Source organism: Paraliomyxa miuraensis (assembly GCF_026337845.1).
Classification (GTDB): Bacteria; Myxococcota_A; Polyangia; order Nannocystales; family Nannocystaceae; genus Paraliomyxa; species Paraliomyxa miuraensis.
On sequence record NZ_JAOVZF010000164.1, the window covers coordinates 173,015 to 403,700 of the forward strand.

Below are 230,686 nucleotides of genomic sequence, written 5' to 3' on the forward strand. Positions count from 1 at the left end.
GCCAGTCCAGCAGTCGTCCCTCGTGCTCTTGCGGGAAGTCGATCCCCGGTGCCGAGACGTCGGGCGTCATCTCGCCGTGGAAGTCCGAGCCTCCCGTGACCACGAGCCCGAGATCGCGGGCCAGGCCCAGCCACGCCCGTGACTCGGCCACGGCATAGCGACCGTAGAGCGCCTCGATTCCCTCGAGGCCGCGGCCCGCGAACCGTCGGTACAGATCCTTGACCAGCGCATACCCACCCATCGTGTGCGGGTGCGCCAGCGACACCCGTGCCCCGGCGTCGCGGGCGAGCACCAGCGCCTCGGCCACGGGCAGGCGCTCGATCGGCGCATCGGCAGGCCCGCCGTCCTTGAGGAAGCGATCGAACGCCTCCCGCGGGCTGGTGCAGATCTTGGCCGCCACCAGCGCCCGTGCCACGTCGGGGCGCCCGGGCGTACGCCCCTCGGCCCCCGCGAGGATCGCCTCGGGGTCCAGCACGAACCCGAGCTTGGCCAGGCGTCCACAGATCCGGTGGATCCGGTCCCGCCGATCCTCGCCGATCCGATCCAGCCGCCGCTGCAACGCCTGCAACCCCGCGCCCGGCCGCAGCCCGTAGAGCAGCAGGTGCACCGTGCGCTCGTACTCGCGGCACGACAGCTCCATCCCCAGGAGCACCGTGCAGTCATCCCCGAACGCCGAGAGTGTGTCCGGGTGCCCCGCCAAGGTGTCGTGGTCGGTGAGGCAGAACAGCTGCACCCCACGGCCAGCGGCCAGCGCGGCCACTTGCTGCGGCGGCAGGCTCCCGTCGGAGCAGGTGGAGTGGCAGTGGAGCTCGAGCCGCAAGACGAGCGGGACTATAGTGGCGACCGCCTCACTCGGCCAGCTTGCTCCTTCCTGCCTACACCAGCGCGTAGCGCAGCCCACGATCGCGGACCACCAGAGTCTGCGCCCCGCAGTGACGCAGCGCCTCCACCAGGATCGTCACCCCCGCCACGATCACGTCCGCGCGCCCGGGCGGCAGCGCGGGAAAGCGGCAGCGCTCCGCCTGCGTCATCGAGGCCAGGCGATCGCGCAGTCCTTCCACCTGCCACACCGCAAAGCGCGAGCCATCGACCTTGTGGCGATCGTACTCGTCGAGCAGCAGCAACAACGCGGCCATCGTGGTCACCGTGCCCGCGAGCCCGTGCAGCTCGGGCAACGGAGCGACCACCTGAGTGGCCAGGTTCCTGCGTGCGGCCGCAGCCATCGCCTCGACCTCGGCCTTGGTGGGCGGATCCGACCGCACGTACTGCTCGGTCAGCCGCACCGAGCCCATCGGATGCGAGCGTCGATCGAGCACCTGCGGCCCGCACCCCACCACCAGCTCGGTCGAGCCCCCGCCGATGTCGAGCACGTGCAGCGGCGCGTCGCCGGGCAGCTCCTGCGCCACGCTGCGATAGGACAGCTCGGCTTCCTCGTCGCCGCTGATGAGCCGCACCGGCTGGCCCAGCACCCGTGCCGCGGGACCCAGGAATGCGTCGGCGTCCTCGGCCATGCGCAGGCCCTCGGTGGCCACGGCCTCGAGCTGGGCCTGGTGCTGATCGGCGAGCGCCCGATACTCGCGCAGCACGGCCAGCGTGCGCTCGATCGCCTCGGGGTGGAGCCGCCGCGATTGCGCCGCTCCCTGCCCCAATCGAGTCACGCGCGCGACGTCGTCCGTGACGAGCACCCGGCCCTCGGAATCGCGCGAAGCGAGCAGCAAGAGCACCGAATTCGTGCCGATGTCGATGATCGCCCGCATTCGCACCAAGCGTACCAACGACACCAGCCTCATGGGTGCCCAACCTGCGACGCCGAAGGTACGCTACGCGCGGACCATTCACCATCATGCGCCGTCTCGCCTTGGCCTTGCCCCTGATCGCGTTCGCGCCCGCCGCCCACGCCGAGCGCCTCACCACGGCTCCGCTTCCGCCCCAGCCGATCGTCGGCGGGGCTCCCGTGGAGGCCTGCGGCTGGCCCACCACCGTGCACCTCGACGGCTGTACGGGCACCCTGGTGCACCCCGAGCTGGTCGTGTTCGCGGCGCACTGCATGTTCTTCGCCGGTGGCCAGGGTCCAGCCACCGCCGACTTCGGCGAGACGGTCGACACCCTGGCCCGGCAGGTCCCCACCGCCGGCTGCACGATGTTCCCCGGCTGGGTGCCCGACGAGACCCAGTTCGGCAACGACGTGGCCTTTTGCACCCTCGCCGAGGCGGTCACCGACGTGCCCATCGTCCCCGTCCTCATGGGCTGCGAGACCGACGTGCTGATGCCCGATCAGGAGATCACCCTGGTGGGCTTCGGCCTCGACGACACCTTCTCGTTCGGCACCAAGAACGAGGTGGTGACCACGATCAACGGCTTCGAGGGTCCCGAGATCAACGTGGGGGGCAACGGCACCAGCAGCTGCAATGGCGACTCGGGCGGCCCCGCGTACGTGCAGCTCCCCGACGGCAGCTGGCGGGTGTTCGGGATCACCTCGCGGGGGACCTCGGCCAGCTGCGACGACCCGTCGATCTACGGGCTCATCCACAGCCACGTGGAGTGGATCGAGACCGAGTCCGGCCTCGACATCACCCCGTGCCATGACAGCGCAGACGGCACGTGGAACCCCGGCGAGGACTGCGGTGGCTTCCCGCTCACCCCGGGCATCGGGGAGACGAGCTGGGACCAGGGTTGTGGTGCGCTGCGTCTGTCCGGGCCGTCGGCGACCTGTGGCGACCCCTTCATGGAGGACACCGGCAGCACGGGCCAGGCCGACACCGGGCTCGACGAATCGGGCGGCAGCAGCAGCGACGGCGGCTCGACCGACACCGGCCTTCCCGGCGGCACCGCCAGCGGATCCACCGGCCCCCTCGAGGGCACCACCGGCGACGCCACCACCGGCAACACCGCTCCCGAGGACGACCCCGATACCGTGATCACCTGCAGCTGCTCGACCGACGCGCCCGTGCCCCGACCGCTGGCACTACTACTGCTGCTGTTCCTCCCCGCCATCCGCCGCCGCTAGTCGACGGCCCCCCTTGGGGGGGGTCACACAGCTAGCACATAACTATTTGAAACTATTGGACATTAAGAGGGCCCGAATCGTCGTCTTCATCATTTCTCCAAATCGGGCGCCGGTTGAGCAGACGGATGGAGGATCCGCGGGCCCCCCATACGGTGCTGCTCGAGGGCTCGCTTGAGATCGTCCGACAGAGGGACCGTCCGGTTGCGGTAGCCCTTGGTCGACGTCACGTGGCCCCGGAACTCCGAGCGAGCGACGGTCAGCCGCCCCTGCGTGAGATCGATGTCCGACCACTCCAGGGCCATGATCTCGCCTCGCCGCAGCCCGGCATCGCGCGGATGCCCTGCACCATGCTCATGGCGTCGCGATAGGGCTTGGGGAACCAGTGCATGAAGTCTTCGGCGGTGAGCGGCTCGACCCGCTCAACGTCACCGCGGTCCCGTCGGGCTGCTCGTCGCCGTCGGTGACCACACTGCCAAGCCCACGGCCGCTCGAGCTACGCTCGAGTCATCATGACTGGCGAGCACGACGGCTTCGACGACACGGACGGCGCCAGCGACGAGCTGCTACGAGCGCTCCTGCACACGGGTGATCCCCAGCAGAGGGTCTGGGCGGCCTGGCGACTGGCACTTCGCCAGAATCAGCGAGCCCGTACCCAGATCCGCACCGAGCTCGAGCGCACACGAGACGTCGGTGTTCGCAGGAACATGCTCATCGTGCTCGCGGGGCTCGGCGAGCGCGAGGTGCTTCGCGTGCTGGCCGAGGACGAGCCGGAGCCCCTGCTTCGTGGCGAGGCCTCCGTCTTGGTGTGGCGCACCGCAGTGGATCGCGCGGAGGTGGTGGACTTCGTGCGCAGGCGGCTGGACGCGGAGACCGATTCCGACGTGCTGCTTCGGCTCCTCACGCTCAGCCCCCCGCTCGAGACGGCCGAGATCGTCTCGAGCCTGGCAGGGGTCGCCACACGCGCCCGCGGGGTCGAGACCCGTCGCACGGCATGGGAGCTGCTCCTCGCCGAGCGCGGCTCGAGCCCGACGATCGAATGGCATCGGATCCTCGACGAGCCCGACGACGCGCTCCGCCAGTGGGTGCTCGCGCGATGGGCAGCATCGGACCGGCATGGCGAGCTCCTGGCCGCAGCCAGGCGGTCGCCCTCCACTCGTGTCGACCTGCTCGTCACCCTGCGGGACTGCGGGCGGAGGTACCACTGGGACGACCTCGAGACGCTCCGAGACGTCGACGCTCTCTGGTACGAGGTCGTCGAGCTCCTCGTCGGCCCGTACCCCGAGGATGCAAGGCGGTGGTTGTACGACTCGACGAGGCTGAGCAGTGCTCCACCGCATGAGTGGGGCTACGATCCCACGGCGTGGGAGCACATGCGGCTGGCGTACGCGGAGATCGTTCCGCATGGGCTCACCGAGCTCGACCTGGAAGTGGCGGATCGCATCGAACGAGCCGTGCGGCAATTCGATGCCGACAACCCAAACTACGACGATGACGATGACGAGATGTGGTGCGAGCGCCTCGTCCTGATCGCTCTCAGGCGCGACCCGGGACGCTGGCGATCGTGATGAGTCACGGCAGGTGCTTGCCTCACGGCCCGCGTCGCGTGCGCGTGACCGCGATCTTCTTGGCGCGGTCGATGGCCTCGCGGTCGAGGCCGTGCCGCCCTTCGAGGCGCTCGTCGGTGGATCGCTGGAGTTCCGGGGTCGCCTCCAGCCACCGCACGAGCGCGGCCGCTCGCTGCTCGGGCTCGGCCGCGAGATAGCCCACCGCGGCGTCATGGGCGACCCGACGCCGATCGCGGGCCTCGGGCACCTCGGCCCGCAGCTTCCGCCCGGCCGCGCGCAGGTCCTCGATCACCCCGGGCTCGCGCTCCTCGTGGCGGATCCATAGCTGAACGAACGGGGCCACGGCGCGGGCATGGCCGTCGGAGGTCGCGCCGCGCACGTAGCGTGACAGCCGCGTGCGCGCCTCGTCGCGCGCACGTGCGGGCGAGAGCCGATCCATGGACTCCACCACGTCGCTCACGAGCCCCGGGTCGGGGTGATCGAGCCAGCGCACCAGCTCCTGCGCGTCATCGGAGTCTCCGAACCGCGACAAGAGCTCCATCACCGCGACCACCTGCGCTCGCTCGCCGCTGGCATCGACGGGCGCCTCGCGCAGCATCTGGGCGGCGAGCTCGCTCACCAAGCGGCGCCGAGGGCCCCTGGGCTCGACGCTGTCGCTGACCGCCCGTAGCGCCAGCTCCCGATCGACCGTGATCGAGCGACTGCGACCATCGCCCAGCGCGAGGCTGTGCAGCAACGCGAGGGCCGCCTCGTCGTGCCGGATCCTCCACAGCGTCGCGGCGGCGTGCAGCCGCCGCCGAGGCTCCGTGCCCGGTGCGAGCAGGCGTCGGACCGGCTGCAGGCTCGGGAGCTCCGCGGTCGGACCGGTGCCGAGATCGTCGAGGATCTGGATGACGGCGAACATGGGCAGCGGGCACTCGACCGCCGCCACGATCACGTCCTGCATGTGCTCGTGGTGCTCGTGAGCCACCGAGAGCGCCGGCCTCCACAGCGCGGGATCCTCGCTGCACAGCAACCCCGGCAGCGCGAGCCGGAGGTCCGGCTCCGACAGCGTCTGGAGCGACAGCAGATAGGCCTGGCGATCGAGCCCCTTGCGCAGCAGCAACGGCTCCGCACGAGCGACCCGTGCTGCCAGCAGTAGGTTGCCGAGCAGCCGTGCCCTCACCGAGTCCTCGTCGGGCTGGTCGTACGGCTGCGACACAACGGGTATGGGTGGGAGCGACCGCAGTCGCTGCTCGATCTCCGCCACCATGGTCTCATCGAGGGGTACGCGGTGTGCGTGCGTCACGTGGAGGTCCATCAACTCGTAGATCTCGCCGACGATCGCGGTGAGCACGAACCAGTCGAGCTCCTCGGAATCGACCTCCCTCATGATCGGCTGCATGAATGCGGTGGTGATCGACAGGCCCTCGCCCTGGATGCGGATCTGGTGCCACGCCGCGTGGGTCGCCGTGCCGACCGGCCCCAGACTACCCAGGTTCCAACGAGCCTCGGCCCGCGCGGCCGTGAGGTAGTAGGCCAGCCGCACGAAGGCATCCACCTCGTCCGGCGGCAGCGGAGCCCGGTCGATGCCGTCGGGGCCCAGCTGCTCCACCCGTGCCCCGTCGGCGTCGCGGGTAACCTCGATGATGCCGCTTGCCCGAACCGACGAGTGGTAGTTGGCGAGAACGACGATGGAGTACCGCCGAGGCAGCGGAACGGGGACGTCGGGCACGATCAAGCGATGGAGGCGGCGATGCTGGGGCGTACGCGCCTTCTGGAGCATCGTCTGGGCCATGGCCCGTGCCTTGCGATCATCGGACGGAATCGCGGCGGCCGAGCGGGCCCACGGCAGCGTGAACATCACGAGCCCCACGAGCGCCGCCAGGATCCGCACCCGAGCCATGCGGATCCTACGATGCCCGAAGGCCGCCGAAGTTCCCACCACGGTACGACGGCGTACTCTCACTGCGGTGAGGTCCCCAAAGACGTGGGGGGAGTGGAGGTCCCGAGCGCAGGTATGGGACGACGTGATGGCGAAACGAAGGGCGGCCGTGGAGCCCGGGTAGATGACGATGACGCCTGGCAGCGCAAGCAGGCGCGCAGGCGCGGCCTTCGATGATCGTGTTCATCGACATCACCGCCCACACCACCGCGCCTCCCCGCGCGAAGTCGAAGCCTTCTTTCCCATCGTAAAGCTCCACTCGCCTCGTCTTGTCCGGGTGTAGCTCGAGACCCAGGCGCTGCAGGATCACTCGGATCCGCGCCTCGGCCTGCTCGCACTGCGACCTCGTCTTGCTCGCACTGCGACCTCGTCTTGCTCATCACCACGAAGTCGTCCGCGTAGCGCACCAGCACCCCCAAGGGAGCGCTGTGGCGCATCCACAGCGTGTCGAGCACGTGCAGGTAGATGTTGGACAGCAGCGGGGAGATCACCCCGCCCTGTGGCGTTCCCGCCACGATCGTCGAGACGACGCCATCCTCCATCACACCTGCCGTGAGCCACTGCCGCAGCAGCTTGAGGACCCTACGGTCCGAGACTCGACGCGCGACCAGCTTCATCAGCTTGTCGTGGTCGATGCCCCCCTTGGGGGGGCAAGCTGGCTGCCCGCTTTGCCTACCAACGGCTGCGGGGGGATATGACTAGTACGCGCGCGGGCCCCAGTCGGGGGTGCTGCCGGCCTTGATGACGGTGATCTGGTTGTTCCCGTCCTCGTTGGCCACCACGATGCCGCCCTGCGACGACGACCAGGCGACCAGGCGTCCGTCGGGCGCGTAGGAAGGATCGGTGTTGCGACCGCCGCCCTGGCTCAGGCGCTTGACCGCGCCACTCTTGACGTTGACGGCGAAGATGTCGAACGCGCTTCCGGCCCGACCCGCGTAGGTGATCCAGTTGGCCAGCTCGCCCTCACCGGGGCTCCAGTCGGGCGTCTGGTTGTAGTCGCCCTTCTTGGTCACGCGGTTGGCCCCGCCGCCGCCCGCCGACATGCGGTAGACCTGCGGACCACCGGCCCGGTTGGACACGAACGCGATCTGGTTGCCGGCCCCGCTCCACGTGGCCGAGCCATCGATGGCCGCGTCGTTGGTGAGCCGCGCCTTGATGTTGCCCGCGGTGTCGATGGTGTAGAGCTCGCTGTTGCCGTCCTTGGACAGCGTGAGCGCAATGACGCCGCCCGCCGGCGACATCACGCCGCCGAGGTTGAGGCCCGGGTACTTGCTCACGCGCACCGGAGCCCCGCCCGCGCTCATCCACAGATCGGGGTTGCGCTTGGCGTAGCTGGTGAACACCACCTGCCCGCCGGGGCCGAGCGAGGGCAGGATGTTGAGCGAGCGGTTGGCGGTCACGCCCGCCACGTTCCCGCCGTCCATCTCCATCGTGAACACGTTCTTGGTGACCAGCGGGTTGCGCTGCGTCCGAACGAAGGCGATCCGCGACCCGAACACCCCCGGGATGCCCGTGTAGTACTTGATCACCTCGTTCATGAACATGTGGGCCGCCTTGCGGGTGTCGCCCGCGGGGAAGCCCTTGGAGAGCACCGGCTTGCTGCCCTTGGCCAGATCGTAGAGCTGGAACTTGATCTGATTGCCGACCTGGGCGTTCTTGATCACGGCCTGCGCCCCGAGCTTGTTCCACTGCTCGCGATCGAAGCCGCTCTCCTTGATGAGCGCAGCGGGGATCGAGCGGCGGTCGATCACATCGAAGCCCGCGGAGATCTCGGCATCGCGGCGCACCACGTTGCCCACCTCGTCACCGGCCGGCACTGCGAGCCGCAGCAGCGTCACGTTGGTCTTGACGTCGACGTCCTCGACGGCCGTGGCCGCGTCGGCCACCGCCACGTCCTGCCCCGCCCAGTACGCCCCGGAGGCGAGGGTGGACGTGAGCACCATGGTTCCCAGCAGCGTTCGGTTCATCCGTGGACCCTTTTTCTGTTGCGCGAAAGGATAGCGGTGGCGGGAGACGAGGAAAAGCCCTCGGGCGGGCTTTGCTCTCGGCGCGCCATCGAACCCGCGGAGACGGAGACATCGAGCCCGCGGAGACATCGAGCCCGCGGAGGCGGGCGATGGCACCTCGCCAGGCCACGACCTGGAGCCGGTCGGGCTGCGGCCCGGGGGCCTACTTCACGCTGCCGGCGCTCCAGTTGAACGTGTACTTGATCTTGGCGCAGCTGCTGGTCATCTTCTTCGCCACCTCGGCGGGCGGCTTGGGGATGTCGAGCTGCTCGAGGGCCAGGCGCACCGCGTTCTGCCCGTCGGCGTCGAGCGTGCCCCCCTTCTTGTCCACCTTCTTGACCGTGCCGTCCTTGCAGATGGTGAGCTGGAACTTGAAGTTGCCGGCACCCGCCTTGGCCGCGTAGGCGCCCACCTTCATGTTGTTCAGCGCCTTCATCACGGCGGTGGCCCAGGGATCGCCGTCCTTCTTGAGATCGCTCCAGCCCCCTGGGTCGCCGAACGGGTCGCCCTTTTGCTGCTGCACCGTGGGCAGGTCGTTCTTGTAGGGCGTGTTGGCGGTGGTGGGGAGCTTGGAGACCGGGAGCTTCTTGTCCTTCTTCTCGATGGGCGGCGGCTTGTCGGTCTTCTTGGGCTTCTCCTCGGGCTCGGGCGGCGGCGTCTCGACCGGCTTGGCCTGCTCGTCCTCGGTCACCGTCTCGTTGACCGTCTCCTCCTCCTGACGGGTCTCCTGCACGATGATCTTCTCGGGGATGTCGGGCTCCTCCATCTCCACGCCCAGCTTGACCAGCGCGCCGGGCTCGAAATCGATCAGGAACTCGTCCTCGTCGTCGGCGTCGAGGCTCGCCTTGGCCATGACCCCGAAGCCGAAGTAGAGCAGCAGCGAGGTCAGCGCCATGCCGCCCAGCCCGCCCAGGAACGCCAGCGGGTTGCGGAACAGATCGGCGATGTCGCGGCCGAACGACGAGAAGATCGCCGAGATGGGGTTGCCGGTGCTCACGCGCACCGGCCGAGGAGGAGCGTTCATTGGGCACCAGCCTTCATCGCGTTGATGCGCTTCTTGTTGGGATCGGTCACGAAGCCCACCTCCGAGACCTCGGCGTCCTTGAGGGCCACCAGGATGTCAACGATCCGACCGTGGTCGACGTTCTGATCCCCCTGGATGAAGACCCGCCCGTCTTCCTTGATCTTGGCGTTGTTGGCGATCTCTTCCTTCATCTTCTTGGGATCCTCCGACAGCGGCAGGGTCCCCAGGAACGCGTGCCCGGTCTTGTCGACCGAGATCACCGAGTAGAGGAACTCCTCCTCGGTGATCTCCTCGCCTCGGGCCGCGGGGATCTCGACCTCGTTGCCCTCGGGCGACATCAGCGGCGTGGACACCATGAACATGATGAGCAGACAGAACATCACGTCGACCAGCGACGTGACGTTGATCGCCGTCATCGGCTCATCGCCGGTCAGATCCTCGTTGATGATGCTGCTGGCCATGACCGCACGTGCACGAAGAGGAAGGAAGAACCCTGAGAAGACGAGGGAAGAAGACGAACCCCGAAGGGAGATCCACCGCACCGCCGAGCCCCAATCATGCCCCCCTCTGGGGGGCAAGCTGGGTGATGGCCAGCCCGAGCCGGATGCGGGGGGCTTAGAAGAAGTGCCTCTTGACGATGTTCATGAAATCGCTGGAGAAGTTCGTCATCTCGGCGTTCAGGACCTTGAGCCGGCGCTGGAAGTAGTTGTAGGCCACGACCGCGGGAACCGCGCTGGCAAGGGCGAGGGCGGTGGTGACCAGGGCCTCGGCGATGGGCTGCGAGACCGAGGCGAGGTCGGCGTTGCCCTGCGCGGCGATGTTGAGGAACGCCTCCATGATGCCCCACACCGTGCCGAACAGACCGATGAACGGAGCGGCGGAGCCGGTGGTGGCCAGGAACGGCAGGAGGTTCTCGAGCTTGGTGTTCTCGCTCAGGCGCGCGCGGGCGAGCGCACGCTCGACGTTGTCCGCGTCGCCGGCGCGGTCGTGCATGGAGACGGCGGCGTCCATGCCATAGCTCTGCTGCTGGGAGTCGCGGCTGCGCTTGACCTTGGACAGCTCGACGTAGCCCGCCCGGAACATCGCTGCGATCGGGCTGCGCTTGAGCTTCTCGGCCACGCCGTAGATCTCGTCGAGGCGCTTGCTCTCCCAGAAGCGATCGAGGAACGTGATCGACTGCGCCTGCGCCTGGCTGATGTGCACGATCTTGTAGAAGACGACGAACACGCACAGCGCCACCAGCAGCAGCAGGATGATGACGACGAACAGGACGATGCCCTTGGACGCCATCAACAGCGGCACGAGATCGACGTCGGCGAGCAGAGGACCCGGCGCGGCTAGAAGGGCTGGAAATTGCGGCGCAATCACGGCCTTCGGAGGCTACGCCAGCCCGTCGGGCGCGTCAATCGCGGCAAGGCGAGCCACGACCGGCGCGCCCGAGCCAACTTCTCCAGTGGTTGCGGTACCCTGAAGGCGCGGACCAAGACGGGGGGACACGATGACACGACGGTGGAATGGATGGGTGCTGGGTGCGCTGGCCGTGATGGGGTTTGGATTCGGCGCGTGCGGGGACGAGCCCACGGGCATGACCAGCACCACGCTTCCGCCGACCACCGGGTTTCCGCCCCCCGGCTCGAGCTCGCTCGACGGGGACACCACCGCCTCGGTGCTCGACGTGGGGGCCGGCGAGTCCGGCATGGCCGAGGACGACGGAGGCGGCTGCACTCCGCAGCCCACCAACGCCGTCCTGCACGGCACCGTCTACGCACCCAACCTGCAGATCCCCATCAGCGGCGCGGTGGTCTATGTCACGTCGGGCGATCCCGACCCCGTGCCCGACGGGGTCTACTGCGCCGAGTGCGTGCAGATCACCTGCAACGAGCACTTCGTGCTGACCAACGCCGACGGCACCTTCGACCTGCCCGCGATCGCGGGCACGGGCCGCAAGCTCGTGGTGCAGAAGGGGCAGTTCCTGCACATCACCGACATCGACGTGGCCGAGGGCGACAACACGATCGCGCCCAACCAGAGCAACCTGCCCGGCGCATGGAACCCCGGCGCGGGCGAGTACGTCCCGCGCATCGCGGTGGTTCGTTCGGAGGTCTACGACAGCATCTACAACCTGCTGGGCAAGATCGGCATGGGGCAGGTCGACGGCAGCGGTGCGCTGGTCGAGGGCACCGAGAACTTCGACCTGCTCGAGCAGCCCGAGGGCGGTGCGCTGCTCGACGACCTCGACGCGATGCGCCAGTACCACATCATCTTCGTGCCCTGCATGTCGCAGGTGAGCATGGGCGGCCTGAACCAGCAGCGCATCGACAACATCCGCCAGTGGGTGTCCGAGGGCGGCAAGTGGTATGTGACCGACTGGGCCAACGAATATCTCTATCAGGTGTTCCCGACCTATCAGACCCTGCACGGCCAGGCCATCAACCCCGACCTCGGCTACTACGACACCACGGGGCTGGTGCAGGACTCCGAGATGCTCGCGTGGCTGCAGGCGCTGCCCGCCCCGCTCAAGGACGTGGGCGGCGGCTACCCCAACCTCTTGTCGCTGCCCACGGTGGAGCTCATCGACAACTGGTCCGGCGTCGATGCGATCCCGCCGATCATCGTGCAGGACGAGGACGGCATGGACGTCGACGTGGGGCACCACACCTGGGTGGAAGGGGCCTGCCCGGTGTGCAGCCCGAGCAACCAGCTGCGCCCGATGACGATCAGCGCGCAGTACGGCTGCGGGCGGCTGATGTTCAGCACGTATCACACCGCCGAGGGCGCGCACCCGGGGTTGATCCCGCAGGAGCTGATCCTTCTCTACATCATCCTCGAGATCGGCGTGTGCCACGACGAGACGCCGCCGCCTCCACCCCCAGTGGGGTGACGCGGCGGGCGGCGGGGGCGACCTCGCCGGCTGCCCGCAGCTCGCTGGCTGCGGGGCGAGCAGAGTAGAGCGCCACGAAACGCCGACCCAACGCCCCCCTCCGGGGGCGACCTCGCTGGCTGCCCGCAGCTCGCTGGCTGCGGGGCGAGCAGAGTAGAGCGCCACGAAACGCCGACCCAACGCCCCCCTCCGGGGGGCGACCTCGCTGCCTGCCCGCAGCTCGCTGGCTGCGGGGGGCAAAATCAGAACGGGATGTAGAGCAGCTGCGTGCCGTTGATGAGATCCGGCGTGTTGCAGCTGTACTGGAACCCGTTCACCGAGTTCTGCTGGATGCCCGAGGTGGCCTGAGCCCCGTTGTTGCGCGCGCTGCCGGCGTTGATCGTGTCGACGTAGCACACGGTGATCTGACCCGAGAGCTCGTCCAGCATCGCCTGCACGCGGATGAGGTCGTTGGCGTCGCCCCCGAAGTAGGCGGTCTCCCACTGCGCCACGAAGCGCCGGTTCCCCACCGGCCCCAGCGTCTGGTAGTACACCTCGCTCGGCCCCGCCAAGCCAGGGTTGAGGTCGTCCCAGATCACGTAGAGGTTGTTGGCCTGCGGGTTGGTGGCCGTGGGCACGCACGTGTTGCCCAGCGTCATGTACGTGTTGGTGTCGAAGTGCAGCGCGCCGTTGGACTGGATGGTGACGTTGGTGAAGTTCGCACCGTACATCGGGAACGTGAACCCGATCGGCACCACGATCTGGCTGTCGTCGGACAACAGGGTGGGCGTGCCGGTCGCCACGATGTCGTCGCACGGCAGCGGTGCGCCCTGGATCACGTAGCCCGTGTAGCCGGTGTCGCTGCCGAACGGCACCCCCGGGATGTCGCAGCCCGAGAAGTCGTACTGGCAGCTGGCGCTGCAGGTCAGGTTGCCGCCGATGAGACCCAGCGAGGCGCAGGTCTGACCGCCCAGGTTCATCCCGTCGCAGCCCTCGCCCGCGTCGATGATGTCGTTGCCGCACGCGTTGCAGCCCGAGATGTCGAACGCACCACACTCGTCCTCGCAGGCCAGCACCCCGCCCACGAAGCCCTGGGTCTGGCAGGTCTCGCCGCCCAGATCGACCCCGTCGCAGGGCTCGACGCCGTCGATGATGTCGTTGCCGCACTGGATGCAGTTGGCGTAGTCGTACGTGAGGCAATCGGGCGAGCACCCGAGCTGGCCGCTCGAGTAGCCCTGGCTCACGCAGGTCTGACCAAAGAGCACGATGTCGTCGCAGACCTCGTCGCCATCGACGATCACGTTGCCGCAGGTGCCACAGTCGCTGGTGTCGATCGCGCCGCAGCCGAGCTGGCACGAGACCGTGCCGCTGTCGAAGCCCTCGGTCTGGCAGGTGGCACCGCCGAGATCCACGCCGTCGCAGGCCTCGGTGCCCTCGATCACCCCGTTGCCGCAGTTGTAGTTCACACAGCCGCGCGTGTCGTAGCCGCTGCAATCGGCCGCGCACGCCAGGTCGCCGTCGTCGAAGCCCTGGGTGGCGCAGTCCTCCGCCCCGAGATCGGTGCCGTCGCAGACCTCTTCGTCCTCGATGACATCGTTGCCGCACGCAGTGACGGGACCGGTGCTCGACTCGACCATCGCGGTGTCCGAGCCGGGCTCCGCGGTGGTTCCATCGGAGGAATCCGGCGAGCTGGTCGCGCTCGGATCGCCCCCCGTGGTCGGATCCACCACCGTCGTCGTCGTCCCCATCGGCGTGCCGGTGCTCGAGTCGTCGTCGATCGGCACCGTCGAGTCATCACTACAACCAAGCGCCAGCAGGCCAGCGCCGCAAAACCAAACGAGTCCCCTTCGCATGCCCCCGAATGTACCGGGACCTCGGGATCTCGACCATGGCTTCTCGTATCGGGCTCTGGCCGACAGTCGCCCGTCGTGACTCACACCACGGGACGACTCGCTCCCCTCTCTCAGCCCTGGTACGCTGCGATCCGATGAGCCCCCGCCCGATCGCCATCATCGCGTTCACCGCCCTCGTGGCGGCATGCGGGGCGGACACCGGGGCGGTCGAGCTGGCGTGGACGTTCGTGGACCGCGACGGCGATCCCATCTATCCCGGCGGGGTGTTCACCATCGACGCCGAGCGTGACTCGTGCGAATTGCCCGGCCGATTCACGGAATCGGAGGTTCCGTTCAGCCTCCACGTCGAGCTCGAGATCTGCGACCCCGGCTGCGAGGCGGGCTGCGACGACGAGAGCTGCCTGGTCGTCCCCCGCCAGAAGTTCCCCTGCACCACCGCCCGAGGCAACGAACCCGAGGTCCCCAGCACCGACACCCCCTATCGCTTCACCGTGCGCGCCATCCTCAGCGCTCCGGCCCTCGACCTCGAGTGCCGCGATCCGGCGCCCGATTGCCTCGCCATCCCTGCCTCCCGCGAGCGCCTGGTACGGGCGGGGCTGGTCACCGACCTCCAGGTGCAACAAATCGTGGTCGACCTCGATCGAGAGGGCAGCGGCGACGAAGCCAGGCTCGACCTGGGGGAGCTGTGCGGCTGTGCCTGAGCCCATCGCGTCCGTCCCCTGCGTCGGCCGTTGCCTCGGCCGCCTCTGCGCACACCACGCTCGGCCCGGCCGCCGATCTCTGGCGCTGGCGCTGACCCTCGCCGCCGGCTGCGTCTACCCGGCGAGCGAGCCCACCGGGGTCGAGCTGTCGTGGCGCTTCGTCGAGCAGGGGGCGCCCGATGGCTCGGACGACGGCGAGCCACGGCTTCGAACCTGCGCCGGGGCGGTCACCGAGCAGCTCGCGTTCGAGATCACCGACACCGCCGATCCCCGCCGCCACGGGATCTTCCGCTTCGACTGCGAGCTCGGGTACCAGACCGACGTGGAGCTCCAGACCTCCGCATCCGATGCCTTCGTCGAGCTCGCCGCGGGCACCTACCAGATCGCCGCGCAGGCGGTCGACGACGCCACCAACGCCGTGGCCTTCGAGGTCGTGTCCGAGCGCGAGGTCGAGGTCTCCGAGCGCGGCGTGACCGTCGAGATCTGGGCACTGCGGCGTGCGCCGGTCCCGTGGTCGCTGGAGCTACGCGGGGCAGGAAGCTGCGACTCGCTGACCCTGGCGCTGAACCATGTCGCACCGGAGATCGACCTCGTCGACGAGGTCCCGATCGACGACGCCCCGCTGCTCTACCGCGAGACCCTGCACAGCGATCGCGGCCTGTCCCTGGGAGGCCACGCCACCGCCTGTGGCACCGCGCTCGAGGGCCTGCACCGCTTCGAGGGCATCGATCGCGGCGAGTACCTGCTGCAGATCGACGTCGACGGCACCACCTGCCCCCTGCGGATCGACCTGCGCGCACCCGACGGCGGAAGCGGCGTCATCGACCTTGCCAGCCTGCCATGCCAAGGCTAGAACGGCCTCTCGGTGCCACTGCCCCGCCACAGCCCCCGTGCGCTTCGATCCATGGCGATCCTCGCCGCGCTGGGGGCCACGCTGGGAGCCACCGCCTGCCAGGAGGCCCCCAGCTACCGGCTGAGCTGGGAGCTCGAGGGCTACCGCGAGGTCTCGGCCGCCACGTGCGCCGAGTCGGGAGTCCTGAGCGTGCGCGTCCGGGCCTATGCCCTGCCCACGCTCGACGCGCCCAACCTCGAGGAGCTCATCCGCGACGAGCTGCTCCTGCCCTGCCAGCGAGCGACGCTCGACGACGAGGGCAACGTGGTCGGGGCCACGCTGCCTCCGGGTGACTACGCCATCCAGGTCCGGGGAGTGGACCGCACCTCGACCCCGTGGATCGAGGGCTCGGCCGATCGCATCACCATCGACGCACGCGGCGAAGACAACGGCTGCGGCGGGTCGGGCACGCAGGAGTGCGGGCCCGGGGCGCCGTTTTGCGTGGTCGCGTCCGGCCTGCGGTGCCACGACGGCAGCCTGGGCGACCCCTGCGACGATGACACGCAGTGCCAGGCGCCCTACGCCTGCAACGGCGACAACGCCTGCGAGTACCTCACGGGCTGCGACCCCGAGACCGACTACGGCAGCTGCATGGGCGATCAGCTCGTGTGCGCGTGTCAGCGGCTGACCATCACGGCCAAGGACCAGCCCGGCCCCGGCTCGGGCGGCGACGCGGTGGCGGTCGAAGAGGGATCCACCGCCGAGCTGCCCCCCTTTGGCCTCGTGCCCCCGCCCGAGTGCAACGACGGCATCGACAACGACCACGACGGGCTCGTCGACGGCCTCGACCCCGCGTGCGCCGTGTCGTTCGGCGATGGTACCGAGGGCCTCCCGGTGGGCATCACCGAGCTCCGGCTCGACGTCACCCTCTTCGGCGGGACGGCCCCTTGCAGCGCCGTCCCGCTCACGCGCATTCGCCTCGACTGGCATGGGGAGGGGGATGGAGAGGGAGAGACCAGCGAGGAGACGATCCTCGAGGACTCCTGCCAGCTCGAGCGTCCCTACACCGTCTCGCTGCGACTACCGGCAGGGCCCGCGACGTTCTCGGTGGTGGGACTCGATCGCGACGGGCTCGTGGTCACCACCACCAAGAGCTTCGGCAACGAGATCTCACCCACGGGCGGCACCGTGAACGCCGCCATCGACTTCGGTGCCAACGACTTCCTCGAGCCGATCGTCAGCGAGATCCGGGCCCGGCCGGTCTACGTCAGCCAGCTCGGCCTGGAGGCCCTCGATCGCAGCTCGTGCGATCCTCCCCAGAAGAACGGCGCCCCCTACGGAGGCCTGCTACAGCTCGAGCAGCTCCGGCTCGAGCTGCTCAACGGCCACGGAGGCCCGCTCGGCGCTCCGATCTCCCTCGAGGGTGGAGAGGTGATCGACGGCCCCACCGCCCTCGACTGCCGTACCGAGCTGGTCACCGAGGATCTCGTCTGGGGCAGCTACCTCATGGTGATCGAGGCGCTCTCGGCCGAGGGCGAGGTGTGCTTCTCCAACGCCCAGGATCCCTTCTTCGCCGCCCCCGGCAACGTCCAGCCCATCCTGTCTCGGGTCCACCTCGACGACGGCACCGTGCCCGACTCGTGCCACGACTGCGAGACCGATGCCGACTGCGGCGACGAGGAGCGCCTGCGCTGCGTGGCCAACGTGTGCCAGAGCACCTGCGAGACCGACGACGACTGCACGAGCGACCTGCTCGGCGAGCTCGGCTTCGCCTGTGTCGAGGGGTTCTGCGCCTGGGCCAGCGACGGCTGACTCAGACCACCTCGACCACCAGGGTGCGCGCCTGCGACCCGCGGCGGTAGTGCACCTCGAAGCGCTTGGCCGAGCGCACGCTCAAGTAGAGCGACATGGCGTCTTGCGGGGACTCGAGCGCCACGCCGTTGACCTGGGTGACCACGTCGCCCACGGCAAAGCCCACGCGCTCGGCAATGGAGCCCGCCTCGATCGAGTCGATGCGGATCCCCCGAACGTCCCCGGTGGCCGCGCTCACCCCCACCTGGCGGACGATCGCCGCGCCGTGTCGACGCGCTCGCTCCACCAGCTCGGCCGTGATCGTGCAGTGCTCGCGCGCCTCGTCGCACTGGAGCGCGGTCTCGATCCCCGCCAGCGGCTCGGCGTCGGACGTGCCCGGCGAGCGCGGATCGTCGGACTCGAGAGCCTCCACCGCGGCCTCCCACGCCCGCTCCAGCTTCTCGAGATCGACCCGCTCGAGCTGCTCCTTGGTCTTCTCCGCGGCTCGATCCGCCGCCTTCGCCACCTCGTCGGCTGCCTTGGCCGCCTCGTCCACCCCGCGCTCGACCGTCCGCTGGGTGACGCGCGCCACCTCCTGGGCCTCGTCGGACTCGAGGGCGTTGCAGCCCGTGAGCAGGAGCAACGCGGCGACGATCACCCGGACCATGGTCTCGTTATACTACGTGGCGACATGCCGAACGTGGCTCGTACGTGGGGACCGCCATGCCTGTTGGGCGCACTGCTCCTGGCCGCCTGTGCCGATGACGACCCCGAAGCCTGGCAAGGCCCCGGGTCGGGGTCGAGCGACGGCGGCACCAACGCCTCGGACGGCAGCGCCACTGGACCCACCGACGGCCCCGAGCCCGACGGCAGCAGCGGCGAGTCCAGCGAGTCCGGAGGATTGCCGCCACAGCCGCTGGTCGACGTCGCGCACGACCGCGAGTTCCGCGGCGTGTGGGTGGCCACCGTCAGCAACATCAACTTTCCCAGCGGCCAGGGCCTCGCGGCCGACACCCAGCGCCAGGAGCTCGTCGACCTGCTCGACGTGATGGTGGCCCACAACCTCAACGCCATCGTGTTCCAGGTGCGGCCCGAGGGCGACGCCTTCTACGACTCGCCCATCGAGCCCTGGAGCCGCTTCCTCATGGGCACGCAGGGCACCGACCCCGGCTTCGATCCCCTCGCCTGGCTCATCGAGCAGGCGCATCCTCGCGGCATCGAGGTGCATGCGTGGTTCAACCCCTACCGCGCCAAGGTGAGCCTGGCCTCGAGCCTCGCCCCCGGCCACATCGCGCTCGATCAGCCCGCCTACGCCTACGAGTACGGCAACTTCCTGTGGATGGACCCCGGCGCCGAGCTGGTGCAGGAGCGGGTCATCGACGTGATCCTCGACGTGGTCGATCGCTACGACGTCGATGGCATCCACTTCGACGACTACTTCTATCCCTATCCCAACGGCGATCCCTTCCCCGACGGCAGCACCTACGCCGACTACATGGGAGGCGGAGGCGCGCTCGCGCTCGACGACTGGCGCCGCGACAACGTCAACCAGCTCGTCGAGGTGCTCTACGAGTCGATCGTCGGGACTCGCGATCACGTGCGCTTCGGGATCTCGCCGTTCGGCATCTACCGCCCCGGCATGCCCCCCGGGATCACCGGACTCGACCAATACGCGGAGATCTTCGCCGATCCCCTGCTGTGGATGGACGAGGGCTGGGTCGACTACCTGGCCCCGCAGCTCTACTGGCCCACCACCCAGACCGCGCAGGCCTACGAGCCCTTGCTCGAGTGGTGGTCGAGCATGACCTCCGAGGGGCGCTACATCTTCACCGGCAACTTCCTGTCGCAGATCGGCTCGAGCGGGGCGTGGACGGTGGACGAGCTGGTCACCCAGGTCGAGCTCTCGCGCATCTACCGAGATCTGGGCTCGATGGGCAACATCTTCTTCCACATCGAGCCGTTCGTGAGCGACTCGCTGGGCGTGGGCACCGCGCTCCATGAAACCTTCTATATTGCCCCCGCGCTCACCCCTCCCATGGCCGCCAAGATCGGCACCGACGTCGCCCCGCCCTGGGTCGAGCTCGACGGCAGCACGGTCACTCTCAGCCCCCAGGACGACACCCCGCTGCGTGCGTGGGTGGTCTACGAGGACGCGGGGGCCGGGTTCGAGCTGATCGACATCGTGCCCGTGGCCACCGCCACCTTCGAGCTGCCCTACCCCGGAACCTGGGCCATCAGCGCCGCCGCGCGCAGCGGGGTGGAGAGCCGCGGAGTCCTGGTCGAGGTTCAGTGAGCGTCACGGTGGACTGAACGGATCAGCGCGTACTCGCGCCTCCTCCCGCGACTGCCGTCGCTCGCCCTCGAGGAATTTCGTTTCGGCGACGCGAGCTGCGTGCCATCATCGTCGAGGGGATCGGGGCGTGAGGAGCTGCGGATCGTTCGACGCGGGCGCGAAGGTCGGTGGGTTGCTGGTCTTGCTGCCCGCGCTCGCATGCGCCTCCCCGAACCCGGCCTATGGCCTCGACGACGACGGCGCTGCGACCGAGGACACCAGCGGCTCGGGCTCCGCCTCCGCCACCACCGCTCAGGACCCCACCAGCTCGGCCGATGGCTCCGTGCCCACCTCCGGAGCCGACGGCACGACCACGGGTGCCCCGCCCACCGACTCGAGCCCCACGGGCGACGAGCCCGACTCCACCTCGGGCGAGACCACCGCGGCGGGGCCCGTCGCGCACGTGTTCCATGCCTACCTCGGTGATTGCGTGCACCCGCCCATGCCCAATCCCGATGCATGCACGGCGATCACCGACCCTGGGTACATCCAGGTCGATGGTGAAGAGCCCGATCTCGGCGGCGAGGTTGCCGGCTTCATTGCGTTCGAGATCAGCGGGGAACTGGCGGGCGCCGAGGTGCTCTCGGTGCTGCTGCGCTTGACCGCGCACCCCTTCGATCCCGGGTCGCCCACCGGGGTCGTCTGGCAGGTCGAGCCGTTCACCCACGACAGCCTGTTCGAGGAAGCCCCCGAGCCGCTCGGAGGCGGGCCCGTGGGTCCTGCGCCCAGCACCGTGCCCGAGTCGCTGCTGGTCGAGGTCGAGCTCGATCCCGCGGTGATCGTGCCCGGGCAGCCGCTGTTCCTCGGCATCTTCACCGCGTCGGGAGACGGGGTCGACTACCTCGACGAGGAGTCGGCGTCGCCCCCCACGCTGGTCGTGACGGTCCAGTGAGCCGACGGTGAGGTCTAGGCAGCCCGTCGCCAGCGATTCGCGCGCGCGATCACCCCCAGATCGTTGCGTCGCACGCCCTGCCGCAGCATCTCGGCGTGCGCGGCCCTGGCGACCATCTGGCGCAGATAGAACGGCTGCTGCACCACGAAGTGATGCACGATGTGCGTGCTGCCGAAGTTGAAGCAGTAGAGCTGCAGCGGCCACGAGAGCCAGTGGTCGAGGATCTGGTTCTGGTAGAACACGTCGTTCTCGGGGATGTCGCCGTAGTAGTGACAGTACGACGACACCAGCGCCAGGCAGGTCTGACGCAGCACGTTGGGCCCGACCCACAGCACCATCATCACGTCGAAGGTGCGCAGCAGCCCGGTCGGAGCCACCCCGGGCGCGAGCGCGTCGAGCAGATGCAGCAGCGGCTGCAGCAGCAGCACCAGCCCGAACAGGCTGAAGGTCGGCGACGACTGGCGGATGCCCCACATCACGTGCCACTTGGGGTCGGCGCGCTTGATCCCGGGAACCATCGGCCACGAGAAGATCGGATGTACCGCGATCAGCACGCGATACCACCCCGCACGCACTCCCAGACCGATCAAGCGCTCTTCCGCATCGTCGGGCTGGCCGCTGCGCCGGTGGTGGCGCAGGTGCGCCTCCCGCCGGTACCACGGGCTCACGTTGAGCTTGGTCCACCAGATCACGAAGAACATGAAGTTCTGAAGCCCGGTGCGCCCCTTGAAGTACTGGTTGTGGATGAGGTCGTGCTCGAGCTCGTGGAGGATCGAGACCGGCAACCCCATCAGCAGAATCGGCACCCACCACGGCACATAGCCCGCCAGGTACGCCCAGCCCAGCGCCGCCACCACGAGCAGGCTGCCCACGAAGCATGCCATGCCGATCGCGTCCTGATGTGCGAGCCAGCCGTGCTTGGCTCGCAAGCGCTTCTCCTCGGCCACGATGGCGCGGTTGATCGCCTTGATGCGATCGCGCGTGCTCTGGGGCATGTCGGCAGCGGAGTCGTCCACGACCGCATCATCGCCTAGCCACCGCGCGTGCGAAAGCGCTGCTTGGCCGCACGCCCCTTGCGCTCCATCACCGGCAAGAGTGCTCGCCGCAGCGCCGGGAACAAGTAGCCGAGCGTGGCCAGACGCGCGCCGAATTCCGGCCGCACGCGTTCGGGCCGACCGTCCACCGCGCACTCGATCACCAGCTCGGCGATCTGCTCGGCCGTGCTCATCGGCTGCGAGAACACCAGGTCGGGCACGTGATCGAGGTCCTCCATGATGAACCCCGTGTCGACCGGTCCCGGCGAGACCACCGAGGCACGTACCCCCGCCTCGCGCAGCTCCTCCGCCAGCGCGAACGTGAACGCACGCAGGCCGAACTTGGTGGCCGAGTAGGTCGCTTCGTGCACCACCGGGATCCTCCCCGCGAGCGATGCCACGTTGACGATGGCCCCTTGGTGCTCGCGTAGGTACGGCAAGGCCAGGCGCGACAGCACGATCGGCGCGGTGAGGTTGACCTGCACGAGCTGGGCGAGCTGCTCGGGGGTCTGCCGCTCGAGCTCCCCACGGTGGTTGACCCCCGCGTTGTTCACGAGCACGTCGAGGCGACCGCCCCACTCCACCGTGCGCTCCACCAACGCGCGCATCGCGTCCATGTCGGCCACATCGGTGGGCACGACCTCGGCCCGGTGCCCGCCCGCCCGCAGCTCGTCGGCAAGGGCCTCGAGCGCCTCCCGGCCGCGGGCCGCGAGCACGATCGCCGCCCCTTCGGCCGCAAACATGCGAGCGGCCGCGGCCCCGATGCCGGTGGAGGCACCGGTCACGAGCACCACTTGGTCCGAGAAACGTCGTCTGCCCGAGTTCGTCACGGACGGCTGGATAACAAGACCACCGATCTTCGTCGAGCGCGCCGGGAGCTCGCGAGCAGACGCCCGCGAGTCCCCAGCGCTTCGTGACGCTACTGCGCGAGACGCCCGCTCTGGTAGTCGCGGAACGCCTGCTCGAGCTCCGCACGGGTGTTCATCACGAACGGCCCGTGACGCGCGACCGGCTCGCCGATCGGCTTGCCTGCCACCAGCAGCACCCGTGTGCCCTCGTCGCCGGCCGCGGCGATCCGCAGGCCATCGCCCTCCCGATCGAGCACGGCCAGGTGACCGCGCTCGATCGGCGCCTCGTGGTCACCGAGCCGCGCTCGCCCCTCGAACACGTACGCGAACCCGTTGTGACCGGCCGCAATGGCCACGTCGAGCGTTCCTCCGGCCCGCAACCCCACGTCGAGCATCAGGGGCTCGGTGGCCACGCCACCCACGGGGCCGACGAGGTCACCGTAGCGCCCTGCAATCACCCGAACCGTGCCCCCACCCTCGAGAGCGCGCTCGGGGATCTCGCCGGGATCGATGTCCTGATAGCGCGGATCGGAGAGCTTGTCCTTGGCCGGAAGGTTCACCCACAGCTGGAAGCCCCACATCAGACCATCGACCTGCTTGGGCATCTCCGAGTGGATGATCCCGCGCGCCGCCGTCATCCACTGCACGCTACCCGCGCGCAGGCGACCGGTGTTGCCCACGCTGTCCTTGTGCTCCATCGAGCCCGCCAGCATGTACGTGACCGTCTCGAATCCCCGATGCGGATGCGGCGGGAACCCGGCGATGTAGTCGTTGGGATCGTCCGAGCGAAACTCGTCGAGCATGAGGAACGGGTCCACCAGCGGCACCTGCGGAGTTCCCAGGCTCCGCAACAGGCGCACTCCCGCGCCGTCGGAGGTGCGGATGCCCTTGGCGACCGTGGCGATGGATCGGGTCTGGAAGTTCGTGGTCATTCGGCTGCTCCTTCGTGTGTTTGCTGGCCCACTCTAAGCGACCGCGAGGTTCCGCCAAGTCCTGGCCTGCGCAACGGTCCGGGACCGCTCGGGGAACGATGACCGGCAAGGTGCTGGCTCGCCCTGGAATCCGACACCGAGCACCCGAGTTGGCCCACGCATCCCGGTCGCAAAGTAGGCGCCCGGGTCGGAAAGGTCGATTCAGTCATGTCCATGGCCGGTGCAGGGATGGTTCAAGATGCCATCGCGAGGATGCGGCAGGCCAACCGCTCGATGTCCCGCTCTCGTGTGTCTCGTCGAGACATCCGCCTCAATCTTCCCCGTCAGGAGCGCTTCTCCGACGTCTTCCCCTACCCCTGTTACTTCCTGTGTGATGCATGCGGATGGCTCGAGGAGGGTCGAGCCCGCGACCCGATGCGGCGCGCCGCGGATGACGGCCACCACCCGGGGCCCTGCCCCTCGTGCCACGCCACCGCCTGGGTCGACCTCCGTCAGCAGACCATCGCGCTCACGTACCGCGAGGCCGAGGCCTTCGACCGCACGCAGGTCGCGACCCGGGCCCGCCGCTACTTCCTCATCGGCGGCGGCCTGGCGAGCACCCTCGCCGTCGTGGGCCTGATCGCCAGCATCCCCGTGCTCACGGACCTGCCCTGGATGGTCATGGGAATCTGGTTGGTCGCCTGGCTCGGGTTGGGTCGTTGCATGGAGGCGGTCGCCCGCCGCGCACAGCCGGGCCGTGCCCGACCGCGTCGCTGGCGGCGTCCGCTCTCCCCTCCTGCCGTGGCCGAGACGGTTCGGGACGACCTCCAGGGCGTGGTCGAAGGCGAGACCGAGCTCGAGACCCCGCTCGGTCGCGACCGCTGCGTGGCCTGGTCGGTACAGGTCTGGAGCGAGGACGGCTTGATGCTCGACGAGCAGCACCACGCGGCCCTCTCGGTGGATGGCGTGCGACTGCCGGCCGACTCGGTCGCGCTCGACCTCGTGCCGCGTCGACGGCTCCACCCGGCCGCCAACGACGAGGGCTTCGTGCGGTTCATGGCGCGCCGCGGCCTGTCGCCCCATGACGCATCGCTGCAGATCTACGAGTCGCACTTGGTGGCTGGCGTGCCAGTCACCCTCCATCGCCACGGCGACTCGGACCATCCCGCGGTCGTCCTGAGCCAGGCCCCGCGCGCGCTCGCCTCCTGAGCAGCACCGACCTCGGCCGGAGCGCTCCTCTCGCGAGCGACTCCGGCCACGCGGCGTGGGCCCTTCGATGCGCGGCCCGAGCGTCTCGTTCCTGCGCCTCGCTCGAAGCGGGTAGACTCGTGCTCGTGTCGGCGATCCGCTCCCCTTCGCATCGTCATCGCTCCTCGATCGCCGCGCTGGGCGTGGCCGCGGCGATCACCATCGTGCCAGTGTCCGCGCTCGCGAGCATGGGTGTCGAGCCCGTCGAGGACTCGGCCGCCGCGACCGAGCCCGCAGCCGCCGTCGCCTCCGAGCCCGCAGCCGCGGCCGCGCTCGAGCCGATCCCGGTCACCCCCGCGACGATGCCCGAGCACGAGGTGATGATCGCCGACGGCACCCAGCTGCTCGCCGATGGCAAGCCCATCGAGAGCGCCGAGAAGCTCTCCACCGCCTATGTGATCATGCCCTTGCCACAACGCGTGGGATCCAGGGGGCGCTACGTGGTCTCGCTGGCCTGCAACGCCTACGAGGCCGCGTGGCAATCCACCCGGGATGGCGCGCACCTCGAGGCCAACCAGGTGCTGCTGTCGGCGTACTTCGCCGATCTCGAGTCCGCCCGCGCGGCCGGCACGGCCACGGTGCCCGCCGATGCCCAGGAGCAGGCGCTGCGAGAGCGACGGGCTGGCATCGACGAGGTGCTCGCCGAGCTCGCAGGCTCGTCGACCAAGGACACCGCAACAACCACCACCACCGATGATCCCGGGGAGATCGAGTCGCGGGTGGAGGTGACGTTCCCCCCGCCCGATCCACGACTTCGCCGCAACGCCCTCATCCTCGTGGGCGCGGGCGCGGCCGGGGTGGTGGCGGGCGGCATCATGGTGATCGCAGGAGCGAGGGCGGCCGCCCAGGCCGAGGAAGCACGCCGCACCATGGCGGTCTCCGAAGCCGGCGAAGCTCGCAGCACCAAGGTGGCGGGCACCATCGTCGCCACCACGGGCGCCCTGCTGGCCAGCGGCGCGGTCATGGTCCTGGGGATGGGCTCGAACCGACTCCGTCGCCAGCGCGAGAACATCGCGGTGAGGGTGCAACCCACGATCGGCGGGCTCGCCCTGCACGGGCGCTTTTGATGCGGCCGGGAGCGACCGGAGGCACGCGGTCGCCGCCCTCGACGTGAGCACACACACCCGACTTCGCGCTGCGGTCGTGCTCCAATCTTCGCCTGCGCTCGATCGTTTGGCGCTCGACGGGCACCGACGGAAGGAAGAGACCACCTTCATGACTTGCTTGCGTCCTCTTGCCCTCACCGCGCTCATCGCCTTGGCGGTCGCTGCGCCCTCGATTGCCGCCGCCTGCAGCTCCTTCGGGCTCGAGCCGGTCGAGCCCGACACCACCCTCGCCGACGACACGCCGCCGGGCGTGATCGGAGACGTGGACGTGTCCATCGGCCGCGGCAATGCGCCCAAGTGCGTGCTGGGCTCGTGCGAGAGCAGCAGCTGCGACGACATCGGCTTCATCACGCTCGACTTCGCCGCCCCCACCGACGATCAGACCACGGCCGACCGCATGGCCTACGTGATCGAGGTGGTCGACGGCGAGCCCATGGCCGGGCTCCTGCCGGACGGGCCGTTTCGCCCGGGAACGGTCAATCGCATCCCGCTACAGTGGCTCGACGGTGCCACCGATGATCAAGAGGCGTTCGAGTTCACGATCGTGATCCGGGCCGTCGACGAGGCCGGCAACATCGGCGACGCCAGCGAGCCGATCGAGATCGCAGATCCAGGCAGCGCCTCGGGCTGCAGCATCGGCGGCCCCGGTCGCGCGTGGCCGCTGCTGGCCTTGCTGCCGCTGGGCATCTGGGTGCGCCGACGGACGCGGGCTTGCTGACTCCCGCCCGCTACCCCCGGATGATCCGCCCCATGCACTCGGCCAGGGACTCGGGCGTGCACACCAGCACGTCCATTCCCACCTTGCGCAGCTTGCTCGCGGTGTTCTTGTTGTAGGCCGGCCGCGCGTCGTAGCCGAGGGCTCCGAGGCCGATCATCCGCACGCCCGCCTGCGCCATGTCGCGGGTGACCTTCACCAGGTCCTGCTCGGGCCCGCCCTCGTAGAAGTCGGTGATCAGCACCACGATGGTGCGTGCGGGCTCGCGCAGCTGCTGCTGGGCGTAGCGCAGCGCCTTGGCGATGTGCGTACCGCCGCCCAGCTGTACCTGAAGCAGCACGTCGACCGGCTGCCCGACCTGATCGCTCAGATCCACGATCTCGGTGTCGAACAGGTAGAGCGACGTCTTGACCGCCGGGAGCTCGTGGAAGATCGACGCCATGATGGCCGAGAAGATCGCCGAGTCGAGCATGGAGCCCGACTGGTCGACCACTACCATGATGTGCCACGGCCGCTTGTTGCGCTCGGCCGCGTAGAAGAACATGCGGTCCACGACCAGCTGCTGCCGGTCGTGATCGTAGTTGTGGAGGTTGCGGCGAATCGTGGTGCGAAGGTCCAGGTTGCGGAACACCGGCCGCGGCGAGTGACGGTCGCGGCGAATGGCTCCCACGATCGCGGGCTCGACCTGCACCTTGATCTGGTTCTTGAGCTCGGAGACGACCTTGTCGATCACCTTGCGCGCGAGGATCCGGGTCTTGGGATTGAGCAGATCCTTGTGGGTGAGGATGGTCTTGACCAGCTCGACGTTGGGCTCGACCTTCTCGAGCAGGCGCGGCTGCTCGAGCAGCTGGTCGATGCCGCGTCGCTGGATCAGCTCGCGCTCGAGCACCTCGCGGGCCGCGCGGGGAAACAGATCGTGCACGGCGTCGATCCAGGTGGGCACGGTCAGCGGGTGGCCACCACCCAGCCCACCCTGGCGACCACCGCCACGCCGTCCTCCGCCACCCCCGGTGCCCTTGCCCTCGCCCTCACCCTCGGCAGCGAACAGGAACTCGCACACCTCGTCGACCTGCTCGTGCCCCATGCCGCCTTGCAGGCCCACGCCGTGCTCCTCGGCCGTCTTGCCCAGCACCAGGCGCCAGCGCGACAGGGTTCCCACGTCGTTGGCGTCGCTCCCCATCACCGACCCTCCGAAAACCCCTGCATGAACCCTTCCATGATCTGGGCAACGCGCTGATCGACCTCCGCCATCAGCGCGGCCGCGCCCACGGTGAGCGAGAGATCGAGCTCTTCGACCTCGCGCAGGCCGTAGCGCACCGCCACGCGGTCGCACATCACCCCGAGGTCGGCCCCGCGCAGCTTCTCGAACGCCGCGCGGAGGCTCGGCAGCATGACCAGGAAGATCTCCCAGCTCGACGCACGCAGCAGCTCGTCGATGGCCTCCACGATGGCATCGGCGCCGAGCATCAGCGACGCGCGCGAGACCTCGAGGATTCCTCGCACGAGGTCACCCGCCGCCACCATGGCCGTCTCGGCGCCGCGGGCGAGGCCGGAGATCTCGGCGGCCAGCACCGCCCCGTCGATCACCCGCAGCTCGGCCAGGAGCCCCAGCAGCACCCCCCGCATGAACATCGAGCTGGTCTGCGCGGCGGCGCTGCTCACGTAGGCCGCGAACAGATCGCGGTCGAGCGCCACCTCGTGCTCGCCGAGCACCGCCTCGGCCACCGCCTGCAGGCCATCGACGGCCTCGCGCTCCTCTTCGGGGGGCACCGAGGCGATGTCGGGGATCGCGAAGCTGGCGCGGCCGTAGCAGCGCACGACGAGGTCGGCCACGACGTCGCGCCGCAGCCCGCGGAAGGCAGCGTGGCGGTCGATCACCAGCAGCGAGGTGAGGCCGTGAGCCAGCGACACGAAGCGCGGATCGGCATCGATGGCGGGGCCGCACACGTCGTGAAGGCGCGTCGCGAAGTCGGGGAGCTCCATGCGCAGCGCATCGAGCACCCGCGCCGTGGTGGCACCGGCGCTGAGCTGCGCGTGGGCGAGGTCCTCCTCGAGCTTGGCGGCCGCGGCGGACTCGATGGTGTCGCCGAGGGCGCTGCGCTCGACCACCGCGGGATCGATCGAGGGACTCCAGCGCAGGGTCCACGTCTCGCGGTGGATGGTGCCCCGCACGGCCTCGGGGTCGAGCGAGCCCAGGGGCACGCCGAGGTAGCAGAGCCGGTGCAAGAACGCCGAGCGCCTCGCATCCAGCGGCTGCTTGCGATCGAGGCTCAGCACGAAGTTGCGGTCGCGCTGCAGCGCCTCGCCGAGCTCGAGGTCGGAGATCTGGGCCTGGAAGTCGGCCACGATGGGCAGCATGCCGACCGCACGGGTCACCTTGCCCACGCGCGAGCCCACCGCGGCTTCCCGCATCGCGGCCTGTAGATCCTGGCCCACCTCGGCGGGGTCGCCCTTGCAGCAGCAGGTGATGAGCGCGTCCTCGATGTCGTCGAGCACGGGCTCGCTGCGCCCGCGCAGGCGGCCGAGCATCGAGGCATGCTGGGTCACCGCGATCGCATCGGCCGACGACAGCGCACTGCCCTTCTTGCGACCCTGCCGCATCACGCGGGTGACGTGCTCGATGACCAGGTCCTGGTGATCGCCGCCGCGCTGCCGCGTGTCCCACTGCAGCTGGTAGAAGGCCGGGGCGCGGTTGCCCGCCGCGTAGCCCGAGCGCTCGGCCACGCGGTAGTAGGAGTAGGGCACGATCGTGGTGTTGAGCGTGCCGGGGGGCGGCTCGGGGGGCAGCTCGGGATCGTCGCGATCGAGCAGCATGTGGAAGCCGCCGGTGACCACGACCGCCTGCTCGGGCGCGAGCTCGCGCTCGCTCAGGTGGCGGCGAATCTCGCGGAGCATGAAGCGCTCGCGCGGCAGCGTGTCGTCGCTGGCGATGCGTGCGGGATCGGTGGTGGCACGGGCGGCCGCACAGAAGCACGCCATGTCGCGCCGGAAGTCCTCGGTGTCGCGCGCCTGTCCGCCCACCTCGAACAGGCCGTCCCAGGCCTCGTCGAACGTGCGAAAGCCCGCCGCCGCGGCCAGTCGCTGATAGAACTCGCTGCGCTCGATGTGCCCCTCGCTGCCGCGCTCGTGGGTGGCTTCGCCCGCGCTCTCCGAAGGGGCGACGGCCTCGACCCGTGGCTCGGGCTCGTCGTTCTCGGGGGGCCGGTGCGGCTTCATCAGCGCGTGGTGGGGAAGGTCGATGAACGCGAGCTCGGCCCCCACCTCCTGGGCGGCCAGCATCGCCTCCAGCTCGGGCGAGTAGGGCAGCAGCGGATACCACACGGACGAGCGCACGGGCACGTCGGGCGATGGCGTGGCGACTCCGGCCAGGCCCAGGACGTTCGCGTCGTCGCGGTAGCTCGAGTAGATCGCCACCGGGGGCCGGGTCTTGCGATCGAGCAGGTGCGCAATGAGATGGCTGGCCTCGGATGGCCCCTCGATGAGCACGAGCCGGGGCCGCCGCGCCCGGATGGCCGCCCCGACGTGCAGGGCCACCGTGGGCGAGTGGTGGCGCACGGGAAACCAATACGGGCCAGCATCGAGCACTTGCTGCACTCGGGCCTGGAGCGCGGACCAGTCGAGCGGAAGCCCCGGCACCCGCGAGAGCTCGACGCGATCGCTCATTGCCGCAGCGCCACCTCCAAGGCGTCGCACAGCTCCTTCCACACGGGGTCCTTGGCCCCGCGCTTCTTGCCGACCAGCGTGGCGTACTCGCGCAGCGACGCCAGATCGCCGAGGTCCTCCTTGACGACCGAGCCGGTCAGATTGCGAGCGATGTCGGCGGGTCGCACGGTGCCGTCGCCGAAGTAGCGGGCGTGCAGGGCGGCATCGAGGGCGCAGCCGATCGCCTCGGCGGTGCTCATGGTGGTGCCGGGCTGCTTGAGGCCGATGCCCTCCTTGCTCTTGCCCTGCCGCAGCTCGCGGAACACGGTGGTCAAGAGGTCGAGCACGGGCGGGGCGACCTTGGCCTGCAGGCCGTAGCGCTGCATCAGCTCGCTCGTGCGCTGGCGGACCACGCTCTGCTCGGTGCGCTGGTCGCCGATGATGGGGATGTGCACGTAGTTGAAGCGCCGCTTGAGCGCGGCCGACAGCTCGTTGACCCCCTGGTCGCGAGAGTTGGCGGTGGCGATCACGTTGAAGCCGGGCTTGGCCCAGATCAGGGGCGACGAGGGCAGCTCGGGGACCGCGATCGCCTTGTCGGAGAGCACGGAGACCAGTGCGTCCTGCACGTCGGGCACGCAGCGGGTGATCTCCTCGAAGCGCAGCAGCGCCCCCGAGCGCATGGCGTTCATGGTGGGCGAGGGCACCAGGTTGGCCAGCGTGTAGCCCTCGGCGATCACCCGCGCCACGTTCCACGAGTACTTGATGTGCTCCTCGGTGGTGCCCGCGGTGCCCTGGATGGTGAGGCACGAGTTGCCGCAGATGGCGGCCGCGAGGTGCTCGGAGAGCCAGCTCTTGCCGGTGCCCGGCTCGCCCACGAGCAGCAGCGCCCGCTCGGAGGCCAGGGTGACGATGGCCCGCTCCACCACGGTGTCGTCGCCGAAGAACTTGCGGGTGATCTCGACCTCGGTCTGCTTGCCGCGGATGGTGGCGGTGAGCGTCTTGCCGCCCACGATGTAGGTGAGCACCGAGCGCGGCGACAGCCACCACGACGCAGGCGCGGTGTCGGACTCGTTTTGCCGCAGCGCCTCGAGCTGATCGGCGTGAGCGACCTCGGCGGGCTGGCGCAGCACCTCGCCATCGGAGCTCGCCCCCTCGGAAGCGGGCTCCGACGCGCCCGCGCCCGCCTCCTGCTCGGTGCCGACCTCTGCGTCCGGCGACGCCTTGGTCCCCGACTTCTTGGTGCTCTTGCTGGTCTTCTTGGTGGCCACGATGGTCTTCCCTCGGTGAACGGATGGTGGTGGCTCAGCGCCGCACGAGGTTGCGGAGCAGCGCCTTGTGATCGATGCCCTCGGCCGACGTCATGAGGTGGATCGGCCCCGACGGTCCGAGCAGCGCGAGCGGCTGCAGCACGAAGCGACAGGTCTCGTAGTGGAGCAGGCCGAACAGGCGCTTGGCCCCGACCTTGGCCTTGATGCTGGCCATGCCCGGGCCCAGGCCGACCGGGCCCTGGCCCTTGCGCAGGCGCTCGAGGTTCTCGCGCAGGGCCTTGCCCTCCACCCCGTCGGCGACCACCCCGTCGAGCGCGAGCCCCCACGACCGCACGGGGTAGACGTGGCGCTGCTCGTCCTTGGTCGCCGGGCCGAGCTCCCACTGGTCGAGCACGACTTCCTCCTGGAGCTCGTTGGGCAGCTCGAGCGGATCGGCCTGGTGGGCCCGCACGCGAGCCAGCGCGTCGGCGGGCGTCCACCCGGGCACGGAGCCCCAGTCGGTGAAGGGCGCGGCCGCCTCGACCCGACTGTCCTTGCCCAGCGCCAGTCGCTGGCCGGAATCCGAGTGATGCACCATCACGTTGCGAAAGGTGATCACGCCGCCGTCGAGCAAGATCCGGGGCTTGTAGCGCTGCGGACGATCGATGACGAGGTAGGCCTCGGCCGGAATGTCCTGCCCCGACCCCTTTGGCGGCCCTCCGTGCCGGTCGCCTGCGGCGCCCGAGGCCTTCATGGGAAACATCTCGGTGAACGCCAGCGAATCTCCGAGCTTGTCTCCATCGAGCCGCCGCATGCGAAAGTCGAACCCACAGAAGGCACCGGGCACGACCTTCTTGTGGACTCCGAGCGTCACCGCCCGCAGCTCGCTCACCGGCTCGCTGCGGCGATCGATGGCGAGGCGCTCGAACGTGGTCGCGTCACCGTCGCGCAGGGCCCGTGCCATGCCGCGGGCCAGCAACCACGTGCGCCCGATGAACAGCGACAGGCGCCGCGCCGAGAACTGTGCGTCCTGGGCCACGTAGCGGCCGATCTCCCGGCTCACGTTGGACAGCGACGCGGCCAGGCGCAGCAGGCCCTGCCGCGAGACCTCGCGAAAGGTGACGTCGAGCTTGTCGCGGGTGGCCTTGCTTGCGGTGGTCATGCCGCCGCGCAAGAGGCCCTCGATCACGTCGCCGAGCTCGTCGAGCAGCCCTCGCAGGCGCTCGGCATCGGGGCCCCCGGGCATCGTCATGCCTCGACCTCCTGCCCCGCCACGGCCAGCCCGGCCTCCACCACCCGCAGGGTGAGCACGCGATCGAACAGCTGCAGGCTGGTCTGCGCGCGCAGCAGGCCCGCGGGCGCTTCGGGATCATCGTTGCGCACCGCCTCGGCCAGGGCCCCCAGCTGCTCCGCCAGGTGACGCGCCCCCACCCGCGACAGCTCGTCGCGCAGGGCCTCGAGGCGACCGTACTCGTTGGGCCCGGCCGCCCGCACGCCTCGCACCACGAGCTCGTCGATCAGGGTGCGACCGTGCAGGAGGGCCGAGAGGACCTCCTGGAGCTCGTCGTGGTCGATCGCGGTCATGACGGCCGGGCTCGGATCGACGCGCTAGAACGCGTAGAAGTCCTCGGGCACCGTCTCGGTGGGCCGCCAGTCGATCTCGCCCGCCTCGGCGCCCTTGTAGCGCAGGAACACCTCGGCCGCGACGTCCTTGTCGAGGCGGGGGCCGGACTTCTTGGACGCCTGCACCCACGCGTCGACCTTCTCGGCATCGACCTCGCCGGCCTGGGCCAGGCCCAGGATCATCACCATCATGTGCTTGCAGGGCCCGAAGGAGAGCCCGCCGCAGCGGTTCAGGTTGTGGGTGCAGCAGCTATAGCCCTTGTCGCCCAGGATGCAGGCGTAGAGCAGCGAGGCATCGGTCTCGCTCTTGACGATCGCGATCATGCGCTCGTCCTCGACCTGGTGGAACAGCTTGAAGCGCGAGCGCTTGAGCAGCTTCTTGCCCTTCTCGTACGACGACGTGCCCACCGTGACCTTGAGCCGGGCGAGGAAGTCGGCGAGATCGAAGCCGGCATCGGCGGCCAGCTTGGGCATGCCCTTGGCGTCGCGCGGGCCCTTCAGCCCCTCCGGCGGCTTGTAGTTGGGCGGAAAGCGGGTGTAGCCGTCGAAGGTGCCGGTGTGCTTGCCGCCGTAGAAGCGGCAGCCGGCCAGATCGGTGCCGCTCAGATCCACGTCTTGCATGCACGCGACGTCCATCGCATCGCTGACGATCTTGGTGCCGGGGAGCTTGGTTCCCACGAGGCGGGTCTGGGAGAGCTTGCTGTCGCCGCTGAGATCACACTCGCGCAGCGTGGCCTGGTCGAGCTTGGCCTTGCGCAGATCGGCTCCGATCATCGAGGTCTTGCCGAGGGTGGCGCCGGTGAGGTCGGCCTCGACCAGGCTGGCCTGGTCGAGCTTGCCGTCGGTGATCTCGGCGTTGCGCAGCGAGGCTCCGTTGAAGGTGGACAGCGAGAAGTCCAGCCCGTGCATCTTCATGCCGTCGAGCTTGGCCCCGGTGAGCTCGCTGCGCGCGAAGCTGGCCCCCTTGCCCAGCTTGGCCCAGGCCTCGTGGCTGCGGTCGTTCCAGCGCTGTACGCCCTCGGGGCCGCTGCGGAGCTCGTCGAGCAGCGCGTCGACCAACGCGCGCTCGCGCTGGGCCTTGGTCGGCTTGCCGCCGGCCTTGGGCGCAGGGGCGGCCGGCGGCTCGATCCCGCACACCTCGCACCAGGCCGCGGTGACCAGGTGGCGCAGCTCCTTGCCGCCCACCGGGCTCTTGCTGCTCTTGACGGTGAGCGCGTCGAGCTTGGGCGTGCCCTTGCCCCACTTGTTGGCGGTGTCCTGCAGGGCCTTGGCCAGCGACTCGGCCGAGTCGCCGCGATGGTAGTTGCCATGCCGGGTCCGCACGTACACGCGCGACCAGTTGCCGGTCTTGGCGTCGATGTCGACGCTCACCGACGAGCCATCGGGCATGTCGAACGCGATGGCGGTCTGGATGCGCTCGGCGGCCTTGGCAATGGTCTCGAGCTCGCGCAGGCGTGGGCCGATCTCGCCGCCCTGGTCGGCAAGCGCCTCGGCCAGGCCCTTGACCTGGACGTTGCCCTCGAGCTTGGGCACGGTCGCTCCGGCGAGGTTGGCCTCGGTGAAGTCGGCCCCCGCCAGCGTCGCCCCGGTCAAGTCGGCCCCGCCGAGGTTGGCCTTGGTGAGGTTGGCCCGCTCGAGCTTGGCCTCGACTAGCTTGGCCTTGGTGAGCATGGCGCTGGTGAGATCGGCCCCCGTGAGGTTGGCTCCGCTCAGATCGGCGTCGGCGAGCTGGGCTCCGGCCAGCTTGGCGCCCTCGAGGTTGGACCGTTGCAGCTTGATCTGGGTCAGCTCGGCGTTCGTGAGATCGACGCCCGCGAGGTTGCATCCCGACAGCTCGCGGTACGAGAGGCTCACGCCCTCGAGCGAGGCCTGCCGCAGATCGCTGTCGCGGATGGCCGAGGGGTAGGCGCTGTCGAGGCTGGCCCCCTGAAGCTGGCAGCGCTCGATGCGGTCGAACGAGGCGCGGTCGAGCTTGGCTCCCCGTAGATCACAGCCCACCAGGCCCTCGAGCGAGCAGCCACATAGATCGGCGTCGCGCAGGTCGGCATCTTGCAGGGTCAGGCGATGGAGCCGGACGTCGCGCAGCGACAGCTTGCGCAGATCGGCCTTGCCCAGCGAGGGCAGCGGAAAGCCGGCCACGTTCCACGGGTGCTCGAGCATGGTCTGGAGCTTGGTCGTGCCCGCCTTGTCGCCCCGAAGCAAGCCGAGCACCTCGTCGGCCGTGAGCGCGTGGCGCTCGACGAAGGTGGCCACGGGCAGCACCTCGATCGTCGCTCCCTTGGCGACCAGCTTCTCCGCCTGGGTCACTTCGCTGGTGCGCTTGGTGTCGTCGGTCAGCAGCAGGGTGGTGCTCTGGTCGAGGGTCGCGTCGACCATGCCGCCGAGCGCCTCGATCCGGGCCGTGAGGTGACGGGGACCCTTGGCAGACAAGCGCTTGTCGAACACCACGCGAGCGCCCGCGAGCGGCTGGTCGGCGGTGGGCTTCTTCTTCGCGAGCTTGCGCTTGCCGGTGGTCGGAGCCGATGCGGCCGCCGGAGCCGCCGCCGGTGGTGCCGATGAGGCCGACTTCTTCTTTGCCACCTTCTTCGCCACCTTCTTGCTCACGATCGATCCCCTCCGCGTTCGGGTCCGCGCCGAATGGCCTGCATCGTAATACGCCCGGCGGGTGCCGGAGCACCGATCACCCGTACAGGGGTCCGCGGCGGAACGGGTCTCCGTGGGGCCCGGCCAGGCTCGAAATCGGACCACCCGAGCCCTGGTGGCCACCGATTCGGGCCACGGGCAACAACACTCGCCACCCCAAGAGCCCTCGATCACGCCCTCACGGGACCAAGTCGTGGAAAGTATGTCGGGGGATTTCTGGCACGGGGGTTGCTCATGGGTCGGGCGTGGACGAAATCCGCCGAAATCGAAGGCGGCGTCCACTTGGAAACGGACTCGCTTCCATCCCCGACGGTGAGGTCGTGGGCTGGACGCGAGGACGAACGAACAAGGAACGAGCAATCCCAATGACCCCCAAGTCGATCACCAACCGCACCCTCGCTGCCACCCTCATCGCCATGCCGCTGCTCGCCTGCGACGTGGAGTCGCCGGACGCCCTCGACGTGGCGGCCCTCGAGCACGATCAGCCCGCCATCGACGAGCTCGTCGACGACGCCCAGTACATGCGAGAGATCTTCGTGGAGGGCGAGGGCCGCAAGGCCATGCCCCTCGACCTCGCCGACGAGCGCCAGTACCGATTCATCGTCAACCGCCTGCGCGCGGCCGGGCTGAGCCCGGCGACCGCTCCCGAGGCGTTCGACCGCCTGGAGAAGGCCCGCTTCCGCGCCATGAACGACCTGGTGCCCCGCTCCGGCAACGACCGCTGCGACATGTTCGTGACCGACGAGGATGCCCCCGAGGGCACGCTGAGCACCATCGGCCGCTCGAGCTGCGTGGACGGCTCGGACTACTCCTTCGTGCAGGTCTGCCACTACGACGACTTCGGCAACCTGCTCGACTGCACCTTCGAGGAGGAGTTCGGCGGCGGCATCGAGGCCGACGTGTTCACCGAGACCTTCACCCCGATGGGCTTCGCGGACGGATTCTCCTATCAGCTCACCTCGGGCGGCGAGGAGTTCTACTACTACGTCAAGCCGCTCACCGTCACCGGCCAGGTCACGCTGTTCATGGAGCACCCCACCGACGTCAACAGCAGCGGCGGCACCGAGCTGTGCCTCGAGCGCAGCACGTGGAGCCCGGATTGCGACTACAAGCACGCGTACTCGGGCACCTGCAGCGGCAACGCGGTGTGCAACAACCTGGAGCAGCCCATCTTCCCCGTCTACAACGCCGACGGCTCGGGTACGTACAACGACAGCCGGCTCTACATGCCGCTCAAGTCCAACCTCAACGCCGCCCAGCCGCTGCCCGGCCAGTCCCAGATCAACTCGGCGAAGGCCTGGCTCACGCTCAAGTCCTCGGGTGACACGACCCCCGCGGGCGGCCTGTGCTCGGCCGACTTCACCGGCTCCCCCTACGTCAAGCTCGTGCCGTTCGGCAACTTCAAGAAGCTCGCGATCGACCCGTTCGCGCTCGACATGGGCAATGCGCTGTGGCCCGATCACTGCATCGACAACCGCGTGGCCGTGGATCTCCACGTGGAGATCAACGTGCAGACCGGCTCCAGCGCCCGCAACTACGTGTTCAGCTCGTCCCGCAACACCCAGCAGATCTCGATCGCGTGGGGCTGCCTGCCCCCCGGGACGCCGATCACCCTGGCCGACGGCACCGAGCTGCCGATCGAGCGCATCGTGCCCGGCGACCAGGTCACGACCGACGAAGAGGGCCACGTGCTGACGGTCGTGGACGTGACCGAGGGCAGCGAGAAGGAGCCGCTGATGGTGATCGAGGACAGCCTGGGCCACGTGGTGCGGCTGACCGCGACGCACCCGGTGCCCACGCTGGGTCGCGGGATGCTCGAGGCGCGCGAGTTGTCGGTGGGCGACGAGATCGAGACCGACGAGGGCATCACCTACGTGGTGAGCGTGGACCGCGAGGCCTACGAGGGCGAGGTCTTCAACCTGGTGCTGGGCACCCCCGAGGAGCTCGAGAAGCTCGGCGACCAGACCACGATGATCGCCAACCACGTGGTGGTGGGTGACGCTCGCATGCAGGGTGCGCTCAAGGTCGAGCGCAGCGCCGCGGCACAGGCCGCCCGCGAGGCCGCCCCGATCCCGTCGGAGCTGTACGTCGACTACGTGGGCGCCCAGATCCGCAGCTTCGTGCGCAGCCTCGAGGGCTAGGCCGCTTCGAGGCGGTAGTGGAGTGACCATGACGGCGGCGCAGCTCGGACTCCGGGCTGCGCCGCCTTGCTCGTGCGAGTGCCAATGGTGCGGGTCCGAGCATTGGGCGCTATCGAGGCCTACGACCCCTCCAGCATCCGCTCGTACTCCTCGTCGCTCACCTCGACCCCCGCGGTCCTCAGCCCCTCGACATCGGCCCCCAGGTGCACCCGTCCGTCACCGCCCACGAACACGGGCCACTCTGCGTACCGGTGGTGTGCCATCCACCAAGTTCCCTCGATCACGAGCCTCCCGCACACCAGCGAGTCCGGCAACTGCGTCGCCGGCCACCACAGCATGCTCCGTTCGACCAGGAGGCTCAGCGTATGGCGACAGGCCCTGACGGACAGCGCCCCGTCGTCGAGCGGGATCGTCACCAACGAGAGCTCCCGACCAGGTCCTTCAGCAACGGCCATTGCGAAGTCGCTCGCAGGGCAGTCGGACGCCAGGTAGACCCGCGGCCAGTCCTCGGGGAGGTGGCGATGCACGGACGCATACCACACCAAGCCGAGCACGAAGATCACTCCTCCCACGGCAGCTCCGATGAGTCGTACGAACACGTTCTTCATGTCCCGCACGCTCCTTCCCGATCCTCGAGCACTTGGAGCATGCACTCGAATTCGTCCAAGTGATGCCTCGCGAACAGCATGTTCCACCCGAGCGACGAGGGTGTGACCGATGTCGGCCCTTGGGCGGCCGCCTCGAGTCCTTCGAGGGAGCGCCGTTCCTCCACGACCAAGCGGCGATAGTGTGACTCGATCTCCACGCGCTTGCTCGGATCCCACGACGAACCGCGCCCGGTCTGCGAAAACGACAGCTCCGAACCGAGGCTCGGCGGCATGGGGACCTCCTCGCGGCCAGCCCATGCCTCCGTTGCGCACGAGGCCAAGGCCCGGCAGGCGGGCTGGTCGGCGCCACGGGTCAGGTCCGCCCTGGCGTAGGCGATCTCCCCCGTATCCTCACCGCTACGGCGGAGGACGGCCACGATCTCCCATCCGCACTTGTGGTCGAGCTCGGGCTCGAACCGGGCCGCACACCGTGCCACCTCGAGCTCGGCCCGACCGCCGAGCCCGACCGACAAGGCCCACTCGAGGAGCCCCATGAATTCCTCGAGCGACTCCTCGTCGTCGGTGAGCAAGTACAAGGGTGATGCATCTCGCGGAGGCTCGAGCGAGATCCCATCCCGAACCCACTCCAGCGGCGGGCTGGCGGGATCAATCGACCGCGGCCGGATCCCTCCTGGCATGGTGACGGTCGGTGGCCCCGGCTCGTCGGCCTCGTGACGCTCGGCGCCGGCCTCCGTCCACACCCGCCGGTCGCTTGCCACGCGACACCAGGCGAGGACGCACAGGCTTCCGAGCACGATGACACCCGGCAACCACCGGGCCCAGGATCGTCGTACGGACATGGCACGGGGATCCTAGAGGGTGGTCGTGGAGATCGAATATTCGCCGTCGCCGTCGCCAAAACCGCCGGAAGAAATAGCAGTGGTGCTTCCGACGCACTCGATCTTGAGATCCATGCAATGGGCGGCTGAGACCTTGTGGCACTTGCTATCGTCTTTGTTGGTCGGCCCGCAGGTCCAGTGAGTGACCGAGTGCGTACACGCCGAGCAACCCCCACCCGCGCGAGCGGTGTGTGGGAGCACGGTGGTGACACCGACCCCGACCATCACGACCCCGACGAAGGTCGCGACCGGTAGCAGTATGCCGGCCAGACGGCGAAGGACACGATGAATGAACGCATTCGTTGGCACCGTTCCTTCCTTCGATCCAATCCACTCCCCGCAAGGCAAAGAGCCTCGCCAAATCACCCGTACAGCAGCCAGCTGATCCCCAGGTTCAGCAGGATGCACATCACGGCCCCGTGGACGATCGCCCGATTCGTCGCGATGCCCACCCCCTCGGCGCCCTCCTTCTTGGCCGCCCGGTAGCCGTGGAACGTGGCGATGAGGGCCACCAGCCAGCCGAAGACGAGGCCCTTGAACATCCCCACGGCCAGATCGGAGAGGCCCACCACCTCGGCGAGCTGGCTGCGAAAGGTGCCTCCGTCCAGGCCCAGCTGCCACACCGCGCCCGCGTAGCTGGCCCCGATGCCGATCACGTTGGCGTAGCCGCACAGCACGGGCAGGGCCAGGGTCACGGCCCACAGGCGAGGGGCCACCAGGTGGCGCATGGGATCGACCGACATCACCTCGAGCGCCTCGACCTGCTCGCTGATCTTCATGTTGGCCAGCGCGGCGGCCAGGTTGGCGCCGATGCGGGCCCCGCAGACCACGGCCGCCATCACCGGGTAGAGCTCGCGCACGCCCCCGATGCCCGCGAACATGCCCAGGAAGTCCTGGCCGCCGAAGCGCTCGAAGGTCGCGTAGGACTGCACCGAGAGGTTCAGGCCCGCGAACACGGTGAGGATGGTCAGGAGCCCCACGCTGCCCACGCCCGCCTGGTAGAAGTGCCGGGCGAACTCCGGTAGCGGGGGGATCTGGGTGAATTGGGCCGCGAGCGCCCGGCGAGCGAACAGCAGGAAATCGCTCAGGGTGCGGAGCAGCTCGCTCATATCCCGGCCCCCAGGAGCGCCATGCTCACCACGTAGTCGACCAGGAGGATGAGCACGATGGTGTAGACCACCGTGTCGTTGGCGGCCTTGCCCACCGCCTCGGCGCCGCCCTTGGTGCCCATGCCGAGGTAGCCGGCGATGAGCCCCACCGCGGTGCCGAACAGCGCGCACTTGCCAAGGCCCACCCAGAGGTCGGCGGGGGTGATCTGGGCGGTGAGGTGCTCGATGAAGGCGCCGTGGTTGACGCCGCCCAGCGGCACCGCGAACACCCACCCCGAGAGCACGCCGAGCACGTTGGTCAGCACGTTGAGCAAGGGCGTGACCAGCATGCAGGCCACCACGCCGGGGACGACCACGTAGCGCATGGGGTCCACGCTCATCACGGCGAGGGCGTCGATCTGGCCGCGGACCTTCATGGTGCCGATGCGCGCGGCGATCGAAGAGCCCGCCTGGGCGGCCACCATCACCGACGCGAGCGCCGGGCTGTACTCGCGGAAGATCGCGGTGCCGAGCAGCGAGCTGAGCATGCGATCGAGGCCGAACATGCGGAAGATCTCGAGCCCCTGCAGCGAGATCACGGCCCCCACCGGGGCCACCGCCAAGCCGACCGGGATGATGCAGCGCTTGACCAGGGTGGCCATGATCCGCAGCATCTCGCTGATGTGGCGCGGCGAGGTGACCGCGGTGTGCAGCACGTCGAGGAAGAACGAGAAGCCGGCGCCGATCGTCGCGAGCAGCTGGAGCATGGGCCGCATGGGCTGGGTGCGAAATCTACCACCATCTCCCCGCCGAAGGCCCTGCGACATACGATGCCCATCGTCATGTCACGCTCGAAGCAGGTCGTCGTCGTGTCCTCGTGGCTGATGCTGGCGGTGGGCGCGGCGTGCAGGGTGGGAGCACCCGAGTCCACGCCCAACGACCCGCCCGCGGTCGGCGACGACCCCGGGCCCGGGAACTCCGACGCCGATACCGATCTCATGGCCGGCGGACGCATCGAGATCACGCTCTACTTCACCCACGTCGAGGGCGTGATCGATGGCGACTGTGAGGCGGTTCGCAGCGTGACCCGCACCGTCGCCGCCGAGCCCGACGTGCCCACGCTCGCGATCCGCCTGCTGCTCGAGGGCCCCACCGAGCACGAGCGATCTCGCAGCGGAGTGAGCAGCCCGTTCGAGCGCGACGGCTCGATGCCCGGGCAGCAAGACCTGCGACGCTACTTCACCCGCGTGGTGATCGAGGGTGACGCGGCCGTCGTGGAGTTCGACGACCCCATGGCCTGGGACTACTTCGCGCGCGAAGCCTGCCGTCAGGGAGCGATGGACGCGGCATTCGAACACACGCTCCGCGGGCTGCCCGGCATCGCACGCGTGCGCCATCGAGTCGCGGGCCGCGAGGTCGGCGACGAGCGCGGAGCCTGAGCTCCTCGTTCGAGGGTCCGACCGACGATCCGACCGACGATCCGACCGACGCTCCGACCGTCGAGGTGGAGGGCGGCGCGCCGGGGGCCGACTGGGCCGCGTCGTTCCGTTGCGTGCGATCGGACCTCGTGCCATCGTGCACCCATGGCGGGGCAGGTCCGGCTACAGCTCGGCATCTCGGAATTCCGTCGCCTCCGCGAGGACGAGCTGGTCTACGTCGACAAGTCGCTGCTCGTCCGCGACGTGATTGCGGATGCAGCGACGGTGCTGCTGCTGCCACGCCCGCGGCGCTTCGGCAAGACCACGAACCTCTCGATGCTGCGGACGTTCTTCGCGCGGTCGACCGAGCCGCTGTGGTCGCTGTTCGAGGGGCTGGCGATCGCCAACGCGGGCGAGGGCGTGCGGCAGCACTTCCAGCGTTACCCGACCATCGCGCTGACGTTCAAGGACGTCACGGCACGGACCTGGACGGACTGCCGCGCCGCGCTGGCGCTCGTGATCTCCAGGGCCTACGAGGAGCATGCCGAGCTGCTGACGGCCGGGACGCTCTCGGAATCGGAGGCCGAGACCTTCCGTGCGATCCAGCATGGACGCGCCTCCAATGCTCAGATGTGGGCCTCCCTCGGCGAGCTCTCGAAGTACCTGCAGCGCCGCCACGGCGAGCGCGTCGTGATCCTGATCGACGAGTACGACACGCCGCTCCACGCGAGCTTCGTGCACCGCTACTACGACGACGCGGTGGAGTTCTTTCGCAATTTCCTGTCGGGCGGGCTCAAGGACAATCCGAGCCTGTGGAAGGGCGTGCTGACGGGCGTGCTGCGAATGGCGCGTGACAGCGTGTTCACGGGGCTCAACAACCTCCGGGTCCACTCGCTGCTGCGCCCCGAGTACAGCCAGTACTTCGGCTTCACCGAGGACGAGGTCGCAGCGCTGCTCGCGTCGGTGGGCGCGTCCGATCGCATGGACGACGTGCGCGGCTGGTACAACGGCTACGTCTTCGGCGGCCGGATCATGTACAACCCCTGGTCGGTGCTCGCGTACCTCGAGAGCCAGGATCGCGAGCTGCGGCCATATTGGGCCGATACCAGCTCCAACGACCTCGTGCGCGAGCTCTTGGTCGGTCAGGGGCTCGGACTGCGCAGCGAGATGGAGCGGCTGATGCGGGGCGAGGAGATCGAGCGCACCGTGGCCGAGCACGTTGCGATGCGCGACCTGCAGGTCAAGGGCGAGCTGCTGTGGAGCCTGCTGCTCTACACGGGCTACCTCAAGGCGGTGGAGCAGCGACGCGAGAGTCGGCAGCTGTGGTGTCGTCTCGCGATCCCCAACCAGGAAGTGCTCTCGATCTACGAGTCGGTGTTCCTCGCCTGGGCCGACGAGGGGCTCGGCGGCGACCAGAAGCGGCACGAGCTCATCCGCGCGCTGCTGGGGGGTGATGCGGAGACCTGCGAACGGCTGCTCGAGCACTGGCTGCTCGCGAGCGCATCGCTATTCGACACCGCCCGATACCATCCCCCCGAGAGGTTCTACCACGGCTTCGTATTGGGGGTACTGGTGAGTCTGGGCGATCGCTACGAGGTGGTGTCCAACCAGGAGTCGGGCTACGGCCGCTGCGACGTGATGATCACGCCGCGAGCGGCCGGCCAGCCCGGGGTCGTGCTGGAGCTGAAGGTTCGCGACGAGCGTCGCGGCGAGACGGTGGAGCAGGCGCTCGAGCGCGCGCTCGAGCAGCTCGCGGCACGCGACTACGCGGCCAGGCTACGCACCCGGGGCGCGACGCCCGTGCACGAGCTGGCCGTGGTCTTCGACGGCAAGCGCGTGATTGCGAAGGAGCGCGAGCGGACCGCGTAGGCGTGTGAACCCATGGGGCCCCGACCACGCGAGGCTGCTACTTGGTCGCCCCCACCGTCCGCACCCGCGCCACGGCCTCGTCGTAGAGCGCCTTGCGCTCCTTGCTGCGCGCGTCGATGAACCTCACCAGTGCCGCCTCGAGCTTCTGCATCGCCTTGCGGCAGCCCTTGTGGATCTTCACGGCCTGCGCGGGGTGGTTCACGTCGCGCTTGATGCGGGTGGGCTTCCAGGCCTTGGCCACGCAGGCGTTCCACTCGGCGTCGATGGCCTCGAGCTCGTCGACGGTCGACTGCGGGTGCGCGCCGGCCTTGACCAGCGAGCTGATGACGGTGATGTCGGCGTAGGTGTCTTGCAGCGGGGCCGGCCAGCTCGCCTCGGGCCCGGTGCCGGGGACGACGAGCTTGGCGGGCTGGTTGACGTCGAGCCGGTAGCGACCGCCGTCGAGCGTGACGAACACCACCGTCGAGCCGTCCACCTCCCAGACCAGGCCCGGCGTTCCGTCGGCGAGCTCGTCACGATCGTCGCTGCGGCGCACGAGGATGTGGTTGCCGAGGTCGCGCTCGGGCGACGACACGCCGATGATCCGGGCGCCGTGCTTGACGAGCGCCTTGTAGCGCTTGGCCTCGTCGTCGTCGGTCGCGAAGTCGCCACCGCCATAGGCCATGCCCGAGAACGAGGACGGCACGGTCTCCGCCCGGGCGACCCAGCCGTCCTCGCCGGGCTCGACGTAGTGCACGAACATCGAGGCCTCGGCCTTGGCGATCGCTGCCCTCACCTTGGCGAGGTCGGCCGAGTCCTTGGCCTCGAACTCGGGAAAGCGCCCGCGCACGCTGATTCCCTCGAGCCGTGCGGCAACCTCGGCCCAGGCGGGCAGAGGCTCGGGCGGCGCGACGGGTGGTCCGGCGACGGTGGGCGGACCCAGCGGGGCAACGGCGGTGTCGTCGGCCGTGGCCGGCAGCTCGTCCTTGCCGCGCAGGTAGGTGATGCCACCGTGCTTGCCGATCGACACCCGCGGCGTGGCGGTGGGATCGAGCAGCACGTAGTCGAGCAGCTCGCCACGATCGTTGCGGCGCTCCTGCTGCGTCAGCTCGAACACGTCCTGCTCACCGTCGACCTGGAGCTTGATCGGCGTACCGGAGCGATCGAGCGTGAAGCCGATCATTCCGTCGGCGGTGCGAAAGTGGGCGAGTGGGCGCTGCGCCGGAGTGGAGGTCTGACCTCCGGCCTGCGCGGTGCCCTGGTCGGGCGTGGTGGTCTGCACGGGCTCCTTGCCGCAGCTCGCGAGCAAGAGACCGAGACCGAGGACCGAGGGGTACGAGAACGTTCGAAGCGTGCGCATGGGGGTTCCTCGCGAGGATCGGGGTGCAGCATACCCCCCTGACCCCACGAAGGGCACGACGCTCCACGACCCGCGCGATTACGGCCGCCTTTTCCTCCCGAGTCGTCCTACCATCGTCCTGGTCATGGGTCGCCTCGACGAGATGCGCCGCCGGTTGCCGGTGGTCGACAGCCTGCCCGCCGCCGGATCTCGACGCTATCGAGCGTCGCCGCTGGATGACCCCGACACGATCGAGCGCGAGGTCCCCCGCCCCACCCTGGCGGTGTGGGAGCTGACGCTGGCCTGCGATCACCGCTGTCTGCACTGCGGCCCCCGAGCGGCCAAGGCCCGGCCCGACGAGCTGACCACCGACGAGTGCCTCGCGCTGGTCGACGAGATGGCCGAGCTCGGAGTGCGCGAGGTGGTGCTGATCGGCGGCGAGGCCTACCTGCGCGACGATTTCCTGCTGGTGATCCGGCAGTGCCGCCTGCGCGGCATGGCGGTGACCATCACCACGGGCGGCCACGGCCTCACCCCCGAGCGGTGCGAGGCCGCAAAGGAGGCGGGGCTGCGCGGGGTCTCGGTGTCGATCGACGGGCTCGAGCACAACCACGATCACGTACGCAACCGCCCCGGGAGCTGGAAGCGCGCGTTCGAGGCCCTGCGCAACGCCAGGGCGGCCGGGCTGCCGATCGCCTGCAACACCCAGATCAACCAGCGCACCTGGTCCGAGCTCGTGCAGCTGCTCGAGCTGATCGCGGCCGAGGGGATCTATGCGTGGCAGATCCAGTTCACCATGGCCCATGGCGGCGCGGCCGATCACCCCGAGCTGCTGATGCAGCCGTACATGCTGCTGCCGGTCTACGAGGAGATCGACCGGGTGATCACGCGCTGTCGCGAGCTGAACATCAAGCTCTGGCCCGCCAACAACGTCGGCTACTTCGGGCCCATGGAGCAGCGGCTGCGATTCCACCAGACCGGCGGTCGCTACTTCTCGGGCTGCAAGGCGGGGATCAAGACCCTCGGAATCGAGAGCAACGGCCAGATCAAGAGCTGCCCCAGCCTCGGCGGGCCGCCCAACCTCGGCGGCTCGTGGCGCGAGCACGGGCTGCGGGCGCTGTGGGAGCGCTCGCCGCAGATCGCCTATGCGCGGCGGCGCACGCTCGAGGATCTCTGGGGCTACTGCCGGCAGTGCTACTACGCGCAGACCTGCATGGCCGGGTGCACCGCGACCTCCGAGCCCCTGCTCGGACGGCCGGGAAACAACCCTTACTGCCTGCATCGCGCGCAAGAGATCGATCGCATGGGCATGCGCGAGCGCCTCGAGCCCGTACGACCGGCAGCCGGGGTGGGGTTCGACAACGGACTGTTTCGGTTGATCCGCGAGCCCAAGGATCCCGCACGGCGCAACGAACCAGGGGCAACGGTGATCGAGGAGCCACGGGTGGACCGCTGCGAGGAGCCACTGGGGCCGGGGCGGCCGATCGAGTAGCATCGCCACATGATCGAAGCCCGCCGATGGCTCGTGTGGATCGCAATGCTCGCGATGGGATGCGGTGGCGGCTCGCCCCGAGGCACCGCGCCTTCCGAAGGCAAGGGCACGCCCGAGGCCAAGGACGCTCCCGAGGGCAAGGGCCCGATCGACACCAAGGCGTCGCCCGAGCCCACGCCCATCACCGAGGCACGACCCGAGCGCTTGCAGGTGCCCGACCCCTACGTGCCCACGCGAGCCCTGCCCGAGATCATCGTGAACGATCCAGGGTCGACCTGCCCCGAGCTGCCCGCGCTCGCAGCCGATGCGTCCGAGGCCCGCAAGGCGCTGCATCCCCATGCGGTGGCGGTGCGGCGGCTGGCCTGCGAGCCCATGCTCTACGGCAAGACCACCGAGGAGCTGCGCACCGAGCTGGGCCTTGCGCCCGAGGCCAAGGTCGAGATCTCGGGCATCGGCAGCGCCCGGCTCGAGCTCCCGGTCGAGCTGACCGTGGGTGACGTCGCGGCGGTCTTCGGAATCGCCACGCCTTCGGTCCACCTGACCTGGCAGGCCTATCACGCCCGCACGAGCCTGGGCACCAATGCCACCACGGGAGCCTTCGATCTGTGGGGCCCGGGCCGGGTGTGGCTGAGCGTCCGGTACGAGGTCGACCGCTACGGCGACGACTCGGGCAAGGAGAAGGTGCTACCCGCCGCGCCCGAGCTATCCGTGGCGAGCTCGATCTCGATCGGCATGCCGAGCGCCGTGGTGTCGATCGCACCCGACCCCGATGCGATTCCGCTGATCGTCACCGCGCTCGACACGTTGGCGGCCAAGCCCGAGCTGCTCGAGGGGAAGCCGGAGGAGGTGGCTGGCCAGATCGGCCTCGCGGGCGAGCGCTTCCGCATGGCCGAGACCTCCACGCACTCGGGCGACACGGTGACCCGTGGCCTCAGCATCGATCCCCGACGCACCACCGTCCCCGCCGCCGCGCTCGCGGCTGCGCTCGGCCTACCCGATCCCAGGGCCGTCAACGTCAACCGCGAGCACGACGTGTGGCAGATCGAAGCGGGCGGCACCACCGAGATCCCGTGGAAGACGCTGGAGCTCGAGTTCGACCTCTCGACCCCCGAGGACAGCGCGGGGACCCAGCCCCTCGGCACCCTCGAGGTCGGCTTCCTCGCGGTGATGCCCCGGGGCTCGTGAGGCGCCTCGAGCCCGCTGCCCGGCGAGCTCGGGCCGAGTGGATCACACGGAGGATCTAACCACCCGAGCCGGAGCTGCCCGTGCCCGTACCGGTCCCCGTGCCCGTACCGGTTCCCGTGTCCGTACCCGTGTCGCTTCCGCTTTCAGTGGGCTCGGCGGTCGTCTCCGTTCCCGAGCTCGACGACGTGGCGCTGGTGTCCAGCGGCCCATCGAACGACGTGTCGGGACCCCCGTAGGCGGTTCCCACGGCCTCGTAGGTGTCCATGGTGGTCGAGTCGCTGGTCGAGGAGACCGTGGAGCTCGCGGAACTCGAGGAGCTCTCGGAGGCGCCCACGGTCTCGCCCTCATCCTTGGCTCCGCACGCGGTCACGCCGAGCCCGAGCAACGCGCCCATCACCGCCGTGCCGAGGCTCGAGCGCTCGCGGATGACGGTGTCGCAGAACGGACAATGACGGGCATCGGTACGAACGAAGCGCTCGCAGGCAGGGCAAGGGATCATGGAGACGATCGTATCATCGGGCTACGTCCACCGGGCAACGAAGTCGACCAGGGCCCGGCGCAGCTCGTTCAACGGCTGCCTCGCCGTGCGGCGGGCTCGTCCGCTCGAGCGTCCGCGCCGGGGTGACCTCGTGCCTCGTTGCCGTCTCCGTGACCGGCTGGCGGGACGAGGACGTCGCATCCACCAATCTACCGACAGGGCAGGTGCACGTCGATCACGGCGCCCGTGTGCACGCGTCCGTTCGTGTCGACGTAGGTGAACGCCGCCCGCTCGACTCCGCAGTTGCCGCGGGCGTCGCAGGTGGGCTCGTCGCGCCATGACAGCTCGAGCGCCACGATCCCCCGCGTCGTCAGCGACTCGTGCTCGGGATGCGTCGAGCGCTTGTCGCGATCGTGATCCGACCACAGCACCAGCTCCTCGAAACGCTCGTCGGCCGCCGTGATCCATCCGTCGCGGTTGGAGTCGAGCTCGCGCAGCGCCAGGAACCCGTGCCGAGCCCGCCGCCCGTCGGCGAGCACCGTGCCCGAGCCGAACAGCTCGTGCCCGCCGTCGATCGAGCCGCTGCGATCGCGATCCAGCGCCAGCCATGGCGTCTCCGCTCCCGGCCAGTCGGTCTGCATGCAGACCCCGCCCGTGCCCACGTCGAACGCCGCCGTCGAGGCGTCGCTCATCACCGGCTCGACCCCATCGAACGAGAGCACCAGCGGCGTCCCATCCACGCACTCCCACCGTGGAATCCCACCGGAGACCTCACAGGTCGCGGTGCCGCCGACGTCTCCACAGCTCTCGGTGTCTCCTGGCATGCACTCGAGGTCGTGGCATCGGCCCCACTCGAGGCGGTTGAGGAACCGGTAGCACACGTTGAACTCGCCCTCCTCGCCACACGCATGGACCGAGCCCTCCTCGTCGCACTTCTGGCCGAAGAGATCGATCGGTGCCGCATCGGAGGCTGGGGCATCACCGTCGGTCTCGGTCTCGCCGTCGGTCTCATCCTCGCCGTCGGTCTCATCCTCGCCGTCGGTGTTGCCTTCGGTCTCGGTCTCGCCCTCGCTCTCGGCCACGACGGGGTCGCCGGAGTCGTCGCTCGGCTCGCCGCAGCCGAGCGGGAGCATCACGAGCCCCGCGAGGGTGATCCACGTGCCGTTCATGCGCATCGTTGCCGTCCAATCCAAGGAATCGGTCGCCGCGGCTGCGGCCGCCGACCTGTTCCCATCAAGTGCCCACCGACGGACGATCGATCGGTTGCGGTGATGAATCTCCGCAGGAACATCGTTCTCGAGCCTCAGCCCGAGCGCGCGGGTGCTTTCCAGGTCCCGTCCCACCCCGGCATCAGGGGCGAGCCGCATCGAGTCGCGCCCGATCGATCATCGCTCAGCCCCCGCTCGTGCCCGTCGTGCCCGTACCGGACCCGGACTCCGTGCCCGTCCCGCTCCCCGTCTCCCCGGTCGCAGTGTCAGCATCCGCCGTGTCCTCGTCCGGCGGCAGCGTGTCCACATCGGGCCCACCGTAGGCCGCCACGCTGGCCTCGGCGTCGGGCGGCCCGGTGGTGGTGCTGGCCATGCTCGTGGTGCTGACCATGCTCGTGTTGGTCATGCCGGGATCCTCGGTCGCCATGGTGGTTGAACCCGCCACGGTCTCGGCCCCCTCGTCGCCAGTGGAGTCACCACCGCATGCCGACAGCGTCAGCCCGAGGATCACGCCGGCAATCGACGAGCCGAGCGGCGGCGGAGCGCTGCGCAGGCCGGTGTCGCAGAACGGGCAGCGGCGGGCATCGGGAAGCACGAAGCGGTCGCAAGCAGGACAGGGGATCACGCCCGGATCCTACCACGTCCCGCCCCCCGACCACGCGACGAGCTCACCCGAGCTCGTGCCCGAGCGACAACCCGAGCTGATCCGCCCCCACCTCGTTCTTGGCCGGATTGCGCGGCCCAGGCCGCGGCGACCACTGCGGTACCACCCCGCGACGCTCGAGCTCGAGCAGCCAGCGCTTGGCCTCGATCCCCCCGCCGAACCCGGTGAGCTTGCCCGTCGACCCCACCACGCGGTGACACGGCACCACCACCGAGATCGGGTTCTGCCCGTTGGCGTGCCCGACCGCCCGCGCGGCCCCGGGCTGGCCGAGGCTCGCGGCCTGCTGCCCGTAGCTGCGGATCTGCCCGTACGGGATCTCGCACAGCGCCGCCCAGGCACGCCGCTGGAACTCGGTGCCGAGCGGACGCAGCGGCAGCTCGAACGCCCGCCGCTGCGCCTGCAGATACTCCGCGAGCTGCCGCGTCGCCTCGCTCTGCGGCCGCGGGTCGTCCTCGAGCGCCGCCCCCTGCCGCGCTGCGTGGGCGCGCAGGTCATCGAAGCGCGCCCGCGTCTCCAGCGAGAAGCCGACGTACACCAGCGCGTCGTCGGCATCGGTCACGACCACCAGCGGCAGTCGTTCGTCCCGCACCCAGGCAATGCGCCAGCGCTCCATGACCACGAGCATAGACCACCCCTCGCCCGACGACGCCGATGCCGCGCAGGCCGGCCCTGCGTCCGCAGACCCGCCTCCAGGGGCCCCATGGAGGGGAATTTGACTCCCCGGGCCCGCGCTCGCAGCATCCAAGGGTGACCTCCTCGGCTCCGCCGCCTGCGCGCTCCCTGGCTGGCCTGCTGCGGTCGTCCCTCCGGTCGTCCATGCGGTCGTCGTGGACGCGCCCCGCCACCGTGCTGATCCTGGGGGCGCTGGGCCTGGGCTACTGGAGCTGCGCGACCACGCAGGAGCCCGATCCGGCCGAGGCCAGCCAGATCCCCTCCACGGATTCGCCGGGCCCGACCGACCCCGCGCAGACCGTGGCGATCGCCGACGAGTCCGACCAGCCGATCCTGCTGCCCGTGCTCAACGAGGAAGCGCTGACCGCCCGCGTGGCCGCGCAGCGCCGACTGCTCGGCGGCAACCTGTTCGAGGACGTGCGAGGCCGTCCCGTACCGTGGATCACCCCCCAAGGCGAGCTGCCCGAGCCCGATGACGACGTGGTGACGGCCGCCGACTCGGAGGGCTCGATCGACGATGCGCTGCTCGACAGCCTGCCCGGCTCGTCGGGGCTGGGGGCCGGCGCCGGCGATCCCACTGCGGTCGCCACCGGCCTGCCCGTCAACGGCAACGCGCTCGGCCTGTTCGTCCCGCTCGAGACCGAGCCCGCCGCGCTCGCCAAGTTCTACGGCGCGCTCGAGGATCTGCGGCAGGGTCGAGACACCGACGGCAAGGTCCGCGTGCTGATCTACGGCGGCTCGCACACCGACGCCGACATCTACCCGCAGTACATCCGAAGCTACCTGCAGGAGCGCTTCGGCGACGGCGGCCATGGCTTCGTGCACGTGGCCCGGCCGTGGCGGTGGTACCGGCACGTCGACTACCGGGTCGAGGGCGCCAAGTACTGGATCACCGAGCACGCCCAGCGCCGCAAGGGCCGCGACGATGGCTTCTATGGCCTGATGGGGTGCAGCCTCGCGGCCAAGAGCAAGCGTGCGTTCGGCAAGGTGATCCCGCGCGGCGACGCGGTGGGAGCGACGTACGAGATCTTCTTCCTGCGCCAGCCCAAGGGCGGCGGCTTCGAAGTGCTGGCCGACGGCAAGAAGCTCGCCACCGTCAAGACCCGCGCCGACGAGGTCGGGGCCGGCTACCACCGCTTCACGCTGCCCGAGGGGCAGCACGAGATCGAGGTCAAGCTCGACGGCAAGGGCGAGGTCCGGCTGTTCGGCATGACCATCGAGCGCGAGCAGCCCGGCGTGGTGGTCGACACCCTGGGCATCGGGGGCACGCGCGCCGCCAACATGCTGCGCTGGGATCAGGCCACCTGGACCGACAACGTCGCGCACCGCGACCCCGATCTCGTGATGATGTTCTACGGGACCAACGAGGCCACCGACGAGGATCAGCCGATCTCGGCCTACGAGAGCGACCTGCGGTCCGTGCTCGAGCGCATCCAGGTCGCGTCTCCGCACGCTAGCTGCCTGATCATGGGCCCCGGCGACTTCCCGCGCCGCAGCGAGGACGGCACGTGGCACAACCGCCCGCGCATCGACGACATCATCACCGTGCAGCGCCGCGTGGCGAGCGAGATGGGCTGCGCGTTCTGGGACACCAAGGCGTTCATGGGCGGCGAGCTGTCGATGCCGCTGTGGGCCGCCGCCCAGCCGCCCATGGCCAAGCAGGACCACATCCACTTCACCAAGCGCGGATACGTACGGATCGGGATGGGCGTGGTCGATGCGCTGATGATGGGCTTCGACGGCGACGACGCGGACCTCGGCGGCTGAGGCCGCGGTCTCCGTTCGAATTCGAGTGCCAATCGGCGTCGCGGGAGCCATGCTGGGGCGCCCGCCGAGGAGCCAGCATGGATTCACTCGCATCGCTGCAGCCGGAGTACGAGGTCGTCATCGTGGGTGGTCGCCCGGCCGGGGCCAGTCTCGCGGCGCGGCTGGGCGCCCAGGGCGTGTCCACGCTGGTGATCGACAAGGCCACGTTCCCCTCGCTGCCCAGCGTGCCCTCGTGTGGCGTCCTCTATCCTCAGACGACCGCATTGCTCGACGAGCTCGAGATCGACGAGCAGGACTACTGCGGCGACGACCTGAGGATCCGCCGCTTCGTGATGCAGATCTCGGGCGCGTTCCACTCGGTCTTCCCCATGGTGCAGGCCCACGGGCGCGACTACTTGTGTGGGATCGATCGGGCACGCTTCGACGCGGCGGTCCGGGGCACGCTCGACCGCCAGCCCACGGTCGCGGTGAGCGACGGCGTGAGCTTCACCGACCTGGTGCGCGACGACGATGGCCAGGTGACGGGCGTGCGGATCCTCGATGCGGAGGGTGAGCCCCGCACGATCCGTGCGCGCGCGGTGATCGGAGCCGACGGCCGCTTCAGCACCGTGGCCCGCAAGGCCGGGGCCCGCGTGCTCGAGGACTACGCAGACCGCACGAGCACCGCCCACTTCGCCTCCTGGGAGGACGTCGCGCCGTTCGACGACGACCCCCAGCCCTCCCTCTGCGTCTACACGACGATGCGTGGCATCGACGTGCTGTTCTTTCCCACGGGCGGTGGCCGGGTGTTCGTGTGCACGCATCAGCGATCGGACCGCGTGCGGCAAGTGGACGACCCCCTGGAATTCTACCTGCGCACGATCGAGCGGGTCCCCGAGGCGTGGCGGCGACTGCAGGGGGCCAAGCGGAACGACGACCTGGTGGGGCTGCGCAGGGTGGGCAACCGCTTGCTCGAGCCCGGCGGCCCGGGCTGGGCGCTGGTGGGTGACGCCATCCACCACAAGGATCCCGTCGACGGGCAAGGCATCTACGACGCACTGCTCGGCTCGAAGATCCTGGCCGAAGAGCTGCAGCCGTGGCGCAAGGGCAAGCGAGGCTGGGACGAGATGGTGGCTCGCTACGATCGCCGCTTCCGCGATGGCACCCACGGCATGTTCATGGCCACGATGGGGCGGCTGCGCCGCGAGCTGTACGACGAGCCCCCCACGCTGGTGATCCACACGCTGCTGCGATGGATGCTCACCGACGACGAGTACAGGCAGCAGTTCCTGGGGTTCCTGTGCCGCACGGTGCCCCCCGATCGCTGGCTCACCCCGGGTCTGATGGGCCGCACGGCGCTGCGCGGGATGCTGCGCGACATGAGGCGGGTGTTTCGGCGCTCCGGGGCCGCCTGAGAGCGACTCGGCTCTCGGAGCGCCGGGCCATGCATCCCTGCTGACGACGTCCTGTCAGCAGTCATGGCCAGGCGCTTGCCGCCGATGCCGGGTCGCCGCAAGCTCGTGCCGCCGTGGACGCGTTCTCCCCCGCCACTCGCGCCTGGTTCGAGCAGAGCTTCGAGGGCCCCACCGCCGTGCAGGTGCAGGGCTGGCCGCGGATCGCCGCGGGTGAGCACAGCCTGCTGCTGGCCCCCACCGGCAGCGGCAAGACGCTGGCCGCGTTCCTGTGGTGCATCGATCGCCTGATCCGCGTGCCCGAGCGCGGCGCGGGCGTGAAGGTGCTCTACATCTCGCCGCTCAAGGCGCTGGTCTACGACGTCGAGCGCAACCTCCGGGCCCCGCTGCGAGGCATCGCTCGCACGGCCGAGCTGCAGGGGCGGCCGGTGCTCCCACCGCGGGTCGACGTGCGCACGGGCGACACGGCCGCGCGAGATCGGCGACAGCAGGCCAAGGATCCCGGCGACATCCTGGTCACCACGCCCGAGTCGCTCTATCTGCTGCTGGGGTCGCAGGCGCGAGAGACCCTGCGAACGGTCGACACCGTGATCGTGGACGAGGTGCATGCGCTCGCGCCCACCAAGCGCGGCGCTCACCTGTCGCTGTCGCTCGAGCGGCTCACCGCCCTGTGTGCGGCCCAGGGTGGTCACGATCCCCAGCGCGTGGGGCTGTCGGCCACCGCCCGCCCGCTCGAGGAGGTCGCACGCTTCCTGGGTGGCGATCGTGCGGTGAGCATCATCGACACCAGCGAGCCGCCCAAGATCGATCTTCGAATCATCGTGCCGGTCCCGGACATGACCAGGCCCGCGGAGGGTCTGCAGCGGATGCTCGACGAGTATGCGCGGGAGCAAGAGCACCCGGACTCGGCGCTCGACGCCCCGGCCCCCCCACCCGACGAAGCGCTGCCCTTCGATCTCGCAGCCGCCGGTCTCGATCCCGAGGATCTCGCGCCCTCGCCCAGCCGCCTGCTCGCGCAGCAGCAGCGCTCGGTCGTGGCCGCTCGCTGGGCCCGTCGCCGCAGTGCCGACGAGCCATCGAGCGCGCCTCCGATCCACGGTCCGCGCGCAGGCTCGGTGGTCGTGCCCGCCCCCGCCCCCACCGGCGAGTCACCCGAGCACAGCATCTGGCCGGCCGTGTATCCGCGCCTGCTCGACCTCATCGCGGAGCACCGCACGACCATCGTGTTCGTCAACTCGCGCGGCCTGTGCGAGCGCCTGGCCCAGCGGCTCAACGAGCTGTGCGGCGAGGATCTGGTGCGTGCGCACCACGGCAGCGTCTCGCATCGCCAGCGCGCACAAATCGAAGAGATGCTCAAGGCCGGCCAGATCCGCGCGATCGTGGCCACCAGCTCGCTGGAGCTGGGCATCGACATGGGCACGGTCGACCTGGTGGTGCTGGTCGAGTCGCCCGGAGCGGTGTCGCGAGGCCTGCAGCGAGTCGGGCGAGCCGGCCACGGCGTGGGTCAGGTGAGCGTGGGCCGGCTGTTCCCCAAGCATCGCGGCGATCTGCTCGAGAGTGCGGTGGTGGCCCGGCGCATGGCCGAGGGCGCCATCGAACCGCTACGGGTCCCGCACAGCCCCCTCGACGTGCTCGCGCAGCAGATCGTGGCGATGGTGGGCGTGGAGCCGTGGGCGCTGCGCGAGCTCGAGCGCACGGTTCGGCGCAGCGCCTGCTTCGCCCACACGCCCCGCGACGCGTTCGTGGGCGTGCTCGACATGCTCTCGGGTCGCTATCCCTCGGGGGCCTTCGCCGACCTGCGCCCGCGCATCGTGTGGAACCGCGACACCGACGAGCTGAGCGGGCGACGCGGCGCCAACATGCTCGCGCTGGTGAGCGGCGGGACGATCCCCAATCGCGGCACCTACGGCATGTTCATGGGCGAGGGCGGCCCCCGCGTCGGCGAGCTCGACGAGGAGATGGTCCACGAGACCCTGCCCGGTCAGAACATCATGCTGGGCTCGAGCACCTGGCGGGTCGAGCACATCACCCGCGATCGGGTGATCGTCTCTCCCGCCCCCGGTGAGCCGGGACGCCTGCCGTTCTGGCGCGGCGACGGGCCCGGGCGGCCGATCGAGCTGGGCCGTGCGCTGGGGGCCTTCACGCGAGAGCTGACGTCGCGCGATCGCGGCGAGGCCGAGCCATGGTTGCAGCAGGAGTACGGCCTGGACGAGCTGGCCGCCAAGAACCTGCTCGACTACGTCCACGAGCAGCGAGCGGCCACGGGCGTGCTGCCCACCGATCGCGCGATCACCATCGAGCGCTTCCGCGACGAGCTGGGCGACTGGCGCGTGTGCATCTTGAGCCCCCTGGGCGCCCGCGTGCACGCCCCCTGGGCGCTCTGCTTGCAGACCCGGCTCGAGGCGCGCTTTGGCTTCGAGGTGCAGGCGCTGTGGAGCGACGATGGAATCGTGATCCGCCTGGTCGAGGTGGACGAGGTGCCCGAACTCGAGGTGCTGCTGCCCGCCCCCGAGGAAGTCGAGGAACAGGTGGTGCAGCAGCTGGCCCACTCGGCGCTGTTCGCCGGGCAGTTCCGCGAGAACGCGGCGCGGGCCCTGCTCTTGCCGCGCAAGCGCCCCAACGAGCGTCAGCCCCTGTGGGCCCAGCGACTCAAGGCACAGCAGCTGCTCGCGGTGGCGCGCGAGTACCCGGCATTCCCCATCATCATGGAGACCTACCGGGCGTGCCTGCAGGACGTGTTCGACCTGCCCTCGCTGGTGGAGCTGATGCAGGGGGTGCAGCGGCGGCAGATCCGGGTCGACGTGGTGGAGACGCCCTCGCCGTCTCCGTTTGCCCGCTCCTTGGTGTTCGCCTACGTGGCCAATTTCCTCTACGAGGGCGACGCACCGCTGGCCGAGCGCAAGGCCCAGGCGCTCGCGCTCGACCGCCAGCTGCTGCGCGAGCTGCTGGGACGAGAGGAGCTGCGCGAGCTGCTCGATGCGGCGGTGATCGACGACGTGCAGGCCGAGCAGCAGGGCCTGGCCGAAGCTCGCCGAGCGCACCACGCCGATGGGCTGCACGATCTGCTGCGACGCGTGGGCGACCTCGGCGACGACGAGCTGCGAGCGCGGTGCACCGAGGATCCGCAGCCGTGGCTGAAGGCGCTCGAGCACTCGCGGCGAGCGGTGAGCCTGCGCCTTTGCGGGCAGCCCCGGTGGATCGCGATCGAGGACGCCGGCCTCTATCGCGACGCGCTGGGGGCCCTGCCGCCGCCGGGCGTGCCGGCGCCGTTCCTCGAGGACGTGCCCGACGCGCTCGATCAGCTCGTGGCCCGCTACGCGCGGACGCACGGGCCGTTCGTGAGCTCGGCGATGGCCAGCCGCTACGCGCTGCCGCCCGGTCAGGTCGCCGATGCCCTGCGACGGCTCGAGACCAAGGGCGTGGTGCTCAGCGGCGAATTCCGACCCGGAGGGCACGGGCGCGAGTGGTGTGACGCGGAGATCCTGCGGCAGATCAAGCGACGAACCCTGGCCAAGCTGCGCGGGGAGATCGCCCCGGTGGAAGCGGCCGCGCTCGGCCGCTTCCTTCCCGAGTGGCACGGGATCGGCGAGGGCCGGCGCGGCATCGCGAGGCTCGAGGAGGTGCTGATGCAGCTCGAGGGCCTGCCGCTCTCGTACGCCGAGCTCGAGCAGGTGATCCTGCCCGCCCGCGTGCCCGACTTCGCCCCGCGCATGCTCGACGAGCTCGGGGCGATGGGCTGGCTGGTGTGGGTGGGCCGTGGCGCGCTGGGCAAGACCGACGGGCGTGTGGCGCTCCATCGGCGCGAGCGCGTGAGCCAGTCGTTGACGCCGCCGCAGCCTCCCGACGACGTGGTGCTCGACGAGCTGCACCAGGCGATCCTGCGCAAGCTCGAGCAGCGCGGCGCGTGCTTCATGGTCGAGCTGCACGAGCTCACCAGTGACCGCGATGCGCTGCAGGAAGCCCTGTGGGACCTGGTGTGGTGGGGCCTGGTGACCAACGATACGTTCGCTGCGCTGCGGGCCCACGCGCGTCCACCCGCGCGCAGAGTGGGCAAGCGCGGTCATGCCAACGCAGGCGGCGGCGGGCGCTGGTCGCTGGTCGCGAGCCTGCTGCACGGAGAGGTCGGCGAGACCACGCGAGCGCATGCGCGGGCGGTGACCCTGCTCGAGCGCTACGGCGTGGTCACCCGCGAGACCGCGGCCTACGAGGAGCTGCCCGGGGGGTTCTCGGCGATCTACGGCGTGCTCAAGGCCATGGAGGAGGCCGGCAAGGTGCGACGCGGATACTTCGTGGCGGGGCTCGGCGGAGCGCAGTTCGCCTCGCCGGGCGCGGTCGATCGCCTGCGCGCGGTTCGAGACCCCGACGAGGACCAGGCGGTGGTCGTGCTGTCGGCGCTCGATCCCGCCAATCCCTACGGGTGGCTGCTGCCGTGGCCGGTACGGGGTGACGATCGCTCGGGCGGTGGACCGCGACGGGTGGCGGGCGCGAGCGTGGTGCTCGTGGGCGGAGAAGCGGTGCTCTACCTCGACAAGGGAGGCAAGCGGCTGGTCACCTTCCCCGCGGCCGATGAGCCCGAGAAGATGGAGGTGGCCGCCCGCGCGCTGGTCGGGGTGGCGGCGCGGCACCGCGGACGCATGCTGCGGGTGGAGACGATCGACGGCGAGGCCGCGAGGGTCTCGCGGTTCGCCGATGCACTGCGCGGAGCCGACTTCCGCAGCGACGTGCGAGGGCTGACGCTCGAGGCCGCACGGTAGGGCTCGAGCTCGATGAGAGCTGATATCCTCGGCTCCCCGTGACCGCCCCGGACCGCGATGCCCCTTCCGGCAATCACTCCGTACGCACGATACGCAGCCGCGACACGAGCTCTCCCGCTCGACCTTCGCTCGCGACCAAGCTGGTCCGGATCATCGATCGCTGGGCCCGCGTCTCCACGATCGAGCGCGACGACGACGAGCTACGACGGATCCGCCTGTGCACCGGTACCCTGATGCTGCTGCTGGCGATGTGCGCAGCCCTTGCGGTCTCGTACGGGCTCCTGGGCCGGCTCGAGTCCGTCCTCTACGCCAGCCTTGCCGGGCTCGGCTACGTCGTGCTGCTGCTGCTCATCCGCGCGGGCATCGGCTCGTCCGTGGTGGTCCACGTGCTCGGTCTGGTGTTCGCAGGCGTCGTCACCGGGGCCGGACTCGGCTCCGAGGTCCATGTCGAGCGGGTTCCGTACACGCTCATCGTCATCCCGGTGCTGATCACCCTCTCGCTCGGGGGCCTCGCGGGGTGGCTGTGGTGCGCCTTGATCGTCGCGTGCACCCTGCTGCTCGCCTCCCAGAGCACCGAAGATCCCGTCCAGGTTCGCGCCAACGTCCTCCACGTCGTCGTCATCGTCGTGATCCTCACCGGCGCCGTCCATGCCTTCGACGTGCTGCGCACCCGGGCCCTCGCCCGCGCCGAGGAAGCCCGCCGCCAGGCCGAAGAAGCCGCCGCCGCCAAGGCTCGCTTCCTCGCCAACATGAGCCACGAGATCCGCACCCCCATGAACGGCGTGCTCGGCATGCTCGGCCTGCTGCTCGACACCCGCCTCGACACCCGCCAGCGCGACTATGCCGAGGTCGCCCATGCCTCCGGCGTCACCCTCCTCGACCTCCTCAACGACATCCTCGACTTCTCCAAGATCGAGGCCGGCCACATGCGCCTCGAGGCCGTCCCCTTCGACCTCCGCGCCCTCGTCGAGGACGTCCTCGACCAGCTCGCCGTCCCCGCCGACGCCAAGGACGTCGCCCTCGTCTCTCGCTGCCCCGCCGACGTTCCCGTCGACGTCGTCGGTGATCAGGGCCGCATCCGCCAGGTCCTCCTCAACCTCGGCAGCAACGCCGTCAAGTTCACCACCGAGGGCCACGTGATGGTCTCCGTCACCCACACCCCGCGCGACGACGCCTCCGCCCTGTTCCGCATCGAGGTCCAGGACACCGGCCCGGGCATCCCCCACGACCGCCAGCAGGCCATCTTCGAGCACTTCCAGCAGGTCGACACCTCCACCACCCGTACCCACGGCGGCACCGGCCTCGGGCTCGCCATCGTCAAGGAGCTCGTCGCGCTCATGGACGGCCACGTCGGCGTCCACAGCGAGGAGCAGCGCGGCTCGACGTTCTGGTTCACCGTGCCCTTGCAGCTCGTGCCCGACGCTCCGGCTCGTACCGTGGCCCCGCCCGACCTCGCCGGACTGCGGGTCCTGGTCGTCGACGATCACCTCGTCAACCGACGGATCCTCACCGAGCAGCTCTCGGGCTGGGGCATGTCCGCCGAGCCGTGTGCCTCGGGTGAGCGGGCGCTCGAGCTGCTGCGCGAGGCCTGCGAACGAGAGCAGCCGTTCCAGCTCGCCATCCTCGACTTCCACATGCCGAAGATGGACGGCGTGCAGCTCGCTCGGGCCATCAAGTCCGATGCCGCGCTGCGCAGCACGGTACTGCTGATGCTCAGCTCCGTCACCCATCGGACCGGCTCCGACGAGCTCGACGACGCTGGCTTTGCCGCCTATCTGGTCAAGCCCGTGCACCAGAACGACCTCATCGATGCGATCACCACCGCATGGGGCGAGCGAGATGCTGCGAGCGACCGCTCGCCCGTCGTCCGCATCAGCCACTACGGCCGCCACCACACCCAGACCGGGCCCAAGGCTGCGTTTCGCCTGCGCGTGCTGCTGGTCGAGGACAACTCCGTCAACCAAAAGGTCGCCCAGCGCATGCTCGAGCGTCTCGGATGCCGGGTCGACGTGGCCGGCGACGGCAAGGCTGCGCTCGCCATGCTCGACACGTTTCCCTACGACCTGGTGCTGATGGACGTGCAGATGCCGGTGATGGACGGCCTCGAGGCCACCCTCGAGCTCCGCCGTCGCGAACGCGGCACCGACCGGCACCTGCAGGTCGTGGCCATGACCGCCCATGCCCAGCCGAGCGACCGCGAGCGCTGCCTCGCGTCCGGCATGGACGACTACCTCAGCAAGCCGATCCGCCGCCAGGACCTGCTGCGCGTGCTTCGTGCCCTCGCGCCCGCGGGCGCAGAGGGGGATGGCTGACGCTCGGGACGGCACAGGTGGGGTGGGTGTTGGTGGGCCGGCCGCGTGCTCCGTACGCGGTCGATCACCACGACGACCCCGGCTCCGCTATCCTCGCGCCACCCATGGACTCCGCCGAGATGATCGAAGCCTGTCTGGCCCACACCATGTACACGTGGGCTGCCACGAGCAAGGTCTCCCCCCTGCCCGTGCAGCGCGCCGAGGGCGTGTATCTGTACGGCCCCGAGGGTCAGCGCTGGCTGGACTTCAACAGTCAGCTGATGAGCGTCAACATCGGGCACAGCCACCCCAAGGTCGTCGCGGCCATGAAGCAGGCGGCCGATGGGCTCATCTACGCGTTTCCCGGCACGGCCACGGAGCCCCGGGCGCTGCTCGGTCGTCGCCTCGCGCAGCTCGTGCCCGGGAACATCAACACGTTCTTCTTCACCCTCGGCGGGGCCGAGGCCAACGAGAACGCGCTCCGGGCCGCGCGCGCGTACACGGGCCGCAGCAAGGTCCTGTCGCGCTACCGCAGCTATCACGGGGCCACCCACGCCACCATGCAGCTCACGGGCGACCCACGTCGCTGGCCCAACGAGCCGGGACCTCCGGGCTTCGTCAAGGTGCTCGACCCCACGCCCTACGACTATCGCTTCGGCACCAACGACGAGGAGATCGTCGCCAACAACCTCCGCTACCTCGAGGAGGTGATCGCGATGGAGGGGCCCGAGACGATCGCCGCGATGTTCATCGAGTCGGTCACGGGGACCAACGGCATCCTGCCGCCGCTTCCCGGCTACCTGACGGGGCTGCGGGCGCTGCTCGATCGCCACGGGATCCTGCTGGTCTGCGACGAGGTGATGGCGGGCTGGGGCCGCACGGGGCGGCTGTTCGCGTTCGAGCACGGCGAGATCGTCCCGGACATCGTCACCATGGCCAAGGGGCTCACCAGCTCCTACGTCCCGCTGGGCGCCATGGGAGTGAGCGATCCGATCGCCGAGCACTTCCGCGAGCACGTCTACTGGGGCGGCCTCACCTACAACGCACATCCGTTCGCCTGTGCCGTGGCCCTGGCCGCGGTCGACGTGCTGGTGGGCGAGGGCATGGTGGACAACGCAGCCCGGCTGGGCCTCGTGATGCGCCAGGAGATGGATCGGCTGGCGGCCAAGCACCCCTCGGTCAAGGAAGGCCGCTGCATCGGCCTGTTCGGCATGATCGACCTGCAGCGCAACGCCCGGGGCGAGCCGCTTGCCCCCTTCAACGGCAGCCACCCCGCGATGGCGGCGTTCTCTGGCTGGCTGCGCGAGCACGGCCTGTTCACCTTCGTGCGCTGGGGCAGCTTCATGTGCAACCCCCCGCTGTGCATCACGAAGGAGCAGCTGCTCGAGGGCTTTGCCATCATCGACGAAGCGCTCGCGATCACCGACGACGCGTTCGAGGATTGAGCTCCACCACAGTGAGATCGACATGCTGACCCGAGAGGTTCGAACGGAAATCGAGATCGCCGCCCCGCCGCAGGCGGTGTGGGACGTGATGGCGGCACTCGACCGCTGGTCGGAGTGGAACCCGATCATCGCGGGTGTGGAGCTGCGGGGACCGCTGCGCGAGGGCACGCGCGGACGGTTGATGCTCGAGCTGCCGGTCGGAGGACGGCAGTCGCTCGCGGTGAGGCTCTGCACCGTTCGCCCGCCTCACGAGCTGGTCTGGGAGGGCGGCGTGCGAGGCGTGGTGAAGGGACGTCACGGGTTTCGGCTCGAAGAGACCAGCAAGGGCACGCGCCTGCACCACTACGAGGCGTTCTCCGGCGTGCTGGCGCCCGCATTGGTGCGAGTGATGCGAGGATGGCTCGGTCAGGGGTATCGACGGCTCAACGAGGGGCTGCGCAATCACTGTGAGCACGGCGGCTGAGCCCGGCCGTCGTACGCGCCCCGGGCGAAACGGGCCAACGCCGAGTGCACCACGGTGCGCTCGGCTCACGAAAACGAGGTAGGCACCCGAGCCGGCTTCGATTTCACGCAGCTCCCCCGCGCCGGTAGCGTCGCGTTATGCTCGGTCGTGGCAATGGATCCAGAGGATCTCGACCGTGGGCCCAGGCTCGAGCCACAGGAGCCCCTGGGAACGGCGGCCCGCCGCATGGGCCGGTGGCTGGTGGCCCGGATGCGATATCACGAGTCGGGCACTCGCGAGGGACGAGATCCCGAGGAGCTGCACCAGATGCGAGTCGCCACCCGTCGCCTCCGGGCGATGCTCGCGATCTTCGGGGAAGCCTTCGATGCAGCCACACAGCAGGCGCTGCGGCTCGAGCTGCGGTGGCTGGCGTCCGTGCAGGGAGCGGTGCGGGACCTCGACGTGCACCTCATGGCGATGCCGCGCTGGCGATCGGCCTTCGACGGCGGTGAAGTCGAGCACCAGGGCTGGGATGGGGTCGAGCAGCGGCTCGAGCGACTGTGGAACCAGGCCCGCGTCGAGCTGCTCGAGGCGCTCGACGGCGAGCGCTATCGCCGGCTCGTGGAGCTGGCCGGAGATGCCTTCGCCCCGGAGCTGGAGCCCCCGACCGAGGCCACCGCGGGACGCCTGGACAACGCGCTGCCCGGGCTGCTGCGTCCTCCGCTGCGAAGGTTCAGGCGCGCCCACGAGCGGTTCGAACGCGAGCGCACGGTGGACGCAGCGCATCGCCTGCGCATCGCGGCCAAGCGGGTGCGCTACGCCACCGACATGATCGCGCCCATGCTGGGCTCCCGCGCCCGCAAGCCGCTGCGCCGGCTGCAGCGGTTCCAGGATGCGCTGGGCGAGCTGCAGGATGCCACCGTGGCCGCGGCGCTGGCCGAACGGCTCGCCAAGCAGGAGCTGCAGGCCGAGGCCGCGCCGAGCGTGTTGTTCGTGCTGGGTCAGCTCCACGGCGCCAGCATGGCGGCCCTCGAGCAGGCTCCATCCCGAGTGCGACGCGCAATCCGAGCGCTCGAGCCCCGCAAGCTCCGTCGCACCGTGGGGCGAGCCGCACGAGACGTCGCCATGGCCTGATGCATCCTCAGCCCGGCGGGTCGGGCTTGCACAGGCCTCCGCCCTCGATCTGTGCGTTGGTCCGGTAGGTGTTCAGCGTCTCCCAGTTGTTGATCGGCTGCTGCGGGATGGTCCCGTCCTCGCGCACGTTGGTCACGTAGTAGGCGTGCTGGTTCCAGATCCGCCGCGCCTGGATCCAGCGGTCTTGCACGTCGGCAATCGCCTGCAGCGCCGGCTGCCCGCTGGTCGAGGTCACCAGGATCTCCGCCGAGCCATCGTTGTCGATGTCGGCCACCACCGGATACTCCACGATCGTCGGGCTGCTGCGATTGATGGTCAAGAGCACGGCCCCCGTCTGCCCGTCGTAGATCCGAAACGCGACCTCGTCGGTGTACATCGCCTCCGCGATCCCGTTGCCATCGAAGTCGAACGCGGTGCCCCCGGTCGCCCCCGAGAAGTCCTGCACCATCACCTGCCACAGCACGTCGGCCGGGTTGGGCCCCTCGTAGACCGCATAGTACGACTGCGAAGAGCTGGCCCACTCCGACACGTCGTCACCGTCGAAGTCGTGGATCGTCCCCGGGCGCTGCCAGATCGTGTAGGCCCCCGCGCCCACCCCGGTGGGCGTGACCGGCCCCCACTTGGTGGTGCCGTCGTGCTCGAGCATCCAGATCCCCTGCCCCGAGGTCACGAAGATCTCCGGCTGCGGATCCGCGTCGAGGTTGCCGATCTGTGGGATCGCCTGCGAAGACACGGTGGGGTAGCGGTCGTAGTACACGCTGCCGTCGTGGTGATAGGCGGCATGGCCCGTCACCACCTCCATGTCGCCGTCACCGTCGAGGTCGACCCCCACCGAGGCCTCGCCCTCGCCGGGGACGGGGTTGGGGGCCGACCACAGCATGACCCCGTTGTGATCGTAGACCTCGTGATTGAACACGATCTCCACGTCGCCGTCGGCATCGAGGTCGTGCAGTGCAACCGAGCCCGACTCGCGCGAGAATTGGTCGGCCGCGGCGTTGTCGGTGACGTTGGCCCACTTGAGCGTGCCGTCGTGCTCGAACGCCTTGAGCCGAAAGTATCCGTTGTCGCGGTAGAGCGTGACGATCTCGGGCAACCCGTCACCGTCGATGTCGCCCAGGGCCGGGGTCCCCGTACACGACACGTTCTCGGTGAGCGGAATCGAGAAGTGCTCGACCCCGGTGGCCCCGTCGAGCACGTGCACGTAGCACGAGGTGTTGTAGGAGACCGAGGTGTTGGCCACCAGCACCACGTCGGGGATGTCGCAGAGGTTGACCTCGCCGTCGCCGTCGTCGTCGGTGAGGTTGGCGACCAGCGGGGTCACCCAGCTGGCCTCGTTGGCGCCAAAGGTCCACTGGACCTGGGGGTCGAAGCTGTCGGGCGGGGCGAATTCCTCGCACGGGCCCACGCCGGAGACGTCGCCGTTGACGTGACACTCGTCGATCGGGATGTCGGGCGCGTCGAACACCTCGACGTCGAACTTGAACCCATCGTCGGCGGTGTCGTCGACGGTGGCCGAGCCACTGGCGCTGGCGGTGGCCGTGCCCACGCCCGTGCCCGAACCCGACCCGGTGGAGGTGTCACCGGTGGGGCCGCTGGTGGGCACGGTGACCGTCGGGCTGGTGTCGACATCGAAGGGGTCGTTGCCCGGATCGTCCGGACAACCCACCAGCGTCAGCGCTCCCAGGCTCGGACCCATCCATCGCGATCGCATCGCGCGATCGTATCAGAGCGGGCTACCGAGTCGGCGTGTTTTGGGCCTGCTCGTGCTCGAACGCCGCGCGTGCCTGCTTCTCCAGCTTCAGCCGGCGCTTGCGCTCCTCGGGCCACGCCTTGCGCTCGAGCGCCTCGAGCCGCGCGGCTTCCTCGTCAAGGGTCCGATGCACCGTGACGTCCGACATCAGCTCGTCGATCGCGTGGATCTCGAGCTCCGAGCGGCGCACGAGCTCCTCGTGGGCGGGATTGCCTCGTGCCGCGTCGATCGCCTTGGTGAACCACTCACGCGCCGCCCTGACTCGATCGGGATCGAAGGCGTCCGTGTCGGCCTCGAACCGGTAGAGCTCGAGGTGGGCTCGATTGTACATGTCGACCGGATCGGGCTCCGGCTTCGCAAGGAGCTGGTCGTAGATCGCGGCCGCGTCATCGTAGCGCCGCAGGCCTCGCAGGGCGACCGCAAGCAGCCGCAGCCGCTCGTGCTCCTCGCCGAGATCCACCGTACGTGCGGCCGCAACGAGCATCTCGCGCGCGGTCAGGAAGTCGCGCATGTGCAGCGCCGCCGTCGCCCCGGGAAGCGCGGCGTCGGCTCGGCCGGGGTCGAGCTCGAGCGCGCGCTTGAAGGCCTTGAGCGCATCGACCTCATTGCCGTGATCGAGGTGGAGCCGCCCCAGCCCCACGAACGCCTCGGCCGCAATGGATGGCGAGGGGCGCTCGGCCACGACGTGATGGAGCTGCAACGCCGCTTCCTGGCGAAGCCGCTCGGCCCCCTCGGGCTCGCGGCGGGCGATGGCCATCATCAGCCGCGCCTCCAGCACGCGCACCCGCGGCTCCTCGGGCGCGAGCTCCAGCCAGGTGTCCAGGTGGCGCTTGGCGTCGTCCCGCGCAAAGTGTGAGCCACCATCCTCGTAGAACCGCAGGAGCAGCCGTACCACGCTGGCGCGCACCTCGTGCAGCGCGGGATCGGCCCGCAGCGCCTCGTGCAGGAGGACCAGCGCTCCCCCGTCGTCGCCGGCTTCGCGAGCGACGACCCCGAGGGTGTGGAGCCCCTCGGCCCGAGCCCAGCGCGGCATGCCGTCGAGCGACTCGAGCAGCAGCGCTCGGGCGGCGTCGGGCTGGCCGCAGTCGCGCAGCAGCGAGGCCGCCTCGAGCCGGGCCCCCACGTAGGGCTCACCGTGAACCCGATGCAGCTCGACCAGGCCCTCGGCCCACGTGGAGCAGCGTTCGGGCTCGATCGCACGACGATCACCGGCCTGGGCGATCTCGCGGCGCAGCGCCTCGAGCTGCTCGGTGGGGCTCGACGCCGTCGTGGCCGCGACTCCCGGCGCCACCGTGGGCGAGCCCTCCGCCGCGCCCTTGGGCGCGCATCCCAGCGCCGCCAGCCATACCCACGCTCCAGTCGTCAGAATGCGCACCACGGTCATCGAGCCGTGGGACGGCCCGCGGTGTCGTTTGTTCCCGAGCTCCACCCTCGCAGACCTCGTCACGTCAGAAGTAGAAGACCAGCCCCATCTGGCCCCCCGCGTCGACGCGAGTGGCCACCTCGACCTGCAAGAGGCCGCTGTACTGGGTGAACCCCACCTGCAGGTCTCCCTGGAGGCTCAGGCTCACGCGGTCGCGCAGGAAGTACTCGATGCCGATGACCGGCCCCAGGCCGAACGCCACCAGCCAATTGGCCCGCCCTTCGGGCTCGGCGTAGCCGAGGCGAATGCGCCCGCCCGCATACGGAGCGATGCGCCGCCAGACGCGAAAGTAGCGCTGCAGGCCAAAGCTGGCCGCAAGGCCCACGTCGTTCTGCGAGTCGCCCGAGTCGGGATTGTGGTGGAACACGCCCGCGCCGATCGAGAACGGCATCACCCAGCGCTCACCGAGCACCCTACGAAATCCCAGCTCGGTGAACGTCAAGCGGTTGACTCCGAAGTCGCGCAGCCCGCCGATGGTCATGGGAGCGAGGCCGCCGAACGTGAACTGCATGCCCCACTGGCCGGGTTCGAAGCGCTCGACCGGCTCGTCGTCGTCGTCATCATCATCGTCGTGATGCGCGATGAGGTCGGGGGCCTCGTCGTCATGGGCCACCGGATCGGGGGTCGAGACCACGGGCATGGGTTCGGGCTCGGGCTCGGGCTCGGGCTCGGGTTCGGGTTCGGCCTCGGGCTCCACCGGAGTCGGGGACTGGACCTCGGGCGTGGGGGTCTCCACGGCTCCATCGGACGGCTGCGGAGGCGTGGGAACGGGTGCCAGGATCGCAGCGAAGAGGATGGAGCGTGAAGCAACGCCAACCATGCGCACACGGTACGCGGCGGGCCCGCGTGGCCAAAGAAAGCGACGAGCCTCCCGGCCCCAAGGGGCTGACGAGGATTTCGTGACCGAGAACGGGGCTGGTAGGCTGACAGCGATGAAGCGCTCGCTCGCAGTGGCCACCACATGGGTGGTCGCGGCCCTGACCGCCCAACCGGGGTGCGGCGAGGGCTCCGGGCAAGACGACGCGGCGCTCCAGCGGCTCGAGACCAGGTTGTGCGAGAAGTGGCAAGAGTGCGGTTGCACGACCGTGCCGCTCGAGTGCGGTGGCTGGCCCGTCGATGACCCGTTCGTCGAACCCGGCGGCGGCGCGCTGGTGCTCGATCCCGCATGCGTCGAGCCGTGGTGGAGCTGGGTGGACGCGCTGTCGTGCGAGACGCCGGACCCGCGCCGCTACGCGGACCTCTGCCCGCTGTATCACGGGACGCGACGGGTGGGAGACGATTGCTCGGACTTCCCGCCCCACATCACGCAGTGTGCGGCAGGCCTCATGTGCATCGCAGGTCAGTGCCGCGATCCACAGCTGACCGCGGCGGGCGGAGAGGACGAGCCGTGCGACATCGACGATTGGTGCGAGGACGATCTCGCGTGCGTCGATGCGCAGTGCCAACGCCTGCCTGGCCCGGGTGAGCTCTGCCTCGAGGGGCGTTGCCAAGACGGCGCCAAGTGCGTGGACGATCGTTGCGCGACGCTCCCGGGACCCGGTCAGCCGTGTCTGAACGATGCGTGCCAATCGGGCTCGCGATGCGAGACCAACGCGAACACCGGTGAGCGCATTTGCATGTCGCTCGCGAGCGTGGGCGAGCCCTGCATGGGCCATGGCGAGTGCGTCAGCGGCAACTGCCCCGCTGGCTCGTGTCAGCCACCGGCCCAGAGCGGTGATCGCTGCTCCCAGAATCTGCCCTGCGGCCCTGGCCTGCGGTGTCAACAGGGAATCTGCCGGGCACCGGGCGAGGGCTCGGTGCCGACCTCGGCGTGCTCGATCCTCGACGATCTCTAGCCCGTGGCCCATCGCGCGAGGTGGGGTCGGTGGGCCCCAAGCAGGTCCCAGGCTTGCTGCTATCATCGCGCCACGAGCCTGACCATGACGTTCGCTCCCCACGCCCTGGGTCGTACCGTGCTCATTGCATGCAGCGTGCTGCTGGCATGCGTGCAACCTCCCGCCCAGATCGGGTCGTCCTCCCTGGGCCCCGACTCCGAGAGCACCGATGGCACCGCCACCTCGGGGCCCAGCACCCTCGACGGCACCAGCACCACGAGCGCGGAGTCGGGTACCGACGAGACCGGCCCCTCGTTCGACCCCGTATGCGGCGATGGCATCGTCGAGTCGCCCGAGGAGTGCGATCTGGGCTCGCTCAACGGCTCGGGCATGTACTGCACCAACTCGTGCACGAACAACGTGTGCGGCGACGGCTACCCCGGCCCGGGCGAGGCCTGCGACGACGGTAATCAGAGCAACGGGGACGACTGCACCAACTCGTGCGGCCTGGCCTCGTGCGGCGACGGCGACGTGCAGACCGGCGAGGAGTGCGACGAGGGAGCCGCCAACAGCGAGACCGGCTCGTGCCTGCCCAGCTGCCGGCTGCCCATCTGCGGCGACCTGTTCATCCAGGACGGGGTCGAGATGTGCGACGGCACCAACATCGGCGGCCAGACCTGCGTGAGCCAGGGCTTCGACGACGGCGTGCTGCTGTGCTCGAACGACTGCCTGGGCTACGACACCAGCAACTGCTACGAGTGCGGCAACGGGGTCGCCGAGCCGGGTGAGGTCTGCGACGGCGCCGACCTCGACAACCAGACCTGCGCCACCCAGGCCTTCGTCGGGGGCACGCTCGCCTGCCAGGCCAGCTGCAACGGCTTCAACACCGGCGGCTGTCACAACTGCGGTAACAACGCGATCAACGGGGGGGAGACGTGCGACGGCACCGACCTCGGCGGCCAGACCTGCGTCTCGCAGGGGTTCGGTGGAGGCACGCTCGCCTGTCAGGCCAACTGCATGGCCTTCAACACCGGCGCCTGCAACCCCTGCGGCAACGGCATGATCAACGGGGCGGAGGTCTGCGACGGCATGAACCTCAACGGCCAGACCTGCGTCTCGCAGGGTTTCGACGGGGGCATGCTCGCCTGCCAGGCCAACTGCATGGCCTTCAACACCGGTGGTTGCCACGACTGCGGCGACGGCGTGGTGAACGGGATGGAGCAGTGCGACGGAGCAGCCCTCGGCGGCCAGACCTGCATGGGCTTGCTCGGCGCGGGCTATCAGGGAACGCTCTCGTGCAACGCCGCCTGCATGTTCAACACCTCGCTGTGCTGCAAGGGCGGTGGCGTTGCGTGTGCCAGCGGCCTCGAGTGCTGCTCGGGGAACTGCAACGGCAGCATGGTGTGCACCAACCCCACCTGATCCAGATTCGGTCGAAGCGAGGGCGACGCTCATGCACCTCTCCCCCGAAGAGCGCGCCGTCATCGACCGGCACCGCCCCCGCCTCGGCCACCGCTGGAACATCGATCGCGGGCGCGGACTGATCTACGCGGTCATCGATCACGGCGACGAGCCGGCCCTGGGCGAGGTGCTGCTCAGCAATCACGCCGACTCGGAGCAGGCGCTCGACCAGGCGTGCCGGCTCGCACGGAGCTTCAGCATTCGGGCGGGGCTGCTCGGGTTGGCCAGCGGTGGAGCCGCGGCGGTCGTGGTGGCCGATCCCGCGCTCGACCGCGAGGGCTGCGTGAGGCTGCTTCACGAACGCCTCCCGAGCACCCCCGTGCGCATGCTGGCGGGCGCGGGCTTGCACGACGCGGCCGAGCGTCTAGGGACGCCGGTCGTGCACGATCCCGAGCTCCTGGCCCGCGTGCGCGCACGGGTGCTCGAGGCGTGCCTGCGGCCGGTGCTGCCGCAGCTCGAAGGACGCTCCGCCGTGGTGCTCGGCGCCGAGGCGCGCGGACGGGATCTCGCCGCGGCGTTGCACGGGCGCGGGGTGGAGGTCTCGCTGTGGGATCCAAGCCCCGACCTGGCACGGACCACGGCCGAGGCGCTCGGGCTCCGGGTGCTCGATGGAGAGTGGGCCGACGCGGAGGTCGACGTGCTGGTGCCGTGCGGGGAAGAAGCCGTGATCGATGCCGCGGTGGCGCAGCGGCTGGGCGCGCGGGTGGTGTGCGGTGGTGCACCGCGTGTGTTCGCCTCGACCGACGCTCGCACGACATTGCTGGAGAGAGGCCGCTGGTGTGTGCCGGAGATCCTCGCCGCCACCGCCGAGCCCGTGGCGCTCGCGGTGGCCACGGGCTCGCTCGACCAGACCGATGCGCTCGCCCAGCTCGACCAGACCGCCACCGAGGTGCTCACCGAGCCCCATGGCGCCCACGACCGCGCGATCACCCTGGCCGTGCAACGCTCGAAGGCCGCTCAGAGCCGCCCGCGCAAGGCATAGCCCGCGATCGCCAGCACCTCGCGCAGCGCCCCGCGGCTGCGCGGCCACCAGCGGGGGCTCACCGTGCCCACCATGCTCACCTCGTCGAAGAACCGTGCGAACACCCGCTCGCTGCGCAGCACGTGGTAGGCGTCGGTCACCACCACCACCCGACGCCCCTCGATGAGCCCGGCCGCAAATTCGGCGTTCTCCTCCGTCGAGGTCGAGCGGGTCTCGAGCACCAACGCCGAGCGAGGCACCCCCAGCGACTCGGCGATTTCAGCCGCAACCTCGGCCTCGACGTGACCCGAGTCGCCCGTGCCCCCGGTGAGCACGATCGTCTCCGCTCGCCCGGCGGCGTAGAGCTCGGCCGCCGCCTTCACGCGCCGCGACAACGCCACGCTGGCGCGACCATCGGGGTACACGCGACAGCCCAGCACCACGATCGCATCCCACTGCCCCTGCGGCTCCGGGCGGCTCTGACCGTAGCGATCGAGGCCGAACGCCAGCGAGACCCACAGGAGCGACCCGGCGAGCGCGAGCCTGCCGACGAGCCTGCGCCATCGCCGAGCCTGCACGAGCGGCTCCGCGTCCGGGCTCGGCTCCGGCGTACGAGCATCCTCCACCGCGCGCCGCTCGTCGCTCATCGGTGGGTCCCACCCAGCATGCGCCGCAACCCCTTGGCCGCCTCGGCCGTGGCCTCGTGGCCCTCCGCACAGCGCAGCGGCTCCTCCGCCTCGGCGAGCGCCCGGCCGAGAACCGCGGACTCGTGCTCGGGATCCACGGTCACACTCGCTCCGAGCCCCGTCGCCACCGCGCGCCCGGCCCGAGCCAGGCACCTGGCACCGTCGCCGACGGGCATGCCCACCGGCGAGCTCCAGTCCTCGTGCTCGAGCCGCGGCACCGGCTTGGCCTGAATCGCCGCCTTGCCGGGCGCCCACGCGAGCTCACCCAGCAGCGCGCGGTCGCGGTGCTCGAAGGTCATCGTCACCTCTCCGGCCCCCGTGAGCCACGCGGCGCGCTCGGGGTCGCGCGTTGCCAGGTCGGCCCCGATCCGAGCCAGGGACACGCGCGCCCGCACGAGCCCCGGTACCGCGCTCCCCTCCTCCGCATCCAGCGACGAGGCCGATTCACCGCCCAGCCCGAACACGGTCACCGGGTGACCGTCGCGTCGAATCGAGTCCATGCGCAGCGACTCGAAGCCCGGCTCGCCCTTGATCACGGGCACCATCCCCGCCAGCGGGCGATCGACGTAGTCGCCGGCCCATCCTAGCGCCACCACCACGCGCGGCCCCTGCTCACCCAGCCCTCGCCACACCACACGCGCAGAATTGGGCAGCACGTCGATGGGCACCGGCAGGCGCTCGCGCCTGGCCAGCTGCTCCGCCACGCGCAGCGCCCCAAACGGATGCCGCAGCGCCATGTAGAGCGTCGCGAAGTAGCCTCCTTCTTGCACCGCACGCGCCAGCTCGCCCGCGGCCTCGGCCGCCTCGAAGCCCGGCGGCGCCGCGGTGGCCTCCAGCATCGCACGCACGTCGGCCTGCACGGCCACGTCGACCCACGCATCGTCCACCGGTGCGGCCAGCACCCGACCCGCGCCCCTGCTGGCCGCCGCCAGGATTCCCTCGCCCTCCGGGGTGAGGCTCATGGCACTACGCAGCCGCAGCACGCCATCGTCGACCACGAGGCTCTGGGCCGAGTCGTCGAGCTCGGCCCCCTCGTCGGTCATGAGCAGCTCGGCGTCGAGCACGATCTGCAGCCCTCGGCTGATCGCCCCCTCGCGCCAGTCCGGAGACACCGTCGCCACCGCGTCGAGGATCTCCACGCTGCCCGTCCATGCCGCCAGCGGTCGCATCCGCCACGGGCGCACCAGGGCGCTCACCACCGCATCGGGCCGAACCAAGAGCGCTCGCGCGGGGGTGGGAGCCGCCACGGCCGGCGATGCATCGAGGTGGCTGCGCATGTGCTCGAGCAGCAACGCCTCGTCGACCCCGAATGCTCCCTGGAACACGACCACGCGCACCGCCTTCTCGAGCGGCAAGATCGCGACCGTCACCGCATCGCCCCGCAGCGCCTTCGCCCCCGCACGCCCCTCCACCAGGAGGGGGAAGGGTGCGCCCTGGCCGGCCAACATGCGGTCGAGCGAGGCCACCAGCGCCGCGGGATCGCTTGCGGGCATCCACACCTGGTGTCGGACCGGTAGCAGGCGACCCGCCGCGGTGGACATCGACGGGGTCGCCATCCCCGGCGGGCCGCCGTAGGGCACCTCTCCATACGAGATCACCACCGAACGCGCCTCGTCCCAGCCCTCGAGCTCCACCGGCGTTGCGTCGAGCCACCGCGCCACGTACCTCCGCAGCCCCGTGCGCTCTTGCAGGAGGTCGGCCAACATCGAGGCCTCCCTGGGCAGCGTGGTCGACCAAGGGACCAGCACGTCGTGCAGCGACGCCCAGTGCCTGGGGCGCACCACCACCACCGCGGCTCCCTGGTCGCCGAGCGCCTGCATCACCTCGAGCACCTCGGCCTCCGCCTCCGGCTCGGCCCCGGCCGAGCCGTTCTCGACCGACGGCGTCACGGACTCGGACGCCGCGGCGAGCGGAGTGGCGGCCGCGGGCTCGGGCTCTCGCTTGCACGCGATCACCGACACCAGCGCGACCACCAGGGGCAGCAGTTGCTCGCGGCGCGTCATCATCGACCCGGGATGCTACACCCGAAGCGCGCCGACCGAAGCAGTGCTACGACCGCGCGAGGGCTGATCATCACCGAGGTGGAGGTGGTGGGCAAGCACCTGTCGATGCTCATCGACCATCTCGACACGCTGCATGGCCGCCTGGTCCATCGTGGGCGATGGCGCGCCCACGATGCCCAGGCAGCCGTGCCTGCGCAGCGGAACGCCGATCCGCCGCCGCACTGCGGGTCGCAGGGCGCACTCGACCTGGTGGCGACCGCAGATCCACGCTTTTGCGGGCACGCACCCGCTCGAAGGTGATACGCAGTCGTGGCAGCCGCCCCGCGGCCCCGCACACCCATCGCGTCCCGTAACGTCCGGGGCGCCTTCGCGTACCCGTTTCGTCGGAGGAGACATGAGCACCACCCTCAGCATGTGGCTGGGCATCGCCTTCCTGCTGCTCGCCATCATCGCGGTCCTGCTACAGGCCTGGCTCTGGGGCCCCAAGTTCTGGGACGACCAAGCCAAGAAGACCCGCGCCCCCAAGTTCTGGCTGCGCATGCATGCGCTGGCCGGCTACTCCTACGGGGTCATCTACCTCATCATGATGTACTTCATGCTCCCGCGGCTCTGGGAGTACCAGTACGAGCTACCCGCGCGCACCGTCATCCACGCCGTGCTGGCGATTGCGATCGGGGTGCTGCTCATCACCAAGATCGTGATCCTGCTGTTCTTCCGGCACTTCGAGGAAGCCATGCCGCAGTTCGGCTTCGGCCTGCTCCTGTGCACGGTGGCCATGATCACGCTCTCGGTCCCCTACGCCCTGCGGGCCCACGACCTCGAGGGCCGCACCACCGACCCCGGCAACGTCGAGCGCGTACGCAAGCTGCTGGCCGAGGTGGAGATGGAACCCAAGGTCGACGTGGAGACCCTGGTGACCGCTCAGGCGTTCGAGCGCGGGCGCGAGGTGCTCGTGCGCAAGTGCATCACGTGTCACGACATGCGCACGGTGCTGGCCACCCCCCGCACCGCCAGCGGCTGGTACAAGGTCAATGACCGCATGCTCGACAAGCCCGCCGTGTTCGGCGAGCGGCTCGAGCCCGAGGACGTTCCCTATGTGACCGCGTACCTGGTCGCGATCACCCCCGAGATCCAGGAATCGGCCAAGCAGAAGCGCGAGCAGAACCGCATGGTGCTCGCCCGTACCGAGGCCATGGTCGACGCGGTGCACGATGCCGAAGTCGGCGCAGCGATCAAGGTCGACCAAGCCGCCGGTGAGGCACTGTTGCAGGCCAAGTGCGTCGACTGCCACGAGCTCGACGAGGTCGAGAAGCACGGCGGTGACGACATCGCCGGGTGGCGCTCGGTGATCGCCGCGATGGTCGAGGAGGGCACCGAGCTCACCGACGACGAGGCCACCCTGCTCACGCAGTACCTCACGGTGAAGTACCCCGCCAAGGCCGAGCCGGCGCCGCCCATGCCCGCTGACGATGGTGATGGTGACGGTGACGGTGGCGACGAGGCGGTGATCGACGACGATGGCGAGACTCCGGCCGGCGACGATGGGACCACCGAGGGCACCGAGGCCACACCCACCGAGGGCACCGAGACCACGCCCACCGAGGGCACCGAGGCCACGCCTACCGAGGCGCAGCCCAAGCCCAAACCCAAGAAGAAGAAGCCCAAGCCCAAGGGCGACAGGGCGGCCGGGCGCGCGCTGTTCATGGCCAAGTGCAAGTCGTGCCACGGCGCCGACGGCAAGGGCGACACGCCATTCGGGCAGAAGATCGGCATCGTGTCGTTGCACCGCACCGGGCGCTCGTTCTCCCAGATCCGCTCACTGACCGCCAAGGGCGTGCCCGGGACCAAGATGAAGCCCTACGAGGGCAAGCTCTCCGACAAGGAGCTCGACGACGTCTCGGCGTTCGTCAAGTCGCTGCGCTGATCGACATGGCCGAGCCCCCGCCCGCGTCCCCAGGGAGACGCGGGCGTTTCGCATTTCGAGCCACGGGACTACGGTGCCAGCACTTCGTCGAGCGAGGGCTCGGTGAGCACCCGTTCGGCCCATCGGTCGAGCTGCTCGGCGGTGGCTGCCTCGACTCTGGCTCGCGTCGCGCGTGACAGCGGACCGAAGCGCTTGCCGAGTTGCTTGAGCAAGATCTTCGCCTCGCCTTCGGCCCGGCCCTCCGCACGTGTGGTTGCCAGGTCGATCTGGTAGAGCCTGAGCGCATCGGCGCGCTCGCGGGCGATCCGGTAGGTCTCGGGGTCTTGCGAGAGGATGTCCAGGGTGTGGGTCGCCAGGGCCATGGTCGGGGTCTCCGAGGCGAGGCGCTCGAAGTCTTCGTCGCTACGAGCGGTGAAGAAGCGAGCCCATCGCTCTACACGGGCAGCATACTCGTCCGTCGGAGGCGACGGTAGTGAGTCGAGCTGGAGCAGGTGGATGGAGAAGTGGTCACTCAGGAGCCAGTTGGTATGGCGCTCCCGAAGCTCGAAGATCGAGTGCAGACGATCGAGCTCGGGAAACAGGGGCTCACCCAGCCAGGCGACGACGGCGGTGGGCGTGAGCAGGTCGAAGGGTTCTCCACGAACGAGCTGGTCCCCATAGTCTCGGGCTCCGTAGTAGATGAGACGAGGCCCCAGGGCAGCGTGAGCCCGCCGCTGCATCTCGACGTCGGCGCGTGATCCATCATGGAGACGGGCACGAACGTCGAGGATGCTGGACCTGTCGCGGACCAAGGCCCCGGGAAGCTCGCGGTCGAGAATGGTGAGATCGTGGATGGGCCGTTGGAGCACACCTTGGAGCATGTCTTGCAAGAGAGCAGGCTCACGGGTGAGCAAGACCTTGAAGACGAAGTCCAGGGTGGGAGGAAGGCGCTGGGAGGGGGCGAGGGGAAACCACACATCTCCTTATCTCGACCACCGCAAGCCAGCGTTGCAGAGGATCTTCGAATTTTCTCCCCTGAAGGCGATGACCCAAAGAGGACGGTTCGTGCCGAGGTGGCCCACGGGTTGGCCACCGCTGGAACCACGGCGCGTCGGGTCGAGCGATCGTCTCCGGTCGGGACGTCTAGGCGCCGGCCACCCGTGCGGTCTCGTCGCGCTCCCATACCCGCTCCTTGCCCTGGCGGAGCTTGCGGTGCGCCATCATCTTCGCGTAGCTCATCACGCCCAGGTAGATCGGCGCGTGCATCCACAGGTCGGGGCGGCCCGCGAGCACCTGCAGCGTACGCGCGGGGCTGGTGGTCTCGTTGCGCAACAGCTCGGGGAACTTCTCGTGCAGCTGGTAGAGCCCGGCTCGCGCACGCGTCTGGATCTTGGCGACCATGCGCAGCTTGGTGGGCGGCGTGATGGTGAAGGTGTGGTGCGGGGTCACGCCCCGCTCGTGCGGCGCAGCCATCAGGCGGGCGTACTCGTCGTCGGCAATGATGTCGGGCCAGCGACCGAAGCGCTCGCGCCCCTTCTTGGAGAACGCATAGAACCCCGCCCCGATCACGCCCTCGGTGAAGTAGGGAAGCTGCGTCCACACCTTGTAGAACGACTGAACCCACGACGAGCGATCGGAGTAGTCGACCACCGCGGTGGGGGCCGCCACCACCAGCGGCGAGTCCTCGCCCAGCATCGCCGCCACGTCGCGCAGCGCATCGGTGCTCACCACGATGTCGGCGTCCACGTAGAGCCGCGGCCAGCCGGTGGCGGTGTCGTCGCCCAGGTTCAGGGCGTGGATCTTGGAGCCGATCGGCGTCTCGACGACCTCGACCAGCGACCCATGACGGCGCGCGCGCGCGGCCGTGTCGTCCGAGCAGTTGTTGGCCACGACCACGATCTGGAGCTCGCCGGGCCTGGCATCGGCCAGCATCGCCGACAAGCACCGATCGATCACGGAGGCCTCGTTGTAGGCGGGGATGATCACCGAGAACATGGGTGGGGCTCCTTCCTTGGTAGAGCGGCGTACACTCAGCCCATGCGGCCGAGCGTGCGACGGATGTGATCGGCCAGCTTCGCGGTCTCGACCGGGGTGTAGTGCTGCTTGCGCACCGCCTCTTGACCCTTGCGCCCCATCTCGTCGAGCTGGTCGATCGGCGTGGCCATCACTCGATGCAGACCCTCGGTGATCCGCGCGGGCGAGCCCGAGGGGATCAAGAACCCGTTCTCGCCGTCGACCACCAGCTCGGGGATGCCCGCGATGTAGGTGGTGAGCACGGGCCGGCGCAGCGCGAACGCCTCCATGATCACCATCGGCAGGCCCTCGGCGAAGCTCGGCAGCACCATCGCGCGCGAGGCCAGGATCTCCTCGCGCACCTGCTCGCCGGTGATCCAGCCGGTGATCCGCAGGCGACCCTCGATGCCGCGCTCGCGGGCGATCGCTTCGATCTGGGGCCGCATGTCGCCGTCGCCCGCGAGCACCAGCGTGGCATCGAGCCCCTGATCGACCGCATCGGCGAACGCCTCGACGAGCAGCACCTGCCCCTTTTGCGCCGACAGTCGCCCCACCGCCACCAGCTGCTTGCTGTCGGGGTCGATCGGCCGCGCCTGCCCGAAGAACTCGTCGCCCACCGTGCAGTGCACCACGCGGATCTTCTCCCAGTGGTCGTGCCCCACCCAGCGGCGCAGCTGCCCCGCACAGAAGTCGGTGATCGCCACCACGAACGCGCTGTCCTCGATCTTGGGCCCGAGCTTGTGGGCCTCGGGCGCGTCGAGCTCGTCGGGGCCGTGCACCGTGAACGAGTAGCTCGGTCCGCCCATCGCGTGGAGGATCGAGGCCACCGCGGTGGGGTTGGTGCCGAAGTGCACGTGCACGTGGTCGATGCCCTGGCGCTGCATCTCCTCGAGCAACAGCAGCGCCTCGGCAAAGTACACCACGTGCAGCGGCAGGCCGCGGTAGCTCTTCTTGCCCAGCGTCAGCGCGCGACGCAGGCCGGCGATCGTGCGGCCGGGGTGGCGCAGGCCGTCGAGCCCCGCTCGCACCCAGCGGGCCACCGGCTGCTGCAGCACGTGGAAGGTCCGGTCGTTCTCGCGGCGGTCGTCGGGATCGACGATCTCGTAGGGCGAGGGACGGATCGAGAAGCGGGCAACGTCTCCGACCTGGCGCTCGAGCTCGGTGAGCTCGCGACGAATGAAGGTGTGGCTGACCGAGGGATAGGCGTTGGTCAGATAGGCGACGCGCATCGGGGCCAAAAATAGACCGCTCGCCTGCTTCGCGCGAGGGCGACGGGCACGACGGGCTCGAGAACAGCGTCGAGCGCGCGCGAGACCGCGCCGGCGATGTTCGCCGCGAGGGAGGACGAAGCATCGATCGACCGGTTCCTGGCCGATCACGCGCTCGGGTGCCTCGTGAGGGTCATCCCGCTGCGGCTCTCGTGCAGCGGGGAGCACGGGGAGTGGGAAGGGCGTACGTCTCGACCAGCGGACCAGCGGTCAGCTGTTGCGCGTGACCACGACGGTGATCGGGTTGGCGTACTGTTGCTTGGCCTCGTGGAACTGGTGGAACGACTGGCCGGTGCCGGTGCCGTACATCTGGAAGTACCAGCGAGGATCTCGGCCGGCCTGGCGGTTGTCACCGCGGGCGTAGTTCTCGAGGGTGATGCGGTCGGTGCCGCTCTGGGCGACCACGCCCCCGAAGTGGTAGGGCCAGCCGAGATCGCGGTTGGCACCGGAGGCGATGTCGTAGACTCGCGTCACACCGTTCCCTTGATCCGGACCGTGACCGAGCGACTTGATGCAGTACGCCGTGCCCACCGCCGGCGCGGCGAAGCGGTTGATCCCCCGTCCTTGCTGCAGGTTGCCGACCCGTCGCAGATACTCGGCCGCGATGTCGTTCCACATGTCGAGGACGTCGTCGAGCTCGATCGAGTCGTCCTTCCACGCGCGCTTGTACTCGCGGAAAGCGGTGGGCGCGAGCGCCACCATGTGGCCATCGACCACCCGGTCCACCGCGCTGCTGGCGTTGTCGCCGTTGGTGCCGATCACCTCCGCCCCCATGCAGTTGCAGTTCTGCGGGAGGAGATCGGGATTGCCGTTGTTGAACAGCGGCGCGACCCGGTAGAGCGTCTTCGTGCCCCACCAGCCAGTGAGGATGCTGATCGAGCGGTTGAGATCGATGGCGAGCGTGACGGTCGCGTGGGCGTTGCCGAGCGCGGTGTTCGATCGGTTGACCACGGCCGTAGTGGCGTAGAAGACCTTGGGCTGGCGCGCCGTGAGATTGGTGTGCTCGATCGCCATCTCGTAGTCGGCGGAGACGCGCAGCGACAGGCCGTTGTTGCCATGGCCGACCACGTTGGCAAGGTTCGAGCCATTGGCGGTGAGGAACTCGTGAATGCCATTGACGTTGTGCAGACACTCCTGGGCGAGGAAGTCGGCGGGCGTCGAGACCACCGCGTACGGGTAGCTGAACCAGGGCCGCTTGGCCGGCGCATTGGCGTAGATCTTGGCGCCGGCCTCGACGCTGTAGCGCTGGACCACGCCGGGACTGCGCGGCTCGATGACGACCGGGATCACGCATCGGCCGGTGGCGGCCGCTGCCTGGTCGCGCCGGGCCTGTGCGTTGTGTACGGCCAGCGAGAGCCGCATCGACGCCGACGGTGGCGTCCGGGCCGACGCGCTGGCGGCCGGCCGGGCGGCCACGTTGGCGGCCGGCGACTGGCCAGGGGCCCCGGCGACACGGGGCCTCGGCGGGTCGGGCCGACGCATGCCGGTGATGCCGCGTTTCGAGATCGTCTTCATCTCGCCTCTGCGCGCACGGGTCCACGAACGGGACTCCTCCCGGCGCCGACTCGATACTAGGAGCCGACCGCAACGAGACCAACTTTTCGACTCTTCAGTAGAATCTGTGAGGACCGACGGCCCGGGCTGGTCGTGTCGTCGCCGGAGGCCGATGGCAACGAGGGCGCGGTCGAGAGCACGGGGGTGCGACAGGCCCTATGACTCCGACGCGAGCTCCACCTTCCGCCCCCGCACGTGCAGCCGACCATCGAACGACACCGCGAGCGCGCTGGCACGGTGCGTGGCCACCACCACCGTCCTTCCCTCGTCGCGCCACGCTTGCAATAGCTCGCACAGATCGGCCACCGCCGCCGCATCGAGCGTGTTGTCGGGCTCGTCGAGCAGCAGCACCGGGGGCTCGTGGCAGGTCGCTGCCACGAGCCCGAGCTTGCGTCGCTGCCCGGCCGAGAGCGTGCCGATCCGCAGGTCGAGCGCCGCGGGCCGCACCCACCGACCAAAGCGCTCCTCCCCGGCCGTGGGCGCCACCCCGCGCACCGCATTGGCCGTGCGCAGCAGCTCCCGGGCCGTGAGGTAGGGAAACAGCTCGGGGCTCTCGGGCAGGTAGCCCAGGCGCCGCCGGGCCTCCACCGGCCGACGCCATAGATCGTGTCCGTCGATCTCGATGCGCCCCCGGGAGATCGGCTGCACACCGGCCAGCGCGCGCAAGAGCGTCGACTTGCCCGCGCCGTTGTCCCCGGTCAGCGCGTAGAGCCCCGCCTCGAGCCGCACGCTCGCCCCCTCGAGGATGGCCACGCCACCGCGGAGCACGAGCAGATCATCGGCGAGCACGGTGGGCATGGATCAGCTCCGAGGGATCAGCTCCGATGATCGTCACGATGAGCCGTCTCGAGCAGGCGCCGCGAGGCAGGACTGCGCCACAGCTCGACCGCGGCCCAGGGCAGCAAGACCAGCACGGAGCCGGCCACTCCCACCAGCAGCAGCGCCGCCGCCATCCACAGCAGGTGCCGCGGTAGCCGTGAGTCTTGCAGCCGACGCTCGGCCTCGAGCGAGAAGCTCATGCGCGTGGTGGTGCTCGCGGCCCAGATCGTGGCGAGCCCGAGCTGCAGCGACCAGCCAGCGCCCAGCGAACTCGGGCTCGGACCCACCCACGGCAGCCACAGCGCACCCAGCACGAACGCGGGCAGCACCCCGCACGCGGCCAGCAACCAGCGAGCCCGTCGCTCGTGACGAGGGTCGATGCCCCAGCTGTCCATCCACGGACGCTCGCCGTGTACGAGGCGAGAGGCTCGCAGGACCACCGCCGTGCCCACGGTGGCTGCCACCACGGCCAGCCCCCGCAGCAGGGCGCGCGCCGTCTCGGGCTCGGTCGTGCCCACGTGCGAGAGCGCCAGCCCGCCCAGGGCCACCGCACCCAGCTGCACGGCCACGCCCCACGCAACCGCAACCCCATCGCGCCGGCGCACCGCCAACCAGCAAAGGCGCGCGAGCGCCAGCACCGGATGGCCACCCGCCACGCCCGAGGCCCGGGCGCGCGCCTCGGGCATCGGTCGGCCCAGACGTCGCACCGCGAGCCCGAGCCCGGGAGCGGCCAAGCAGAGCGCGATCGGACCGGGCACCATCACCGCCACCGCCACCGAGCCCGCCCACCCGAGCACGACCAACCCACGCCAGGCAACGTGGCGATCGAGCACCGAGACCAACGCAACCGGCCACGCGATCGAGAGCGCACCAAATGCGACGCCGCTGGTGATCGCCTCGAGCCCGCCCGCCCGCGGCACGAGCCCGAGCACACCGTAGACGATCGCACCCAGCCACGGCGCCCCCAGCAGCCCCAGGTGCCACAGGTGCAGCCCTCGCCACCACCCCGCGGGCAGCGGCAGCGCCCACCACCAGCGCAGCCGCTCGGAGGCCAGCAGCTGGCGGTGGAGCGGCGCCGTGGCCAGGCCATACCCCGCGTGGGCCATCGCCAGCACCCCGGCCCGCTCCCCGTCGGGCAGCGCATGCAGCGTGTCGCGAATCACCCACGGCGGCCACTCCCGAAACAGATAGACCAGCGGCAGCAGCACGAGCGCCACTCCGGCCCCCTGGGCCCGCACCGCATCGCGCAGCACCAGTGCGCCCAGGCGTCGCCAAAGCGGTGCCCTCGAGGCCTTGGCACTCGGCTCCTCCATGCTCGGCTCGCTCGCCCTTGTGACCCGGCCATCCTCGTCGTGGATTCAGGGCGACACGTGCAGACGCTGGCCCGCGGCCACGTTGCGCACGACCACCTGCCGCCCGCTCGGCCACAGCACCGCCACCCAGTCCGCCCCCAGGTACTGCCCCAGGCCCAGCCGCACGCTCAGCTCGGTCTGCGACGCTCGGCTCGACCCCGCGGTGACGTCGCGAAACTGCAGCAGCTCCCCGGTGGCCACGGCCACTCGCGCCCCGATCCCCGCGGTGGGCTCGTCTTCGGGCGATGGAGCCACCACCACGTCGAGCGTTCCGTGGGTGCCGAGCTCCGTCTCGTTGCGATAGAGGGTGATGCGCGAGCCATCGGTGCGCGCGGTCAGCACGTCCGTCCGCCCGTCGTGGTCGTAGTCGGCGAATGCCACCGCCACGTTGTGCGCGGCTCGGCCATCCACGATCGGCGGGTGCGGCACGGCGAGCTCCTCGAACGCCGGGAACTCGGCGCCTCGATTGCGGAACACCAGCTCGGGCCGGTCGTCCTCCTGCGCCACGAAGATGTCGGCCCAGCCGTCGGCGTCGAAGTCCTCGAAGCCCAGCCCCCAGCCGTACTGCCCCTCGGTGCCCGCGAGGCGGGTCACGTCGACGAAGGTTCCGTCGCCGTTGTTGCGCAGCAGCGGGTTGTTGCCGATGTTGCTCACGTAGTAGTCGAGGTCGCCATCGTGATCGATGTCGGCGGCGTCGATGCCCATGGGGTTGCCGATCTGGACCTCGTCGAGCCCGGCCGCGCTGGTTGCGTCGTGCAGGGTGCCTCCATCATTGCGCAGCAGCACCTTGCCGCCGCGATCGTTCCAGATCCACAGGTCGCGATCGGCATCGGCATCGTAGTCGCTCCACATCACGGCACACGGGTTGCCGGTCGGGTGGATGCGCACCCCGCTGGCCTCGGTGACGTCGGTGAACGATCCGTTCTGATCGAGATCGTTGCGCAGCAGGTAGGCCCCCGGGGCGGGCAAGGTGCTCGAGGCCGAGACGATGTCGAGATCGCCGTCGTCGTCGTAGTCGCCCAGCGAGACCACCTTGCTCTTGCCGTCGCCCACCAGCGCGGCATCCGAGGCAGGCCCGCCCGCTCCCAGCACCGCGGTGGCATCCTCGAACGTTCCGTCACCGCGGCCTCGCAGCAGCCGGTCGGTGGGCTGAGCCCCCACGTAGAGATCGATCACGCCATCGCCATCGAGGTCGCCGGCCGCGACCGAGTAGCCGTCCCGGCCCTCGAGGATCGCGGCCAGGCCCGAGGCCTCCGAGACATCGATGAAGGTTCCATCCCCGCGGTTGCGCAAGAGCCGAGAGGGCACCCACGCTCCGGTCACGTTGCTGCGGCCGCTCACCACCACGATGTCGGCCCAGTCGTCGCCGTCCACGTCGGTGAAGGCCACCCCTACGCCGTGGGTGTTGCCGCCCGAGCTCACGTCGCCGAGCCCGGCCGCCACGGAGACGTCGCGCAGCGTGATGGGTCCCGCGGGGGCCTGCGCGTCGGAGGGAACCGGGCCCGAGGGCTCGCCACGGTCGCTCGCCGCGTCGAGGTCGATGGGGGCCCACAGGGCCGTTCCGCCGAAATCCGGAGGCAGCGGCGCGGGATTGCAGGCCATGGCCGCCGGCATCCCCAGGGCCATCACGATCGGGAATCGACGCACTCGGCGTCCACGGTAGCAGTCCTTGCTTCCGCTCGCACGGCACAAGAGCGACGTTGATGGCTCGTGCGGCTGCGTAGTAAGAACGGGCGGCCGACCCGGAGACCGCTGCCGATGCGCCACGCCTTCGTCCACTTCGACCTCAACACCTCTGCCTTCGACGAGGTTCGTCGCTTCTACGAGACGTTGTTCGACTGGACGTTCGTCGACCTGGACGTGGGCGGGAACGGCCCGTACGCGCAGATTCGCCCGCCCTCGGGGCCGGGCGGTGGTCTGCAGCCCAACCCCATGCCGTCGGCCCCTTCCCAGTGGGTGCCCTACGTGGGAGTCGAGGATCTGCGGGCCACGCTCGAGCAAGTGCGCAAGGCCGGCGGCACCATCATCGTGGACTACATGGCCACTGGCTTCGGCGCCCAGGCCATCGTGCAGGATCCGGGCGGTACTCAGCTCGGATTGGTCGAGATCGCGGTCGTGCAGGCCGAGGCCGAGGTCGTCGAGGCGGAGGTCGTCGAGGCGGAGGTCGTCGAGGAAGCAGAGGTCGTCGCGGAGACGGAGGAACCCGAGATCGTGGTCGAGGCGGAGCTCGTCATGGAGACCGAAGCACCCGCTCCCGCGCCCAAGGGCAAGAAGAAGCGCGCCACCAAGGGCAAGAAGGCCGCTGCCGAGGCACCGGCCAAGACGAGCAAGAAGGGGCGAACGAAGGGCAAGAAGGCCGCTACCGAGGTCGTCGCGCAGGCCGAGCCCATGGAAGAGGTGGCCGCGGAGGCACCCGAGGAAGTCGTGGAGGCCGAGCAGACTCCCGAAGCACCGAAGGCCGACGAGACGAGCGACATCGCGATCGAGCCGCCCGCCGAGGAGACCAAGAAGGCTTCCCCGAAGAAGGCCGCCACCAAGAAGGCTTCCGCAAGGAAAGCCCCAGCCAAGAAGACTCCCGCAAAGAAAGCCTCCTCCAGGAAGGCTCCGGCCAAGAAGGCCGCCACCAAGAAGACTTCCCCGAAGAAGGCCGCCACCAAGAAGGCTTCCGCAAGGAAAGCCCCAGCCAAGAAGACTCCCGCGAAGAAAGCTTCCTCCAGGAAGGCTTCCGCCAAGAAGGCTGCTACCAAGAAGACCCCACCCAAGAAGGCTTCCGCCAAGAAGGCTTCCGCCAAGAAGACTGCCGCCAAGAAGGCTCCCACCAAGAAGACCCCAGCCAAGAAGGCCACCGCCAAGCGCGGTCGTCGCTAGCGCCGATCAGCAAGCGGGCTGCGATGGCCGGGTTTCCCATCACGGCGTGGGCGATGCGGCACCCCTGGGGTGCCGACACCACCGCGGTGCTCGATCACCTCCGAGCTCCTCGCGGCGCCCCCCTGGCGGCAACCACGACAGCACCAGAGCTGGCGACCTCGCTGCTCGACGAGCTCGCGCCCGCTTGTGCCAAGGCCTGCGCTCGCTGGGGTGCTTCTCGCGTGGCATCGATCCTCGGCAGTGCGGCCCCGACCGTCGAGCACCCGCTCAGCCGGCTCGCGCAGACGCTGGCCCTCGTCCGTCGTCACACGGGAATCGGCGGCGCCGCCTATCACATCGCGTCCACCGAGACCGGCGGGGTCAAGGCCCTCGCCTCGGCCGATCGCATGCTGCGAGCCTCGCTCGCCGATGCGGTGCTGGTCGGCGGCATCGACGACGATCATGGAGCGCTGCTGCTCGTCGAGCGCCACGGCACCTCGTTCGTCGACCTCCATGCCAGTGCCGAGGCCACCGGAGCCACCGATCATTCCACGCTGGACGAGGCCGCGGCCGCACGAACCATCGCCGCCGCCTGGGCGGTGGGTGGACGAGCGCCGCTGGGCTACGTGCACGTCCACGCGGACGACGACGATCCCCACGCCGCGGCCGAGCGGCGCGTGATCCACTCGGTGGTCGGCGACGTGCCGTGCTGCGCGACGCGACGCCGGCTGGGCTCGGCAGGAGCAGGTGCTGGTGCCATCGACGTGGCCCTGGCCGCCGCATCGCTCTCCCGCGGCTTCACCCCCGAGCCCCATCCCCGCGAGCTCGAGCACGATCGCGTGCTGCTCCACGCCTTCTCTCCTCGTGGGCATCACGTGACTCTGCTGCTCGAGGCACGCGAGTGATGGCGACCCACCGCGCGCACCCGAGCCCACGCGCCTTCGTATTCGCGGCCGCATGGTGGGACACCGACGCCGGGCCACCACGGGCCGAGCTGCTCCCTCGCGACGTTCGCCTCGGCGCGAGCTTCTCCGCTCGCATCCTCGCACACGTCCTCGACCGCATCGCCGAGCGATCACCCCGCCCGTTGCACGAGCTGCCGTGGGTACTGGGCGCCTCCGAGGACACCCACGAGCTTCCCCTCGAGCTGCGCAACGTGTTGTCCCCGACCCACGGGCTGGCCTGCGTCCACGCGGGTCCGGCGACGGTGGCCATGGCCTTGCTCGAAGCGCTCGGCACCTTGGCCGACCACGAGGCCGTGCTCGTCGCCTTCGTCCAGGGAGCCGGCCCGCCGCACCACGACCCCTTGGCCTCGACCCTGGTGCTGTCCCGCGAGCCCGGTCCCGAGCCCGCCCTCCTGCTCGAGCCTCCTGCTCTGCGTCGGGTTGCCGCGGGGCCGATCCGCTCGACCACTCCGTTCGCGGCCGCGCGATCCATCGCTCGTGCCGCGACCGTGGGCCAGCCTACGGTGGAAACGATTCCGTCCAACCAGCTCGATCGCCGGGATTGCTGGCAAATCCGGCTTCATGCGCCAGGTTGACTACAATGCCGCGCGTGACCACTGTCCCCCGCACCCACTTCGGGCCGATCCCGATCTTGGATTGCATCGATCGGGATCGGTCTACGTCACGACGCAGCCGCGGGCCCCAACGGTCGGAGCCTGCAGGCAGAAAGAGGACCCGTATGACAGCATCGACTCGAGGACGTTGGCTGGGCGTTGCGCTTGCGACTGGCATGGGGCTCACGAGCTTCGTACTCGCCACCGATGCCGATGCGGCCCCGACTCCGGGCAACAAGATCCGCGGTAGAGGCGGAAACTTCGGAGTGGGCCTCAGCCTCGGCGACCCGATGGGCGCCTCCATGAAGTACTTCATGGCCCCCAACCACGCGCTCCAGGGTGACATCGGCTGGGCCCCCCTCCACCACGGCAACGGGCGCTTCGGCTTCGACTACCTGTGGCACCCCGGCACCTTCGTCTCCAACTCCGACATCGACCTGGTGCCCTACCTCGGTCTGGGTATCGGCATGGCCTTCTGGGGTGGCCACTACTATCACGGCTACTATCACGGCCGTAACGACTACTACCACCGAGGCGGCGGGGTGGCGATGCTCCTTCGAGCACCGATCCTGGGCATCGGCATCCACTGGAAGAAGGCCCCGCTCGACACCATGTTCGAGGGCTCTTGGTCGCCGTACATCATCTTGCCGCACCTTCCGCACGGCGATTTCTCGTTCAAGATCCGGTACTATTTCTAGCCCCCCGCGACCGGCTTGCGGCTTGCGGTGCAGCCAGCTTGCCCCCCGTAGGGGGGCATTCGGAGGGCGAACGGAGCGCTCTACTCTGCTCGCCCCGCGACCGGCTTGCGGCTTGCGACCCGCCGCCGCTCAGCGGCGCTCCAGCAGCATTGGAGCGCCGCCGTCGTGGTGCAGCGTGAACATCGGGCGCGACCGATACTCGACGCCGGGCACGACGCGAGGAGCGAAGCGACGGGCCATGGTCGCGATGATCAGCTTTGCCTCGATGAACGCGAGCTGCTTGCCGATGCACAGGCGGGGGCCGGCGCCGAACGGCATGTAGGCAAAGCGCGGGGGCCGTTGGCCATGCTCGGGGTCGAAGCGCTCGGGGTCGAAGCGCTCGGGGTCGGGCCAGTGGACGGGATCGTGGTGGAGCACGTACGGGCTCACGAACACCAGCGAGTTCGCAGGGATCGTGTATCCACCCAGCTCCTGGTCTCCCACGGGCTGGCGCGCCAGCATGAACGCCGAGGGGTGCAGCCGCAGGGTCTCGTCGAGCACCTGCTGCATGTAGCGAAGCCTCGAGACGTCCTCGATGGTCGGCACCCGATCACCGAGCACCTCGTCGAGCTCCGCGTGCAGGCGTCGCTCCACCTCCGGGTGGCGAGCCAGGAGGACCCAGACCCAGGTGAGCGCGGTGGACGTCGTCTCGAAGCCTGCGAAGAACGTGATCAGGATCTGGTCGCGCAGCAACTCGTCGCTCAAGCCTTCGCCCGTCTCGGGGTCCCGCGCGGCCAGCAGCAGGCCCAGCAGATCCTCACGCTCGACCCCCTCCGCGAGCTCGCGCCGGCGTTGCTCGATGATGGGCCCGATGATCGAGTCGAGCACTCGGGTGGCTCGGCGCATGCGCACGTTGGCCGGCGTGGGCCACCGTGCGGACAGCTGTACCGGTGACATGAGCCGCCGCGTGACATACTCGTTGATCACGTTCCAGGCGGCCAGCAGCCCGTCGATGCTCGACTCGACCCCCGTCGAGAACATCGCACGCACGAACACTTCCTGGGTGAGGCGCGCCATCTCCTCGGCCATGAGGATCGGGGTGCCGGTGCCGGCGTCTCGCTCCCAGCGGCTGCGGACACGGTGGACGTCGCGCAGGATCGAGGGCACCAGCGCAGCCAGTCGCTCACGTGAGAACGCGGGCTGCATCGTCCGGCGCAAGAAGAGCCAGGTCTCGCCCTCGACGAACAGCAATCCGTGCCCGAACACGGGACCGGCCGAGCCATTCAGCCTCTCGTCCCGAATGAAGTTGCGCCATCGCAGCTGCAGGACCTGGCCCACGAGCTCCGGCTCGTTGACGAGGAACACGCGCACCCTCCCCAGCGTGCCGAGGCTCATCACCCCCCGCCACCTTCGGGATGCATCGAGCAAGCAACCCAGCATGTCGCGCTTGAACGCCAGGCCTAGTCCAATGAATGGGAGCCGCCGCGGGCCCGGAGGCTGGACCATGCGGCCATGGTACTTCGAATTCGAGTTCGAACGCGCGCGCGGCGACAGCCGCGACCACCCACATGCGCGAGTCCGAGACCGACGATGAGCGAGTATGCCCTCGACTCACCGCACGAGCTCGGTGCGGGTCGCGAGCTGCTCCCGGACCAACGTGAGGAGCTCGCGGCGCTGCACGGGCTTGCAGATGTAGCCATCCATGCCCGCGTCGAGGCAGCGCTGGCGGTCGGAGGGCATGGCGTGAGCGGTCATGGCCACGATCGGCACGTGGAGATCCGCCCCTCGCTCGCGCTTGCGTAGCTCCGCCGTCGTCTGCAGCCCGTCCATCCCCGGCATCTGCACGTCCATGAGCACCAGATCGTAGCGGGTGCTCCCGGCTCGATCGAGCGCCTCCTGGCCGTTGCTCGCCACGTCCACCCGGCAGCCAAGCCCCTCGAGCATGCGGCGCGCGACCTTTTGGTTGATCACGTTGTCCTCCACGACCAGCACGTGGGCATCGGCTTCCTCGAGCCTCATCGACGACGAGCTCTCGTCGACGGAGTCGGTCACCGACGAAGCCTCGGCCTCTGGAAGCGGCAACGAGACCGAGAACGTCGACCCGCGGCCCAGCTCGCTCTCGAGCCGGATCTCGCCCTCCATCAGGGTCACGAGCTCGCGCACGATGGCCAGGCCGAGCCCCGTGCCCGCGTGGGTCTTGGTGGTCGACATGTCGCCCTGCTGGAAGTACTCGAACACCGCCTCGCGATCGGCGAGAGCAATGCCAACGCCCGTGTCCTGCACGGAGATCCTCACCCACGAGGCCCCCCTGCGCGGCTCGAGCTCGACCGTGGCCCTCACCCACCCCTTGTTGGTGAACTTGACCGCGTTGCCGACGAGGTTGATGAGGATCTGGCGGATCCGCCCCGGATCACCTTGCACGTGCACCGGAGCATCGGGCGCATGATGAGCCCGAAGCTCCAGGCCCTTGGTGTCGGCGAGCACGCCCACTTGATCGATCACGTCCCTCACCAACGCCCGCAGATCGAACACGGTGCGGTCCAGCACCACGCGTCCCGCCTCGATCTTCGAGAAGTCGAGCACGTCGTTCAGCAAGTCGAGCAGCGCGACCCCCGAGCCGTGGGCCGTCCTGGCGTAGTCGCGCTGCACCTGATCGAGGCGCGTGTCGAGCAGCAGCCCCAGCATCCCGAGCACACCGTTCAAGGGGGTGCGGATCTCGTGGCTCATGTTGGCCAGGAAGCGCGCCTTGGCATCGGCCGCCGCAGTGGCCTCGTCGCGGGCGTTCACCAGCGCGGCCTCGGTGTGCATGCGCAGGCGCTCGAACGTATAGGCGATCGCCGTGAGCCCCGTGGTCACCATCGCCATGCCGATCAACCACTCGGTGCTCTCGTCGTCACCCCGTGTGATGAGCAGGGCGAAGGTCAGCTCGCCCATCGCCCACCACACCCAGCCATGGGCTCCCCCGGCCAGCAAGGTCACCACCAGGGGGGTGGCAAGCAACCCGAGCACGGGGGCCTCGAGCGCAGCCGTGCCCAGCGTGGCGCTGAGCAGCACCGGGAGCACCAGGCACGATGCGATCAAGTGGGCCATCGTCGTGGAGCGCGCGCCGATGCGGATCAGCAACAGCAACACCAGCGCTCCCACGATGCCCACGGCCGAGACGAGGGCGTCCTCGTGGCTCCCAGCGGCCAGCTGGATCCCCATGGAGATCGGGATCGAGATCACCCCGAGCACCACCACGATCAAGGCGGCCCGAGTGCGGCGCAGCTCGTCTCCTCCCTGCTCGCGAACCGACGGAGCGACGAAGCGATCGCCGAGCTCCGCCAGCCGGACGACGATGCGCTCGAGCGTGCCTCGAGAGGTGCCTTCAGTCGTCTGCAACAACCGACCAGCCTACTCCACGATACCGAAGCTTGCCCGTGTCCGGTGACGATTGCGACTCGAGTCACGTGAGCGCAACACTCGTCGCGTGGCCATCTGCCGTGGCCATCCGCCCGTGGCCTCCGCCGTGGCGGACGTATTTGGGACACCTGCGAAGAGCTCGCGATCCTCGATGCGCACGAGACCCGGTACGCGTGCCGCGATGTGACCGACCGCGGCAACCCATCGGGCCCGGGCTCGGGCACGCACGCTTCCCACGCTCGCTCGTCGATGAGCCCCCGCAAACTGCGCGAGAACGAGCGAATTCGACGCTCCAGCACCGGATCCGTCGTGGGTGAGCTAGCTCGCTGCCCGTGCGCGTCGGCCCCGCAATAGTGGTTGGCTGGCCTGCACGGCGCGTGTCACCCTGTGCCCCGCCATGACCAAGGTTGCGCTCATCACTGGGGTCACGGGGCAAGACGGCTCCTACCTCGCCGAGGTGCTGCTCGAGAAGGGCTACCAAGTCCACGGCATCGTCCGGCGCACGTCCATGTTCAACCGCGGTCGAATCGAGGACCTGCGGCGCCAGGTCGGCGGTGACCGCTTCGGGCTGCACTACGGCGACCTCGGCGACAGCAGCAGCCTGCACCGCGTGGTCTCGATGGTGCGACCCGACGAGGTCTACAACCTCGCGGCCCAGAGCCACGTGGGGATCTCGTTCGAGCAGCCCGAGTACACCACCGACGTCACGGGGACCGGGGTGCTGCGCCTGCTCGAGGCCATTCGCAGCGCCAAGCTGGAGTCGCGGTTCTACCAGGCGAGCACCTCGGAGCTCTATGGCCTGGTACAGGAGGTCCCGCAGACCGAGACCACTCCGTTCTACCCGCGCTCGCCCTACGCGGTGGCCAAGCTCTACGGCTACTGCATCGTTCGCAATTATCGCGAGGGCTACGGGATGCACGCCAGCAACGGGATCCTGTTCAACCACGAGTCTCCGCGCCGCGGTGAGAACTTCGTGACCCGCAAGATCACGCTCTCGCTGGCCCGCATCCGTCACGGCAAGCAGCAGACCCTGCGCCTGGGCAACATGAACGCCAAGCGCGACTGGGGCTTTGCCAAGGACTACGTCGAGATGATGTGGATGATGCTCCAGCAGGACGAGCCCGACGACTACGTGGTCGCCACCGGCGAGACCCACACCGTGCGCGAGTTCGTGCAGTACGCGGCCAACGTCGCGGGCTTCGACCTGCAGTGGGAGGGCGAGAACGAGGGCGAGAAGGCCCGCGATCGCGCCACCGGCAAGGTGGTGGTCGAGGTCGACCCCAAGTTCTACCGCCCCACCGAGGTCGACCTGCTCATCGGCGACCCCACCAAGGCCAAGGAGAAGCTCGGCTGGGTCCCGCAGGTGAAGTTCGCCGAGCTGGCCGAGATGATGATGAAGGCCGATCTCGAGCTGGTGGCATCGGGGCGCGATGACGGCTGACCGTTCCGCCGAGCAGGGGGTATTCGCGGCCGCGCAGCGCTTCGGCGTGCGCACGGTGGAGCTCGAGGGCTTGCCGTTCCTCGACGTGGACGCCGAGCGCTTCGTGCGGCTGGTCGTGGACGAGAGCCGGGCCGGGCGCGGCGGCTGGGTGATCACGCCCAACACCGACATCCTGCGGCAGGTCCACGAGGACCGGCAGATCCATGCCCTGGTGGCCTCGGCCGACGCGCTGGTCGCCGACGGCATGCCGCTCATCTGGGCCAGCCACGTGCAGCGCACCCCGCTGCGAGGTGGGCGGATCTGCGGGTCCGACCTCATCTACAGCATCCCGGCGGCGGCGGCCCGGGCCGACCGCTCGCTCTACCTGTTGGGGGGCGCTGGCGACACGGGCGACCGGACCAAGCAAGAGCTGCAAGCCCGCAACCCGGGCCTGCGCATCGTGGGGACCCACTCGCCTCCGTTCGGGTTCGAGAAGCAGCCGCAGGAGCTGGAGGCCATGCGGCACCTGCTGGCCGAGGCCAAGCCCGACATCGTGTTCGTGGCGCTCTCGTTTCCGAAGGGCGAGCGGCTCATCGCCCAGCTCCGCGATCAATTGCGCGACGTGTTGCCCGCCGCGTGGTGGATCGGCGTGGGCGCGGCGTTCGACTTCGTGGCCGGCGCCATCGAGCGCGCGCCCGGGTGGATGCAGCAGACCGGCACCGAGTGGGTGTTTCGCATGGTCAAGGACCCCAAGCGCCTCGTGCGGCGCTACCTCGTGCACGACCTGCCCTACGCGGGGGTCCTGTTCGCCGACGCGGTGCGACGGCGCCTGACTGGCCCCTCCTGATTTTCCGCCTCTCGATTCTCTCGCTTCGGATCCTCGATCACCGGCCCCACGCGGCCGCATGGAGCACTCGTCATGCTCGTCCCGCTCATCCTCTCCGGGGGCTCCGGCACGCGCCTTTGGCCCCTGTCCCGCCGCCTCCACCCCAAGCAGCTGCTCCCGCTGACCGGGGCGGCCACCATGCTGCAGCAGACGGTGAAGCGGGTCGCGGGGCTGCCCGATCTGAGCGCGCCGCTGGTGGTGTGCAACGTGGATCATGCGGCGCTGGTGGAGGCGCAGCTCCAGGAGATCGGCACGCCGCCGCAGGCGATCGTGCTCGAGCCGGTCGGTCGCAACACCGCCCCCGCAGTGGCCCTGGCCGCGCTGGGGGTGCTGCACACGGCGGGGCCCGGGGACGATCCGCTGCTGCTGGTGCTGCCCGCCGATCACGTGGTGCTCGACGTGCCTGCATTCCAGGCGGCGGTCGTCGAGGGACGAGCGCACGCCGAGGCGGGCAAGCTGGTGACCTTCGGGATCGTGCCGCTGTCGCCCCACACCGGCTATGGCTACATCCGGGCGGCCACGCCCGGCCAGACCTCGGCGGTGCAGCAGTTCGTGGAGAAGCCCGACCGCGCCACCGCCGAGGGCTACCTGGCCGCGGGAGGCCACTACTGGAACAGCGGCATGTTCCTGCTGTCGGCGCGCACCTACCTCGAGGAGCTGCGCGTGCACCGGCCGCAGATGGTGCAGGCCTGCGAGCGTGCGCTGGCCCGGGCCCAGGGCGAGGGCGTGCTGGTGCGCGTGGACGCCGAGGCATTCGCCGCCTGCCCCTCCGACTCGATCGACTACGCGGTGATGGAGAAGACCTCCCGCGCGATGGTGGTACCGATGGACGTGGGCTGGAACGACGTGGGCTCGTGGGCCGCGGTGCACGAGGTGAGCTCACAGGACGCCGACGCCAACAGCACGGTGGGCGACGTGGTGGCGATCGACTGCGAGGGCAGCCACCTGCACGCACGCAGCCGGCTGATCGCCGCGGTGGGCGTGCACGACATGGTGGTGGTGGAGACCGAGGACGCCGTGCTGGTGGCGCCCCGTGCTCGCAGCCAGGACGTCAAGCGGGTGGTCGAGCGGCTCGAGGCCCAGAGCCGGCTCGAGGCCGTCGGGCATCGCACGCAGACGATGCCGTGGGGCAGCATGCGGCGGGTCGAAGCGTCGGCCCCGGCCACGGTGTGGTCGCTGACGATCGCGACGGGGCGGCACACGCCGCGCGAGGTCCATGCTGCGTGGCGACGCCGGCTGGTGGTGGTGGCGGGCAAGGGGCTGCTGCGGCTGACCGAGGGGTATGACGTGCGCACGCTGGAGCCTGGAGTCAGCGAGGTGATCGAGGCGGGGACCGGATACCTGCTCGCGGCCGACGATGGCGGGGCGCTCGAGCTGCTGGCCGTGGATCTGCCGGCGTAGCGTTCTGCACACATCGAGCGCGCGCTCATGCGAGGGCACGCACGCCTGCGAGCCAATCGATTCCTCGTTGACGTCTGTACCCGTCCGAGCGTGTCCGCGCGATTGCGAAAGCACTGCGAGCCATCGCAAGGTGGCCAACGTCTCGCTTGTCTGCGTGGGCAGCGCCGGGAATCATAGTCTCATCAATCGGTCAATCGGGGGCCGTTCCCCCCAATTGCCCGCACGGGCTTGGACGGGGAAATTCTGGTGGCACATTCGATCCCCGAGGCGCCGAGCTGATATCCTCGTGAGCCAGCTAGCCCTGGCTACTCCCGAAGGAGGGCATCGCAATGGCTCCTCGACACCTTGCATTGATCACCCTTGGCACCTTGCTCACCGCGTGTGGCGACCCTGCTCCCCCGAACTCCGAAGGCGACGGCAGCGGCGAGGACACCACCCTGCCCGGAACGACCACGGAGCCAGGGCCCACGACCTCGACCACCAACCCGGGCACGTCGAGCAACAGCGGGACCACCAGCACCACGGAGCCCGATCCCACCACCGGCAGCGATCCCGATGATACGGGTCCCTCGGTCTACTTCGACCTCGGGGTCATTCCCGACTCGCCGATGTTCTGCGAGGAGGGCACGGGCGAGGTCGAGTTCTCGTACATCTGGGTCGCCAACAGCACCCAGAGCACGATCTCCAAGATCAACACCGAGACGCTGGTGGAAGAGGGGCGCTACTACACGCGGCCCGACCTCAACGGCAGCCCCTCGCGCACCTCGGTGAGCCTCACCGGCAACGTGGCCACCGCCAATCGCAACGGCGGCCTGACCAAGTTCTACGCGCGACCCGAGCGCTGTGACCCCGGCGCCAACGGGATCCTCAGCACCTCCACCGGTCCCGCCGACATCAAGGCGTGGGACGACGAGGAGTGCCGCGCCTGGCACACGCCCATGGCCTACAGCTCGCAGCGCCCCGTGGCCTGGACGCAGGGCGTGTTCAACGAGACCTCCTGCGAGATCGAGGACGAGAAGGTTTGGACCGCGGGCGCCAACGGCAGCAACATCGAGGTGCTGCTGGTCGACGGCGATACGGGCGTCATCGAGGCCACCGTCCCCATCCCCGGCGTCAACGCCAACTTCTACGGGATCTACGGGGCTGCGGTGGACTCCGAGGGCAACTTCTGGGGCAGTCAGCTCAGCCAGGGCACCGTGGTCAACGTCGACCTGCAGACCCTCGCCGTGCAGACCTGGCCGATGGCCACGAGCGGCTACGGCATGACCGTCGACCAAGATGGCTACGTGTGGACGTGCTCGAGCATGGCGGCGCGCTTCGACCCCGTCACCGAGACCTGGCAGACGGCCAACGTCGGCGCGAGCGGTGGCTGCATGCCCGACGGCGGCAACATCCTGTGGATGGCCGGCAGCACGCTGCGAGGCATCAACCGCCAGACCCTGGCCATCGAGTACAGCATCCCGCTGCCGAGCTACGTCCACGGCGTGAGCGTCGACTACCAGGGCTACGTGTGGGGCGTGTCGATGGGCACCAACGCCTACCGCGTCGACCCCTCCACCGGGCTGATCGACACCGTTGGCGGTCTCGTCGGGCCCTATACCTACAGCGACATGACCGGCTTCGCGCTCAACAACGTGGGCGGCGGCGGGGCACCTAGCGGCTGATCCTGCCCGAAGGTCGTGCGACGGCCGGCTGATCCGGCGGGCTGATCCTGCCCGGGCTGGGCTGGGCTGATCCTGCCCGAAGGTCGTGCGAGGCTGATCCAGCTGCCGCGGGCTGCCCGAAGGTCGTGCGCGGTGCTCGCGTCGACGTCGTACCTGCGGCTGATCCTGCCCGAAGGTCGTGCGCGGGGGCTGGATCCTGCCCGGGCTGGATCCTGCCCGAAGGTCGTGCGCGGGCGGCTGATCCTTGGATCCTGCCCGAGGCTCGAGTGGGATCCTGCCCGGGGAGTGGGATCCTGCCCGAAGGTCGTGCGCGGTTGGATCCTGCCCGGGCGGATCCTGCCCGAAGGTCGTGCGAAGGGGGGTCCGCGCGGGGAGATCCTAACCGAAGGTCGTGTGGGATGCGGACTTGCTCGCGTCGACGTCGTACCAGACGTGAGAAAAGTCGACGATCAGAACCCCGATTCAGTTGCTATCATGCGACCCATCCGGGTCGTGCCCGGATCCTGTATCTGAAGGAGTGGAGCGATGTCGAGCGGACGATGGGGACTGGTGTGCTGGATGGGGGCGCTCACGCTGGCGTGTGGCGATCCCAGCCCGGGAGATACCGCAGCCGAGGGAAGCGGAGGCTCGACCTCCGACGACCCCACCACGACCAGCACCACGGGACCGGGCACGACGACGAGCAACAGCGACACGTCAACCCCGACCAGCACGAGCAACAGCACCACCGGTGATCCCTCCACGAGCAGCGATCCCGACGACACCGGTCCCTCGGTCTACTTCGACCTCGGTGTCATCCCCGACTCGCCGATGTTTTGCGAGGAGGGCACGGGTGACGTCGAGTTCTCGTACATCTGGATCGCCAACAGCACCCAAGGGACGATCTCCAAGATCAACACCGAGACGCTGATCGAGGAGGGCCGGTACCAGACGCGACCCGACACCAGCGGCAGCCCCTCGCGCACCTCGGTGAGTCTCACCGGCAACGTGGCCGTGGCCAATCGCTCGGGCGGCCTGACCAAGTTCTACGCGCGACCCGAGCGCTGCGACCCCGGCGCAAACGGGCTCCTCAGCACCTCCACTGGTGCGGGCGATATCAAGGCGTGGGACCAGGAGGAGTGCCGCGCCTGGTACATCCCCATGAACTACCCCTCGCAACGCCCGGTAGCGTGGACGCAAGGCGTGTTCAACGAGGCGCTGTGCGTCATCGAGGACGAGAAGGTGTGGACCTCGGGCACCGTCGGCAACGGCGTCGAGGTGGTCCTCGTCGACGGCGACACCGGCGTCATCGAGGCCACCGTCCCCATTCCGGGGGTCAACGCGGGCTACTATGGGATCTACGGGGCCGCGGTGGACTCCGAGGGCAACTTCTGGGGCAGCCAGCTGGGCGGCGGTACCCTGGTCAACGTCGACCTGCAGACCCTCGCCGTTCAGACCTGGCCCACCCCCGCCGGTGGCTACGGCATGACCGTCGATCAGGACGGCTACGTGTGGACGTGCTCCTATGACGCCGGCCGCTTCGACCCGGTCACCGAGACCTGGCAGCAAGCCAGCGTCAACGGTAGCGGCGGCTGCATGTCCGATGGCGGCGACATCCTGTGGATGGCCAACAGCCCCATGGTCGGTATCAACCGGCACACACTGGCGGTCGAGTACAGCATCCCACTGCCCGAGTACGTGCACGGCGTGAGCGTGGACTACCAGGGCTACGTGTGGGGCGTGGGGATGAGCACCAGCGCCTACCGGGTGGACCCGAATACGGGGCTCTACGATACGGTGGGGGGGCTGGTGAATCCGTATACGTATAGCGACATGACCGGCTTCGCGCTCAACAACGTGGGCAACGGCGGAGCGCCGAGCGGCTGATTTCCCGCCGAAGATCCTGCCCGGAAGATCCTGCCCGAAGGTCGGGCAACGCGGGATCCTGCCCGAAGGTCGCGCGCCGGGCGGAAGATCCTGGGGGAAGATCCTGCCCGAAGGTCGCGCGCCGGGGGGCGCGAGCGCGGGGAAAGATCCTGCCCGAAGGTCGCGCGCCGGGGGGCGCGCGCGCGGGATCCAAGGGTCCTGCCCGAAGGTCGCGTGACCCTGCTCTGCTCGGGGTCCCGAAGGGTCCTGCCCGAAGGTCGCGTGACCCGTGACCCTGCTCTGCTCTGTCCCGAAGGTGCCGCGACCTGATTCGTGAGCATGAGCACATCCTCGTAGTCCCTTTCGCTGCAACGAGTCTCAGGGGTGGCCGATGTCAGGGTTGTGACCCCTCCTCGTCAGATCCTCCCCGGGCAACTCTGCTTCGTCACCGTCCGTGCGGTCAACCGTGCGTACCGGTTCGCTCCAAACCCTCGAGCTCTCCGAGTCATCTGGTACTGCCTCGCCGTCACCCTCGACAAATACCGTGGGAGCATCGACGTTCACGAGTTTCTCTGGATGTCCAACCACTATCACATGGTCGTGACCGATCGAGCCGGTTGCCTGCCCGCATTCATGGGTGAGCTGAACTCACTCCTGGCCCGGGCCCTCAATGCCTTGTACGGCATCCAAGGTACCGCCGTCGAGAAGGGCTACAACCTCGTCGCAGTCACCACGACGGGCAAGCTGGTCGAGCACTGCGTCTACACGCTCGCCAACCCCTGCAGCGCACACCTCGTCGAGCGTAGCAAGCAATGGCTTGGGGTCTCATCGCGCTCGCTCGAGTATGGCATGCCCATCACGGTCGAGCGTCCCACCGAAGGATTGTGGAGAGGGCACTGCCGGCATGTCGAACGAGAGGCATCGCGCACTTCGAAGCGAGCGAGCTTCGGGGGGCGAAGCAAGCTACCCGAAACGGTGCAGTTGGTGCTCACACGACCACCGATCATGCTCGATCTCTCGGATGGCGAACTTCGGCAACACATCCGTCGCCGTCTCAGCGATCGCGAGCAGGCACTCGTAGAAGAGCGATGTGCACGACGGCAGCGAGTCATGGGATGGGCGGCCGCAACCCGGGTGAGCTTCCGAGACACTCCCCAGCCGACCGAGGAGCGGTTTGGCACCGTGCCGAGCTACTCGGCGGATGGCAAGGCAGCACGGATATCCGCATGGGAGCGACGGCGGGAGTTCTTGGCGCAGTACTACGATGCGCTACGACGCTTTCTCGATGGCGAATGGACGGCTGTGTTTCCCCTGGGTACATGGCTGATGAAGAGACGCTTCGGGGTCGTGTGCTGTCCGCTGCCGGCGACATGACGCACCGGGGGAGTCTCGTGGTGATGGTCGTGGCAAAGAAATTCCTTGACGACCCCCCGTGTGGCGCGTAGACCTTCTTCTGCGTCATCCCTTGGCAGGAGGCGCCATTCGGAATCCACGCCATGAACCGCTCCACCAACACCACCGCGATGCGCACCATCGATACGATGGTCGTGATCGTCGTACGCCCGCTCGTGGGCGATACGACCGTGTGTTGAGCGGTTCCCGGCGCGAAGACCGAACTCCAGTGGAGTGACGACGACCCGCCGGGAAGCCCGGCAGGGCCGCTCAGCACATTACTCGTCCTCGACCCGTCTCACTCGACCGCGTCTTGGCTCGAATCCGAGAGCCGAACGCCCAAGCTCGAGGCGGGCCCTCACCACCAATGCGCCAGTAGAGCCGCCACACAGGCCCGTGTAGCTCAGTGGCAGAGCAGCTCCCTCGTAACGAGCAGGGGTCGGTTCAATTCCGTCCGCGGGCTCCAACTCGGGCTCTCCGGCGCTTCGCTACCATGGCTCAGCGGGTAGAGCACGCCCTTGGTAAGGGCGAGGTCGCCGGTTCGAATCCGGCTGGTAGCTCGAGAGCACGACCTTCGGGAAGGCAAGAACAACCATGGCTCAGCGGGTAGAGCACGCCCTTGGTAAGGGCGAGGTCGCCGGTTCGAATCCGGCTGGTAAGAACAACCATGGCTCAGCGGGTAGAGCACGCCCTTGGTAAGGGCGAGGTCGCCGGTTCGAATCCGGCTGGTAGCTCAAGAACACCGAGAACACGACCTTCGGGAAGGCAAGAAGAGAGATGCGGGAAGGCAAAAAAGACACCGAGAACACGACCTTCGGGAAGGCAAGAGAGAGAGGAAGGAGGACCACGATGAGCGATGATGGCGATCCCCACGGAGCAGTGGCGCAGAGGTAGCGCGACTCGTTGTCAGCGAGAAGGTCGCGGGTTCGATTCCCGTCTGCTCCGCCGTTCGGCGTGCCAAGAGCACCTCGCACGTCCCCATGCACACTGGCTCGTAGCTCAGCGGGAGAGCGGCTGTCTTACAAACAGTATGCCGTCGGTTCGAATCCGACCGGGCCTACCAATGAATCACCAATTGCGGAGTAGGGAAGTGGCTGTTCCCGCGGGTCTCATAAGCCCGAGATCGTCGGTTCGAATCCGTCCTCCGCAACCAATCGGCCTCACCCAAACAGCATCAACGCACTGAAGGCCAGCGAGAGGATCGCGTAGAACTCGGGGAAGACCGCCAGCAGCATCGCCTGGGCAGTGGTCATCCGCTCGGCATTGATGCTCTGGATCCCCGAGGCACACACCCGCCCCTGCCACCAGCCCGAGAACAAACAGGCGAGCCCGGTGAGCAGACCACAGGCAAAGACGGTCGCATAGCGCCCCTCCTCGAGCGGCTGCAGGCAGAGGTAGCCGACCGCGAAGCTGTAGAGGCCCTGGGTGCCCGGCAGCACCGACACCGCGAGGCCGCTGTTGCGCGCCTCCGGCCGCATGCCACACGCGGCACTCCCGGCAATGGCCAACCCGATGGCCGAACCGGCCAACCCCAGACCCAGACCCGCAAGGCCCAGGTGCGCCATGGTCTGTGCAAAGATCTCCTCCATCGTTCCTACTCTCCTTGGCAAGTCCTCCTCAGCGGGGCGTAGGCCCGTCCTCCCCCCGCGAAGAAGGTGTTGAAGAACTCCAGCAACTGTAGGCGCGCCGGGTGCACCATCGCCCCGATGAGCGCCATCGCGAAGTTGAAGGCGTGGCCCACCACCAGCACCAGCACCGCAGCGACCGTGCCCACCGGGCCGCCCATCAGCACCGCAGCGATGGTGTTGACCACCATGGCGATGATTCCCGACGACAGGCCCAGACCGAACAGGCGCATGTAGGACGCCACGTTGCCCAGCAAGCTCACGATGTCGTAGAGCGCCCACGCGCCTCCGCCCAGGCGCCGCCACGGATTGGGCACGGGCACGGCGAAGCCCAGCAACGCGACGCAGACGAGCCCGAACGACCACCCCGGCCACCAGCCCATCACCCACGGCACCAGCGTGGGGACGACCATCAGCCACGCCAGCGAGCCCAGGGCGGCCTGGTAGCGCCGCCGCCGCAGGTCCAGCCACAGACGCAGGCCCATGCCCAGGTGTAGCTGTACGAGCCCCAGGCCCAGCGAGACCATCAGCAGCCGACTCGGATCCTCCACCAGCGAGAACAGCAAGGCCGACGGCGACAGGCCGAGCAGCTCGTGGATCCTCACGCCGAAGAGGTTGCCGAGCAGCGCCCCCACGGCGATGGAGACCACGCCCAGCAGCAAGGCCCACTGCAACAGCAGCCGCACCGAGCCCGAAGGTCGTGTTCGCAAGCCCGAAAGTCGTGCTCGCAGCAGCACGCCGGCTGCGAGCGCGGTCAGCAGGATCCCGTAGCCGAGGTCGCCCAGGCACAGGGCGAAGAACACGCCCATGAAGGGCGCCACCAGCGGAGTGGGATCGATCTCGTCATGGCGAGGCAGCTTGAACGCCGCCACCAACGGCTCGAAGGTGCGTACCAGGGGTCCGTTGCGCAGAGCGATGGGCACCGCCTCGTCGGGCGCGGGACTGCGGGTGGTCAGCACCAGGGAGCGCTCGGCTCGCAGGGCACGAAGCCGCTCGAGACCCTCCGTGGGGCAATACCCCTCCAGTACGAAGATCGGCTGCCCCTCCCCCAAGCCCTCGGCCGTGGTGGCCAGCGCGAGCTCGTCGTCGAGCCACCGCCGGTAGCCCACGAGCACCGGGCGCACCGCAACCGCCTCGTCTCGCTCACTCAGACACTCCGCGAGCACACGACGCGCCCGCCGCACGTCGTCACGCAGCACGCCGAGCGAGCGCACGGGGGGCTCCATGCGATCGAGCGGCAGCGTCACCTCGCCTCGCGTGACCACCCATAGCTGCACGCGACCGCCCGGCCGCGGCACGACCGACGCCCAGTCGAAGCCGGCGAGGATGTCGGCGGGAAGCTGCGAGCGACGCCCCTCGAACACCGCCACCGTCACCCCGGCTTCGCCCAGCCGCTCGAGGGCCTCGGGCTCCACCCCTCCCCAGGGCCGGGCCCGGGCGTGCTCGCGCTCGAGTCGCTCCAGCGTCGCTCGAGCCTCGTCGCAGGCCGCCACGAGCCGCTCGACGCGCCGCAGCTCTCCTGCCGCCGCCTCGGCGCCAGGCCATGGCCCGTCCTCGTCCCCGGGCGGGAGCGCGGCGAGCATCCGCTCCACGCGCTCCCGCTGCGCCTTCAGCTCGGTCGGGAGCTCCGGCGCGGGCCGTCGCTCCAGCACGTGCAGCACCCCCGCGTCCGCGACCGCCCGCACGGCCGCGTCACGATCGGCACTCGGCCCCAAGAGGCACACCTTCGTCATCTCAACGATGGCCATGCTCCGCTCCTGTCTCCGAGACCCGAGGTCGAGCCTGCGCCTTGGCCTTGGCCAGCTTGGCTCGCCCCACCGCCGCGGTCTGCTGATCGCCCAGGTAGACCCGCAGCCGCCGAATGTTGCGCTGCGTACGAGGCACCAGGACCTTCTCGTAGAGGTTGATCCGCTGGCTGGTGCGGGCAAGCTCCTGGGCGAGCCGATGCTCGCTCCGCTCGAGCACGGAGCGCTCGGCGTGCAGCCGCGCGTCCTGCCGCAGCACGCCCACCGCGTCGTCGAACGAGAGCGGCGTGGCCAGCAGATCGTGCGTGCGATCCACGAAGCGCACGTGCTCGAGCCGAGACACCGCGACCCCGGCCACGTTGGTCGTTGCCGTCACCACCTGCTCCACCTCTGCATGCGGGCGCGCGACCGGGGCCATCGCCCGCAGCAACCCCGCCCAGGACCTCGCACCCTCGTGGAGCGCAGCTCGCTGCCGTTCCACTCGAGCCCGCTGCTGCCTCACCCCGGCGACCGCCGCCTGCAGCTGCTGCTGACGCAGCCGCAGCGTGGGCAAGAACTCGAGCAGCGAGCCGAGCCGATCCTTCTGCTCGCGCAGCGAGCTCTTGTTCAGGCGCAGCGCGTCCTTCATGGCGTCACCTCGCCAGGCCAGCGCGCCTGCAGCACCTCGCGCTTGATGCCGACCTGCTGGGGCTCATAGCACTCGGCCAGCGTGCGCCACCCCAGGTCCAGGGCCTGCAAGAGCGGCAGCTCGACCTCCAGGTCCATGAAGTGCCGGCGAAACAGCTCGCCGTAGCGCAGGTGTCGGGCGTCGGTCTCGGTGCTCATGAACCCCATCGCGAGCTTCTTGTGGGCCTCCTGCGCCCGCGCGTAGAGCCGGATCATCGCGTTCATCAGCGGCCCGTGGTCGTCGCGCGTGGCCTTGCCCACCACCAGCTGCCCGAGCCGCGACAGCGATCCAAAGGGACTGATGCAGCCGTCCGTGAGGTAGTACTGCCCCTCGGTGATGTAGCCGGTGTTGTCGGGCACGGGGTGCGTCACGTCGCCTCCCGGCATGGTGGTGACACCCAGGATGGTGATGGAGCCCGCGCCAGGCAGGTCCACCGCCTTCTCGTAGCGCGCAGCCAGATCCGAGTAGAGCGAGCCGGGAAAGCCGAGGTTCGAGGGGATCTGCTCCATCGACACCGCGATCTCCTTGAGCGCATCGGCAAAGGCGGTCATGTCGGTCAGCAGCACGAGCACCCGCTGCCCCGCCACCGCGAGCTGCTCGGCCGCCGCGAGCGCGAGGTCGGGCACCAACAGGCGCTCCACCACCGGGTCGGCGGCGGTGTTGACGAACATCACCGTACGCCCCATCACCCCGCCTTCCTCGAAGGTCTGCTGGAAGAACATGGCCTCGTCGAACGGCAGCCCGATGCCTCCGAAGACGATGACGTCGGCGCGCGCCTGGAGACCGATGCGGGCGAGCAGCTGGGCATGAGGCTCGCCGGCCTCGGAGAAGATCGGCAGCTTCTGGCTCTCCACCAGCGGGTTGAACACGTCGATCATGGGAATCCCGGTCTCGACGAGCCGCCCGGGCAACCGCCGTCGTATCGGGTTGACCGAGGGGCCTGCGAGCTCGACGGGCTCCCCTTCGTCGAGCGAAGGCTTGCCGTCACGCGGGCGCCCCGAGCCGTCGAACACGCGCCCCAAGAGCTGCTGGCTGACCCGCAGCTGCATGGGCCGACCCAAGAAGCGCACCGAGGCATCGACCGAGAGCCCGCGAGTTCCCGAGAACACCTGCAGGGCCACCCGCCGGCCGGCGAGGCGAACGACCTGGGCCAGGCTCTCCTCGCCGTCGGGGTTGCGGATGACGGCGAGCTCTCCAAAGCCCACGCCGTCGGCGAAGACGCTGGCGATGTCGCCGTTGATGGTGTCGATTCCCCGGTGTGTCCTCATCATGCGGCACCTGCTCGTGTTGCGGTGGGGCCGACCTGGGCCAGGAGCTGGTCGATGCGAAGATCCTGCTCGACGAGCTCCGGCGACCCCGGTGCACAGTAGTTGCGCTGGTAGAACGCGTCGGTCAGCGACGCGAAGAAGCGACGGGCGGCCACCTTGTCGGGCAGCGACGGCTCCATGGTCAGCGCCCGGTGGATCCGCACCAGATCCCGCTTCTGGCGATCCATGGGGGTGCAGGCGTCCAGCTCGTCGAATGCGTTCTGCTGCAAGTAGGCCGCATCGAGCAGCTCACCGCAGAGGTACACCACCAGATCACCGAGCGGCACGCCCTCCTCACCCACCACCGTCATCATCCGATCCACCTCGGCGGCGCGGCGCAGAGTGGTCCGGCAGAACTCCACTGCGGCGTCCCAGGCAGGATCGTCGTCGTCGATCCGCCGCGGGTAGAGGGACCACGACTCCAGCGGATCGATGGCCGGATAGCGACGCTCGTCGGAGCGCGCGCGGCTGAGCCCGTGGAACGCCCCCACCACGCTCAGCGTGGCCTGGGTGACCGGCTCCTCGAAGTTGCCTCCCGCCGGCGACACCGTGCCGATCAGCGTGACCGCCCCGGTGGATCCATCGCGCAGCTCCACCAGCCCCGCCCGCTCGTAGAGCCCGGCAATGCGAGTCTGCAGGTACGCCGGAAACGCCTCCTCACCGGGAATCTCCTCGAGGCGCCCCGAGGTCTCGCGCATGGCCTGGGCCCAGCGCGAGGTGGAGTCGGCCAGCACCAGCACGTCGAGGCCGAGCTGCCGATAGTACTCGGCCAGGGTGATCCCGGTGTAGATCGAGGCCTCGCGAGCGGCCACCGGCATCGACGAGGTGTTGCAGACGATGATGGTGCGCTCCATCAGCGAGCCCCCCGTGCGCGGGTCCACGAGGCGAGGGAGCTCCTCGATGGTCTCCACCACCTCTCCGGCCCGCTCGCCGCAGGCCACCACGATGACGAGATCGACCGCTGCGTAGCGGGCCAGCAGCTGCTGGAGCACGGTCTTGCCGGCGCCGAAGGGCCCGGGCACGCAGGCGGTTCCGCCTCGCACGATGGGAAAGAGGGTGTCGATGATGCGGCAGCCGGTGACCAACCGCTGCCTCGGATGGAGACGCCGTTCGTGGCGGTCGATGGCGCGCTTGACCGGCCAGCGCTGCTGCATGGTCACGGCACGCTCGTGACCGTCGTCGGTCCGCAGGATCGCGACCACCTCGTCGACCCGCCGGTCTCCGGCGTCCGCGACATGGATGAGGGTCGCCGAGCCCCGCAGATCGAGCGGCACCATCACGTGGTGTCGAATGTGATGCTCCTGCACCCAGCCCAGGAATTCACCCGCCTGCACCCGAGCACCCGGCGCAGCGGTGGGATGGAACGCCCACTGCCGTTGCAGATCGACCGCAGGCGCCTGGGCCCCTCGTCGCAGGAACAGGCCCTGGCGATCGTCGAGCCGATGCAGCGGGCGCTGCAGCCCGTCGTAGATGGTGCCCAGCATCCCCGGGGCCAGGGTCACCGAGAGCAGCTCGCCGCGAAACGCGACCTTCATGCCCACCGCGACCCGCCGGGTGTCTTCGAACACCTGGAGCTGGGCCACCTCGCCGTCGACGCGGATGACCTCGGCCATCAGGCGCTCCGATCCACACTCGACCTCGGCCACCTCGCCCTGCCGCACCGGCCCATGCCGTCGTACCGCCACGAGGTTGCCGTTGACGCCCACGATCGTGCCGCTGGCTCGTTGGTCGCTCATGCCCACACCTCCTCGAGGGCTTCCCCCTCGTCGTCGAAGTCCCAGCGCTGGAGCACGATGGCCGCCACCACCTGGGCCAGCAGCGCGTCGGTGTCGAAGGGGTCGATGCCCACGAGCCGCTCCAGCTCCCGCAGGCGGGCGGCATCCAGCGTCCACTGCCGCTGCTGCGGATCGGAGCCCGCCATGGCTCCCGCCACCATGGCGGCGAGCGCCGTGGCCCGATCCTCCACGTCGGGCGCCGCAGCAGGCCAGGGGCGACCCAGCACCTCCGCACGCCGGGCCGCCAGGGCCTCGCGCAGCGCCTGCTCATGGGCGGTCCACGCCCGCAGGAGCTCGCTGCCCGACTCGTCCGCAAGCTGCCGCGCCCGCTCGATCCGCGCCCGCCCTCGGGTCACCGCATCGGCCTCGACCGCCCCGGGCTCGGCCCCGGTGCCGGCCTCGGGCTGGTCGAGCGCGATCAGAGCCTCGACCGCGGACACGGTCCGCGCATCGAGCTCCTCACGACAACGAACCCATAGCCGAGGCAGGGCCAGCGCCGGTGGACCCGGGGCGACCGGCCGCGGCGGCAGCTCGGTGCACAGGCGATAGTGCTTCATGCGACCTCCCGCGAGCGCGTTCCGAGGTACTGCCGAAAGCGCGGGGCCAAGAAGCGCATCAGCACCTGGGTGAAGGCCTCGTGGCTGAAGTCGAGCTGCACTCCATCCGCGGCGAGCACGAATCCCCCACTCGGCCCTCCTTCGGGCCGAAGCCGTACGCCCCGCCGAGCGACGGGTCCGACCCGAGCCATGAGCGCGGCGCCGAGCCGCTCGGCGACCTGCGGCGACAGCAGCACCTCGAGCTCCGCATCACCATGGCCCGACGCGGCAAAGGCCCGGGCCGCCTCGACGAGCAGGGCCTCGAGCGTCGGGCCATCGCCCAGCGCATGCTCGAGCACCTCGTGGAGGGTCGCGCCGAGCACGGCCTGCTCGACGGCCTGACGCAGCATCAGCACTCCGGCGGCCGCCGCCTGCCGCAGCTCTCGATCGAGCTGCGTGCGCTGCTGCTCGGCTCTCCGCCGTGCGTCTTCGACGATGCGTTCGGCCTCGGCCCGCGCCTGATCCCGCAGCTCGGCCGCCTCGGCCCGCGCCTGCGCCACCAGCGCATTGGCCTCTCGCTCGCCGGCCTCGATTCCGCGTCGACACAGCGCCTCGACGGCCTGCTCGAGGCCTTCGGTCACCCTCTCGTTCATGAGCTTCGCTCCAGTCCTTCGCTACCCAAGGTCAACATGAACCCATTGAGAGCGCCTTCGAGGGAATAGATTTGGCGTGATACATTAGCTTCGTTCATGTATGTGAACCTGCCCTCGCTTCCCGCGTTGCAGACGTTCGAGGCCGCCGCACGCCTGGGCAGCTTCACCGCGGCCGCCCGCGAGCTGCACGTGACCCAGGGTGCGGTGAGCCATCAGATCCGCGCCCTCGAGGACGACCTGGGCTATCTGCTGTTCGCGCGCCTGCCCCGGCGGGTGGAGCTCACCCGCGAGGGCCGGCTGCTCGGCGAGGCGGTGACCCGAGGGCTGGGCCACATTGCCGAGGCCCTGCGCATGCTCGAGCAGCAACGCGGCCGTCGGTGGCTCTCGGTCAGCGTCAGCCACTCGTTCGCGGTGCGCTGGCTGGTCCCACGGCTCGACGAATTCGGGCGCCTCCACCCCGAGGCCGACGTGCGCATCGCCTCCACCAACCGCATGGTCGACCCGCGCCACGAGGACATCGACCTGTGCATTCGCTTCGGCGAGGGCAGCTATCCGGGTCTCGACATCGAGCTGCTCATCACCGAGGAGGTGTTCCCGGTGTGCAGCCCCCAGTTGCTGCGCGACGCACCGCTGCGCGAGCCCGCCGACCTGGTCCACCACACGCTCTTGCACGACGACGTGCTGCTCGACCACCCCGAGCGCCCGAGCTGGGAGCGCTGGCTCGAGGCCGCCGGGGTGCGGCTGCCCGATCTGGCGGGCCCGCACTTCAGCCACACCAGCATGACCATGACCGCCGCCGTGGCTGGCCAGGGGGTGGCGCTGGGCCGAACCTGCCTGGTGGTGGACGACATCGCCAGCGGTCGCCTCGTTCGCCCCTTCGGTCCCGCGGTGCGCAGTCCCTTCTCCTACTGGCTGGTCGCGCCCCGCGGGGGCCTCGATCGCCCCTCGGTGGCCAGCTTCGTGCGATGGCTTCGCGAGAGCATGCCCACCATGCCCGCGCTCCACGAACCATCGACCCGGGCCCAGCCCTGACCCGCCGAGCAGGGCACGGAAGCAGAGGATCGCAGCCGCGCTCGTTCGGATGATATCCTCGCCCCATGCGTTGGCTTGCATGGGCCGGGGGCTTGGGACTGGGGCTTTTGGCGGGCTGGGCCTGCGGCACGGGCAGCGAGACCGACTGCGCCGTGGGCAGCCTCGAGTGCGCCTGCACCACGGGGGGCGCGTGTGATCCAGGGCTCACCTGCGTCAACGACAAGTGCATCCTCATCGACTGCCCGGTGGGTCGCGAGGGATGCCCGTGCACGGGCGGTGGGGCCTGCGATCCGGGGCTGACCTGCGAGGGCGACACGTGCGTCGATGGCGATGGCACCGGTGGCGGCCCGGGACCCAGCAGCATGAGCATGAGCATGGGAGATGCCACGGCCGACGAGGACAGCGGCGGGCTCAAGCTCGACGTGGGCTCCAACGACCTGCCCGTGGGGCCGTGCTCGCAGACCGGCTGCACCCGGGTGGACATGCTGTTCGCGATCGACTCGTCGCTGTCGATGAACGAGGAGATCCAGGCGCTCGCGGCCTCGCAGGCGTTCACGGCGATCGTGCAGGACCTCGAGGATCTCAACTGCGGCGGCATCGAGTACCGGATCGGGATCACCAACGACAACAACGGCGGCTTCATCGGGTCGGGCGGTCAGCCGTGGTTCGACAGCAACGACATGACGCAGGAGGAGATCGCCTCGGCATTCTCCTCGGCCGCGCTCTCGGTGCCCTGCGCCAACTGCACGCCGATCGGCTGCGAGCACGTGCTCAGCACGGCGCTGTCGACCCTCGCGCTCGACACCTCCGGCTTCCTGCGACCCGACGCCTTGCTCGTGCTGGTGCTGATCACCGACGTCGACGACTACGGCTACTACGATCAGATGGGCTTCGGCGGCTTCTGTGATGGCTTCCTGTGCACGCAGACGCCACAGCCGGTCGACACCATCTACGACCAGCTCGTGACGCTCAAGGGTGGCGACCCGGCGGCCGTCGCCGCGGTCGTGGTCGCGGGCGACCCCACGATCATGGAGGGGCTCAACACCTGCGGACAGCCGGCCACCTGCTGCGGCGTGGGCCTGGGCGAGTGCGCGCAGGCCCACCACGCGCCACGGCTGTACGAGTTCGCGGACATGCAGGCGGGCACCAACGGGTACGCGGGCAACATCTGCGACGGCGCGGCGCAGATCCCCTTGATGATCCAGGACGCGCTGACCAACAACGTCGACCTGGCGTGTCAGACCTACGAGCCACCGGGCTAGCAGGACCATGCGCTCGACGACCATCACCCTCCTGGTCGGCCTGGGGCTCGGCGCGGCGCTCGGCGGCTCTTGTACGGGCAGCAGCGTGTTCGAATGCGAGGCCGACGGCCAGTGCGTGTTCGCGGGGATCGAGGGCGTGTGCCAGCCCAACGGCCATTGCAGCTTCCCCAGCGGCGACTGCGCTTCGGGACAGCGCTACGGCATACACGCTCCGCCCGAGCTGGCGGAAGAATGCGTGGACGAGGGCGCCACGGGCTCGGGCTCGGGTGGCGAGCCGGCCTCGGAGGACGCGTCCGCGTCGGTCGATTCCGCCGACGACGACACGACCATGGGGGGCCCCGGGAGCGACGAGCTGCTGCTGTGGCTCGACTTCGAGGAGATGGACGGCAGCCAGGTGCTCGACCGCAGCGGCAACGAGCGCCATGCACAGTGCCAGGGCCTGTGCCCGTTTGCGTTCCCCGGGCGGGTCGGCAACGGGGGCGCCTTCACGAACAACCACCTCGTCGTGCCCCACGACCCCGGGCTCGAGACTCCCGACGCGCTGACCATCGCGGTGTGGGTCTTTACCGAGACCGGCCCGTCCGCGATGGCCATCGCGGAGAAGCCCTACCTCGCAAGGACCAACGCCAACTGGAACTCGTGGGAGCTGCGGCTCGAGGAGGTGCTCTACTTCGCGATCGCCAACGACGCGGAACAGAGCGTGACCCTGTCCGAGACGATCTTGGGCTACGAGGCCCTGTGGGTGCACTTGGCGGGGGTCTACGATGGCGACGGCGTGGCGCTCTACATCGGTGGCGAGCTGGTCGACCAGGCCTCGGCCAGCACGCCCGGCTTCGACGCCCAGGACATCATCATCGGCGCGGGGGCGAGCAATGGCATGATCGACGACCTCTTCTTGGGAGGCCTGGACGAGCTGCGGCTCTATGGGCGAGCGCTCTCCGCTGGAGAGGTGCAGGCGCTCGCGGCCGAAGGCCCCGCGTGAGCTCCGCGGGCTCCGCGTCGCAGCGGCCCGCGAGCGTCTTCCCGAGGTCGGGGCCGGGGGATTGCGCGACGTCCCGCGAGAAAGATGAACACCCGCCTCGATCCGTGATTGAATGGGCGAGGAAGGGCGAGACTCATGCGACTGGCGAGATTCGTGTGCTGTATGGCGGTGGGACTGGGTTCCTGGGGCTGCGGTGGATCCGAGGGCGACGGTGACGGTGGCGGCGACACGGTGACCACGTTGCCGCCCGGCAGCGGGCCCACGACCGAGCCGGCCACCACCGCGGAGGACAGCGGCGGAGCCACCAGCGCGGCGACCTCGGCGGCGACCACCACCGGGCCCGCCAGCAGCAGCGACGGCGCCGATGGAGAGACGGGTCCCGCGGTCTACTTCGACGTGGGCATGATGCCCGACGGCGGCGGCGAGGGCTGGTGCCAGCCGGGCATGAGCGGGGGCATGGGCGGCAAGGACGAGCCCGAGTTCTCGTTCCTGTGGGCGTGCAACAGCACCCAGGGCACGATCTCCAAGATCGACACGCAGACGGTGACCGAGGTGGCGCGCTACTACACGCGGCCCGACCTCTCGGGCAGCCCTTCGCGCACCTCGGTGAGCCTGTCGGGTCACGCGGCGGTGGCCAACCGCTCGGGCGGCATCACCAAGTTCTGGGCGACCCAGGAGGATTGCCAGGACACCAACGGCGTGGCGGGGATCCAGACCTCGGTGGGCAACGCTCCGCTGCCGTGGGATCAGGAGGAGTGCCGCGCGTGGCACATCCCGTTCGGCTACAGCAGCCAGCGCCCCGTGGCGTGGGCTCCGGGCGAGTGGAACTCCCAGAGCTGCGAGTGGGAGAACGAGATGCTGTGGACGGCCGGGCGCAACGGCTCCGGCACCGACGCCGAGGTGGTGCTCATCGACGGCGACGCGGGCATCGTGGTCGACACCGCGGCGGTGATGGGGCTCAAGGCGGATCAGTACGGCCTCTACGGCGGCGCGGTGGATTCCGAGGGCAACTTCTGGGCCACGGGCTGGGCCACCGGCAATCACCTGGTGCGGGTCGACATCGACACCATGGCGGTGACCGTGTGGCCCGGGCCCTCGGTGATCGCGACCTCGCACTGGTACGGCATGACGGTCGACGTCAACGGCTACGTGTGGAACTGCGCCAGCCGAGTGGCGCGCTTCGACCCCGTGACGGAGCTGTGGGCAGTGAGCAACGAGCTGCCGCACTGGAACGCGGGCTGCATGGCGGACGACGATCCCAACGGCCTGCTGTGGCTGGGGAGCCAGGGGCTGCTCGGGATCGATCGCGAGACGTTCGCGGTGGTGCACCAGTGGCCCACGCCCACGTCCTATGGCGTGAGCATCGACTTCTACGGCTACGTGTGGGCGGTCAACGGCAACGGGGCGCACCGCGTCGATCCCAGCACCGGCACCGTGACCTCGTACAACGGGCTCGTGGGCGCATACACCTACTCGGACATGACCGGGTTTGCGCTCAACACCGTGGGCGGCGGCGGGGCGGCGGGGTAGCGAGCCGCTCGTCCCTCGTCCACGACCGTCGGTGCGCCCTCCCCGACCGTCAGTCGGGGCAGTCGCCCCTTCGCGCATCCATTCGCGCTACCGTGGACCCTCGATGTCGCCCCAGCCGCTGCTCCCCGCTTCGTCCCTTCGAACCGCCCTGGTGTGGGTGGTGGCCGCGGCCAGCCTGGTGATGGGCATGGCGGCGATCCCCACGATCGTCCGCCTCGATCCCGCGCCCTGGCTGGCCGCGTCGCTGGCCACCGCCGCCATGTGCGGGCTGACGGTGCGACTGGCCGCGCGCAGCCTGGTCGAGCCGGGTACTGCGGTCGGCCGCACGGTGGGCTGGGCGCTGCTGCTGGGGGTGGCCAATGGCCCCGTGGCATTCATGGCCGCCTGCGTGGCGGAGCGCGGGAGCCTGGACTCGCTGGCCTTCCTGCCGCTGGTGGCGGTGGTCGGCTCGCCGTTCGGGCTGGGCTTCGGGCTGCTGTTCGGCCTGGCGCTGAGCATCCCGGTGGCGACGTTCATGCGGGCGTGGCAGCGGCCCTCGCCCGATGCCACCGACACCACGCTCGCGGCGCTGGGCGTGTGGCTGGCGCTGGCCTCCGCGGGCACGGTGCTGGTGCTGGCCATGCGGCTGCACCCGTCGATCCCCCACGGCCCCTGGGGAGCGGGTGGCGACGAGCCGTGGCACGGGACCGCGCTCCTGAGCACCGCGTGGGGCATGGGTCTGCTCGGAGCGGGGCTGGCCGTGGTGGCGGGGCTGCGCCGCGCGTCACGGCACCGCTTCGTGGCCCGGGTGGCCCTGGGCCTGGTGCCGAGCTGGCGGCTGGTCGCGGCTCCGGTCGACGCGACCGAGCGCGCGGACCTGCAGCGCCTGCCCTGCCTGGGAGAGACGCCGCTCGAGTGCGATCACGTGCTCGTGCGCTGCGAGGAGGCCGGCGACGGCGCGTATCGCCGCGCCGCGACTCAGTGGCCCGTGGCCTGGGTGCCTCGCACATGGCTCGGTGCTCGGATCATCGAGAGCGCCCACGAGCCGCCCGCGCCGCGCGCTGCGTGATAGCGTGCGGGCCCGATGCCCTGGTCGCGCTCCCTCGCTCCGCTCGTTTTCGCCTTCGCCACGCTCGCCGTCGCCCCCGGCTGCGATCGCGAGGCCGAGACCAAGCCCGATGCCAAGGCCGACGCCGGCACCGAGACCAAGGATCCCGACGCCGCGTCTGCGCAGACCTGTGCGGTCCGTGGTCAGGAGATGGAGCGGGAGCTGCTGGACGCATGCACGATCTCCGAGCAGTTGCTGTCGGTCGACGTGCCGTTCACCCCCTGGAAGTCCGCCCCCTCGTCGGCGCCGAGCAACGCGCTGCGGCTCGAGCTGAGCCCCAAGGGCGTGGTGGTGGGCTGGGGCTCGCCGCTGCCGCTGGGCGAGCTCGAGGCGCGCCTGATCGCCGAGCGCGAGCACGCCGCGATGGCCTCTCGCTCGCGCGGGCCGCTGTCGTGGGTGCTCGCCATCGACGGCACCACCGCGCGCAAGGACGTGGCCTCGGCGCTGCAAGTGCTCGCGAGTACGGGGCTGTCCCAGGGCTGGGTGCAGCTGGGCACCACGTCGGTGGGCAACGTTCCCAAGCCGCGCGACCCCAAGCTGCTCGCCGAGCTCACGGCACGAGTCGAGGCCAAGGATCCCAGCGAGCGTGCGGCTGCCCTCGCCGACGAGATCAGCCGCGCCATGCCCCCTTGCCCGGGTGCGGCCAAGGCGTTCGAAGCGGTGGCGGTGGCCGCCCCCGAGCAGCGCTGCGAGCTGCTCGCGCGCGGCATGGCGGCGGGCTTGGTCGGCTGCGGCTGCCCCAAGGTCGACACGATGGCAACCCTGCTCTACGCGCTCTCGGTGGGCGCCGAGGTGCCCACGCGCCTGGGCGTGGCCGTGCCCGTGACCGTCGATCCGAAGGCCAAGCCGCAGCCGGGCGCAACGTGGGCCGACGTGGTCGCGGGCGCGTCGGAGGGCACGTTCACGGCGCTGTGGGTGAGCCCGCGCTAGCGATGGCGACCGCGCTCGGGGGGGCGGGCTATGCTACGCCGCCTTGGCGCCCCCAAGCCCGACTCGCTCACCCGCCGCGCTCGTCTTTGCCGCCACCATCGGGGTGGGGGCCTGCCTGCTGTTCCAGGTGCAGTTCATCCTGGGCAAGCAGGTCCTTCCGTGGTTCGGGGGCGCCCCCGCGGTGTGGACCACCTGCATGTTGTTCTTCCAGGTGCTCCTGCTGCTCGGCTACGGCTACGCGCACCTGGTGGGCAGCCGCTCGTCCCCCGTGGCCCAGCGCAACATCCACCTCGCCGCGCTGGGCTTGGCGACCGCGCTGCTGCTGGTCCGCGTGCTGCTGTGGCCCTCGCCGATCACCCCGTCCGATGCATGGAAGCCCGCCGAGGGTGACATCCCGTCGCTGGCGATCCTGGGCCTTCTGCTGTTCACCATCGGCCTGCCGTTCCTGGTGCTGTCGTCCACGGGACCGCTGCTCCAGAGCTGGTACGCCCGCTGCTTCCCGGGCGCGTCGCCCTATCGCCTCTACGCGCTGTCCAACCTCGGCTCGCTGCTCGGCCTGCTGAGCTATCCGTTCGGGCTCGAGCCGCTGCTCTCGGTGACCGAGCAGGGCTGGGTGTGGTCGGCGGGCTTCCTCGTGTTCGCGGTGGGCTGCGCGAGCACGGCGATGCTGGTGGGACGCACCGCGCCCTCCTCCACGAGCGATGCGTCGAGCCCCGCCGGCGCGCCCGCACGCGAGCAAGAGGCCCCGCCCACCGCCCGCACGCGCCTTCTGTGGCTGGTGTTGGCCATGCTCGCCTCGGTGCTGCTGCTGGCCATCACCAGCCAGATCTCGCTCGAGGTCGCGGTGATCCCCTTCCTGTGGATGCTGCCGCTGGCGCTCTACCTGCTGAGCTTCGTGCTCTGCTTCGAGTACGAGCGGGCCTATCGCCGGGGCATCTGGGTGCCGCTCTTGTTGGTCAGCGCCGGCTGCACCACGGTGGTGATCCACCTGGGCGTGGGCGCGCCGATGCTGGTGCAGCTGTGCACCTATCTGTCGACCCTGTTCTTCGCCTGCATGGTCTGTCACGGCGAGCTGGTGCGCAGAAAGCCTGCTCCTGCCCACCTCACCGGGTTCTACCTGCTGGTCTCGGCGGGCGGCGCCGCGGGTGGCGTGTTCACGGGGATCGTGGCCCCCGCCGCGTTCCCCGATCTGTGGGAGCTGCCGCTGGCGCTGGTGGCCGTGTCCGCGCTGGCCCTGGCGCTGGCCCTGGCGCAGCCATCACCTTCGCAAGCAGGGCCGTCCTCGCCCGCGCTGGCCAAACGCCTGCGCAGGGCTCGGCAGGTGGCCGCGGGGCTCGGCACGGTGTTCGTGCTCGCCATGGCCATCGCCCTGGCCCAGCACGCCCACGAGCAGTTCGACGACAACCTGCACGTCTCGCGCGGCTTCTTCGGGGTGCTGCGCGTGGACCAGGACTGGAAGGACGAGAACCGACGCACCCGCCTCCGCCACGGCCGCATCATCCACGGCTTCCAGTACGAGGATCCCGAGCTGTCTCGCCAGCCCACCAGCTACTATGGCCCGGGCAGCGGGGTCGGCCTGGCCATCACCACGCACCCGCGCCGCACGGCCAAGCAACCGCTGCGGATGGGCTTCGTGGGCCTGGGCACCGGGACCCTCGCCAGCTACGCGGTCGCCGGCGATCAGGTGCGCTACTACGAGATCGACCCCGACGTGCTCGCGCTTTCGTCGGGGCCCACGCCATTCTTCACCTACCTGCGCGACTGCCCGGGCACGGTCGAGGTGGAGCTCGGCGATGCCCGCATCACCCTCGAGCGCGAGCCCGATCAGGGCCTGGACGTGCTCGCGCTCGATGCGTTCTCGAGCGATGCGATCCCGGCCCACCTGCTGACGGTGGAGGCCATGCAGCTCTACCTTCGGCACCTGCGCGACGACGGCAGCGTGATCGCGGTGCACATCTCCAATCGCTACCTCGACCTCGATCCCGTGGTGCGAGGCCTGGCCGAGACCCTCGACCTGGCCGTGATCCGCATCGACGACGGCCAGGACGACGCGCTGGTCTACACCAGCGAGTGGATGCTGCTGGCCCGCGATGTGGCGGCGTTCGAGCCCATCGTGGCCCTGGCCGATCCCACCGAGGTCCCGGAGCACGAGGGGCCGTGGCCGCGCTGGACCGACGCGTACAGCAACCTGGTCGAGGTGCTCGAGTAGCGTGCCTCAGGGAAGGGCGCAGACGCCCACGTTCTCGAGGCCGGCGGGTGCCTCCCCCGGGCCGTACCATGGCTGACAGGTCTGCCCCTCGCCGGCGCCCGTGCACTGGGCGTCGCCGAGCGGATCGGACGGATCGCAGATCTCGGTGCAGCAGCTGGTCATGCCCTCGCAGGGCAGACCGGGGGGCACGGCGGACGACTGCGTGCACAGCAGCCCGGGAAGGCACGAGTAGTCGTTGAGGCAAGGATCTCCGTAGGCCCCGTCGCCGCTCGGCTGGCAGTACCACCAGTCGTAGTAGGGCAGGCATGCTCCCACCGCGCATTCCTGAGCGAGGGGGTCGCACCACTCCACGCACACGTAGGGGCTGGCATCGCCGCCAATGGCACAGAAGCGAGCGGTGTCGGCACAGGTCGGCTCGAGCTCCGAGCCCTCGCAAAACGGCTGGCAGGTGCCCACGAGGGTCTCGAGGTCCACGTCCCAGCACATCGCGCCTGCCTCACAGGAATCGAGGCCCACGAGTGGCCCGTCGATCACCTCGCAGGGCTCGCCGACCGCGTCGGGCTCCTCGACCACCGGGAAGCAATTCCATGCATCCCAATTCGTGTCGCCGTTGCTCGACCAGGGCATGCACTTCTCGCCGGGCGGACACTGGGGATCGCCCGGGAAGATCCCGCAAGAGCCGTCGCCGCCCACGTCGGGGGGTAGGGCCGTGCCGCCGTCCTCGGTGGACTCGGAGGCCGTCGATCCCGCGCTCGTGCCCGAGATGGTGCCCGTGAGTTCGTCATCGGTCGAGCCCTCGCCGTCCGAGGACGATCCCACGAGCTCGCCGAGCGAGGTTGGATCGGCGGGACAACCCACGAGCATGGTGGCGAGCAGGCCGACGCGCAGCCCGGTGGGAACGAGGTCATTGGTGCGGATCACGACCATGAGTGTCACCAGGTCGAGCGATCCGTTTGCGACGAGCGATCAATCGCGGTCGATCGCACAGGCATCGCGTATGCGATCGCGCAGCGACGACGAGGGGTGTCGCTGCAAGAAGTCGGTGGCCCGCACCACGGCGTTGGTGGCCCGCTGGTGGCAATCGACCAGCACCCGCAGGGCGCGTGCATCGAGAGCCAAGACGCCGCCGGGGTAGCTCTGCTCGTACTCGACCAGCACGCTGGAGGCACGAGCCCAGTCGCGTCCCTCGATCGCTGCCTTGGCGCGGCGCAGCACCGCGACCTCGCCGGCCACGTCGAGACCGGCGGCTTCGACCGAGGGGCGAGGTGCGAGCGCGGACTGGTCCCCGCCCACCGAGGCCCTCGGGCTCGGCGCCAACGCGGAGTCGGGCCCACGGGCGCGCGTGCGAGCGCCAGGAGCGGGAGCCGGCGGTCGCTCCCCGGGGATCGGAGCCGAGGCCTCGGACGTGGGCTCGGCGCTCGCTCGCGCCACGCCCTGCGGCCGGGTGCGTGCCGCCTGGGCGGCGTCCCGTTCCTTCGCATCGTAGCTGGCGGCGTTGGACTCGGAGGCGCGAGTGATCTGCGTGCCGCCCCCCTGCCCCACCCACAGCAGCAGCGCGGCGGCGGCAGCCAGCAGCACGCCCGCCCCCCACAGCCACGGGCCCACGCTGGCGGCGGGAGCGGGAGCCTCGGGCTCGGGCTCCACCACGCTCGGCGCGGGCTCACCAGCCTCGATGCGCGTACGCAGCCCTCGTCGCATGCGCCGAACGGCCGCCTCCGAGGGCGCGTGATGACGGCGGGAAGCCTCGAGCCACTGCTGCTGGAGCCGCTTGATGTCATCCATGGGAGCCTCCCTCGATGTGGGCGCGCGTGAAGGCGTCGAACGCCTGACGAGCCGCACGCAGCCGCGTGTAGACGGTGTTGAGCTTCCAGCCCGTGGCCTCGCTGATCTCGGGTCCGGTCAAGCCCTCGAGCTCGGACAGCTCGAAGACCACGCGGTGGCGCGACGACAGCGAGCCGAGGAAGCGCTCGAGGATCTGCGCCGCCTCGACCTCCTCGGGCTCGGCCGACACCGGAGGCGAGGGCAAGGCCCGCAGCGATCGCCTCCGTCGCTCGCGTAGACGCACCCGATTGCGCGCCACGCCTCGGGTGATCCCAAACAGCCACGAGGTCATGGCGCCGCGACCCTCGTAGCGATCGAGCGCGTGGTAGACCACGAGGAACACGTCCTGCACCACGTCCTCGCGCTCGTCCTCGCCGACCCCAAAGCGCCCCGCCACCCGCCACACCAGGGCGTGGTGCTCGGCGTAGAGCCGCTCGACCTCAGCCAACCGGCTGGAGCTCGACGCGCTGGGCACGGCGGTGGACGAGGACATGACGGCAGGCAGGGGTGAGTGTCGCCAGATGCCTAGCTCCGTTTGCGAGGACCCCACCATCCTCCGCCCATCGAGACCATTGCACCGAGAGGATGCTCACAACATGCCGGGCCAAGCTCGTCGATGACGAAATTGAGGCGCCGCAGCGGTATCAGCAGCTCGGCCGCGAGCCACAGCTCGCCCCCCCAGCGCGCGCGGAGCTGGGCCCGAGGCCCGACCAGCCCCGCCACCCAGGTCTCCTGGCCGCTGCGACCCACGATGCCATCACCCTCGCCGCGCGCCCAGCTGCGCCCCACGGCCAGCCCCGCGCACACGGGGAGCGCGAGCCGGTCGTTGGCGAGGCGCCAGACCGGGCAGCCTCGGCCAGACACGGCCGCCAGCTGGACCACCGCGCGGGCCCGGGGAGCGACCTCGGCGGTGAGCGGCGGCAGGTAGAGCACGTCGAGCCCCGCCGCCCAGCGTCGTCCCGTCACCGCGCCCCCGGCCGTGAGCAGGGGGTGCACGAGGTGGAGCACGCCCACGGCCACACCACCACCGACTTGGACGCGCCCGCCCAGCGCGCGCGCGGGCGGTTCGCGCTCGGCGGTCGGCGTCACGGCCGAGGCGGCGGCCGGCTCGAGCGCATCGTCGACGTCGGCGGGGTCATCGAGCGAGACGGGCTCGAGCGCACGCGAGGGCTCGGGCCGATCGAGCTCGTCGCCAACGGGCTCGTCGAGGCTCGAGTCGGGCGCCGGCACCTCGGGCTCTTCGGGCTCCTCGTTGGCGGCGGGCGGATCGGCGGGCTGGACCGTCAGCCCGATGACCAGCGCCGACGCCTCGTAGAGCGCCTCGCACGACTCCGCCGCCAGCTCGCGCTCGTATGCGACGCCGTCGACGTCGAAGACCAGCCGAGCGCGCCAAGGTCCGCCGTCGTGCTCGGCGTGGAGTCGAACCGAGCCCAACGCCGTCGGGTTGGTCACCTGCGTCGCGAGGCGCTCGCGCAGCGCCTGGGCGTCCTCGCAGGCGCCGTCGACCACCAGCGTCGCCGGCTCCCCGATGGCCACGCGGCCGAGCAGCGCGAGGGCGTGGAGCCAGGCGGTCATCGGACGAGCCGGAGCGTAGCCTGGAATTCGCCGACCCGACGCCCTTGGTCCCGCGACCGCTGGCTAGAACGCGTACGACAGCCCGTAGTCCACACAGTCGTTCCGCCCCGACGCAATCGAGATCCACACGTCGGCATTCTTCGGCGTGAAGAACCCTCCGCACTCGAAGTCGTCGATGTGCGCCTCGTCCTGGCCGCAGCACCCGGGCCGCCCCTCGGGGGAGGTGGCCGCCGCCGACCCGCCCGCGCAGCTCACCCCGCTGGCGCTCCCCTCGAGGCACTGCATGTACACGCACACCTCGGTGTCGATCGCAGCCGTGACGGTGGCCTGGGGCTGCTCCGTGCACAGCACCAGCCCCTCGTTGCCGAAGTAGCGATACCAGTCGGTCTGCGGGCCATCGAGCGTGCCCACCACGCCGAGATCGATCACGCTGTCACAGCCCACGTTGCCCAGCACGATGGCGGTGGCTTCGTCGCCATGAGGATCGGTGTCGATCGAGCGACACGCGAGCGGCACCTCGCAGCTCCCCTCGTCGCTGCACGAGAGGCCCTCGTCGCAGGTGCTCCCGGCGTCGCACGGACACCCCTCGGTCCCCACCGGACACCCGTCGTCGGTGGTGGGCTCCGCGGTCTCCGAGCCCGAGTCGGCCACGGGCCCCGACTCCTCGCTCGGGTCGGAGGTCGTGGTGCCGACCATCGTGCCCGCCGACGTCGTGGTGGACGTGGTGGGGTCTCCTGCGGTCGACTCGCTCGCGCTCGTGCTCGCGTCCGTCTCGGTCGCGTCTCCCGGCGGTGCATCGTCGGTTCCGCACGCCAGCACCAGCATCGAAGCCAAGAGCCAGGACCCCTTGCCGCCCATTGGTTGGAGCCTATCAGGTGTCGTAGCGTCGAGCCGATGCCCAAGCTCACCTACTTCGACTTTCCCGGCAGCCGCGGCGAAGAGTGCCGCCTGGCCCTCCACGCGGCGGGCGTTGCCTTCGAGGACGACCGCATACCCGGCGCGAGCTGGCCCAACCTCAAGGACCAGACCCCGTACGGAGGGCTGCCCACCTTCGAGGTCGAGGGGCGCGGCGTGCTGGCCCAGAGCAACGCGATCCTCGTCTACATCGGCCGCGAGCACGGCCTCCACCCTCGCGACAACTGGCTCGCGGCGCGCCACGAGGAGCTGTTGTCGGCCTGCGAGGAGGCCCGCGTCCAGGTCTTCCCCATCTTGCGGATCACCGATCCCGAGCAGAAGAAGCAGGCCCGCGAGGAGCTGGCCGCGGGCTTCTTGAAGCGCTGGGGTGACTGTGTCGAACGGCGACTGCGCGAGCTCGGCGACGGCCCGTTCACGAGCGGCGATGCGCTGCAGGTGGCCGACATCAAGCTCTACATGATCGGTCGCTGGTTCTCGTCGGGAGGCGTGGATCACGTGCCCAAGGACGTCTTCGGCGGCTGCTCGCGGCTGCTCGGCGTCGAGCGGGCGGTGGCCGAGCACCCCAAGATCGTCGAGTGGTACGCCCGCTGAGCAACCCATGAACCAACGCTGCCGTGCGGCCTGCTACCCTCACGGCACCGATGGCCCTCGCGCCCGCCCGCCGCGTGCCCCCGCCCGCCGCTCGTCTCGGGATGCACCTGCCCGACGATCGCTACGTGCCGCTGCGCGCCGACGATCTCGTCGCCGCGCTGGCCGAGGACGCCGAGCGCTTCGGCCTACGCAGCTCGCAGGTCCGCGCGGTGGCCGAGGCGCTCGACCGGGTGGTGGCCCAGGAGACCGAGGAGCTGCGACGGGGGCTCGAGCGGGCGTACCACCCCTTCAACCCCGCGCGCGACACCCTGCTGCTCGGCAACGAGGACGAGCGGGCCGAGCGAGCGCGGCGAGCCCGGGGCCTCATCGCCTACGTGCTCGACAAGGCCAACTTCGAAGCGCTCGACTCCACGCAGGTGCAGGCGGCCGTGGGTGCCGCCAACTCCCATGGGATCCGCATCCGCGTCCGTCCCGAGCGCGTGGAGTGGATCGAGCTGTGGGTCCGCGGCCGCACCATCGGCAAGCGGGCCGTTCGGACCCTGCGACGACCAATCGCGGGCGAGGAGCACGAGATCGAGCTCTATCGACGGCTCGCCGTGGTGTTCCAGAGCAAGGAGGACGACTCGCTCAACCTCAAGCTGTTCCGGGAGATCCCGGTGGCCGACGTGGAGGCGCTCTTGCCCCACGCCGAGGTCGCCATGAGCGGTTTCGACCGACTCAAGGTGCTCGGGGGCAGCATGGGCGCGCTGGGCGGGCTGGCGACGCAGCTGCTCGAGAGCACGGTGGTGGCCGGCCACCTGCTGTGGGTGGGCGTGGCCGCGCTGGGCGGACTGTCGGTGCGCTCGGTCCTCGGCTACCGCCGCGCCAAGCTCTCGCGACTGTCACAGATGACCCATCATCTCTACTACCAGAACGTGGCCAACAACGCGGGGGTGCTCGATCAGCTCGTGGCCAGCATCGGGCAGGAGGACCTCAAGGAGGCCGTGCTGGCCTACACCATCGTGCACGGAGGGGCCACGAGCGACGAGACCAGCCTGCGCAAGGAAGTGGCTGGCTGGCTACGCGAGCGCTTCGAGGTCGAGGTGGATTTCGATGGGCCGGACGCGGTGGCCACTCTCGCGCGTCTGGGGCTGTGGGCGGACCGCAACGCGTGGACGGTATGCCCGACCGAAGCGGCGGTGGAGCAGCTCCAGCGGGCGTGGCAAGAGCGACGAACGGCGGGGCATCACCTGCGCGCAACCGATGAACGCAAGGGGTAGGATGTCGAGCCCGCGACCGCTTCGAAAATGGTTCCAATTTGACCCATGGCTCGTCGCCCCGGCCGGCGGCGCGCCAGACCCCATCGATGCCTGGATTGGGTAGGATCTTCGTGGATTGGCCCCCGACCGCAGCACTCGTCAATCGCGCTCGTTGGCCGAGCAAGACCTCGAGGCGCTGCGCTTCGTCAATCGCGTCTTGCCCGTGCCGGTCGTGCTGCTGTCGGCGCTGGTGACGTTCCTCTCCGACCGCCCCTGGGTCACGGGCGGTCTGGTGGTGGTCTTCGTCGGCGTCAACGCCGGGCTGGGCCAGGTGGCGATGCGTCGGGGGCGGGCCCTGAGGCCAAGGACCAACGAGCTCCGCCACGTGTTCGACGTGGTGGTGCTGCTGCTGATGGGGATGACGGCGGGGCCACGCGCTCCCGTGATCCTCATGGCGATTCCCCCCATCTGCGGGGCACCGTTCTTGCTCCGCGGCTGGCGGGTGTGGGTCGCGATCACCGTGGTCACGGGGGCCGCCTTCATCGGCAGCCTGCTCGCCGGCGCGGCCTTCCTCGACATCGCCCCCGTGTTCATGGCCGAGATCGGGCTCGCGGCGGTCCTGGTCGCCGCCGTCGTCGAGCTGCGTCGCCGCGAGGCCGAGCGCGAGGAGGCGCTCGAGCAGGCCAACCGCGCGGCTCGAGCCAAGTCCGAGTTCCTCTCGCTCATGAGCCACGAGGTTCGGACCCCGCTCCACGGCATGATGAGCACGATCTCGCTGCTCGAGGACCGAGACCTCGACGCGGTGAGCCGGAGCAAGATCGCCACCGTCGCGACGTGCGGGCGAGACATGCTCCGCGTGCTCACCGACGTCCTCGCGATGTCGCAGATGCAGAGCGGGGACATGGACCTGCCGGAGCAGGATCTGGTCGTGACCGAGCTGACGAAGGAGGTGATCGAGCGCGCCCGTACCATGGTCGGCGCACGCGACGTCGTGCTGACCACCGAGCTCGATCCCAGGCTCGCACATCGCTACCGCGGCCCCACGCAGGCCATCGGCCAGGTCCTCGATCGCCTGCTCCACAACGCGATCTCGTTCACCCCGACGGGAAGCGTGACGGTGGGGGTGACCCAGAGATCCGACTCCCTGTGCTTCGTCGTACGGGACACCGGGAGCGGGATCCCGCAGTCGGCCATCTCCGGGATCTTCGCGACCTTCACCCAGGCGGACACGACCACCACGCGCTCGCACGGCGGCATGGGGTTGGGGCTCGCGATCTCCAGGCGCATCGTCGAGCACCTCGGGGGCCGCATCGAGGTCCACAGCGAGGAGGGCGTGGGGAGCACGTTCTCGTTCACCGTCCCGTGCCAGGTGATCGAGAGCGAGGGTCCGGCCCACGCCACCGACGAGGGCAAGGCGAGCGCGCCGCGGCTCACCCCCGACGATCTCGTGCTGGTCGTCGACGACAACGAGATCAACCGACGCGTGATGGTCTCGATGCTCCGCAAGCTCGGCTACCGCGCCGACACCGTCAACGACGGGCAGGAGGCGGTGGAGCACACGCGTACGAACATGTACCCGCTCATCCTGATGGACTGCTTCATGCCGGTCATGGATGGTTACGAGGCCACCCGGCTCATTCGCCAGCGCGACGGGCATCGCTCGCGGATCATCGGGATCACGGCCGACGCCCTGGCAGACGCGCGCACGCGCTGCCTCGACGCGGGCATGGACGACTACGTGGCCAAGCCGATCCCGCTACCGGCGCTGCGGGCCCTGCTGGGCGACGCGTCAGGTCAGCCGTAGGCCCACCGGCAGGCTGTCGCCGAACATCCGGGTCGCGTCGCCCTCCGAGCGCGCGGTGGGTCGGGTGACCATCTCGATCCAGCTCGCGGGTGCGCCCGCCTTGCCCAGGCGGTCGACCACGAGCCCGCGCAGCTTCGCGCTCACGTCGCGCGCGGGGTCGCCGGTGCTCGCGGCCAGCGAGGCCGCGGCGAACGAGGCCCCCTCGGCCGTGCTCCAGTCGAGCGCGAGCAGCCTGGACAGCCATCCCTCGGCCACCGTGGGCCCGACCACCTCGACCGCATCCCCCGGCAGCCCGCCCTGAAGGGGAACGCGCGCGCCGACTCGTCCCAGCGGCCAGTAGGATCCGAGCTTCTTGGCGCGCTCGATCAACAGCTCGCCGATCGTCTGCTTCTCGGCCGCGGGGATCCGCTCGAGCGTGGCCAGCAGCTGCATCATCTCCACCGGCCCGTGCGCGGGCGGCCCGGGAGGCGGCTTGCCCTTGCGCCACAGCCACGGGCGCACGTCCTCGAGCAGCGCCCGCTGGCGCTCGGCCGACAGCCCGGGGGCCACGCGGCGCCACGCGATCCAGTACTCGGCCCAGCTGGACTTGGTCGGTCGCCGCAGCCCCTCGTCACGCAGGGCCCACAGCGCGTCCAGCCGCGCCTCGTCACCGGGATCGCCGAAGCCCGGTCGCAGGCACCACCCGAGCAAGCGCAGCCAGTTGAGCTCGTGCTCGTCGCTCTGGCCGCGCTTGGGCGCGAGGCGCAGCAGCGCGTCGCCGAGCGCACGACAGGTGCTCACCGACCACTGCGCCCGCGGATCGAGCCGCTTCTCGAGCTCGCGGCGCAGGCCCTTGACCTGCTTGGGGTCCTTGTCGGCGAGCACCCGCTCCAGCCGCTCGATCGCATCCTCCACGCGCGGATCGGGCGGCGGCGGCTTGGGAGCCCGCAGCGCGTTGGGGGCATCGGCCTCGGTCTGCTGCTCCGCGGCCGCCGAAGGGCTGCGCAGCACGAACTCCAGCCGCCAGCGCCGCGGCGGCAGCTCCACCGTCACGAGGTAGAGCTCGAGCGCTCCGCTGAGGCTCAGGCTTGCCGAGAGCGTCACGGGCACCGTGCGCCCGTCGGCGCCTCCCGTGCCGGCCTGGCCGCGATCCCGCAGCACCGTCTCGAGCGGCGGCAGCGGCTCGAGCTCGGCGGCGTCGTCCCCCCGAAGCTCCACGAGGGCTCCCGGAGGGTCGACGCGATCGCCCGTGTACGCGTGCAGCGGAAACGCCACCAGCCGATCGAGCAACAGCTCGAGCACGCGGTCGGGCACGCTCGCGCTCGCGCCCTCTTCCATGCCGCGCGGCGCGATGCACAGCGCCTGTGGGGTGCCATCGGCTCCCGCAAGCTCGACGTAGTAGGCCCGCGCCGTGCCCCCGCCGATCACCTCGCCCAGCCCGCGCCGCGCCAGGGCCGAGCGCACCGCTCCGTGGGCCACCGCGGTCTCGAGCGACGTGTGGGGCAGAAGCGGCACCGGCTCGCCGTACCAGCCCGCGAGCACCTCACCCAGCCGCTCGATCATCGCAGGCGCGTTGAACACCCCGCCGTTGAGCAGCAGGAGGTCGGGCCGCGGCAGGCCGTCGTCGACCCGCGCCCCAGCCTCGGTGGCCGCATGCACGTGCCGCCGCAAGAACGAGCACACGTGGCGGCCGATCGAGGCGTCGGTCGCATACGGCAGCCCCAGCGTGGTCAGGCCCGCCCTCGCCGTGCGCTCGGCCACCTCGGCTGGACCCGTGAGCGGCAAGAAGCCGTCGAGCAGCACGCGCTGCACCTCCTGCCGATCGAGCGTGATGCTGCGGGTGCTGCCCACCAGCCGCGAGCCACGGCCCACGTAGGAGATCACCGCCTGGTCGGGTGCCTCGCTGCCTCCCTGCGCCCCCGACAGCAGCCGCTCCTTGGCCTGGCGTGCCGACTGCACCAGGCCCGACCACACCGTGGCGTCGCTCGGCCGCTCGATGCCGGCCTCTTGCAGCGCATACACGGCCAGCGCAGCGTCCATGTTGTCGCCGCCGAGCATCAGGTGGCCGCCCACCGCGATGCGCTCGATCGCAGGCCGGTCGCCCTCTCGCTCGGGGGGCAGCACGCGCAGGAGCGTCAGGTCGGTGGTGCCACCGCCCACGTCGACCACCAGCACCAGGCGCGCCGCCGCCAGCCGAGGATCGAGCGCATCGGCGTTGGTCCCCAGGTAGTCGTAGAAGGCTGCCTGCGGCTCCTCGAGCAATCGCACCGCGCCCAGGCCCGCGGCCTGCGCCGCGTCGGTGGTCAGCGTGCGCGCGCCCTCGTCGAACGAGGCCGGCACCGTGACCACCACGTCTTGCTCGGAGAGCGGTGCATCGGGATGGAGCTGCTCCCAGGTCCGGCGCAGGTGCGCGAGGTAGCCCACCTGCGCCTCGAACGGCGACACATGCGGCTCGTCGTCGGGCGAGTTCCACGGCAGGATCGGCGCGCGCCGGTTCACCCCGCCGTGGCACACCCAGCTCTTGGCCGAGGCCACCAGGCGCCCGGGCACCTTGGCTCCCAGCCGCCGCGCCACCTCGCCCACCACGTGCGGCTGCGATCCCCACGGCAGCGCGCGATCGGCCTCGGACAGCTCGCCCGGCGCGGGCAGGTAGGTGAACGAGGGCAGCAAGGGGCGCTCGGCGACCTCGCCCGGCGCGATCAGCTGGGGCACCGGGAGCAGCCGCACCACCGGGTGATCGAGGCGTGCCGAGGAGATCGCACAGTGCGTGGTGCCCAGGTCGATGCCGACCGCGAAGCGAGGCTCGCCCATGATCCCCGCCTACCCCTGCCCTCGCACGTCGAAGCTCAGCTTCCAGCGGCGGCCCGGGGTCTCGCGGCCCGCGGGCGCGTCCTCCACCGCCGACAGCTCGAGCGTGCCCACCTCGGTCACGCGCGCATGCAGGCGCACCTGCACGATCTCCTCTGCGATGGCTCCACTGGCGGCCTGCTCGTGCTCGGACGCCTTCGGCGTCCGAAGGCCTTCGAGTGCGGTCTCGATCGGCGCGAGCTCGGCGAGCTGCGCGGGGGTGGTGGTGGTGCCCACCGTGTCCTCGCGTCGGCTGCTCGAGCCAAAGAAGCGGAACGACACCGGCTCGCCCACCACCAGCCCGAACGCCTGCGGCAGCGACACCTCCGAGCCCTCTTCCATGCCGAACGGGGCCACGCACACCGCGTCGACGCGCGGCGGGATCCCGGGCACCGCGAGCTCCGAGCGCTCGATCCCCACGTAGTAGGCCTGCACCGTGCCGCCGCGGATCCGCACTCCGCCCTCGCGGCGGGCGCGGGCGTAGTACGCCGCGCCGTGGCTCACCGCCAGCTCGGCGTCGATGCCCTCGAGCACCTTGGGCCCAACGCCGCCCTCGCCCGTGGCCCAGCGCGTGACGATCGCGGAGATGCGCTCGCGGATCATCGGCGAGCGCGTCACGCCGCCGTTGAACAGGATCGCGGTGGGGTGCACGAAGCTGCGCTCGTCGCCCCCCGTCGTGCGGGTCGTCGCGCTGCGGGCCAGGAACGCCGCGAGGTGCCGCGTGATCGCGGCATCGGCCGGATACGGCAGCCCCAGCGTGGTCAGGCCCATGCGGCGGGGGGTCTGCGGACGCGCATCCACGCCGACCTCGGGGAAGAAGCCCTCGAGCAGCACCGCATCGAGCTCGGCGCGGGTCAGCTCGGTGCGGATCGTGCCGCCGATGAGCTTGCTGCCGCGGCCGGGGATCACCAGCGGGGCGACCTCGGGCGCTCCCTCACCCAGCAGCGTCTCCTTGGCCGCGCGGCAGCCATGCGTGAGCGCGCGGACCTGCCAGTCGTCGAGCTCCTTGCCCTCCGCCTCCATGCGCGCCCGCACCGTGTAGGCCAGCGCCAGATCCATGTTGTCGCCGCCGAGCAGGATGTGGTCGCCCACCGCCACCCGCTCGAGCTGCAGCACGCCCTCCTCCTCGCGCACGGCGATGAGCGAGAAGTCGGTGGTCCCGCCGCCGATGTCGACCACCAGGATCACGTCGCCGACCGAGACCTCCTTGCGCCACGCCGCGCCGCGCCGCGCCACCCAGGCGTAGAGGGCGGCCTGCGGCTCCTCGAGCAATCGCGGCGGCTCGTCGAAGCCGGCCAGCTCCGCCGCCTCGAGCGTGAGCTCGCGGGCCACCGGATCGAACGACGCGGGCACGCACAGCACCACGTCTTGCTCGTCGAGCGGCGCCTCGGGGTGCGCATGCTCCCAGGCCGCGCGCAGGTGGCCCAGGTAGCGCGCCGTCGCCTGCAGCGGTGACAGCTTGGGCACGCCCTCGGGCGCCTCCCATGGCAGGATCTCCCCGCGGCGGTCGACCCCCGCGTGCGACAGCCAGCTCTTGGCCGACGACACCAGCCGGCCCGGCGTGCTCGCGCCCTGGCTGCGGGCGAGCACGCCCACCACGTCGCGCGCGTTGGGGTACCACGAGAGCGCCAGCGAGCCCGGCGGAAACTGGCTGTCGGCCGGGCAGTAGAGGAACGAGGGCATCAGGGTGCGCTCGGCCACCTCGCCCGGCGCGACCACCTGGGGAATCGGCAGCGGCACGGGGGGCGCGTCGTTGCGATCGTCACCATCGCCATCGACGCCCGCGTAGGACAGCGCGCAATTGGTCGTCCCCAGATCGATGCCCACCGCGTACTTCACAGCTCGACCTCGGCCGGGGCGATGATCGTCGGGTCGTGCCCCGTCGTGAGCTCGGGCAGGCGGATCTTCTCCACGCGCCAGCCGTGGTGCGCCAGCGTGCCCTTGAACGGCGGCTCGCCCGTCACATTGCCGGTCACGCGATTGAGGTTGGCGTCGTAGCCCGCCGGCAGCTCCACCGCGTCGCCCTCGGCCTCGCTGCGGATCGCCGCGAGCGTGACCACGTCCTTCAGGCCCCGGGTGCAGCCCTCGTGCACCACGCGAGCGGCCGCGCCGATGTCCGCGTCGGAGAAGCCGCCGACGTCCTCCTGCAAGAAGTCGACGAAGCGACCCTCGCGCTGGAGGATCGCCAGCAGCTGGAGCGCGGGCGTGTGATCGACCTCGGGCGCGATCTCCTTGACCGTGGGCTCGGGGGCGCGGGCCTTGGCCTCGAGCTCGCCCTGGAGCTCGATCTTGGCCTCGGACAGCGAGAGCAGCTCGCCCTCCAGGGCGCCCACGATCTTGCGCGCGGCCAGGCCATCGAAGAGCACCCGAAAGGGCAGCGTGAGGGCGAGCCAGAGGCGGGCGCCGAATGCGAGTGGTTCCACGTCGGTGACCTCCCTGCGGGGGGTCGTGATAGCGCTGTCTTGGGCGCGCAGGTAGGGGCGAGGCGGGAGAGGGCCGTAGGAGCGCCACGGAGCCGGGATCGACGGGTTTGGCGATCCGGGCCCGGTGGCACGCGGTGTGCGGCGGGCTGCCGACCGTCGTCGCTCCGCGCCGCTCGTCTCCGTCGCCGGGCGGTGCGATACTCCTCGAGCCGTGTCTGCCCTCGCCCATCGCGTGCGCTACAGCCACGCCGAGTATCTGGCGCTCGAGGCGTCGAGCAACGTCAAGCACGAGTACCTCGACGGTCAGATCTACGGCATGGCAGGCGGCTCTCCCGAGCATGCCGCGCTGGCCGCAGCCGTGGTGGGCCTGCTGTTCCCCCAGCTCCAGGTCGGCCGATGCCGGGCCTTCAGCGCCGACCTCCGCGTTCGCGTGGAGGCCACCGGTCTGTCGACCTATCCCGACGTCACCGTGGTGTACGGCCCTCGCCAACGGGCCGTGGAGGATGCTCAGGCCGTCACCAACCCCACGTTGCTGGTGGAGGTGTCCAGCCCCAGCACCGAGGAGTACGACTGCGGCGACGAGTTCGAGCACTATCGACGACTCGCAGCGCTTCGGCAGTACGTGATCGTCTCGCACCGAGAACGCCGCGTCACCGTGTGGAGTCGTGGCGACGACGGCACCTGGGCGGAGACCACGGCCGTGGATGGCGAGCATGCCGAGCTCGACTCGATCGCCGCTCGTCTCGACGTGCGGGCCCTCTACGACGCGATCGTCGAGCCCGAGTGAGCCGCCCCGCCGCGAACGGGGCTGCGATTGCTCGCAGCCCCGTCGGTGGCTTCGACTCACGAATCGCTAGAACTGGGTCTGCAGCACCTCGGTGTGGCAGCTCAGCGCGCCGAGGTCGACGGGGGTCACCGCGTCGGCCCCGAGGCTGCTCGAGCTCTACTACTGGGAGTCATCGAACCCCAGCGATCCCAACCCCCCGAAACGGCGGGACTTTGGCACTAACCCACCGGGATCGCTTGGGGTTCTCGCTTTGGTTCGGGTGCCCTGGAATCCCCCCGCATCCCCCGAAATCCCCCCGGGCTTTGGAGCCGTTGGAGCCGCCCCAGCGTTGCGACATTGCAACGGCTGAGAACGTGGCCCGAGGGGTCCCCTCTGCCGCCCGAGGGGTCCCCCTGCCGCCCGAGGGGTCCCCTCTGCCGCCCGAGGGGTCCCTGCCGCCCGAGGGGTCCCTGCCGCCCGAGGGGTCCTCTGCCGCCCGAGAGGTCCTCTGCCGCCCGAGAGGTCCTCTGCCGCCCGAGAGGTCCTCTGCCGCCCGAGGGGTCCCCTGCCGCCCGAGGGGCCCCCTGGCACGGGTCGCAATCGAGTCTTCGCCCCAATCCCGGCTCACGGCCACGCGTCAATCTTCCTCATGCACTTCCAGCGACGCCGGAGTGAACTTCCCGACTTTTAGTTCCTTCCCGTCGAACCACTGACAGGTGAGGAACTCCCTTTCGGCATCGACCTGCCCGACTGTCATCACGGGGCCGCCGGACCGAAGTTGCACGAGATCACCTTCTTTGATTTCTGATTTCATGGGGCGCAGCCTATGGTGTTGGTGCGCGCGGCACAAGGCCCGCACTTACTACCGGCTCACGGCCCAACCAAGAGACGTCCGAACGGGGGAGGGCTTGCTTGGGGTGCGCGCTGGCGACCTCGCAGCCCCACAAAGAGGGCGACCCGCAGGCACAGCGCTCGGCCCCAGGCACAGCGCTCGGCCCCAGGCACAGCGCTCGGCCCCAGGCACAGCGCTCGGCCCCAGGCACAGCGCTCGGCCCCAGGCTACTCCTTCCTAACCCTCTTTGACTCTCGGTCACAGAATTTGATCATCTTGTTCAAGATGAAATCGGCTGATTTATCGCTTGCATAATTGAGCTGCCAACCCTCAGGGAGAAAGAAGTCTTCAATGATAGCCTCCTCGCGACGATTGATGCGCATTAGCACATCTAGGTCACTATCGACGACGAGGCATCGGCGTCGCATCGGTGCTAGCTCTCGTTGACGGAGGAACTCTGCCCACCCTTCCCGTTCCGGCTTCTCAGTTTTGGAACGAATCGCCAGGATTTGAACAGTTCGATTTCTCGCCTAGGTGTCAATCGTGATACGGCGGTAGCAGCGACGCCGTTATCATAACTCGTATCAGCCGCAAAGACCTGAGCATAGCGGTCAAGCTCCGCCAGTGGATCCTTGCGAATATCCCTAGCGCCGAAAAATTGAAACAGCGCGTAGATCTTCTTTGGACCCTTCTGCTCGCGCGCGTGCTCCCGCTGGTGGAACATATGATAGGTGCGTCCGTCGTCGGGCACGATGAACGATGTCTCGTTTTGTCTAAGACCAGCAAACGGCTCTTCCCCGCAACCGATGTAGACATACTGTTGCCGGGGTTTGCGTGGAGTGTTTGCCATAATGATCTTCCAAACTCGTTTGATATGTCCGCTGCCGCTGGGCCGCGAACAGCACTTGATTACGGCGCGCGCCTGGGCCGGTACTGTACGCTCGGCGTCGCGACCGGCCCGTTCCACGGCTCCGGCCAATCGAGGTCGATACGGATATCCGCGCCGTTGCGCAACCATATCTGCCTGGGCCGGTAGGATCCCTCTCGGATCAAGTCAATGTCCGGCCCGGGCGCAGGTGGACGGACAATCAACACAAACGCGAAGCTCCACCACTGCAACACAAGGCCGCCAAGCCCTCCTCCCCATGACGCGAGCCTGAACGCGACGCCTGGGACAGGGTCATGCCCCAATTGGGCGGTAGACACCAAGACCAAACCGGACGGCGGAGGCAAATCGTATTCGCGAAATACCACCTCCAGCAGATCGCCCGGAGGCAATACTCGTCCGAATTTCTCTTGGGAGTACGAAGCCCTGCCAGATGCGAGCAGACCGCACAGAGCCTTCAGCATCCACCGCTCGATATCCGGACCGCAGAAAGCCTCCCGCACTTCTAGAGAGTCCAGAGTGCCGCCATATGCCGCTTCTGCAATGGCCTGCAAGGTGCTGTAGAAATGCCCGCCCAATTTGTCGATGGGGCTAAGCGCGCGATTGTGTCGTGCGCAAAGCATCCTTGTGTTGAGGTTGGATGGCGCGATGGGGTGTGATCCATTGTCGTTGGCCCACCCCGTCACGCTCAGGCTCTTCCCTGCCGCAATAGACTTGAGCACAATCTCGCTGATGAAGTGCTCCCTTTCCATCTTGCCGAAGCAGTCTCCCAGTGGGTGCGCGTAGCACTTCACATTTGGGGTGCCTGGCTCTGGCCCGGGTGGTTGGAGGGATGTCCGCGGTGCGCGATCTGGCGTTGCGCGAGCGTAGCAGCACTCCACGGCCAGCTTGCCCGAGCCGCATAGGCATGCGGCTGACCTGAGACTGGTAGCCCAGCCCAGCCAAGCGGAGATCTTGTCTCTATCGAGGGACTCGGAGGACGTCACGAAGTCCTGCACGAGAGCCACCCGCTCGTCCGCCGTAGATCCGATCACTTCCGCGATGCACTCCGCGATCACCTGCACTCCTTCAGCCGGGGTGACTTCCCCTGCGAGAAACAGACGGTAGACCTCGTGAACATAAGCGCGGCTGCCTGTTTCCACCCCGCGGAGGGGGCTGCTACGACGCCGCTTGCGGCGTGACGGCTGTTTGGGCATCAGCGCGACAGGATAGCAGGCGTTTCAGACGTTGGTACTCCAAACGAGCCCCAAAGACGACCACACGGGTCGATGTACGCAGCCCGCTACATGTGGACGGGGCCCATGCTAGCCTCGCGCCAGCAATGAGGATGCGCCCCATCGCTGCCCTGGGTTGTGTCATGTTCATGGCCGTTCCCGTGCCTGGCCACGCCGCGTCAGAGCCTGCGGGCGAGAACGCCGAGCAAACCGAGCGCACCCGTATCGATCGAGCTTGGCGCGTGGGGACGGGCTGTCGCGCGATGCGGGTAGCAGCGTGATGTCCACGGTCTGCTCGTCGTTGTACGGGAGCGCTTCGAAGTAGTAGAACTTGGGCGTGAACTTGCCCGCGTCACCAGCCGTCACGTTGAGCGGGCGCGCCTGGCCGGGGTTGATGCCCGTGGTGCCGAGGGTGTTGGCTCCGATCACGTTGAAGTTGCAGGGCCTGGGGGTGTCGCATCCCATCGTGACCCCTGGCCGTTGACGGCCACGGCGCTTGCAACGGGTGACGAATACGGGGTGAACCTGGCCCGCTGGGGAACCCGCGCAGATCCAATAACTTAGGCCCTACAACTCATTTACTGGGAGAACCTCTCGGCCGCCAGGCTCGGCGAGGTGTTCGGCGTGCCCGAGGGCACGATCCGCGGCCGTCTGCGCGCCGCCAAGCTCGATCTGCGCGCGGCCCTCGACACGCTGGCCAGGGCCGGCGAGGACGTCGAGTCCACCGTGGCCAAGCTCGAGGACTGGGCCCGCTCGCTGCGAGCGCCAAGCGGCTGAGACCAAGCAGGCCCGTCGACCTCGGCGTGGCTCGGGACTTGCACTCCTCCGGCCCGGAGAATTGCCATGAGTGTGACCGTCATCCTGCCCGAGGTCTCGACGTGCGAGGCCACCGCCTGCACGTACAACGCCAACCATCGCTGCCATGCTCCGGCGATCACGATCGGCGACGCGGTGCTGCCCATGTGCGACACGTTCATGCCCGACAGCCTCCACGTCGCGCCCAAGCCCGTGGCCGGGGTCGGCGCGTGCAAGGTGCTGTCCTGCGTCCACAACCGCGATCGAGCATGCCACGCCGCCTCGATCGACGTCGCGATGAAGGGCGCGCAGCCCGACTGCACGACGTATCAGAAGCGCTCCAAGTGAGCGGGTGAGGGGCGGGCGAGCGCAGGCGGGCGAGCGCTCACGCCCACGATCATTCGCTCGCGCCGCGCACCACCTCGGCCATCCCCGGCTCCTCGGGCGCCCGTTCCAGCCCCGAGAACGCCCATGGATTCGCGAACAGCTCGCGCATCAGCCTCGCCACCGTCGCCAGTTGATACCCATCGACGAACCGGTGATCGATCGTCGCGGTGATCGTCACCTGCGGTCGCAGGGCCAGCGCTCCGTTCCACTCCGCCGGCACCCGCCGCTGCGATCCCACGCATACATAGAGCGGCACGTGGGCAAACGGCGTGGGCGGCACGAGCCCCTCGTCGATCCCCAGCATGCCGATGCTGGTGATGATCGCGGTCCCGAACGGATACGGCTCGACGCCGAGCGCGGGAATCGAGAACCCACCGCACCCGCCCAGCCACCCTACCCAGCGCAGCATGGGCCGCAGCAGCCACGTGGGCAGCAGGCGGATGACCCCCTTGTTCTTGTTGAACGCATCGTCCTTGCCCTGGTGCAGCGCGCCCGCCCGCTCGCGGAGCTCGCGGGCGATCCCCTGCGGCCCCTTCTCGTCGGCGCGCTCGATCTTGGCCTTGCCGAGATCGCCACCTTCTTCGAGCGCGACCAGGAAGCTCAGCGCCACCGTCTCGTGCGGGATGTAGCGCCCCAGCCAGATGCGACCGTTGAGGCTGGGCGTCGCCGCCAGCGCTCGCGCCACGCAGGCGCCCACGAAAGCGGTCAGCGTGACCCTCTCGCCGGTCGTCTCCCGCAGCCACGCCAGATAGCGATCGACCTGCTCGGTGTCGAGCGCGATGCGGCCGTAGATGTTGCCGTCGCGCGGCGTCCCCCAGGTGGCGATGGCCAGCTTGCGCCGGGTGGTCATGGTCTTCATGGCAACGACTCCGCCCCGAGCATAGGCGCCCGCGCGCCGCTTCGCACGTCGACGACTCCATGGCACAATCGCATCGATCCATACGAGCTCGAGCGGCACCTCGATGAGCCCTCCACCGGCACGCACGCGCCTGGTCGTCGTCTACGCGCAAAACGTCTCGCTCCTTGGCCTGCGCCGGGATCTCGTGCCCTCCGCCGAGCCGGTCACCATCGGGCGCGGCCCCGACAACACCATCGTGCTCCCCGACGACGGCACCTCGCGGCACCACGCTCGCATCGAGCGACGCGACGACGAGTGGTGGATCGTGGATCTCGGCAGCACCAACGGCACCTACGTCCACGACGAGCGGGTGGAGAGCGCCCGCCTGCGTCGGGGGGACATGATCCGCATCGGCCACACGATCATCAGGTGCGTCGACCCCGAATTCGATCGACAGATCGACGAGTCGAGCTACACCGCGACGCCGATCGACGGCCTGACTCAGCTGTACACCCGCTGCCATCTCCTCGCACGGCTCGAGGAGCAGCTCGAGCACGCGGGGCGCCCCGGGTGGAGGCTCACCCTCGCGCTGCTGGACATCGAGCGCTTCAAGATGTTCAACGACACCCACGGCCACCCAGCGGGAGACCAGGTGCTGCGGGAGCTCGCCGCGCTCATGCGGCCGCACGTCCGCGACGGCGAGGTCCTCGCCCGCGTCGCCGGCAACGTGTTCGCGGTGTTGCTGCCGAACATCGACCTTCGGCCGGCCACCACCCGCGCCGAGGCGATCCGCACCGCGATCGAGACCCACCGCTTCATGGTCGAGGGACGCGGGGTCTCACTGACCATGGCGCTCGGGATCGCCGAGGCGAGCGAGGACATGCGAGACGCCAGCGAGCTCATGCGAGCGGCCGACCAGCAGCTCCACGCCGACCAGCTCCATCGCCGTCGCTCCCGCTGACACCACCCTCCGCGGCACCCCACCCCGATCACGCGCCGTCAGCCGGCCGGCTCGGGGTTGATGAGGCTCGTACCCGAGCCGCCCATGTACGCGTAGCTATCGGCCAGGTCGTACCCGACCACCGCCACCGAGAACCCCGACGCGCCGAGGATCTGGTGTACGCCGTCCTCGACCTGCACCCGCGCCACCTCCCAGCCCGCGCCCCCGTCGGTGAACATCACGTCGTCGATCATCACCCCGTCGAGCTCGATCGAGACCCCGTTGGGGCGCGTGATCACCAGGAAGTCCCAGGTCCACTGATCGGGCACCAGCACCACGTAGCGATCGAGGAACTGCTCGGTGGGCGACAGCTGAAGCATGGCTGGATCGCCGATCTGCTCCCCGAGGTGCTCCCAGCCGGTCATGTAGTCGAGCACCGCGATCGGCTTGTCCGCTGACACGTGGAAGTCGCCGGGCGAGGCCGGCGGACCGCCCGCGAAGAATTCCAGCGTCTCTCCGGCGTCGAGCACCACCGGGCTCATGGGCAGGCCGGTCACGGGCACCGGCGCCTCGAACGTGATCGTGGTGTCGTCCTCGCTGGCCTGGATCTGCCACAGCGAGTCCTCGGGGTCGTTCGGATGGCGCGGGGGCACGCGCGACGCGGCGAAGTCGGTGCCCCACAGCCGCAGGCCCGCAACCTGCTCCTCGAGGTGATCGCAGGCGTAGAGCGGCCCCGGCACGAACGCGCACTCGTGACCGGTGAACACCCCGATCGCCTTGTCGGCCTCGATGCGCGTGCCCGCGAGCGAGTCGCCTTCGACCGAGACCGCCACCTGCGCCACGTCGCCCTCGTCGAGGTCGAGCGAGAACACCCCGCCCGCGATCCCCGGAGGCACCCCCGGCCCGGACAGCGTGGTCGCCGTGGGCCGCACCTGCACGTGGGTGTCGTCCTCGCCCGCCACGATCGTCACGTAGGCCTTGCCCGAGCCCGGCCCCCAGCCCACCACGTGCGCCAGCGTGTCCCAGGCCACCGTGGGGTACAGCAACGAGGCATCGGAGCTCCACCAGCCCATCACCAGCGGATTGAATTGATAGGCCACGATGGGCACGTCGGCGGTGATCCGGTAGCTGCCGCCCACGCTCAGACCGCTGCCCAGCTGCACCTTGTTGGCCAGCGGGAACACGTGCAGCTCGAGCGGCCCCACCGACACGGGACCGTCGACCACCACCCACGCGCCACCCTGCTTCTCTTCGACCACCACCTCGGCCATCGCCGAGGTCTGCACGTTGGACACGGCGACCGCGAACTGCTGCCCCTCGAAGATCTGGGCCTGATCGAGATCCACCGCGAAGAACCGGCAGCCCACCGTGCTGCCGATCTCGAGCGCATCGGCGCAGCTGGCCGGGTTGGGACCTTCGGTCTCCCCCGCGGGCACGTCGAAGATCACCCCGCCATCGGTCGTGTCGGCCACCGCCGTGGCACCCGAGCTCGTGGTGGTCGTCGACGGATCGGGAGCCGCCGTGGTGCTGGAGTCCACCGAGCTCGCCGTCATGCTCCCGCCGGTCCCCACGGGAGACGTCATCTCGGGCCGCACGTCTCCACCACACGCCACGAGAACGATGAACGGACCAAGGGGAGCGCGAGCCCACGAACGTGACATCGCGATCACGGTGCCACGGCGCGCGGCCCATGTCATCCTCGACCCATGCGCAGGAGCACCGGACTCGTCCGCATCCCGTCCCTCCTCGTCACCGCGCTGGGGCTCGGGTGTGCGACGCCCTCGGCCGGCGACGCGAGTTCCTCCGCCGACGACACCACCAGCACCGACGGCTCCGACACCGGCAACTCGCCGGGCACCACCGCCGAGCTCACCTCGGTCGCCGATGCCACCGGCGACACCACCACGAGCGACCCCACCGTCGACCCCTCGTCGACCGAGGACTCCGGCCCGCCGCCCATGGGCTGCACCGTGGCCTCGCTGTTCACCCCGGGCGTGCACACCGGCATCACCATCGACGTGAACGGGGTGAGCCGCTCGTACGATCTGTTCGTCCCCACCACCTACGATCCCACCGCCCTCCACCCGCTGGTCGTGAATTTCCACGGCCTGTTCGGCACTCCCCCGCAGCAGGCCGACTTCTCGCAGTTCAACCCCACCGCCGAGACCCACGGCATGCTGGTGGCCTACCCCGAGGGGATCGGCCAGTCGTTCAACGCCGGCGTGTGCTGCGGGCAGGCCAGCAGCAACGACGTCGACGACGTGGGCTTCGCCCGCGCGCTGGTGGCCGACGTGGCGCTCAAGATGTGCGTGGACGGCACGCGCGTCTACGCCACCGGCATGTCCAACGGCGGCCACATGGCCCATCGGCTCGCGTGCGAGGCAGCCGACCTGTTCGCGGCCACCTCCTCCGTGGCCGGCGTGCTCTCGCTCGCGGGTCCGTGCACGCCCTCGCGGCCGATCTCGATCACCCAGTACCACGGGACCGCCGACACCATCGTGCAGTACGATGGCTTCCCCAACGTGCCCGACATGATGGCGGCCTGGGCCGCTCGCAACGGCTGCGCGGCCGTGGCCGAGACCACCTTCGACCAGGGCGACACCCTGTGTCGGACCTGGCCCGGCTGCGATGGCGGGGTGGAGGTGTCGCTGTGCACGATCGAGGGTGGCGGCCACTGCTGGCCCGGCAACGCCTCGTGCATCTTCGGCAGCAGCACCACCGAGCTGCATGCATCGGAGGAGATCGCCCTGATGTTCGACTCGCAAGTGCTGCCGTGAGGCCGCATCACCGCGGCGGTGGAGCCACCTGGGCCAGCGTCGCCAACGCATACGGATTCTCGGGATCGTCCTCGATCATCCGTCGCAGCTCCGCCAGCGCCGCCGGCCCCTGCCCCCTGGCCGCCGCCGCGTGCAGGCTGCCCAGCAGATCGTGCGCGGCAAGCCACCGATAGCCGTGCGCGCGACCGAGCTCGGCATTGACCCCGTCGGCCCGCACGTAGATCAGCGCCCGCCGGCTCGCATGCACCAGCGTCCACCGCGGATCGAGATCGAAGTGCAGCCGCCCGCGATCCATCGGCACGTTGTCGAGCCACACCCACTGCAGGTCGCGCTCCCGCACCTCCTGCGCGAACGCCCGCGGATCGTGCAAGCACTCCACGTACCGCTGCACGAACGACGCCGGGTACACCAGGTCGGTCCGCCCATCGATGAACACCCGTTGCTCGGGCCACAGGTGGAACACGATGAAGCCGCCGTAGCCGAACTCGTTGAACAGCGCGCCGCTCGGCCGCTGCTGCGGCGGTAGCTCCTGCACGAACGCGAGCCCCTCCTCGGGAAAGTGCGCCGGAGCCAGCGCGGGCCCGGGCCGTGCCACCGGCCGCACCCACGTCGAGGCCAACAGCACCCCCGCCGCGGCAACCCCGATGAGCCCCCGCAGCCGCCCCTCCCATGCGCGCGACACCACGGCAAGGCCGCTCGCAGCCGGTCCCGCGCCGAGCAGCGCCAGCACGGGCAAGTGCCGCATCGACCCCAGCCCCAGCCCCAGCGCCATCGCGGCCAGCACCAGATCCCACGGTTCCCACGGCCGCTGCTTCCACTGCCCCAGTCCCGTGCCGAGCCCGAGCAATCCGATCGTCAGGAAGCTCGCAGGCGTGAGCGCGGCGATGAGCGCCACCGAGACCGGCGCCCACTCGGTGATGAGCGGGCTGTGCTCCCCCATCAATGCCACCGTGGTGGTGACGATCGCGATCCCATACGGCGTGACCAGGCAGCCGAGCCCGCTGCCCACCGCCACCATCACCGGCCGTCGCCAGTCCCGCTCGCGCCCCAGCCGGGCCTCCAGCATGCAGGCCGCCGCGTACCCCCCGAGCACCACCGGCAACAAGAGCGCCGCGCGATGCAGGTTGGCGTTGAGGATCGTCAGCGGGATCGCCCACCACAGCCCGCGCTTGCCCCCGCGGTCGCGCTCCACGAGCACCAGGATCGCCAGCAGCACCACCAGCGAGATCGAAGCCGCCCGCTCGGTGAAGCGAAACGCCACCGCATCGAGCGTGGCCGCGGCCACCACCAGCGCCAGTGCAGGTGGCACCCGCCGCTCGTGTCGAAGCAGTCGCCACGATAGAGCCGCCGTGCTCGCGAACAGCAGCGCCTTGAAGGCGATGATCGCCGTCGGACCCCCCAGTCGCCAAAGGCCATGAAACAGGATCGCCGAGCCCCAGTCCTTCCATGGCCACGGAGTGCCCGCGAAGGTATGCGAGAACACGTCCACGCTGGTGTCGGGCTCGCCCGCGATCAACAGCTCGCCCAGCCGCATGTGCCACCACAGATCGAGATCGATGATCGGTCGCAGCCCGTGCACCAGCACCGCGGTCCCCAGCAGGACCAGCACCAACCGCTCCACCGCCACCGGCAGTCGAGCCGCATCCGACGACGCAGCGCTCACCTGCCACGAGGCTAGCCCGGAGCGACCGCTTCATCCGTCGTCCCCGGCGCCGAGAGCCAACCAGCCGCCAAAATTCAGTCTTGACGCCAATCAACTACGCATGTAGTACTACGAGCGTAGTACTACATGCGTAGTGCTGCGCTCGCCCCACCTGGATCGGCTCCATGGCCCCACCCACCCAGCTCAGCGACCAGCAGCTCGCCTTCATGCGGGTGCTGTGGGATCGCGGCGAGGCCACGGCCCAGGAGGTCCAGACCGCGCTCGACGAGCAGGGCCAGGGTCTGGCCCCCACCACGGTGGCCACCGTGCTGACCCGCCTCGAGCGCAAGGGCCTGGTGGCCCATCGCCGCCGCGGCCGGCAGTTCGTCTACCGGGCGCGGGCCGGAGAGCAGGAGATCCGTCGCTCGATGCTCGCACGGCTCACCGACTTCTTCTTCGGTGGCGATCCCGATGCCCTGGTCTCGCACCTCACGGCGGGGCGCGGCCTGGGTGAGGAAGACCTGGAGGAAGTCCGGCGCCTCATCAGCGAGCGCGAGCCACCCGATCATGCGCCGGGCCATGCACCCGACCGGGCCTCGGCCCGGGAATCGAACGACGAAGACGGTGGTTAGCCGCCGCTTTTGACACACCCCCACCTCAGGGAGCGGACATCATGGAGTGGTTGTCGACCTATGTGGTGCACAGCACCGCCTTGATCGCTGCGGTATGGCTGGTGACCAGCGTGATCCCGCGCTTGTCGCTGGGGACCAAGGAGGCGCTGTGGAAGGTGGCGCTGCTCGGGCCCTTGCTCACCGCCACCGTCCACCAGGTCGCGGGCGTGCCCTCGGTGTTCGGCGAGCTGCCCATGCCGCAGGCCTTGCGCACCGAGCCCGCCCCTTCCGCTCCGGCTGCAGCGCCTGCGGCGGCCCCCACCGAGGCTCCGGTGATCGAACGAAGGATCGTCCGGCACCGCACCGGTGAGCTCGAGATCACCGCCATCCGCCAGCGCCAGCCCGAGGCGATGGTCGCCCCCGTGGCCGCCACCGCTGCCCCCACCCCCCTCACCCTCTGGCCCCTCGTGCTCCTGGGCCTGTGGATCGCCGGAGCCACCTTTGCCCTCGGGCGCCTTCTATGGAGCGCCCGCCGCCTTCGCAAGCAGCTCGCCGGTCGCCGCGACGTGATCGAAGATCCGGTGCTCGAGAGCTTCCTCGATCTGTGCAGCAAGGCCGGCCTCCGCAAGCGCCCGCGCCTGACCGCCTCGCCCCACCTGCGCTCGCCCATCGCCCTGGGGCGCCGAGAGATCTGCCTGCCCGAGCGCGCCGTCGACAGCCTCAATCCGCAGCAGCAGCACGGCATGCTCGCCCACGAGATGGCCCACCTGCTGCGTCACGATCCGCTGTGGATGGTCGCCGCTGCGGTGGTCGAGGCCGTGTTCTTCTTCCAGCCCCTCAATCACCTCGCGCGCCGCAAGATCCAGGAGGTCGCCGAGTACCAGTGCGACGACTGGGCCGCCCGTCAGTCCGGCACCGGCGTGCACCTGGCCAAGTGCCTCGCCGAGGTCGCCGGCTGGGTGGAGGAAGGCCCGCCCGTCGGCCCGGCCGCCACCGTGGTCGCGATGGCCGACCGCAGCTCGCCCATCGTTCGTCGCATCACCCGGCTGCTCCACGAGCGTCGCAAGGGCGGCCGCGTCCACCCGGTGGGTCGCGTGGCGCTGACCGTGGGCACGCTGGGCCTGGTCATTGCCCTGGTCCCCGGGGTCACCCAGGCCAAGGGCGGCGAGGCTCCCACGACCGCGCCCACCCCGATGCTGGCCCTGGCCTCCACCTCGCACGAGCCCCGCACGGTGATCTTCGAAGACCACTCCGACGGGGCTCACGACCGCTCTCGCGTGCGACTGCACGCCGGAGACGAGATCGTCGAGATCGAGGTGCAGGCACCACGCCCGCTGCCTGCACCACCGCCACCGCCCGAGCCGCCCCGGGAGCGCGTGGAGATCATGATCCACGGTCACTTCGGGAGCGTGTGGCCGTGGGGCTGGGGCGGCGGCTGGCTCGGCATGGGCATGCTCGATCTCGGCGACCTCGAGGTGATCGTGGAGGGCTCCGATCCGTTCGCCAACCCGTTCGCATGGTCCGAGGACCTCGAGCGCGCCCATGGACGGATCGAGCGCGCCCAGGAGCGAGCCGAGCGGGCACGCGAACGCGCCGAGCGAGCGCGCGAACGAGCCCTCGAGCATGCCGAGCGCGCGCGCGAGCGGGCCGAGCGAGCACGAGCGCGCATGCACGAGGACCTCGAGGACGAGCTCGAGGATGCCGTGTGGCACGGTCTGTTCGGCGTGGCATGGGACGGCGAGCCCCCGCCGGGCGTGGAACCCGACGAGGGCTGCACCTTCGGCCAGGGCTGCGTGATCGAGCTCTAGGGTGCGTTCCCCACGGGGACCGAAGCCGCTGCGTCCGCTAGACTCGACCCCATGCGGCTCGAGCTCTTGCGTGGTGCGTCCGGGGTCTGCCTCGGACTGGTGTTGCTCCTCGGTGGCTGTGTCGATCGCGAGCCCGTGCTCGAGACCGACTCGGGATCGTCGAGCGGCAGCACGGGCCCGGTGCTGACCACCACCTCGTCGACCACCACGGTACCCACCACCACCACGACCACCGTCCCGCCCGACGACACCACCACGACCACGCCCGTCACCGACGACGGAGTCTCGAGCTCCTCGTCCTCCACGACGACGAGCTCGACCGAGTCCAGCTCGAGCTCCGGGAGCCCTCCGGGCTGCGAGACCGACTGCCCCGATCACGCCCTCGACGTGGTGTTCGTGATCGACAACAGCCGCACCATGGGGCCCACCCAGCTCCGCCTCGCGAGCGCAGCGCAGCTGCTGATGAACCAGCTCCAGCAGCTCGAGGCGGCCCAGGGGATCACCCTCGATCTCCAGCTCATGGTGACCACCACCGACTTCGGCAATCCGCTGTGCACCCCGTTCGAGCCGCCCGGCTACGATCCCGCCCAGGGATCCCCCATCGCCACCGCGTGCACCGACCGCCTGCAAGACTTCACCGACCTCACCGGCATGCTCACCTTCACCGAAGCCTGCACCAACGTGTGTCCGGCCGGCGTGGCGCCCACCGATCCCTTCGTTCACGTCGCGGGGCCCATGAGCAACGTGCCCGGGGGCGATGTGGTGCAGGCCTTGCAGTGCCTGCTGCCCCAGGGCCTGAACGGCTGCGGCTACGAGCAGCCGCTCGAGAACATGCTCCAGGCGCTCAACCCTTCCGCCTCGTGGAACCAGGGCGCCGCCCCCTTCCTGCGCGACGGAGCCGATCTCGCGCTGGTGCTGCTCACCGACGAGTCCGACTGCTCCGTGCAGGACTACTCGGTGATGACCGACCCCGCGTATCAGAACATCAACCCCAACACGGGTGCTCCGGCGGCCTCGTCGGCGCTGTGCTGGAACGCCGGGATCTCCTGCAATGGTCCCGATGCGATGGGCGTGTACTCCAACTGCATGCCGGTCGTGGGACCGCTGCAAGAGACCACCCGCTACACCACCTACCTGGTCGACGAGCTCATCGGCGTCCAGGGCAAGGAGATCATGATGCTCGCGCTGGTGGGCGTGCCTGCGGTCACCGCCCACGCCGTGACCCCGCCCTACGAGCCCACCGCCGGCGGCATCGACGACCTCGTGGTCCGCGAGTGGATCGACGGCCAGTATCCCGTTGGCGACATCGTGCCTCCCGAGTTCGCCATGGGAGTCACCGCCGCCAGCAAGACCTTTCAGCTCGGCGTCGGCCCTGGCTGCACCGGCTACGACGTCGTGGGCGACCACTGGACCCAGGCCCAGCCACCCCTGCGGATCCAGACGGTGTGCGAGGCGCTCGATGCCCAGGGCAGCCCTCACTGCTGCATCGAGTCGATCTGCGACGAGGACTACACCGATGCCATGGCCTGCCTCGCGGGGATGATCGAGACCGCGCTCTGATCCGATCCGCCCGAGGAGCCGCGCATGAAGCTTCATCCGCTGGTCAGCGTTCACTTCTGCGCAGACAAGAGCCTGCTGACGCATTGCGGCTCGCTCGAGAGCATCCTCGCCCCCGACTGGGTGGGGCGCGGCCTGCTGGGTCTCGCCGACGACCCCTCCGCCGCAGACGAGATCGATGACGAGTTCCTGGGCACGCTGCGTGACCGGGGCTTCCTCTGCGAGGAGGATCGCTCCGAGGAAGAAGAGCTCAGGGGATACCTCCGTGGGTTCTTTGCGAGCCTCGACGACGGTCAGGCGCGACTGAGGGAGAAGTTCGCGACTCGGGCTCAGTACTGGCGCAACACGGACCTCGGCGCCACCACCGAAGATCTCGACATCTGCATGTTCGGTGGTTGCACGTTCGAAATCGCCATGCACTCGATCGCCCCGAGCTTCGCGCGGCGAGGCCATCGCGCAGGGATCCACCTCACCTGGCCCGTTCCCGAGCAGTACCGCGCCATGGCGGGACGATACCCGGACGCCAGGGTGTGGATCGTACAGCCGTTCATACGACAACACCTCGAGCGGCTGTTCAAGGCGGCCCTCGACGAGAACGTGATCTTCGATGACGTGGTGGCGGTGTTCCTCGACACGCTGCGGACCCAGCTGTCCGAGATCGCCACGGCCTCGCGAGGGCGGCTGTGTCTGCTGCACAACTACAGCCCTCCTCACCTCCCCGTCGCCGGCCGCTTCGACACCACGTGGCCCGCCGTCTTCAGGACCATCAACCGCACCGTCACCGAGATCGCCGATGCCCACGACCACGTCTTCGTCGTCGACGAAGAACGGATCAGCGCCACGATCGGCCGAGAAGGGGTGCACGACTCGTCCCATCGCGTGTTCGGGCACCATGCATATGCAGCGGGTCTGCTGGGCGGCCATCGGCTCCACCCCTGGGGCGACGACGCTCGCACCCAGCTGTTCTTCGATGCACTGGCCGAGGAATACGTCGTTGCCTACGAAGCATGGATCCGACGCCCACGGATCAAGCTGGTGATCGTGGACCTCGACAACACCCTGTGGCCGGGAAACGCCGGGGACGAGGGCTTCGAGCTCGATCATCAGGGCTTTCAGGTCGGGGGTCCCTACCAGGCCCTCCAGGAGGCACTCGCGCTCCTGAAGCAGCGAGGCGTGCTGCTGGCCGTCGCGAGCAAGAACACCGAGGCGGCGATCCTGCCGGTCTGGGCCGCCATGGATCATCAATACGTGCGGCGCGAGGACTTCGTCATCACGCGCATCAACTGGCGGCCCAAGTCCGAGAACATCCAGGAGATCCTCGCCGCCCTCGGCTGCGACCCTCGTCACGCCATCTTCATCGACGACAACCCGGTGGAACGCGAGGAGGTCGCCGCCGCCATCCCCGGGCTCCACGTCTACGACGGAGACATGGAAGAGGCACGCCGGTACCTGCTGGAACACCCCGCGCTCGAGACGCTCGGCGTCTCGCAGGACGCGAGCCGGCGGACGGCGATGGTGGCGGCCCAGCTGCAGCGCGACCAGGAGGTCGGCCGACACTCCACCCACGAGGACTTCCTCGAGAGCCTGGAGATCCGCCTGAGCGTGCGTCAGGCGGAGTCCGCCGACCTCCTTCGCGTTGGCGAGCTCATCGCGCGCACCAATCAATTCAACACGACCGCAGAGCGCATGCTGCACGCGGAGACGGAGGCGCTCATCGGGAGCGGCGCCGTGTGGCTGCTCCGCGCGCGGGACCGCTTCGCCGACTATGGCTCGGTGGCCATCCTCGTCCTCGAGCAGCGCCACATCCGTCTCTTCGCCATGAGCTGCCGCGTGCTTCCCCTCGAGCCAGCGGTTCCCTTCGCGAGTGAGGTGCTCCGACTCTCCGGGTCGGCGGTGCCCGGCACCACCGGCCGGCTGGTGAAGAGCGAGCGAAACGAGCCGTGCTACACGTTCTTCGAGGCGCTCGGCTTCGAGCCCACGGGAGACGACACCTGGACGCTTCGGGATGCCAGCAAGCTCCCGCAGACGAATCGCTCCATCTACCACATCGATTCCTGAGGTCCAGCCCCCGCCGCCCCTCACTTGCCGTCACACGACGCAATCGCACCCGCGTTGGCGCGCGAGGCCATCAGCTCGAAGATGCAGCGAGCGGTGGACTCCGCCGCTCGGTTGCGCCCATTCGTGCTCCCGGCGACCTCCACGAAATCGGCACCAATGACGCGGAAGTTCCGGCACAGGTGCGCGAACAAGCTCACTCCCGTGTGGTGGGAGAGTCCGCCGATCACGGGCTCGGCCGTCTCGCTCACGTCCAGCGCCGTTGCGTCGAAGGTGACATAGTACGGGAGATCCCGGGGAACCTGGGCGAAGACGCGCTCGGGCGAGGAGGTCTCCAGCCGTCGTGCCGGGATGTATCGAACCCTCTCGTCCCCCACGAAGCCGAGCTTGCCATACGAGGTGACCAGCCCACGAAGGCCGAGCTGCAGCAGGCACCGGAGCTTCGGTGACTCCAGCGCTGGCAGGAACACATTGCCATTGGTGAGCAATCCATGGCGCATCGGATAGACATCTGCCTGTGCCCCAAAGTGGATGATTCCGAAGTCCTCGCGTGTCGCAATCAGCTCTCGCAGCGGGAAGTGAGTCCATGAGTGATCGCCGCCCAGCATGACCGGCGTGATGTCCCGCTTCCACGACTCTCGCACGATGAGTGAGATCCGGTGGCCGACCATCTCCATGCTCTCGCCGCCCATGTAGGCCACGTTGCCCAGGTCGACGACCCGAGGGAATCCCGTCAGCGTGCGCTCTGCCTCGCAGTCCAGGACGGCATCTCCGGCGGAGCTCGGAACCGAGAGCCGACGCCGGAGGAGCCCGGGCCCGCGCCTCGACCCGGGGTTTCCGCCCAGATCCAGCGCAACGCCGAAGACCACGAAGTCCGGCACCTCCTCCGTGCGCCGAAGCTCCACGAGCCTCGTGCGGGTGCCAACCCCGTGCAGGCAAGGCCGGCTGATCCCCCACCGAAGCCACGGAAGGTCCTGCCACCGCACGATGATGAAGCTGTCGATCAATGGCTCGAGGAGCGCCCGCGCGCGGGCTTCGTCGAGTTCGAACGCAGAGGCCAGCGCGGCCAGCGTGGCGCCGTCTTCGAAGAATTCCAGCACGTCGAGGATGCCGCGACCCACGACGACACTGCTCCCGATGATGTCGTTGGTCAGCCGAACGTGTTCCGAGTCGAGCGCCTGGATCTCGTCTCCATCCAGGGGAAAGGTGATCAACACATCGTCGACGCCGAAGCTCTGCATGGTCACTTTCACACTCGCGTCTCGCATCCATCGAGCCACGCGGCTGCATCATTGACAATCGCAGGCAATGCATCAATGGATGAAACCGAGCCATGACGTGTCACACGGCTCGATTTCGCATACATGCTCGATCATGGACATCGACATCGACACATCCATGCTCTTCCTTTGTCGTTGACACCCTCGAGGGAAGCACAGATACTCCGGCCAGCACGATGTTCGCCGGCGACATGGCTCGTCGACGACACGTGCGATGGGAGGGTAGGACAATGGATCAAAACAAGAAGAAGAAGCTCACCCTTGACACTCAAACCGTGCGGCGTTTGACCAAGGACGAGCTGAACAATGTGAGGGGTGGGCTCGCGATCGAGGACGCCGACGTCGACGCCGCATGCAGCTACTCGCGGACCTGCGCCGACAGCAAGGGTGGCACGGCACGCAGATGCCGGAACTGATGGTTCGGGAGGGTCGGGCATCGTCCTAGGATGGTCGAGTCACCCAGACGCTGGCCTCGGCCAGCGTCACCTTCTCGAGCGTCACGCGCCAATGCATGAAACCCCATAGCGACAGCTCCTTGGCGGCGCATTGCGAGTCCGAGATGCGAGTGCTCGATGCCGACGCAGCCGAGACCGCACGGACCCTGGCCGTCGAGATCGCCCGAGCTCTCGCCCCCCTCGACGACACGCACCCGTTCACCCCCCTGCTGTTCCACTACCTCGCGGCCGAGGCCGAACATCCCAACGAGCTTCGCGAGACGGCGGAGCGCTTGCTCGAGCAACGAGTCGCCAGCCTGGGCCAGCTGCCGCACCTCGGTCTCTACGGCGGTGCCACCGGCACCGCGTGGCTCGTGGCTCACATCACCGACTCGGACCGAGATCCCGCGGACGTCGATGGGGATCCCCTCGCCGACTTCGACGATGCACTCCTCGAGTTCGTCCGCGAGGCCCCGACCGACGGCTTCTTCGATCTCATCTGTGGCATGGTCGGCTACGGCGTCTACTTCCTCGAGCGCCACCCTCGAGGGCTGGCCGCCGCTGGGCTGGCCGCCGTGGTCGACGCGCTGCTCGCGATGTCGCGTCCGCATGACCACGGGCTCTCGTGGTTCACCGGCCCGCAGCTCTTGTACCCCCACCAGCGAGAGAAGGACCCAAACGGTCACACGGACCTGGGAGTCGCGCATGGCTCCGCCGGGGTCGTCTACCTGCTGGCCAAGGCGAGCCAGCTGAACGCGCACCCGAGAGCCTCGACCGCCCTGGACCAGGCGGTGAGCGCGTTGCTCTCGAACGAGCGCGACGCTCCCCTCCCGTACTGCGCTGGAGGAGCGCCTGCCCGCGTGGCCTGGTGCTATGGCGATCTCGGGGTTGGAGCCGCGCTCTGCGTGGCAGGACACTGCGTGGGAGAGCCGCGCTGGATCGCCCGCGGCGCAGCCCTCGCAGAGCGGGCGTTCGCCCGCGCCGAGGACGACGATGGGGTGGTGGATGCCTGCCTGTGCCACGGCGCGCTCGGCAACGCCCACATCTTCGGTCGTCTGTTCCGGCTCACGAATCGAGAGGTCTTCGCCGTTGCGTCTCGTCGTGACTTCGAGCGTGGACTCGACCACTGCATGGCGACTCCCGCCGACCATCGCTGGACCGCCGACACCTCCTTCACCACCGGATCACTGGGGATGGCCTTGTGCCTCCTCGGGCTGGCCGGTGTCGATTCTTCGTGGGATCGCCTCCTGTGCCTGAGCTGAGCGCCGATGAAGATCTCCCCCGACCGAACGTTCGTCACGTTTCCGCGACTCCAGCGGGACCCCCAGAGTGCAGGCGGCGACCTCGTCACGATCTGCAATCCGTACATGGGACTCGGGGTGGCCCTCACCCCGGGTGCGCTCGAGCTCCTGGAATTCTTCGAAGGAGGAGCCACCCTCGCGGACGTCGTCGAGGCCTCCGATCTCGATGAAGAGCGAGCCCAGCACCTGCTCGAGCCGCTGACCGACAACTACATCCTGGTTCCGGCCGACGACCTCGAGTGGCTGCTCCATGGCGTGTGCGCCAAGGTCCAGCGCCCGGTGGGCACCTACACCCGCGTGACCGATCTCGACGAGCTGCCGAAGACGCCCGCGTTCGCCGTCTTCGGCGTCCCGCTCGATCTCGGCGGCGTCTACGGGGCCCGGTTTGGCCCGGAAGCGGTTCGCAACGCCCTTCCCAAGCTCTCGCTGCGCAGCCAAGGCGACGACCAATCGCGCGTGCTCCTCGACTTCGAGAACGAGCGATGCTTCCACGAGCTGCCGCTCGTCATCGACCTGGGCGACGTCCGCTACCACCCCGGGGAGAGCCTGGAGACGATTGGCAAGCGCATCGCGTTCGTGATCAGGGAGACACGGGCTCGCGGGATCGTCCCTCTGATGATCGGTGGTGACCACGCGTGGACGCACTTCACCCTGGCCGAGCTGGCTCGAGCCGGAGAGGACTTCGGCATCATCCACTTCGACGCCCACCACGACATGTACCCGGATGCCCATGGCCGCCTCAACCACGCCAACACGTTCCTCGGGATCCTCGAGTCGGATCATCTGAAGGTGCTGCACCAGATCGGCCTGAGGACGCTGCAGCTGCCCGACGATCGCTCGGTCTTGCACGGGGATCCCCGCGTGCAGTTCACGTCCGCCCGCCGCGCGCGCACCATGTCGGCCCAGGACGTGCTGGCCTCCTTGCCCAGGGACATCCCCTACTACGTGTCGTTCGACGTCGATTGCATGGACGTCGACGAGACCGGAAGCCCCGTGATCGGGGGTCTGTCCTACTACGACGGGCTCGAGCTGTTCGAGCACATCGGCAAGACCTTCGACATCATCGGCGCCGACTTCATGGAGGTCGCGGGAGAGGGCCGGCCCCACAATCGCGGGGCAGAGCTGACCGGCCGCTACCTGTTCGAGCTCATCGTCGGCAAGCAGACGTCCCACCCCCTACGGGACTACATCGGGCGGATCGAGACCAAGCGCCCGTTCTGAGCGCCCCACGATGAGCATCACGCCACACGACCTGATCCATCCCCTGGACGTCGACGCCTTCGTCCGTGATCACGTGCTGGCGGGTCGGCACCACCTGTCGCCACCTCGCGAGTCCGTGCTCGCCGAGCTTGCGACGGTTCCCGAGCTCCAGTGCATCGATCGACTCCTGCGCACCCCGGTGAAGGTCCAGCTGTTCGGGTCCAAGGGGTTCCGCGCCCCGTGCCCCAACCATGCGGCCCGCGCGTTCCTCGACGAGGGCTACGTGCTGTACGTGACGCGCGTGCACACGGCCGTACCCGCCGCACGAGACCTCGTAGAGGGTATCTGCACGTTCTTCGGCGTCCATCCCCGGTACGTGCGCCTCGAGGCGTTTGCTGGCAATGCGGGCGCGATCTCGTCGATGCACTACGACCACGATGTCAACTTCCACGTGCTGCTGCGCGGCCACAAGCGCTGGCGCGTGGAGGCCAACGCACACATCGACAATCCCCTCGAGGCCCACCACGCTCCTGGCAACCCCAAGGACGAGCTCCACGCCAAGTCGCTGCCGCTGCCGCGCACGTTCTGCCATCCCCAGGTCCTCTCGATGGCACCGGGCTGCTGCCTGTTCCTTCCCTCGGGCTACTGGCACGAGGTGGAGAGCCTCGGGTCGACCTTTGCGCTCAACATCGTCATCGACCCGCCCCGAGTCCACGAGCTGGTCGCCCAGGCGCTCGAGAACAAGCTCGGCTGGACGAGTCGACACCGGGGCTTCGCCCTTGGCCTGCTCGGCGACGGCGCCCCGCCGATGCTCCAGGCGCACGCCGTGGCCACGTTCGAGGAGGTTCGCAAGGCTGCGCTGGAGCTGCTCTCCACGCTCGAGCCCGAGGACGCCAGCGTGGCGCTCGAGGAGCAACGGTATCGCTGGTCGGTGCTGCCCGCCGACCGGCGCGTGGTGCTGCGCGACGGCGAGCTGGAGGGCCTCGAGCTCGACCTGCGATTTCGGGCGCTGATGGAGCAGCTCGTGCGGCTCGAGGGCAGCTTCGACCTGCGTCAGCTCTGCGCCTGGGCGCCCGAGGTCTCCGCAGAGGAGATGCTCGCGTTGGTCCTCGAGCTCGTCGCCCGCGACATCCTCGAGCGGGATGCGACCTGAGGGTGCCACCATGACCCGCGATCACTCGGCGCTCGACTTCACCTGGGATCGGTTCTTCGCCCGCGGCGAACTCCAGCGCACACCGGCGGTCTGGAAGCATCCGTGCCCTTGGCCGCTCTCGTCCCCCAAGGAAGCAATCGACGTGCTCGCACGCGCCTGCGAGGAGGGATCGATCGCGAGAGTCCCGGAGTCGGAGTGCAAGATCCGTCTGTTTCGCGACGGCGTGCTCTCCGAGCTCGACCCCCAGCGGATTCCTCGAGCCACGGATGCGTCGCCCGAGCACTACATCGAGCGCCTGCAGGCAGCAACGCCCGGCGAGACGATCGGCCTGATCCTCAACGACTATCACTGCCTCGACGACGAGCTGTGGCGCCGAATTCGGGGCTTCTTCCGCGCGTGGTTCGAACGCACGGGTATGCCCGCCGGCGGAGCGACCGCCGACATCTTCCTGGCCAGCTACCCGGTGACGCCGTTCGGGGTGCACCAAGACACCCAGGACGTCTTCACCTGGGTCGTGTCCGGGGAGAAGCGATTCCTCGTGTGGCCACCGGAGGTCTTCGACGGGGTCGACCCCCGCACGGTCGACTACGAGGACTACCGGGACCGGGCCACCGTGCTCGAGGGCGCCCCGGGAGACCTCATGTTCTGGCCATCGACCCACTGGCACATCGCGGAGTCGGTGGGAGCTCCCGTGGTGACGCTGAGCCTGGGACGCTTCATGGACTCGGCGCAAGACGTGGCACTCGACGACGCGCGGGCCTTCTTCGTCGACGCGACCGCGGTCGAGGGACTCGACCGAACCCCGCGAACCCTGGAGCGCGAGCGTCGCTCGGTTCAGGCCCTTCCCGAGCCCTTGCGAGCGGCAACGGAGCACGTCCGCCAGCGGATGGAGGACGCGATCCATCGCCGGTGGCTGGAACGCCGGTCGAATGCTGGGCTCCCACCTCCGCCCTCGCGCACGACACCCCTCCCGGCCTCGGCACGGATTGCCGCCGACCCGGCCTTCCCGATCCTGTGGGCCGAGTCCCGGGAAGGATTGCTCGTTGCGGGCGCCGGACGAGCGCTGCTCTCGCCCGACGCCCCCTGGCTGCCGGCCCTGCTCGACGTGCTCAACCAGGGGGTTCCGCTCGCTCCCAGCGAGCTCCTCGACGGGCTCGATCACGATGGGCTGGAGCCCGGGTGGAGGGCGCGTGCGATGGACACGATCGCCCGGCTCTACTCGTTTCGCGCGCTGTCGTAGCGCTCCGGCTCGAAGGTCACGCTCCTCAGGTAGTCCAGCAGCTCCTGCGGCTCGTCGAGCTCGTCGGCCCGACTCGCGCAACGATTGTAGGCCAGGTTCAGCGGGTGCTCTCGAGTACAGGCATCCCGCACGAACTCGGGCACGTACAGCACCCAGCGCGTGTCGGGCTCGGTCCTCGCGAGCGCTCGACCGTCGAGCCGACGCAGCCGAAGCTCGGGAGGCTGGCGGCTCGCAGCCCGTGCGCCGGGAAAGACGGAGGCCACGGCGAACGAGAACAGCCCCTCGAGCTCGCGACGAGCCGCAGACGACATGTGAAGGGTCGCCGCGATCGGATCGATGACGGCCCGTGCGAGGTGCTCGGGTGCGCTCAGCGGGTGCGGCTCGCTCAGCGCCTGCTCGAGCTCTTCGAGGAAGCAGCGCACACAGTCGCGCTCCAGCCCGTACATGGGCAGATGGTCGATCATGAACGTCAAGCGGCTCTCGAGCCACGCCGCGAACAGCTTCATCTCTAGCGCGCACCGCAGCGGGGCCACGAGGCCGATGAGCTCGCCGGGCCGGCGAAGCATCGCCTTCTCTCCCCTGGCCTCCAGAGCTTCGACCTTGAACCCCAGGGCAGCGCTCGGAAACACCGTGGGCATCTCCAGATCGAGGAAGCGACCGTCGAGCGAGTAGTTGTTGTGAACCGATCCCCAGTCGATCCCGAGCGACCAGGCTGCTTGGAGTCGCTCGATCAAGAGCTCGAACCGCGCCGCCAGGTGCCTGGCGACCACATCGGGAGCGATGCCTTCGGTCACGTCGCTCTCGAAGCCCGTCGACGCCGCGCCGAGGGCCTCGAACAGCTCGGCAATGCGGTCGTCGCCCTCCGCACGGAGGAGCGGCAGCTGATTCACCCACCACACGATGTTGGACATGCGCGCGAAGCCGGCCGCCTTGACGCTGATCGCCTGCGTCGCCCCGTCGACCGGCGGCAGGGACGAGGCCGTCTGATCCTCTCCATGCGTGAAGACCTCCCGCACGTGGTCTTGCAGGTCGCCCGGCAGCGGACGCACGAGGATGCCGGTGCAGGGATTGACGAGCTCTGCGTGACCGTGCGCGGCGAGCAAGCCCGAGATCAAATACTCGCGGATCGCTCCGCTCGTGAGCAGGATCCCCGAGTTGTGGTAGAGGTCACTGGTGTTCCAATTGCCAGCCAGCAGCGTTCGACCAATGCCCTTGAGGTAGTGATCCCGATGGAATCCGGCACGCCCCGCTCCCAGTCGTCCCGCATGGTTGTGGTGGAGGTCGAGCTGGAAGTCGCAGTGGAGCAAGCGGTCCGCGGGTATGGACCGCGTGCGTCCGGAGTAGGTACCAAGGCGCCCGAGCGAGACCTCGACGTTGAAGTCGCGATGCTCCTCGCGCAGCGGCACGAAGGTGGATTCCTCGACGGGAACCGGGATGGTCCAGGGATGGATCATGGGTGCTTGCGCCTCCTGGCCTGGAGCGAGCGGTAGTGCCGGCACAAGAAGTCGTGGATCACCAGCTCGTATGCGCGCTGATGGGATGGCATCAGACGATTGATGAACATGTGAGCGTAGCTCTCGGCCAGCTCCTCCCTGGTGATGATTCCGGAGTCCTCCAGAGCCCGTAGCTCGTCGCGAAGGTCGGCGATGACGCGGCCGCGCCGGCGAAGGCACTCGATCCCGGGGGCGAGCGGGTGAGCGGCCACGTCCGGCGCGCCAAACAGGTCCTCCAGCGCGGCTCTCGACGCGCGATACTTCGCGCCGAGCGAGGCCTTGCTGCGGGTCGAGCTCGCCCGAAACTCCTCACCGAAGTACTGACGCATGCCCGAGGCCACCGCGAGCTTGGCGGAGAGCGGCAGCCCCAGATCGTCGAACAGCATGTCGGTCCCGAGGATGGCCAGACGCCAGCGCGCATCGACCCCATCGGAGCCGGAGTACAGGCCCACGAGGTCGGCGACCGCCCCGCTGTCGGCCGTGAAGACCTGCTCGGCCACCCGGATTCCCGCGTCGCCACCGTAGCGCGGCAGCTCGCGTCGATACGTGCCGTGCTCGAGCTTCCAGATCCCACCATCGTCGAGCCAGGGCGACAGCGCCTCGAGGACGCGAGGGTAGACCTCGGAGAGCAGATGCTTCGCGGAACCATGGAACCGCACCCGGAGGTGCCAGTCGGGATCGCCATACCGCAGGAAGTGCCACTGGTCGATCAGAGCATCCGCCAACAGGGCGCGAGCCAGGGGGCCCAGGGCATCACCCACGATCCGCTCGGCCGTGGCCTCGCCGGCGAACAACCTCAGGTACACCCACTCACTCCCGGGGAAGAACACACCCCGCTGCTGGCGATCGGTCACCCGGCGAACGACGGTGCGCACCCGATCGTCTGGGGCGTCCTGCCCTCCGTCGCGAACGGCGGGCACCAGGATCTGCTGCACGTACGGACCGTCCTCGGAGCCGACCACGAGCTCGTCGGGCGACGGAAGGACCTCGGTGATGTAGAGCGGACGACCCCGCCCGGCGTGGTCGAGGAACGCATCGACACCGAGGATGTTGTCGAGGTCGAACGGGAGCTCCCGGTCGCTGTGACGGATCGCGATGAAGCGCGGGAGCTGCAGCTCGGCCCGGAGCTCGCACACGGCGCGGTACCGGTCTGGACTTCGAGCGGCCGCGATCGAGCGCAGCCTGGACGGGTCGATGCGCCAGATCGCCTTCTCGATGACGATGTTCCGATGGACGAGGCGCGGCAGGAAGTCGAGCCCACCGAGGTCGCCCCACGACCAGATGATGTCCGACTCGCAGCGCTGGCTGGAGAGCAGACACAAGAAGCGATAGATCGTATGACCGAGCTTGTCGTAGTTGTGTGAGTTGCTGAGGCACGGAACGATCTGACGATCGAGGCGATTCGACCACAGGATCACCTCGTCTTGGACCACGCACACGTCGAGGTCGGACAAGGGGATCTGCTGATCCTCGTCCGCCCCCGAGACCGCGAGGAACACGATCTCGTGATCGCGCAGGACCGGCCGGCCGACGATGTTTCCCATGCGTCCGTGGGGCAGGAACACGATCTCGGCGAAGACGCAATCCGAGCGCAGCGCCTCCTCCCGCCGCAGGTGCTCGCGAATTCCCGCGTCCAACGCCGGATACAGGCCCGAGAACCGCGTGAGCTGCCGAACCCCGGGTGGTCCCACCGCAAAGTCGAAGAGGATCTGGAAGCGCCCTGCATTCAGCGCGTCGATCGACTCGGCGGCAATGCGTGCGCAGATGCCCACGGCATCGGGTGGGGGCCTCGCATCCGTGTCCGACAGCCGCTCGACCATCGCGTCGGTCAGCTCGAGGACCCGCTCTCCCCTTGCCGCGACCCGAAGGAGCTCGGGGAGCAGCACCTCGATCACCCCCCGCGGGATCACGCAGCTCCCGGGCGCGGGAGGGTCGAGGAGCAGCCCGCCGAGCAACGGGTTGCCCTCGGCCACGGGCGACCGCGTGGAGTCGAAGCCAATGCCTGCCTCGTCGTCGAGGACCGTGAGCAGGGGAACACGTGCGTTCTCGTAGCGCTCGCCGAAGGCCCGCTTGAACGCGAACAGCGGATCCTCGTTGGCCCGAGCCGTGATGCGATGGACCACCCGCAGTCCCTCGACGAGAGCCTCGAAGACGGGTTCACCGAGCGTCATTCGGCCAGTGGGCTGCATCAGATCGATCTGCACGGCCTCGGCGAGGCTCGCTCCGGGCGCCAGGTGCTCGAGCGAGGCCATCACCTCCTGGTGGCGTTCGAGCGGAGGCGTGATGCCGTCGCGGTCGAGCGCCGCGAGCCCCGTACGAATGCTCATCAGTGACGAACGCAGCCGCTCGGCGGCGGTCACGGGCGCGAGCTGGTCGAGGACGTCCGCGAGCGGATCGTCGGAGGTCACGGGAGGAGCCATGCGCGCGTCCAGGAGCTGCACGTCGATGAGCTGATGAACGTAGGCCTCGGCCTCCTCGGCCGCGATCTCCGGATCCAGCTCGACCAGCCCCTGGACCAGGTCGTCCATGCTCGCGCCAGCTCGCGCAATCTCCAGCACGTGGGCGAGGTGGGGCGTCTCTTCGGTCAGCATCAGCGCGTAGGCCCGGGACTTCCCGATGCGCTGGGCGCAGCCATGACGCAGGCGTCCAGCCGCTCGGGCGAGGGTGGAGTTCGGATGGAGCTTCACCTGGCTGCGCACCAACGGGTCCTCCAGGAGCCGCGCGAGCGCGTCGGCGAGCACCCCCGTGTCGAGACGCGTTCTGCGTTGCCACTCGGATCTCGGACTCATCCGCAGGTCCGTGGTCGCACCGAAGATTCCCACCGAGACGCCGGCGAACAGTCCGAACGGTGTCGGCCGGCCAGCCATGCGGCCGAGGTAGCGCACGAGGGCGGCTTCCACCGCGCGCTCGCGTGGGCCGTCTTGCCCCCGTTCCCACGCTTCGATGCTCGCATGCAGCGAAGGTGAGGCGAGCATGATCGCATCGCGAAACAGGCGATCGGCCACGACTCGACGCAGATGTGCGCGCGCGCGCTCACGTGCCTCGCGACAGCGCTCCTCGAGCGAGCCCTCGTCTGCTCGACGCACGATGTCACCGAGCGCGTGCTCACCGACCCACCGATCGAACGTGCTCCAGGGGTAGGCGGGGCTGCGGGAGAGAAAGAAGCCTTGATGTCGGTATTCCGGTCGGGACGCAGCCATGATTGCCCTTCATGCCACCGTGTGCAGGAGCGCCAGCGGCTCGCGAGCCCAGCCCTCGCCATCGAAGTAGAGGCCGTCGCCCACGTTCCACTCGAGCAGGCGAAGGTCGTGCCCAAGCGCCCTCGCGCCCTCGAACAGGGTCCGGCAGCGGCTCTGCTCCGATTGCTCGCCATCGCCCCAGCCGATGTCGGTGATCGCCCGTGCCACCCCCTCGTAGCCGTGGGCGTAGGGCGCAAAGCTTCGCACTCCAGCGGCCGCGCACGCCCGAGCGAGGCCCGAGACCCCGGCCGTGGAGCTCCCCCCTGCTCCTCGTGCGTACTCCTCGAAGCGCTTCTGGAGCACGGACAGCGGCAGCGACAACCACTCGGATGGAAGCCCACCGAAGAACGGAGCGGGGAACTCACGCATGCACGCCAGGGCCAGATCCGCCGGGCCATTGCGGCGGCGGTCTTCCTCGAGCACGTCGACCATGTCACCCGCGGGGTCCTTGCCGCTGTCCACCAGGATCAAGACGGAGAACTCCGGCGTGGTCACCCGGTAGCAGTTGCCCCAGTTGCGAACGGGAAACCAAAGTGGTGCTCCCTCGACCACGGGCTGCTCCCCGAAGAACGGCAGTGCTTCGAGCTCGATGTCTCCGACGACGGCGGTCTCCCCCCAGTCGAGCACCAGGTGGGGAATCCGCAGCTGCTGCAGCTCTTCGGCTGGGCATGCCCTCGACAGGATGTTCAGGCGAGGCACCCGGGGAACGATCAGGGCCGTCTGGTCGCCGAGGAACGGAGCCAGGCCCGGAGGATGCCAATGGTCCCGATGGGTGTGCGTGATGACGACGCCATCGGCGTCATGCACGAGGACCGGGGCGTCCTCCGGCAGGAGGTGCGAGAAGGCGATGGGATCGAGCACCACGACCGTCGTGGCCGAGACCACGAGCAAGGTCGCGTGGATCCATCGGTAGATGCCCGGCAGCAAGACGCCCTTGCTCCGCAGGACCGTTCGACCGAGGTCTGCGGCGAGCGCATGCGTCCTGGGCGTCGAGCCGCCCGCGAAGAGGTCGAAGAGCTCCTCCTCGGCTCCCCGCACCCCGTTGGCGAGCACCTGGAGCACGATTGCGGCGTTCTCGGACGTCAGCCTGCCGCCGTGGCCCGCCAAGTTCAGGCTCCAGGCGGGCTCGGGCAGGTACTCGTGCAGCTGGTGCTCGCGCGGCAGCAGGAATCCGCCCCGCAGGAAGTCTCCCGGGGTGAGCAGTGCCTGCTGTCCGGCCTCGGCCACGGAAGCCTCGAGCCATCGTGAGATCCGCCGGGGATCGAGCTCGTCGGCCAGACAGCGGTCGAGCCGACGCCGGTTGTGGCTCGTGACCGCCTCGCCCGTGGTGAGGTGAGTGAGATCGATGATCATGACGCCTCTACCCCACCACCCACCTCGAACGCCCGAAACGAGTGCAGCGTCTGGAGGATGTCGAGCAGGGCTTCGGCGTCGACCGAGCCGGCACCATCCTCGTCCGACGACTCGCCGGAGTACCGTTGGACCAGCTCCTCCACCCGAACACGCGCACCGGTGTTCAGCTCCTCGACGAGCGCCACGATCTGAGGGAAGTCGGGGACGGGCAGCATGCGACCCGACGCTCCGAGGATCAGCAGATCGCCGTCGCCGAGCACCACGATGGGATGATCCGGCGGGCAACGAATGATCTCGTCGAGCGACAGCTCGTCGGCGCGTGGCGGCGGCGGCACGAGGCCGTGGTTCGACACGCGCTTGGCCCACTGGATCACCACCGACCGTCGCAAGCTCTCCGAGACCACCTCGACCGCCTCGCGCAGCGGGTCCGGCATGACCTGTGCTGCCCCCGAGCGCACGTGATGGCTGGCGTCGTCGAGCAGACCCTCGGTCGGAAATCGTGCACGCTCGAGCACGCGCACCATGTCGGCGTGCAGCACGTCGGGCACGGGATCGCGAAACTCTCCCAGCGCCAGGGTGGCCGTGAGCCCACCGGTCGACTCCGCAATGTGCCAGTGGGACGACGGCCAGTAGAACAGGTCCCCGGCCTCCCCCTCCAGCACCGTCGCCTGCTCGAGGTAGCGCGAGTAGTCCTTCGTGGGTGCGTCCACGCCCTCGAAGACGTGCGCGGGCCAGGCCAGCAGGCGCTTGCGACCGGCGACCACGCTCGTGAACACGTCGAGGGTGTCTCGGTGCACACCAAACGGCGTGCGGGAGTAGTTTCCGACGAAGACGTCCGCCGTGGCTCCGCCGGGTGGAAATCCGGTGCGCGAGAACCACGAGCCGAAGAAGTCTCGCAGTCGGGCCCAGAGCCGCGCGTCGAAGCGATGGTAGTTGTTGAGGATGATCCCGAACCCCCGCCCGGGGCACGCCTCCTCCACCCGCGCGGCATGGCCTTCCAGGGACTGGTCCTCCACGCGCGGGAGGAGCTCTCGCGGAGGGTCGATCGCCTCTCCGTCGAGGAAGAACCGCAGGTGCCACTTCTCGCCCACGGCACGCTCTTCGCCGGCGGCCTGCACCAACACCTGGAAGAGCTCGTCGGCCGTCACCAGGGGAGGATCGAAGGGTCTACGCCAGACTCGCGGAGCGCATCGATGGTTCTGCGCGAGGAAGGACGACCAGAATCCTGATGGGATGGCCAAGGCGCTCTGCATGTCATCGCGGAGCTCCAGCGGGAGCACCTCGAAGTGGAAGAGTATGAAGCTCGTGTCCGTCGTTCAAGCTGGAGATGGATCGCTCGCAACCGCGAGGGCGAGCTCGGCCCATCATGTTCGATCGCGAGCGCGAGCACTGCCGTGGCTCGGAATCCACCGGCGAACGCGTGGATCGTGATCGCTCGTGCTCGAGCGCGAAGGGCCGAGCGATGTCGGCCCCGCGTCGGCTACGATGCAGGGCGTGTCCGCGCTTCCCCTCGCCACTGCCGGCTCTGCGCTGTTGATCGATGCGGCCGGCACACTGCTGCGCCCGGCCGAGTCGGTCGCACGCACCTACGCCCGCCTCGCCGCGCGCCATTGCGAGATCGACGAGCACGCGGTGGCCGAGCGGCTGCCGGGGATCATGCAGCGTGCTCGCGCCTTGCGTGCGGCCCAGCCCGACTGGCGGCCGTACTGGGCCGAGGTGGTGCGGGTGAGCACCGGCTGCGACTCGCCCGCGCTGCTCGACGCCCTGCTCGAGCACTTCACCCGCGCGGAGGCCTGGCGCGTGACCGAGGGCGCCGAGCGCTGCGCCCGGGCGGTGGCCGAGCGCGGCATGAAGGTGGCCGTGGTCTCCAACTGGGACGTGCGGCTACGCGCCACCCTCGAGGCGCTGGGCGTGTCGAGCTGGATCGACGCGGCGATCATCTCGGCCGAGGTCGGCGTGGAGAAGCCCCACCCCGAGATCTTCCACCGCGCCTGCGAGCGTCTCGGAGTACGGGCCGATCGAGCGCTGCACGTGGGCGACGATCACCACGACGACGTCGATGGAGCCCGCGCCGCGGGCTGCCTGGCGCTGCTGTGGCCCGCGGAGGTCGGAAGCTTCGATGCGCTCGCGCAGCGGCTGCTGGGAGACGAGCCCTCGCAGCCGTAGCTACTCCTCGGCCGCGTCTGCGCTCGGCTCCTCTGCCAGCAACCGATCGAGCACCGCCTGCAGCTGGTTGCCGTCCTCGGCCGCCTCGTCGAGCGCCAAGAGGCGCAGCACGAGCTCGCGATCGAGGTTCTGCGCCACCTCCACGTCGATGATCTCGGCGTGCTCGGCCTCTCGCACCCCGCGGCGCTCGGCTTCTGCCAGCCGCCGCACCGCCTCGGCGAGCTGCTCGGAGATCTGCGCCGTGCCAAGCGCCGTCTTGGCTTCGTGCTCGGCTCGCTCGCTGCGCGTCGTGTACCAGGCACGCAGGCGCTCGGCCACCGCGGGCTCCACCAGGCCATCGCGCTGCAGCTCGTGCAGCTCGTCGAGCGCCCGGCGGGTCATGATGCTGGTGGCCCGCGCCTTCTCGTAGACGTCGTGACGCTGCTTGCCGGTCAACAGACCCAGCCGGCCGAGCAGCGGTCCCATGGTCAAGCCCTGCACGAACAGCGACAGGCCCACCACGCCGAACACCAGCGTGACGAGCAAGGTGCGGCCCGGAAAGCTCTGGGGCAGGGTGAGGATGAGGACCATCGACAGCGAGCCCCGCAGCCCGCCCCACACCAGCACGTGGCTCCACACGCGCGGCAGCGGGGTGGCGAAGCGGTTGGCCAGCGGGACTCCCACGTACACCGCCACCGCACGCGCGATCACGATGGCCACGAACGCGGCGACGATCGCCAGCCCCTGGTGCCACAGCCGCCAGGGCTCGAGCTCGAGGCCCACCAGCAAGAAGATGAACGAGTTGGCGAGGAAGCCCGCCAGCTCCCAGAAGTCCTCCACCGCGTTGTGGGTGGACGAGCTCATGCCGAAGCTCGCGCCGTAGGAGCCGGCCACGATGCCCGCGAACACGGTCGACAGCACGCCCGAGCAGTGCAGCTGCTCGGCCACCAGGAACGAGCCGTAGGCCAAGAGCACCGTCAGCGTGGTCTCGATGAGGTGATCGTCGATCTGCCGGGTGAGCACCGTGAAGGCTCCGCCGAGCGCCACGCCCACCAGCGCCCCGCCGCCGCCCATGCGCAGGAGCGTCTCGAGGCCGTAGGCCAAGAGCGAGGCCTCCTCGGGCATCACGTTGTGGCCGGTCGAGAGCCCGTAGACCCCGGTGACGATCACGAACAGCACCACCGCCACGCCGTCGTTGAGCAGCGACTCGCCCTCGACCACCAGGTAGAGGCGCTTGGCCACCCCGAACTGCTTGAACAGCGCCAGCACCGAGACGGGATCGGTGGCCGCGATCACCACCGAGAACAGCCACGCCTCGCGCCAGCCAAAGCCCTCCACCAGGCCCGTGGCCCCCAGGCCCAGGTAGAGCAGCCCCGCCGAGGCCCCGCTGGCCAGCATCACGCCGGGGACCGCCAGCGTCACGATCGGCGCCAGGTTGCGCCGGAACTCGGCCAGGTCGATGTGGAACGCGGCCTCGAACAGCAGCGCGGGCAGCAGCAGCAGCAGCAAGAGATCGGCATTGAGCTCCACGTCGTGGAGCACGTCGAGGTCGAGCCCTCCGAGCACCAGCCCCGCGACCACCAGGGCCAGGGTGTAGGGCAGGCGAAAGCGGCGCGCTCCCATGCCCACGAAGGCGGCCACCAAGAGCAGGATGAGGACCTGGACCTCGACGTGATGGATCATCGGCGGGCGGGGTCTTACCAGCGGCCCCGCGGCGCCGCCAGGCGGTGTCACGGAGGCCCTCGAAGGTTTCTTCGATCTGGAGAAATCAACTTCGCACGTGGTGCGTAGCCTGGCCGCCACCATGAGCCGCACACAGTTGGGAATCCAAGGGAGCAGCCGTCTTCGCCGAGCCCTGGGCCTGGGCCTGTCCGGGGCGGCGCTGGTCGGGCTGATCTACTTCGAGGGCGTATCCGCCCGGGCCGAGGACGCCGACGCGCAAGAAGCGGGTGCCCTGGCCGACGAGGACTGGAACGACGAGGCCGAGGCGGACGAGGCCGAGGCGGACGAGGCCGCAGAGCTGGCGCAGAGCGCCGTTCCGGCTGCAATCGAGACGTCGGAGCCGGCGGCCGACCCCAAGCCGATGCCCGCCGCCCTGGCGAAGGCCGAGACCGCCGAGCCGGCGGTGGCAGCCGAGCCCGTGGTCCTGGCCAAGGCCGACGCCAAGGCGCTGGGCACCGAGACGGCCGAGATGCCCACCGACCCCGAGGCCGACCTGGTGGTGGTTCCCGACCTCGAGGGCATGACCCTGCGCAAGGCGCGACGCGAGCTCAAGGCGGCCGGGCTCAAGCTCTCGGTTCGCGACGAGTGGGGCTACAAGGTCGCCCGCGACGAATACGCCTACTACAAGGTCCGCAGCCAGAAGATCGAGGCGGGCACCAAGGTCGAGGCCGGCTCGTGGGTGCGGGTCAAGGCCCGCGAGCGCTACGAGGTCTTCCAGGGCTACTGATCGCCGGGGTCGGCGGGGGGCAAGGCGATGCTCGACGAGATCGTGCGCGTGCTGATGTTCGCGGGGCTGGCCGGGCTGGCCTTCGTCCCGCTCGAGCGTCTGTACGGCCACCATCGGGATCACGATCACGGTCCCCGTCGCGGCCGCCTCGCCGATGTCTCCTTTGCCACCGTGGGCACGCTGATGGTGTGGGCGGGCCTGGTGACGGTGGTCGCCGGGTTGCTCGCGGTGGTCGAGCTGTACTCGCTATCCGAGCCCCTGCTCATCGGCATCCACTCCCGTCCGCTGCGCATGGTGGCCGACGTGGCGGTGGGCCTCTTGGTGTTCGAGCTGATGGGCTACGCCTACCATCGCCTGGCCCACACGGTGCCGTGGATGTGGCGACTGCACGAGGTGCACCACAGCTCCGAGCGCATGGACTGGCTGGCCTCGTTCCGGCAGCACCCGCTGGAGATCCTGCTGGTCACGCTGGTCCAGAACATCCCGCTGGTGCTGCTCGGGGTCTCGATGGGCGCGCATGCGATGGTGCTGCTGCTGTTGCGGCTCAACACCGTGTTCGTGCACGCCGATCTCGATCTGCGACCGGGGCTGTGGAGTCAGCTCGTCGCCTCGCCGCGATTCCATCATCGACACCACCAGCGCGACGGCGCGGCGCGCAACTACTCGGCCTTGTTTCCGTGGATCGACCGGCTGCTGGGGACCTACGACGGTGGCACGGCCGGCCCGGTCGGCGTGGGCCGGGTGACGCCACGGACGTTCTGGGGGCTGATGGCGATGCCGTTCGTACGACCGGCGTGGGCACGCGCGCCGCAGCGGGCCTCGCGGTAGCGGGTGCTCGCTACGCCTTCAGACTCTTGGGTCGCGGGCTCATCCGGTCCATCACCCAGCGGGTGATCCCGGGGAACAGCCGCGCCAGCACGTACGCACGCGGGTAGATCACCCTCGCCTTGCGGCGCTCGATCGCCCGCACCACCAGCTTGGCCAGCGTTCGGGTGTTGCCCACCGGCAGGATCCCCGTGGGGTCCTCTGCGTAGCGACTCACGGCGGCCGCCGCCATCTCGGTGTGCACCGGGCCCGGATACACCGTGACCACGTGCACGCCCCGTGGGGCCACCTCGGCCCGCAGCGCTTCCGAGGCAGCCGCCAGCGCGGCCTTCGAGGCGCTGTAGTGATACATGCCCAGCGTGGGCGCCAGCGCGGCCAGCGAGGCGATGTCGACGATCGTGCCGCGACCGCGCTCGAGCATGCCCGGCAGCACCGCATGGGTGAGCCGAAACGGTGCGAGCACGTTGACCGCGAGCAAGCGCTCGCCCTGCTCGGGCTCGACCTCGTGGGTCAGCGCCACGATCTGCACCCCGGCGTTGTTGACCAGCACGTCCACCGGCCCCAGCTCGTTCTCGGCCCGTCGCACCAGCCCCGGCAAGCTCGGCAGGTCGGTGACGTCGGCCACCAGCGTGCGAACCTTGGCCCCGGCGGGAAGCTGCTCGGCCACGCGTGCGAGCTCGGCCTGCCGCCGGGCGACCAGCGTCAGGTCGTAGCCCGCCGAGGCCAGCCGCTTGGCCAGCGCCTCGCCGATTCCCGCCGAGGCTCCCGTCACGAACGCGTGCATCGTGCGCATGCTAGCAGAGGCACCGATCGGTCGGCGGCGCTCAGGGCGACTTCTTGCAGTGGGTGATGCTCGACTCGAAGGAATCTCGGATCACCTTCTTGGCGGTCGCCGGGTCGGCAATCGTTCCCTTCGCGGGGAACAGCTCCTCGTAGACCCGGAATGCAGCGACACAGTCCTTGGCCCGCCCAAAGCACGCGGCCGCGGTGTGGAACAGCGCCTGGGCGCCGCCCGAGATCTGCGTGTCATCGGGTCCCGTCGCCTTGACCTTGGGGATCAGGCGCCTGGCCACGTCGAGGTTCTCGCGGCAGTACTCGGGGGTGCGCGTGTTCATGTACGCACCGTCTTGGAGGTTGAACAGCGCCGCGAGCAGCTTGTCGCGGTCGGTGCTGTCACCGCCGCGGCACCGCATCGAGCCCAGCTGCTCGGCCGTGATGTCGGCGCGCTCCTTGGTCATCGCGGTCTCGACCTGGTACCACTTGGAGATCCGCTCCTTGCCCTTTTGGCACTGCCCCACCAGCATCTCGCACTGGCCCTGGGTGATCGCGAGGCGGCGGTGCATCTTCGGATCGATGCGCACGATCGCCTGGAGATCCTCGAGGCAGCCCTGACCGTCGCCGTGGTTCATCTTGCGGCTGGCGCTCTCGACGAGGTCGGCCACGTCGGAGCCGCCCGCAGCGGCGATCATGCCCAGGCCGAGACCCGGCTCCTCTCCATGGGCGCCCGACTCGGCGCCCGAATCCGGGCCCGTGTCGGCTCCCGGACCCGGTGCGCCGGCCGATGCAGCCGCCGCGCCGCCCTTGCAATCGCACACGCACTCGCAGGGCGGACACGTCACGGGCTCGCTCGGCTGTCGAGCGTCGCAGGCCAGCAGCAGGCCGATGAGCAACCACGCGCGTCGCATCGATTCGTCTCTCCCCGCAGCTCGGGCGCGGTGGGCCTACTTGCCCCCGCCCTTGCCCTTGCACTTGGGGTACAGCGCATCGTACTGCCCGCGGACCACCTCGTCGAGCTTGGCCGGCTCGCCTTCGTAGTAGCCGCGCGCCTTCTCGTCGACCCGGCTGAGGAAGAGCTTCTTCTGCTCCCCCCACACCTTGTCGCACGCGCCAGCGCGAGCCATGCACATGAGGTGCATCTGCTTGACCTGATCCGGGTTCTTGGCGCTGTTGACGTTGTAGTCCTCGCCGTCCTTGGGCTCGACCTTCTTGGCCAACGAGTTGATCGTCTTGAGCTTCTCGTCGCAGAACGCGACGTCCTTCTTGGTCGTGGAGGCCGCCACGGAGAGCTCGTTCCAGGCCTTGAGCAGCGTGTCGCGGTCGCTCATCTTGCCCTGGCAGTACATCTGCATGTAGCTCTCGACCTGCTTGTCGAGCATCTCGTCGCCGTACTGGGCGATCGGGCCGTTCTCCATCGTCTTGCGCAGCAGCTGCTTGCCGGCGTCGCACTTGCCCGCGAGCATCAGGCACTGGCCGCGCGTGTAGGCCAGCGGTGACTTGGGATCGGTGGAGGCGTGCCCGGGGTCGGCCTTGGCGTGCTTGTCGAGCTCCGCCAGGCAGCCCTTGCCGTCCTTGGCGTTGGCCTTGGCGGTCGCCGACTCGTAGTGGGCGCGCGCCTGGTCGTTCATGTCGATCTTGGCCGCGAGCTGCCCGGCGGCGTTGAGCGAGTCCACCGTGTCGGGGGCCTTCATCGCCTCCTTGTCGGGATCCTCGCCGTCGCGAACCTTGCGCAGCGACAGGCGAATCGGCGCCTTGCAGCCGGCGACCTCCGTGGCGGAGTCGGAGCGGCACACCCCGAGGTCGCCGCCCTTCTTGTCGGCGTTGCGCTTGCTCGAGGTCTGGCCGCCCGCACCGAAGCCATACACGCTGCCGCCCACGTTGGTGTTGACCTCGGTGGCCGAGCCCAGCGCGAACGCGCCGAGGTTGAAGCCGTGCACGAAGTGCGTGGCGCCCTCGCAGCCGGGGTTGGTGTCGAGGTCGGCGCGGTAGACCGCGTCGCGGGTGGCCTCGCGCTTGCCGGCCACGTAGTACTCCATGTGGAAGCGCTCGCCGCCGCTGACGCGACCGCCGAGGGTCGCGGTCCCGAGCGGGAGCTTGGCGTAGAGCTCACCCTCGTTGGAGATGTCGATCGTCTCGAGCGAGCCCGAGGTCCACTCCGGCGGCTTGTACGAGCCCTGCTCGCCGCGAATGCTCTCGTTGCGGCACTCGTCGAGCACGACCAGGTTGCAGCCCTCGTAGCGCACCACGACGATGTCGTTGGCCGCGTGGGACTCGAAGCTCGACATGTCGGTCGCGTCCCACTCGATGATGAAGGGCTTGAGGTGGTTGTCGGGGCTGCAGGCGTTCTGACCGGCAAAGGTCGTGCCCATCAGCTCGCTTTGGCCCGACGCGCGGTTCTTGCCCATGGCGGGCTTGGTGGTGCAGGCGCTGCTCGTGAGCGCGATCGCGCAGCCGGCAATGGCGATCAGGATTGGAAGTCTCATGACGCTCGTGTTCTTCTTCTGGGAGGCCTTGGGCCCGATGGATGGGGCGCGAATCTACCCCAGGTCTGGCCCTAGGACGGGCGAGGTCGCGCCAGGTTGCACGGACGGGGTTTGCGGGGCTCTTCGGCCCTTTCCCGCAGAGCCCTGCCAACCTCCGCGGGGCCGCGCGGGGCTCGGGCGAGCACGCGTGGCGCGTGGGGTACGCAATTCGCTGGGGCCCGCGGTCAGTCGATGCGCACGCGCAGGCGTTGACGACCCCAGTCGCCGGGGGGCCCATCGAACACTCCGGGCAGCTGGTGATCGCACTCGGTGCAGCGGCCGTGCGCATCGAGGCGATAGGTCCCCAGCCGATACCAGTCGCGCTCGATCACGACCGCATGGCAGGCGGGGCAGTAGGTGCTCTGCCCGACCTGGTCGTGCACGTTGCCGGTGTAGACGTGGTGCAGCCCGTGGCGCAGCGCTTGTTGGCGGGCGCGGTGCAGCGTGGCGGGGGGCGTGCGCGGCACGTCGGTCATCTTGAAGTCGGGGTGGAAGGCCGACAGGTGCAGCGGCACCTGCGGCCCGAGCTCGCGCACCATGAAGTCACAGAGTCGATCGACCTCGTCCTCGCCGTCGTTGTGTCCGGGGATCAGCAGTGTGGTGACCTCGAGCCACACGTTGGTCTCGCGCTTGACCCACCGCAGGGTGTCGAGCACCGGCTGCAGGTGGGCGAAGCACAGCTTGTGGTAGAAGCCCTCGGTGAACGCCTTGAGGTCGATGTTGGCCGCGTCGAGGCAGCCGAAGAACTCGGCGCGGGCCTGCGGGGTGATGTAGCCGGCGGTGACCGCCACCGTCTTGAGCCCGCGCGCGCGACAGGCCGCCGCGGCATCGATCGCATACTCGGCGAAGATCACGGGGTCGTTGTAGGTGAAGGCCACGCTGCGAGCGCCCGTGCCCACCGCCGCGTCGGCGATGCGCTCGGGCAGCGCGCGATCCATGAGCCGGTCGTGCTCGCGGGCCTTGGAGATGTCCCAGTTCTGGCAGAAGCGACAGCCGAGGTTGCAGCCCGCCGTGCCGAACGACAGCACGCTGCTGCCCGGCAGGAAGTGGTTGAGCGGCTTCTTCTCGATGGGGTCCACGCAGAACCCCGAGGCGCGGCCATAGCTGGCCAGCACCATGCGATCGCCCCGATTCTCCCGCACGAAGCAGAACCCGCGCTGGCCGTCGCGGAGCTTGCACTCGCGCGGACACAGGTCGCACTGCACCCGGCCGTCGTCGAGGCGGTGCCACCACCGCCCCTCCACCACGGTGGGGTCGCGGGGATCGATCGCGGGGGCGGGCATGGGAGAGGCAGGATAGCAGGCCGTCAGCGCACCCACACCCGCATGCGCCCGAGGGGCTCCCCTGCGGCCGCGCGCTCCCGCAGCACTCGCTGCAGCCGCTCCACCAGGTCCAGCGGCTCGTCGGACTCGAGCCCCTCGTAGAGGCGCTGGCCGAGCTCGCCCACCACGAGGTCGTCGGAGGCCTCGGGGGAGGCGAGCACCTGCTCGCTGCCCGCCACGAGGAAGGCGAGCGCGAGGCTGATGCCGGCGTTCTGCACGTCGAGCACACCAGTACGGCAGCCGTTGAGCACGACCCAGCGTGGGGCACGGTCGAGCTCGAGGATCCGCTGCACGTCGAGGCGGGCCGGGGGTCGCAGCTGCAGGTACGAGGGCCAGCCAGGGGCTCCGCCCGCGTAGGGCGGCCACGAGCGCACGTCGTCTTCGTGCACCGCGGCGTCGGCGTGGCCGGCGTAGTGGAAGAGCTCGGCATGGGCGAGGTCGCCGAGCACCTGCAGCAACGAGCCGGGATCGGCCGGGACGCGGGTCGACCAGCCCGCGCGGCGCAGGTGCTGCTCGGCGGCCTGGATCTCGGACGATACGGCCCACAGCGAGCCCGTGGCATCGCCGAGCAGGAGCGCGGTGGGGGGGCCCTCCGGCGGCAGCGGCTCCGGTCCGGGGAGCTCGACCGCATAGCTCACCGCGGCGCGGGTCTGGAGCGACGCGCCGTCGAGCGGCAGCGTGTGCACGTCGAGGTGGACCGCATCGCCGATTGCGGTCACGCGGATCCGGCGGGCGCGCATGAGCGGCTCGCGGAGGGGCTCGAGCAGCAACCGCGCGAGCTGACGCGGCTCGGACGAAGGAGGCAAGCCCGGCCCACGCACGCGGTGCGCGACGATCCCATGGTCATCCTCGGCGAGCAGGATGAAGCCGTGCTCCAGCGGGTGGATCACCAACAACAGCTCGCCGGGGGCGCGGGCGGGGAGCTCCTCGCAGTGGAGGCGTGCCGCGTGTCGGCCCCGCGCGAGCGTGAGCTCGTTGACCCGCAGCTGCAGCGCTTGGCGTTGCGCCTCGGCGTCTCGCCGCAGGCGCTGCAGCTCGCGACCGGGCAGCCCTCGACCCGCGATCTCCATCGCGTTGGCCTGGGCCTCGATCCGCAGGTGGGCATGCGCCCGCTCCCGCAGCTCCTCCCGCGCCACCGGGTCGAGCGACGCGGGCAGCACCAGAGGGCGCAGCGCTCGGGCCCGCGACAGCCGAGCGCTACACAGGGCCTCGGGCAACCGCTTCTGCGCCACGAGCACGTCGAGCAGGCGCTGCGTGGCCTCGGGGCCCAGCGCGCCCGCAGTGCTGCGGCCGGCGCCAAAGATCGCGAGCTGCGAGATCTCGTCGTAGAGCGCTTCGGCGCGGCGGTAGTGCGCGATCGCGGCCTCGACGTCGCCGGTGCGCTCGGCCACGCGGCCACGCAGCACGGCGAGCAGCCCGCGGGCTGCCGGTGTGCCCACCTTCTCGGCGATCGACTCGAGCACCTCGATGCGTGGGGCCACGGTCGCCTCGTCGGCCCCCTGCCGCAGCCGTGCGCGGATCTCGAGCGAGAGGGCTTGCAAGTGCTCGTAGGGCTGGAGCCGGGCCTCATCGATTTGTTGGAGCTGGGCCAGCGCCTCGTGAGGACGACCGGCGTCGAGGGCTGCCCGGGCAAGACCGATGCGCACCCCGCCGACCTTCTCGGGGCTTGCGGCCGCGCCACCGGGCTCGAGCAGCGCCAGTGCCTCGTGGTAGGCCGCCTTGGGATCGAGCTCGTCCCGTCCTGCCGCGTGCAGCTGCAAGCCGATCCAGCCGAGGGTCCGCCATGCGGAGGCAGCGTCCTCGGGAGCAACCGGGCGCTCGTCGAGCACGGTGCGTACGTGCTGGGCCCAGTGCGTGGCGGCGCCGAGGTAGCCGAGCTCTACGAGCAGCTCGGCGTACATCATCGGTGCGTTGAGCTCGAGCTCGTCGTCGCGCAATCGCAGGGTATAGCGTGCGGCCTCGCGGTAGGCGATCGCCGCCTCGTCGAGGCGACCGAGCTTCCAGTAGACCTGACCCCGTGAATTGGCGAGCTGGGCCCGCCCATAGGGCGTTCGACTCGCCGGCAGCCCGGCCACCTCGTCCAGCAGCAGCCGCGCGTGCTCGGGCTCCTCGGCGGCCAGGCCATGCGCAACGGCCAGCGCGGCGTACACCGTGTCGGTGCTCCACGGGGCCTCGCGCAGGAGCGACTCGAGGCGCGCGCGGGCCTGCGCGAGCCGTCCTTCGTTGATGTCCTCCACGATCGCCGCGCTGGCTCGCCGCACCGCGGGATGCGGGTCCTCGGCCGACAGCCGCAGCGACCACGAGGCGCTTGCACCGTGCCCGCGGTCGAGAACCACCCGCACGCTCGAGGCCTGCACGGGCACCTCGAGCTCGAGTCCCAGCCCGAGCAGCTCATCTCGTCGGTACCACTCGGGCTCGATGCGCTGGTCGTCGAGCCATACGACCGCGTGCTCTGCCTCGGGATCTTCGATCCAGAGCTGGAGCCGCTCGGTCACGAGCACGCAGGTCGGCACCTCGTCGAGGGTGACCACGTCGCACCCGCCGTACTCGACGACGAGCGCCTCGGCCTCGCCGTCGGGGGTGGAGCGGGCATCGCCGCTTGCCAACGAGCACAGACCCAGCAGCAGCGCCGCGCGCCATCGGGAGCGACGAGCGTGCGGGTCACCGTGGGGGCGGGAGGATCTCGATGCGCGTGCGGAGCAGCCGGACTCCGGCCCCGAGCTCGCGCTCGTCGACGTCGCACGTGATCGGCCGGGGCAGCGCATCGGCGGTGCCCACCACGAACAGCAGCTCCTCGATGCCCACCGAGAGGCCCAGCGCCGCCACCTCACTCTCGATTACTACTATGCCGCTGGGCTCGGCACGAGGCACCACGGGCAACGGACGCGGACCGTCGTCCTCGCAGGCGTAGACGGCCGCCTCGACCCGGCCCGGCACGGCGGTCCACGGGCGCAGCGTGGCCCGGAAGCGCCGGTCGGCGTAGAAGCGGGCCACCTCGGTGGCCGAGGGCTCCGCCGCGCGGTCGAGCCTCGCGGTGCCCTCGAACTCGGGCTCGTAGCTCGGCAGCGGCGTGGTCTCCCGCCACGGGATGGCCACCACCAGCACCAGCGCAGCCGCCAGCGCGAGCCCCACGGTCATGGTGCCCCGCCACCACCATCGCGGTCGTCGCGACGGTGGTGAGAAGCCCTCGCGGAGCAGCCGCTCCAGCCGCTGCTCGTCGACTGCGTCGTCGCCCGGCCGAAACAGCAGCTTGGAGCGCTCGATGAGCTCGGGATCTTCGTCGGCCTCGACCCGGCGTGCCGCCTCTTCGACGGAGATCGCCCCGCGTGCCGCCTCGAGCCAGGGCTCGGGGGTGGACTCCAGCGCCTGTCGAGCCGCGAGCGCTTCGAGGATGTCTTCGGCCGCCATGCTGACCTCCATCTACGTTCGACCCTCGCCAGGGCTGACATCGTCCGGCGGAATCGACGGGCGATCGCAGGAGAGCGACGATGACGCGAAGAGCAGCAGCACCAACGCACGATGGAGCACTGCCTGTACGCGCTCGGCCGTGAGCGGCCGTGAGCCGGCGTGCCCGTCCTCGAGGAGCATGGCCGAAAGCTGCACCAGCCTGCTGCGCAGCCGGGTGAGCCGCTGGTAGGCCGCGTCCTGGCCCAGGCCCAGCTCGGGGGCGACCTCCTTGGCCTCGCGCCCCAGCACCATCACGCGCACGAACAGCTCCTCGTCCACGTCCTTGATGAGCGGCCGCGCCCTGGCCCACAGCGCATCGAGGAAGTCGCGCTGCAAGAGCGCGCGCTCGATCTCCTCGGTCGACTCGGAGTCGGCGGGCGCGAGGGCGGCCTGCTGGCGAGCATGGCGGCGCAGCACGGTGGCGGCCCGCGAGGCGGCAAGCATGCGCAGGAAGAACCCCAGCTCGCCGCGCGAGGGATCGTAGCGGCGCAGCGCCCGGCGGTCGTTGGCCAGGATCTGGGCCCAGACCTCGCTCAGCACGTCCTCGAGCTGCGCCGACATCGAGGGCCACGCCCGCATGCGGGCTGCCACCGCACCTCGCACGACGCCGGCGTAGTGGCGGTAGAGCTTGGTGAACGCGGCGCGATCACCATCGAGGGCGAGGGCGATGGTGTGGGGATCGAGCTCGACCCACTCACGGGTGGGCTTGCGCCTCAGCATCGCGGGGCCTCCTCTCGAGCCGTCGAATCGAGGGCTCCAGGACCCCATTCGAGGGCGATCGTCGATTTCCTCGTCGCGGGGCGAATTCTCCATGCCCCTCGCGGGACCTCCTCGACGAACTCGGGTCGCCCCGATGCGCGGGGGCGATCGCGATGCCCCCAACCCTCGCGCAGAAGCTGGATGTGACGATGACGATGTACTCGATGACGGCGGGCCTTTGGGCCCTGACCCTTGCGTTCACCCAATCGACCGTGGCCATGGCGGCCGAGGAGATCCCCACGTCGATCACCGAAATCGGTGGCTCTTCGGAGTACCCCGACCCGATCTGCACCACGTGCAAGGTCAAGACCGTGCGAAGCTCGCGGTCCGAGGCCACACATGCGTTCATCGAGCTCGACTACACCGAGTCGTCCTCGTTCTCGGGTGAGCTCGAGGTGACGGTGTGGCTGGCCGATGGCGACTTCGACACGCTGATCGTGCCCGACGTGGCGCTCGCGTACGGCAGCACCGGGTGGTTCGAGATCGGTCGTGGAGACACCTGGGCCTGGGACGAGGTCGAGGCCGTGGAGCTCGAGCTGGTCTCGCAGCTCTAGCGCGACACGGCCCCCTCGGGACCTGCGCCCGCGGCTGCGGTCGCGGGCGCAGCCGCGGGTACGGCTCGTGCGCCTGGTCTCCTGTCGCATGGGCATGCCAGGAGCGTATACGGAGGACAGCGGGGTCGTCTGACATTCGAATGTGGCCTCGACGACGACGGCCGAGAACGGGTCCGTGATAGGATCGACGCCGAGCTCGACCGGGCATGACCGCGACCTCCACCGTCCCCCGGGACGAGATGCTCCTGGCTCGCTGGTGCGACGGCGACGTCGGGGCCGGCAACGAGCTCATCAAGCGCTACCTTCGACCCCTGCGGCTCTACTTTGGATCCAAGCTGTCGTCGGAGGCCGACGTGCAGGATCTCGCGCAGGCGACCCTGGTGGCCTGCGCCGAGCGGCAGCGCCACGAGGGCAGCCGGCTCGAGGGCGTGGCCAGCTTTCGTGCCTACCTGTTCGGCATTGCGCGCAACAAGCTGCTGCGCTTCTACGAGCACAAGGGGCGCAAGGCCGCATCCGGGGAGCGCGAGGACATCGGCTCGGTGCCGCTGGCCGACCTCTCACCCGGGCCGTCGACCCTGGTGAAGCTGCACGAGCGGGTCGACGTGCTGCTCGTGGCCATGGCGGCGCTGTCGATCGACCAGCAGACCGCGATCCAGCTCAAGTACTGGCATGGCCTGACGCAGGACGAGGTCGCCGACGCGCTCGGGGTGCCGCTGGGAACGGTGGCGCGCAGGATCCACGAGGCCAAGCGCAAGCTGCTCGAGCGCTATGCCGAGCTCGACTCGGGACAGGACGTGCCGCGGGGTGAGCTGAACGATGACGAGCTGCGGGAGTCGCTGATCTCGATGGCCCGGCGGCTGCTCTGACGAGCGAGCCGCGTCGACCGGGGAGGGGAATCGAAGCTCCCGCCAGGGTTGATACGCGGCTCGAGGCGGTGGTCTGACACTGCGATCGATCGAAGCGGAAGTGCTGGTTCCCACGTCATTGCCCTTCCGTTCATCCCGATCCCGCTCGAATGAGCCGTGATAGGATGGCGAAATCGCGCTCGGTGGGCTGGGATGAGTGGTCACGACCAAGTCACGACTCTCGAACCAGACGAGCGGGGCGTCGACTCGTGGGGCAATGGTGGCGGGTTGGACGCGAGCGACGTCGGTGACGACCCGGCGTTTGCGCTGGTGCTGCAGCGCACCCAGCACGCCGTGCAGCAGCAAGTACATGGCGTGGAGCTGGCCGAGGCCGGCACTCGGGTGTTCCTGGGGCGCTATCGAGTCGAGCGCCTCGCGGGCCGGGGTGGCATGGGCACCGTGCTCACGGCCGAGGACACGTGGCTCGAGCGCAAGGTCGCGCTCAAGATCGTCAATACGCCCGGGGTGCGGCAACGTCGTCGCTTGGTACGCGAGGGACGAGCGCTGGCCAAGCTCTCGCATCCCAACGTGGTGCAGGTCCACGACGTGGAGCTCGGCGAGCGCGGCGAGCATGCGTACGTGGTGATGGAGTACGTCGAGGGGACCACGCTCGCGGGCTGGCAGGAGTCGAAGCGGTGCACGACGGAGGAGCTCCTCGACAAGTACCGGCAAGCAGCGCACGGGCTCCTGGCCGCACACCAGGCGGGAATCGTCCATCGCGACTTCAAGCCGCACAACGTGCTGGTGGATGCAGCGGGCGTGGTGAAGGTGGCCGACTTCGGGCTGGCGGGCGCGAGCGAGCCCGAGAACGACGGTGGGGACGCACCGCGCCCGATCGAGCGGGCGATCACGGCTCCCCAGACTCAGGCAGCCACGGCAACCGAGGCCAGCCTGGGCCTGACGCCGGGCTACTGCCCACCGGAGCAGCTTCGAGGCAAGCGGCCGACCGAGCGGGCGGACCAGTTCGCGTTCTGCGTGGCGCTCTACGAGGCACTCACCGGGGTGCTTCCGTTTGGATCGTCGCGGGTGGTTGGCGAGCACGAGCGGGCGGTGGCGGAGGGGATCCGCAGTCGACCCGAGGCAGGCAGGATTCCGTGGCGGGTGCTGCGGGTGCTCGAACGCGGACTCGCGGTGCGGCCCGAGGATCGCTTCGCGGACATGACGGCGATCATCGCCGCGCTCGAGCCACGGGGCCCACGATGGCCGTGGATCACGATGGGGCTGGTACCGGTGGCGGCGGTGCTCACTGCAATGCTGATGCCCGACTCGAAGGTGGTCGAGGTCGATCCGTGCACGTACGAGGACGACGAGTTGCCGCTCGAGCGCTGGCCGGAGGGCGGAGGAGATCGAGGGGGGCCCAGGGCATTCATCGACGAGCGTGCTGCAGCGTATCGCTTGGCATGGAAGGATGCGAGAGAGGGTCTGTGCCGAACCGAACGGCGAGGCAAGCTCGAAACGACCGAGCGCATCCAGGCGCAGACGTGCCTGAACACGACGGCACGGGAATTCAATCTGGTGATGAAGCTCTTGGCCGCCAACGATTCCCCCACCGACCCGTTCATGGCATTCGACAACCTGCGCGCGCCGAAGCTGTGCGTGCTCGGGGGTGGACGACCGGCCTACGGTGCGGCCGATCCCCTCCTGCGGGGTGAATTCGATGAGGTACGAGCCCTGCAGCTCGAGGGACGCAACGAGGAGGCGTTACCGCGGGCGCGGGCGCTGCACGAGCGCGCACGGCAGCTGGGCGACGTCGTGATCCTCGCCCAGGTATCGTTCCTCGTGGGAAAGATCGAGGGTTTGATGTACGACGGCGACTCGGCGGCACACGACCTCGAGGAAGCCTCGATACACGCCGAGACATTGGGTGACGACGTGCTCGCGCTCGACGCCTATGCCGAGCTCACCGACGTGGCAGCCAACCTAGCGCTCGATCCCTCCGAGGGAGTGCGATGGGAACTGCTCGGAGGGGCCAAGCTAGGGCGCATTTTGGGGGTGCACGACAGCGAGGTGGCCGGGCAGTACTACTCGGCCGTGGCAAACCTGGCTTACCGTCGCGGCGATCTCGAGGCCGCACTCGAGCATGGCGAGCGAGCCCACGGGTTGCTCGCGGCCACGGTCGGGGAGGATGGCCTCGCAACCCTGGTTGCGCGGGCCAACCGTGCCGCAACCTTGGTCGCGGCCAAGCGCGCGAAGGAGGCAATCGCCGAGTACGAGCAGATCCTGGAGATCCGGCGACGCCGCTACGGAGAACGACACCCCGCGACCATCGCCGACGAGCTCGCCTTGGCCCATGCCCGCATGGTTGCTGGCGAGCGTGCGCAGGCGCTCGAGGGGCTCGAGCGCGTGAAGGCACTGAGCACGCCGGCCACGACCAAGCCCCTCGAGCAACTCGAAGCGCTGGCGGTCGCCCGGCAATGCGAGATCCTGGTCGGCAACAGCGACCATGAAGCCGCCGCACCGACGTGCGAGCGAGCCTTCGGCATGCTGCCTCGCCTTGCCGGCAATGATCGTGGGCTGCTGGCGATGCGGGCCATCGTGTATGGCAAGCAGGCCCTGGTGTTGGTGGCTCGCGAGGAACTCGAGCCCGCGCTGGCCCTGCTCGACCAGGAACGCGAGCTGTTGCTGGCCGTGCACCCCGAGAATGCCGCCATGCTGGCGGTCAATTCGTCGGTTCGATGCATGGTGCTAGACGCCCTCGATCGAACCAGCGAATGCGCGCAGTCCCTCGTGCAGGGCCGTCGCTGGTACGAGGCCTCGGGGCGACTGCGCGAGCTGACGCGCGTGTGTGAGGCCCTCGGCCTCGATCCTCAGGACTTGGAAGGAGCAACCGAACGATGACTACATTCAACCTCACCCTGGGAACCGACCGCGACCGCATGGACATCTGGATCTTGGATGCATCCATCGCCCCGATCGATCTCGCAACGGTCTCCGACGCAAACCCGGTGTTCTTGCCGTGGAGGGAGTCGATCGATCATTGGTTGCAGATCGGCTCGCTCAGCGCGGACATCGACCTGGTTCGCAGCGGCGATATCCTGCCATGGAGGCTCGACTGCCCGTGGCAAGAAGGCGAGGACATCACCATCGAGGCCGGCATGGGCTCATGCACATACGCGTTGCGCCTGTCGAGGGATGCCAACGGGACCCGCGCCAAGGCCACCATCACGAAGATCGATGCCTTGAAGATCGACCAGCCCACCGACCCCGGACGGAGCAGTCCCGTCCAAGGCAATCCCGGGTGGCTCCGCGAGGCCGCCTCCGTCGAAAGAGTGCGGGATGCCTTCCTCGAGGCCGCCGCAATGCTCGAGGCCGCTCGCATCGCGCTCTCGCCCGCGGCGGCCGAGACGTTGGCTGCACTGGCCAACCTGGATCACGGTCCCGCCGTGGCGCCCACGAAGCGGGTCGAGCTCGAGCGCGAGGTCGTCACGAAGCTGGCGCTCGAGGGGCCGCCCGCCAAGCACAAGCCAGGCCGGCTCAGATAGCGCATCGCCTGCGCTACCACGCTCCTCGAGCTCCGCGTGTCAGACCCGTCGCCTCGCCACAGTAGAGGTCGAGCAGTGCGGCAGCTGTGCTCCCAAGCCCGGTCCAACGCCCGGGCTCGGCTGCCATCAGATCGACGGACCCACCATGAACACACGGCACCTCACGGCGCTCGCGGCCCTGTGCGCGCTCGCAGGCACCTCGCTGGCCCCCTCACGAGCCCACGCGATCAACTACACCGCCAACTACATCAACGACTGGAGCGGCTGCTCCTGCTGGGCCAACCCGCTCTCCTACACCGACGACCAGATCAACCTGTTCGACTCCAAGATGGCCAGCCTCGGGCACACGCTCGAGCAGAAGTACGCCAACGGGGCCGTGTGGGCCGGTGACCTCGTCGAGGACACCGACTTCGGCGGGCAGGACCAGTTCTACTCGGATGACAGCGTGTTCTATGCTTTCTCGGGGCACGGCGACGCCTCTCCCAACGCGTGGGGACAAACCTTCTGGGCGCCCATGTGCTTTGCTGGGGCCAACGACTCGTGCTGGTACGACAGCGAGGAGAGTCGGCTGGGAGAGCAAGCCTACGCCTACGCATCACCCAACCCAGGGCTGATGCGCTATATGATGTGGCTGACCTGCTACAGCGTTCACGACCAGCCCGATCTGCAGTGGGGGCAGTCGTTCTGGTTCGGGCTCGACTACGTGATGGGGTACCGCGGGCTGTCGGCCGATGCGTGGACCACCGACGAGGTACCCGAGGACTTCGCCCATGAGGCATTTGGCAACAACTACACCTTCAAGAGCTCATGGTTCTACGCCATCGAGGACTGGTGGGTCGACGACACCGGCTCGCTCGTCGCTTCGGGCACATCGTCGGGCGCCGCGGAGAGTCGGCGCGACTACTTGACCCGGTTCACCCCCAAGCGCACGCCCAGCGAGATCCACACATGGTTTGCGTGGGCCTGGCACGAGGGCTAGCCCGGACCGACTCCAGGTCCTCTCGATCTCCACTCCAGCACCACGGCACATGATCATGAGACACTCACGAATTTCGACGCTCCTGCTCTGCGCGGCTCTCACAGCCTGCTCCACCGACTCCATCGATCCGACCGACGAGCGGCTCTCGGGCCTCGATGTCGACGATGCCGTCGAGCTTGCCATGCCCAGGCTTCACGGGCTCGACACCGTCGACCGCTTCCGCGCCGAGGACCCCGGTCCGCTGGGCGACGCGCCGGCGCAGCTGGCCTTCGAAGCGATGGCCGACGCCTTCGCGGACGGCAGCGTGGCCAACATCGAGCTCGCGGTCTACCGCCTCGAGCCCGTCGGCAATGCCGACCAAACCCTGCACCAGCGGACCGACGAACTATCGGATCTGCTCGACCGCGCCGCCACCCGACCCGGCCACGATCAGGAGTCGACGTGGACGATGCTCGGGGCCAGCGAGCTGCGGATCGACCGCAATAGCGGCACCGAACGCTTCCTCGACTGGGATCGCTTCCATCACGGCGACCCCATTGCGGGCCCGCTCGCCGATGCGCACTACTGGTCGGTGGCCGGCGACTATCTCGAGGACGCGCTGCTGACCCCCACCGAGGGCATCGACCTCTACCCCTACAAGATCCGCCACTACTGGAACGCGGTGGCCGAGCAAGGCCGTACCGCCACCGAGGAGATGTACCAGGTCGCGGTGGCCTTCAACGCCACCATCGACGGCATGCCCGTGATCGGCTCGGGCTCGAAGGTATCCATTCACCTCGCACTCGACGGCACCATCATCGGCCACGAGCTCAGCACCCGGCGAGTCGGCGATGCGATCACCACCATTGGTGGCGACGACCTGCTGCACCCGGAAGCCGCTCATGAGGCGATCGCTCGTCGGCTGACCGAGCGCGGCGTGGACATGGCGCAGTACCGCTGGACCCGCGCCGAACTCGGCTACCTGCGTCTGGGCCGCTCCAGCGTGCAGGACATCGTGGCTCCTCACTACGCCTTCGTTGCCGAGCCTCTCGAAGGCGTGGTGGGCAAGAAACTCCTGGAAGTCATTCCCGCCACGACCCGTCCCGACGTCCTCGCGCTGCTCGAGCGTGATTTCACCGAGGAGGGCGCCCGCAAGCAGGCGCTGATGGCCAACGCCGCCGCACCCGACTCGCGACCGAGCCCCTGAGTCCCTACGACCCTCCCAGTACACGGAGCAGTCTCATGCATTCACGACGAGCAATCATCCTGTCCATGCTGTGCGCCGGCACCCTTGCCTTCAACCCCACTCGACCGGTGCAGGCCCAGGATGGGTGCACCGAGCTGGAGGAGTGTCTTCCCGAGGTCGAGCGTGTCTTCGAGGAAGAGATGAATGGTGACGCGCTGGTTTCGTTGCTCCTCGAAGCCGCCACCGAGGCCGATCCGGCCGACGAAGGTGAGTCGGCCCTGGACGAAGGTGAGTCGTTCGACGACGCCCCGAAGCTTCGCAAGGGCCAAGCCGGCGACGTGGTGAAGGCCATCGTGGCCGACCCGACCGTCAAGAAGCACGTGTACAGCTTCAAGGACAAGGCCGTCGAGCAGATCAAGTCCGACTGGGAGAAGCTGAAGACCGGCGAGAAGGTCGCCACCCTCAGCTTCATGGCCCCAGTGGCCGCGGGCGTGGTGACCGGCGTCCTCAAGAGCTCGAGCTTGCACAAGCCGGCCCAGGACGTCATCAACGCGGCGATCAACCATGCCCTCGGACAGAAGGCGCCCTGGTTCGCACTGTCCGTGGACATCGTCTCGCCCAACAAGGTCATGCTCCTGAAGGTCGACGTGATGTACTTGTTGCGCAAGGCCGGCGTGGGCTTCTGATCCGAAACCGTCGCGCGCCAATACCACTACGCCGCAGGCGACTACGTCCTGCACGCTGGCTATGACTTGGCCAATGGCAGCTGGGATCCACCGAATCAGTACCTGTACATCAACTCGGGCCAGGTACCCGTGACGATCACAGAGGGTTCGACGACGACTCGGGACGTCCAACTGACGGCCCATTCTCGGCCTCGCTGAGCCGGATGCTCACGAAGCACGCATCCTCCGGGCCGTGCGCTGCCCGGCAGATGGGACTCGAGCTGCTCGAGCGCGATGACACCGGCGAGGATCTCGCCAAGCGGCAGCAGGCCCGCTGTCCGTGGACAGTTCGCTGCTCGTGGTGCTCTCCGAGGGCGACCAGGTCCGCATCACCGTCGACGCGGACGACGATGCGATCGAGCTGCACACCCACAAGCAGGCCGAGCGCATTACCACCACCCTCGCGGCCAAGGGCGTCAGCTCGTGGATCTGCAAGGGCTATCGGCAAGGCGGTGGAGCCTACGCACGCTGGCACATCACCAGCACCGACCTCAGCCCCAACAGCTTTCCTGGACTCGACGCGATCGCCACGCGCGGTTTCGCCTACGCCGTGTCGTTCCACGGCATGTCCAGCGAGGGCGTGCTCGTGGGCGGAGGCGCGCCCGAGGATCTGGGATCCAGATCGAGCAGAGCCTGCGCGCTCGCGAGGGCTACTGGGCCGCGATCGCCGATGCCGTATCCAGCGTGCTCGACCCGCTGATCTGATCCGCCAGTCACCACGGGGTGGGCTTGGCGCTCCAGGTTTGCCACCATGGAGCTCCGATGCGTCATCTCTCACCGCTGTTCGTGGCGTGCCTGCTCGTACCCGGCTGTCAGGACCCCGAGGTCATCGACTCGTCGGGCACCGAGACGATGGGGTCGGGCTCGAGCTCGGGCCCAGGCCCGGTCTCGACCTCGACCGGTGACGACGCCCCGTCGAGCACGACCCTTGCCGACTCGTCGTCGACGGGCGAAGGCTCGAGCTCGTCCTCGTCCTCGAGCTCGGAGACCGGAGTGGACTCCACGGGAGTCGCCTGCGACGATCGCATGTGCACCGATCCCCCGGATCCGTCGTGCATCGATCCCTTCACCGTATCGATCCCCGCCGCTTCGGGAGCGTGCGTGGGCGATCGATGCCAGTACGACGTCGAGCTCGGCGAGTGCGAGTTCGGCTGCGACACGGCCGAGTGCGTGTGCGTCCACGGGGAGATCTGCCTCGACAGCACGCCCCAGACGGCCGTCACCTGGGCCTCGGTCGGCGGAGTGCCCCAGCCCCGCGTCGCGTCGCTCGGCTGCTCGCAGGTCGTGGCGGCCCCGGTGAGCATCGGGGGAGTCTACATGCCGCACGTGTGGATCATCGATCACCAGGGGGCGGTGCTCCACGAGCTGGGGATCGACTCGAGCGCCACGCGGGTGGACGTCGCAGCCGACCGTGGGGTCATCGCGGTCACCTGGTCGGGTGTGGATGATCAGGTGTTCGGCTCGCTCTTCGACCTGCAGCTCGCTCCCATCGCGACCAATGTCCCGTTGTCGGATCCCGCACGCCAGCTTCGCTCACCATCCATCGCTCCGACCAGCGATGGCGACGGGTTCGTCGCCGTCTACTACGGCGAGGGGGCCGTGGCGGGCACGTTCGGGGTGTTCTCCCAGAAGCTCGATCGCAGCGGCAGCTTGGTCGGGGCGGAGAACGACGTCGGTCCCGCCTCGGGGCAGCTCTCGTCCGGGTGCTACACGTTCCCGGACGTCGCCACGGGAGACGGGGGATCGATGGCGGTGTGGGCCCACTGCGAGTCCGGTACGCGCTCCGCATACGCGGCCCCCCTCGATGCCGCCGGGGCCGCCACGGCGATGCCCACGCTCATCGACGAGGCCTCGATGGGCAGCATCACGCCCTACCGCGCCGCGGTGGTCGGGATCGGCTCCGAGTTCGCGGTGACCTACACCAACGATCGGGATCCGATGGTCCCCAACAGTGGCAATGCCTACGTCGCGGTGCTCGACGCCGCCGCAACGCTGGTGGTCGATCCGGTCGACGCGACGGCGGGCACATGGGGCGAGGGCAAGTTCTGGCCCGACCTCGTGGCGGGACCGAACGGTCTCGTGCTCACCTGGTATTCGATCGACCTAGTGTCGGATCGTCGCATCCTCTTCAGCGCCATCGACCCGGCCACGGCGATGCCGGCGGGCCCCCTGCTCGACGCGAGCCTGCCGACCGGTGCGCCCCCGTTCTTCCACATGTACGGGGCGCCGTTCGTGGGGCCGCAGGAGTACGGGGTGATCTTCGCCGGCGACGGCGAGCTGCTGCTGGTCAGCCGCGCGTGCCCGCCCGCGTGAGCTCGCGTGCCTACCGTGGGCTTCGCGGCAGCGAGGACAGCACCTTCGCCTCGTTGGGCATCGGCTGACCCTCGCCCTGCGTCTCGTCGAAGCGGTAGTACCAGGCCTGCGAGTCCAGCAACCATGCTCCCTGGGACGGATCCACGCCGGCCTCCATGAGAGCCGCCAGCGCCGGCTGGTGATCGCTCCAGACTCCCGCGATCCAATCGAAGGGTGGTGCATCGCTCGCCCACGGAAAGTACCCCCCCGCGGTCTCCCGCAGCGAGGTGCAGCTCAAGGTCGCCCCGCAGCCCGCGGGCAGCTCACCTCGCCCGAGCCACATCCAGCTCTCCTCCCCCGGCGTTCCGCTCGGCTTGCCCCTCTCCAGCGATCCATAGGGCTGTAGCGTCACGTGGTCCACCCACTGCCCCTCGTCCTCGCCCGGCCCGCTGACGCCCATCAACACCACGAAGCGCCACCGCGTTGCATCACCATCGATGGGATACCAACCCGATCCAATCAACGGCTCGCTGCGACCATGCTGCCCTGCGTAGATCACCTGCTCGCCATAGCGCATGGGCTCGCCCACCCGCGCCGCCCCGTCTCCTGCCGGCCCCACGCCCCAGCCGATCGAGTAGAGCCCAAACTCCATCAGCTCGGGCATGGCGTACATGAGATGCACGAAGGTCACCACGCCATCACTACCGCTGGCATCACCGCCGGCCACCACGTCGACCCCGAAGAACTGGATCGTCGTGTCGCCGAGCAGGTCTTCGTGGAGCGCCAGCACCTCGTAGCCACCCCCGGAGGCGCAGCCCAGCACGGCCTCGAATCCATCCCCCGGCGGGGCCTGGAACGGCTCGAAGTCGGCGTCCGTCCGCACGCCCACCACCAACAGGCGCTCGGGCGCCTCATGGGCTCGCGTTGCCAGCGGAGTCGCCATGAGCGCTCGCCACCCCTTGGCCTCGAGCGCCGGGAACATCGCCCCGAGCCCCTTCAGCTCGCGGGTCTGGTGCGAGGCACTCGCCAAGCCCGTGGCCTCGTCCATGACGGCGTGGTCGAGCGCCAGACCCGACAAGGCCTCGGACAGCAAGGCGTCGGTGCCGGGGCAGACCTTCAGCATCGCCGCCGGATCCCCCGGCTCCGGCTCGAGCACCGGCGCCGCCGAGGCTGGAGGTGAAGCGACCGTGGGCGTCTGCTTCGAGCCGCACCCGGGCGCGGCCACCATCGCCACCAGCCCGATGCACATCGTCACGGGCCAGGCACGAGCGAGGGAACCCGCAGGGCTCGGTGGTCGAAGGAAACGCGAGGACGTCCCGTTACCGTTCCCATTCATGAGGGCGTGGCTCTCCGAGCCGAGGAGCCTATCCCGGTTCGGCCCAGCGCGTCAGTCTCCTACGACGTCGCGACCCAGCTGCGCCGCGAACAGCTCGGGAAACACCCGTGAGACCTTGGCGGTGAGGTACTCCCCGTAGCGCCCGCTCCACGCCTGGAGATCCGCCCCATCCCATCGAGGATCGGGCCGCTCGAGCAGATCGATCCCCGGCAGCCTCGGAACCTCTGCCTCCCACGACGGATCGAAGAACAACGGAAACGACAGCCGCCCTGCCCCGCTCCGGTTCCGCACGCGATGCCGCGTCGATCGATGGCGCCCGCCCGTGAGCCGATCGAGCATGTCGCCGAGGTTGCACACCAGCTCGCCGGGTCGCGCCGGGACCTCGATCCACCCCGAGGACGTCTCGACCTCGAGCCCATCGTGACCATCCTGGGCCAAGAGCGTGAGCAGCCCGTAGTCCGTGTGCTCGGCCACCCCCCAGCGACCGGGCTGCGCGGGCGGGTAGTGGAAGATCCGAAACAGCACCACCGGATCGCCCGTGAGGTGCTCGCGAAACCACTCCGGCGGCAGCCCCAGCCCCATGGCGATCCCCTGCATGACCACGTGGCCCACCGCGGTCACGCGCTCGATCCACTCGAGCACCAGCGGTCGCAGCTCCACGGGCTCGGCCGGAAACAGGTTGGGCCCGTGCAGCGGCACGCCAGCTCGCACCCGCGGATCCTCGGACGGCAGCTCGAGCCCGAAGTAGAGCCCCTCCTTGAGGTCGGGCTGCCCCGAGGTCAGCTCGCCGCCGACCGGAAACCACCCGCGCCAGGCCCGGCCGCCGTGGGCCATGGCGACCTCGCCCTTGACCGCCTCGGGCAGGGCGAAGAACGCCGCCGCCGCCCGGCGCAGGCGCTCGAAGGCCGGCAGCTCGATGCCATGCCCGGTGATCGCGAAGAACCCGACGTCACGACAAGCCGCATCGATGGCCGCCGCCACGGCGGACGAACCAGTCCCGCCCGCGCGCAGTGGTGCAACATCGATGACCGGGATGGACCGCATGGCCTACAGCCACAGCAGCCGCGTGCGAACGCTGGTGTCCAGCGCCGAGATCCCCTCGCGCAGCTTCTCCGCACGCGGATCGTCGGCCGCGAGCGGAACGTCGATGAACAACAACCCCACGTCCTCCACGGTTGCCAGCGCCTGGCCCACGATGTTGACGTTGGTCTCCGCGACCACGCGGTTGATCGCCGAGAGCACGCCGGGCACGTTCTGGTGCACGTTGACGATGCGGCTGGCCGGGCCCCTGCGCACGGACGTGGGCACGGGCAGGTCGAGCGAGGGCAGGGTCACGCAGCCCAGCGTGGAGCCGTGGTCGAGGTAGTGCCCCAGCGCATGCGCGACCTCGCGGCCGATGTTGGCCTGCGCCTCCTGGGTGCTGCCACCGATGTGCGGGGTGAGGATCACGTTGTCGAGCCCGCGCAGCTCGCTCTCGAACACCTCCTTGGTGTTGGCAGGCTCGCGCGGGTACACGTCGACCGCGGCCCCGGCCAGGTGCCCGCTGACCAGCGCGTCGCGCAAGGCGGGGATGTCGACCACCTTGCCGCGGCTGAGGTTCAGCAGGTAGGCCCCGCGACGCATGGCGCAGAGCTGCTCGCGGCCGATCATCCCGCGCGTGAGCTCGGTATCGGGCACGTGCAGGCTCACGAAGTCGCTGCTCCCGAGCAAGGCCTCGAGGCTGTCGACCACATTGGCATTGCCCAGCGGCAGCTTCTTGTCGATGTCGTAGAACTGCACCTGCATGCCCAGGGCCTCGGCGAGGATGCTGGCCTGGCTGCCGATGTGGCCGTAGCCGATGATGCCGAGGGTCTTGCCCCGCACCTCGTGGGCCCCGGTGGCGCTCTTGTCCCAGTGGCCCTCGTGCGCGGCCTTGCTGCGGGCGAACACCTGGCGCGAGAGCATCACCACCTCGGCGATCACCAGCTCGGCCACCGAGCGGGTGCTGCTGAAGGGGGCGTTGAACACGGCCACGCCGCTGCGACGGGCCACGTCGAGCGCGATCTGGTCGGTGCCGATGCAGAACGCCCCGATCGCGACCAAGCGCGGCACGGCGTCGAACACCCGCGGCGTCACGTGGGTCTTGCTGCGGATCCCCACGAACACGGGCCCGTCGCCCGGAAAATCCTGGAGCGCGGAGACCAGCTCGTCCTCGGACAGGGCAGTGGATAGACGGCGCGTCTCGACGTCGTAGGTCGCGAGCACCTCGGAGGCGGTGGCGTGCAGGTTCTCGAGCAGCAGGGCGTGGGCGCGTGGCACGGGGCGGGACTATGGCGAAACGGGCGGGCGGGCGCCAGCCCACGAGCGCCACCGACCCCGCTCGCGCATGCCAGCAGCCCCACGCGAACGTGCGCGCGAGCCGGCCTCGCCCGGGGGTCGTGGATCTGCTAGCAAGTCGCCTTCATGGGCTCCCACGGTCCCGCCCTCGCACGCCTGCGCAAGACGCTGCGACGCCACGCGCGCGAGGGCTGGGCGCGTGCGGTGTTCGCTCGGCCGGGGCAGGACGACGCGCCACGGGTGCTGGAGGGTCCGGGCTCGGGCCCACCCGACGACGCAACGGTCGAGGCGCTGATCGCCGCGGCCTCGGCTGCCGCGGCCGAGGGGCGCGTGAAGCAGACGCTGGTACTCGACGACCAGCGAAGGGTCCGCATCGACGCGCGCCATGGCAGCGGCAAGCTGGTCACGCTCGACGAGGATCGGGTGCGCAAGGTGATGGGCGGCAAGGAGCGAAACCTGCGGCCGGATGCGAGCGCACCGCTCTTGCGCGTGATCGGCATCATGAATGCCGACGGCACGATCTCGGCCAAGAACGCCAAGAAGTACAAGCAGGTCGATCACTTCGTGGAGCTGTGCCGGCCGGTGTGGGAGCGGCTGGTCGCACAGCGAGGGCCCGAACGTCCGCCGAGCGAGTCCGAGCCGCTGCGCGTGCTCGACCTCGGGTGCGGCAACGGCTACCTCGGGTTCGTACTGGCGGAAGCGCTGCGCCTGGCCGAGCTGCCGGTGCGCCTGCACGGGGTGGACCGGCGCACGGACGTGATCGCCCAGTGCCGGGCGCGGGCCGAGGCACTGGGGCACGGCGGGCTCACGTTCCAGGAGGCCAGCATCGCCGAGGTGGGGGCAGGTGATGTGGCGACGCTGGGGGCACCGCCCGAGCTGGTGGTCGCCCTGCACGCGTGCGACACCGCCACCGACGACGCGCTGGCCCTGGCGGTGCGCTCGGGAGCAAGCGCGATCATGGCCGCGCCATGCTGTCAGCACGAGCTGGCCGAGCAGCTGCGCACGCGAGAGCAACGGGATGCCGCTCCGGTGCCGGCCATGCTTCAGCACTCCGTACTGCGCCAGGACTATGCGGCCGGGCTCACCGATGCGCTGCGGGTGGAGCTGCTGCAGGCCTGCGGCTACCACGTGGACGCGATCGAGTTCGTCGCCAGCGAGCACACCCCCAAGAACCTGCTGCTGCGCGCGCATCGTCGCCACCCGCAGGCGCCGGTCGAGCCCGCGCGCTGGCACCTGACGACCGTGCGCGAGCGCTGCCAGGCGCTCGGAGTGGAGCCGCGTCTACTCGCGCTGCTCGAGGCCGTCGAGCCCGCCACCGTCTGAGGTACGAGAGGTACGATCAGATCCGCACGGCGTACCAGCGCGCGATCTGGACGCAATCCTGGTCGATTCCCGAGCCATCGTTGACGACCCAGAACGCTCCCACGGGGACCGACAGCCTGGTCGGAGGGATCGCGAGGCCCTCGGCGAACAGATCGTAGAAGCCCGAGGGAGGAAAGCACTGCTCGTTGCAATCGAGCGCCGGCCCCCCCGCGAACATCATCTCGATGGGGTTGATCGCGAGCGGTGCGAAGTCCGGCATGGTCACGTTGGACACCACGGACGTCGTCGGTCCGCCGACCGGCTTCATGGTGTATGCCATCACCTCGCACGTCTCCGGCACGAGCTGGAGCACCAGCTCGACACAGCCGGCGGTCGGGGGCAGGGGTATGTCGAACGTCATCGAGATCGGGAACCCGCCGCAATTGCACTCGGGGCAGATCTCACCGTCGAACTGGGTGTTGCCGTTCGTGCTCGATCCGACCATCGTCACGCTCGCGAGCTCGGGACACTCTCCCAGCACGGCCTCGAGCGACGGGTTCGACTCGATGCCATAGGGCTGCTCGAAATCCTGCGAACACGTCAGCCCCGTGTCCGGCGAGCCGCTCCCCGAGCTGTCCAAGAACGGACCGTCGGAGCCACTCGCGCCCAGCGTGGTGCCCCCCTCGGTAACGGCCCCCGAGGCCCCCGAGGCCTCCGAGGTGGTGACGCTGCCCACCGTCCCATCGCCGTCGTTGCTCTCGAGGGTCTGGCCATCCTCGCCTGCGTCCAAGCCGAACGCCGGGTTGGGACGGGTGCACCCCGGGAGCAGCGCGAGCAAGAGACCGATGGTCCTGCCAGAGTGCAGCACCCCACGATTCTACTCCGTGCTCGGGCGCATGTGCTCGAGCACCGCCACCGCATCGAGACGAGCCGCAGTGCAATGTTCCGGGGGTCGTACACGGCAATGAGCCCGGCTCGTGCGGGCTCAGATGATGCCCCGCCCCGGTGGCGGCACGCCCCGGCGCGCGCCGATCTGCCCGCGTCGTCCGCCTTGCCCGCGGGGCAGCGTCTTGGTCAGGAACTTCGCCACCCCCATCGCCCCCGCGATCTTGCCCACCACCGTCGCCGTGGCGTAGAGCCGTGCATCATCGGCATCGTCGCCTCGCTCCCGTCGGTGCTGCTCGATCTTCTTCCACAACCGCGGATAGGCGGCCAACAGCCCCAGGCTCGCGCCCAGCGACAGCGGAGCCCCGCCCACGGCCACCCCCGGGAGCATCGCTCCGTACGCGAGCATCGAGATCACCTGGCGCAGGTGCCAGCCATCGCGATGCACCCAGTATCCCTGAGCGAACGCATGCCCGGTTCGTACCGAGCGCGTCCACCACTGCCCAAAGCTGGCCATGTCGATGTCGTGCAGCGCCATGTCGTCGGTCAGGCGCATGGTCTTGTAGCCGGCGTCGATCACCCGCCAGCACAGCTCGAGCTCCTCGCCCGCCGGAAGCAGGGCGTTCTGCCCGCCCACTCGCTCCCAGACCTCGGCGCGCACCATCATGATGCCGCCCATCGCGTTGACCTCACCGGGAGGCTGGTCCCACTCCATGTCGGCGAGGCGATGGAAGGCGTTGCGATTGCGCTCGCGCTCGCGCAGGCGGCCGGTCACGATGCCCACCTCGGGATGCTGGTCGAGGTAGTTGGCTGCGGTGGAGAGCCACTGCGAGTGGAGCTCGCAGTCGCCATCGAGGAACTGCACGTAGCGCACCGCGGGCAGCCGCTGCCGCAGGGCCGCATAGCCCTCGTTGCGCCCACGCGCCGGCGACATCGGATTGCCCGGCGTGGCCTTCATCTCCACCACCGCCACCGCGGGGAAGTGCTCGCGCACCAGCGCCACGCTGTCGTCGGCGGAGTCGCTGTCGGCATAGGCGATCGCACCGGCCTGGGCGCCGATCGAGCCGAGCCCGCGCAGCAGGTGCTGGCCCTCGTTGCGTCCGATGACGACCACTCCCACGTGCGCGGGGAGGATGGCCAGGGGCGAGGCGGGGGGCGAGCTGGGATCGTCGACGTCGGTCATCGCGAGCAACGTCATTGTCCGATGCCCACCCGGGCCGAACAACCCTCTCGTACGTCTCACCCAAGGCCCTTGCCGCGCCCCCCGGCACCATGGTGAGCTGAAGCCCATGAGCGCCCTCGAGATCGTGCAGCTCGAGGTGGGCCTGCTGCAGAACTTCTGCGAGGTGATCGGCTGCCCGCGCACCGGCGAGGCCGCGCTGGTCGACCCTGCGTTCGAGGTCGACCGCCTGCTGCGGATCGCGCACGACCGCGGGTGGCGGGTGACCACGATCCTGCTCACGCATACTCACGACGATCACGTGGCCGGCCTCGACGAGGCGGCCGCGGCCACCGGGGCGGTGGTGCGCTGCCACCCGGTGGAGCTGCCGGTGGCGCGCGGGCTCGCGCGGCGCGTGGAGCCGGTGGCCGATCGGGAGCGCATCACCCTGGGCGATGGACGCATCGAGGCGCTGCATACCCCCGGCCACACCCCCGGCTGCGTGTGCTGGTACGTGCACGAACCCGCGGCCGTGATCACCGGCGACGTGTTGTTCGTGGGCTCGTGCGGCGGAGTGTCGTACGCGGGCTCGGACCCCGCCGCCATGGTCCAGAGCCTGCAGCACACCCTGGGCGCGCTGCCCGAGCACACCAAGGTCTACCCCGGCCACGACTACGGCAAGACCCCCACCAGCACCCTCGCCTGGGAGCTGACCCACAACCCCGCCCTGCTCGCCGACACCGTCGAGGCGTTCTGCACCTACAAGCGCGTGCCCGTGCCATCACTCGTCTGAATCCACTCGATCCCCGCTCGATCCCCATCGATCCCCAACCCGATTCCCAGTGGAGCGTTCGTCATGCACCTGCCCATCCTGCCCGACCCCAAGCAAGTTCCCCTGCTGCAGTGGAGCGCGCTGGCCGACCGCCAACCCACCTACGCGAGCGTGGCGGGGGTCGACTTGGTGGTGGTGCGCTGGGACGACCGGGTCTCGGTGCTCTACGGACGCTGCCTGCACCGCGGCGCACTCATGGCCGACGGCACCGTGGTCGGCAACGACCTCGTGTGCGGCCTGCACCAGTGGGACTACCGGCTGGACACCGGAGTGAGCGCCTACAGCAACGAGGAGGTGCTGCAGCGCTTCTCCGCGTGGGTCGACACCGAGCACGATCGAGTGCTGGTGGACGAGCACGAGATCGCTGCATGGGCCGAGGAGCACCCACAGCCCTACGCGCGCGACGAGTACCAGGGCCTCTACGCCGACATCCACGGCACGCCCGAGGAGCCCTACACCAAGCACATCCAGCACCTGGCCAGGCACGGACTCTCGAAGACGGGGCACCACGGCCCGGTGTCGGCGATGGGGGTGCCGCTCACGGAGCTGCCGCGCTGGGCCGACATCCAGGTGGTCACGGCCCAGCTCGCACGCAAGCCCTTGCTCGACGATGCGCCGGTGGGCACCGAGGTGATCATCGGACCACGCGCGCGCAAGCCCCTGCGGCTCGAGCTCCCCCTGTTCATCAGCGACATGAGCTTCGGCGCGCTGTCACAGGAGGCCAAGGTCGCGCTGGCGATGGGAGCCGAGCAGGCGGGCACCGGCATCTGCTCGGGCGAGGGCGGCATGTTGCCCGAGGAGCAGCAGGCCAACTCGCGCTACTTCTACGAGCTGGCCTCGGCGCGCTTCGGCTTCGGCCTCGACAAGGTCGCGCGCTGCCAGGCGTTCCACTTCAAGGGCGGCCAGGGGGCCAAGACGGGCACGGGCGGGCACCTGCCCGGCGCCAAGGTCTCGGCCAAGATCGCCGAGGTTCGCGGCTTGAAGGAAGGACAGCCGGCGATCAGCCCTGCGACCTTTCTCGAGCTGCACGGCCCCGAGGACTTCCGCCGCGTGGCCGACGAGGTCCGCGAGGTCACCGGAGGGATTCCCATCGGCTTCAAGCTCTCGGCCCAGCACATCGAGGACGACCTCGACTTCGCGCTCGCAGCCACGGCCGAGTACGTGATCCTCGACGGCCGCGGCGGGGCCACCGGGGCCGCGCCGGAGCTGTTCAAGGAGCACATCTCGGTGCCCACCATCGCCGCGCTGGCCCGAGCCCGACGGCACCTCGACCGCCGCGACCGTGGGGACGTGACGCTGGTGATCACCGGCGGGCTGCGCACCGAGGCCGACTTCGTCAAGGCGCTGGCCTTGGGGGCAGACGCGGTGGCGATCTCCAACAGCGCACTGCAGGCGATCGGGTGCCTGGGCATGCGGGCGTGCCACACCAACAACTGCCCGGTGGGGATCGCCACGCAGCGGCCACACCTGCGCGCGCGGCTGGATGTACAGCGCTCGGCCGAGCAGCTCGCGCGGTACCTGCAGGCCACGGTGGAGCTGATGAAGATCCTCGCGCGGGCCTGCGGGCACGGTCACCTGCGGGGGCTCTCGCCCAACGACCTGACCAGCTGGAAGCGCGACGTGGCCGAGCTGGCGGGGATTCGCTACAGCGGCGCGGGATGGGGCTGAGCCCGCCGACACGACGACGCGGAGAATTGCCCAAGGCTGGGGATTTCCCCGCTGGGTCGGCGCACTCGCGACTCGAGCCGCGCGGGTCGACGAGGGTTTGCGTTTGGTTGCATGCATCGCTTCCGTTGGCACGCTCGCTGCACTCGACCGGGCCGTGCTCGGAGGTTCGGCCGGTCGGCATTGGGCCGGTCGTCGACGACTCCACGCATGTGAAGGGAAGGTGCGAGATGCAAGGGAATTGGCTCTGTGCCGTGCTGCTCATCGTCGGCTGCGACGAGGTCGAATCGTGGGGCGAAGCCGACGCGAGCGTTCCGCGGATGGCCGAGGCCGATGAGCCGGCGGACACCGCGTGTGACGATGACTCGGACTGTCGCAAGTCGCTGGAGCCCGGCATCCGCGGCCTGCGGGACAGCATCCACGACAACCTCGCAGCCGCCCGGAGCGAGGCGGAGCTCCGCGAAGGGGAGCGGCTGTTGGCTGCGATCGACGCGGAGGAGTTGGTCGGCACGATCGATGCGATCGACGCGGCCCGCTCCGCCTGCTACAGCGCGCTCACCGGCACGACACCTCACTCCCTGATCATGGTGCCGCTGCCCAGCCCCAGCTCGAACCTCGACGCGACCTGCCACGTGGCGATCAACGCCGGCTGGCATGCCGGTGGGATCGCCAAGGGCCGCTACTTCAATCAAGACTGTGGCGCGCCGCTGGAGAATCAGCTCTACGGCGGTGGGTACACCGCGTTCGTGCCCGAGGGCTACTTCGAGGCCAACCCGGCCCTATATCCCTCGTGCGGTTCGAGCAACGCGTTCATCTGCTGCTCACCTCAGTTCCCGAACTGACGACGAGCTCCGGCACGCGATCGGCTCGCGTCGGTCCTCGGCGCGAGCGCGACTCACCCCTTCGAGAGCTTGGCCGCCGCTCCGCGATACTGCACGGTCTCCATCTGCGTGGCTTCGCTGCGTCTGCGGCGGGGGACGTCGGCCGCCGCGCTCGACTTGGCATGCTCCAGCAGTCGCTCGAGCTCGCGACGGTTCTCGTCGCTCACGGGAGAAAAGGTCACGCCGAAGCCCGGCGCACGCCCGGAGGCCGCCGCCTCTCGCGTCGTCACCACGCGAACGACCTGGCCCACGAGGTCGACCACCCCCGAGCCGTCGGGGAACGGAAGCTGCACGGCGATGCGAGAATTGGGCTCCGGTGGTGAAGTGCTCTCGATGAAGATCCCGTGGCGGCTGATGTCGCGGGTGTTCAGCTCGAGCAGCCCGGGCATGCGATCGACTCGGACCACCACCGGTGTGCTCAGCGAGTAGCGCTGCGCGCGACGACGGGTGCGGTCGGTGCGGACGACGGGGGCATCGGGATCCCGCTGGGGCTCGGGCTCGACCCTTCGCGCCGATGCGCTCACCGGCACCTCGACCGTCGGGGCCGCTCGAGGAGATGCCCTGGGGCGAGCCGCGGGGGGCTCCGGCAGAGGAGGTGGCTCGCTCTCGAGCACGATCTCGCCGACCACGGCCGAGCGGTGAGGCTCGGTCGGCGGCTCGCTCTCGTAGGCCGTCTCGTCGTCCGGCGGCGAGCCGAGCGTCTCGACTGGCGGCTCGCTCTCGTAGGCAACCTCGTCGTCCATCGACGAGCCGAGCGGTTCGACTTCCAGCTCGCTCTCGAAGCCGGCGGGCTCGGCTTCCAGCCCGCCCTCGCTCTCGACCTCGTCCTCCTGCACGAAGCCCGCTGGCTCGGCTTCCAGCTCGCCCTCGCTCGCGACCTCGTCCTCCTCCACGAAGCCGGCGGGCTCGGCTTCCAGCTCGCCCTCGCTCGCGATCTCGTCCTCCTGCACGAAGCCCGCTGGCTCGGCTTCCAGCTCGCCCTCGCTCGCGACCGGCTCAGCGGGCCGTGATGGTTGCCATGGAGCCCGAGGAACATTCCAGGAGGGAACCGCTCGCGCGGCGGGCCGCTTCGGTGGGCTCGTCGCGGGCGTCGGGATCCTCGAGCGACGCGGACTCGCGATGCGCTCGCGATCCAGCAGCGCTCGCAGCTCGGCGTCATCGAGGGAATCGAGGAGCTCCGCGGCCCGGTGGCGGGCCCAGACCAGCGCATCGTTCAGCTCGTCCGGGCTCAAGCCGAGCGCGGCGAGGAGCAGACGCTTGCTGGCCTCGGATCGTGGCATCCCCTACGAGCATGAGGACAAATGTCGGCTCGATCACCAAAGAACCCACGAAACCGACCCCCGAAAGGTCGCCCGAGCGGCGGCATGAGCGCACCAAGCCTCAGACCACGCTGGCCCTGGGCTCCCCGGCCCCTCCGAGCACCCCGAGCACCGCCTCGAGCTCGCGCTCCATATCGCCCTCGCCCACCACCGACTCGATGACGAGCGGCACGCCGGTCGGCACGCGGTGGGCGATCCTCTCGAAGGCCCAGCGCGCGGTGGCCCCCACGGGCAGGTGCTCGCCTCGCGGCCCGACCTCGCTGACGTGGAGCTGGCTCAGGCGCTCGCCGAACTCGAGCAGCAGGTGCAGCGCCACCGACATCGTGGGATCGATCTGTCGGGCGTGCCCCACGTCGAGGCAGAACGTGGCCTGCGGGTACTCGCGGAACATCGCCCGCATCTCGCTGGCGTTGCGCCCGGTGGTCTTGCGGTTGTCCATGTTCTCGAGGCACAGCCGCGAGCCCAGGCGGCGCCACAGCGCAGGGGTCCGCAGGATCTCGGGGTGCGCCACGATCGGCCACTGCGGCGGCAAGGACTCGACCCGCTCGAACACCTCCTGCTCGGAGAGCGAGCCCAGGCGGCTGGGCGCATGCACGGACACGTAGTCGAAGCCAGCAAGATCGAGCGACCCGGCGATCTCCTGAAACGGCGCCAGCTCGTGGGCGCGCAGCGCCGACAGCTCCACCGCACACACGCGCGGCTGGAACCCGCGCTGTAGCTCCAGCCCGCGCCGCACGTCGCCCTTGGCCAGGGCCCCGGTGGAGAAGCCGACCGGTCGCATCAGAACACCACGAACTTGAGGATCAGCTCGGGGAGCAGCGGATGCTCCTTGAAGAACAGGTCGTTGATCCCGCTGCGGAACAACCAGCTGGGCTGGCGCAGGCCCTCGTAGACCGAGTCGGTGCCTCCGTCGTCGAACGGCACCGTCTCGAGGTGACGGCGGGTGTCGGGGTCGGCCAGCGCGCCGAGGAACTCGTCGTAGTTCGAGAAGATCTGCGTGATCGTCTCGTCGCGCACGCCCTCGGCCAGGGCCGCCCGCGCCAGCAGCTCGAGCGGCGGCACGTCGGTCTGCGAGCGAATCAGCTCGAGCAGCCGCAGCAGGAACTCGTCCTCGGACGAGGCCTCCGCGAGGGCGCCGTCGTCGAACAGCCGGCCCGAGAACGCGGCCAGCAGGCCCCACACGAACAACATCTTGCGCGAGAAGCGAAGCTTGATGTTGCGGATGCCCCACCCGTGGTAGGTCCGCTCCCACATCTTCGAGGCGTAGTCGGAGGCGACCGTTCGCCAGTAGCGGACCACGTCGTTGAGCAAGAAGTACGGGATGGGGTCGTAGCGCCCGGGCTTGCGCTTGTTCGAAACGGGCCGGTCGTAGAGGTAGCGCGCGAGCACGTTGCGAATCACCCGTTCGCGCACCACGTCGTTGGACAGCGCGCGCGACTCGGCCAGCAGCAGCATGCGGCGCGTGAGGTTCTTGTTGGTGTCGTCCGAGCCCGCGATGCGGTGCACCAGGTCGTGGCTGGCCACGATCTCGCCGAAGGTCCCGGTGGGGCCCACGTCCTTGCTGACCACCGAGCGGATCTTGGTGCCGATCTCCCGGGCCAGCCGGGCGTGCTGGGGATCGCTGGGGCCGTCGACGAGCAGGAACCAGTCGCAGTCGCTGCCCTCGTCGGCCTCGCCGCGCCCGAGCGAGCCGGTCACGATCACCGAGCAGTTGGGGTCCTCGAGCCCGCGCAGCTCGGCCCGCAGGGTGGCGACGATCTCCTCGGTCTTGTCGCGCGCGCGCGAGATCTTCTCCCACCGCACCCCGAGGCGACGCTGCAGCTCGACGAGCGCCCACGCGCCTTCCTTCGCGGGCGCAGGCGCGCGCGTCGCCGTCGTGGGCGGAGCATCGGCGCTGTCGGAGGAACCATCCATGCGCAGGCAGGGGCATCATGCCGAGCCCGACCGGGCCGGGGCAAGCCCGCCCGGCGGGCGCGGCGTGGCGCCCCCGCGAAGGGCCTGGAGCCCGTCGGGCACGGGCGCTGACTCCCGAGAAACACCCCACCTCATCGCGGTGGGACGGCGCCCACCGACGCGTGACCAATCTAGAATGCGGCCTGGAGCTGCAGCCGCACGACCTCCTCGGCGTCGCGCACGTTGCCGTCGTCGAAGCGACCGAACACGTCGAGCTGCAGCTTGAGGGGGTGACCGGCGAAGTAGTAGCTCATCCCGCCCCCCACCTCGTCGCGGCGTCCAAGGGCGCTGCGGGCCGAGTCGAGCGGTCCGATCTGGCCGTAGCGCGCGGCGATCTGGAAGGGCACGCGCGGCACGAGATAGCTGGCGGTGGCCGACCAGCCCAGGCCGTCACGCGCCATCTCCCGCGGCGCGAGCACCTCGTCGCCCATGTCGTCGATCACCGTCGCATCGCCGAAGTTGCGGTGGCCCTGGCGATAGTAGACGTCGGCGAACAGCGAGAAGCCGGCGATCTTGAACATCAGATCGGCGGTCACGTTGTGCGTGTCGGTGGTGCCGCCGTCGCTGGGGGTCGAGCCCCGGTTGCCCCGATTGCCGATCCCACCGTCCACGTAGCCGTAGGCAGCGCCGAGCGACAGACGGGGGCGCAGGGTTCGCTCGAAGTCACCCTCCTCGTAGTCCTCGAACTTGCCCAGCGGCAGCACCTCGACGCGGCCGAGGTAGAACATGTCGAAGTTGGAGGTCTGGAAGGGATCCCGCCCCTCACCGAGGTAGACGCCGGCGTAGTAGCGCAGCTTGCCCAGGCCCCGGAAGTCCTTGGAGCGCAGGTCGATGCCCACGTCGCGGTCGAGGTTGAACTCGCCGTTGGCGAGCGAACGATCGACCAGCTCGAGATCACCGGATGAGACCACGCGCTGGCGGCTGAACGGCACCTTGTACTGACCCACGCGCACGGTGAGATCGCGCAGGTAGTCGAAGTCGAAGTACCAGTCGAGGATTGGCGTGCGGCGGGTGGTGTCACCGTCGTGGCCCATGTCGCGGGGCGACAACGCGAGCTCGGTCTTGAACTTGTTGTGCTCGCCGAAGACGTGGCCCTTGAACTGCAAGCGGGCGCGGCGGATCTGGAAGCCGTGGGAGGTCTCGTCGGTCGCGTCCTCGTGCTCCAGCGTGTAGAGGAATTGCGCGCGCAGGCGCGTGGCGAGGGCAAAGCGCCCGTCCTTGCTCTCGAGCGCGAGGCCGTTGCCCGGCTCGAACGTGGCCTTCCCCATGTCGACCGGGTGCTCGTCGAGCAGCTCGTCCTCCCCGCGCGGGCGCAGGTGCGCACCATCGCGGTGGTCGACGACCTCTTCGGCGAGCACCGGCTCCTTCGCGGGATCGGCTTCGGTCGCGTCGGGATTGGTCGCGGGCGCGGGCGCGAACGCATGCGCCAGGGTCGGGGTCACGAAGAGAGCGAGCAGAGCCGTCAACGCAAGCGCGCGTCGTCGAATCGTGCACATCGCCACGTCGGGAACTTAGCGTCGACGAGTGACACACATGTGAACCGACCGTTACATACGTGAGCCGATCGTGACATGCGTGATGAGATCGTGACATGCGTGACCCGGCTCGAGGAGCGACGCTGGACCGCTCACGTGCAAGAAGACCTGCTCCTGGGAGCGAGGCCCTCTCGCACGGCGTGGGCAGCCACGTGGGCGCCGGATCCGTCCGCCTAACCGACGCCGATGGTGACCAAGAACGCCTTGCGGAAGCCATCGTTGACCGCAATGGCCAGCACGATGGAGACCAGCAGACCAATCGTGACCGAGGCGAGATCCTTGGTGATGAGCCGCAGCGTCTCCCTCGTGGAGCGGCCGTTGGCCTTCATCCACGTCATGGCCAGCTCACGACCCGACAGCAGTCCAATGAACACCCATGTGGTGCTCATCGGCATCTTCGACATCTCCTTGAAGTAGAGCAGGATGAACGCGAACACGAGGTCGATGAGCGTGGCGGCGCGCACGTCGACCACGTCGGACTTCTCGTCGACGACCTGCTGGATCCGCTCGCCCCGCATGCGGAAGAGGATTCCCAGCCCCATGAACACGGTGCCGGAGAACAGCACCATCTCCACCATGCTCAGCGAGCGCGGCAGATACACCGCGATGTTGGCGGCGTCCTGCATCAGCCATACCGACCACAGGAACGCGGTGGTGCACCACTGGGCCACGCGCCACCCGGGGTGGGCCTCGCCCTTCATCATGCGCTGCAGCGGCTTGGACGCCACGGTCCAGACCACCATCGCCAGCACGAGCGCCAGCACGTAGCCGCTGAGGCTCTTGCTGAGCACCTTGCCCACGCTCGAGGCCGAGGTGGTGAAGCCGGTCAGCAGCAGGAAGGTGGTGGACACCGGCATCTTGAGCCGGGTCAGGATCAGCAAGAACAGCGGCGCGGCGACCTGCAGATAGGAGAACGAGGTCGGCGCCGTCTCGAAGCCCTTGGCGGCCAGGCGTTGATAGCTGACGTCACCATCGTAGCTGAACCAGCTGTAGCCCACGGTGGCGAGGAACACGGCGCCGATGAACAACCACAGGATCCACCACTGACGGTTGCGGTTGGACGCAATGAAGGTACCGAGGGTCTGGATGCTGTCGTTGGCGATCGCCGAGTAGGACGCGAACAAGAAGCCCACCCACGCGCCTGCGATGGGGTGTCGGTAGGCGATGCCCGCCACGAAGAACCCGGCGGCAAGCAGGAGCAGGAACCTGCGCTCCTGCAGCGCCAAGTCGACGAACCAACTGTAGGTGGCGGGCAAGCCCCGCGAAGGGGGGGTGGTGGAGGCTTCGTTTGCCACGAGCTATTGCTGATCATCTTGGTCTCGTGCCCGCGACGCCGGGCGGCGGTGAGGTCAACTCTTCGTTACGGACAGGTAACGTGGGGGCTCGGCGAGTTGGGTAACGCACAGGGCCGTAGGCACGGGGGAAATCGTTGTTCCGCGAGAAGAGCGCACCCTTGGTGACGAAGCGTCACCCTGGTTCTGCGACGCCGGTGGACCCGGCCGTCGCCGTTTCGCTACCTTGGAGCACCGTGCCGCTGCGTGCGTGGATCCAAGCGTCGAGGCCGCTGGCGCAGGTCAACATCGCGGTTCCCTTGCTGCTCGGCGAGATGCTCGCCTACGCAGGGGGAGCGCCGCTCGACGTGGGCCTGCTGGTGCTCGCCCACGGGTTCGGCGTGCTCGACCAGCTGTTCATCGTGTGGGCCAACGACGTGGCCGATGAAGCGGCCGACCGCGTCAACGAGGCGCCCACTCCGTTCTCCGGCGGCTCGCGCGTGCTGCCCGAGGGCAAGCTGCACGCGCGTCAGCTGGCCCGGGCGGCGATCGGAGCGGCGCTCGCCATGCTGGGCGTGTCCCTCTACGCCGCGATCGCGCTCGACCGTCCGGCCATGCCGCTCGCGTGGGCGCTGGCGGTGGTGCTCTCGTGGGCCTACGGCTTTCCCCCCGCGCGCCTGTCGTACCGGGGGATGGGCGCCGTCACGCAGGCATTCGGCGTGATGGTGGTGCTGCCGCTCATCGGCTTCTACCTGCAAGCGGGCGACGTACGCGGGTTCCCGTGGCCCGCGCTGCTGCCGTGCGTGGCGCTGGGGCTGGCGAGCAACATCACCACCGCGCTGCCCGATCACGCGGCGGACGAGGCGACGGGCAAGCGCACCTGGCCGGTACGCTACGGGGTCGAGCGCGCGCGCAAGCACGTGCTGCAGCTCGTGGCGCTCGGAGCCCTGGGGGCCCCGCTGGTGCTGCCCCACTCGTCCCAGGCAACCTGGGCTGCGGTCGAGGCGGTGCCGCTGCTGTTGGTGCTCGTCGATGCGCGCACGCTCCGACGGCCCCACGAGCCGAGCCGCGAGCGGACGCTGCGATTCGTGATCCGCAGCGGCGCGGCGATCAACGCGGCGCTGCTGGGATGGATCGTGGCCCTGGTCCTATCGATCCCTTAGATGCCCAGGCAGAGCGCGTGCGGATCGATCTCGACGTGCCGCTGCACCTCCTCGCGGGGTCGAGTGGCCCGAGCGCTGGTCGTGGCCCATGTCGGGACGGTCGGGACGGTCGGACGAGAACCTCCCACACGATCGGGCCGACAGCCGATCACCTCGGGCCGATCACCACGGGCGAATGGGCTGGATCGCCGTGCGCATCCGAGTCCACGTGATCGATTCCGTAGTAGCATGATGAGTCCGAGGCCGATCTGGTCGAGCTCGGTCGGGCTGCGATGGAAGGCGGTCGAACCCACTTCTGGGAGCAGGTGCTCGCTCATCTCGTGGAGATCAGCGACAACCGCTGCAGCATCACCCGAGAGAGCATCGCCGCCGAGACGAGCGAAGAACAGCGCCTGATCCTGTCCGGACTGCTCATGGTCCACGAGGACCTCGACCTCCTGCACAGGGAATCGATCGAGGAGCTCGAAGAGGCCAAGCAGGCGGCCGAGGCCGCGAGCCGCACCAAGAGCGAGTTCCTGGCCAACATGAGCCACGAGCTGCGCACCCCCCTGAACGGCATCATGGGCATGCTCAGCCTGGTCCTCGACACCGAGCTGTCCGAGCAGCAGCGCGACTACATCGTCACCGCCCGCCGGTCGGCCGAGGCGCTGCTCGACATCATCAACGACATCCTCGACCTCTCCCGGGTGGAGGCGGGCAAGCTCAGCCTGGAGCCGATCCCCTTCGACCTCCGCTCGACCATCGAGGACGTCCTCGATCAGGTGGCCCCTCAAGTGGCCAAGCGGAACGTGGAGCTCATCGCGCACTACCACCGCGACGTTCCGCCGCGGGTGGTGGGGGATCCGGGGCGCATTCGGCAGATCCTCATCAACTTGATCGGCAACGCGACCAAATTCACCGAGCAGGGCTACGTGCTGGTGACCACCCGGTGCCTGCGGCGCATCGGTCATCGGGTGGACCTCGAGATCGGCGTCGAGGACACCGGCCCGGGCATCCCCGCGTCCGAGCGCGAGCGAATCTTCGAGCAGTTCAAGCAGGTCGACTCCTCGTCCACGCGCCAGCACTCCGGCACGGGCCTGGGGCTCGCCATCACGCGTGGGCTCGTGCACCTCATGAACGGCGAGGTCGGGCTCGACAGCACCGAGGGCGAGGGCTCCACGTTCTGGGTCAGGATGCCGCTCGAGGTCGACCGCCACGCGCCGCCCGATCCGCTGCCCCAGGTCGAGCTCACGCGGGCCCGCATCCTGGTGGTCGACGATCACGAGGTCAATCGTCGCGTGCTGACCGAGCAGCTCGCGGCCTGGGGCATTCGCCACGAGGCTCGCGAGTCCGGCCTCGCCGCGATGGCGGCGCTGAGCGAGGCGCGAGCCAGCGGTGATCCCTACGGGATCGTGATCCTCGACTACCAGATGCCCGGAATCAACGGGATCGAGGTGGCCCGGGCGATCAAGCAGATCTCCGGCCTCTCGAGCACGGTGCTGGTCCTGCTGACCTCCGTCACCCTCCAGGTGGACGCACGCGAGCTCGAGGAGGCAGGGCTGGCGGGCTACCTGATCAAGCCCATTCATCAGTCTGCGCTCCTGGACATGCTCACCATGGCGTGGGCGGCCCACGAGAGCGGCACGCCCCAGCGTCTCATCACGCGTCATTCCATGATGGCAATGGGGACTCGCGGGAGTCCCAGGACTCTCGCGACTCCCGGCTCCTCGCATTCGAGCGCAGCTCCTGGGCCCGATGAGCTCGCGAACCTCGAGCATCACGTGTTGGTGGTCGAGGACAACGCGGTCAACCAGAAGGTCGCCACTCGAATGCTCACGACCCTCGGGTGCCGGGTGGACGTGGCGGCCAATGGCCGGGAAGCGGTGGAGATGATCCGAGCGATCCCCTACGACCTCGTGTTCATGGACGTGCAGATGCCGGTGATGGACGGCTATGCGGCCACGGCCGAGATCCGCCGCCACGAGGCTGGCACGGGCCGTCGGGTGCCGGTCATCGCAATGACGGCGCGGGCGATGGCCGGAGATCGCGAGCGCTGCCTGGCGACCGGAATGGACGGATACGTCAGCAAGCCGATCAAGCGCGAGAGCCTGGCCACGATGGTTCACAAGCACTCCTCCAGGGTGGACTCCCGACCCGGGGAGCTCGCCGGTGGCCGTGCCTCCGCGGTGGATCTCTCGTGGCTCGCGGAGGCCAGCGGCGGCGACGTCGAATTCGAGCAGGAGATCGTTCGCGGCTACCTCGAGGATGCCGAGCAGAGCATGGCCGAGCTCGCGGTCGCAGTGCGCGAGCGCGACCAGCAGCGGCTGCGGGCGGCCGCGCATACCTTGCGAGGGCAGAACGCCACCGCGAGCTCGGTGCGTCTGCACGACCTGCTGCTCGCGTTCGAGCACGCCGATGAGCTCGAGCGCGTCGCGGCCCGGTACTCCGAGCTCGAGCACGCGTTCGCCGAGCTGCGCACGGTGCTGCTGCGGGAGCTCGAGCGGCACTCGAACGCGTAGGCCGGCGCAACGGGTCCTGCCCCCGGCGTGCTCGACCCCAGCCTACGTCCGCGCCGACGCCACCGCCTGCAGCGCCTCGTCCAGCGTCTTGTGCACCGAGTGGCGCACGCCCCCGAACACCTTGCCCAGGACGAACTTGGCCGCCACGTTGAGCATGAAGTTCTTGCCGGTGAACACGGCCACGTAGGCGGGCTCGAGGGCACGAAACAGCCCGCGCAGGTACTGCCGCACCTCGGCGCTGGGGGGCCCGGTCACGGTCAGGTCGATGACGAGGTAGAACGGGCTCCGGCCCGCGGTCAGCTCGCCGATGCGACCGAACATGAGGTCCAGCGAGAACGCGGTGACGACCGGGGTCTCGCGATAGAGCACGACATCGTCGGAGATCCGCACGACCTGGGCCCGGATCGCACGCTGCTCGTCCTCCGTGCTGTCGGGGCCGTAGGGGCGATTCTCGAGCACGACCTCGTCGAGGAGCTCCAGGGGGGATGGCATGCGGCCTCGATGCGCGACGGCGAGCCAGTATAGCGCGACCGGGACGGGCGGGGCAGCCGTCGTCGGCCTTTGCCTTTCCCGCGCCTTTCCGGTCCAATCACTCCCCATGCAAGGGAGACGTGTGCTCACCAGCGAAACGATCGCGCTTTGCTTGGCCGTGGCGTGGGGCACCACCACCAACGCAAGGGTGGTTCACGCCCAGGTCCCGGTCCAGCGCACGCGCTACCAGCTTCCGGCCTCCAACGGCTACGGCGCGATCATCGTCAACCTCGACGATCAGAACCCGGCCCAGTCGCGCCGCATGGTCCACTTTCGCGAGCACCTGTTCGCGGCCGAGGAGCCCGTGATCGACGACATGGGCAACGAGGTGTGGAACGGCAGCGACTTCGCGGCCGTGTACACCCGCGACCTGCTCTACGACGCATACTTCGGCCTGCGCGACGGCAACGGCCAGGCGTGGCTGCCCTCGCTGCCCGTCGACCTCGACGCCAGCGGCTACGCGAGCTGGCAAGCCGGCACCACCGGCGGCACGGGCGTGATCACCATGGTGCAGACCATGGGCATGCTCGAGGCCACGCAGTACTTCTTCGCGCCGCTGGAGCTGCAGAGCAACGCATTCGTGATGGCGATGCGCGTGCGCAACACCGGCGGCGCCCCCGTCCCCGGCGCGCAGGCGTTCTCGCTGCACAACTTCCACCTCGGCTACGGGCGTGCGCAGTCGCCCTGGGAGGTCAACCAGGACATCGGCGAGAACGGCGAGACGCTCGTGTTCGATGGCACCGGCGGAGGTGCGGCCTTCACCGAGCGGGGCTTTGCGGGCGTGGTGGCCATGCGCGCGGCGGGCAGCGTGGCGCACTACGGGGCCGCGCCCGACGTGAACGTCTACGGCATCGTGAACGCCGGTGGCTTCGCGGATCTACCCGACAACCCCACGCCCGACATGGCGGCCACCGGGGCGACGGGCGCGCTGCAATTCGACCTGGGCGACCTGATGCCCGGTCAGGAAGCGTGGGTCGCGGTCACGTTCGTGCACCACGGCGATCCGTTCGCGGGCGCCGAGGCGCTGGGCCTGGCCGATGGATGGATCGCCGGCCGCGACGCGCAGGCGCTGGTCGAGGACGAGCTGGCGCTGTGGGCCGACTTCCAGGACACGCTCGCCATGCCGGCGGGGCAGAGCCCGCAGGAGGAGGTGCTCACGCGACAGAGCGCCGCGATGCTGCGCATGGGTCAGGTGCGCGAGGACGAGTACTACCTGCGGGAGTGGCAGAGCCAGGACGGCGAGGTTCGCCGCACCCGCTTCCCCGGCACGCTGCCGGGGGTGGTGCAGCACGACGGCGGCGGAGCGATCCTCGCCAGCCTGCCCCCCGGCAACTGGACCTACGCGTGGATCCGCGACGGCGCGTACGCCACCCTGGCCATGGCCACGCTGGGCATGGACGCGGAGGCTCGCGCCTCGCTCGAGTACTACTTGAACGCCGAGGCCGGTCGCTTCAAGGACTGGATGGAGCTGGCGGCCTACGACATGCCCGACTACCAGATCTCGCTGGTGCGCTACTACGGCTTCGGGATCGAGGAGACCGACTTCAACGCGTTCGGCCCCAACCTCGAGTTCGACGGCTTCGGGCTGTTCCTGTGGGCGCTGCGCGGCTACGAGGAGCACACGGGCGACCGAACGCTGGCCGAGGAGTACTGGCCCACGATCTCCGAGCGCGTGGCCGACGTGATCGTGGCGCTGGTCGACCCCGCCAATGGGCTCATCCGGCGCGACTCGTCGATCTGGGAGAGCCACTGGAACGGCCGCGAGCGCTACTGGGCCTACACGTCGATCACCGCCGCGCGTGGGCTGTGCGATGCCGCGGCCATCGCCGAGCGCGTGGGTGACGACGAGCGCGCCACGCTCTACCGAGACACCGCCAATGGGCTGCGCCAGGCGATCCTCGACGAGCTCAGCGACGGCGACGGGGCCATCGCCTCGACCCGCGAGGAGCTGCAGCTGGGCGAGGGCTACTGGGACGCGGCGGTGATCGATGCGATCGCCATGGGCCTGTACGACCCGCAAGGCGAGATCGCGACCGCCACCCTGGCCGGGCTCGACGCCAACCTCATCACTCCCGCCAGCGAGGTCGGCTGGTCGCGCAACGACGACGACACCGATCACGCGGGCGGCAACGATCTGAGCCCCTGGGGCAGCGTGTACGACTCGGTCGAGTGGGTGATCACCGACCTGCGGGGGTCGATGGCGTTTCGCGGCGCGGGCGACGAGGCCCGGGCCGAGGCGATGCTCCAGTGGATCCGCGAGCAGGCGGAGGCCAACTACTTGATGGTGGCCGAGACCTTCAATGCGACCACCGGGGTCTACGAGAACAACACCCCCATGCTGGGCTTTGGCGCGGGCGCGTGGACCCTGGCCCTGGCCCACCGCGCGGGCGACTTCCAGGATGCGGCGTGCGGCGAGTACTGGGTGGACATGAGCAGCGGTGAGACGACCGGGGGGGAGACCGGCGACACGACCGGGAGCGGTGGCAGCTCCGGCGGCGCCCTCGACACCTCGGGCGGCTCGGGAGGCCCGGGCACGGGCGGCTTCATGACGATCAGCGCCGGGCTCGACGAGAGCAGCACCGGCGATGGACCGGGGCAGGACGATGGAGGCGGCGGCTGCGGCTGCCGCAGCGCGGGCGGGGGCGGGCTACCGCTCGGCCTGGGGTTGCTGGGGTTGCTGGGGCTGTGGCGTCGAAGGAATCGTGTCGGGGGCGGACGGGCACCTGCTCCTTCGGTCACCAGGGAGTACCAGTGAGCGTCTGAACTTGGACCTCGTCGCTCAGCGATCGAGGCCGGTCAATGCATCGAGGTCCAGAAGATCTCGCGGACGGCCTGAAGCTCGCTTGTTGCGGATGAGGTCGCGCCGTCCAATGAGGTTGACGCGTGTACCGCCGAATGACGCGCGCGTCCGGTTCTTCCATGCCGTCTCGAAACGAACTCCGTCGATGGCCTTGAGGACGTCGATGCGAACGGGCGGACGCCCCATCATGAGGACGCGGCGCTTGTCAGCCAGCTCCTCGACGGTAAGCTGCGGCAGCGGACCCGCGAATTCTTCCAGCGCCCGCTTGAGCCGTTCGCAGTTGGCGAAAGCGGCGTCGACGAAGATGTCGAGGTCCTTGGTGTAGCGCGGCTCTGTGTGATACACGACCGCCCAACCACCAACGATTAGATATCTAACGCGATGCCTCCCGAGTAGTGACAAGAGATCGCTGAAGTCTGAGTTGATCTCCACCTTCGCCTCGAACTACGCATGCGTCGATGATCATCTGCCAGGTCGCAGCCCAGCGCGCCTGGGCGCCTGCCCGTCGCCAAAACGAGCGATCGAACGAGCGGTCCTTGGGATGGCCGTCGACGATGCGCACGGTCCACGTGCCCTTGGTTGGCATGACGGTCATGGTGGCACGAGAAACGGAGCCGCTCAATCGGGACGGGCAAGTCGAGACCTCTGACGACGAGAGCAGCATGGGGCTGGCGGGTACGACGATTCGGCACGGCGGTATCGGTACGGGCCAGTGGGTCGCGGCGCCCTCAGCGACCTCGACCATGTCGCGCCGTCGGAGGTTTGCCGTCCGTAAACTGCGTCCACACCGATCCGAGCCCGGACCGCCAATCTCATTGGCAGCCCGGAGGGCCGGCCTCCGGAATTCAACGATAATTCCTCTGGCGTCATGCTTGCTTGAAGCTCCCGAGGATCACACGCATGCCGACCACTCGTGCCCGTCTGCTCGCTCTCGTTTGTGGCGCGCTCGCGCCCTTGGCCGGCTGCAACGACCCGCAGCTCGAGGGGGTCGAGGTGGAGTCGGAGATGACGGTCATCATCGTCGACCCGGTGCCGATCCGCTCCAAGGACGTCGACATCCTGTTCGTGGTCGACAACTCGGGCTCGATGGCCGAGGAGCAGGCCGCCCTGGCCGCGAGCGTCGGATCGCTCATCGACGTGCTCGAGCGCCCCGGGGTGGACGCCAACTACCGCATCGGCGTCACCACCACTGACAACGGCAACCCATGGTGCGGCAACACCTCCCCCGAAGCGGGCCTGCTGCAGATGAGCTCGTGCCACAGCCGCCTCGAGTCGTTCACGTTCGAGGGCGCCACGACGATCGATGCCCAGCAGGAGGCCTGCCTCGATCTGTGCCCGGATCAGTGGGCCGACATCGAGACGCTACCCACCGCGGTCGATTCCAGCTCGGATACCCGCCCGCGGCCCTGGCTCGAGCGCATCGACGGAGCCACCAACCTGCCCAAGGGGCTCACGACCACCCAGGCGTTCCAGTGCGTGGGACCGCAGGGGATCGACGGCTGCGGCTTCGAGAGCCCGCTCGAGTCGATGTGGAAGGCGGTGCGGCGCTCCCAGACCGATGATGATCCCGGCCACGGGTTCATGCGCAACCACGCGGTCCTCTCCATCGTGCACGTGACCGACGAGGCCGATTGCTCCTACAACAGCGCGCAGGAGTCGATGTTCTTGCCCGACGGCAATCGCGTGTTCTGGTCCGACCCCGAGGCGGCCTCGCCGACCTCGGCCGCGTGCTGGAACGCGGGCGTGCGCTGCGAGGGCTCGGGCACCTACGACGATTGCCAACCCATCGACCGTGGCCTCGACGGCAACGAGGTCTCCGCGGCCGACGCCGACGAGCTCGCGGCGCTGCGCCCAATGTCGCGCTACGTCGAGATCCTGCAGACCCTCGAGGACCAAAAGCAGCAGATCTTCCCCAACCATGAGGTGCTGGTCTCGATCATCGGTGGCGTGACCTCCGACGGCAGCGTCGTCTACCAGGATGCCATCGACGATCCCCAGTTCCAGATCGACTTCGGCATCGGGCCCGGCTGCGAGGGCCCAAACGGGCGGGCCGTGCCCCCGGTGCGTCTGCGCGAGCTGGCCAGGCACTTCGAGGTCGAAGGCGATCGCAACCTGTTCTCGAGCTGCGACGGCGACTACTCCTTCGCGCTCGAGGCGATCGCCGAGGCGATCGCCGATCAGCTCGAGCCCAACTGCGTGCCCGCCTGCGTGGCCGATACCGACGCCGACACCCCCGACGTGCTCGATCCCGCATGCACGGTCACCCAGGAGTGGGTGACCGACGACGGCGAGCTGCTGGAGCTCGAGGTCCCGGAGTGCGAGCCCGAGCACACGCTTCCCGATGGCGCCGACGTCTGCTACCTGGCCGCGTCCGGCGACGAGCTCCACGAGCGCTGCATGGAGCAAGGGTTCAACCTCGAGCTCCAGTTCGTGCGGCGTGACGGTGTTCCCCGGCCGAAGAACCCGGCGATCTCGGCCAAGTGCGAGCTGTCGGACGATCGAGCGCGCGACTGCCCCGGCCTGCCGTGAGACACTGCCGGTGCTCATGCCCAGTCCGTGGTCGCGTTCCATTGGTCGGCTCGTCGTCGTGTGTGGAGCGCTGTGCTCGGCATCGGCCTGCTCGGACCCCGTGCTCGAGCCCGTCGAGCTCCCTCCGGGCATGCACGATCCCCACTACCCCGCGCTGTTCATCAACAAGGACGTGGACGTCCTGTTCGTGATCGACAACTCGGGCTCGATGACGGAAGAGCAGGCGATGCTCGCGGCCGGCATCGGGGCGTTCTTCGAGGTGCTCGAGCGCCCCGACGTGGCCGCCAACTACCGCATTGCCTTCACCACCACCGACGACGGCAACCCGTGGTGCAGCGACACCACCCCCGAGGCGGGCCAGCTACAGCTGTCCTCGTGCCGCAGCCGGCCCGAGGAGTTCGTGTTCCCGGACCCGGTCATCGACCCGGTGGGGGACGCGTGCAGCGAGCACTGCCCCGAGGCGTGGGCCGAGATCGAGACCCTGCCCACGACCGTCTGGGGTGACGACCAGGCCGCGCCTCGCCCCTGGATGGAGCGCATCGACGGAGCCACCAATCTGCCCAAGGGGCTGTCCACCGTGCAGGCGTTCCAGTGCCTGGCCCCGCAGGGGATCGTGGGCTGCGGGTTCGAGAGCCCGCTCGAGGCGATGTGGAAGGCGCTGCGGCGCTCCGCGACCGATGGCGATCCCGCCCAGGGCTTCGTGCGCGACGACGCGATCCTCTCGGTGGTGATCGTGACCGATGAGATCGACTGCTCCGACAACGATGCGGCGGAGTCGATGTTCCTGCCCGAGGGCAACCGCGTGTTCTGGAGCGACCCCGATGCGGAGGCCCCCACCTCGGCGGTGTGCTGGAACGCGGGGGTGCTGTGCGAGGGGCTCGGCACCTACGACGATTGCCGCTCCATCGATCTGGATGTCGACGGCAACGAGGTCGCGGCCGATGACGCCGAGGAGCTCGCCGCGCTGCGCCCGGTGTCCCGCTACGTGCAAGCGCTGCAAGACCTCGAGAACTACAAGCAGCGGATCACCCCCGACCAGGAGGTGCTGGTCTCGGTGATCGGAGGGTTCGCCTCCGACGGCAGCGTGACCTACGCCGACGCCGTCGACGACCCCACATTCCAGTCGGACTTCGGCATCGGGCCCGGCTGCGAGAGCGCCAACGGGCGCGCCGTGCCCCCCGTGCGCATGCGCGAGCTGGCCGAGGCGTTCGCCGTGGGCAACGCCCGCAACCTGTTCTCGGTCTGCGACGACGGCCCGAGCTGGTCGGCGTCGCTGGCCACCATCGCGCAGAACATCGCCGCCCAGATCAGGCCCACGTGCTTCCCGGCCTGCGTGGCCGACTTCGAGCCCGACACCCCCGACACGCTCGAGCCCTCGTGCCGCTTCGTCCAGGAGGCGCCCCAGCCCGACGGCAGCTTCGAGGAGACGGTGGTGCTGCCGTGCGAAGCCGACCGCTCGCTCCCCGAAGGCGAAGACGTGTGCTTCGTGATGCTGGTCGAGGACGAGCGCAGCGAGTTCTGCGCCGAGATCGGCTTCAACCTCGAGCTGGAGTTCGTGCGCCGCGAGGGCGTGGCCGTGCCGCCGGGAACCGCGATGACGGGCGAGTGCAACCTCTCGGACGACAGAGAGACGGACTGCCCCGAGCTCTAAGTGGCCCCCGCGGCCATCGGTGGGCGGGAGCGATTGCCAATCGGGTCGACGTCGGCAACCGAGTCGCGCCAAGCCGGTTGGCGGTGCACGGAGCCCACGCCCGAGATCACGATGCATTCGGTTGGCCCCATCCTTGCTTTGGATTGTCTTCCAATGCCCGCTTCCATCTCGTCCCGCCTTGCCTTGCTCCTTGGTGCCAGCCTCGTGCTCCCCTCGCTCGCGGCCTGCCTCGACCATCCGCTCAAGGACGTCGAGTACGACTCGATCGGCATCAAGCCCACCAACCTGCCGCTGGCCATCAACAAGGACGTCGACATCCTGTTCGTGATCGACAACTCGGGCTCGATGGGCGAGGAGCAGGCCACGCTCGCCGCCAACTTCGCCTCCTTCATCAACGTGCTCGAGGATCCCGAGGTGGAGGCCAACTACCGCATCGGCGTGACCACCACCGACAACGGCAACCCCTGGTGCGGCGGCACGGGGCCCGAGGCCGGGGCGCTGCAGCTGTCCTCGTGCCGCAGCCGCCCGCAGGAATTCCTGTTCCAGGGGGCCACCGAGCTCGACAAGACCCAGGAGGCCTGCCTCGACGTGTGCCCGGAGGAGTGGGCCGACATCGAGACCATCCCCACCTCGATCGGGGCCGACGACGCGCCACGATCCCGCAACTGGATCGAGAACATCGAAGGCGCCACCAACCTGCCCGAGGGTCTGTCCACGGTGCAGGCGTTCCAGTGCATCGGGCCCCAGGGCATCAGCGGGTGTGGGTTCGAGAGCCCGCTCGAGTCGATGTACAAGGCGATCAAGCGCTCCGAGACCGACGACGACCCCGACTACGGCTTCATCCGCGACGGCGCGATCCTCTCGGTGGTGCACGTGACCGACGAGGCCGACTGCTCCTACAACACCGCGCAGGAGTCGATCTTCTTGCCCGAGGGCAACCGCCTGTTCTGGTCCGATCAGGACGCGGCCTCGCCCACGTCGGCCGTGTGCTGGAACGCGGGCGTGGCCTGCGACGGCGACGACTGCCGCCCGGTCGACCTCGACGTCGACGGCAACGAGGTCGACGAGGAGGACGCCGACGAGCTCGCGGTGCTGCGTCCGGTCGATCGCTACGTGGACATCCTGCAGAGGCTCGAGGACGAGAAGAAGAGCATCAACTCGGAGCAGGAGGTGCTCGTGGCGCTGATCGGCGGCGTCAACGGCGATGGCAGCGTGACCTACCAGGACTCGATCTCGGACGCGCAGTTCCAGGCCGACTTCGGCATCGGACCCGGCTGCCAGAGCGAGGCCGGTCGCGCGGTGCCGCCGGTTCGTCTGCGCGAGCTGGCCGACGCGTTCGCGGTGGGCGACGACCCCAACATGTTCTCGATCTGCAACAGCGACTACTCGGACGCCCTGGGGGCCATCGCCAAGGCCATCGCGCAGCAGGTGCAGCCCTCGTGCGTGCCCGGATGCGTGGCCGACACCGACCCCACCGCCGACGGGCTCGATCCCCAGTGCGTGCTGGTGCAGGAGGTTCCTCGTGGCAATGGGTCGTTCGAGGAGACCGAGGTGATCGAGTGCGAGGCCGACGGCTCGATCCCCGACGGCGAGGACGTGTGCTACGTGGCCTTGATGGAGGACGAGCGCAGCGAGGAGTGCGTAGCCCACGGCTTCAACCTCGAGTTCCGGCTCGAGCGTCGCGAGGGGGTCTACGTGGCGCCTGGCACCGGGATCACCGCGTCGTGCCAGCTGTCGCAGAACAAGGCGATCGAGTGCCCCGATCTGCCGTAGCATCGCGATGGGATGACGCGAGGCATTCCCATGCGTGGTCCAAGCTCGTGGCGTCGTGGTGTGCTCCTCGGTGCGTGGGTGGGGTGGCTCGGCGTGGCCGGATGCAACGCCGAGCACCCGATCGAAGGCGTCGACGACGGGCTGTGCGTGGGCGAGCCCTCGGCCTCGGAGGCGGTGGGCTTGGTCACCGGGCTCGACGTCGACGTGCTGCTGGTGATCGACGACTCCGGCTCGATGCTCGAGGAGCAGGCCACGCTGGCCGCCAGCTTCGGCTCGCTCATCGACGTGCTCGAGCGTCCCGAGGTCGCGGGCAGCTATCGCATCGCGGTGACCACGACCAGCAGCGCGGGCTGCAACCCCGCTGCGCTCGACGTGGGAGAGCTGCGGCTGACCTCGTGCCGCAGCCGCCCCGAGGCGTTCGTCTCCGACGGCTCCGAGGGGCCCGTGGCCGACGTGCGGGGGGAGGCTTGCGAGGCGATCTGCCCCGAGTCATGGGCTTCGTGGCAGACGCTGCCCACCACCACCCAGTACGACGACGTGCCGCGGCCGCGCCCCTGGATCGAGCGCATCGGAGCCCGCACCAACCTGCCCGAGGGGCTCACGCCGCAGCAGGCCTTGCAGTGCATCGGGCCCCAGGGGATTGCGGGCTGTCGGTTCGAATCACCGCTCGAGGCCATGCGACGTGCGGTGCTGCGCACCTACGAGGAGGGCGATCCCAACTTCGGCTTCATTCGCGAGCACGCCGTGCTGCTGGTGGTCTTCATCACCGACGAGGTCGATTGCTCGTTCGGCTCGTCGTGGGCCTCGGTGCTCTCGCCCGACGGCGACCGCGTGTTCTGGTCCGACCCGGACGCGCCCGGGCCCACCTCGGCCGTGTGCTGGAACGCCGGGGTGGCCTGCGACGAGGGTGATCCCCTGCAGTGCCACGCGGTCGACCTCGACGCCGCTGGTGCTCCCGTCGATCCGGCCGACGCGGACGAGCACGCGGTGCTGCGCCCCGTGTCCGGCTACGTCGAGCTGCTCGAGGCGCTCGGGGCGAGCAAGCAGGCCATCTTTCCCAATCGCGGCGTTGTCGTGACACTGCTGGGGGGAGCCAACGGCGACGGCTCGGTGACCTACGCCGAGACGTCGGTCGACCCCGTGTTCGGGGAGGAGTTCGGTATTGGCCCCGGATGCCAGAACTCGAGCGGGAAGGCCGTGCCCCCGGTGCGCCTGCGCGAGCTCGTCGACGTGCTGCAGGTCGGCGACGGCCGCACCACGTTCTCGATCTGCGACGCCGACTACACCCGGGTGCTCGATCCCATTGCGGAATCCCTCGCGCACCAACCCAGGCCCGCCTGCATGCCGGGCTGTGTGGCCGACATCGACCCCTCGACCCCCGACCAGCTCGACCCCTCGTGCGAGCTGGTGCAAGACGTGCCCGACCTCGACGCCTTCGCCAACTACGAGGACCAGTCGATCGTCCGCTGCAGCGACGACGGCACGCTACCGGTCGGGCAGGACGTCTGCTACACGACCCTGACGGGCGACGAACGGTCCGAGTACTGCATCGACCAGGGCAACAACCTCCAATTCCAGCTCCTGCGCCGCCCGGGCGTCTACGTACCCAGCGGCACCCAGATCCGTGCGTCCTGCGTGATGTCCGAGTGCACCGCCACCGAGTGCCCCGACCTGCGCTGAGGACGGCTCCAGCTCGGCGCTCCGGCGGCAGGCATGATGACGCTCGCCAGGCTCGAGTGCGGCGACCTGGGCTCGATCGTCAACACGGCCTCGGTCGCGGCCGAGGACGGGCAGGTCGGCCAAGCCGCCTACTCGGCGTCGAAGGCCGGCGTGGTCGGGATGACCTTGCCGATCGCCCGCGATCTGTCGCGCGAGGGGATCCGGGTCAACACGATCCTCCCCGGCATCTTCGACACGCCGCTGCTGCAGGGCCTGCCGGAGAAGGTCCGGGAGGCCCTCGGCGCCCAGGTCCCGCATCCGTCGCGGCTCGGTCGGCCTCGAGAGTACGCCTCGCTGGCGCTCGAGCTGTGCCGCAACGGCTACTTCAACGGCGAGGACATTCGCCTCGACGGCGCGATCCGAATGGCGCCGCGCTGACCAGCCCGGCCGGGCCCACCCACGAGAGGCACCGCGAGGCCACATCCGAGGCCACGAGCACCCGGCAAGCCCCCACCCCGTCGGCGCGTGTGGCCCGGGCCGGACCGCCGCGCTACCATCGTCGGCCTCGACTCTGCCGTGTCGACCCTGGTCCCAGATGCCGTCTCTCCTCGATTCGAGCTCGCGGGAGAGATCGGCAGCGGGGCCATCGCCGTGGTCGCGCGGGTGATCGATCGCAGCGACGGTGCCGCCTACGCCGGCAAGATCCTCCACGACCGACACCGCCGCGACGAGGCGGCCACCCGTCGCTTCCATCGCGAGGCCGAGCTCGCCAGCCGTCTCGTGCACGAGAACCTGGTGCGGGTGTTCGGCACCCAGGAAATCGGCGGCCGCCCGGCCCTGCTGATGGAGCTGGTCGAGGGCCCCAACCTCGCCGACCACCTCGCGCGACGCGGCGTGCGGCCCGAGGCCGAGCTGCTGCCGCTGGCGCTGGGGATCGCTCGCGGGCTGTCCTATGCGCACGCGGCCGGGGTGATCCACCGCGATCTCAAGCCGGCCAACATCCTGCTGGCCACCGGCGCCGGCGGAGCGCTCGTGCCCAAGATCGCCGACTTCGGCATGGCGCGCGCATCCTCGTTCGCCAGCGCCGACAAGGGCGCCCTGACCGTGCTGGGCACCCCCCAGTACATGGCGCCCGAGTGCCTCGAGCCGCTGGCGGTCGACCCGCGCACCGATCTCTACGCGCTCGGCTGCATCATCGTGGAGATGGCGACCGGCGCCCCGCCGTTCTGCGGCGCCACCCCGTTCGCGGTGCTCGAGCAGCATCGCAATGCCCCGATCCCCGAGCTGCCCGAGGGCTACTCGCCCGGCCTGCGACGGCTGGTGACGCGCCTGCTGGCCAAGGCACCGGGCGATCGCCCGCAATCGGCGAGCGCGGTGGTCGACGCGATCTCGATGATGCTGCCCGGGAGCACGATGGTGCCCTTCCAGGCCGGGAGCGCCGCGCTCGCGCCCGTCGATCTCGACGCGGCCGCCGATGGTTGCTGTGCCGGATGCGGCGCCGCGGTGCTGCAGGAGACCCGCGTGTGCTTTCGCTGCGGACTGGTGCAGGTGGTGGTCGAGCGCGGCGACTGGTCGGTGTTCGTGACCGGCCCCGGGGAGGTCTCGCACAAGCTCGACAGCGGCCGTCGCGATCGCCTGCTGCGATGGCTGCGGGCCAACGCGGCGGTGGGCCTCGACCCGACCGAGCTCGAGCGACGGATCCCCCGCCTTCCGTTCACGCTGGTCTGCGGCGTCAGCGAGCGCAGCGCCGAGACCATGCGAGCCTCGCTCCAGCGGATCGGCATCGCGGCGGTGCGCGAGCGAGGCGGGCGAAGGTCTCACGCCGGCATCTACCGCAACACCAACAAGCTGGCCGGGCGCACCATGACGATCCTGTGCGCGTTTGCGCTGGCCCCCATGATGGTCGTGGCCCCGGTCGCCGTGGTGACCTTGCCGGCCCTGGCGGTGGCCCTCCCCGTGGTCTACGGCAGAACGCTGATGCAGGTGTCGCGCCCGGTGGTCACCATCGGCCGCCCCAGCGATCGCCGGCTGCCCCCCCGGGTCCAGGCACGGCTCGAGAGGCTGCACGAGGTGGTGGGGCACATCGGCGAGCGGCGCCATCGCGAGGCCCTGCGCGCGGTGGTGCACCGGGTGATCGCGCTCAGCCGTGACACCCCGGGACAGATGCAGCCCGAGATCGAAGCCGAGATGGAACACGCGCTGCACCTGGCTGCGGGCGCGACCATGCGCATGGATCAGCTCGACCGCGACATGAGCCACCCCGGCTTCGACCCCGCCGAGCCCTGGGCGCGGGCGATCATGCACGAGCGCGATCTGTGGTCGGCGCGGCTGCTCGATCTGACCGCCACCCTCGATGCACTCGCGGCCCGTCGCGCCGCCGCCCAGGCCACCATGGCCGACGCGAGGATGCCCGACGAGCTGCAGGCGCTGCGCGCCACGGTGGAAGCCCTCGAGGAGGTCCAGCGCGGATGAGTGATGCTCTACCGTGGCTGCCGTGGCCCCACCGCCTGCTCGAGGGTCCCTGCGACGTGGGTACCGAGCAGCGCTGGCACATCGAGCTCTCCGACGGGCGCCGGGCCGTGGTGGGGCAGCTGGCCGCCGATCTCGCACGTGACGAGTCGATCCGCCGCCGCTGGGTCCGCGACGCCGAGCGCATGCAGGGGCTGGCCGCGCACGCCCTGGCCCCCACCCTGGCGCTCGGGCCCGAGCCCGACCCTCGCGATCCCGCCGCACTCGCGCCCTGGCGCGTGCGGCTGGACCCGGCCGGCGAGACCCTCGAGAGCTGGCTGCGGCGAGCCCCGGCCACGATCGAGGAGCTGAGCGCCGTGTTCGTGGGCCTGGCCGATGCGCTGCAATCGGTGCACGCCACCGGGGCGGTGCTCCGCGACCTGCGGCCCTCGCAGATCGTCCGCACCCCCGATGGCCGCGTGATCCTGGTCGACGTGGGCCTGTCGCGAGTCGACGTGCTCTCGAGCCACACGGCCTCGAGCTTGCTGATGCAGGGCTCGGCCTACGCCGCGCCCGAGCAGATCCACGCCACCGCCGTCGACCAGCGCTCCGATCTCTACAGCCTGGGCGTGATGATGTGGCAAGCGCTGACCGGCGAGCTCCCGTTCGGGGACGGCCCGGCGTTCATGCGCGAGCCCGGCCACGGTCTGCCTCCGCTGGTCTCGCTGCGCCGTGACGTGCCGCCCGCGCTGGAGCTGCTGGTGCGCGCCTGCCTCGACGACGACCCCTCGCGTCGTCCCGCGACCGCGAGCGACGTGAGCTGGGTGCTGCGGGGCGGTGCCCCCACGTCGCTGATGGAGCATGCGACCACCGTGTGTCAGCACTGCGGAACCCGGCTGCGCGTGGGCCAGCGCCTGTGCCTGTCGTGCGGTCGCGTGTCCGTGCGCTTCGTGCCCGCCATGCCCGGCGAGCCCGAGTATGGCGTGGATCTGTGCACCATCGACGAGGACGCGCGCAAGCTCGAGTGGCTGCAGGGCTTCGTGCGCGACATCGCCGAGGGACAGACCCAGGCCCCCGAGTTCCTGGTGGGACCGACCCTCCTCTACGCCGAGGAGGAGCGGCGCCGGAGGATCCGCCTGCCGGCGCGGCTGTTCGGCGGCCTCAGCGAGCAGACCGCCGTCGCCCTGCACGAGGTGATGCGCGACAAGGGCCTCGACACCAAGGTGGTCGGCCCGCCCGCCGTGCGCTCGGCGAGCATGCTCCCCGGAGGGATCGCCGGCGTGATGACCGTGACCGCCGTGTCCTTTGCGACGCTGGGCTGGGGCACCGCGTTCGGGGTCACCCTGGGCGTGGGTCTGCCGTTCCTCCTGCTGGCGCTGAACCGCTACAACAACGTCCGCCAGTGGGTGCAGCGCACGATCCCCCGCTTTCGCCTGCGTGCGCTGCCGGCCGCGCTGCCGGCCTCCGATCCCCTGGTGGCGCGCCTGGCCGCGCTGCTCCACGAGGGCATGCCCGGCGACGTGCGCGAGGTGGTGGGCGAGCTCGCGCTGCTGGTGCAGCGCCTGGTCGATCACCGGGCCGCCCACGTTCGGGATCATCGCGAGCTCGACATGCTCGTGGCTCCGCTCCAGCCCCTGGTGGGCGCGGTCGAGCGGCTGGTCGGGCAGCTGCACGAGATCGGACGCGAGCTCGCGGAGCTCGACGAGGGCGCCATGGTTCGGGCCCTGGCCGCCAGCACCGCGCGCCGCGAGGGACCGGAGCAGCGGGCGCCGATCCTGCAAGGGCTCGATCGCCTGCGCGCGCTGGAGGACCGGCGCGCCGAGGTCTTCCATCGCCTGCTCGAGGCCCGCTCGCTGCTCACGCGCACGGTCGAGCTGGGGCTGGCCGTGCACGACGAGGGCCTCGAGCACCAGCGCTCGCTGGCCATGGCCATGGCCGCACTGGGCGAAGGGTGAGCCGGCGTTCGGTGCACACCGGGTCGGGTCAGGGGCAGCTGCCGGCCTCGGTGCAGATCACCGCCCCCAGCAGATCCCACTCGCAGCACAGATCGAGGTCCCCGTTGCAGGCGTTGCAGGGACAGCTGTCGCACTCGGGTGCGATCTCCCAGTCCTCGCAGTTGCCGTCGATGCACACGCGGTGGCCGGCGCACTCCTCGTCGCAGTCCCCGCAGTGGCTCGGGTCGGTCTCGGTGTCCACGCAGCTGTCCCCGCACTGGTTGGGGAACGCGTTGCAGTCGGTCTGACACGTGCCCCCGCCGCACGGATCGCCCATGCAGTCGTTGCCACACATGCCGCAGTGCTGGGGATCGATGTTGGTATCGACGCACTCGTCGTCGCACAGGGTGAGCCCCGGCTTGCACACGCAGCTGCCTCCGCTGCAGATGTCGTCGTAGAAGGCGCAGTCGTTGCCGCACATGCCACAGTGATCGGCGTCGTTGTCGAGGTCGACGCACTCGTTGTTGCACGAGGCCTCGCTGCCCTCGCACTGGCAATTGCCCAGCGTGCAGCTCCCCGTGGCGCACTCGTTGAAGCAATCACCGCAGTGCTCGGGGTTGGTCGACAGGTCCACGCACGAGCTGTTGCACCCCACCAGGCCCTCGGGGCACGTGCACAGCCCCGAGATGCAGGTCTGCAGCGCGGCGCATTCCTCGGTGCAGCCACCGCAGTTGAGGGGGTCGGTCGTCGGGTCGATGCAATCGCTGCTGCACTGCACCGAGCCCGCGGGGCACGAGTCGGTGCAGCCTCCCCCGGCGCACACCTGCCCGGCCGGGCAGGCATTGCCACAGCCACCGCAGTGGTCGGCGTCCGAGTCGAGACTCACGCACTCGTCGTCGCACTTGGCGGCGCCGAACGGACAGTCGCTCACGCACATGCCCGCCCCGCAGGCCTCGTCGGCTCCGCAGGCCACTCCGCAGGCCCCGCAGTTGTTGGCATCGGCGTTGACGTCGACGCACTCGTCATCGCACAGCAGGTAGGTGGTGGGGCAGCCATCGCTCGCCGTGCCATCGGCCACCGTGGCCACGTCGGTCGCCCCGCTCGCGCCGGTGGCCTCGGTCGCGGTGGCCTCGGTGGCCGTGCCGTCTTGGCTGGTCCCCCCGCCGCACGCCGTCGACAGCAACACAGCCCCCAGAGCGGCTCGTTCGAGCCATACACGCATTTCGATCCGCGCCATGGTTGGTCTTGCCCTTCCTGCGCACGAAAAATACCACCATGTCGGCCACGACACGACCGCAGAGCGCCAGCACGAGGCCGAGCCCCGGCGACGGGCGTCCCGCTCAGGGCCGCTCGAACTCGTAGACGAAATTCTGCTCGAGCAGCCCTTCGTGCGCCCGCACGAAGGCAAAGCCCGCGCCCTCGATCTCGGCCCGGAACTCCGCGGGCGTCGCCCTGATGTGGTCGAGCAGCCACGCCTCGCTCTTGCCCTCGATCGCGATGTAGTCCACCACGAACAAGCGCCCTCCGGGGCGGATCGCGGCGAGCAGCGAGGCCAGGTAGGCGGCGGGTCGCTCCACGTGGTGGTAGGCGTCGCACATGAGCACGAGGTCGACCGAGGCCTCGGGCAACCCCACCGAGTCCTGCGTGGCGCGAACCAGCTCGATGTTGCGAAGGCCGGCCTTGCGCGCCTTCTGACCGATGTGATCGAGGAAGTAGGCCTGCACGTCGACCGCATGGACCCGTCCCCTGGATCCCACGCGCTCGGCGAGCGCCAGCGTGAACAGGCCGGTCCCCGCCCCCACGTCGGCCACCGTCATGCCCTCGCGCAGCGCCAGGAGGTCGAGGATCTGGTCGCGATGATCGAAGACCTCGCGCCCCTCTCGCTCGAATTGCAGGGCCCAGCGCCTGGGGTTCTGCTGCTCGGCGTAGCGCTCGTTGATCTCGCCGCCCACGTCATGCGGCGGTCCGGGCTCGGCGGCGCCGGCCTCGGTCTTGGACTCGGCCTCGGCCTCGGCCTCGGCCGTCGCCGTGGGCTCGTCCTTCGCCGGCTCGGCCACGAAGGGCTCACCCGCGGCATCGATGATCGGCCGCGGATCGGGCGACCGCGAGGGCGCGGGGTCGGGCACGGACCGGCAGCCCACGGAACCGACCACCAGGCAGACCGTTGGCACCACGCGCACGAGGACGGGTCGGAGCCGGCCGAGCATGGGCGCGGTGTAGCACGGCGCTCGCTCGGGTGCCCGGAGTGGTACAACCCCGCGAATCATGCAGCACGCGCTGGTCACCGGAGCACCGGGCTTTCTGGGAGCCCACATCGTGCAGGCCCTCGTGCAACGTGGGGTTCGGGTCCGCGGCTGGGGCCGGCCCGGCGAGCCCTGTGACCATCTCCGGCCGCTGGCGAAGGGATCCGAGCTGGAGATGATCGAGGGTGACGTCCGCGATCCCGCACTGGCTCGCCGCGCAGTCGAGGGCATCGACACGGTGTTCCACGCCGCCGCCGTCTACGAGTCGTGGGCGCCCGATCCCACCCTGATGTACGACGTGAACATGCGCGGCACGTTCAACGTGCTCTGCGCCGCGCGCGAGGTCGGGGCACGCGTGGTGTACACCGCCAGCGTCGTTGCGCTGGGTCGCCCGGCCCCCGGTGTGCTGGCCGACGAGGACACGCCCTACGAGGCGTGGGACCTCGACTTTCCCTACAGCCGCAGCAAGTACCACAGCATGCGCCTGGCCGAGGACTTCGCCGCGTGGGGCCTCGACGTGCGCATCGTGTGCCCCGGCTACGTGATGGGCCCCGGCGATCGCACCCCCACGCCCTCGGGCCAGCTGCTCATCGCGCTCGCCCAGGGCAAGGCTCCCGGCTACACCGCTGGCGGCATCGCCTACGTCGACGTCCGCGATGCTGCGCTCGGCCATGTCAGCGCCGCCGAGCGCGGCCGGCCCGGCCGGCGCTACGTGGTCAGCGGGCACAACATCGACAATGCGATGCTCATCCGCATCGTGGCACGGGCGGCCGGCCGACGCCCGATCGCGATCCCGCTGCCCAAGCCGGTGGCCAGAGGCGCAGCCGCGGTGCTGCAGCGCGCCGCCGTGGCCCGAGGACGGCGCCCCGACCTCGCCACCGTGATGCTCGAGTACGGCATGCGCGAGTGCTTCTACGACAACCGCCGCGCGCGCGAGGAGCTGGGCCTACGGTTTCGGCCGTTCGAGGACACGGTGGCCGACGGCCTGACATGGTTTCGCGAGGCCGGGATGCTGTAGCGGCATCCGTTGACGCCAGGGTGCCGCCCGCGTAGCGTCGGCTCGGCTCCTCTCGCTTCGCCCATGGCCCAGGACCCTGCCACTCCGCAGCTCGGCAAGGAGCTGTTTCGCAAGCCGCTGGTGCTCGGCCTGCTCGATCCCCTGAGCGGCAAGAGCCTGCTCGTACTCGGCTGTGGCAGCGGCAGCGGCTACTGGTGCCGCGAGCTCGCCCGGCGCGGCGCCCGGGTGACGGGCGTGGACGAGGGGAACCAACAGCTCGAGCTCGCGCGCGCCGAGGAGGCACGTCGTCCCCTGGGGATCCGCTACCTCGAGCGCCGGATCGGCCAGCTCGGCGGCCTCGAAGACGGCGAATTCGAGCTCGTGTTCCTCGACTACGTGCTGCTGTCGATCCCCCGCCTGGAGCTCATCGCGCGGCTGTTCTTCGAGGCCCATCGCGTGCTCGCCGACGATGGCCGAATGCTCGTGAGCGAGCTTCATCCGTTCGACGCGCTGCTCGACGACGCGATGGTGCTTCCCTCGGGGTTCCACTACTTCAGCCGCGGAGCCGCCTTCGAGGCGCGAGGCCGCCAGCTCGACGGCAAGACCGTGCAGTACACCAACTACCACTGGACGGTCTCGGACTACTACGAGGCCATCACCCGGGCCGGGTTCTACGTGTCGCGGATCCTCGAGCCGCAGGTGAGCCGCAGCTTGCTCGAAGCCAACCCCGAGCTGCAGTACCGGGCGAACCTGCCGCGCGACCTCATCTTCATGGCCGAGAAGTAGCTCGAGAAGTAGCCCGAGAAGTAGCCCGGTGCACTTTTCGCTTTGACAACCCAGCGGTCGCCCCCTAGGCTGCTCGACGGGTCGCCAGGTGGCCGGATGGTCCGGCACGGCGACGCGGAGAGGAGGACGACCATGCAGCCCCTTGTCACCCGCGGATCGCAGTCGAGCCTCGTCTCCGCGCGCTCGTAGCTCCGCCACGTACCTCCTCGGGGGTCCGTCCGCGTGCTGGCTCGCGAAGGCCAGGCTCTCACCCTTCGTCCGTCGACCCGATGACGGGCCGCGCCTCCCCCAACCAACCAAGAGCCTGGGGGGCTCGGCCCACGTGAGAGCAACCCAAACATGACATCCAAATCCGATCGACGGGGCCGTGGCCACCGTCGTGGGCGGCCGTCCGAGCACGCGCCGTCGCTGTCGTCCGTGTTCTTCTCCGCGGCCCCACACGGCCGCTCTCGGGGCCCGCGGGGCTCCGCCAACAACAAGTCGCGCCAGCTGTGCCGGCAGGTGCAGCGCCGCCTCGATCTCGCGCTCTGCGAGCTCGACGATCCGCTCCTGCAGGGACTGTGGGTGCAATCGGTCGAGCAGGAGCCCGGCGGTCGGGCACTCGTCGTGGAGGTGGTGACCTCCGATCCCGCCGCGGTGGCCCCCACCCTCGCTCGCCTCGACGCAGCCCGTGGCTGGCTGCGCAGCGAGGTGGCGGCGGCGATCCACCGCAAGCGCACGCCCTACCTGCAATTCGTGGTGGTGACACAGGACGTGATGCCCCGCGAGCTCGACGCGCCGTTCGAGCCCGAAGGGCCATTTGGTCCCGAAGAGGAGGACGAGCCATGACCGTGGCCTCGGCTCCCCTCCAGCAATGGCTCGCCGAGCCACCACCGGCCGAGGTCGCCGACGCACTCGAGCGCCTGCGCCGAGGCCCCGACGTGGCGCGGGTGGCCGTGATGCCCGACGTACACCTCAGCGCCGAGGTGTGCGTCGGCGTGGCCCTGGCCACCCGCTCCACGCTCGTCCCCGCCGCCGTGGGCGGGGACATCGGCTGCGGCATGGCGGCGCTGGCCTTCGACGCCCAGGCCAGCGCGCTCGACTCGGCCTCCGCCGCCGCGCGGGTGCTCGAGGGCCTCTACCGGGCGATCCCGGTGATGCGACACAAGCGAAGCACGGGCCCCCGGCTGCCCGAGGCGCTCGCCGAGCGGCCGCTGAGCCAGCCCGGGCTCGAGGCGATCAAGACCCGCGAAGCGGCTCTGCAATTCGGCACCCTGGGGCGCGGCAACCACTTCCTCGAGCTGCAGGCCGACGAGGACGACCGCCTGTGGCTGATGGTGCACAGCGGCTCGCGCGGCATGGGGCAGGCGATTCGCGAGGCCCACGAGCAGCAGGGCACTCGCGATCGCGCGGGGCTGTGCGGGATCCCGGCCGACTCGCCACCGGGGTGCGCCTACCTGCACGACCTGCAGTGGGCGCTCGAGTATGCGGCCCGCAGCCGCGCCCGCATGGTCGAGGTGGCGCGCATGGTGATCCATGACGCGCTGGGCGTGGAGGCCGACGAGCGCAGCTTCATCGAGTGCCACCACAACTTCGTGCGTCAGGAGACCTACGAGGGCGAGCCGCTGTGGGTACACCGCAAGGGTGCGATCTCGGCCCGCGAGGGTGAGCTGGGGATCATCCCGGGCTCGATGGGCGCGGCGAGCTTCCACGTGAGAGGTCGTGGCTGCGCGGCCGCGCTGTGCTCGAGCTCGCACGGGGCCGGGCGGGCGATGGCGCGGTCGGAGGCGCGCAAGCGGATCACCACCATGCGGCTGCACGAGCAGATGCAGGGCGTGTGGTTCGACCACCGCATGGCCGAGCGCCTGCGCGAGGAGGCACCGGGGGCCTACAAGGACATCGGGGCCGTGATGAGGGCGCAGCGGGCCCTGACCCGGGTGGTCCGGCGGCTCCGACCGCGGCTCGCGTTCAAGGGCGGATAGGCTTGCTACGCTCGACCCCAACGTGACCCGGTCCCGCGCCTACCCGTGGATCCAGCTGCTGCTGCGCGCCGCGGTCAACCTGTTCTTTCGACGGATCGAGGTCGCGGGCCTGCGCAACATCCCGCGCGAGGGCGGGGGCCTGGTGGTCTCGTGGCACCCCAATGGCCTGGTCGATCCGGGCCTGGTCCTCACCCAGTGTCCGCGCCCCGTGGTGTTCGGGGCGCGGCACGGGCTGTTCTCGTATCCGCTGCTCGGGTCGCTGCTGCGCGAGGTGGGCACGGTGCCGATCTACCGGGCCAGCGACATGGATGGCGACATGGGTGGCGACGCATCGCAGGAGTCTCGCCGTGCCGCCAACCGCAAGAGCCTCGAAGCACTCGCGGAGCGCGTGGCCGAGGGCTCGCTGTCGGCGCTGTTCCCCGAGGGGATCTCCCACGACGAGCCGGGTCTGCAGGCGCTGCGCAGCGGCGCGGCGCGGCTCTACTACCGCGCGCGGCAGCTCGCGGGCGAGGGGCCGCCGCCCGCGATCCTGCTGGTGGGCCTGCACTACGACGACAAGCAGATGTTCCGCAGCAGCGCGCTGGTCACGTTCCATCCGCCGCTCTCCCTGCCACCGCAGCTCGACGTGACGCCCGAGGGTGACGTGGACTCCGACGCGGGGCGCGAGCTGTGCCACCAGCTCACCACGCACATGGAGCAGGCCTTGCGCGAGGTCGTGCACGCCACCGACTCGTGGGCGCAGCACGATCTGATGCACCGGGCGCGCCGCCTGGTGCGGGCCGAGCGGGCGCACCGCGCCGGCATCGAGCCCGAGCGCACCACGATCGGCGAGCGGGTGCTCGGGTTCTCGGAGATCCGCACGGGGTACCAGCAGGCGATGCAGCACGATCCCGCGCGGGTGAACGCGCTCATGCAGCGCGTGCGGCAGTACGACACCGATCTACGCGCGATGCGGCTCGAGGACTACGACCTCGACGCCCCGCCCTCGCTGGGCTCGAAGTGGATCGCACTGCTGCTCGCGATGCAGATGCTGGGGGTGTTCCTGCTGCTGCCCCCGCTGGTGGCGCTGGGGTACCTCATCAACCTGCCCACGGCGCTGTTGCTCATTGCGATTGCCAAGCTGGCCGCGCGCAAGAAGAAGGACGAGGCCACGGTGAAGCTGGTGGCCGGGATGCTCGCGTTCCCGCTGACCTGGATCGCGGCCGGGGTGCTCGCGGGGATCGGTCATCACCAGCTCCACCTGGGGTTTCCGCGGATTCCCGATGCGCCGTGGCTGGCGGGGATGACCATGGCCTCCCTCGGCGCGGTGGGCGGAGCCGCCGCGCTGCGCTACCTCGCCATGGCCAGGGAGACCGCACGAGCGGTGCGGGTGCGGCTGACCCGAAGCGGCGCGGTGCGAAGCGTGGCGCGGCTCCGGCGAGAGCGAAGCAAGATCTTCGACGAGCTGGTGGCGCTGGTGGAATCGAGCGAGAGCGAGCAGTCGATGACGTGAGGGCCGCTGCCCGACCTGTGGGACCGGTCGCATGCACGCCCACAGCCGGCGGGAGTGGACTGCCGCGACCTGTGCCTTCGCCGGGCTAGACTCCCACGGTGCGCCGCTGTCTTCGACGCCACCGGCTCGGGCTCGCCCTTGCGCTGTCGAGCTGCCACGCCAAGCCGCCGCCATCGCCCGAGCCACCGCCCGATGAATCGGCCGAGTCGGAGCCCGAGCCCGAACCTGAACGCGAGCCCGCTCCCGAGCCCTTTGCGTGGCAGCACGAGCTGGTGCCGTCGACCGCTGGCGAGTTCGCGCTCCTCTCGATGGGCACGCGGCTATGGGCCTCGCCGAAGGCCCGCGAGCCCGTCGCTGCCGCGAGGCGACACGGCGCAGTCCAGGTGATCGGCCAGGCCGATGGCTTCGTCGAGGTCGCGCTCGACTGGCGGCCCGACGCCGACACGGCCTACTGCTGGCCGCCGGCCTATCCCCTTGCGCTCCGCGTGTTCGTGCGCAAGGACGAGCTCCAGGACGTGGTCACCAAGACGAAGGTCGTCGACTTCGGCGACGGGACCGGCCTCAGCATCGCGCCCGGCGCGGCGGTTCAGTCCTCGAGCGATGGCCTGCGGCTGTCCTCCGCCACCGTCGTCCGCAACCATGGCGGCGTGAGTGCCGTCGTGCCGGCCGACACCGACCTGGCGCTCGGCAAGATCTACACTCCCGCTCGCGACTCGAGAATGCACGACGTCTCGCTCGAGCCGGGCACCGTGCGAGCCGGCAGCAAGGTGTACGACTACTTGGCCAACACCCCCGTGTTCGCGTACGCCGAGCATGATCCAAGCCACGTGCTGTACGGCGCGGAGTGCTTGCAGATCGCCGGGTTCCACACCGCGCGGCCCGAACGAAGCGGGGGCTCGTGGGTCGACGAGCGCTCGCACCACGACGACTTCGCCGTCGACCTGGGCGGACTCATCGGCAAGGGCGGCCCCCAGCGGGAGTTCGAGAACCTCTACGAGATCCCCGCCAACGCCGCGCTGAGCTGGCCCAACGGCGCGACCGCCGGAACCTCGGTGCGCGCGCTGTGGATTCAGCGCAAGCCGATCCGCCGCGGATCACGACGCTGCTTCACCCTGGCGCTGGACTCCTACGCCTATGGAGGTGATATGTCGACCCTGGAGTTCTGCGTGGGGGCCACGGTCGCGAAGTTCATCGGCTGACCCGGGGACGCCGTCACCGACGGGCCCGTTGCATCCGCCCGCGAGGCCGACGAAGAGAGCCTCGAGGCCCAGCAGGTCATCGAGTTCCGCCGCCTCTCCGCCACCCCGACGTGGTCCGATAGAGTTGCCCCATGAGCCCCCGAGGGTCCCACCGCTTGATGATCGCGCTGTTGCTGGCCGGCTGCGCGAGCGCGACCAACGAGCCGACCGAGCCACCCGCCAAGGTCCACGAGCCAGGCGAGGGCGTGGCGCTCGACGACGGCCGGATCGAGGTCGCAGGCAAGCTGCTCGCGCACGACGGCACGCCGCTGCGCCGCGCCGAGCTGACCGTGCGCCGAGACGGCGCGCGCGAGCCCCTCGCCTCCGTGGTGCTCGGCGATGACGGGGTCTTTCGCGTGTCGATCCCGACCGGGGTCTACTCGATCTCGGTCGCCGCCGTGGACCATCGCATGATCATGCGCCGCACCGTGGTGACCCACGACCTGCGCGTCGAGGGGCGCCTGGGGACCTACGCGCGCACCGACCCGGGCGAGTCGCTGAAGATCCGCAGCGAGTACCTCGATGGCGAGGGCAAGGTCGTCGGACCCGGACCAACCGCAGCCGCTCGCGTGGCCGACGGCATCCATCGCCTGGAGCTCACGAGCAAGCCCGAGGGCGCAAAGCGGCTGCGCTACCAGCTCGCGTCACCGAGCGGGCGCACGTACAACGGGCCGCTGGCCGACGACTACGAGAACGACGGCGGTGGCGACTACTGGTCGATCGTCGACGTGTCGAGCAAGGAAGCGCTCGAGCTCGACCTGAGCGCACTGCCTCCCGCCGGGGTGAGCCCGGAGCTACGGTGGACGGGAGAGAGCACGGCCACCGCCGCCGTGCTCTCGTTCCAGGACCGCTGCTTCGAGTCGATCGAGGGCATCCGCAATCGCATGCCTCGCACCGACGGCAAGCTCGCACAGATGACCGACGAGCTGCGCGCGGAGACCGAGGCCCTCGCGGCCAAGGCTCGCACGGAGATCGATGCGACCACCGACTCCTCCATCCAGGCCCTGCTCCGCGCAGCCCACCTGTCGTGCTTCGGCCCGCTGCTGCGCCGGCCGGAGGACGGAGCCTCCTTGCGCGAGGAGGTCGCATGGGTGCTCGACCACGTGCCGCCCACCGACCCGCACCCGCAGCTCATCCTCAACTTCGACAACATGATGTACGTGGCCCGGCGCGAGGCCGACGAGGCGTTCCTGGCCAAGAGCGACGCGTGGCTCGAGCGGCGGGCGCGGGAGCACTCCGAGCCCAGCGCGGCGATCGAGGCCCTGAGCGTGCTCCTTTACGCGGCCGACGAGCGCAAGGACCAGGCGCGCGTGAAGGAACTCCATGCGCTCGCGATGAACGAGCGCTTCGCGGGTACGTTCCAGCAGCTCTTCATCGAGAAGGAATTCGACCCCAACCGGGTGCTCCAGCGCGGCAGGCCGTTTCCCGCCTTCGACTTCGCCGGCCTGCGCCCGACCGATCCCCACGTCACCAGCACCGCTCGGTCCGGCCGGCTGTACCTCGTGGAGTTCTGGGCAACCTGGTGCGGCCCCTGCGTGGCGGAGATGCCCAACCTGCATGGGGCCTACGCCGCCATCAACGGAGCCCGACCGGGGAAGATCGCCGGCCGAGGCACACGCAAGCACGAGGGCAAGAAGAAGACCGAGGCCAGGGCCGAAGCGGACGAGGATGCAGGCCTGCGAGCGCTGCGACCCGTCGAGC

188 protein-coding genes and 5 tRNA genes (2 of these 193 cut by a window edge) are annotated in these 230,686 nt (G+C 69.6%); 100 read left to right on the top strand and 93 right to left on the bottom strand.

Annotated features, from left to right (window positions below; genetic code table 11):
• Both OEB96_RS43915 and OEB96_RS43920 read right to left on the bottom strand, forming a co-directional pair.
• Positions 1 to 820, bottom strand: the 5' portion of a protein-coding gene (locus tag OEB96_RS43915) for a PHP domain-containing protein (protein ID WP_266222971.1). It extends 11 nt beyond the left edge of the window; only the first 820 of its 831 coding nucleotides appear in the window; its start codon is at positions 818 to 820; its stop codon lies off the left edge, out of view.
• 55 nt (positions 821 to 875) lie between these two features.
• Positions 876 to 1,757 (bottom strand): Ppx/GppA phosphatase family protein, encoded by an 882-nt coding sequence (locus OEB96_RS43920; protein ID WP_266222972.1) that lies wholly within the window; start codon positions 1,755 to 1,757, stop codon positions 876 to 878.
• A gap of 86 nt (positions 1,758 to 1,843) precedes the next feature.
• Here OEB96_RS43920 and OEB96_RS43925 point away from each other — a divergent pair, with 86 nt between their 5' ends.
• Positions 1,844 to 3,007, top strand: coding sequence for a S1 family peptidase (locus tag OEB96_RS43925; protein WP_266222973.1), 1,164 nt, complete (start codon positions 1,844 to 1,846; stop codon positions 3,005 to 3,007).
• Between the two features lie 89 nt (positions 3,008 to 3,096).
• On the opposite strand, the gene OEB96_RS43930 is transcribed toward OEB96_RS43925, so the two are convergent.
• Positions 3,097 to 3,390 carry a tyrosine-type recombinase/integrase gene (locus OEB96_RS43930; protein ID WP_323137513.1) on the bottom strand — a complete coding sequence of 98 codons (294 nt, stop codon included), beginning with the start codon at positions 3,388 to 3,390 and terminating at the stop codon, positions 3,097 to 3,099.
• Positions 3,391 to 3,516: 126 nt separating this feature from the next.
• Here OEB96_RS43930 and OEB96_RS43935 point away from each other — a divergent pair, with 126 nt between their 5' ends.
• A complete protein-coding gene (locus OEB96_RS43935; RefSeq protein WP_266222974.1) occupies positions 3,517 to 4,572 on the top strand; it encodes a hypothetical protein in 1,056 nt (351 codons plus the stop codon).
• Positions 4,573 to 4,594: 22 nt separating this feature from the next.
• On the opposite strand, the gene OEB96_RS43940 is transcribed toward OEB96_RS43935, so the two are convergent.
• The 6 genes from OEB96_RS43940 to OEB96_RS43960 form a co-directional block, all read right to left on the bottom strand.
• Positions 4,595 to 6,457, bottom strand: a complete 1,863-nt coding sequence (locus tag OEB96_RS43940; protein WP_266222975.1) for a hypothetical protein — start codon at positions 6,455 to 6,457, stop codon at positions 4,595 to 4,597.
• A 59-nt stretch (positions 6,458 to 6,516) separates the two neighbouring features.
• Positions 6,517 to 7,131, bottom strand: coding sequence for a reverse transcriptase domain-containing protein (locus OEB96_RS46795; RefSeq protein WP_407674745.1), 615 nt, complete (start codon positions 7,129 to 7,131; stop codon positions 6,517 to 6,519).
• Between the two features lie 63 nt (positions 7,132 to 7,194).
• Entirely contained in the window at positions 7,195 to 8,463 is a 1,269-nt protein-coding gene (locus tag OEB96_RS43945; RefSeq protein WP_266222976.1) for a hypothetical protein, read from the bottom strand.
• Between the two features lie 202 nt (positions 8,464 to 8,665).
• Positions 8,666 to 9,526 carry a hypothetical protein gene (locus tag OEB96_RS43950; RefSeq protein ID WP_266222977.1) on the bottom strand — a complete coding sequence of 287 codons (861 nt, stop codon included), beginning with the start codon at positions 9,524 to 9,526 and terminating at the stop codon, positions 8,666 to 8,668.
• Positions 9,523 to 9,987 carry an ExbD/TolR family protein gene (locus tag OEB96_RS43955; RefSeq protein ID WP_266222978.1) on the bottom strand — a complete coding sequence of 155 codons (465 nt, stop codon included), beginning with the start codon at positions 9,985 to 9,987 and terminating at the stop codon, positions 9,523 to 9,525. The genes OEB96_RS43950 and OEB96_RS43955 overlap by 4 nt, the downstream gene beginning before the upstream one ends.
• 154 nt (positions 9,988 to 10,141) lie before the next feature.
• Positions 10,142 to 10,894: a MotA/TolQ/ExbB proton channel family protein gene (locus OEB96_RS43960; RefSeq protein ID WP_266222979.1), complete on the bottom strand. Its 753-nt coding sequence runs from the start codon at positions 10,892 to 10,894 to the stop codon at positions 10,142 to 10,144.
• 130 nt (positions 10,895 to 11,024) lie between these two features.
• Between OEB96_RS43960 and OEB96_RS43965 the strand changes: the two genes are divergently transcribed.
• Complete coding sequence (locus OEB96_RS43965) at positions 11,025 to 12,407, top strand: hypothetical protein (RefSeq protein ID WP_266222980.1); 1,383 nt, start codon at positions 11,025 to 11,027, stop codon at positions 12,405 to 12,407.
• 242 nt (positions 12,408 to 12,649) lie between these two features.
• Here the strand turns inward: OEB96_RS43965 and OEB96_RS43970 are convergent, their stop codons facing one another.
• Complete coding sequence (locus tag OEB96_RS43970; RefSeq protein ID WP_266222981.1) at positions 12,650 to 14,239, bottom strand: hypothetical protein; 1,590 nt, start codon at positions 14,237 to 14,239, stop codon at positions 12,650 to 12,652.
• Between the two features lie 134 nt (positions 14,240 to 14,373).
• On the opposite strand from OEB96_RS43970, the gene OEB96_RS43975 reads away from it, so the two are divergent.
• From OEB96_RS43975 to OEB96_RS43985, 3 genes are read left to right on the top strand one after another with little or no spacing between them, the layout of a single operon-like run.
• Positions 14,374 to 14,940, top strand: a complete 567-nt coding sequence (locus OEB96_RS43975) for a hypothetical protein (protein WP_266222982.1) — start codon at positions 14,374 to 14,376, stop codon at positions 14,938 to 14,940.
• Positions 14,933 to 15,793 (top strand): hypothetical protein, encoded by an 861-nt coding sequence (locus tag OEB96_RS43980; RefSeq protein ID WP_266222983.1) that lies wholly within the window; start codon positions 14,933 to 14,935, stop codon positions 15,791 to 15,793. Before OEB96_RS43975 ends, OEB96_RS43980 begins: the two co-directional genes overlap by 8 nt.
• 51 nt (positions 15,794 to 15,844) lie before the next feature.
• The gene (locus tag OEB96_RS43985; RefSeq protein ID WP_266222984.1) at positions 15,845 to 17,584 is read left to right on the top strand and encodes a hypothetical protein; all 1,740 of its coding nucleotides are present in this window, start codon (positions 15,845 to 15,847) and stop codon (positions 17,582 to 17,584) included.
• Position 17,585: 1 nt separating this feature from the next.
• On the opposite strand, the gene OEB96_RS43990 is transcribed toward OEB96_RS43985, so the two are convergent.
• Positions 17,586 to 18,230, bottom strand: a complete 645-nt coding sequence (locus tag OEB96_RS43990; protein ID WP_266222985.1) for a PDZ domain-containing protein — start codon at positions 18,228 to 18,230, stop codon at positions 17,586 to 17,588.
• Positions 18,231 to 18,254: 24 nt separating this feature from the next.
• Here OEB96_RS43990 and OEB96_RS43995 point away from each other — a divergent pair, with 24 nt between their 5' ends.
• Together OEB96_RS43995 and OEB96_RS44000 are read left to right on the top strand one after the other, a co-directional pair.
• The gene (locus tag OEB96_RS43995; RefSeq protein ID WP_266222986.1) at positions 18,255 to 19,856 is read left to right on the top strand and encodes a glycoside hydrolase family 10 protein; all 1,602 of its coding nucleotides are present in this window, start codon (positions 18,255 to 18,257) and stop codon (positions 19,854 to 19,856) included.
• Positions 19,857 to 19,983: 127 nt separating this feature from the next.
• Positions 19,984 to 20,787 carry a hypothetical protein gene (locus OEB96_RS44000; protein ID WP_266222987.1) on the top strand — a complete coding sequence of 268 codons (804 nt, stop codon included), beginning with the start codon at positions 19,984 to 19,986 and terminating at the stop codon, positions 20,785 to 20,787.
• Positions 20,788 to 20,801: 14 nt separating this feature from the next.
• Here OEB96_RS44000 and OEB96_RS44005 read toward each other — a convergent pair whose 3' ends face one another.
• The 3 genes from OEB96_RS44005 to OEB96_RS44015 form a co-directional block, all read right to left on the bottom strand.
• Positions 20,802 to 21,803 (bottom strand): fatty acid desaturase, encoded by a 1,002-nt coding sequence (locus OEB96_RS44005; protein ID WP_266222988.1) that lies wholly within the window; start codon positions 21,801 to 21,803, stop codon positions 20,802 to 20,804.
• Between the two features lie 14 nt (positions 21,804 to 21,817).
• Positions 21,818 to 22,606: an SDR family NAD(P)-dependent oxidoreductase gene (locus tag OEB96_RS44010; RefSeq protein ID WP_266222989.1), complete on the bottom strand. Its 789-nt coding sequence runs from the start codon at positions 22,604 to 22,606 to the stop codon at positions 21,818 to 21,820.
• A 134-nt stretch (positions 22,607 to 22,740) separates the two neighbouring features.
• Positions 22,741 to 23,601 (bottom strand): pirin family protein, encoded by an 861-nt coding sequence (locus tag OEB96_RS44015; protein WP_266222990.1) that lies wholly within the window; start codon positions 23,599 to 23,601, stop codon positions 22,741 to 22,743.
• 273 nt (positions 23,602 to 23,874) lie between these two features.
• Between OEB96_RS44015 and OEB96_RS44020 the strand changes: the two genes are divergently transcribed.
• The 3 genes from OEB96_RS44020 (at position 23,875) to OEB96_RS44030 (ending at position 26,652) form a co-directional block, all read left to right on the top strand.
• Positions 23,875 to 24,789, top strand: a complete 915-nt coding sequence (locus OEB96_RS44020; protein WP_266222991.1) for a hypothetical protein — start codon at positions 23,875 to 23,877, stop codon at positions 24,787 to 24,789.
• A 125-nt stretch (positions 24,790 to 24,914) separates the two neighbouring features.
• Positions 24,915 to 25,895 carry a hypothetical protein gene (locus OEB96_RS44025; protein ID WP_266222992.1) on the top strand — a complete coding sequence of 327 codons (981 nt, stop codon included), beginning with the start codon at positions 24,915 to 24,917 and terminating at the stop codon, positions 25,893 to 25,895.
• Between the two features lie 148 nt (positions 25,896 to 26,043).
• Positions 26,044 to 26,652, top strand: coding sequence for an MYXO-CTERM sorting domain-containing protein (locus OEB96_RS44030; protein ID WP_266222993.1), 609 nt, complete (start codon positions 26,044 to 26,046; stop codon positions 26,650 to 26,652).
• A gap of 10 nt (positions 26,653 to 26,662) precedes the next feature.
• On the opposite strand, the gene OEB96_RS44035 is transcribed toward OEB96_RS44030, so the two are convergent.
• From OEB96_RS44035 to OEB96_RS44060, 6 genes are read right to left on the bottom strand one after another with little or no spacing between them, the layout of a single operon-like run.
• Positions 26,663 to 27,829: a VWA domain-containing protein gene (locus OEB96_RS44035; RefSeq protein ID WP_266222994.1), complete on the bottom strand. Its 1,167-nt coding sequence runs from the start codon at positions 27,827 to 27,829 to the stop codon at positions 26,663 to 26,665.
• Positions 27,829 to 30,312, bottom strand: a complete 2,484-nt coding sequence (locus OEB96_RS44040; RefSeq protein WP_266222995.1) for a DUF5682 family protein — start codon at positions 30,310 to 30,312, stop codon at positions 27,829 to 27,831. The genes OEB96_RS44035 and OEB96_RS44040 overlap by 1 nt, the downstream gene beginning before the upstream one ends.
• The gene (locus tag OEB96_RS44045; protein ID WP_266222996.1) at positions 30,309 to 31,559 is read right to left on the bottom strand and encodes an ATP-binding protein; all 1,251 of its coding nucleotides are present in this window, start codon (positions 31,557 to 31,559) and stop codon (positions 30,309 to 30,311) included. Before OEB96_RS44045 ends, OEB96_RS44040 begins: the two co-directional genes overlap by 4 nt.
• 34 nt (positions 31,560 to 31,593) lie before the next feature.
• Complete coding sequence (locus tag OEB96_RS44050) at positions 31,594 to 32,790, bottom strand: hypothetical protein (RefSeq protein WP_266222997.1); 1,197 nt, start codon at positions 32,788 to 32,790, stop codon at positions 31,594 to 31,596.
• Positions 32,787 to 33,122: a hypothetical protein gene (locus OEB96_RS44055; protein WP_266222998.1), complete on the bottom strand. Its 336-nt coding sequence runs from the start codon at positions 33,120 to 33,122 to the stop codon at positions 32,787 to 32,789. The genes OEB96_RS44050 and OEB96_RS44055 overlap by 4 nt, the downstream gene beginning before the upstream one ends.
• A gap of 24 nt (positions 33,123 to 33,146) precedes the next feature.
• Positions 33,147 to 35,765, bottom strand: coding sequence for a pentapeptide repeat-containing protein (locus tag OEB96_RS44060; RefSeq protein ID WP_266222999.1), 2,619 nt, complete (start codon positions 35,763 to 35,765; stop codon positions 33,147 to 33,149).
• A gap of 404 nt (positions 35,766 to 36,169) precedes the next feature.
• Here OEB96_RS44060 and OEB96_RS44065 point away from each other — a divergent pair, with 404 nt between their 5' ends.
• Positions 36,170 to 37,945: a Hint domain-containing protein gene (locus tag OEB96_RS44065; protein ID WP_266223000.1), complete on the top strand. Its 1,776-nt coding sequence runs from the start codon at positions 36,170 to 36,172 to the stop codon at positions 37,943 to 37,945.
• Positions 37,946 to 38,064: 119 nt separating this feature from the next.
• On the opposite strand, the gene OEB96_RS44070 is transcribed toward OEB96_RS44065, so the two are convergent.
• The 4 genes from OEB96_RS44070 to OEB96_RS44085 all read right to left on the bottom strand — a co-directional run bounded on the left by OEB96_RS44070 (position 38,065) and on the right by OEB96_RS44085 (position 41,286).
• Positions 38,065 to 38,553, bottom strand: a complete 489-nt coding sequence (locus tag OEB96_RS44070) for a hypothetical protein (RefSeq protein ID WP_266223001.1) — start codon at positions 38,551 to 38,553, stop codon at positions 38,065 to 38,067.
• Positions 38,550 to 39,392: a hypothetical protein gene (locus OEB96_RS44075; RefSeq protein ID WP_266223002.1), complete on the bottom strand. Its 843-nt coding sequence runs from the start codon at positions 39,390 to 39,392 to the stop codon at positions 38,550 to 38,552. Before OEB96_RS44075 ends, OEB96_RS44070 begins: the two co-directional genes overlap by 4 nt.
• 401 nt (positions 39,393 to 39,793) lie before the next feature.
• Positions 39,794 to 40,540, bottom strand: coding sequence for an MlaE family ABC transporter permease (locus OEB96_RS44080; protein ID WP_266223003.1), 747 nt, complete (start codon positions 40,538 to 40,540; stop codon positions 39,794 to 39,796).
• Positions 40,537 to 41,286 (bottom strand): MlaE family ABC transporter permease, encoded by a 750-nt coding sequence (locus OEB96_RS44085; protein WP_266223004.1) that lies wholly within the window; start codon positions 41,284 to 41,286, stop codon positions 40,537 to 40,539. The genes OEB96_RS44080 and OEB96_RS44085 overlap by 4 nt, the downstream gene beginning before the upstream one ends.
• A 75-nt stretch (positions 41,287 to 41,361) precedes the next feature.
• Between OEB96_RS44085 and OEB96_RS44090 the strand changes: the two genes are divergently transcribed.
• Both OEB96_RS44090 and OEB96_RS44095 read left to right on the top strand, forming a co-directional pair.
• Positions 41,362 to 41,958, top strand: a complete 597-nt coding sequence (locus tag OEB96_RS44090; RefSeq protein ID WP_266223005.1) for a GerMN domain-containing protein — start codon at positions 41,362 to 41,364, stop codon at positions 41,956 to 41,958.
• A gap of 144 nt (positions 41,959 to 42,102) precedes the next feature.
• Positions 42,103 to 43,806 carry an AAA family ATPase gene (locus OEB96_RS44095; protein ID WP_266223006.1) on the top strand — a complete coding sequence of 568 codons (1,704 nt, stop codon included), beginning with the start codon at positions 42,103 to 42,105 and terminating at the stop codon, positions 43,804 to 43,806.
• 37 nt (positions 43,807 to 43,843) lie between these two features.
• Here OEB96_RS44095 and OEB96_RS44100 read toward each other — a convergent pair whose 3' ends face one another.
• Complete coding sequence (locus OEB96_RS44100; protein ID WP_266223007.1) at positions 43,844 to 45,145, bottom strand: hypothetical protein; 1,302 nt, start codon at positions 45,143 to 45,145, stop codon at positions 43,844 to 43,846.
• A gap of 124 nt (positions 45,146 to 45,269) precedes the next feature.
• Between OEB96_RS44100 and OEB96_RS44105 the strand changes: the two genes are divergently transcribed.
• Both OEB96_RS44105 and OEB96_RS44110 read left to right on the top strand, forming a co-directional pair.
• Positions 45,270 to 46,616 (top strand): radical SAM/SPASM domain-containing protein, encoded by a 1,347-nt coding sequence (locus OEB96_RS44105; protein WP_266223008.1) that lies wholly within the window; start codon positions 45,270 to 45,272, stop codon positions 46,614 to 46,616.
• A gap of 9 nt (positions 46,617 to 46,625) precedes the next feature.
• Complete coding sequence (locus OEB96_RS44110) at positions 46,626 to 47,801, top strand: hypothetical protein (protein ID WP_266223009.1); 1,176 nt, start codon at positions 46,626 to 46,628, stop codon at positions 47,799 to 47,801.
• Positions 47,802 to 47,856: 55 nt separating this feature from the next.
• Here the strand turns inward: OEB96_RS44110 and OEB96_RS44115 are convergent, their stop codons facing one another.
• The 4 genes from OEB96_RS44115 to OEB96_RS46495 all read right to left on the bottom strand — a co-directional run bounded on the left by OEB96_RS44115 (position 47,857) and on the right by OEB96_RS46495 (position 50,764).
• Complete coding sequence (locus tag OEB96_RS44115; RefSeq protein WP_266223010.1) at positions 47,857 to 48,300, bottom strand: hypothetical protein; 444 nt, start codon at positions 48,298 to 48,300, stop codon at positions 47,857 to 47,859.
• A 188-nt stretch (positions 48,301 to 48,488) separates the two neighbouring features.
• Complete coding sequence (locus tag OEB96_RS44120; protein WP_266223011.1) at positions 48,489 to 49,448, bottom strand: calcium-binding protein; 960 nt, start codon at positions 49,446 to 49,448, stop codon at positions 48,489 to 48,491.
• A gap of 223 nt (positions 49,449 to 49,671) precedes the next feature.
• Entirely contained in the window at positions 49,672 to 50,112 is a 441-nt protein-coding gene (locus OEB96_RS44125; protein WP_266223012.1) for a hypothetical protein, read from the bottom strand.
• A 43-nt stretch (positions 50,113 to 50,155) separates the two neighbouring features.
• On the bottom strand, positions 50,156 to 50,764 hold the full coding sequence (locus tag OEB96_RS46495) for a methylated-DNA--[protein]-cysteine S-methyltransferase (protein WP_323137502.1): 609 nt from the start codon (positions 50,762 to 50,764) through the stop codon (positions 50,156 to 50,158).
• Positions 50,765 to 50,967: 203 nt separating this feature from the next.
• Here OEB96_RS46495 and OEB96_RS44135 point away from each other — a divergent pair, with 203 nt between their 5' ends.
• From OEB96_RS44135 to OEB96_RS44165, 7 genes are all read left to right on the top strand, one after another.
• Entirely contained in the window at positions 50,968 to 52,590 is a 1,623-nt protein-coding gene (locus OEB96_RS44135) for a GDSL-type esterase/lipase family protein (protein WP_266223013.1), read from the top strand.
• A gap of 77 nt (positions 52,591 to 52,667) precedes the next feature.
• Positions 52,668 to 53,984, top strand: coding sequence for an NAD(P)/FAD-dependent oxidoreductase (locus OEB96_RS44140; RefSeq protein WP_266223014.1), 1,317 nt, complete (start codon positions 52,668 to 52,670; stop codon positions 53,982 to 53,984).
• A gap of 113 nt (positions 53,985 to 54,097) precedes the next feature.
• Complete coding sequence (locus tag OEB96_RS44145; protein WP_266223015.1) at positions 54,098 to 58,735, top strand: Lhr family helicase; 4,638 nt, start codon at positions 54,098 to 54,100, stop codon at positions 58,733 to 58,735.
• A 38-nt stretch (positions 58,736 to 58,773) separates the two neighbouring features.
• A complete protein-coding gene (locus OEB96_RS44150) occupies positions 58,774 to 61,047 on the top strand; it encodes a response regulator (RefSeq protein ID WP_266223016.1) in 2,274 nt (757 codons plus the stop codon).
• Between the two features lie 104 nt (positions 61,048 to 61,151).
• Positions 61,152 to 62,471: an aminotransferase class III-fold pyridoxal phosphate-dependent enzyme gene (locus OEB96_RS44155; protein ID WP_266223017.1), complete on the top strand. Its 1,320-nt coding sequence runs from the start codon at positions 61,152 to 61,154 to the stop codon at positions 62,469 to 62,471.
• 22 nt (positions 62,472 to 62,493) lie between these two features.
• Positions 62,494 to 62,934 carry an SRPBCC domain-containing protein gene (locus OEB96_RS44160; RefSeq protein ID WP_266223018.1) on the top strand — a complete coding sequence of 147 codons (441 nt, stop codon included), beginning with the start codon at positions 62,494 to 62,496 and terminating at the stop codon, positions 62,932 to 62,934.
• Positions 62,935 to 63,087: 153 nt separating this feature from the next.
• Positions 63,088 to 64,047, top strand: a complete 960-nt coding sequence (locus tag OEB96_RS44165; protein ID WP_266223454.1) for a CHAD domain-containing protein — start codon at positions 63,088 to 63,090, stop codon at positions 64,045 to 64,047.
• 7 nt (positions 64,048 to 64,054) lie between these two features.
• Here OEB96_RS44165 and OEB96_RS44170 read toward each other — a convergent pair whose 3' ends face one another.
• The 3 genes from OEB96_RS44170 to OEB96_RS44180 form a co-directional block, all read right to left on the bottom strand.
• Positions 64,055 to 65,758, bottom strand: coding sequence for an FG-GAP repeat domain-containing protein (locus OEB96_RS44170; protein WP_266223019.1), 1,704 nt, complete (start codon positions 65,756 to 65,758; stop codon positions 64,055 to 64,057).
• Between the two features lie 22 nt (positions 65,759 to 65,780).
• Positions 65,781 to 67,175 (bottom strand): tetratricopeptide repeat protein, encoded by a 1,395-nt coding sequence (locus tag OEB96_RS44175; RefSeq protein WP_266223020.1) that lies wholly within the window; start codon positions 67,173 to 67,175, stop codon positions 65,781 to 65,783.
• Between the two features lie 70 nt (positions 67,176 to 67,245).
• Positions 67,246 to 67,956 (bottom strand): hypothetical protein, encoded by a 711-nt coding sequence (locus OEB96_RS44180; protein ID WP_266223021.1) that lies wholly within the window; start codon positions 67,954 to 67,956, stop codon positions 67,246 to 67,248.
• Positions 67,957 to 68,152: 196 nt separating this feature from the next.
• On the opposite strand from OEB96_RS44180, the gene OEB96_RS44185 reads away from it, so the two are divergent.
• The 3 genes from OEB96_RS44185 (at position 68,153) to OEB96_RS44195 (ending at position 71,477) form a co-directional block, all read left to right on the top strand.
• Positions 68,153 to 69,055, top strand: a complete 903-nt coding sequence (locus OEB96_RS44185) for a hypothetical protein (RefSeq protein WP_266223022.1) — start codon at positions 68,153 to 68,155, stop codon at positions 69,053 to 69,055.
• A gap of 84 nt (positions 69,056 to 69,139) precedes the next feature.
• A complete protein-coding gene (locus OEB96_RS44190; RefSeq protein ID WP_266223023.1) occupies positions 69,140 to 70,456 on the top strand; it encodes a hypothetical protein in 1,317 nt (438 codons plus the stop codon).
• 31 nt (positions 70,457 to 70,487) lie between these two features.
• Positions 70,488 to 71,477: a hypothetical protein gene (locus OEB96_RS44195; RefSeq protein WP_266223024.1), complete on the top strand. Its 990-nt coding sequence runs from the start codon at positions 70,488 to 70,490 to the stop codon at positions 71,475 to 71,477.
• On the opposite strand, the gene OEB96_RS44200 is transcribed toward OEB96_RS44195, so the two are convergent.
• On the bottom strand, positions 71,453 to 72,103 hold the full coding sequence (locus OEB96_RS44200; RefSeq protein ID WP_266223025.1) for a YdcF family protein: 651 nt from the start codon (positions 72,101 to 72,103) through the stop codon (positions 71,453 to 71,455). The two genes, OEB96_RS44195 and OEB96_RS44200, sit on opposite strands and share 25 nt — an antisense overlap.
• A complete protein-coding gene (locus OEB96_RS44205) occupies positions 72,100 to 74,148 on the bottom strand; it encodes a hypothetical protein (RefSeq protein WP_266223026.1) in 2,049 nt (682 codons plus the stop codon). The genes OEB96_RS44200 and OEB96_RS44205 overlap by 4 nt, the downstream gene beginning before the upstream one ends.
• A gap of 9 nt (positions 74,149 to 74,157) precedes the next feature.
• Between OEB96_RS44205 and OEB96_RS44210 the strand changes: the two genes are divergently transcribed.
• Positions 74,158 to 74,445 (top strand): hypothetical protein, encoded by a 288-nt coding sequence (locus OEB96_RS44210; protein ID WP_266223027.1) that lies wholly within the window; start codon positions 74,158 to 74,160, stop codon positions 74,443 to 74,445.
• A gap of 94 nt (positions 74,446 to 74,539) precedes the next feature.
• Positions 74,540 to 76,069 carry a c-type cytochrome gene (locus OEB96_RS44215; RefSeq protein ID WP_266223028.1) on the top strand — a complete coding sequence of 510 codons (1,530 nt, stop codon included), beginning with the start codon at positions 74,540 to 74,542 and terminating at the stop codon, positions 76,067 to 76,069.
• A gap of 68 nt (positions 76,070 to 76,137) precedes the next feature.
• Here the strand turns inward: OEB96_RS44215 and OEB96_RS44220 are convergent, their stop codons facing one another.
• The 7 genes from OEB96_RS44220 to OEB96_RS44250 form a co-directional block, all read right to left on the bottom strand.
• Entirely contained in the window at positions 76,138 to 77,025 is an 888-nt protein-coding gene (locus tag OEB96_RS44220) for an Rpn family recombination-promoting nuclease/putative transposase (RefSeq protein ID WP_266223029.1), read from the bottom strand.
• 166 nt (positions 77,026 to 77,191) lie between these two features.
• Positions 77,192 to 78,043, bottom strand: coding sequence for a glycosyltransferase (locus OEB96_RS44225; RefSeq protein ID WP_266223030.1), 852 nt, complete (start codon positions 78,041 to 78,043; stop codon positions 77,192 to 77,194).
• Positions 78,044 to 78,078: 35 nt separating this feature from the next.
• Positions 78,079 to 79,290 carry a glycosyltransferase family 4 protein gene (locus tag OEB96_RS44230; protein ID WP_266223031.1) on the bottom strand — a complete coding sequence of 404 codons (1,212 nt, stop codon included), beginning with the start codon at positions 79,288 to 79,290 and terminating at the stop codon, positions 78,079 to 78,081.
• 249 nt (positions 79,291 to 79,539) lie between these two features.
• A complete protein-coding gene (locus tag OEB96_RS44235; RefSeq protein WP_266223032.1) occupies positions 79,540 to 80,844 on the bottom strand; it encodes a hypothetical protein in 1,305 nt (434 codons plus the stop codon).
• 195 nt (positions 80,845 to 81,039) lie between these two features.
• Positions 81,040 to 81,681, bottom strand: coding sequence for an ATP-binding cassette domain-containing protein (locus tag OEB96_RS44240; RefSeq protein WP_266223033.1), 642 nt, complete (start codon positions 81,679 to 81,681; stop codon positions 81,040 to 81,042).
• A 17-nt stretch (positions 81,682 to 81,698) separates the two neighbouring features.
• A complete protein-coding gene (locus OEB96_RS44245) occupies positions 81,699 to 83,015 on the bottom strand; it encodes a hypothetical protein (RefSeq protein WP_266223034.1) in 1,317 nt (438 codons plus the stop codon).
• A gap of 45 nt (positions 83,016 to 83,060) precedes the next feature.
• Complete coding sequence (locus tag OEB96_RS44250) at positions 83,061 to 84,701, bottom strand: CRTAC1 family protein (RefSeq protein WP_266223035.1); 1,641 nt, start codon at positions 84,699 to 84,701, stop codon at positions 83,061 to 83,063.
• A gap of 111 nt (positions 84,702 to 84,812) precedes the next feature.
• Here OEB96_RS44250 and OEB96_RS44255 point away from each other — a divergent pair, with 111 nt between their 5' ends.
• From OEB96_RS44255 to OEB96_RS44270, 4 genes are all read left to right on the top strand, one after another.
• Positions 84,813 to 85,922, top strand: coding sequence for a VOC family protein (locus OEB96_RS44255; protein WP_266223036.1), 1,110 nt, complete (start codon positions 84,813 to 84,815; stop codon positions 85,920 to 85,922).
• Positions 85,923 to 85,945: 23 nt separating this feature from the next.
• Positions 85,946 to 86,806 carry a beta-ketoacyl-[acyl-carrier-protein] synthase family protein gene (locus OEB96_RS44260; protein WP_266223037.1) on the top strand — a complete coding sequence of 287 codons (861 nt, stop codon included), beginning with the start codon at positions 85,946 to 85,948 and terminating at the stop codon, positions 86,804 to 86,806.
• The gene (locus OEB96_RS44265; protein WP_266223038.1) at positions 86,806 to 87,441 is read left to right on the top strand and encodes a hypothetical protein; all 636 of its coding nucleotides are present in this window, start codon (positions 86,806 to 86,808) and stop codon (positions 87,439 to 87,441) included. Before OEB96_RS44260 ends, OEB96_RS44265 begins: the two co-directional genes overlap by 1 nt.
• A gap of 194 nt (positions 87,442 to 87,635) precedes the next feature.
• Complete coding sequence (locus OEB96_RS44270; RefSeq protein ID WP_266223039.1) at positions 87,636 to 88,157, top strand: hypothetical protein; 522 nt, start codon at positions 87,636 to 87,638, stop codon at positions 88,155 to 88,157.
• 129 nt (positions 88,158 to 88,286) lie between these two features.
• Here the strand turns inward: OEB96_RS44270 and OEB96_RS44275 are convergent, their stop codons facing one another.
• Positions 88,287 to 89,642, bottom strand: a complete 1,356-nt coding sequence (locus OEB96_RS44275) for a cytochrome P450 (RefSeq protein WP_266223040.1) — start codon at positions 89,640 to 89,642, stop codon at positions 88,287 to 88,289.
• 105 nt (positions 89,643 to 89,747) lie between these two features.
• Positions 89,748 to 91,517 (bottom strand): response regulator, encoded by a 1,770-nt coding sequence (locus OEB96_RS44280; RefSeq protein ID WP_266223041.1) that lies wholly within the window; start codon positions 91,515 to 91,517, stop codon positions 89,748 to 89,750.
• 418 nt (positions 91,518 to 91,935) lie between these two features.
• Between OEB96_RS44280 and gmd the strand changes: the two genes are divergently transcribed.
• The 11 genes from gmd to OEB96_RS44335 all read left to right on the top strand — a co-directional run bounded on the left by gmd (position 91,936) and on the right by OEB96_RS44335 (position 101,299).
• Complete coding sequence (gene gmd / locus OEB96_RS44285; protein ID WP_266223042.1) at positions 91,936 to 92,979, top strand: GDP-mannose 4,6-dehydratase; 1,044 nt, start codon at positions 91,936 to 91,938, stop codon at positions 92,977 to 92,979.
• Positions 92,969 to 93,805 carry a WecB/TagA/CpsF family glycosyltransferase gene (locus OEB96_RS44290; protein WP_266223043.1) on the top strand — a complete coding sequence of 279 codons (837 nt, stop codon included), beginning with the start codon at positions 92,969 to 92,971 and terminating at the stop codon, positions 93,803 to 93,805. Before gmd ends, OEB96_RS44290 begins: the two co-directional genes overlap by 11 nt.
• Positions 93,806 to 93,877: 72 nt before the next feature.
• Entirely contained in the window at positions 93,878 to 95,245 is a 1,368-nt protein-coding gene (locus OEB96_RS44295) for a mannose-1-phosphate guanylyltransferase/mannose-6-phosphate isomerase (protein WP_266223044.1), read from the top strand.
• A 329-nt stretch (positions 95,246 to 95,574) separates the two neighbouring features.
• Positions 95,575 to 96,909, top strand: a complete 1,335-nt coding sequence (locus OEB96_RS44300) for a Vgb family protein (protein WP_266223045.1) — start codon at positions 95,575 to 95,577, stop codon at positions 96,907 to 96,909.
• Between the two features lie 525 nt (positions 96,910 to 97,434).
• The gene (locus OEB96_RS44305) at positions 97,435 to 98,775 is read left to right on the top strand and encodes an NHL repeat-containing protein (RefSeq protein ID WP_266223046.1); all 1,341 of its coding nucleotides are present in this window, start codon (positions 97,435 to 97,437) and stop codon (positions 98,773 to 98,775) included.
• A gap of 363 nt (positions 98,776 to 99,138) precedes the next feature.
• Complete coding sequence (locus OEB96_RS44310) at positions 99,139 to 100,128, top strand: hypothetical protein (protein ID WP_266223047.1); 990 nt, start codon at positions 99,139 to 99,141, stop codon at positions 100,126 to 100,128.
• Positions 100,129 to 100,538: 410 nt separating this feature from the next.
• Positions 100,539 to 100,612: transfer RNA gene (locus OEB96_RS44315), tRNA-Thr, on the top strand.
• Positions 100,613 to 100,633: 21 nt separating this feature from the next.
• A tRNA-Thr gene (locus OEB96_RS44320) sits at positions 100,634 to 100,706 on the top strand.
• A 104-nt stretch (positions 100,707 to 100,810) separates the two neighbouring features.
• Positions 100,811 to 100,877 (top strand) — tRNA-Thr (locus OEB96_RS44325).
• Positions 100,878 to 101,019: 142 nt separating this feature from the next.
• A tRNA-Asp gene (locus tag OEB96_RS44330) sits at positions 101,020 to 101,091 on the top strand.
• Positions 101,092 to 101,222: 131 nt separating this feature from the next.
• Positions 101,223 to 101,299 (top strand) — tRNA-Met (locus OEB96_RS44335).
• A 7-nt stretch (positions 101,300 to 101,306) separates the two neighbouring features.
• On the opposite strand, the gene OEB96_RS44340 is transcribed toward OEB96_RS44335, so the two are convergent.
• The 7 genes from OEB96_RS44340 to OEB96_RS44370 are packed head-to-tail and all read right to left on the bottom strand — an operon-like array spanning position 101,307 to position 108,454.
• On the bottom strand, positions 101,307 to 101,735 hold the full coding sequence (locus tag OEB96_RS44340) for a hypothetical protein (protein WP_266223048.1): 429 nt from the start codon (positions 101,733 to 101,735) through the stop codon (positions 101,307 to 101,309).
• A gap of 5 nt (positions 101,736 to 101,740) precedes the next feature.
• Positions 101,741 to 103,519, bottom strand: a complete 1,779-nt coding sequence (locus OEB96_RS44345) for a V-type ATP synthase subunit I (protein ID WP_266223049.1) — start codon at positions 103,517 to 103,519, stop codon at positions 101,741 to 101,743.
• Positions 103,506 to 104,144, bottom strand: a complete 639-nt coding sequence (locus OEB96_RS44350) for a V-type ATP synthase subunit D (RefSeq protein WP_266223050.1) — start codon at positions 104,142 to 104,144, stop codon at positions 103,506 to 103,508. The genes OEB96_RS44345 and OEB96_RS44350 overlap by 14 nt, the downstream gene beginning before the upstream one ends.
• Entirely contained in the window at positions 104,141 to 105,454 is a 1,314-nt protein-coding gene (locus OEB96_RS44355; RefSeq protein ID WP_266223051.1) for a V-type ATP synthase subunit B, read from the bottom strand. The genes OEB96_RS44350 and OEB96_RS44355 overlap by 4 nt, the downstream gene beginning before the upstream one ends.
• The gene (locus OEB96_RS44360) at positions 105,451 to 107,226 is read right to left on the bottom strand and encodes a V-type ATP synthase subunit A (protein ID WP_266223052.1); all 1,776 of its coding nucleotides are present in this window, start codon (positions 107,224 to 107,226) and stop codon (positions 105,451 to 105,453) included. Before OEB96_RS44360 ends, OEB96_RS44355 begins: the two co-directional genes overlap by 4 nt.
• Positions 107,223 to 107,822, bottom strand: a complete 600-nt coding sequence (locus OEB96_RS44365; RefSeq protein WP_266223053.1) for a hypothetical protein — start codon at positions 107,820 to 107,822, stop codon at positions 107,223 to 107,225. Before OEB96_RS44365 ends, OEB96_RS44360 begins: the two co-directional genes overlap by 4 nt.
• A complete protein-coding gene (locus tag OEB96_RS44370) occupies positions 107,819 to 108,454 on the bottom strand; it encodes a hypothetical protein (RefSeq protein ID WP_266223054.1) in 636 nt (211 codons plus the stop codon). Before OEB96_RS44370 ends, OEB96_RS44365 begins: the two co-directional genes overlap by 4 nt.
• Positions 108,455 to 108,556: 102 nt before the next feature.
• On the opposite strand from OEB96_RS44370, the gene gcvA reads away from it, so the two are divergent.
• From gcvA to OEB96_RS44405, 7 genes are all read left to right on the top strand, one after another.
• Positions 108,557 to 109,486 carry a transcriptional regulator GcvA gene (gene gcvA / locus OEB96_RS44375; protein WP_266223055.1) on the top strand — a complete coding sequence of 310 codons (930 nt, stop codon included), beginning with the start codon at positions 108,557 to 108,559 and terminating at the stop codon, positions 109,484 to 109,486.
• A 65-nt stretch (positions 109,487 to 109,551) separates the two neighbouring features.
• On the top strand, positions 109,552 to 110,748 hold the full coding sequence (locus OEB96_RS44380; RefSeq protein ID WP_266223056.1) for a hypothetical protein: 1,197 nt from the start codon (positions 109,552 to 109,554) through the stop codon (positions 110,746 to 110,748).
• 7 nt (positions 110,749 to 110,755) lie between these two features.
• Entirely contained in the window at positions 110,756 to 111,730 is a 975-nt protein-coding gene (locus OEB96_RS44385; RefSeq protein WP_266223057.1) for a LamG domain-containing protein, read from the top strand.
• A 135-nt stretch (positions 111,731 to 111,865) separates the two neighbouring features.
• The gene (locus OEB96_RS44390) at positions 111,866 to 113,260 is read left to right on the top strand and encodes an NHL repeat-containing protein (RefSeq protein ID WP_266223058.1); all 1,395 of its coding nucleotides are present in this window, start codon (positions 111,866 to 111,868) and stop codon (positions 113,258 to 113,260) included.
• A gap of 103 nt (positions 113,261 to 113,363) precedes the next feature.
• Complete coding sequence (locus OEB96_RS44395; RefSeq protein WP_266223059.1) at positions 113,364 to 114,308, top strand: hypothetical protein; 945 nt, start codon at positions 113,364 to 113,366, stop codon at positions 114,306 to 114,308.
• A 15-nt stretch (positions 114,309 to 114,323) separates the two neighbouring features.
• Positions 114,324 to 115,277 carry a hypothetical protein gene (locus OEB96_RS44400; protein WP_266223060.1) on the top strand — a complete coding sequence of 318 codons (954 nt, stop codon included), beginning with the start codon at positions 114,324 to 114,326 and terminating at the stop codon, positions 115,275 to 115,277.
• Positions 115,278 to 115,320: 43 nt separating this feature from the next.
• Positions 115,321 to 117,486 carry a spermidine synthase gene (locus OEB96_RS44405; protein WP_266223061.1) on the top strand — a complete coding sequence of 722 codons (2,166 nt, stop codon included), beginning with the start codon at positions 115,321 to 115,323 and terminating at the stop codon, positions 117,484 to 117,486.
• 6 nt (positions 117,487 to 117,492) lie between these two features.
• Here the strand turns inward: OEB96_RS44405 and OEB96_RS44410 are convergent, their stop codons facing one another.
• The 5 genes from OEB96_RS44410 to OEB96_RS44430 all read right to left on the bottom strand — a co-directional run bounded on the left by OEB96_RS44410 (position 117,493) and on the right by OEB96_RS44430 (position 121,740).
• A complete protein-coding gene (locus OEB96_RS44410) occupies positions 117,493 to 118,407 on the bottom strand; it encodes a hypothetical protein (protein WP_266223062.1) in 915 nt (304 codons plus the stop codon).
• A gap of 45 nt (positions 118,408 to 118,452) precedes the next feature.
• A complete protein-coding gene (locus tag OEB96_RS44415) occupies positions 118,453 to 119,268 on the bottom strand; it encodes a hypothetical protein (protein WP_266223063.1) in 816 nt (271 codons plus the stop codon).
• On the bottom strand, positions 119,261 to 119,800 hold the full coding sequence (locus tag OEB96_RS44420) for an RNA polymerase sigma factor (RefSeq protein WP_266223064.1): 540 nt from the start codon (positions 119,798 to 119,800) through the stop codon (positions 119,261 to 119,263). The genes OEB96_RS44415 and OEB96_RS44420 overlap by 8 nt, the downstream gene beginning before the upstream one ends.
• A gap of 32 nt (positions 119,801 to 119,832) precedes the next feature.
• Entirely contained in the window at positions 119,833 to 120,882 is a 1,050-nt protein-coding gene (locus OEB96_RS44425) for a hypothetical protein (protein WP_266223065.1), read from the bottom strand.
• 63 nt (positions 120,883 to 120,945) lie between these two features.
• A complete protein-coding gene (locus OEB96_RS44430) occupies positions 120,946 to 121,740 on the bottom strand; it encodes a hypothetical protein (RefSeq protein ID WP_266223066.1) in 795 nt (264 codons plus the stop codon).
• Between the two features lie 36 nt (positions 121,741 to 121,776).
• Here OEB96_RS44430 and OEB96_RS44435 point away from each other — a divergent pair, with 36 nt between their 5' ends.
• The 3 genes from OEB96_RS44435 to OEB96_RS44445 all read left to right on the top strand — a co-directional run bounded on the left by OEB96_RS44435 (position 121,777) and on the right by OEB96_RS44445 (position 125,430).
• Positions 121,777 to 122,388 (top strand): glutathione S-transferase, encoded by a 612-nt coding sequence (locus tag OEB96_RS44435; RefSeq protein ID WP_266223067.1) that lies wholly within the window; start codon positions 121,777 to 121,779, stop codon positions 122,386 to 122,388.
• Between the two features lie 50 nt (positions 122,389 to 122,438).
• Positions 122,439 to 123,647, top strand: a complete 1,209-nt coding sequence (locus OEB96_RS44440) for a DUF3754 domain-containing protein (protein ID WP_266223068.1) — start codon at positions 122,439 to 122,441, stop codon at positions 123,645 to 123,647.
• A 151-nt stretch (positions 123,648 to 123,798) separates the two neighbouring features.
• Positions 123,799 to 125,430 carry a response regulator gene (locus OEB96_RS44445; protein ID WP_266223069.1) on the top strand — a complete coding sequence of 544 codons (1,632 nt, stop codon included), beginning with the start codon at positions 123,799 to 123,801 and terminating at the stop codon, positions 125,428 to 125,430.
• Here the strand turns inward: OEB96_RS44445 and OEB96_RS44450 are convergent.
• Genes OEB96_RS44450 through OEB96_RS44460 form a run of 3 tightly spaced genes read right to left on the bottom strand, consistent with a single transcriptional unit; the run spans position 125,416 to position 130,679 of the window.
• Positions 125,416 to 128,220 (bottom strand): hsp70 family protein, encoded by a 2,805-nt coding sequence (locus tag OEB96_RS44450; RefSeq protein ID WP_266223070.1) that lies wholly within the window; start codon positions 128,218 to 128,220, stop codon positions 125,416 to 125,418. The two genes, OEB96_RS44445 and OEB96_RS44450, sit on opposite strands and share 15 nt — an antisense overlap.
• Positions 128,221 to 128,229: 9 nt before the next feature.
• On the bottom strand, positions 128,230 to 130,095 hold the full coding sequence (locus OEB96_RS44455) for an Hsp70 family protein (RefSeq protein ID WP_266223071.1): 1,866 nt from the start codon (positions 130,093 to 130,095) through the stop codon (positions 128,230 to 128,232).
• Entirely contained in the window at positions 130,092 to 130,679 is a 588-nt protein-coding gene (locus tag OEB96_RS44460) for a DUF2760 domain-containing protein (RefSeq protein WP_266223072.1), read from the bottom strand. Before OEB96_RS44460 ends, OEB96_RS44455 begins: the two co-directional genes overlap by 4 nt.
• 211 nt (positions 130,680 to 130,890) lie before the next feature.
• Here OEB96_RS44460 and OEB96_RS44465 point away from each other — a divergent pair, with 211 nt between their 5' ends.
• Complete coding sequence (locus tag OEB96_RS44465; protein ID WP_266223073.1) at positions 130,891 to 131,466, top strand: Uma2 family endonuclease; 576 nt, start codon at positions 130,891 to 130,893, stop codon at positions 131,464 to 131,466.
• 616 nt (positions 131,467 to 132,082) lie between these two features.
• Here OEB96_RS44465 and OEB96_RS44470 read toward each other — a convergent pair.
• From OEB96_RS44470 to OEB96_RS44485, 4 genes are all read right to left on the bottom strand, one after another.
• Positions 132,083 to 132,259, bottom strand: coding sequence for a YodC family protein (locus tag OEB96_RS44470; protein ID WP_266223074.1), 177 nt, complete (start codon positions 132,257 to 132,259; stop codon positions 132,083 to 132,085).
• 451 nt (positions 132,260 to 132,710) lie between these two features.
• On the bottom strand, positions 132,711 to 133,028 hold the full coding sequence (locus OEB96_RS44475; RefSeq protein ID WP_266223075.1) for a hypothetical protein: 318 nt from the start codon (positions 133,026 to 133,028) through the stop codon (positions 132,711 to 132,713).
• Positions 133,029 to 133,186: 158 nt separating this feature from the next.
• Complete coding sequence (locus OEB96_RS44480) at positions 133,187 to 133,957, bottom strand: hypothetical protein (RefSeq protein ID WP_266223076.1); 771 nt, start codon at positions 133,955 to 133,957, stop codon at positions 133,187 to 133,189.
• Positions 133,958 to 134,524: 567 nt separating this feature from the next.
• Positions 134,525 to 134,842: a hypothetical protein gene (locus OEB96_RS44485; RefSeq protein ID WP_266223077.1), complete on the bottom strand. Its 318-nt coding sequence runs from the start codon at positions 134,840 to 134,842 to the stop codon at positions 134,525 to 134,527.
• 111 nt (positions 134,843 to 134,953) lie between these two features.
• Here OEB96_RS44485 and OEB96_RS44490 point away from each other — a divergent pair, with 111 nt between their 5' ends.
• Positions 134,954 to 135,154 carry a hypothetical protein gene (locus tag OEB96_RS44490; protein ID WP_266223455.1) on the top strand — a complete coding sequence of 67 codons (201 nt, stop codon included), beginning with the start codon at positions 134,954 to 134,956 and terminating at the stop codon, positions 135,152 to 135,154.
• Positions 135,155 to 135,220: 66 nt separating this feature from the next.
• Positions 135,221 to 135,520: a DUF1540 domain-containing protein gene (locus tag OEB96_RS44495; protein WP_266223078.1), complete on the top strand. Its 300-nt coding sequence runs from the start codon at positions 135,221 to 135,223 to the stop codon at positions 135,518 to 135,520.
• Between the two features lie 49 nt (positions 135,521 to 135,569).
• On the opposite strand, the gene OEB96_RS44500 is transcribed toward OEB96_RS44495, so the two are convergent.
• Positions 135,570 to 136,418, bottom strand: a complete 849-nt coding sequence (locus tag OEB96_RS44500) for a 2-oxo acid dehydrogenase subunit E2 (protein ID WP_266223079.1) — start codon at positions 136,416 to 136,418, stop codon at positions 135,570 to 135,572.
• A 103-nt stretch (positions 136,419 to 136,521) separates the two neighbouring features.
• Between OEB96_RS44500 and OEB96_RS44505 the strand changes: the two genes are divergently transcribed.
• On the top strand, positions 136,522 to 137,358 hold the full coding sequence (locus tag OEB96_RS44505; RefSeq protein WP_266223080.1) for a GGDEF domain-containing protein: 837 nt from the start codon (positions 136,522 to 136,524) through the stop codon (positions 137,356 to 137,358).
• Between the two features lie 38 nt (positions 137,359 to 137,396).
• On the opposite strand, the gene OEB96_RS44510 is transcribed toward OEB96_RS44505, so the two are convergent.
• On the bottom strand, positions 137,397 to 138,998 hold the full coding sequence (locus tag OEB96_RS44510) for an IgGFc-binding protein (RefSeq protein WP_266223081.1): 1,602 nt from the start codon (positions 138,996 to 138,998) through the stop codon (positions 137,397 to 137,399).
• A 45-nt stretch (positions 138,999 to 139,043) separates the two neighbouring features.
• Between OEB96_RS44510 and OEB96_RS44515 the strand changes: the two genes are divergently transcribed.
• A complete protein-coding gene (locus tag OEB96_RS44515; RefSeq protein WP_266223082.1) occupies positions 139,044 to 140,114 on the top strand; it encodes an extracellular catalytic domain type 1 short-chain-length polyhydroxyalkanoate depolymerase in 1,071 nt (356 codons plus the stop codon).
• A 7-nt stretch (positions 140,115 to 140,121) separates the two neighbouring features.
• On the opposite strand, the gene OEB96_RS44520 is transcribed toward OEB96_RS44515, so the two are convergent.
• Positions 140,122 to 141,777, bottom strand: coding sequence for a hypothetical protein (locus OEB96_RS44520; RefSeq protein WP_266223083.1), 1,656 nt, complete (start codon positions 141,775 to 141,777; stop codon positions 140,122 to 140,124).
• A gap of 164 nt (positions 141,778 to 141,941) precedes the next feature.
• Between OEB96_RS44520 and OEB96_RS44525 the strand changes: the two genes are divergently transcribed.
• Genes OEB96_RS44525 through OEB96_RS44540 form a run of 4 tightly spaced genes read left to right on the top strand, consistent with a single transcriptional unit; the run spans position 141,942 to position 147,790 of the window.
• Positions 141,942 to 142,388 (top strand): BlaI/MecI/CopY family transcriptional regulator, encoded by a 447-nt coding sequence (locus OEB96_RS44525; RefSeq protein WP_266223084.1) that lies wholly within the window; start codon positions 141,942 to 141,944, stop codon positions 142,386 to 142,388.
• 41 nt (positions 142,389 to 142,429) lie between these two features.
• A complete protein-coding gene (locus OEB96_RS44530; RefSeq protein ID WP_266223085.1) occupies positions 142,430 to 144,175 on the top strand; it encodes a M56 family metallopeptidase in 1,746 nt (581 codons plus the stop codon).
• A gap of 51 nt (positions 144,176 to 144,226) precedes the next feature.
• Positions 144,227 to 145,735 carry a hypothetical protein gene (locus OEB96_RS44535; protein WP_266223086.1) on the top strand — a complete coding sequence of 503 codons (1,509 nt, stop codon included), beginning with the start codon at positions 144,227 to 144,229 and terminating at the stop codon, positions 145,733 to 145,735.
• A 24-nt stretch (positions 145,736 to 145,759) separates the two neighbouring features.
• Positions 145,760 to 147,790, top strand: a complete 2,031-nt coding sequence (locus tag OEB96_RS44540) for an HAD-IIIC family phosphatase (protein ID WP_266223087.1) — start codon at positions 145,760 to 145,762, stop codon at positions 147,788 to 147,790.
• A gap of 20 nt (positions 147,791 to 147,810) precedes the next feature.
• Here the strand turns inward: OEB96_RS44540 and OEB96_RS44545 are convergent, their stop codons facing one another.
• Positions 147,811 to 149,028, bottom strand: a complete 1,218-nt coding sequence (locus tag OEB96_RS44545) for an arginase family protein (protein ID WP_266223088.1) — start codon at positions 149,026 to 149,028, stop codon at positions 147,811 to 147,813.
• 269 nt (positions 149,029 to 149,297) lie between these two features.
• Here OEB96_RS44545 and OEB96_RS44550 point away from each other — a divergent pair, with 269 nt between their 5' ends.
• The 5 genes from OEB96_RS44550 (at position 149,298) to OEB96_RS44570 (ending at position 154,395) form a co-directional block, all read left to right on the top strand.
• Positions 149,298 to 149,483, top strand: a complete 186-nt coding sequence (locus OEB96_RS44550) for a class I lanthipeptide (protein WP_266223089.1) — start codon at positions 149,298 to 149,300, stop codon at positions 149,481 to 149,483.
• A gap of 95 nt (positions 149,484 to 149,578) precedes the next feature.
• Entirely contained in the window at positions 149,579 to 150,763 is a 1,185-nt protein-coding gene (locus tag OEB96_RS44555; RefSeq protein ID WP_266223090.1) for a lanthionine synthetase LanC family protein, read from the top strand.
• Positions 150,764 to 150,769: 6 nt separating this feature from the next.
• Positions 150,770 to 152,023: an arginase family protein gene (locus OEB96_RS44560; RefSeq protein WP_266223091.1), complete on the top strand. Its 1,254-nt coding sequence runs from the start codon at positions 150,770 to 150,772 to the stop codon at positions 152,021 to 152,023.
• A 10-nt stretch (positions 152,024 to 152,033) separates the two neighbouring features.
• On the top strand, positions 152,034 to 153,155 hold the full coding sequence (locus tag OEB96_RS44565; RefSeq protein WP_266223092.1) for a cupin-like domain-containing protein: 1,122 nt from the start codon (positions 152,034 to 152,036) through the stop codon (positions 153,153 to 153,155).
• A gap of 10 nt (positions 153,156 to 153,165) precedes the next feature.
• Positions 153,166 to 154,395, top strand: coding sequence for a JmjC domain-containing protein (locus OEB96_RS44570; protein ID WP_266223093.1), 1,230 nt, complete (start codon positions 153,166 to 153,168; stop codon positions 154,393 to 154,395).
• On the opposite strand, the gene OEB96_RS44575 is transcribed toward OEB96_RS44570, so the two are convergent.
• The 4 genes from OEB96_RS44575 to OEB96_RS44590 are packed head-to-tail and all read right to left on the bottom strand — an operon-like array spanning position 154,371 to position 161,628.
• Entirely contained in the window at positions 154,371 to 155,849 is a 1,479-nt protein-coding gene (locus OEB96_RS44575; protein ID WP_266223094.1) for a hypothetical protein, read from the bottom strand. The genes OEB96_RS44570 and OEB96_RS44575 overlap by 25 nt on opposite strands.
• Positions 155,846 to 159,088, bottom strand: a complete 3,243-nt coding sequence (locus OEB96_RS44580) for a lantibiotic dehydratase (RefSeq protein WP_266223095.1) — start codon at positions 159,086 to 159,088, stop codon at positions 155,846 to 155,848. The genes OEB96_RS44575 and OEB96_RS44580 overlap by 4 nt, the downstream gene beginning before the upstream one ends.
• Positions 159,089 to 159,097: 9 nt before the next feature.
• Entirely contained in the window at positions 159,098 to 160,480 is a 1,383-nt protein-coding gene (locus tag OEB96_RS44585; RefSeq protein WP_266223096.1) for an MBL fold metallo-hydrolase, read from the bottom strand.
• Entirely contained in the window at positions 160,477 to 161,628 is a 1,152-nt protein-coding gene (locus OEB96_RS44590) for a cupin domain-containing protein (RefSeq protein WP_266223097.1), read from the bottom strand. Before OEB96_RS44590 ends, OEB96_RS44585 begins: the two co-directional genes overlap by 4 nt.
• A gap of 346 nt (positions 161,629 to 161,974) precedes the next feature.
• Here OEB96_RS44590 and OEB96_RS44595 point away from each other — a divergent pair, with 346 nt between their 5' ends.
• Positions 161,975 to 162,646 carry an HAD-IA family hydrolase gene (locus OEB96_RS44595; protein WP_266223098.1) on the top strand — a complete coding sequence of 224 codons (672 nt, stop codon included), beginning with the start codon at positions 161,975 to 161,977 and terminating at the stop codon, positions 162,644 to 162,646.
• Here the strand turns inward: OEB96_RS44595 and OEB96_RS44600 are convergent, their stop codons facing one another.
• A complete protein-coding gene (locus OEB96_RS44600) occupies positions 162,647 to 164,308 on the bottom strand; it encodes a cation:proton antiporter (protein WP_266223099.1) in 1,662 nt (553 codons plus the stop codon).
• Positions 164,309 to 164,429: 121 nt separating this feature from the next.
• On the opposite strand from OEB96_RS44600, the gene OEB96_RS44605 reads away from it, so the two are divergent.
• Positions 164,430 to 165,074, top strand: coding sequence for a PASTA domain-containing protein (locus OEB96_RS44605; protein WP_266223100.1), 645 nt, complete (start codon positions 164,430 to 164,432; stop codon positions 165,072 to 165,074).
• A 27-nt stretch (positions 165,075 to 165,101) separates the two neighbouring features.
• Positions 165,102 to 165,902 (top strand): sterol desaturase family protein, encoded by an 801-nt coding sequence (locus OEB96_RS44610; protein ID WP_266223101.1) that lies wholly within the window; start codon positions 165,102 to 165,104, stop codon positions 165,900 to 165,902.
• 10 nt (positions 165,903 to 165,912) lie between these two features.
• On the opposite strand, the gene OEB96_RS44615 is transcribed toward OEB96_RS44610, so the two are convergent.
• From OEB96_RS44615 to OEB96_RS44645, 7 genes are all read right to left on the bottom strand, one after another.
• Positions 165,913 to 166,683 carry an SDR family NAD(P)-dependent oxidoreductase gene (locus tag OEB96_RS44615; protein ID WP_266223102.1) on the bottom strand — a complete coding sequence of 257 codons (771 nt, stop codon included), beginning with the start codon at positions 166,681 to 166,683 and terminating at the stop codon, positions 165,913 to 165,915.
• Positions 166,684 to 166,723: 40 nt separating this feature from the next.
• Positions 166,724 to 167,584, bottom strand: coding sequence for a hypothetical protein (locus OEB96_RS44620; RefSeq protein ID WP_266223103.1), 861 nt, complete (start codon positions 167,582 to 167,584; stop codon positions 166,724 to 166,726).
• 36 nt (positions 167,585 to 167,620) lie between these two features.
• Entirely contained in the window at positions 167,621 to 169,159 is a 1,539-nt protein-coding gene (locus OEB96_RS44625) for a hypothetical protein (RefSeq protein ID WP_266223104.1), read from the bottom strand.
• Positions 169,160 to 169,383: 224 nt separating this feature from the next.
• Positions 169,384 to 170,481, bottom strand: coding sequence for an AmmeMemoRadiSam system radical SAM enzyme (gene amrS, locus OEB96_RS44630; protein WP_266223105.1), 1,098 nt, complete (start codon positions 170,479 to 170,481; stop codon positions 169,384 to 169,386).
• 23 nt (positions 170,482 to 170,504) lie between these two features.
• A complete protein-coding gene (locus OEB96_RS44635; RefSeq protein ID WP_266223106.1) occupies positions 170,505 to 173,126 on the bottom strand; it encodes a CHAT domain-containing protein in 2,622 nt (873 codons plus the stop codon).
• A 55-nt stretch (positions 173,127 to 173,181) separates the two neighbouring features.
• Positions 173,182 to 173,928: a hypothetical protein gene (locus OEB96_RS44640; protein ID WP_266223107.1), complete on the bottom strand. Its 747-nt coding sequence runs from the start codon at positions 173,926 to 173,928 to the stop codon at positions 173,182 to 173,184.
• Between the two features lie 12 nt (positions 173,929 to 173,940).
• On the bottom strand, positions 173,941 to 174,687 hold the full coding sequence (locus tag OEB96_RS44645; RefSeq protein WP_266223108.1) for an RNA polymerase sigma factor: 747 nt from the start codon (positions 174,685 to 174,687) through the stop codon (positions 173,941 to 173,943).
• A gap of 152 nt (positions 174,688 to 174,839) precedes the next feature.
• On the opposite strand from OEB96_RS44645, the gene OEB96_RS44650 reads away from it, so the two are divergent.
• The 8 genes from OEB96_RS44650 to OEB96_RS44685 all read left to right on the top strand — a co-directional run bounded on the left by OEB96_RS44650 (position 174,840) and on the right by OEB96_RS44685 (position 183,236).
• On the top strand, positions 174,840 to 175,280 hold the full coding sequence (locus OEB96_RS44650; protein ID WP_266223109.1) for a hypothetical protein: 441 nt from the start codon (positions 174,840 to 174,842) through the stop codon (positions 175,278 to 175,280).
• A 206-nt stretch (positions 175,281 to 175,486) separates the two neighbouring features.
• Positions 175,487 to 176,146: an RNA polymerase sigma factor gene (locus OEB96_RS44655; RefSeq protein ID WP_266223110.1), complete on the top strand. Its 660-nt coding sequence runs from the start codon at positions 175,487 to 175,489 to the stop codon at positions 176,144 to 176,146.
• A gap of 267 nt (positions 176,147 to 176,413) precedes the next feature.
• The gene (locus OEB96_RS44660; RefSeq protein WP_266223111.1) at positions 176,414 to 179,023 is read left to right on the top strand and encodes a serine/threonine-protein kinase; all 2,610 of its coding nucleotides are present in this window, start codon (positions 176,414 to 176,416) and stop codon (positions 179,021 to 179,023) included.
• Positions 179,020 to 179,667, top strand: coding sequence for a hypothetical protein (locus tag OEB96_RS44665; protein ID WP_266223112.1), 648 nt, complete (start codon positions 179,020 to 179,022; stop codon positions 179,665 to 179,667). The genes OEB96_RS44660 and OEB96_RS44665 overlap by 4 nt, the downstream gene beginning before the upstream one ends.
• A gap of 145 nt (positions 179,668 to 179,812) precedes the next feature.
• Positions 179,813 to 180,646: a DUF6345 domain-containing protein gene (locus tag OEB96_RS44670; protein WP_266223113.1), complete on the top strand. Its 834-nt coding sequence runs from the start codon at positions 179,813 to 179,815 to the stop codon at positions 180,644 to 180,646.
• A gap of 181 nt (positions 180,647 to 180,827) precedes the next feature.
• Positions 180,828 to 181,832, top strand: a complete 1,005-nt coding sequence (locus tag OEB96_RS44675; RefSeq protein WP_266223114.1) for a hypothetical protein — start codon at positions 180,828 to 180,830, stop codon at positions 181,830 to 181,832.
• A gap of 35 nt (positions 181,833 to 181,867) precedes the next feature.
• Complete coding sequence (locus OEB96_RS44680; RefSeq protein WP_266223115.1) at positions 181,868 to 182,497, top strand: hypothetical protein; 630 nt, start codon at positions 181,868 to 181,870, stop codon at positions 182,495 to 182,497.
• 319 nt (positions 182,498 to 182,816) lie between these two features.
• Complete coding sequence (locus OEB96_RS44685) at positions 182,817 to 183,236, top strand: hypothetical protein (RefSeq protein ID WP_266223116.1); 420 nt, start codon at positions 182,817 to 182,819, stop codon at positions 183,234 to 183,236.
• A 112-nt stretch (positions 183,237 to 183,348) separates the two neighbouring features.
• Here OEB96_RS44685 and OEB96_RS44690 read toward each other — a convergent pair whose 3' ends face one another.
• Complete coding sequence (locus tag OEB96_RS44690) at positions 183,349 to 183,564, bottom strand: hypothetical protein (RefSeq protein WP_266223117.1); 216 nt, start codon at positions 183,562 to 183,564, stop codon at positions 183,349 to 183,351.
• Between OEB96_RS44690 and OEB96_RS44695 the strand changes: the two genes are divergently transcribed.
• On the top strand, positions 183,563 to 184,849 hold the full coding sequence (locus OEB96_RS44695) for a hypothetical protein (protein ID WP_266223118.1): 1,287 nt from the start codon (positions 183,563 to 183,565) through the stop codon (positions 184,847 to 184,849). The two genes, OEB96_RS44690 and OEB96_RS44695, sit on opposite strands and share 2 nt — an antisense overlap.
• Before the next feature lie 10 nt (positions 184,850 to 184,859).
• Here OEB96_RS44695 and OEB96_RS44700 read toward each other — a convergent pair whose 3' ends face one another.
• The 3 genes from OEB96_RS44700 to serA form a co-directional block, all read right to left on the bottom strand.
• A complete protein-coding gene (locus OEB96_RS44700; RefSeq protein ID WP_266223119.1) occupies positions 184,860 to 186,083 on the bottom strand; it encodes a hypothetical protein in 1,224 nt (407 codons plus the stop codon).
• Between the two features lie 132 nt (positions 186,084 to 186,215).
• Positions 186,216 to 187,208, bottom strand: a complete 993-nt coding sequence (locus OEB96_RS44705) for an isopenicillin N synthase family dioxygenase (protein ID WP_266223120.1) — start codon at positions 187,206 to 187,208, stop codon at positions 186,216 to 186,218.
• Between the two features lie 3 nt (positions 187,209 to 187,211).
• On the bottom strand, positions 187,212 to 188,462 hold the full coding sequence (gene serA, locus OEB96_RS44710) for a phosphoglycerate dehydrogenase (RefSeq protein ID WP_266223121.1): 1,251 nt from the start codon (positions 188,460 to 188,462) through the stop codon (positions 187,212 to 187,214).
• A 144-nt stretch (positions 188,463 to 188,606) separates the two neighbouring features.
• Between serA and OEB96_RS44715 the strand changes: the two genes are divergently transcribed.
• Positions 188,607 to 189,803: a class I SAM-dependent methyltransferase gene (locus OEB96_RS44715; RefSeq protein ID WP_266223122.1), complete on the top strand. Its 1,197-nt coding sequence runs from the start codon at positions 188,607 to 188,609 to the stop codon at positions 189,801 to 189,803.
• Positions 189,804 to 189,819: 16 nt separating this feature from the next.
• On the opposite strand, the gene OEB96_RS44720 is transcribed toward OEB96_RS44715, so the two are convergent.
• Both OEB96_RS44720 and OEB96_RS44725 read right to left on the bottom strand, forming a co-directional pair.
• The gene (locus tag OEB96_RS44720) at positions 189,820 to 190,650 is read right to left on the bottom strand and encodes a hypothetical protein (RefSeq protein ID WP_266223123.1); all 831 of its coding nucleotides are present in this window, start codon (positions 190,648 to 190,650) and stop codon (positions 189,820 to 189,822) included.
• Between the two features lie 117 nt (positions 190,651 to 190,767).
• Positions 190,768 to 191,850: a glycosyltransferase gene (locus tag OEB96_RS44725; RefSeq protein WP_266223124.1), complete on the bottom strand. Its 1,083-nt coding sequence runs from the start codon at positions 191,848 to 191,850 to the stop codon at positions 190,768 to 190,770.
• A gap of 106 nt (positions 191,851 to 191,956) precedes the next feature.
• Here OEB96_RS44725 and OEB96_RS44730 point away from each other — a divergent pair, with 106 nt between their 5' ends.
• From OEB96_RS44730 to OEB96_RS44740, 3 genes are all read left to right on the top strand, one after another.
• On the top strand, positions 191,957 to 192,619 hold the full coding sequence (locus tag OEB96_RS44730) for an MBL fold metallo-hydrolase (RefSeq protein WP_266223125.1): 663 nt from the start codon (positions 191,957 to 191,959) through the stop codon (positions 192,617 to 192,619).
• Positions 192,620 to 192,682: 63 nt separating this feature from the next.
• Entirely contained in the window at positions 192,683 to 194,326 is a 1,644-nt protein-coding gene (locus OEB96_RS44735; protein WP_266223126.1) for a glutamate synthase-related protein, read from the top strand.
• A 227-nt stretch (positions 194,327 to 194,553) separates the two neighbouring features.
• Positions 194,554 to 195,165, top strand: a complete 612-nt coding sequence (locus tag OEB96_RS44740) for a hypothetical protein (RefSeq protein WP_266223127.1) — start codon at positions 194,554 to 194,556, stop codon at positions 195,163 to 195,165.
• A gap of 53 nt (positions 195,166 to 195,218) precedes the next feature.
• Here the strand turns inward: OEB96_RS44740 and OEB96_RS44745 are convergent, their stop codons facing one another.
• From OEB96_RS44745 to OEB96_RS44765, 5 genes are all read right to left on the bottom strand, one after another.
• Positions 195,219 to 196,484 carry a PilZ domain-containing protein gene (locus OEB96_RS44745; protein ID WP_266223128.1) on the bottom strand — a complete coding sequence of 422 codons (1,266 nt, stop codon included), beginning with the start codon at positions 196,482 to 196,484 and terminating at the stop codon, positions 195,219 to 195,221.
• Positions 196,485 to 196,584: 100 nt separating this feature from the next.
• Positions 196,585 to 197,304, bottom strand: a complete 720-nt coding sequence (locus OEB96_RS44750; RefSeq protein WP_266223129.1) for a hypothetical protein — start codon at positions 197,302 to 197,304, stop codon at positions 196,585 to 196,587.
• Positions 197,304 to 198,437: a nucleotidyltransferase domain-containing protein gene (locus OEB96_RS44755; protein ID WP_266223130.1), complete on the bottom strand. Its 1,134-nt coding sequence runs from the start codon at positions 198,435 to 198,437 to the stop codon at positions 197,304 to 197,306. Before OEB96_RS44755 ends, OEB96_RS44750 begins: the two co-directional genes overlap by 1 nt.
• 170 nt (positions 198,438 to 198,607) lie before the next feature.
• Entirely contained in the window at positions 198,608 to 199,918 is a 1,311-nt protein-coding gene (locus tag OEB96_RS44760; protein ID WP_266223131.1) for a porin, read from the bottom strand.
• A 266-nt stretch (positions 199,919 to 200,184) separates the two neighbouring features.
• Positions 200,185 to 201,306, bottom strand: a complete 1,122-nt coding sequence (locus tag OEB96_RS44765) for a hypothetical protein (RefSeq protein WP_266223132.1) — start codon at positions 201,304 to 201,306, stop codon at positions 200,185 to 200,187.
• 233 nt (positions 201,307 to 201,539) lie between these two features.
• Here OEB96_RS44765 and OEB96_RS44770 point away from each other — a divergent pair, with 233 nt between their 5' ends.
• Both OEB96_RS44770 and OEB96_RS44775 read left to right on the top strand, forming a co-directional pair.
• Entirely contained in the window at positions 201,540 to 202,445 is a 906-nt protein-coding gene (locus OEB96_RS44770) for a prenyltransferase (RefSeq protein ID WP_266223133.1), read from the top strand.
• Positions 202,446 to 202,717: 272 nt separating this feature from the next.
• Entirely contained in the window at positions 202,718 to 204,943 is a 2,226-nt protein-coding gene (locus OEB96_RS44775; protein WP_266223134.1) for a hybrid sensor histidine kinase/response regulator, read from the top strand.
• A gap of 42 nt (positions 204,944 to 204,985) precedes the next feature.
• Here OEB96_RS44775 and OEB96_RS44780 read toward each other — a convergent pair whose 3' ends face one another.
• Entirely contained in the window at positions 204,986 to 205,435 is a 450-nt protein-coding gene (locus OEB96_RS44780) for a hypothetical protein (RefSeq protein WP_266223135.1), read from the bottom strand.
• Between the two features lie 106 nt (positions 205,436 to 205,541).
• On the opposite strand from OEB96_RS44780, the gene OEB96_RS44785 reads away from it, so the two are divergent.
• Positions 205,542 to 208,229 carry a glycoside hydrolase family 15 protein gene (locus OEB96_RS44785; protein ID WP_266223136.1) on the top strand — a complete coding sequence of 896 codons (2,688 nt, stop codon included), beginning with the start codon at positions 205,542 to 205,544 and terminating at the stop codon, positions 208,227 to 208,229.
• A 24-nt stretch (positions 208,230 to 208,253) separates the two neighbouring features.
• Here OEB96_RS44785 and OEB96_RS44790 read toward each other — a convergent pair whose 3' ends face one another.
• Positions 208,254 to 208,706: a hypothetical protein gene (locus tag OEB96_RS44790; RefSeq protein ID WP_266223137.1), complete on the bottom strand. Its 453-nt coding sequence runs from the start codon at positions 208,704 to 208,706 to the stop codon at positions 208,254 to 208,256.
• A gap of 468 nt (positions 208,707 to 209,174) precedes the next feature.
• On the opposite strand from OEB96_RS44790, the gene OEB96_RS44795 reads away from it, so the two are divergent.
• From OEB96_RS44795 to OEB96_RS44825, 7 genes are all read left to right on the top strand, one after another.
• Positions 209,175 to 210,803: a VWA domain-containing protein gene (locus OEB96_RS44795; RefSeq protein WP_266223138.1), complete on the top strand. Its 1,629-nt coding sequence runs from the start codon at positions 209,175 to 209,177 to the stop codon at positions 210,801 to 210,803.
• Between the two features lie 100 nt (positions 210,804 to 210,903).
• The gene (locus OEB96_RS44800; RefSeq protein WP_266223139.1) at positions 210,904 to 212,454 is read left to right on the top strand and encodes a VWA domain-containing protein; all 1,551 of its coding nucleotides are present in this window, start codon (positions 210,904 to 210,906) and stop codon (positions 212,452 to 212,454) included.
• A 153-nt stretch (positions 212,455 to 212,607) separates the two neighbouring features.
• Positions 212,608 to 214,227, top strand: a complete 1,620-nt coding sequence (locus OEB96_RS44805) for a vWA domain-containing protein (RefSeq protein ID WP_266223140.1) — start codon at positions 212,608 to 212,610, stop codon at positions 214,225 to 214,227.
• A gap of 30 nt (positions 214,228 to 214,257) precedes the next feature.
• Complete coding sequence (locus OEB96_RS44810; protein ID WP_266223141.1) at positions 214,258 to 215,907, top strand: VWA domain-containing protein; 1,650 nt, start codon at positions 214,258 to 214,260, stop codon at positions 215,905 to 215,907.
• Positions 215,908 to 215,940: 33 nt separating this feature from the next.
• Complete coding sequence (locus OEB96_RS44815) at positions 215,941 to 216,324, top strand: SDR family oxidoreductase (RefSeq protein ID WP_266223142.1); 384 nt, start codon at positions 215,941 to 215,943, stop codon at positions 216,322 to 216,324.
• A 138-nt stretch (positions 216,325 to 216,462) separates the two neighbouring features.
• Positions 216,463 to 218,358, top strand: coding sequence for a serine/threonine-protein kinase (locus OEB96_RS44820; RefSeq protein ID WP_266223143.1), 1,896 nt, complete (start codon positions 216,463 to 216,465; stop codon positions 218,356 to 218,358).
• A complete protein-coding gene (locus OEB96_RS44825; protein ID WP_266223144.1) occupies positions 218,355 to 220,289 on the top strand; it encodes a serine/threonine-protein kinase in 1,935 nt (644 codons plus the stop codon). The genes OEB96_RS44820 and OEB96_RS44825 overlap by 4 nt, the downstream gene beginning before the upstream one ends.
• Positions 220,290 to 220,317: 28 nt before the next feature.
• Here the strand turns inward: OEB96_RS44825 and OEB96_RS44830 are convergent, their stop codons facing one another.
• Together OEB96_RS44830 and OEB96_RS44835 are read right to left on the bottom strand one after the other, a co-directional pair.
• Entirely contained in the window at positions 220,318 to 221,454 is a 1,137-nt protein-coding gene (locus tag OEB96_RS44830; RefSeq protein ID WP_266223145.1) for an MXAN_6577-like cysteine-rich protein, read from the bottom strand.
• A 154-nt stretch (positions 221,455 to 221,608) separates the two neighbouring features.
• Positions 221,609 to 222,475 (bottom strand): class I SAM-dependent methyltransferase, encoded by an 867-nt coding sequence (locus OEB96_RS44835; protein WP_266223146.1) that lies wholly within the window; start codon positions 222,473 to 222,475, stop codon positions 221,609 to 221,611.
• A 58-nt stretch (positions 222,476 to 222,533) separates the two neighbouring features.
• Between OEB96_RS44835 and OEB96_RS44840 the strand changes: the two genes are divergently transcribed.
• From OEB96_RS44840 to OEB96_RS44870, 7 genes are all read left to right on the top strand, one after another.
• Positions 222,534 to 223,529, top strand: a complete 996-nt coding sequence (locus OEB96_RS44840) for an NAD-dependent epimerase/dehydratase family protein (protein WP_266223147.1) — start codon at positions 222,534 to 222,536, stop codon at positions 223,527 to 223,529.
• A gap of 63 nt (positions 223,530 to 223,592) precedes the next feature.
• The gene (locus OEB96_RS44845; RefSeq protein ID WP_266223148.1) at positions 223,593 to 224,294 is read left to right on the top strand and encodes a class I SAM-dependent methyltransferase; all 702 of its coding nucleotides are present in this window, start codon (positions 223,593 to 223,595) and stop codon (positions 224,292 to 224,294) included.
• A gap of 339 nt (positions 224,295 to 224,633) precedes the next feature.
• A complete protein-coding gene (locus OEB96_RS44850; protein ID WP_266223149.1) occupies positions 224,634 to 225,122 on the top strand; it encodes a ribosome-binding factor A in 489 nt (162 codons plus the stop codon).
• Positions 225,119 to 226,255 carry an RtcB family protein gene (locus OEB96_RS44855; protein ID WP_266223150.1) on the top strand — a complete coding sequence of 379 codons (1,137 nt, stop codon included), beginning with the start codon at positions 225,119 to 225,121 and terminating at the stop codon, positions 226,253 to 226,255. The genes OEB96_RS44850 and OEB96_RS44855 overlap by 4 nt, the downstream gene beginning before the upstream one ends.
• A gap of 22 nt (positions 226,256 to 226,277) precedes the next feature.
• Complete coding sequence (locus OEB96_RS44860; protein ID WP_266223151.1) at positions 226,278 to 227,747, top strand: 1-acyl-sn-glycerol-3-phosphate acyltransferase; 1,470 nt, start codon at positions 226,278 to 226,280, stop codon at positions 227,745 to 227,747.
• Positions 227,748 to 227,845: 98 nt separating this feature from the next.
• A complete protein-coding gene (locus OEB96_RS44865) occupies positions 227,846 to 228,946 on the top strand; it encodes a hypothetical protein (RefSeq protein ID WP_266223152.1) in 1,101 nt (366 codons plus the stop codon).
• A gap of 131 nt (positions 228,947 to 229,077) precedes the next feature.
• Positions 229,078 to 230,686 carry the 5' portion of a TlpA family protein disulfide reductase gene (locus OEB96_RS44870; RefSeq protein ID WP_266223153.1) on the top strand. Its footprint extends 287 nt past the window's final position, so 1,609 of the gene's 1,896 nt are visible here — the first part of the coding sequence; its start codon is at positions 229,078 to 229,080; its stop codon lies off the right edge, out of view.

Bases quoted from the DNA above. Each gene is read 5' to 3' on its own strand.
- OEB96_RS44605 (WP_266223100.1), top strand. From the start codon at position 164,430: ATGAGCCGCACACAGTTGGGAATCCAAGGGAGCAGCCGTCTTCGCCGA.
- OEB96_RS44245 (WP_266223034.1), bottom strand. From the start codon at position 83,015: ATGGAGGAGCCGAGTGCCAAGGCCTCGAGGGCACCGCTTTGGCGACGC.
- OEB96_RS44735 (WP_266223126.1), top strand. From the start codon at position 192,683: ATGCACCTGCCCATCCTGCCCGACCCCAAGCAAGTTCCCCTGCTGCAG.
- OEB96_RS44470 (WP_266223074.1), bottom strand. From the start codon at position 132,259: ATGAAATCAGAAATCAAAGAAGGTGATCTCGTGCAACTTCGGTCCGGC.
- OEB96_RS44555 (WP_266223090.1), top strand. From the start codon at position 149,579: ATGAAACCCCATAGCGACAGCTCCTTGGCGGCGCATTGCGAGTCCGAG.
- OEB96_RS44205 (WP_266223026.1), bottom strand. From the start codon at position 74,148: ATGATGACGCGCCGCGAGCAACTGCTGCCCCTGGTGGTCGCGCTGGTG.
- OEB96_RS44530 (WP_266223085.1), top strand. From the start codon at position 142,430: ATGGAGTGGTTGTCGACCTATGTGGTGCACAGCACCGCCTTGATCGCT.
- OEB96_RS43935 (WP_266222974.1), top strand. From the start codon at position 3,517: ATGACTGGCGAGCACGACGGCTTCGACGACACGGACGGCGCCAGCGAC.
- OEB96_RS44105 (WP_266223008.1), top strand. From the start codon at position 45,270: ATGGGTCGCCTCGACGAGATGCGCCGCCGGTTGCCGGTGGTCGACAGC.
- OEB96_RS44675 (WP_266223114.1), top strand. From the start codon at position 180,828: ATGCCCAGGCTTCACGGGCTCGACACCGTCGACCGCTTCCGCGCCGAG.
- OEB96_RS44020 (WP_266222991.1), top strand. From the start codon at position 23,875: ATGTCCCGCTCTCGTGTGTCTCGTCGAGACATCCGCCTCAATCTTCCC.
- OEB96_RS44190 (WP_266223023.1), top strand. From the start codon at position 69,140: ATGACGTTCGCTCCCCACGCCCTGGGTCGTACCGTGCTCATTGCATGC.
- OEB96_RS44415 (WP_266223063.1), bottom strand. From the start codon at position 119,268: ATGGATGACATCAAGCGGCTCCAGCAGCAGTGGCTCGAGGCTTCCCGC.
- OEB96_RS44030 (WP_266222993.1), top strand. From the start codon at position 26,044: ATGACTTGCTTGCGTCCTCTTGCCCTCACCGCGCTCATCGCCTTGGCG.
- OEB96_RS44780 (WP_266223135.1), bottom strand. From the start codon at position 205,435: ATGCCATCCCCCCTGGAGCTCCTCGACGAGGTCGTGCTCGAGAATCGC.
- OEB96_RS44155 (WP_266223017.1), top strand. From the start codon at position 61,152: ATGGACTCCGCCGAGATGATCGAAGCCTGTCTGGCCCACACCATGTAC.
- OEB96_RS44745 (WP_266223128.1), bottom strand. From the start codon at position 196,484: ATGCCACGATCCGAGGCCAGCAAGCGTCTGCTCCTCGCCGCGCTCGGC.
- OEB96_RS44440 (WP_266223068.1), top strand. From the start codon at position 122,439: ATGGCCCTCGCGCCCGCCCGCCGCGTGCCCCCGCCCGCCGCTCGTCTC.
- OEB96_RS44540 (WP_266223087.1), top strand. From the start codon at position 145,760: ATGAAGCTTCATCCGCTGGTCAGCGTTCACTTCTGCGCAGACAAGAGC.
- OEB96_RS44750 (WP_266223129.1), bottom strand. From the start codon at position 197,304: ATGCGACCGGTCGGCTTCTCCACCGGGGCCCTGGCCAAGGGCGACGTG.
- OEB96_RS44785 (WP_266223136.1), top strand. From the start codon at position 205,542: ATGCAAGGGAGACGTGTGCTCACCAGCGAAACGATCGCGCTTTGCTTG.
- OEB96_RS44390 (WP_266223058.1), top strand. From the start codon at position 111,866: ATGCGACTGGCGAGATTCGTGTGCTGTATGGCGGTGGGACTGGGTTCC.
- OEB96_RS44275 (WP_266223040.1), bottom strand. From the start codon at position 89,642: ATGGTCCAGCCTCCGGGCCCGCGGCGGCTCCCATTCATTGGACTAGGC.
- OEB96_RS44505 (WP_266223080.1), top strand. From the start codon at position 136,522: ATGAGCCCTCCACCGGCACGCACGCGCCTGGTCGTCGTCTACGCGCAA.
- OEB96_RS44795 (WP_266223138.1), top strand. From the start codon at position 209,175: ATGCCGACCACTCGTGCCCGTCTGCTCGCTCTCGTTTGTGGCGCGCTC.
- OEB96_RS44705 (WP_266223120.1), bottom strand. From the start codon at position 187,208: ATGCGGTCCATCCCGGTCATCGATGTTGCACCACTGCGCGCGGGCGGG.
- OEB96_RS44255 (WP_266223036.1), top strand. From the start codon at position 84,813: ATGCGCCACGCCTTCGTCCACTTCGACCTCAACACCTCTGCCTTCGAC.
- OEB96_RS44260 (WP_266223037.1), top strand. From the start codon at position 85,946: ATGGCCGGGTTTCCCATCACGGCGTGGGCGATGCGGCACCCCTGGGGT.
- OEB96_RS44160 (WP_266223018.1), top strand. From the start codon at position 62,494: ATGCTGACCCGAGAGGTTCGAACGGAAATCGAGATCGCCGCCCCGCCG.
- OEB96_RS44515 (WP_266223082.1), top strand. From the start codon at position 139,044: ATGCGCAGGAGCACCGGACTCGTCCGCATCCCGTCCCTCCTCGTCACC.
- OEB96_RS44395 (WP_266223059.1), top strand. From the start codon at position 113,364: ATGTCGCCCCAGCCGCTGCTCCCCGCTTCGTCCCTTCGAACCGCCCTG.
- OEB96_RS44615 (WP_266223102.1), bottom strand. From the start codon at position 166,683: ATGCACGCGTTCGTGACGGGAGCCTCGGCGGGAATCGGCGAGGCGCTG.
- OEB96_RS44500 (WP_266223079.1), bottom strand. From the start codon at position 136,418: ATGAAGACCATGACCACCCGGCGCAAGCTGGCCATCGCCACCTGGGGG.
- OEB96_RS44715 (WP_266223122.1), top strand. From the start codon at position 188,607: ATGGGCTCCCACGGTCCCGCCCTCGCACGCCTGCGCAAGACGCTGCGA.
- OEB96_RS44550 (WP_266223089.1), top strand. From the start codon at position 149,298: ATGGATCAAAACAAGAAGAAGAAGCTCACCCTTGACACTCAAACCGTG.
- OEB96_RS44215 (WP_266223028.1), top strand. From the start codon at position 74,540: ATGAGCACCACCCTCAGCATGTGGCTGGGCATCGCCTTCCTGCTGCTC.
- OEB96_RS46495 (WP_323137502.1), bottom strand. From the start codon at position 50,764: ATGGAGCGCTGGCGCATTGCCTGGGTGCGGGACGAACGACTGCCGCTG.
- OEB96_RS44195 (WP_266223024.1), top strand. From the start codon at position 70,488: ATGCACCTCTCCCCCGAAGAGCGCGCCGTCATCGACCGGCACCGCCCC.
- OEB96_RS44450 (WP_266223070.1), bottom strand. From the start codon at position 128,220: ATGGGCGAGCCTCGCTTCGCGGTCGGCATCGACCTGGGCACCACGCAC.
- OEB96_RS44165 (WP_266223454.1), top strand. From the start codon at position 63,088: ATGGATCCAGAGGATCTCGACCGTGGGCCCAGGCTCGAGCCACAGGAG.
- OEB96_RS43925 (WP_266222973.1), top strand. From the start codon at position 1,844: ATGCGCCGTCTCGCCTTGGCCTTGCCCCTGATCGCGTTCGCGCCCGCC.
- OEB96_RS44295 (WP_266223044.1), top strand. From the start codon at position 93,878: ATGCTCGTCCCGCTCATCCTCTCCGGGGGCTCCGGCACGCGCCTTTGG.
- OEB96_RS44140 (WP_266223014.1), top strand. From the start codon at position 52,668: ATGGATTCACTCGCATCGCTGCAGCCGGAGTACGAGGTCGTCATCGTG.
- OEB96_RS44090 (WP_266223005.1), top strand. From the start codon at position 41,362: ATGTCACGCTCGAAGCAGGTCGTCGTCGTGTCCTCGTGGCTGATGCTG.
- OEB96_RS44050 (WP_266222997.1), bottom strand. From the start codon at position 32,790: ATGACGATGCCCGGGGGCCCCGATGCCGAGCGCCTGCGAGGGCTGCTC.
- OEB96_RS44350 (WP_266223050.1), bottom strand. From the start codon at position 104,144: ATGAAGGACGCGCTGCGCCTGAACAAGAGCTCGCTGCGCGAGCAGAAG.
- OEB96_RS44210 (WP_266223027.1), top strand. From the start codon at position 74,158: ATGCTACACCCGAAGCGCGCCGACCGAAGCAGTGCTACGACCGCGCGA.
- OEB96_RS44305 (WP_266223046.1), top strand. From the start codon at position 97,435: ATGTCGAGCGGACGATGGGGACTGGTGTGCTGGATGGGGGCGCTCACG.
- OEB96_RS44810 (WP_266223141.1), top strand. From the start codon at position 214,258: ATGCGTGGTCCAAGCTCGTGGCGTCGTGGTGTGCTCCTCGGTGCGTGG.
- OEB96_RS44095 (WP_266223006.1), top strand. From the start codon at position 42,103: ATGGCGGGGCAGGTCCGGCTACAGCTCGGCATCTCGGAATTCCGTCGC.
- OEB96_RS44200 (WP_266223025.1), bottom strand. From the start codon at position 72,103: ATGAGCGACGAGCGGCGCGCGGTGGAGGATGCTCGTACGCCGGAGCCG.
- OEB96_RS44270 (WP_266223039.1), top strand. From the start codon at position 87,636: ATGGGGCTCACGAGCTTCGTACTCGCCACCGATGCCGATGCGGCCCCG.
- OEB96_RS43990 (WP_266222985.1), bottom strand. From the start codon at position 18,230: ATGGTCCGGGTGATCGTCGCCGCGTTGCTCCTGCTCACGGGCTGCAAC.
- OEB96_RS44545 (WP_266223088.1), bottom strand. From the start codon at position 149,028: ATGCAGAGCTTCGGCGTCGACGATGTGTTGATCACCTTTCCCCTGGAT.
- OEB96_RS44575 (WP_266223094.1), bottom strand. From the start codon at position 155,849: ATGATCCATCCCTGGACCATCCCGGTTCCCGTCGAGGAATCCACCTTC.
- OEB96_RS43950 (WP_266222977.1), bottom strand. From the start codon at position 9,526: ATGAACGCTCCTCCTCGGCCGGTGCGCGTGAGCACCGGCAACCCCATC.
- amrS (WP_266223105.1), bottom strand. From the start codon at position 170,481: ATGCCCGCCCCCGCGATCGATCCCCGCGACCCCACCGTGGTGGAGGGG.
- OEB96_RS44755 (WP_266223130.1), bottom strand. From the start codon at position 198,437: ATGGATGGTTCCTCCGACAGCGCCGATGCTCCGCCCACGACGGCGACG.
- OEB96_RS44650 (WP_266223109.1), top strand. From the start codon at position 174,840: ATGCCCCCAACCCTCGCGCAGAAGCTGGATGTGACGATGACGATGTAC.
- OEB96_RS44680 (WP_266223115.1), top strand. From the start codon at position 181,868: ATGCATTCACGACGAGCAATCATCCTGTCCATGCTGTGCGCCGGCACC.
- gmd (WP_266223042.1), top strand. From the start codon at position 91,936: ATGACCAAGGTTGCGCTCATCACTGGGGTCACGGGGCAAGACGGCTCC.
- OEB96_RS44775 (WP_266223134.1), top strand. From the start codon at position 202,718: ATGGAAGGCGGTCGAACCCACTTCTGGGAGCAGGTGCTCGCTCATCTC.
- OEB96_RS44645 (WP_266223108.1), bottom strand. From the start codon at position 174,687: ATGCTGAGGCGCAAGCCCACCCGTGAGTGGGTCGAGCTCGATCCCCAC.
- OEB96_RS44740 (WP_266223127.1), top strand. From the start codon at position 194,554: ATGCAAGGGAATTGGCTCTGTGCCGTGCTGCTCATCGTCGGCTGCGAC.
- OEB96_RS43945 (WP_266222976.1), bottom strand. From the start codon at position 8,463: ATGAACCGAACGCTGCTGGGAACCATGGTGCTCACGTCCACCCTCGCC.
- OEB96_RS44065 (WP_266223000.1), top strand. From the start codon at position 36,170: ATGACCCCCAAGTCGATCACCAACCGCACCCTCGCTGCCACCCTCATC.
- OEB96_RS44610 (WP_266223101.1), top strand. From the start codon at position 165,102: ATGCTCGACGAGATCGTGCGCGTGCTGATGTTCGCGGGGCTGGCCGGG.
- OEB96_RS44725 (WP_266223124.1), bottom strand. From the start codon at position 191,850: ATGACCGACGTCGACGATCCCAGCTCGCCCCCCGCCTCGCCCCTGGCC.
- OEB96_RS44110 (WP_266223009.1), top strand. From the start codon at position 46,626: ATGATCGAAGCCCGCCGATGGCTCGTGTGGATCGCAATGCTCGCGATG.
- OEB96_RS44495 (WP_266223078.1), top strand. From the start codon at position 135,221: ATGAGTGTGACCGTCATCCTGCCCGAGGTCTCGACGTGCGAGGCCACC.
- OEB96_RS44385 (WP_266223057.1), top strand. From the start codon at position 110,756: ATGCGCTCGACGACCATCACCCTCCTGGTCGGCCTGGGGCTCGGCGCG.
- OEB96_RS44365 (WP_266223053.1), bottom strand. From the start codon at position 107,822: ATGAAGCACTATCGCCTGTGCACCGAGCTGCCGCCGCGGCCGGTCGCC.
- OEB96_RS44070 (WP_266223001.1), bottom strand. From the start codon at position 38,553: ATGAAGAACGTGTTCGTACGACTCATCGGAGCTGCCGTGGGAGGAGTG.
- OEB96_RS44300 (WP_266223045.1), top strand. From the start codon at position 95,575: ATGGCTCCTCGACACCTTGCATTGATCACCCTTGGCACCTTGCTCACC.
- OEB96_RS44240 (WP_266223033.1), bottom strand. From the start codon at position 81,681: ATGCCCACCGTGCTCGCCGATGATCTGCTCGTGCTCCGCGGTGGCGTG.
- OEB96_RS44355 (WP_266223051.1), bottom strand. From the start codon at position 105,454: ATGATGAGGACACACCGGGGAATCGACACCATCAACGGCGACATCGCC.
- OEB96_RS44695 (WP_266223118.1), top strand. From the start codon at position 183,563: ATGTGCACCGATCCCCCGGATCCGTCGTGCATCGATCCCTTCACCGTA.
- OEB96_RS44120 (WP_266223011.1), bottom strand. From the start codon at position 49,448: ATGAACGGCACGTGGATCACCCTCGCGGGGCTCGTGATGCTCCCGCTC.
- OEB96_RS44425 (WP_266223065.1), bottom strand. From the start codon at position 120,882: ATGACCGCCTGGCTCCACGCCCTCGCGCTGCTCGGCCGCGTGGCCATC.
- OEB96_RS44400 (WP_266223060.1), top strand. From the start codon at position 114,324: ATGCCCTGGTCGCGCTCCCTCGCTCCGCTCGTTTTCGCCTTCGCCACG.
- OEB96_RS44370 (WP_266223054.1), bottom strand. From the start codon at position 108,454: ATGAACGAGAGGGTGACCGAAGGCCTCGAGCAGGCCGTCGAGGCGCTG.
- OEB96_RS44815 (WP_266223142.1), top strand. From the start codon at position 215,941: ATGATGACGCTCGCCAGGCTCGAGTGCGGCGACCTGGGCTCGATCGTC.
- OEB96_RS44730 (WP_266223125.1), top strand. From the start codon at position 191,957: ATGAGCGCCCTCGAGATCGTGCAGCTCGAGGTGGGCCTGCTGCAGAAC.
- OEB96_RS43985 (WP_266222984.1), top strand. From the start codon at position 15,845: ATGGCGATCCTCGCCGCGCTGGGGGCCACGCTGGGAGCCACCGCCTGC.
- OEB96_RS44040 (WP_266222995.1), bottom strand. From the start codon at position 30,312: ATGAGCGATCGCGTCGAGCTCTCGCGGGTGCCGGGGCTTCCGCTCGAC.
- OEB96_RS44670 (WP_266223113.1), top strand. From the start codon at position 179,813: ATGAACACACGGCACCTCACGGCGCTCGCGGCCCTGTGCGCGCTCGCA.
- OEB96_RS44805 (WP_266223140.1), top strand. From the start codon at position 212,608: ATGCCCGCTTCCATCTCGTCCCGCCTTGCCTTGCTCCTTGGTGCCAGC.
- OEB96_RS43970 (WP_266222981.1), bottom strand. From the start codon at position 14,239: ATGCGAAGGGGACTCGTTTGGTTTTGCGGCGCTGGCCTGCTGGCGCTT.
- OEB96_RS44525 (WP_266223084.1), top strand. From the start codon at position 141,942: ATGGCCCCACCCACCCAGCTCAGCGACCAGCAGCTCGCCTTCATGCGG.
- OEB96_RS44360 (WP_266223052.1), bottom strand. From the start codon at position 107,226: ATGAGCGACCAACGAGCCAGCGGCACGATCGTGGGCGTCAACGGCAAC.
- OEB96_RS44430 (WP_266223066.1), bottom strand. From the start codon at position 121,740: ATGGGCGGCAAGGGGTCCTGGCTCTTGGCTTCGATGCTGGTGCTGGCG.
- OEB96_RS44100 (WP_266223007.1), bottom strand. From the start codon at position 45,145: ATGCGCACGCTTCGAACGTTCTCGTACCCCTCGGTCCTCGGTCTCGGT.
- OEB96_RS44485 (WP_266223077.1), bottom strand. From the start codon at position 134,842: ATGGGATGCGACACCCCCAGGCCCTGCAACTTCAACGTGATCGGAGCC.
- OEB96_RS44420 (WP_266223064.1), bottom strand. From the start codon at position 119,800: ATGTCCTCGTCCACCGCCGTGCCCAGCGCGTCGAGCTCCAGCCGGTTG.
- OEB96_RS43965 (WP_266222980.1), top strand. From the start codon at position 11,025: ATGACACGACGGTGGAATGGATGGGTGCTGGGTGCGCTGGCCGTGATG.
- OEB96_RS44015 (WP_266222990.1), bottom strand. From the start codon at position 23,601: ATGACCACGAACTTCCAGACCCGATCCATCGCCACGGTCGCCAAGGGC.
- OEB96_RS44080 (WP_266223003.1), bottom strand. From the start codon at position 40,540: ATGAGCGAGCTGCTCCGCACCCTGAGCGATTTCCTGCTGTTCGCTCGC.
- OEB96_RS44850 (WP_266223149.1), top strand. From the start codon at position 224,634: ATGACATCCAAATCCGATCGACGGGGCCGTGGCCACCGTCGTGGGCGG.
- OEB96_RS44855 (WP_266223150.1), top strand. From the start codon at position 225,119: ATGACCGTGGCCTCGGCTCCCCTCCAGCAATGGCTCGCCGAGCCACCA.
- OEB96_RS44235 (WP_266223032.1), bottom strand. From the start codon at position 80,844: ATGAAGACGATCTCGAAACGCGGCATCACCGGCATGCGTCGGCCCGAC.
- OEB96_RS44035 (WP_266222994.1), bottom strand. From the start codon at position 27,829: ATGGGGAGCGACGCCAACGACGTGGGAACCCTGTCGCGCTGGCGCCTG.
- OEB96_RS44340 (WP_266223048.1), bottom strand. From the start codon at position 101,735: ATGGAGGAGATCTTTGCACAGACCATGGCGCACCTGGGCCTTGCGGGT.
- OEB96_RS44535 (WP_266223086.1), top strand. From the start codon at position 144,227: ATGCGGCTCGAGCTCTTGCGTGGTGCGTCCGGGGTCTGCCTCGGACTG.
- OEB96_RS44185 (WP_266223022.1), top strand. From the start codon at position 68,153: ATGAAGCGCTCGCTCGCAGTGGCCACCACATGGGTGGTCGCGGCCCTG.
- OEB96_RS44380 (WP_266223056.1), top strand. From the start codon at position 109,552: ATGCGTTGGCTTGCATGGGCCGGGGGCTTGGGACTGGGGCTTTTGGCG.
- OEB96_RS43940 (WP_266222975.1), bottom strand. From the start codon at position 6,457: ATGGCTCGGGTGCGGATCCTGGCGGCGCTCGTGGGGCTCGTGATGTTC.
- OEB96_RS44435 (WP_266223067.1), top strand. From the start codon at position 121,777: ATGCCCAAGCTCACCTACTTCGACTTTCCCGGCAGCCGCGGCGAAGAG.
- OEB96_RS44345 (WP_266223049.1), bottom strand. From the start codon at position 103,519: ATGGCCATCGTTGAGATGACGAAGGTGTGCCTCTTGGGGCCGAGTGCC.
- OEB96_RS44570 (WP_266223093.1), top strand. From the start codon at position 153,166: ATGACCCGCGATCACTCGGCGCTCGACTTCACCTGGGATCGGTTCTTC.
- OEB96_RS44135 (WP_266223013.1), top strand. From the start codon at position 50,968: ATGCGGTCGTCGTGGACGCGCCCCGCCACCGTGCTGATCCTGGGGGCG.
- OEB96_RS44290 (WP_266223043.1), top strand. From the start codon at position 92,969: ATGACGGCTGACCGTTCCGCCGAGCAGGGGGTATTCGCGGCCGCGCAG.
- OEB96_RS44840 (WP_266223147.1), top strand. From the start codon at position 222,534: ATGCAGCACGCGCTGGTCACCGGAGCACCGGGCTTTCTGGGAGCCCAC.
- OEB96_RS44620 (WP_266223103.1), bottom strand. From the start codon at position 167,584: ATGCGACGCGCGTGGTTGCTCATCGGCCTGCTGCTGGCCTGCGACGCT.
- OEB96_RS44600 (WP_266223099.1), bottom strand. From the start codon at position 164,308: ATGATCCATCACGTCGAGGTCCAGGTCCTCATCCTGCTCTTGGTGGCC.
- OEB96_RS44115 (WP_266223010.1), bottom strand. From the start codon at position 48,300: ATGATCCCTTGCCCTGCCTGCGAGCGCTTCGTTCGTACCGATGCCCGT.
- OEB96_RS44055 (WP_266222998.1), bottom strand. From the start codon at position 33,122: ATGACCGCGATCGACCACGACGAGCTCCAGGAGGTCCTCTCGGCCCTC.
- OEB96_RS44560 (WP_266223091.1), top strand. From the start codon at position 150,770: ATGAAGATCTCCCCCGACCGAACGTTCGTCACGTTTCCGCGACTCCAG.
- OEB96_RS44665 (WP_266223112.1), top strand. From the start codon at position 179,020: ATGACTACATTCAACCTCACCCTGGGAACCGACCGCGACCGCATGGAC.
- OEB96_RS44655 (WP_266223110.1), top strand. From the start codon at position 175,487: ATGACCGCGACCTCCACCGTCCCCCGGGACGAGATGCTCCTGGCTCGC.
- OEB96_RS44640 (WP_266223107.1), bottom strand. From the start codon at position 173,928: ATGGCGGCCGAAGACATCCTCGAAGCGCTCGCGGCTCGACAGGCGCTG.
- OEB96_RS44690 (WP_266223117.1), bottom strand. From the start codon at position 183,564: ATGCGATCGTCGCAGGCGACTCCCGTGGAGTCCACTCCGGTCTCCGAG.
- OEB96_RS43975 (WP_266222982.1), top strand. From the start codon at position 14,374: ATGAGCCCCCGCCCGATCGCCATCATCGCGTTCACCGCCCTCGTGGCG.
- OEB96_RS44845 (WP_266223148.1), top strand. From the start codon at position 223,593: ATGGCCCAGGACCCTGCCACTCCGCAGCTCGGCAAGGAGCTGTTTCGC.
- OEB96_RS44580 (WP_266223095.1), bottom strand. From the start codon at position 159,088: ATGGCTGCGTCCCGACCGGAATACCGACATCAAGGCTTCTTTCTCTCC.
- OEB96_RS44835 (WP_266223146.1), bottom strand. From the start codon at position 222,475: ATGCTCGGCCGGCTCCGACCCGTCCTCGTGCGCGTGGTGCCAACGGTC.
- OEB96_RS44625 (WP_266223104.1), bottom strand. From the start codon at position 169,159: ATGAGACTTCCAATCCTGATCGCCATTGCCGGCTGCGCGATCGCGCTC.
- OEB96_RS44585 (WP_266223096.1), bottom strand. From the start codon at position 160,480: ATGATCATCGATCTCACTCACCTCACCACGGGCGAGGCGGTCACGAGC.
- OEB96_RS44075 (WP_266223002.1), bottom strand. From the start codon at position 39,392: ATGTCCGTACGACGATCCTGGGCCCGGTGGTTGCCGGGTGTCATCGTG.
- OEB96_RS44085 (WP_266223004.1), bottom strand. From the start codon at position 41,286: ATGCTCCAGCTGCTCGCGACGATCGGCGCCGGCTTCTCGTTCTTCCTC.
- OEB96_RS44170 (WP_266223019.1), bottom strand. From the start codon at position 65,758: ATGCGATCGCGATGGATGGGTCCGAGCCTGGGAGCGCTGACGCTGGTG.
- OEB96_RS44565 (WP_266223092.1), top strand. From the start codon at position 152,034: ATGAGCATCACGCCACACGACCTGATCCATCCCCTGGACGTCGACGCC.
- OEB96_RS43995 (WP_266222986.1), top strand. From the start codon at position 18,255: ATGCCGAACGTGGCTCGTACGTGGGGACCGCCATGCCTGTTGGGCGCA.
- OEB96_RS43955 (WP_266222978.1), bottom strand. From the start codon at position 9,987: ATGGCCAGCAGCATCATCAACGAGGATCTGACCGGCGATGAGCCGATG.
- OEB96_RS44230 (WP_266223031.1), bottom strand. From the start codon at position 79,290: ATGCGCGTCGCCTATCTGACCAACGCCTATCCCTCGGTCAGCCACACC.
- OEB96_RS44510 (WP_266223081.1), bottom strand. From the start codon at position 138,998: ATGTCACGTTCGTGGGCTCGCGCTCCCCTTGGTCCGTTCATCGTTCTC.
- OEB96_RS44265 (WP_266223038.1), top strand. From the start codon at position 86,806: ATGGCGACCCACCGCGCGCACCCGAGCCCACGCGCCTTCGTATTCGCG.
- OEB96_RS44225 (WP_266223030.1), bottom strand. From the start codon at position 78,043: ATGTTCTCGGTGATCATCCCCGCCTACAACGAGGCCTCCGTGATCGAT.
- OEB96_RS44825 (WP_266223144.1), top strand. From the start codon at position 218,355: ATGAGTGATGCTCTACCGTGGCTGCCGTGGCCCCACCGCCTGCTCGAG.
- OEB96_RS43920 (WP_266222972.1), bottom strand. From the start codon at position 1,757: ATGCGGGCGATCATCGACATCGGCACGAATTCGGTGCTCTTGCTGCTC.